Here is a 230,686-nt window from a genome sequence, read left to right on the forward strand (position 1 = left end):
CCGCAGGCCGCAGGCCGCAGGCCGCAGGCCGCAGGCCGCAGGCCGCAGGCCGCAGGCCGCAGGCCGCAGGCCGCAGGCCGCAGGCCGCAGGCCGCAGAGAGAAACAGCTCGGCGGAGAGGAACGGCTCGGACTCCGGTTCCGTGCCGGGAACCTTCTCGTCCGTCAGTCTTTCCCTGCGCGACGCCGGCGAAAATTCGGATGCGGGTACTGTCCTCGGACCCGCATCATCGGCAGGTTGTCCGTCACCCGTCGGCAGCCCCGCCCGCGGCCGCACCCACAGGGAGCCCACATGGTCCAGCGTGTCACCGTTCCCAGCCTCTTCGCGCCGCCCGTCTACGCGCACGCGTCCGTCGTCGAGGCAGGGACGAGGCTGGCCTTCCTCGCCGGGTCCGTGCCGCTCGACGCCGACGGGAAGCTGGTCGGCGCGGGCGATCCCGTACGGCAGGCGGCGCAGGTGCTGGCCAACCTCGACGAGCAACTGCGGGCCGTGGGAAGCGACATGGCCCATGTCGTGTCGACCGATGTGTACGTCGTCAGCGGTGAGCCCGCGGTGCTGTCCGCGGTCTGGGCTGTCGTCGAGGCCTCCGGGCTGAGCATCGGCCCGCACTCCTCGACCCTGCTCGGGGTGGCCTGCCTCGGGTACACCGGCCAGCTCGTGGAAATCACGGCGACCGCCGTCGTCCCCGAGACCGAACCGACAGCCGAGCCGGCGACCGAGAGCGAACCCGACTGCGCCTGAGGTCCGCGTGCGGGACCCGGCGCCCGGGACCGAATCTCCCCAACTGGCCGCGTACTCGTCCGTGCTCGGTTGATCTCCGGATTCAGGCTCATCGCGCCCGACTAATCCGGCGGAGGCAGCGGGGTCAGTCCCGCTGCCTCCGCCGCCGCGCTGAGGACTTGGCGCAGCATCGTGGGTGTGAGCCGCCCGGTGAAGGTGTTCCGCTGGCTGACGTGGAAACAGCCGAAGAGCTCGACCGAAGGGGAAGGGGAGGTCGAAGGGGGCTCGGACGCGGACCCGGACGGGGGATGGGAAACGGTGCTGGTGTTGGTCTTCTGCGGCTCCGGCCGTCGTACGAGCGTCACTCGTGCCCCGTGGGCGAACGCCGGGCGCGGCCGAGGTACCGTCCACCCCGCCTCGGCGAAGGCCGGCAGGGCAGCTTGCCAGCCGAAGGCCCCGAGGACGACGACCGCCCTCAGCGTGGGCCGCAACAGGTCCAGCTCCTCGACGAGCCAGGGCCGGCAGGTGTCCCGCTCTTCGGGCGTCGGTTTGTTGGCGGGCGGCGCGCAGTGCACGGGAGAGGTGACGCGTACGCCGTACAGTTCCAGGCCGTCGTCCGCGCTCACCGAGGTCCCCTGCGAGGCGAGACCGACGTCGTGCAGCGCCGCGTACAGCACGTCGCCCGACCGGTCCCCCGTGAACATCCGCCCGGTCCGGTTGCCGCCATGCGCGGCTGGTGCCAGCCCGACGATGAGAAGGGACGCGTCGGCCGGGCCGAACCCGGGCACCGGACGCCCCCAGTACGACTGATCGGCGAAGGCTGCGCGCTTGGTGGCGGCCACCTCTTCGCGCCACGCGACAAGACGCGGACAGGCCCGGCAGTCGGCGATCCGCGCGTCCAGCCCGGCGAGATCGGCGGGGCCGGCCGGACCTCCCACCTGGCGGGCCGGGCTGGAAAAACCTCCCACCCGGCGGGCGGGGGCTGCCGGACCTGCAGGGGCTTCCCGACCGGCAGAGACTTCCGGACTCGCGGGGGCCGCCGGTCCGGCTTCGTTCGGGCCGCTGCTGCGCACGCCACCACCGTACGACCAGTCCGTCCGCGTAGACCTCCCACTCCCGCCGGGGGGCTAGGTCATCTCCGCCCCGGCCGCCAGGAACCCGCAGATCAGCAGGAAAAGAATGGCTAGGAGCGGCCAGATGAAACGCAGGTACTTGTCGTAGCCGACCTTGGCGAGGGCGACTCCGCCGATGGTGACGGCCGTGGTGGGGACCCAGAGGTTCATCCAGCCGCTGGCGGACTGCCAGGCGGTGACGACCACGGCACGGGAGACGCCCGCGAAGTCGGCGAGCGGGGCGAGGATCGGCATCGCGAGGGTCGCGTGGCCCGAGGTGGAGGGGATGAGGAAGGCCAGTGGCAGGTTCACGACGAAGACGATGATCGCGAAGAGGCTGGAGGAGGTGCCCTCCACGATGCCCTCGATGGAGTGCAGAACCGTGTCGGTGATCTTCGAGTTGTTCATGATCACGGTGACTCCGCGAGCCAGCACGATCACCAGCGCGGGTGAGATGAAATCCGCGGCGCCCTGGATGATCGTCGCGCTCAGCTCCTGCTCGCCCATCCGCGCCACCACCCCGACCAGCACCGCCGCGCACAGGAACAGTGCCGCCAGCTCCGGGAAGGACCAGCCGAGCTCGAACCCGTACGGCCGCGCGTCCGCCTTGCCGGTGAGCGCGCTGGACCACGGCACGACCGAGAAGATCATGAAGGCGAAGACCAGGGTCGTGGTGACGAGGACCGCCTTGTGCAGACCGGTCAGTGCGGGAACTTCACCGGCGGCTTCCTGGGCGTGCTCGCGGTCCCCCGGCAGGAAGCCGGTGATCGAGCGCTCCGGGTTCTTCCGCACGCGGCGCGCGTACCGGATGACGTACGCGATCGTGACCGCCGTCAGCACGACCCACATCACGAACCGCAGCACGATCCCGTCACCGAGCGAGATGCCGGCGGCGGACGAGGCCACGCCCGTCGCGAACGGGTTCACCGTCGAGCACAGCACCCCGATGCCGGCGCCGAGAATGATCGTGCCGACGGCCACCATCCGGTCGTAGCCGAGCGCCAGCATCAACGGCACGATCAGCCCGTAGAACCCGAGCGTCTCCTCAGCGAAGCCCTCCACGGTTCCGAGCACCGAGAAGACCAGCATGATGCCCGCGATGAGCAGCCCCCCGCGCGCTCGCAGCCGGTGGGCGAGGAGGCCGATACCCCGGTCGAGCGCGCCCGTCGCGAACACCACCGTGATGAACGCTCCGATGGCGAGCACGAAGAGGAACACGCCCGCGCTGCCGTACAGCTCACCGGCGAATTCCGGGCCGACCTGCGCGGTCTTCTCGTCCAGGATTCCGTAGAGGCCGTTGACGGGCGAGAGGAACAGGTCGTTGAGGCGATCGACGAAGCTCTGACCGGAGTCGACACGGTGGTAGGTGCCCTGGATCGGCCTGCCCTCGGGCGTGCGGTCGTACTGCCCAGCCGGGATCAGGAACGCCAGCGCCCACACGGCGATCGTGACGATCGCGAGGACGGTCAGCGCACTCGGAAACGTGAACTTGCGCCCGTGCGGCGGCTCTTCGGTGTCAGGCGCCTCGGTATCGGTCGGGGTGGTCACCGGGCCACCACCTCCCCGGTGCAGACGCCGGCTGAGACTGCGGCTGTCGCAACGACCACGGCTGCGGCTGCGGCAACAGCAGCCATGCGGTCGTCCGTGAGGTCATCGGAGGCGCCGACGATCATGAGACTGCCCCGGACGCGGCCGGTTCCGTGTCGTCCCGCAGCATTCCTACGAGGAGATCACGGGCCTCCGGTACCTGCTCGGCCGGGAAACCGGGGAACGCGAAGGAAGGGAACGCGAAGGAGGGGATCGCCGCAAGCCGCCGCTCCAGATCTGCACGGAGGCCGTCCATCAACACGTCGGCCTTCGCTGCTGTCTCCACCTCGGCCCCCTCTGCTGTTCCCGGACGGCTTCGCCGCTGTTCCGTGGGCGGCTTCGGTGCCGTACCCCGGACGGTTTCGGTGCCCTTCCCCGGGCGGTTTCGGTGCTGTCCCCGGGCCCCTTCACTCGACAGCCTCGGCGCAGTCGGGGAACGACGCATCCGGTGTGGTCCGTGCGACGGAAAAGGCATGCCGTGTCCCGGACCGGGGGCATTAGAGTCGAACCATGGCTTCTCAGGGTGCTGACGGGGAGATGAAGGGCGCGAGTTCGGGCCGTGCGCACGGCTCGGGCGACGCGGACGCCGCCACGGCCGACTCCGGGGCCCACTCCGGCACTGCTTCCACGGCGAATTCCACGGCCGCCGCCAAGGCCGCCGTCGCCGCCGGGCCCGCCAGTGGCGAAAGCGTGCGGGTCGACGCCTGGATCTGGTCCGTCCGTCTCGTCAAGACACGCTCGATGGGTGCCACGGCCTGCAAGGGCGGCCATGTCCGGGTCAACGGCGAGCGCGTCAAACCCGCGTACTCGGTACGCGTGGGCGACGAGGTACGCCTACGCCACGAGGGCCGTGAACGGGTCGTCGTCGTGAAGCGCGTGATCCGCAAGCGGGTGGGCGCGCCCGTCGCCGTCGAGTGCTACGTCGACAACAGCCCGCCGCCCCCGCCGCGCGAGGCCGTGGCTCCGGCGGGCATCCGGGACCGCGGCACAGGGCGCCCGACCAAGCGGGACCGCCGCGAGCTGGAGCGCCTGCGGGGGATGCAGACGGGCTCGTCCGGCCCGGTCAGCTCCTCCGGTCCGTCCACCGGTACGACGGGAGCGACCGGGTCCACGGGCGCTTCCCGCCGCTCGGCCGGTCCCCGCTGGACCGGTCCTCCCTGGGCCGGTCCCCGCTCCACCAGTTCGTCGGGCTCCACCGGTTCGTCGGGCTCCACCGGTTCATCAGGTTCCACTGGTTCGTCAGGTTCCACCGGCACCTCGGGCTCCTGAACCTTCGGAAAGCCGACGTGCCGTCGTACGACGTCGAGGGCTCCCCCTGAACCGGGACCGGGGGTGCCTCTTCGTCCTTCCCGCGTCGTCACACCTGACGTCCCACCCGTCGGCGTACCAGGCGTGCCGGGGACTGCCCCGGTCGTGCCGCTAGCGTCCTGCCCGGCGCAGTCCCGCCCCTCCGGCGCTGATCCGCTCCCCCGCGCTGATCCGCCGGCTCATCCCTTCACGGCCCTCACCCACACCCCGTCCTCCGTCAGGTACCGGTCCACCTTGAGCCCCGCCTCCGCCAGGGCCTCCTCGAAAGCGTCCTTCGTCAAAGGGCGCGCCAGAAACGTCTGGGTCCAGGTGGCGTCCGGAAACGTGTACTCCGCACGCACCGAGTTGACCCCGTCCCCGACGGGCTCGGCGGACAGGATGCGTACGACGAATCCGGACGGATCCGTGCGCTCGCGGGGCACGTCGGTGTGCCAGTCCACGCCTTCGCGCTGGATCAGCACGCAACCGTCGTCCGCGACATGGCGGACACAGGTGTCCAGGAGTGCCCGCCGGACCCGGACATCGCCGGCGTGTATGAGAAACGACGCCAGCAGCACGACGTCGAACGTCTCGCCGAGGTCGAGGTCCTCGATGCTGCTGCGTACCCTGCGTGCCCCACGGACGTGTTCCAGCATTTCGGCGGACTCGTCCACCGCCGTGACGGCGAACCCGAGCTCCAGGAGCGGGTGGGTCATCCGGCCGACCCCGCTGCCCAGTTCCAGGATGTGCGCGGCGGTGGGCACAGCGGCGGTGATGATGTCCGGTTCGGTTCCGACGGGCAGGCGGGTGTAAAGCTCGACCGCGCAGCCGTCCGGCGTGATGGCACCGGGTCCGGTGCCTTCGTATCCCTGACGCTTCTCGATCCTCATATCCGTCCAACGGACGGGTTCCGTGGGCCCGTTCCCTCATTCCATCACTCATTCGGGTGACGTGTTCGAGGGACACCAGTCCGAGCCGGACCCCGGAAACAGGTCTGCCGGGCCCCAGACCGGTTGGTTCTACCTGACCCCGGACGGAGTCCACGGCAGGACGGACTACAGCACGAACCAGCCCCGCCCTCCATACCAGTGGCCACCCCCGCGCAGGTGGTCCACCACCGCGCGCTCGACGCTGTTGCGCCGCGGGAGTTCGTCGAGCGGCAGCTCGGGATCGCCGAAGACGAAGCCGATGGGCACCGTGTCGTCCGGGGTCGGATCCTCGCACGCGAGGTGGAAGCGGTCCTGGAAGCGAATGATGTTGGAGTCCGCCGGGAGATACCGCTTGAGCTGCGGGTCGAGCAGCCACGAGTCGCAGACGGCGATCTCGTGGCGCTCGTCGGGGTAGTGGCGGGCGAAGAACTCACGGGCCAGGGCGAGCGAACGGTCGCAGGCCTCCGGGGAGAGCGGGCCGCGGAAGTCGGTGATGTGCAGGCTCAGGCAGGGGTCGCCGGGGCCCAGGTCCAGGCCCGCCGCCGCGACGGCAGCGGCTGTGCGGCGCCCCAGCAGCACCCGCTGGAACTGGAGCCGGCCCAGCTGGAACAGCTCGCCGTGGAAGTGCAGGGCGATCCACCAGGGGAACAGCAGTCCAGGGCCGCCGGCCCTTCTGTGGTGCACGGACACATGACGGCCGAGGTCCGCGAGTGTGCGCCGGGAGACGTCGTCCGGGACGGCGCGCCCGAGGTGGTGGGCGCGGACGTACGGAAGCGCCGCTATGAAGACGTACAGATGGAAGCAGCGCCCGAGAGGTCCTGTCGTCGCGGGGAACGCGGGCGGCTCCCAGCCCTTGCCTATCTCGCCCATGTCCCGGACGAAGCGGGTGACGCAGCGCGCGAGGAGAGTCATGGCCTCCGGGTCGGCCGCCAACTGGTCCCGCAGCGCGACGAGTTCGTTGATGTGCTCATGGGGCACGGCCAGATCGAGCAGGATGTCGGGCAACTCGTCGGCCTCCGGGAGCGGCGCTTCCCGCAGGGCGGAGCTCTCGCTCTCCAGGTCTCTCAGCCACTCGGCGAGCCTCGCGTCCGCCCGCAGCTCCTTCAGCAGCACCGTTGCCTCCCCCGGCGGCCGTCGTCCGGGCCGCTCTCCCTTGGTGAACGTGCACCACGAAGAGTACGTTTCCTCGTAGGAGTGGTGATCCTGATGCGTACGGGCAGTGAACCGATGACAGCGCGCAGTGCTCTGCGGATGCGCTTCTGGCTGAGCGTCTGGGGCCTGATCTGGGCCATCTTCGGGACGGTCGCGTTCGCCCTGGTGGGGCGACCGGGATGGGCGGCCGCGTGCGGTCTGCTGTGGGTGATCGTCACCGTCGACATGACCATGATCCTTCGGCACATCAGGCAGGGCCCCCACTATCAGCCGGGCCGTGACGTCCCGCCGTACGAGCCCGTGGACGACCGGCCCGCGTACCGGCCGCCGGAGCGCCGCCGCCCGTCGAAGCCGTCGCACCCCTGAAGGGGCCGGGCGGTCCGTCCTTGTCGCGACGGGCGCAGGGGAAGCGGTCGGTGTCCTCGCCCGGGTGCCGGTAGCCAGGTGGCCACGCGCGCCCGGCGCGCGGGCCTTGTACGCCCGCACCACCGTCGCATCGTTTTCCGCGCGAGCGCCCGCGACCGCCGCCTCGCGCCGACCGCTACGAGTCGAACCGTGCCGCTTCCAGGTACTGAGGCTTCGGGTCGAGTGCGGCCGCCAGTCTGAAGTGCCGCTTCGCCTGCTCGGGGCGTCGCTGGCGCTCATAGGTCCGGGCGAGGGCGAAATGGGCGAAGGCGTTGTCCGGCTCGCGCTCCAGGACGATCGTGAACTCCAGCTCGGCGGGGCGTAGTTGCGCGGCGGCGAAGAAGGCTCGCGCGCGCAGGAGCCGGGCCGCGGTGTTCTCCGGGTGAGCGGCGATGACCCGGTCGAGCAGGTTCACCGCGCCGCGCGGGTCGCGCGCGGCGAGCAGTTGCTCGGCGGCGCGGAAGTCGATGACGTGCGTCTCCGGAGTACGTCCGGTCGATCCGCTGGTCTCGGGCACGGCAGAGTCCTTCCCTCGCTGCAAGGGTTCAACGCCCCTCCTGAGGAGCGCTATTCCTGGGGCTGCCGGGCTCTGCGCACGAGATCGGCCCATACGTCCCGTACGCGCCGCTCCAGTTCCTCCAGCGGTACGTCGTTGTCGATGACGATGTCCGCGATCACCAGGCGCTTGTCGCGCGGGGCCTGTGCGGCCATACGGGCGCGGGCGTCCTCCTCGGTCATGCCGCGCAGGCGGACGAGGCGGTCGAGCTGGGTCTCGGGGCGGGCGTCGACGACGATCACGAGGTCGTACAGCGAGGCCAGGCCGTTCTCCGCGAGCAGGGGCACGTCGTGCACGACGACGGCGTCCTCGGGGGCTTCGTCCTCCAGCGCGCGCGAGCGGGTGCCGACCAGGGGGTGCACGATCGCGTTCAGGACGGCGAGCTTGTGCGGGTCGGCGAAGACGATCGAGCCGAGCTTCGGCCGGTCCAGGCCGCCGTCGGGAGCGAGGACGTCCTCGCCGAAGGCGTCGACGACCGCCGTCAGCCCGGGAGTTCCGGGTGCGACGACCTCCCGCGCGATCCTGTCCGCGTCGATCAGCACGGCGCCGTGCTCGACGAGCAGCCGTGACACTTCGCTCTTGCCGGCGCCGATACCACCGGTCAGGCCCACCTTCAGCATGCCTCGCAGCTTAGGGCCTGCCACTGACAGCCCCTCCGCCCGGGAGTCCGGGATTCCGGGCGTAGGGGTCAGCCGTCGCCTTCGCGCTCCGCGAGGAATCGCTCGAATTCCTGGCCGATCTCGTCGGCCGAGGGGATGTCGACCGGTTCCGCGAGCATGTTGCCGCGGGTCTCGGCGCCCGCGGCGGCGTCGTACTGGTGCTCAAGGCCCTGGACGAGCGCGACGAGTTCCTCGTCGCCTTCCTGGATCTGTCGGTCGATCTCGGTCTGGGTGCGGTGAGCCTCGGTCCGCAGGGCGTGCGCTATGCCGGGAAGCACCAGGCCGGTCCCGGCCGTGATGGACTCCAGGACGGTCAGCGCCGCGTCCGGGTACGGGGAACGCGCGATGTAGTGGGGTACGTGGGCGGCGACGCCGAGGACGTCGTGGCCGGCCTCCATGAGGCGGTACTCGACGAGCGACTCGGCGCTTCCGGGGACCTGCGCCTCGTCGAAGGGGCTGCGGTGGCCGGGCACCAGATCCGTACGGTTGCCGTGCGGGGTGAGACCCACGGGGCGGGTGTGCGGGACGCCCATCGGGATGCCGTGGAAGTTCACGCAGAGGCGGACGCCGAGCCGTTCCACGATCTGCTGGACGGCGGCGGCGAAGCGCTCCCACTCGGTGTCCGGTTCCGGTCCCGACAGCAGCAGGAAGGGCGCGCCGGTGGCGTCCTGCACGAGCCGTACCTCGAGGGTCGGCTCCTCGTACTCGGTCCAGCGGTCACGCTTGAACGTCAGCAGCGGCCGGCGCGCGCGGTAGTCCACGAGCCGGTCGTGATCGAAGCGGGCCACGACCTGGTGCGGCAGTGAGTCGAGTACCCGCTCGACGATCTGGTCGCCGGTCTCGCCCGCGTCGATGTATCCGTCGAAGTGGTAGAGCATGACAAGACCGGCCGACTCCTGGGCGAGTGCCATGTCGACCACGGCCAGGCCCTTCGGCTCCCATGCGTACAAACCCTGCGGATCAAGCACTGTGACCGCTCCTCCTCGTGTTCGTACTGCACAACGTGGCACGGAGCACGGACATTCCCGTCCCGTGCTCCGCACCACTGTCCCGTGCCGGTTTCTCAGCCTCCACGAGCGGCCGGCTGGAGTTCCGGGGACGGTGGGCACCGCCTGCGGACCGCCGCCAGCACAGCACACGGGTGTTACGAGGACCGCACGCGCGCGTGGAGGGCGCTCACAGCGTTGCGGGCGGAGGGGAAGGCGCCGTGCTGCCCGGCGTCGGCGCAGCCGAGCCGGTCGCCCGCGAAGTGGACACGCCCGGTGGGCAGCGGGCCCCGTCGACGAGGCGTGCGCGTCGGTATGGCGAGGGCACGCACTACAGGGAGAGCACTCCCGAAGAAAGGCCTCCTGAAGGGCCTCTACGCAGAAAAGTGGGCCCGCACCGAATCGGTGCGGGCCCACTTCTTTCAGCTACTTGCTAGCGGTGAGCTTTCAGCTCTGGCCGCCGGCGAGCTTCTCGCGGAGGGCGGCAAGCGCCTCGTCCGACGCCAGGGCGCCGGAGTTGTCGTCCGACTCCGAGGAGTAGGAACCGCCGCCACCGGAGGCGGCCGGAGCCGCGCTCGTGGAGGTGGCACCCTCGGCCTCGGCCTGCGCGTCGGCCTCGCGGGACTTGATGACCTGAGCCTGGTGCTGCTCGAAGCGCTGCTGCGCCTCGGCGTACTGCGTCTCCCACACCTCACGCTGGGACTCGAAGCCCTCGAGCCAGTCGTTGGTCTCGGGGTCGAAGCCCTCGGGGTAGATGTAGTTGCCCTGGTCGTCGTACGACGCGGCCATGCCGTACAGCGTCGGGTCGAAGTCGACCGACGCCGGGTCGGCACCGAAGGCCTCGTTGGCCTGCTTCAGCGAGAGGCTGATGCGGCGGCGCTCGAGGTCGATGTCGATGACCTTGACGAAGATCTCGTCGTTGACCTGGACAACCTGCTCCGGGATCTCCACGTGGCGCTCGGCCAGCTCGGAGATGTGGACCAGGCCCTCGATGCCCTCGTCCACGCGGACGAACGCACCGAACGGGACGAGCTTCGTGACCTTACCCGGGACGACCTGACCGATCTGGTGCGTCCGGGCGAACTGCTGCCACGGGTCTTCCTGCGTCGCCTTGAGCGACAGGGAGACACGCTCGCGGTCCATGTCGACGTCGAGGACCTCGACGGTGACTTCCTGGCCGACCTCGACAACCTCGGAGGGGTGGTCGATGTGCTTCCAGGAGAGCTCGGAGACGTGCACCAGACCGTCGACGCCACCCAGGTCCACGAAGGCACCGAAGTTGACGATCGAGGAGACGACGCCGGAGCGGACCTGACCCTTCTGCAGGGTCGTGAGGAACGTCTGGCGGACCTCGGACTGGGTCTGCTCCAGCCAGGCACGGCGGGACAGGACCACGTTGTTGCGGTTCTTGTCCAGCTCGATGATCTTGGCCTCGAGCTCCTTGCCCACGTAGGGCTGGAGGTCGCGGACACGGCGCATCTCGACGAGAGAAGCCGGCAGGAAGCCACGGAGGCCGATGTCAAGGATGAGACCACCCTTGACCACCTCGATGACCGTGCCGGTGACGATGCCGTCCTCTTCCTTGATCTTCTCGATGGTGCCCCAGGCGCGCTCGTACTGGGCACGCTTCTTCGAGAGGATCAGGCGGCCTTCCTTGTCCTCCTTCTGGAGAACAAGGGCTTCGATCTCGTCGCCGACCTTGACGACCTCGTTCGGGTCGACGTCGTGCTTGATCGAGAGCTCGCGGCTCGGGATGACACCTTCGGTCTTGTAACCGATGTCGAGCAGGACCTCGTCCCGGTCGACCTTCACGATGACGCCGTCGACGATGTCGCCGTCGTTGAAGTACTTGATCGTCTCGTCGATCGCGGCGAGGAATGCTTCCTCGTTACCGATGTCGTTGACCGCTACCTGCGGCGTGGTAGAGGTGGTCTCGGTGCTGCTCGTCATGTGGGAAAGGGCTCCGGTACGGACAGTGAGTCGTAGGTACTGCTTACGCCGGGAGCCCGTTTCGCCCTGTAGAAGCCGGACAGTGAAGGAAGCGCCCTACCCGGCAGAAGCCGGAGGCGCCTCGAAAACCGAGGGGACATACATACAGATGCGAGCACAGCCTGCTACGTCTGAGGAGCGCAGGCCCGCAGCGCAACTTGTAGCATACGGGGGCAGCCGGGCAGGGTCAATGCGCGAAGGCGCACACCCGGGGCGGATCGCCGCAATCCCGGCACAAGACCTGTCTCACAAGGCCACGCGGGCAGTAGGACGCCTCTTTCGTGACACGCCCGAGACGGGTTGGACGGAAGAGTACGACGAGGGAGCCGATCATCCAAGAGCCCGAACCGTTCGAACCGGAAGCCACCCGACGTGATGCGGATCTCATCGAGAGTTCCCGGGCGAATCGGAGCTGGTGGGACCGGAACGCGGACGAGTACCAGATCGAACACGGCACGTTCCTCGGCGACGACCGGTTCGTGTGGTGTCCCGAGGGCCTCGACGAGGTGGAGGCCGAGCTGCTCGGCCCTCCGGAGGACCTGAAGGGCAAGGACGTCCTGGAGATCGGCGCCGGCGCGGCACAGTGCTCGCGCTGGCTTGCCGGGCAGGGCGCGCGCCCGGTGGCCCTGGACCTCTCCCACCGCCAGCTCCAGCACGCGCTGCGCATCGGGGGCGCCGTGCCCCTGGTGGAGGCGGACGCGAGCGCGCTGCCGTTCGCGGACGGCTCCTTCGACCTCGCGTGCTCGGCCTACGGCGCGCTGCCCTTCGTCGCCGACCCGGTACTGGTGCTGCGGGAGGTCCACCGGGTGCTGCGGCCCGGCGGCCGTTTCGTCTTCTCCGTGACGCACCCGGTCCGCTGGGCGTTCCCGGACGAGCCCGGACCCGAGGGCCTGACGGTGTCCGCGTCCTACTTCGACCGCACTCCGTACGTGGAGCAGGACGACGAGGGCCGCGCGGTCTACGTCGAGCACCACAGGACGGTCGGCGACCGGGTGCGTGACGTGGTGGCGGGCGGTTTCCGCCTGGTCGACGTCGTCGAGCCCGAGTGGCCCGCCTGGAACACCCAGGAGTGGGGCGGCTGGTCCCCGCTGCGCGGGAACCTCGTTCCCGGCACGGCGATCTTCGTCTGCGAACGGGACTGACGTACGGGATCCGCAAGAGCACAAAGACGGGGGAGCCGAATCGGCTCCCCCGTCTTTGTGCCGCCGCCCGGCACGCGCGCGTGGAGACTGTCCCGGACTTCGTACGCAGCCAGCTCGGCGCGCGTACGAGACTGGGGACGTGATCCGTTACGAAGCTCTGGACGTGCTGCCCGTACGTGGCGCCCTGCCCGCTGTGGACGCCGCCCTGGAGGGGCACGGCAGCGCGGTGCTGGTGGCGCCGCCCGGCACCGGCAAGACGACGCTGGTACCGCTGGCCCTGGCGGGTCTCCTGGACGACGGGCGCCCGGCGCGCCGGGTGGTGGTTGCCGAGCCGCGGCGGATCGCGGCGCGGGCCGCCGCCCGGCGGATGGCGTGGCTGCTGGGGGAGCAGGTCGGCGGGAGCGTCGGCTTCACGGTGCGCGGGGAGCGGGTGGTCGGCCCCCGCACGCGCGTGGAGGTCGTCACGACCGGTGTCCTGCTCCAGCGGCTGCAGCGGGACCAGGAGCTGGCGGGTGTCGACGTGGTCGTGCTCGACGAGTGCCACGAGCGGCATCTGGACGCGGACACGGTGGCCGCGTTCCTGCTGGACGTGCGGGCAGCGCTCCGTCCCGAGCTGCGGCTGGTCGCCGCGTCCGCGACGACGGACGCCGGGGGCTGGGCGCGGCTGCTGGGCGACGCGCCGGTCGTCGAGGCGGAGGGGGTCTCGTATCCGGTCGAGACGGTGTGGGCGCCGCCCGCGCGCCCGGTACGGCCCCCGCACGGGATGCGGGTCGACCCGGCGCTGCTGACGCATGTGGCGTCCACGGTGCGGCGGGCGCTGGCCGAGCGCTCGGGCGATGTCCTGTGCTTCCTTCCCGGGGTCGGGGAGATCGCGCGGGTCGCCGGGCAGCTGGGCGGCCTCGGGGACGTCGATGTGCTCCAGGTGCACGGGCGGGCTCCGGCGGCCGTGCAGGACGCGGTGCTCGCGCCCGGGGTGCGGCGCCGGGTGGTCCTCGCGACCTCGGTGGCCGAGTCGTCACTGACGGTTCCGGGGGTGCGCGTGGTCGTGGACTCGGGGCTGGCGCGGGAGCCGCGGGTGGACCACGCGCGCGGGCTGAGCGCCCTGGCGACCGTGCGGGCCTCGCAGGCGGCCGGACGGCAGCGGGCGGGGCGGGCCGGGCGTGAGGCGCCGGGCGCTGTCTACCGGTGCTGGGCGGAGGCGGAGGACGGCCGTCTGACGCGGTTCCCGGCTCCCGAGATCAAGGTGGCCGACCTGACGGCGTTCGCCCTCCAGGCGGCCTGCTGGGGCGACCCGGAGGCGACGGGGCTGGCCCTGCTGGATCCGCCGCCGGGCGGGGCGATGGCGGCGGCGCGGGCCGTCCTGTCGGCCGTGGGCGCGGTCGACGCCACGGGACGGGCCACGGAACGCGGTGTGCGCATGGCGCGGCTGGGCCTGCACCCCCGGCTGGCGCGGGCGCTGCTGGACGCGACCCCGGTGGTGGGCCGGGCGCGGGCCGCCGACGTGGTCGCCCTGCTGAGCGAGGAGCCCCCGCGTGAGTACGGCGACGACCTGGCCGCCGCCTGGCGCACCGCCCGGCGCGGGGGCGACGCGTACGCGGCCCGCTGGCGCGCCGAGGCCCGCCGGCTGCGGTCCGCGGCGGCTGGGGCCGGGTCCGCGCCCGGCTCCTCCTCCGCTCAAGAAGCGCGCGCCGAGGGCCCGGGGAGCGACCGGGACGGCACCCCGGCCGAGGGCGGGACGCGGGCCGAGTCCGGCGACGACCGGGTCGCCGGACTCGTCGCCGCGCTGGCGTTCCCCGAGCGCCTGGCGCGCGTGCAGGGCGGCTCCCATCTGATGGTCAACGGGACCCGGGCCGACGCCGGTGAGGGATCCGTCCTGCGCGGTGCTCCCTGGCTCGCGGTCGCCGTCGCCGATCGTCCCGTCGGCCGGGGGCACGCGCGCGTGCGGCTCGCGGCGGTGATCGACGAGCGGACGGCACGGCGGGCCGCCGCAGGCCTGTACTCCGAGGGCGACGAGGTCCACTGGGCCGACGGCGATGTCGTCGCACGGCGGGTGGAGCGGCTGGGGGCGGTGGAGCTGGCCGTGCGGCCGTTGCGGAACGCGGACCCCGGACTCGTACGGGAGGCGCTGCTCGAAGGGCTCCGGGAGGAGGGGTTCGGTCTGCTGCGGTGGTCGCCGGACGCCGAGGTGCTGCGGCAGCGGCTCGCGTTCGTGCACCGGCGGCTGGGGGACCCGTGGCCCGACGTCTCCGACGACGTGCTGCACGCGCGCGTGGCGGAGTGGCTGGAGCCGGAGCTGAGCCGTGCCCGGCGGCGGGCGGACCTGGCGCGGATCGACGCCGGGCAGGCGCTGAACCGGCTGCTGCCCTGGGCGACGGGGGAGGCGGCCCGGCTCGACGAGCTCGCGCCCGAGCGGATCGAGGTGCCGAGCGGGTCGAGGATCCGCGTCGACTACACCGATCCCGCGCAGCCGGTGCTGGCCGTGAAGCTGCAGGAGATGTTCGGGCTGCACGCGTCGCCCGCCGTCGCCGGTGTGCCGGTGCTCGTGCACCTTCTGTCCCCCGCGGGGCGGCCGGCCGCGGTGACCGCCGATCTGGCGTCGTTCTGGAAGGACGGCTACAGGGGCGTGCGGGCCGAGCTGCGCGGCCGGTATCCCAAGCATCCGTGGCCCGAGGACCCGGCGACCGCCGAGCCGACGCGGTACACGAACGCGCGGCTCAGGCGTTGACGGGCTCGGGGTCGGCCGCCGGGGCGGGTGCCGGCTCGCCGGGCCTGCGGCCGCGGGCCTCCAGGTACAGGGCGAGGGACAGCAGGGCCGTCCCCAGGAGCAGGAAGCCCCAGGGGAGGTAGGACGTCATCATCAGGACGAGGGTGCGGTTCGACTTGACCAGGTCGACGGTGTGCTCGATGTAGTCCTCGCGCATCTTCACGTGCCCGGAGAAGGCGGTCACCTTGTCCCGGCCGCCCAGGAGCGTGCCGCCGCGGAGCTCCTCCTTGTGGATCTCCTCGCCGTAGACGGGTGCTCCGGTGACCGGCTCGACCCAGAACCTGCGGACAGTGGTGTACCAGCGGGTGGTGCCGGTCTTGGCGAGGGACTCCGGGGTGACGCCCTGGACGGGCATGATCTTGGGGAACGTCACCTTCGTCCAGGGGATGGTCTGCTCGAAGTAGTAGACCTCGACCCCTCGGAAGGTCCGGGTGTCCTTGTAGTGGATGGGCGCCGAGGTGCGGGTCTGCGCGTCGAAGTACTCGTAGTCCCGTTTCTCGGTCCGGAAGGGCCACTTGAACTCGATGCCCTGGCGGGTGACGGGGTCGCCGTCGACGGACTCTCCGGTGGCGTGGACGGGTTCCTGGCTGTGCGCGTCGAAGATGTAGCGCTCGGGAAGTTTGGAGACCATCTTCCCGTCGGGGCCCTGGACGTAGGAGAGCGAGTCCCAGACGACGACGTCACGGCCCGCGGTCCGCTCGATCCGGTCGGAGGCCTCCACGTTGCCCTTGAGGGTCTGCACGATGGTGACCTTGGAGACCTTCTTGGCCTTCATGGTGCCGTAGTCGAGGAGGGTCGCGTCCTTCGCCTCCAGAACCATGTCCTGGTACTGGTTGGCGGGGATCTTGGCCAGGCGCGGGAAGGCGTACCAGCGCAGCAGCGGGGACAGCGCCGCGAAGAACACGGCGAGCGCGAGCAGGATCAGGCTTGCCTTGCGGCGCATCTCGACGGCCCTCCCGGTGCGTGCGTCAGGGGTGCTTGGGGACGGTGGTGAGCATCGGCTTCGGTGAGGTGTGTCCGGCCGGCGAGCCCATGGCCGTGATGGCCAGGACCAGCGCGAGAGCCGCGGCGAGACCGGTCGCGGCGGCGATGAGGGCACGCATGCGGGCCTCCCGGGGCCAGGAGCTGATACATCGTCAGGTCCGGCACCGTAGCAACGGCGGCGCGAGATGAGAACACGTCGCGCACACAACGGATCAGGGCGCCCCCGCGGCGTGAGCCGAGGAGGCGCCCTGGAGTCGCACGGCCGCACGGTGGCGGCGGGGTGCTACGAAGCGGCGGCGGCCACCGTCAGTTCGACGGTCAGTGTCGCCCCGCCGGTGGTGGTGATGCGGAGCAGGAAGGTGCCGGTGGTGTCGTCGGCGTACAGCTTCGGCAGGACGAGCAGGCCGTCCGCGTCGGTGGTCAGGGCGGTGAGGGTGCGTACGGTCGTGCCGTCCGCGTCCTTGAAGTAGGGGCCCTTGTCGTTCTCGGTGGCGTCGTCGGCGGCCTTGATCAGGGTCGCGGTGGCGGCGACCTTGCCCGCGGCGGCGCCCTGGTAGGTGGCCTTGACCGCGATCTGGTCGGCGAACTCGCCGCCCGGTACGCAGGTCGGCGCGGTGTCGGTGGTGCGGGCCAGGGTGTCGGCCTGGCGGGCGGTGACGGTCGCCGTGTAGTCGAGGCCGGCCATGACGCGGCCCACGACGGTGACGCGGACGGTGAAGTCGCCGGTCTTCTCACCCGCCACGAGCGCGGGCGCGGTGGCCGTGCCGAGCCCGTTGGTGAGCTGTGTGGCGACGTTCTCGCCGCCGGTGAAGGTGGCGTCGGTGTCACCGACGATGGTGAACCGCACGCGGACCTTCGCGACGGCCTTGCCGGCCTTGTCCTCGGTCCGTACGGCGATCTTCTGCGTGAACGTGCCGCCGGCCGTCGCCGTGGCCTTGCCGTCGCCCATGTTCGTCAGGTGGTCCACCGTCTCGGTGGGCGTCGGCGTCGGCGTCGTGGTGGGCGGGGTCGGCGGGGTCGGCGAGGGGGACGCGGGCGGGGTCGGGGCGGGGCTCGTCGGGCGGCCGCTCGGCTTGGTGCCGCCCGGCTCGGTCGGCCGCGGCGGGGTGGGGCTCGGGCTCGGCGTGGCCGGGTCGTCGCTGTGGTGCGAGGGCAGCGTGCCCGTGCCGTTGGGGATCTCGTGCGTGCCCTTGCGGTAGTACTCCAGCCACGACAGGACGGTGTTCAGGTACGCCGTCGAGTTGTTGTAGCTGAGGATCGCCGCGTTCATCTGCGCCTGGACCGACATGTCGTGGTCGAAGCGGCACAGGTAGTGCCCGGCGGCCAGCGCCGCGTCGTAGACGTTGTTGGGGTCCTTCTTGCCGTCGCCGTTGCCGTCACGGCCCGCCCACGCCCAGGTGGAGGGGATGAACTGCATGGGGCCCACCGCGCGGTCGTACGTGCTGTCGCCGTCGAACGCGCCGTGGTCGGTGTCCTTGATGCTGGCGAAGCCGTTGCCGTCGAGGACCGGGCCGAGGATCGGCGACAGGGTGGTGCCGGCCGCGTCGACGCGGCCGCCGCGGGCCTGACCCGACTCGACCTTGCCGATCGCGGCGAGGAGCTGCCAGGGCAGGTTGCAGGTGGGCTTGGACTCGTGCAGCGACGCCTCGGCCTGCTTGTAGGCGTCGAGAACGGTCGCCGGGATGCCCGCCTCGGCGGCGCCCGCGGCTGCGGGCGTGCCGCTTCCCACGCTCGTGCTCGCGCTCGGTGCGGGATTCGGGCTCTGGAGCGGCGGAAGATCCGTGTAGTAGCGCGAGTTGCCGGTCGCGGTGCCGTCACCGCCCGCGTCGTTCGCGTCCTGGCCGACGTCGGCGCCCGCCGCCTGTCTGCCGTGGTCGTCGGCGAGCACTCCCGGGGCCTGCGAGCCGGACAGTGCCGCGACCGCGGCCGCGGCCACAGCGGTGGTTGCCGCGCTCTTGCGCAGCCTCCTGCCGAATTGCGCCGCCATTGAGTGAACCCCTCCCACGGACGACCGGCGTAGCCTGCCGTCTCTCAGAACCCTGTGCGCTGCCACTGTTTCCGACCGTGCTCCCCGGCACGGCGACCCAGGTGACCCTACGACAACTTCCTTTGCGTAGGGACCTGTTCGCGCCCGATATTCACCAGTTGGCCATGTGCCGTCGTCCCGCATACTGGCAGCCAGTGATCAACTGGCCGGACATAGCCGGTCAACAGCAGCCGCAGGGGGATGATTTGCCCTTCACTCTCAGTCACGCGGCCGCCGTACTGCCCGCTGTGCGGGGGGACGGAAGCGGTCGTGGCCGATTGATTCCGGCCGTTCTCGTGGCGGGTTCGTTCGCTCCCGACCTGACCTACTATGCGGCGAGCGTGGTGCCCGGGGCGATGGAGTTCGGCACGTTCACGCACTCGTTCACCGGGGTGTTCACCGTTGATGTGCTGATCGCATGGATGCTGGTCGGTGCCTGGCTGGTGCTGCGTGAGCCGCTGGTCGCGCTGATGCCCGCGGCACGACAGGGGCGCACGGCACGACTGTTGCGCTGTGGAGCCGTGCGCGAGCCGGTGCGCACGCCGCTGGTCCTGTGGTGGTACGTCTCCGCGGCGTTCGGCGCGCTGACGCATGTGGTGTGGGACGCGTTCACCCATCACGACCGGTGGGGGGTGGGGCTCTTCCCCGTCCTCGGGCGGAACCTCGCGGGCTCGCCGCTCTACTGGTACGTCCAGTACGGCAGTTCGGCGGTGGCGGCCGTCGTGATCGTGGCGTTCGTGGTGCTCGCTCTGCGCCGTTCGCCGCACGGCCCGGCCGTCGGGGTGCCCGTTCTGTCCACCGCCGACCGGTGGCTGGCCGCCGCCGTGATCGGCGGCCTCGCGCTGGCCGCCGCGGTACAGCGGGCGGTGCGCTGGTGGGCGTACTGGGGGTCCATCGCGAAGCCGTGGGAGCTCATTCCGCCACTGTGTTTCGGCGGGGGCGCGGGCCTGGTCCTCGGCCTCGGCCTGTATGTCTCGGCGGTCAGGCTGTGGCGTCCCGCTCCGGCTCGTCCCGGCCCGGCGGCGGCCCGTACGGAGCCGAGCCGTCCGGCTCCTCGCTGACCGCGGTACCGGCGGTGAGGCTCCGGAGCAGGTCACGTCCGTGGCCGAGGCCCCGGTGCACGGCCCGGACGGCACGTTCGACGACGCGGGCGCCGTACGGCACCGTCGGATGGTCGTACGACAGGACGACGACGCGGTAGGTGCGGGCGGGGCCGGTGAAGGCGCCGATCCGGTGGACGCGCCGGCCGTTCGCGGCCCGGGGCAGCCGGCCGGTCGTGATGTGGGCCTTCGGGCCGCGCGGCAGGCCGGACGGTACGGCCCTGCGCCGGTCGGCGCGGGCCCGGGTGAGCAGCCGGAGGCCGTACGCGCGGGTCCTCAGGAACGCGTGGGCACCGGTGAGCACCCCCGGCAGCCGCATCCGGTCGACGGCCCCGGTGCGGGTCGGACCACCTGTCAGGTCGTCGCGCACCGCCGCCAGGACGGTGCCGGGGCGGGCCGACAGCGCCGCCCGGAGGTCGCGGGACATCCCGGCGCCGGGATCCTCGTCCCGGGGAGAGCGGGGAGAACGGGGGGAACGGGGGGAACGGGGCGCCTCGGGCCGCTGGGCGGTGCCCGCTTCGGCGGCGAACGCGGGTAGCGGCGCGAGCAGCACCGGGACGACGGCCGCGGTCACCGTCACGGTCGCGACCACGACGGTCGTGGCCATGGCCGTACGGCAGTGGAGCGTGCGTATACCCATGCCCGCATCCTTACGGCACCCTCCGGCCGGGGGCGCTCCGGGAGAGCCACGCGAGTGATGATCACTCCGGCCCGGCCCCGGAGACGGTGGGCGTACGGAACCGGAGACGGCCGGAGGGCGGGCCCGGTGCCTCGTGGTGCCGGGCCCGTAGCCGTCGTACGAAGGCGCCGCCCGGTGCTAGTGCGCCGCCGACTCCCAGTCCGGGCCCGAGCCCACGGAGACGTCCAGCGGGACCTGGAGCTGGACGGCGGACGCCATCTCGTGGCGCAGCAGTTCCTCCGTCCTGGCCCGCTCCCCCGGAGCGATCTCCAGGACGATTTCGTCATGGACCTGGAGCAGCATGCGGGAGGTGAGGTTCGCCTCGCGCAGCGCCCGGTCCACGTTGAGCATCGCGATCTTCACGATGTCGGCGGCCGTGCCCTGAATGGGCGCGTTCAGGGCCATGCGCTCGGCCGCCTCACGCCGCTGCCGGTTGTCGCTGTTCAGATCCGGCAGATAGCGGCGGCGCCCGAAGAGCGTCGCGGTGTAGCCCGTGGCCCGGGCCTCGTCGACCGCCCGGCGCAGATAGTCCCGTACGCCGCCGAAGCGCTCGAAATACGTGTCCATCAGCGCACGGGCCTCGCCCGCCTCGATGTTGAGCTGCTGGGACAGGCCGAAGGCCGACAGCCCGTAGGCGAGGCCGTACGACATCGCCTTGATCTTGCGGCGCATCTCGGCGTCGACCCCGGACCGCTCCACCGAGAACACCTGGGACGCGACGGTGGTGTGCAGGTCCTCACCGGAGGAGAACGCCTCCAACAGGCCCTCGTCCTCGGACAGATGGGCCATCACCCGCAGCTCGATCTGGCTGTAGTCCGCGGTCATGAGGGACTCGAAGCCCTCACCGACCACGAACCCGCGGCGGATCGCGCGGCCCTCGTCCGTGCGGACCGGGATGTTCTGCAGGTTCGGATCGGTCGACGACAGCCGGCCGGTCGCCGCGACCGTCTGGTTGTAGGTGGTGTGGATGCGGCCGTCCGCGGCGATCGACTTGATCAGGCCCTCGACGGTGACGCGCAGCTTGGCCTGCTCCCGGTGACGGAGCATGATCACGGGCAGTTCGTTCTCGGTCTGCGTCGCCAGCCAGGCCAACGCGTCCGCGTCCGTCGTATAACCCGTCTTGGTCTTCTTCGTCTTCGGCAGGGCCAGTTCGCCGAAGAGGACTTCCTGGAGCTGCTTGGGCGAGCCGAGGTTGAACTCGTGCCCGGCGGCCGCGTGCGCCTCCTTCACGGCCTGCTGCACCGCCCCGGCGAACATCTGCTCCATGGCCTCCAGATGCGCCCGGTCCGCGGCGATGCCGTGCCGCTCCAGGCGGGCCAGCAGACTCGACGTCGGCAGCTCCATGTCACGCAGCAGATCCGCCGCGCCGACCTCCTGGAGCTTCTCCCGGAACGCCTCGCCCAGGTCGAGGATCGTGCGGGCCTGCACCATCAGCGCGTCGGCCTCGGCCTGCTCGTCCGTACCGAAGGCGAGCTGTCCGTCGGCCGCGGCGGCGGGCCCGAGCTCCCGGCCGAGATACTCCAGCGAGAGCGCGTCCAGCGCGAAGGAGCGGCGGCCCGGCTTGACCAGGTAGGCGGCGAGCGCGGTGTCCATGCTCACGCCCTCGATCGTCCAGCCGTGCTCGGCGAAGACCCGCATCGCGCCCTTGGCGTTGTGCATGACCTTGTGCTTCCCCGAGTCCGCGAGCCACGCGGCGAACGCGTTCTCGTCGGACTCGTCGAGCTGGGACGGATCGAACCAGACAGCCGCACCCGCACCGGCCGCGAGCGCCACCTCGGCGACGGACCCCGTGCCCAGCGCCCACGAGTCGACCGTGGACAGGCCCAGGACCGCCGTGCCGTGCTCGGCGAGCCACGGCTTCAGCTCGCCCGCGCCCAGCACCGTACCGTCGATCTCGACACCCTCGGCGACCGGCCGCGCCTCCTCGGCCTCCCCGGCCCCCGGGTCCACGGCGAGCAGCCGCTCGCGCAGCGACGGGTTCCGGATCTCCAGGGTGTCCAGGACCATCGCCAGGGCCGTACGGTCGTACGCGGCCCGCTCCAGGTCCGCCACCGTCCGGGGCAGCTCGACGTCCTTGACCATCTCCGTGAGACGGCGGTTGAGCTTCACCGCCTCCAGGTGGTCGCGCAGATTCTGCCCCGCCTTGCCCTTGACCTCGTCGACCCGCTCGACCAGCTCCGCGAACGAACCGAACTGGTTGATCCACTTCGCGGCCGTCTTCTCGCCGACACCGGGGATGCCCGGCAGGTTGTCCGACGGGTCGCCGCGCAGCGCCGCGAAGTCGGGGTACTGCGCCGGCGTCAGTCCGTACTTCTCGAAGACCTTCTCCGGAGTGAACCGGGTCAGCTCGGAGACGCCCTTCGTCGGGTACAGCACCGTCGTGTGCTCGGACACCAGCTGGAAGGAGTCACGGTCGCCCGTGACGATCAGCACATCGAAGCCCTCGGCCTCGGCCTGCGTGGCGAGCGTCGCGATGATGTCGTCGGCCTCGAAACCGTCCACCGCGAACCGCTGCGCGTGCATCGCGTCCAGCACCTCGCCGATCAGCTCGACCTGCCCCTTGAACTCGTCCGGGGTCTTCGACCTGTTCGCCTTGTACTCGGTGAACTCCTCGGAACGCCACGTCTTGCGCGAGACGTCGAACGCCACCGCGAAATGCGTGGGCGCCTCGTCACGCAGTGTGTTCGCCAGCATCGACGCGAAACCATAGATGGCGTTCGTCGGCTGGCCCGTCGCGGTGGTGAAGTTCTCCGCGGGCAGCGCGAAGAACGCGCGGTAGGCCAGCGAGTGCCCGTCCATGAGCATCAGGCGCGGGCGGCCCGTACCTGCGGTGTTCTCGGTCTTCTTCGATGCTGTGTCTGCCACGCCCCCGATCCTGCCACGGCCCACTGACATCCAGCGCCGTCCCGGCCCCGCACGCACCTTCCCCGCCCGGATTCCCACAACCCACGACCGTCGCTGTCGGCCCCGCGTGCGAGGATCCAAGCGGTACGAAGTCACGCACACCGACGTGCGCACGTGAAGGGGTTCAGCGATGGCCAGCAAGCCGCCGAAAAGCGATCCGGTCCAGGACACGCCACAGGTAGCCGAACCCAGGCGCGCGGCGGCCGGGCTCCCCGCCATCGGACACACCCTGCGCATCGCCCAGCAGCAGATGGGCCTGCGCCGCACCGCGCTCACCCTCCTGCGCGTCAACCAGAAGGACGGCTTCGACTGCCCGGGCTGCGCCTGGCCCGAGCCGGAGCACCGGCACACCGCGGAGTTCTGCGAGAACGGCGCGAAGGCGGTCGCCGAGGAGGCCACCCTGCGCCGGGTGACCCCGGACTTCTTCGCCGCGCACACCGTCTCCGACCTCGCCGGCCGCAGCGGCTACTGGCTCGGCCAGCAGGGACGCCTCACCCACCCCATGTACCTCCCCGAGGGCGCCGACCACTACGAGCCCATCACCTGGGAGCGCGCCTTCGACATCGTCGCCGAGGAACTCGCCGCACTCGGCTCCCCCGACGAGGCCCTCTTCTACACCTCGGGCCGCACCAGCAACGAGGCCGCGTTCCTCTACCAGCTCTTCGCCCGCGAGCTCGGCACGAACAACCTGCCGGACTGCTCGAACATGTGCCACGAGTCGTCGGGGTCCGCCCTCTCCGAGACCATCGGCATCGGCAAGGGCAGCGTCCTGCTCGACGACCTCTACCAGGCGGACCTGATCATCGTCGCCGGGCAGAACCCCGGCACGAACCACCCCCGCATGCTCTCGGCCCTGGAGAAGGCCAAGGCGAACGGCGCGCGGATCATCACCGTCAACCCGCTGCCCGAAGCGGGCATGGAGCGCTTCAAGAACCCGCAGACCCCCCAGGGCATGGTCAAGGGAGCCGCGCTCACCGACCTCTTCCTGCAGATCCGCCTCGGCGGCGACCAGGCCCTCTTCCGGCTGCTGAACAAGCTGATCCTCGCCACCGAAGGCGCCGTCGACGAGACGTTCGTCGCGGAACACACCCACGGGTTCGAGGACTTCGCCCGGACCGCGAGCGCCGCGGACTGGGACGAGACCCTCACCGCGACCGGCCTCACCCGCGAGCGGATCGACGAGGCCCTGAGCATGGTCCTCGCCTCGAAGCGCACCATCGTGTGCTGGGCGATGGGCCTCACCCAGCACAAGCACTCCGTGCCCACGATCCGCGAAGTCGTCAACTTCCTGCTGCTGCGCGGCAACATCGGCCGCCCCGGCGCGGGCGTCTGCCCGGTCCGCGGCCACTCGAACGTGCAGGGCGACCGCACCATGGGCATCTTCGAACGCCCCGCCCCCGCCTTCCTCGACGCCCTGGAGAAGGAGTTCGGCTTCAAGGCGCCCCGCGAACACGGCTACGACGTCGTACGGGCCATCCGCGCACTGCGCGACGGCGACGCCAAGGTCTTCTTCGCCATGGGCGGCAACTTCGTCTCCGCGTCCCCCGACACCGAGGTCACCGAGGCGGCCATGCGGCGCGCGCGGCTGACCGTGCACGTCTCCACCAAGCTGAACCGCTCGCACGTCGTCACCGGCGCGCGCGCCCTCGTCCTGCCCACCCTCGGACGCACCGAGCGCGACCTCCAGGGCGGCGGCGAACAGTTCGTGACCGTCGAGGACTCCATGGGCATGGTGCACGCCTCACGCGGCCGGCTGGACCCCGCGAGCCCCCACCTGCTGTCCGAGCCCGCCATCGTGGCCCGCCTCGCCCGCAAGGTCCTCGGCGAGCGCAGCACCACCCCCTGGGAGGAGTTCGAGAAGGACTACGCGAGCATCCGCGACCGCATCGCGCGCGTGATCCCCGGCTTCCACGACTTCAACGCGCGCGTGGCCGACCCGGCCGGCTTCACCCTCCCGCACGCCCCCCGCGACGAGCGCCGCTTCCCGACGGCCACCGGCAAGGCCAACTTCACCGCCGCGCCCGTCGAGTACCCCGAGCTCCCCGCCGGCCGCCTGCTGCTCCAGACCCTGCGCTCCCACGACCAGTACAACACCACCATCTACGGACTCGACGACCGATACCGGGGCATCAAGAACGGCCGCCGGGTCGTCCTCGTCAACCCCGAGGACGCCCGCGCCCTGAACGTCGCGGACGGCTCGTACGTCGACCTGGTCGGCGAATGGAAGGACGGCGTGGAACGGCGCGCGCCCGGCTTCCGCGTCGTGCACTACCCCACCGCCCGGGGCTGCGCGGCCGCCTACTACCCGGAGACCAACGTCCTGGTCCCCCTCGACGCGACCGCCGACACGAGCAACACCCCTGCCAGCAAGTCCGTGGTCGTCCGTCTGGAACAATCGACAGCCGACTGAGCGTTCGCTCAGCAGGGAGAAACCACGACGAAGTGGTCCACGACGAACGGAGCCGGGCCCGATGGGCGAACAGCACATCCCGAAGTTCCCGCAAGGGGTCATCGACGAGTACGCCGCTCTCGGCGTCGACCTGCCCGCGCTCTTCTCCGCGGGCCACCTCGGCAACCGCATGGGCGTCCAGATCGTCGAGGCCTCCGCGGACCGCGTCGTCGGCACCATGCCGGTGGAGGGCAACACGCAGCCCTACGGCCTGCTGCACGGCGGAGCCTCGGCCGTCCTCGCCGAGACCATCGGCTCCGTCGGCGCCATGCTCCACGGCGGTATCACCAAGATCGCCGTCGGCGTCGACCTGAACTGCACCCACCACCGAGGCGTCCGTTCCGGCCTCGTCACCGGCGTGGCCACACCCGTGCACCGCGGGCGCACCTCGGCGACGTACGAGATCGCCATCACGGACGAGGACGGCAAGCGCGTCTGCAGCGCCCGGCTCACCTGCATCCTCAAGGACGCGCCCCAGAGCTGACCTGCGGCCGGGAGCCGGCCGCAACCCCTCCGGACCCGGCCCGCACCCCTCCGGGGCGCCCCGGGACCCTGAAGGGCTCCCGGGAGGCTCACAAGGGGCCCACAAGGGGCTCACAAGGACCCTCGGGGGCAGGGACCCGTCTCCCCCCCTGCCGCGGGCGGGAACACACGGGGGCGCGCCGGGGAGCGGGCGCCTCCCGGGCGCGCGGCCCCGGACGCTTGGCCCCCGGACGCTTGGCCCCGGCACGGCCGGCCCAGCCTCGGATCGTCCAGCCCGAGAGAAGCCCGCCCTCCGGACCCAGCCCCGGGAGGCCCGGCCTCGACGCGTCCCCCCTCCCGAGGCCGACCTCGGGAGGCCGACCTCGGGAGGCCGACCTCGGGAGGGCCGCACCTCGGGAGGGCCGCCTCGCGGGAGGCCGCCTCGCGGGAGGCCGCCTCGCGACGCCCCCTCGGAACACCCGGCCTCGGAACGCCCATCCCGGAACACCCGACCCCGGAACGCCGGCCTCGCGGCGCGCCCCGCTTCGGGGCGCCCCCACCTCGGGACGCTCGACCAGCGGCCGCCCAACTCCCGCTCCCGCACCGCCCCTTGGCGGAGCCGTGCTCTCCGGCCCAGTATGAGACATGACCGGCATCGGACCCGTCGAGCCCTACCACCCCGGTGAAGCCGACGCGCCCCACCAGGACACGCCCGCCGAACTCCTGATGTCCGCCCCTCCGCGGTTCGGCACCCGCTGGGCCGCGCTCCCGCGCCCGCGCCGACGACTCGTCCAGGCCCTGGTCGTCATCGCGACCGCAACCGGCGTCCTCTTCGCCCTGCGCCCCGCACCGCACACCCGGGCCACCCCGACCCCCCACCCGCGGCCCGCCGGTGTCACCACCCTCCACTACCGGGGCCGTGGCACCACACCCACTTCGTTCCGCTTCGAGGTCGTCGTCGCCCGCGGCACCCCCGTCACCATCCACCAAGTAGGCCCCGGACTGCCCGAGTTGAGTGTCACCACCGCACCCCGGCTGCCACTGACAGTGAAGGCCGGAAATCCCCGCCTCATCACCGTGCGCATCTCCGTATACGACTGCGCCTCCGTGCCGCCCGCCCTCGTTCCGCCCCACCTCGACCTGCTCATCAGCAACGAGACAGCGCAGCAACAGCAACGCTTTCTCTTCGGCGGCACCTATCCGCACGACCTGTGGACCGGCCTGCGCGCCGTCTGCTTCCCAACAGGCCCCACCCCACACCCACTTCACCCGGCCAGGTCACCCGTGACCACCTCACACGGCAGTAACAGTCGGTTACCTCTGCTGTAACGAAGCAATCGCCGCGGCGCGAGGCACACCGTGCCGCGCCCCCCGCGGCACCCCGACCCGTCACCGCACGTCCGGCTTCCGCTCCCCGCCACGAACCCGGATCAGCGCGTTCTCACCATGCGAACACACAACCGTCTCCCACCAGCACACCGAAATGCTCCGAACGTCCGCCCCACGCCCGCGAGGCACCCCCCGCATAACAAGAGCGTCACAGCCTTCCCCACGCTCCTCCACACTCCCCCTACCTGCGCTTATAGTCACGGCCAGTCACCGCGCCGCCGGGCGCGTCACTGCACGGCCCTGCTTCACCCAGTACGGCCCGGCGATAGACACGGCCCCCACCCTGGGGTGCCGCGCCAGGGAGAGGATTCAACGTGCGACAGCGTTCTATGGTCATACTCACCGCCGTGCTCACTACAGGAGCACTCACGCTGACCGCCTGCGGCTCGCGCGACAACAGCGGCGACAGCAAGAGCGGCAAGAAGACCGAGATCATCATCGGCGTGGACGCGCCGCTGACCGGTCAGAACTCCGCCACCGGCCTCGGCATCCAGGGCGGCGTCCAGATCGCCGTCGACGACGCCAACAAGAACAACACCGTGCCCGGCGTGACGTTCAAGGTCCAGGCGCTCGACGACAAGGCCATCCCGGCCTCCGGTCAGCAGAACGCCACCCAGCTCGTCCAGGACGACAAGGTCCTCGGCGTAGTCGGCCCGCTGAACTCCGGCGTCGCCACCCAGATGCAGCAGGTCTTCGACACCGCCAACCTGGTCGAGATCTCCCCGTCCAACACCGCCCCGGAGCTCACCCAGGGCAAGAACTGGCAGACCGCCAAGTCCCGCCCGTTCAAGACATACTTCCGCACCGCCACCACCGACGCCCTCCAGGGCGGCTTCGCGGCCGACTACGCGTACAACACCCTGAAGAAGCGCAAGGTGTTCGTGGTCGACGACAAGCAGACCTACGGCGCCGGCCTGGCCAAGCTCTTCAAGGCCGGCTTCACCAAGTCCGGCGGCAAGGTCGCGGGCGAGGACCACGTCAACACCGGCGACACGGACTTCTCGGCCCTCGTCACCAAGATCAAGAACGCCAAGGCCGACCTGGTCTACTACGGTGGCCAGTACGACGAGTCGGAGAAGCTGACCAAGCAGCTCAAGGACGGCGGAGTCAAGATCCCGCTGTTCGGTGGCGACGGCATGTTCAGCGACACCTACATCCAGACCGCCGGCGCGACCTCCGAGGGCGACCTCGCCACCTCGGTCGGCCAGCCCGTCGACTCCCTGCCCTCCGCCGCGGACTTCATCAAGAAGTACAAGGCCTCCGGCCTCAAGGGCGACTACGGCACGTACGGTGGCTACTCCTACGACGCCGCCACGGCCATCATCAAGGCCATCGCCGCTGTCGTGAAGGACGGCAAGATCCCGGACGGCGCCCGCGCCAAGATCGTCGCCGAGGTCCAGAAGACCAAGTTCGACGGCATCGCCGGCCCCGTCTCCTTCGACGAGTTCGGTGACACCACCAACAAGCAGCTCACCGTCTACCAGGTCGTCTCCGGCAAGTGGAAGGCCGTCAAGAGCGGTACGTTCAGCGGCTGATCCGCACCACCCGGGCCACTCCGGCGGATCGGTCCGACACCAGGCCACGGCGCCCGAACCGGCACCATGCGCCCGGTCCGATCCACCGGACAGGCCCTCGCACAACCCCAGGGCCGCGCGGCCACGACCACACGTCACCGCGCGGCCCGCTCCATACGCCCTGCTCAATTCTCCCCACCACATGGAGGCCATGCGGTGAACACCCTGCCGCAGCAGCTGGCCAACGGGCTGTTCCTCGGCTCGATGTACGGGCTGATCGCCATCGGCTACACGATGGTGTACGGCATCGTCCAGCTCATCAACTTCGCCCACGGCGAGATCTTCATGACCGGCGGCTTCGGCGCACTCTCGGTCTACCTCTACGTTCTGCCAAACGGCACATCCATGTGGATAGCCCTCCCAGCGATGCTGATAGGCGGCGGCATCGTCTCCGTCCTCATCGCCGTCGGGGCCGAACGCTTCGCCTACCGACCACTGCGCGGAGCACCACGCCTCGCCCCCCTCATCACCGCCATCGGTCTGTCCCTGGCCCTCCAGCAGATCGTCTTCAACACGTACCCGAACGCCAAGACCGACCTGAAGTTCCCCCAACTTCCCTTCGGCCCCTGGCACATCGGCTCCGTCAGCATCCAGAGCGGCTCCGTCTTCGTCATCGTCGCCGCCCCGCTCTGCATGGCCGCCCTCGCGCTGTTCGTCAGCCTCTCCCGCACCGGCCGCGCCATGCAGGCCACCGCGCAGGACCCTGACACCGCACAGCTCATGGGCATCGACACCAACCGCATCATCGTCATCGCCTTCGCCATCGGCGGCTTCTTCGCCGCCGTCGCAGCCGTCTCCTACGGCCTGCGCTACGGCACGGTGAAGTACGACATGGGCTTCCAGATGGGCCTCAAGGCCTTCACCGCCGCCGTCCTCGGCGGCATCGGCAACATCTACGGCGCCATGGTCGGCGGCCTCGTCCTCGGCCTCGCCGAGACCATGGCCACCAGCTACATCGACGGCATCCCGGGCATGCAGCAGCTCGGCGGCGGCGGCTGGTCCTCCGTCTGGGCCTTCGTACTCCTCATCCTCGTACTGCTGTTCAGGCCACAAGGCCTCGTCGGCGAACGCGTCGCGGACAGGGCGTGAGCACCATGGCAACCACCGAGACCACCACCCCCGAGCGCGGCCTGATCCCGCTCCCCGAGAGCGCCGCCCGCGTCCTCATCGCCATCGGCGCCGTCGCCACCATCGCCAGCACCTTCATGTCCTGGACCTACACGTCCGACTTCCCCGGGGACCTCACGTACTACGGCTCCCCGGCCGGACTCCAGGTCCTCGACATCGTCGCCGGCGTCCTCACCCTGCTCTTCGCGCTGACCCTCTGGAACGTCCGCGGCCTCGGCTGGCTCAACCCGGCGGGCGCCACCCAGCCCGTCGTCCTCGCCGCCGCCTCCGCGTTCGCCGTGAGCTGGTTCAGCGCCATCGCCATCGCCGTCGACCTCAAGGGCCTCGTCGCACTCGACCCCGGCGCCTACGTCGCCGCCGTCGGCTCGCTGATCGCCCTCCTCGGCACCCTGGCACTCCCCAAGCCCGGTGACACCTTCAAGGACTACGTCACCAAGCCCGACCTCATCCCGCCGGCCGCCCAACTGCCCGGCTGGGTCGAGCGCCTCGTCATCACCGCCGCCACCGCCGTCGCACTGATCGTCTTCACCTACGGCATCGGCGTCGACCCCGACGCAAGCGAAACGTTCCTGGGCTACCTGCTCCTCGTCGTCTTCGGCACCTGGGCCCTGCACAGCGCCGGACTCTTCGACCGCTTCGCCCACCTGAACGCCCGCCACAAGGGATTCGCCACCACCATGGCCTTCCTGGCCGCGGCGATCTTCCCCTTCGTCGCGAACAACGAGCACAACTCCAACCTCGGCGTGAACATCCTCGTCGTCGGCACCGTCGCGCTCGGCCTCAACATCGTCGTCGGCCTCACCGGACTCCTCGACCTCGGATACGTCGCCTTCCTCGGCGTCGGCGCCTACGCCGCCGCCCTCGTCTCCGGCTCCGAGTTCTCCCGCTTCTCCGGCGTCCAGTTCCCCTTCTGGGCCGCCATGCTCACCGGCATGGCCGCGTCGCTCGTCTTCGGCGTCCTCATCGGCGCCCCCACCCTGCGACTGCGCGGCGACTACCTCGCCATCGTGACCCTGGGCTTCGGAGAGATCTTCCGCATCGCCGTCAACAACATGGACGGCACCTCCGGCCCCAACCTCACCAACGGCCCCAACGGCATCTCCATGATCCCGGACCTCAACATCTTCGGGTTCAACTTCGGCGCCGAGCACAACATCCTCGGCTTCGCCCTCGGCCGCTTCGCGAACTACTTCCTGCTGATGCTGCTCATCACCGGACTCGTCGTCGTCGTGTTCAACCGCGCCGCCGACTCCCGGATCGGCCGCTCCTGGATCGCCATCCGCGAGGACGAGACCGCCGCCACCGCCATGGGCATCAACGGCTTCCGCGTCAAGCTCATCGCCTTCGCCCTCGGCGCCTCCCTCGCCGGCCTCGCCGGCACGGTCAGCGCCCACGTCGGCTACAGCGTCAACCCGGCCCCGTACCAGTTCGCCGGCTCCGTGCCCCCGAACTCCGCCTTCCTCCTCGCGGCGGTCGTTCTCGGCGGCATGGGCACCGTCAACGGACCCATCCTCGGCGCCACCCTGCTCTACCTCCTCCCCGAGAAGCTCAGCTTCCTGAAGGAGTACCAGCTCCTCGCCTTCGGCGTCGCGCTCGTCGTGCTCATGCGCTTCCGCCCCGAAGGCATCATCGCCAACCGTCGCCGCCAGCTCGAATTCCACGAGAGCGACGACGCCATCCACATCCCCGAACAAGGCCTGCCCGACTCCACCGTCGGCGTCACCAAGGCAGGGGCGTAACCAACATGACCACCACCACAGCCCCCAGCCCCGTCCTCGAAGCCACCGGCGTCACCATGCGCTTCGGCGGCCTCACCGCCGTACGCAACGTCGACCTCACCGTCAACGCCGGAGAGATCGTCGGCCTCATCGGCCCCAACGGCGCGGGCAAGACCACCTTCTTCAACTGCCTCACCGGTCTGTACGTCCCCACCGAGGGCAAGGTCGCCTACAAGGGAACGGTGCTGCCCCCGAAGCCGCACCTCGTCACCAGCGCAGGCATCGCCCGCACCTTCCAGAACATCCGGCTCTTCGCCAACATGACCGTCCTGGAAAACGTGCTCGTCGGACGCCACACCCGCACCAAGGAAGGCCTCTGGTCCGCCCTCCTCCGCGGCCCCGGCTTCCGCAAGGCCGAAGCGACCTCACGCGAACGCGCCATGGAACTGCTGGAGTTCATCGGCCTCGACCACAAGGCCGACCACCTCTCCCGCAACCTCCCCTACGGCGAGCAGCGCAAGCTCGAGATCGCCCGCGCCATGGCCAGCGAGCCCGGCCTGCTCCTCCTGGACGAGCCCACCGCCGGCATGAACCCCCAGGAGACCCGCGCGACCGAAGACCTCGTCTTCGCCATCCGCGACCGCGGCATCGCCGTCCTCGTCATCGAGCACGACATGCGCTTCATCTTCAACCTGTCCGACCGCGTGGCCTGCCTCGTCCAGGGCGAGAAGCTCGTCGAGGGAACCTCCGAGGTCGTCCAGGGCGACGAGCGCGTCATCGCCGCCTACCTCGGCACGCCCTTCGAGGGCGCCCCCGGCGAGGAGGAACTCGCCGAGGTCGAGGCCGCCGAAGCGGCAGGAGCCACCGGAGCGGCGATCGCCGCCGAGCCCGAGGACGCGGCACCCACCGAGGCCGACGAAGCCGTCGAGGCCCCGGCAGCGACCGACACCGAGGACGCGGCGGAAGCCACCGCGACCGAGGAAGCCGGAACGACCACGGAGGCCGAAGAGGCCCCCGAGGCCGCGGCAACCGAGGAAGCCGCCGAGGCCGAAGGAACGTCCGACGCCCCCGAAACCTCCGAGGCGCCCGAGGCCCCCGCCGCGACCGACGACCCCGACGCGGCGAGCAGCACCAGCAAGGAAGGAAACGCCCAGTGACCGCACTGCTCGAGGTCGAAGACCTCAAGGTCGCCTACGGCAAGATCGAAGCCGTCAAGGGCATCTCCTTCACCGTCGAAGCCGGCCAGATCGTCACCCTCATCGGCACCAACGGCGCCGGCAAGACGACGACCCTGCGCACCCTCTCCGGGCTCCTCAAGCCCAGCGGAGGCCGCATCCTCTTCGACGGCCAGCCCCTGGCCAACGTCCCCGCCCACAAGATCGTCGCCCTCGGACTCGCGCACTCCCCCGAGGGACGCCACATCTTCCCCCGCCTCACCATCGCGGAGAACCTCCAGCTCGGAGCGTTCCTCCGCAGCGACAAGGCGGGCATCGAGAAGGACATCCAGCGCGCCTACGACCTCTTCCCCATCCTGGGAGAGCGCCGCAAGCAGGCCGCCGGCACCCTCTCGGGCGGCGAACAGCAGATGCTCGCCATGGGACGCGCCCTGATGTCCCAGCCCAAGCTGCTCATGCTCGACGAACCCTCCATGGGCCTCTCGCCGATCATGATGCAGAAGATCCTCGCGACCATCGCCGAACTCAAGGCGGCCGGCACGACGATCCTCCTCGTCGAGCAGAACGCCCAGGCGGCGCTCTCCCTCGCCGACCAGGCCCACGTCATGGAGGTCGGCAACATCGTCCTCTCCGGCACCGGCCAGGACCTGCTCCACGACGAGTCCGTCCGCAAGGCGTACCTCGGCGAGGACTGATCCTCCGCGACCGCCGCGGTCGCACGAAGAGGCCCGCACCTCCGTCAGGGGTGCGGGCCTCTTCCGTCCGCTCTCATCCGCGCCTACGACGCGGACCCGAGCTCTTCGACACTCTCTTCGACAGGGCGCGGAACTAGCCCTTCGACGCCTTCTTCTCCTCGGCGTCCTCGATGACCGCCTCGGCGACCTGCTGCATCGACATACGACGGTCCATCGACGTCTTCTGGATCCACCGGAACGCCGCCGGCTCCGTCAGGCCGTACTCCGTCTGCAGGACCGACTTCGCCCGGTCGACCAGCTTCCGCGTCTCCAGACGCTGCGTGAGGTCGACGATCTCCTGCTCCAGCGCCTTCAGCTCCGCAAACCGGGACACGGCCATCTCGATGGCCGGCACCACGTCACTCTTGCTGAACGGCTTCACCAGGTACGCCATCGCGCCCGCGTCACGGGCCCGCTCGACCAGGTCGCGCTGCGAGAACGCGGTGAGCATCAGGACCGGGGCGATGGACTCCTCGGCGATCTTCTCCGCCGCCGAGATGCCGTCCAGCTTCGGCATCTTCACGTCGAGGATCACGAGGTCCGGCTTGTGCTCCCGGGCCAGCTCGATGGCCTGCTCACCGTCACCCGCCTCACCTACGACGGTGTAGCCCTCCTCCTCCAGCATCTCTTTGAGGTCGAGACGGATCAGCGCCTCGTCCTCGGCGATGACGACACGGGTCGTCAGCGGAGGCACGTGCGACTTGTCGTCGTCGGGCGCGTCTACGGGCTGGGGCGACTCGGGGGCGGTCACGGGGGCTCCTCGTTGCGGGCCGGGCAGGTTGTGCTGCTTAAGAAGACTACCTAGCGGCGGCGGGCCACGATGACCCGGTATGCTTCCGCAGAGCCAGTCCCGCCGGGTTGGTGGAAGGGTATACACGGAGGTCTCAAACACCTCTGCCTGAGAGGGCTTGCGGGTTCGAATCCCGCACCCGGCACAGTTCACCGCAAAGCGGAGCTTCACGTTCGCGTGGACCTCCGCTTTTTGCTGCACACGGTGGCGATCAGTGACACACGGTGTTCACGTGAACACTCAGGGAACTGAAGTGCGACAGAAGGTACTGTCCCTGCTCCGCGAGGGCGCCAGGAACGCAGACGTGGCCCGGACGTTCGGCGTTCCACTGGGGACGATCGGCTACTGGAAGCATTTGGATCGAGCGAAGCGCGGCGAGTGCCCCGGAAAGCACGACCCGAAGTGCCCGCGATGCCACGGTCGGAGCCTGAACACACCCGCGTACAGCTATCTACTTGGGCTGTACCTGGGCGACGGGCACATCAGTCACTACTCCGAGCACCGCGTGCCCAACCTTATGATCACCTGTTGCGATTCATGGCCCGGCCTGCTGGACGACTGCGAGCAAGCCATGCGCGCGGTCTTTCCCGACAACTCCGTCTGCCGCGTCCGCAAGACCGGCTGCCTCAACGTGAAGGTCTACTCGAAGCACCTGCCCTGCCTGTTCCCCCAGCACGGCCCCGGCAAGAAGCACGAGCGCCCGATCGTCCTCGAACCCTGGCAGCAGGACATCGTCGATGATCACCCCTGGGAGTTCGTCCGGGGGCTCATCCACTCCGACGGGTGTCGCATCACCAACTGGACGACCCGGCTCGTCGGCGGTGAGCGCAAGCGCTACGAGTACCCCCGGTACTTCTTCACGAATGTCTCCGACGACATCAGGCAGCTCTTCACCGGCACCCTGGACAAGCTCGGCATCGACTGGACGCACTGCACCCGCCACGGGAACCCGTACAACATCTCGGTCGCCAAGAAGGCCTCAGTAGCCCTCATGGACACCCACGTCGGCCCCAAGTACTGACCGGCGACGGAGAAGGGGCCCCTCTGCCGGCTACTTGGGGCTGTCGTCCTCGCCCACGTGGTGGACGCGGACCAGGTTCGTGGAGCCGGTGACGCCGGGCGGGGAGCCCGCGGTGATCACGACGATGTCGCCCTTGGCGCAGCGGCCGTACTTGAGGAGGAGTTCGTCGACCTGGTCGACCATGGCGTCGGTGGAGTCGACGTGGGGGCCGAGGAAGGTCTCGACGCCCCAGGTGAGGTTGAGCTGGGAGCGGGTGGCGGGGGTGGGGGTGAAGGCGAGGAGGGGGATCGGGGAGCGGTAGCGGGAGAGCCGGCGGACGGTGTCGCCGGACTGGGTGAAGGCGACGAGGAATTTGGCGCCGAGGAAGTCGCCCATTTCGGCTGCGGCGCGGGCGACGGCGCCTCCCTGGGTGCGGGGTTTGTTGCGTTCGGTGAGGGGCGGGAGGCCCTTGGCGAGGATGTCCTCTTCGGCGGCTTCGACGATGCGGGACATCGTCCGGACGGTTTCCACGGGGTATTTGCCGACGCTGGTCTCGCCGGAGAGCATGACGGCGTCGGTGCCGTCGATGACGGCGTTGGCGACGTCGGAGGCTTCGGCGCGGGTGGGGCGGGAGTTCTCGATCATCGAGTCGAGCATCTGGGTGGCGACGATGACCGGCTTGGCGTTGCGCTTGGCGAGTTTGATGGCGCGCTTCTGGACGATCGGGACCTGTTCCAGGGGCATTTCGACGCCGAGGTCGCCGCGGGCGACCATGATGCCGTCGAAGGCGGCGACGATGCCGTCGATGTTGTCGACGGCCTGGGGTTTTTCGACCTTGGCGATGACGGGGAGGCGGCGGCCTTCTTCGTCCATGATGCGGTGGACGTCGTCGATGTCCTTGCCGCTTCGGACGAAGGAGAGGGCGATGACGTCGAAGCCGGTGCGCAGGGCCCAGCGGAGGTCGTCCTCGTCCTTGTCGGAGAGGGCGGGGACGGAGACGGCGACGCCGGGGAGGTTGAGGCCTTTGTGGTCGGAGACCATGCCGCCTTCGATGACGGCGGTGTGGACGCGGGGGCCGTCGACGGAGGTGACTTCGAGGCAGACTTTTCCGTCGTCGACGAGGATGCGTTCACCGGGAGTGACGTCGGCTGCCAGTCCGTCGTAGGTGGTTCCGCAGTGTTCGCGGTCGCCTTCGGCGCCTTCTTCGACGGTGATGGTGAAGGTGTCTCCGCGTTCAAGGAGTACGGGGCCTTCGGTGAAGCGGCCGAGTCGGATCTTCGGGCCTTGAAGGTCGCCGAGGATTCCGACGCTGCGGCCGGTCTCGTCGGAGGCCTTTCGCACGTGTCGGTAGCGCTCCTCGTGGTCGGCGTGGGTGCCGTGGCTGAGGTTGAAGCGGGCTACGTCCATTCCGGCTTCGACCAGGGCTTTGATCTGGTCGTACGAGTCGGTGGCGGGGCCCAGGGTACAGACGATCTTTGCTCGGCGCATGATTCCAGCCTAGGCATTACCGGTCGGTAGAGAATTGGTCGCGCATGACTACTCAACAACCTTTGCGTGAAGGGTTATTGACGACTGTTGAATTGTGCGCCGGGGTGCTCCGATGAGCAGAATGGCGCCCGGTGCGACTGGTGCATTTATCTGCCCGCGTCCGTCCAGTATCCGTCCGGCTGTGCGGTGGGTGGCGTGAGTGCCCGGGAGAGTCGGCGGGTGACTTTCCGTGACGGTTTCATGAGCGGCTAGAGCCGTGGTGGCGCCATGGTGAAGCGGGCGTTCACCTGGGCGTGGACGTGCTGGCGCTGGGGTTCGAGGTCGAGGGGGGCGGGTTCGTCCTCGAAGGATCCCGCTCCGGGGGCGGCTGCGCGCCGGGAGCGGGTGGCTTGGGCGGTGGGGGTGTGGCGCTGGGTGTCTTCGGCGCCGATGTCGGCGAGTTCGACGAGGGCGGTGAGGGTGGTGTCGAGAGCTTCGGCGTATTCGCGGGCGCGCTGGACGGCTTCGCGGACGGCTTGTTGGCGTGCGGTGCGGTGGGCGGGTGAGGTGGGGCGGAGAGCCCACCAGGGGCCGTCGACGCGGGTGAGGTCGAGGTCGGCGAGGGCGGTGGTGAGTTCGCCGAGTGCGGTGAAGTCGTTGAGTTCGGCGGTGATGTGGACGTGGCCGTGGTGGGTACGGACGCGTTCTCCGCGGCCGTGGCGGCCGAGTTCGGGGCTGATGGTGAAGGCGCCGGTTTCGAGGTGTTCGACGGCGTCGCCGTAGGTTTTGACGAGGTCGAGGGCGAGGGCGTTGCGGCGGGTGAGGTCGGCGAGGGCTTCGCGGCGGTCTTTACCGCGGGCGGTGACCGAGATGCCGATGCGGGCGATTTCGGGGTCGACTTCGAGGTGGGCTTCGCCTCGGACGGCGATGCGGGGTGTGTCGGGGGTGCCGTAGGGGACGGCGGGTTGGGTTTGTCGGGCGGTGGGGTCGGTGTTGAGGGTCATACGTCCCACTCTGTCACTGGGCGGGGGGTGCGTGGTGCTGTCAGGTCATCGGATGGAAACCTCCAGGGGCTGTTGCGGGGGCGGGTGTTGGGTCAGAATCTACGCGCGTCGTTGACCTTTTCCCGAGGAGATCGAGACATGCCGTTGAACCGCCGGAAGTTTCTGAGGAAGTCCGCCGTGACAGGTGCGGGGGTGGCGCTCGCGAGTGCGGGCGCGGCTCCGGCGGCGCAGGCCGCGGAGGCGAGGAAGGGGGGTCCGAGGCCGGTGAAGCGGTACGAGCTGACGGTGATGGGGACGACCGATCTGCACGGTCATGTCTTCAACTGGGACTACTTCAAGGACGCGGAGTACGCGGACAAGGCGGGTAACGCGCAGGGTCTGGCGCGGATCTCGACGCTGGTGAACAACATCCGTACGGAGAGGGGCCGTTGCAACACGCTGCTCATCGACGCGGGTGACACGATCCAGGGCACTCCGCTGACGTACTACTACGCGAAGGTGGATCCGATCACCGCCAAGGGTGGTCCGGTGCATCCGATGGCGCAGGCGATGAACGCGATCGGCTATGACGCGGTGGCGCTGGGGAACCACGAGTTCAACTACGGGATCGAGACGCTGCGGAAGTTCGAGTCGCAGTGTCACTTCCCGCTTCTCGGTGCCAACGCGCTGGACGCGAGGACGCTGAAGCCGGCGTTCCCTCCGTATTTCATGAAGGAGTTCCACGTCCACGGCGCTCCGCCGGTGAAGGTGGCGGTGCTGGGTCTGACGAACCCGGGTATCACGATCTGGGACAAGGCGTATGTGCAGGGGAAGTTGACGTTCCCGGGTCTGGAGGAGCAGGCGGCGAAGTGGGTGCCGAAGCTGCGGTCGATGGGCGCGGACGTGGTGGTCGTGTCGGCGCATTCGGGTGCGTCGGGGACTTCTTCGTACGGTGACCAGGTGCCGTATGTGGAGAACTCGGCGGCGCTGGTGGCTCAGCAGGTGCCGGGGATCGACGCGATCCTGGTGGGTCACGCGCACCTGGAGATCCCGGAGTTGAAGGTCACGAACACGGCGTCGGGGAAGACGGTGGTGTTGTCGGAGCCGCTGGCGTACGCCGAGCGGATGTCGGTGTTCGACTTCGAGCTGGTCTTCGAGAAGGGCCGCTGGACGGTCGAGTCGGTGGCGGCGTCGGTGCGCAACACGAACTCGGTGGCGGACGACCCGAGGATCACGCGGCTGCTGAAGGACGAGCACGACGTGGTGGTGGCGTACGTCAATCAGGTGGTCGGTACGGCGACGGACACGCTGACGACGGTGGAGGCGCGGTACAAGGACGCTCCGATCATCGATCTGATCACCAGGGTTCAGGAGGATGTGGTCCGGGCGGCGCTGGTGGGGACGCCGTACGCGTCGCTGCCGGTGATCGCGCAGGCGTCGCCGTTCTCGCGGACCTCGGAGATCCCGGCGGGCGATGTGACGATCCGGGATCTGTCGAGCCTCTATGTGTACGACAACACGCTGGTGGCGAAGGTCTTGTCGGGTGCGCAGGTGCGGGCGTACCTGGAGTACTCGGCGAACTACTTCGTGCAGACGGCCGCGGGTGCGGTGGTCGACACGGAGAAGCTGACGAACGCGAACAACCGTCCGGACTACAACTACGACTACGTGTCGGGGCTTCAGTACGACATCGACATCGCGCAGGCGGAGGGTTCGCGGATCAAGAACCTGACGTACAAGGGTGCGGCGCTGGATGACGCGCAGCAGTTCGTGTTCGCGGTGAACAACTACCGTGCGAATGGCGGCGGTGCGTTCCCGCATGTCGCTTCGGCGACCGAGGTGTGGTCGGAGTCGACGGAGATCCGGACGCGGATCGCGGAGTGGGTGACGGCGAAGGGTGTGCTGGACCCGAAGGAGTTCGCTTCGGTGGACTGGAGGTTGACGCGGGAAGGTTCGCCGGTGTTCTAGGGCTGGATCGCTCAAGCGGTGTATACGTATCGGCGCCGCCGTAGGTGAGTTGGCCGTGTGGGTCGACCCCGGGCCCGGGGGTCGGCCCCAGGTCCGGGAGGTGGGCTGGTGGTCGCCGGGGCGGTTTCGCGGCCCCAGCCTTGTGTTCCATCTGCACTGCCAGCCTCTGTGCGGCAACCTGGCCGCAACTCCTTTTCGCTGCCCGGCGACCGCCTATGTTGCGATTGAATAACGGTCTTCGGTGGTCGCAGCCGCTGCCGATCACCGGCAGCGGCTGCGCCATGACCGCAAGAGTTGTCATGTGTGGATAAAGATGTCGATCGCTGCGGACGCGGGGTCACGCTCCGCTCCCTCCGCAAGCCGCCCGCCCGGCGGAGTGTTCTTGGTCACAGGAGGCGCTCTAGCTCCGGATCGTCAGCCTGAGGAAGATCACTTCTCGAACTCTGGGGACATGTCGTCTTCGAGTTTCCGGGAAGGGAGTTGTTCATGCCCGACGGGCGTGGAAGAAACGATCGAAGAGAATTAGTCCGGCTGCGACGGCGCTGGAGCTTACGGTTAGCCTGCACGCTGGTGCTCGTACTGGTGGGGGAGGCGGCTGTCACGGTCAGCGGCTCCGGCCTGGTCATGGCGGACAGCGTCAAGCCGCAGACACGGCAGCACAAGTCAGCGTCGTCCGCGAAGAAATCCACCGGTCCGCTGACCGCGCCCGACGCGGCGTCGGCCATCGCGACGGCGCGGTTACGCAAGCGCAAGGTGGAGATCCTCGATCAGCGGACCGACCGCACCACCACGTGGGCCAATCCGAAGGGGACGCTGACCACCAGGTCCTATGCCGCGCCGATCCGGTTCAAGCGCGACGGCAAGTGGTTGGACATCGACACGACACTGCAGCGCGGATCCGACGGCGCGATCGCTCCCAAGGCGCAGCCGAACGGCCCGCAGCTGACTGGTGGCGGCAAGAACCCCGCCCTGGCAGCCCAGGGAACCGGCAAGCACAAGGTAACCGTCGGGTGGAAGGGGAGCCTGCCCAAGCCCTCGCTTCACGGTGACACCGCCAAGTACACGAACGTCAGTCCGGGCACGGACGTGACCGTGCAGGTGACCCGGAGCGGCTTCGAGGAAAACGTTGTCCTCAAGTCCCGGCCCGCGAAAGGCTACAGGGTCACCATCCCGGTCTCGGCCAAGGGGCTGAAGGCCAAGCAGAACAAGAAGGGCTCGATCACCTTCACCGACGCCAAGGGCAAGGTGGCCGGAACCATCCCGGCGCCGGCGATGTGGGATGCCACGATCGACAAGAGGTCACTGGAACACACCCGCCGCTCGCCGGTGGCGATGTCGATGACGCAGTCCGGTGACACGGTCGAACTCACCCTCGCCCCGGACGCGAAGTTCCTGGCCGACCCCAAGACGCAGTACCCGGTCACGGTGGACCCCTCCACGAGCCTCTCTCCCCTGCTGGACACGTTCGTGGAGAACACCGAAACGACCCCCGAGTACACGTCCACCGACCTGAAGCTGGGCACCTACGACGGCGGCACGGACGTCGCCCGCTCGTTCCTGGAGTTCCCGGTCCTCCAGCTCGACAACACGCAGATCCTGTCCTCGTCGCTGAACCTCTACGAGTACTGGGCCGGTGGTTGCGTCCAGTCGCCGTGGGAACTGTGGGAGTCCGGAGAGTCCTCCACGGACACGGTCTGGTCGAACCAGCCCGTCTGGAAGTCGAAGTACGCCACGACCACCCAGACCAAGGGCTACTCCAGCGACTGCACCACCTCCAGCGCGGAGGGTTGGGTCTCCATCGACCCCTCGACCTTCCTCCAGTACGCCGGTGACAACGGCTACGACGTCGCCTACATGGGCTTGAGGGCGTCCGACGAGACGGACAGCAACAGCTGGAAGCGTTTCTACTCCGCCAACGCCTCCGCCAACGTGCCCTACCTGTCGGTGACCTACAACTCGTACCCGATGCCGTCCGCCCCCACCGTGGCGCCCGGTGTCTCCTCGGTCTCCGGCTCCACCACGACTCTCTACACCAACACGACCACCCCGCAGCTCCAGTCGACGGTCACCGACGCCGACGGCGGCAACGTCATGGCCCAGTGGAACGTCTACGACACCACCGGTGGCGCGAACACCAAGGTCATCTCCAACCTCAACGGCAGCTGGACCGCCTCCGGAGGCATCTCCAGCGCCTCCGTCCCGTCCGGAACACTGGTGAACGGTCACACCTACACCGCGTGGCCCTACGGGTACGACGGCTCCCTGTGGTCGCGTCAGACCGTCCCGAACGGACTGGTCTTCACGATCGACACCACCAAGCCCGGCGCACCGACGGTCGCCTCCACGGACTACCCCTCCGGCGGCTGGGGGAAGGGCGCCGGACAGAGCGGCGCGTTCACCATCACCCCGCCCTCCGGCGGCACGGACACCTCCGGTGTCGTCTGGCAGCTCGACTCCGGGGCCCAGAACTCGGTGGCGACCGCCGGTACCGCTGTGAGCGTCAGCGTCACCCCGTCCGCGGACGGCCCGCACACCCTGACCGTCTCCACCCGCGACAATGCCGGCAACCTGTCCGCGTCGACGGTCTACAGCTTCAACGCGGGTAACGGCGCCGTCACTTCGCCCACCGACGGCACCAGGACCGCGCGGCGTGTCACGCTGACCGCCGCCGCAGCGTCATCGACGTGGCAGTCGGTGAAGTTCCAGTACCGGCGATCCGCAACGGACAGCTGGACGACCATTCCGGTCGGCGACGTGACGTCCGGCGGCAACGCGGTGAGCAGTTGGCCGGTGGCCGTCACGAGCGGTGCCAACTCCCCGCTCGTCTGGGACGTTTCCAGCACCTTGGGCGACGACGGCTCGGTCCAGGTCCGCGCCGAGTTCACGGACACTTCTTCGGCGAGCCACGACACCTCCGCCGTGACTGTCACCCTGGACCGCGCGGCAACACAGACCGCCACCGCCGCGGTCGGCCCGGGCACGCTCAACCTGTCGACCGGCAACTACACCCTGTCCGGCCCGGCAACCGCCGCCTTCGGCATGTCGATCGGCCAGACACTCGATTCCCGCACCCCCCAGGGGACCCCGCCGGCCGGTCAGACGGCGCCCTTCGGGCCCGGCTGGCAATTGGCGGGCGCTTCCGCGACGGCGCTGACGGACTTCACCGAGATCCGTCCGGTGACCTCCACCGCTGTGCAACTCGTCGGGGCAGCCGGCACACAGGTCTCGTTCACCAAGACCAGCAGCGGGTCCTGGACCCCGGAGCCCGGCGCTGAGGCGTACACGCTCAGCTACAGCAGCTCCGCGGACACCTACACGCTGACCGACACCTCGGGAACGACGACGGTCTTCGCCAAGTCCTCCACCACGGCGGGTGTGTGGGCTGTCGCTTCGTCGAGCCCGGCCGGCAGCGGCACCTCGGTGCGCTACCGCTTCGACTCCGTGACCAGCGGCAGTACCACCACGATGCGTCTGGCGCGGATGGCCGCGCCCACGTCCGCGATCTCCGACACCAACACGTCCTGCCTCACCCCGACGACGCCGGCAGTGGGCTGCCGGGTCCTGCAACTGAGCTATGCCACCGCAACCACCGCGACGGGCACGACCAGCGGTACGTTCGGCGACTACGCCGGCCAGGTCAGCATGATCGTCATGTGGGCCACCGACCCGTCCACGGGTACGGAGACTTCCAAGGTCGTCGCCCAGTACGCGTACGACTCCACCGGCGCCCTCCGCCAGGAGTGGAACCCGCAGATCACACCCAACCTCGTGACCGCGTACACCTACACCTCGGCCGGCCGGGTGGCCACACTCACGCCTCCGGGCCAGCTCCCCTGGACGTTCGCCTACGGCACCGCGGGCACCAACGGCGACACCAACGCGGGACGCCTGCTGAGCGTCTCCCGCCCGACCCTCACCCCGGGTTCCGCGTCGTCGACCAACGGCACGGCAACCACCACCGTCGTCTACGACGTGCCCCTCACCACCTCGGCGGGCGGCCCCTACGGGATGAGCGCTTCGGACGTGGCCTCCTTGGCCCAGGCCGATGTGCCGACCGACGCCACGGCGATCTTCCCCGCCGATCAGGTGCCCACCTCCAACACCGGATCCGGGAACCTCACCTCCAGCTCCTACACCCGCGCCGAGATCCACTACCTGGAGGTCAACGGGCGCGAATCCAACACCGCCACTCCCGGTGGGCACATCACCACAACCGACTACGACGCTCTCGGGAACGCCGCTCGCCAGCTCAGCGCCGCCAACCGCGAACTCGCCCTGGCCGCGAGCACCAACACCGAGCTCAACGTGCTCGGACTGGCAGCGATGACCACCGCGCAGCGTGCCAACCTGCTGTCCACGGTGAACGTCCGCGACAGCAGCGGCCAGCTCCTGACCGACATGTACGGCCCGCTGCACCAGGTCACTCTGGAGCACGCGTTGGCCGCCTCAGGTACCAGCGCCGCCCGTGCGGCCGGCTCCGTCGTCGCCGCCCGGACACACGTCCACAACACCTACGACGAAGGCCGTCCCACCGACGGCTCCGCGAATGCGTCCGGTCTGGTGACCACGGCCGTCACCGGCAGCGCCATCGCGGGTTACGCCACGGACGCGGACACGCGCACCACCAAGACCACCTACGACTGGACGCTGGGACAGGCGACCAAGACCACGGTCGACCCGGCAGGCCTGGCGATCACCACCGCGACGGGGTACAACTCCGCCGGCAAGGTGATCTCCAACTCCCAGCCGTCCTCCACCGGCTCCGACGCCGGCACCACCACGACCACCTACTACACCGCTACCGGAAGCAGTCCCTGCGGAGGCCACCCCGAGTGGGCCGACCTGGTCTGCCGGACCGCTCCCGCCGGCGCCATCACCGGTGGTGGCTCCAACCCGAGCCAGCGGGCCACCACGACGACCACGTACAACCTGTACGGCTCGCCGAGCACGGTGACCCAGACCGCCAACAGCGTCACCCGTATCAGCACCACCACCTACGACGCGGCGGGCCGCAAGAGCACGGTCGCGGTCTCCGGCGGTGTCGGCCAGGCTGTGCAGACGACGACCACGGCATACAACGCGAGCAACGGTCAGCAGTCCAAGGTCTCGACGCCGGACGGCGCCTCGAACACCTGGAGTTACGACCAACTCGGCCGTGGGATGTCGTCGACCGACGCGGACGGGAACACCGTCGCGGTCCAGTACGACGCACTGGACCGCCCCACGCAGACCACCGACACGGCACCGTCGACCACCACCTACGCCTACGACACCAGCAAGGACCCGCGCGGTGTGCCGACGACGCAGACCGACTCCAACGCCGGGGCCTTCGGCGCCACCTATGACGCCGACGGCAACCTGAGTACGGAGTCCCTGCCGGGCTCGATCACCCTCAAGATCACCACGGACGAGACCGGACAGGCCACCTCCCGTGTCTACACCGACGCGAACGGGAACGTGCTGCTCTCCGACCAGGCGGGGTACTCCGGAACCGGGCTGGAGGTCAGCCGGGCCCAGTCCACCACCGGAGGCCTCGGCCTCAACAACACGTACGCCTACGACGCCGCGGCGCGCCTATCGGACGTCAGCCAGACCGTCCTCACCACCAGCACCACCACTGGCGCGACCAGTACCTGCACCACGCGGCACTACGCCTTCGACAAGGACTCCAACCGCACGGGCCTGACCACGGCCGTCGGTGCTGCCAAGGCGGCCTGCCCCACCAGTGGCGGAACCACGGTCAGCCACAGTTACGACAGTGCCGACCGTCTGGTCGACAGCGGCTACACCTACGACGCCCTCGGCCGCACGACCGCTGAACCGAGTGGGACGACGACCGCGTACTACGCCAACGACCTGGGCTATCAGCAGACCTCCGGCACCAGCCGCGTCACCTGGCAGCTGGACCCCGCAGGCCGCATCCGGTCCTATACGTCGGAAACCAACACATCCGGCACTTGGACCCAGAGCGCGGCCCGCACCAACCACTACGACGGAACCTCGGACTCGCCCTCCTGGATTCGCGAGAGCACGAGCGCCTACACGCGCAACATCAACGACATGGCTGGAGACCTCAGCGCCATCTACTCCTCGGCGACGGGGCACTTCCTGCTGCAACTCACCAATCTGCACGGTGACATCAACATGGTGCTGCCCATCGACGACAGCGCCACCCCGGTCCTGGTGATGGCGGCCGACGAGTACGGCAATCCGCTCACCGGTACCAGCACCTCGCGCTATGGCTGGCTGGGCGGCAAGCAGCGCTCCAGCGAGACGCCCACCGGAGACCTTCTCATGGGCGCCCGCCTCTACGTACCGACCGCAGGACGGTTCCTTAGCACCGACCCGGTCTTCGGAGGCAGTGCCAACGCCTACGATTATGTGAGCCAAGATCCGGTCAACGCCCTTGACCTGAATGGCTTGTTCAAGATCTACAGGAACAAGCCGTACATCGCATTCGTCCTGAACTCGGCCGACCAGCGTGCGATCGTGCAGGGCGCGGTCTGGGGCATCGCCGGAGCGGCGGGCGGATTCTTCGCGGGCGCCGTCGCGGGCCTCCTCAGCTCGTACATCGGCGACCACTGGTCGCCCCGGCAGAAGGTGTTCATCTTCAAGTACGGCACTCATCGAAAGTGGGGCATTCCCTGGCCCTACATCTACCTCGTCTACTACGGATACTGGTGAGGTGACGATGGCATCCAGCGCTGGACGCATTCTGCTTTTCGTACTCGCCGGTGTCTGTGGCGCTTTGATCGAGGGCTTCATCACCCACAGAGGACTGCCGTCGACGCGGTCGCTCCTCGTGTGCCTGTGTGGCGGCGCGGCGGCGGGCGGCTTGGCGGAGCTGATCCGTCACCTGCGCAGTTGACCGGGCGGCGCTCCATCGGCACTGTCCTGCCATGACCGGACGGCCCGGGAAGATTTCGTCTTCCCGGGCCGTCCCCCCTGTACGGCCCGGCGTTCTTTCGGTTTGCCGTGGTTCGCTGCTCCCCCGGGACGCGGCGGCGAGGTCGTGCCAACGGGGGTACAGCGGAGTTTCGGTAGTGGAGAGTGTGGGGCCGATGACCGGCAGCCCATGGATCTACGCGGCGGTGGCCGTCTCGGTCCTGCTGGACGTCTTCCTGCCGGTACTGCCGAGCGGCGTCCTCGTCATCACGGCGGCAACGGCCGCGGCGGCGGGCTCCGCGGGGCCGGCCGTCGGGCAGGCAGGGGCGGCTGCAACACGGACTGCCAGGCGGCAGTCTCTACCGCACCTGAGCCTCTGATCCGGCCCGCTGCTCCGCCTCGGGGTGGCGGGCCCGCCAGTACGGGTTGTCGTGCGGGAGGTTCGTGCTGACCCTGCTGTACATCCCGAACACCATCAGCACGAGGCCCACCACGAAACTGAACAGCACGTTCTGGATCCCGAAGGCCAGGAAGTTCGAGTCCGTGCCGAGCAGGCCCAGGTACAGGAAGCCGTTCAGGATGAACAGCACGCCGAGCACCATGTTCAGCGTGGACGCGAAGCTCCCGCCGACCACCATGCCGACGAAGAGCAGCAGCCCGACACAGATCGACAGCACGCTTCGCGCACCGTTCGTGTTCAGGCCGGCGAGCCTGCGGGCGTTCGCGCCGGCGGGTCCGTTCTGTCCCGCTGTTCCCTCATCTCCCCTCCATCAGAGGGATCAACGGTACGAGCGGGGTGAGTGTCCGGGTTTCCCGGCCCTGGCGGGCGTTCGGGACGCGGGGGGTCTGTTCGAGGCCGAAGGTGGTGAAGGCGGTTCGGCCGGGGAGGGGGTAGGGGTCTTTGCCGGTGAGGGAGTTGAGGATGGTGGCGCTGCGCCAGGCGGCGAGGCCGAGGTCGGGGGCGCCGACGCCGTGGGTGTGGAGTTCGGCGTTCTGGACGTAGACGCGGCCGGTGACGGCGGGGTCGAGGATCAGGCGGAACTGGTTGTCGATGTCGGGGCGTTCGGAGTTGTCGCGGCGCAGGTAGGGGTCGAGTCCGGCGAGGAGTGGGGCGATGGGGCGTTCGCGGTAGCCGGTGGCGAGGACGACGGCGTTCGTGGTGAGGCGGGAGCGGGTGCCTTGCTGGCCGTGTTCGAGGTGGAGTTCGATCTTGGTGGTGGCGATGCGTCCCGCGGTGCGGACGGTGACGGCGGGGGTGAGGACGGCGTCGGGCCAGCCTCCGTGGAGGGTGCGGCGGTAGAGCTCGTCGTGGATGGCCGCGATGGTGTCGGCGTCGATGCCTTTGTGGAGTTGCCACTGGGCGGCGACGAGCCGGTCGCGGACGGGTTCGGTGAGGGCGTGGAAGTAGCGGGTGTAGTCGGGGGTGAAGTGTTCGAGGCCGAGTTTGGAGTACTCCATGGGGGCGAACGCTTCGGTGCGGGCGAGCCAGTGGATCTTTTCTTTTCCGGTGGGGCGGTTGCGGAGGAGGTCGAGGAAGACTTCGGCTCCTGACTGGCCGGCGCCGATGACGGTGATGTGTTCGGCGGTGAGGAACTGGTCGCGGTGTCTGAGGTAGTCCGCGGCGTGGATGACGGGGACGCCGGGGGCTTCGACGAGTGGTTTGAGCGGTTCGGGGATGTGGGGGGCGGTGCCGACGCCGAGGACGATGTTGCGGGTGTGCGTGCGGCCCAGCGCTTGGGCTTCGTCGTTGGTGTCGAGCCTGGTGAAGTCGACTTCGAAGAGGTCGTGTTCGGGGTTCCAGCGGACGGCGTCGACCTGGTGGGCGAAGTGGAGTCCGGGGAGGTTGTCGGCGACCCAGCGGCAGTAGGCGTCGTATTCGGCGCGCTGGATGTGGAAGCGCTCGGCGAAGTAGAAGGGGAAGAGGCGGTCGCGGTCCTTGAGGTGGTTCAGGAAGGTCCAGGGGCTCGTGGGGTCGGCGAGGGTCACCAGGTCGGCGAGGAAGGGGACTTGGAGGGTGGCGCCGTCGATGAGCAGGCCGGGGTGCCAGTCGAAGCCGGGGCGTTGTTCGTAGAAGACGGTGTCGAGTTCGGTGAGGGGGTGGGCGAGGGCGGCGAGGGAGAGGTTGAAGGGGCCGATGCCGATGCCCACCAGGTCGCGGGGGGTTTCGGCGGCGGGGCGCTGGGGGTGGGGTGACGGTCTCATTGGGGGGTGTGTCCTTCCACCAGTTTCAGGAGCGTGGCCAGGTCGCCCGGCCGGGTGTGGGGGTTGAGGAGGGTGGCTTTGAGCCAGCGGCGGCCGTCGAGGGTGGCGCGGCCGAGGACGGCGCGTCCTTCGTCGAGGAGGGCGCGGCGTACGGCGGCGACGGTGTCGTCGGTGGCGCCGGTGGGCCGGAACAGGACGGTGCTGATGACCGGTCGGTCGTAGAGCTCGAAGCCGGGGTGGGCGGCGATGAGGTCGGCGAGGTGGTGGGCGTGGGCGCAGACCTGGTCGACGAGTTCGCCGATGCCGTGCCGTCCGAGGGTTTTGAGGGTGACGGCGATTTTGAGGATGTCGGGGCGGCGGGTGGTGCGCAGGGAGCGGCCGAGCAGGTCGGGGAGGCCTGCTTCGGTGTCGTCGTCGGCGTTGAGGTAGTCGGCGCGGTGTGCGAGTGGGGTGAGGTCGGCGGGGTCGCGTACGGCGAGGAGTCCGGCGGCGACGGGCTGCCAGCCGAGTTTGTGCAGGTCGAGGGTGACGGTGTCGGCGCGGGCGAGTCCGTCGAGTCGGGGGCGGTGCCGGTCGCTGAAGAGGAGGCCTCCGCCGTAGGCGGCGTCGATGTGGAGGCGGGCGCCGTGGGTGGCGCAGAGTTCGGCGATGTCGGGCAGTGGGTCGATGAGGCCCGCGTCGGTGGTGCCGGCGGTGGCGGCGACGAGGAGGGGGCCGCGCAGGTCGGTGAGGGCGCTGTCGAGGGCGGCGGGGTCGAGGGTGCCGGCGGGTGCGGGGACGACGACGGGTTCGGGGAGTCCGAGGAGCCAGGTGGCGCGGTGGAGGGAGTGGTGGGCGCCTGCTCCGCAGACGAGTTGGACGCCGCCGTGTCTCTCGCGGGCGAGGAGGAGGGCGAGTTGGTTGGACTCGGTGCCTCCGGTGGTGACGAGGGCGTCGCCCTGGGTGTCGTAGATCTGGTGGGCGAGGGCCTGGGTGACGAGGGTTTCGAGTTCGGAGGCGGCGGGGGCCTGGTCCCAGGAGTCGAGGGAGGGGTTGAGGGCGGAGGCGGCGAGGTCGGCCGCGGTGGCGACGGCGAGGGGTGGGCAGTGCAGGTGGGCGGCGCACAGGGGGTCGGCGGGGTCGGCGGCGCCTTCGGCGAGTGCGCGGACGAGGGTGTGCAGGGCGTCGGCGCTGCCGTGGTCGGGCAGGGGGTCTCCGAGGGCGGCGCGCAGGCGGCGGGCGACGTGTTCGGGTCCTCCGGCGGGGAGGGGTCCTCCGCGTGCGGCGGTGCCTTCGGCGAGTGCGTGGAGGACGGTGTCGAGCAACGGCCGCAGCGCGTGGGGGCCTTGGGGACCTGAGGCGAGGGGCGGCGTGCTCATGGGTGTCCTCCGGTGGACGCGCGGCGGGGTCTTTCCCGGCGTGTACGCGTTTTGGGCAGGTGCGCCCGCCAAGGACAACGATTCGAGCCGGGCGGGGGTACTGCCGTACGGAGGAAATGTGGGAGAGGGGCCGGTCCGGGCCGGGTTGCCCGAACGCCGGAGGGCTGCGGGGCAGCCGTCCGGCGTTCGGGTTCGCGCCCGGGGTGTCCGGGTGGTGTCTAGGCCTGCCTCACCTTCAACGCCCGTGCGAGGTCGTCGAGTTGGTCGGCGAGTTTGCGGCGCAGGGCCGGGATGGGGTCGGTGTCGCTCAGGCAGCTCTCGCCGAGGGCGAGGGTCTCGGGGGTGACGGCGTAGGCGGGGAAGGCCCAGCGGCCTGCTGCTTCGGCCATGGCGGGGCCGCGTCGCTCGGCGACGGCCACGGCGTCGGACCAGTAGCGCTCGACGTACGCGCGGACGAGGTCGGTCTGTTCGGGCTGCCAGAAGCCCTGGGCGGTGGCGGTGAACAGGTAGTTGGAGAGGTCGTCGGTGGCGAACATCGCGTCCCAGGCGGCTTGTTTGGCCTGGGGGTCGGGCAGTGCGGCGCGGCAGCGGGCAGCGCCTTCCTGGCCGGTGGCGCTGGGGTCCTGCACGAGTTCGGCGTCGATCACGGCGTCGTCGACGGCGCCGAGGACGGAGAGCCGGCCGAGGATGCGCCAGCGCAGTTCGGGGTCGAGTTCGGGGCCGCCGGGGACGGTGCCCTCGGAGAACCAGGCGCTGATGGTGTCGGGGTGGGCGGCGACGTCGATGAGGTGGCGTACGGCGGTGAGGCGCAGGCCGGGGTGGGAGCCGTCCTCGGTGCGGCGGATGAGGTCGCGGCACAGGTCGGTGAGGGTGGCGAGGGCGGCGGGCCGCTGCTCGGGGCTCAGGTAGCGGTCGGCTACGTGGGCGGTGGCGAAGGACAGGACGCCCTGGACGAGGGCGAGGTCCCGCTCGCGCGGCAGGTGGGTGCGGGCGGCCTCGATGTAGGCCGTGGCGGGCAGTTCGCCGTCGCGTACGGCGTCGCGCAGGGCGTTCCAGACGACGGCCCGGGTGAGGGGGTCGGGGAGGCCGGAGAGGGCGGCTCGTACGGTCTGGAAGGACTTGGTGTCGAAGCGGACCTTGGCGTAGGTGAGGTCGCCGTCGTTGAGGAGGACCAGGTCGGGGCGGCGGCCCGGGCGGCGCGTGGCGGAGTCGCCCTGGGGGACGTCGAGTTCGAACCGTTCGCGCAGGACCAGTCGGGTGTCCTCGCCGGGGACGGTGTCGTAGGCGCCGACGGTGACGCGGTGGGGGCGGCTGCCTTCGTGGCCGACGGTGAGGTGCCATTGGCCGTCGGCTTCGGTGATCTCGGGCCTGAGGGTGTCGACTCCGGTGGTGCGCAGCCAGGCGTCGGCCCAGGCGTGTACGTCGCGTTCGGTGGCGGAGGCGAGGTTGTCGATGAAGTCGGCGAGGGTGGCGTTGGCGAACTTGTGGCGGGCGAAGTGGGTGTTGATGCCGGCGAGGAAGTCCTTCTCGCCGAGCCAGGCCACGAGTTGGCGCAGGGCCGAGGCGCCCTTGGCGTAGGAGATGCCGTCGAAGTTGAGCATGGCGGACGCGGTGTCGGGGACGGCGTCCGGGTCGGGGGCGACGGGGTGGGTGGAGGGGCGCTGGTCGGCGTCGTAGCCCCAGGACTTGCGGGCGACGCCGAAGTCGACCCAGGTGTCGGTGAAGCGGGTGGCTTCGGTGAGGGTCTGGTAGCCCATGTACTCGGCGAAGGACTCGTTGAGCCAGATGTCGTCCCACCAGCGCAGGGTGACGAGGTCGCCGAACCACATGTGGGCCATTTCGTGGGCGATGACCATGGCGCGGGTCTGCCGCTCGGTGTCGGTGACGGCGGAGCGGTAGATGAATTCGTCGCGGAAGGTGACGAGGCCGGGGTTCTCCATGGCGCCGGCGTTGAATTCGGGGACGAACGCCTGGTCGTAGGAGTCGAAGGGGTAGGGCTCGTCGAACTTCTCGTGGTAGCGGTCGTAGCAGGCGCGGGTGATGTCGAGGATCTCCTCGGCGTCGGCGTCCAGGTACGGGGCGAGGGAGCGGCGGCAGTGGAGGCCGAAGGGGAGGCCGCTGTGCTCGGTGCGTACGGAGTGCCAGGGGCCGGCGGCGACGGCGACGAGGTAGGTGGAGATCAGCGGGGTGGGGGCGGCTTTCCAGTGGCCGTCGCCGAGGTGTTCGGTGATGCCGTTGGCGAGGACGGTCCAGCCTTCGGGGGCGGTGACGGAGAGCTCGAAGACGGACTTGAGGTCGGGCTGGTCGAACGCGGCGAAGACGCGCTGGACGTCTTCCATGAAGAGCTGGGTGTAGAGGTAGGTCTCGCCGTCGGTGGGGTCGGTGAAGCGGTGCATGCCCTCGCCGGTGCGGGAGTAGCGCATGGCGGCGTCGACGCGCAGTTCGTGTTCGCCTGCGCTGAGGCCCTTGAGGGGCAGCCGGTTCTCGTCGAGGGTCCCGGGGTCGAGGGGCCGGCCGTCGAGGGTGACGGAGCGCAGTTCGGCGGGCTTCATCTCGACGAAGGTGTCCGCGTCGGCGCGGGCGGTGAACCGGATGACGGTCAGGGAGCCGAAGGTCTCGTCCCCTCCGGTCAGGTCGAGTTCGATCCCGTAGTGGTGGACGTCGAGGAGCTTGGCACGGGTCTGCGCTTCGTCGCGCGTCAGTACGGACATGAGGACATGCTGCCCGATGGTGCGGACAGGACACAGGGGTGGTCCGGTATATGCGCATTGCGGCCACCCGGTCACGGGGTGCGGTTACGGCGTGCGGCCCTGTTCCAGCCGGTTCTCCTGCGGCTGGTGCGGGGTCTGCTCGGGGCGGCGCCGGGCGGGGACGCGTGCGTCGGGGTGGGCGAGGGCGGGGTCGGGGGTGTGTTCTTTGACGAGGGCGCGCAGTTCGCGCAGTTCCGCTTCGAGGGCCTGGTGGCGGCACTGGGCTTCGTAGAGGTAGCGGACTTTGGTGCGCAGGGCCCAGGGGCCGACCGGTTTCATGAGGAGGTCGGCGACGCCGAGGGCGAAGGCGGTGGCGGTGAGTCCGGCGTCCGGGCCGAAGCCGGTGAGCAGGATGACGGGGATGTGCTGGGTCTGTTCCAGGCGTCGCATGTAGCGGACGACGTCGAGGCCGCTGACGCCGGGCATGCGTACGTCGAGGAGGAGCAGGGCGACCTGGCCGCGCAGGAGTTCCTTGAGCGCCTCGTCGCCGCCGGTGGCCCGTACGACCTTGTGGCCGAGCGGGGCCAGGGCGCTCTCGAGGGCGTACAGGGTGGCCTCGTGGTCGTCGACGATGAGGATCTTGGCATCCGACGGCATGGCCCGACGTCCCCTCGTTTGGGCATACCAGCTTATGCCCGTACGGACGCACGACGCGGGCCCGTGGTGGTGGCGGAGGTGCTCGTCGTCGAGGACGGGCGTGGCGTGCTCGACGGGGCCCACGGGCGCTGTGTGTTGGGCGGGAAGTGTGCGGAGTGGAGTGTGCGGGAGTGCACAGCGCAGGATGCCCTCTGTGGGCCCCTGGTGTCACTCCCCCGGGTCGGCCGTGACGGTGCCCGCGTCGTCCGCGATGCGCTCGTGGTGCCTGATGACCTCGGCGATGATGAAATTCAGCAGTTTTTCGGCGAAGGCCGGATCCAGCTTGGCGTTCTCGGCGAGGCTGCGGAGCCGGGCGATCTGGTGGGCCTCGCGGGAGGGGTCCGCGGGCGGGAGCTGGTGGGCGGCTTTGAGGTGGCCGACCTGCTGAGTGCATTTGAAGCGCTCGGCGAGCATGTGGACGACGGCGGCGTCGATGTTGTCGATGCTGTCGCGCAGGCGGGCGAGTTCCGTGCGGACGGCGGGATCGACTTCCTGGGGCTTGCTGGTGGTCATGGCATCCAACCCTACGCGGCCCGCGGCGGTCCGATCATGGGCGGCACCGTCCGGCGGGACACGCCGAAGGGGGAAGTCCTCACGGTCGTGGTCCGGCGAGCACCTTGTGCAAGCGCACGTCCTGGCGGGCGCCCGCGACCGGGGTCACGGGCGCCCACTGGTGCATGTGGTGCTGGTGCTGGTACGGGTTGCGGGGTCAGAGGCCGGCGGCCGCCTTGGCTATGTCTGCGGCGAAGGTCGAGACCTCGCTGTAGACGCCGGGGTATCCGGGTTCCGCGCAGCCCTGGCCCCAGCTGACGATCCCGACCTGGAGGTAGGCGCCGGTGTCGTCCTTGCGGAACATGGGTCCGCCGGAGTCGCCCTGGCAGGTGTCGACGCCGCCCTGGGCGACGAATCCGGCGCAGATCTCGTCGCTGGGGACGAGGTCGCTGCCGTACGCCTGCTGACAGGTGGCGTCGTCGACGAAGGGGACGGTGGCCTTGAGCAGGTAGCGCTGCTGTCCGCCGCCTTCACGGGCGGCGCCCCAGCCTGCGATGGTGAAGTCGCCGTTGTTGTAGGCGGTGTTGGTGGCGATCTTCAGGGTGGGCTGCTCGATGGGCTTGGCGAGTTTGATGAGGGCCCAGTCCTTGCCCTTGCCGGTGTAGCCGGGGGCCTGGAGCACCTTGGTGGACTTGACCTTGACGGCGCTGCCGCTCTGCAGGTCGACGACGCCGGCGGTGGCGGTGATGGAGGTGTTGGTGCCCGAGCCGTTCACGCAGTGCGCGGCGGTCAGGACGATGCTCTTGGTGTAGAGGGCTCCGCCGCAGCCCATGGAGAGGCGGACCATGAACGGGAACTCGCCCTGGGCGGCGCGTGTGCCGCCGACGACGGGTTCGGGTGCGGCGTGTGCGGACAGCGGCTGGAGGGAGACGGCGGCGAGTGCGACGGCTCCGACGGCGAGCAGTCTTCTGATGACGCCGAGCTTCTTGGGAGACTTCAACGCGCTTCCTTTCGTGGGGGGTTGTCCGCAGGGCAGGCGCACAGGAAACGGTTTATGGCATGCTCCTGCCAAGCTGGTGGGGAGTATGGGGACCGGCCGCCGTACCGGGCAAGAGCGGCATTCCGGCCAGTCGCCGTCCGACCCGTGCCGCTGCCCGCCTCCGCTCCCCCGCCACCGGGAGGAACCCCGCTTACAGTGGAGAGGAGTTCCGGCGTCTTCTGGGGGTGCGGGCGTGGCGAACGGCGGACCCGTCGAGCACGGCTACCCGCATCTGGACACGGTGCGGGCGTCGATCACGGCGCTCTACAAGCGGCTCTCGTACGACACCATCCACACCTTCGCGACCAGCGTGGCCCCGGCCGACGTGGCCTTCGCCGATGTCGACGACCTGCATCTGGGCGCCCAGCGCGTGGCCCGCGAGATGGTGCTGCACTACCGGCTGCCGGACGCCCGGATGATCGTCGGCTTCCGCGAGATGACCCACGCGGCGCACGTCGAACTCGCCGCGGGGCCCGAGTACTTCATCGAGCTCAACGACCGCTTCCGCACCCACCGCAGGGACATCGGCGCCGCTCTCGCCCACGAGGTGATGCACGTCTATCTGCACCGTCTGGACCTGGAGTTCCCCGGAACCCGCGACAACGAGATCCTCACGGACACGGCCGCCGCCTACCTCGGCGCGGGCTGGCTCCTCCTGGACGCCTACCGCGAGGACGGCACGTCCTCGCAGAAGCTCGGCTATCTGACGCCCGAGGAGTTCGGATACGTCCTCGCCAAGCGAGCCCTGGTCTTCGGTGAGGACCCCTCGGTGTGGTTCACCAGCCCGCAGGCGTACACCGCGTACACCAAGGGCATGGCGCGGGCCCGCCTCGACGAGCAGCAGCCCCCGCTGACCGCGGCGGGCTGGGCGGGCCGCCGCCGCTACGCCAGGGACCGCCGCCACGCCCAGGACCACCGCGCCCCCGACCACTCCGGCGTCCCCTACGTCTTCGCGCCCGACGCCCGCGGCCCGCTGCGCGTGTCCTTCCCGTGCCCGACCTGCCACCAGCGCATCCGGGTGCCGGTACGCGGCCGGGTGCGGGCACGGTGCGCGCTGTGCCGGACGGTGCTGGAGTGCGACACGTAATGGCCGCGCCGCGGGCGGCCCGAGGGGAGGGCGGGCGCCCGCGGGGTGAGGGTGGTGAGGCAGAACACCCCAAAAGTCTTTGCCTCGCGTGTCCGTGGCGAGCGAGGGTCGAAGGATGAGCACGAACGACCCCACCGCGGAACTCTTCCCCGCCGTGTACGAGGGGGACGAGGACGCGGTCGTACGGCTGCTGCGCGCCGGGGTGAGCGCCGAGGCGGTCGACGAGGACGGCCAGAGCGCGCTGTATCTCGCGGCGGTGAGCGACCGGCCGGGCGTCGTCCGGCTGCTGCTGGCCACCGGCGCCCAGCCCGACCGCCTCAGCCTGGGCACGGACGCTCCCCTGTGCGGCGCGGCCTGCGGTGGTCACACGGAGGTGGTACGCGCGCTGCTCGCGGCCGGGGCGAACCCGGACACCGTCGAGGCGTTCGGTTTCACCGCGCTGACCTGGGCCCTGCGGCGGGGTCACACCGCCGTGGCGGAGGCGCTCCTTCTGGCGGGCGCGAATCCCGACCGGCCCGGGCCGACGGGCGAGCCCCCGCTGGTGTCGGCCGCGCACCGGGGCTCGGTGGGCTGCGTACGGGCCCTGCTCGCTCACGGGGCGGGCGCCCGGGGCGAGGCGCTGGCGGAGGCCCGCCGGCTGCTCGGCGTGGGCGTCGAGGCGGAACTCCTGGCGAGCCTGGCCCGTACGCACGGCCCCGGCCACCCCTGCGTGACCCAGCGCCACCCGTCCCCCGAGGGCATCACCGTCGAGGTCCAGCTCCTCGACGCCCAGGGCCGGCCCTTCGCCGGCGACGACCTCCAGACCGGCCACACGGAGATCATCACCCTGCTGAAGGCAAGCACGACACGCCCCGGCCGCTGAACGCCGGCCCGGCGGGCGGTCCAGCCGCAGACCCGAGTGCCCACCCGTCCCTGACCGCTGTCCCCGCTCCGACGCAGCCCCGCCCCGGGGGCCCGGTGCCGGACGGGCGGGGCACGTCGAGCGTCCTACGGTGTGCCGTACACCGCCCCCGGGGTCTCCGCCTCCGCCAGGAGTTTCCGGGTCGTCTCGCCTGCCTCCGCCGGGGTCCACCGGGAGCCCTTGTCGGCGCTCGGGCCCGGGCGCCAGCCCTCCATCACGGTGATCCGGCCGCCCTCGGTCTCGAAGACGCGGCCGGTGACCCCGGCGCTCGCGGCCGATCCGAGCCAGACGACCAGCGGCGAGACGTTGCCCGCGGCCATGGCGTCGAATCCGCTGCCGGGGGCGGCCATCGTGTCGGCGAAGGTCCGCTCGGTCATGCGGGTACGGGCGGCCGGGGCGATGGCGTTCACCTGGACGCCGTACCGTCCCATCTCGGCCGCCGCGACCAGCGTCAGAGCGACGATGCCGGCCTTGGCGGCGCTGTAGTTGCCCTGCCCGACCGACCCCAGCAGGCCCGCTCCGCTGCTGGTGTTGACGACCCGGGCATCGGGCGCGCGGCCCGCCTTCGCCTCGGACCGCCAGTGCGCCGCCGCGTGCCGGAGCGGCAGGAAGTGCCCCTTCAGGTGGACCCGCAGCACGGCGTCCCAGTCGTCCTCGTCGAGGTTGACCAGCATCCGGTCGCGCAGGAACCCGGCGTTGTTGACCAGTGTGTCGAGACGTCCGTACGTCTCCAGGGCGGCGCGGACGACGGAGGCCGCGCCGTCGGCCGTCGCGATGTCACCGCCGTGGGCCACCGCCTCGCCGCCCGCCGCGCGGATCTCCTCGGCGACCTGACGGGCCGGGCTGTCCGCCGCGGGGGTGCCGTCCAGGCCGACGCCGAGGTCGTTCACGACGAGCCGGGCGCCCTCCGCGGCGTAGGCCAGCGCGTGCGCCCTGCCGAGCCCGCGGCCCGCACCCGTGACGATCACGACCCGCCCGTCACACAGCAATCGTGCGCTCATCCCACTTCTCCCTGCTGGTCCTTGTTCGCGGTGGCGGCGTCGAGGAAGGCGGGCCGCTCGCCGCCTCCGTGGACGAGGATCGAGGCGCCGCTGATGTACGCGGCGGCGTCGGAGGCGAGGAAGACGGCGGCGGCGCCGACGTCGGACGGCTGGGCGAGGCGGCCCAGCGGGACGGTGCGGGCGACGGCGGCGAGGCCGTCCTCGCCGCCGTAGTGCAGATGGGCCAGTTCGGTGCGGACCATGCCGACGACCAGGGTGTTGACCCGGATCCGGGGCGCCCACTCGACGGCCATCGAACGGGCCAGGTTCTCCAGTCCCGCCTTGGCCGCTCCGTAGGCCGCCGAACCGGGCGAGGGGCGCGATCCGCTCACGCTGCCGATCATCACGATGGAGCCCCGGGCCCGCCTGAGGTGTTCGTACGCGGCGATCGACGCGGTGAGCGGGGCGGTGAGGTTGAGTTCGATCACCCGGGCGTGCCGCTCGGCGTCCGCCTCGGCGAGCGGGCGGTAGGGGGCGCCGCCCGCGTTGTTGACCAGGACGTCGAGCCGGGGAAGGGCGTCGAAGAAGGCCCGCACGGCGGCCGGGTCACGCAGGTCGACGGGGACGAAGTCGGCGCCCTCGAGGGGGACTTCGGGTGGCCGGCGGGCGCAGACCACGACGTGCGCGCCGGCCCGCGCGAAGGCCCGCGCGATCCCCGCCCCGACCCCTCGGGTGCCGCCGGTGACGACGACGGTCCGGCCGCCGAGGTCCACGGGGGCACCCTCGCGCTCCTCGGCGTCCTCGGTGTCCACGTTGTCCACAGGGCCTCCCGCGCGGCCGCGATCGCTGCTAGCTTCGCATCACACCTAACAAACGTTTGGTGGAAAGGTAGCTGATGTGCCCATGGGTGTCTCCACCTCGTCCCCGGAAAAGGGGATTTCCGTCGTCACGGTCGACTTCCCGCCGGTGAACGCGCTGCCGGTGCGGGGCTGGTTCGACCTCGCCGACGCCGTGCGCGCGGCGGGCCGCGACCCCGGGATCCGCTGTGTCGTCCTCGGAGCCGAGGGGCGCGGGTTCAACGCGGGTGTCGACATCAAGGAGATGCAGCGCGACACCACCGGCCATGGCGCGCTGATCGGCGCCAACCGCGGCTGCGCGGAGGCCTTCGCGGCGGTGTACGAGTGCGAGGTGCCGGTCGTCGCGGCGGTGCACGGTTTCTGTCTGGGCGGCGGCATAGGACTCGTGGGGAACGCGGACGCGATCGTGGCGAGCGAGGACGCCACCTTCGGCCTGCCCGAGCTGGACCGCGGCGCGCTCGGCGCGGCCACGCATCTGTCCCGTCTCGTCCCCCAGCATCTGATGCGCGCCCTGTACTACACCTCGCGCACGGCGACCGCGGCCGAGCTGCATACGCACGGATCGGTGTGGCGGGTCGTGGCGCGCGAGGAACTGCGGGCGGCGGCGCTGGAGCTGGCGCGCGAGATAGCGGCGAAGGACGGGCAGCTCATCCGGCTCGCCAAGGCCGCGATCAACGGCATCGATCCCGTCGACGTGCGCCGCAGCTACCGCTTCGAGCAGGGCTTCACCTTCGAGGCCGATCTCGCCGGAGTGGCCGACCGCGTCCGTGACACCTTCGGCAAGGAGGCCCCCCGGTGAGCGACAAGACCATGTCGGCGCAGGACGTCGTCGGCCGGCTGGAGAGCGGGATGACCCTCGGCATCGGCGGCTGGGGCTCGCGCCGCAAGCCGATGGCCCTGGTGAGAGCGCTGCTCCGCACCGGGATCACCGATCTCACCGTCGTCGCGTACGGCGGCCCGGACGTCGGCCTGCTCGCCGCCGCCGGACGGATCCGCACCCTCGTCACCGCGTTCGCGACGCTCGACTCCATCCCGCTCGAACCGCACTATCGGGCGGCCCGCGAGCGCGGCGCGTTCGAGCTGACGGAGGTGGACGAGGCGATGTTCATGTGGGGGCTGCACGCGGCGGCGAACCGGCTGCCGTTCCTGCCGGTGCGCGCGGGGCTCGGCTCGGACGTGATGCGGGTCAACCCGGGCCTGCGGACGGTCACTTCACCGTATCCCGACCCGGAATCGGGGATACGGGAGGAGCTCGTCGCGATGCCCGCGCTGCGCCTGGACGCGGCGCTGGTCCACATGAACCGGGCGGACCGGCTGGGCAACGGCCAGTACCTGGGCCCGGACCCGTACTTCGACGACCTGTTCTGCGAGGCGGCGGACACGGCGTACGTCTCCTGCGAGCGGATCGTCGACACGGCGGAGCTGACCAAGGAGGCCGCGCCGCAGACCCTGCTGCTCCAGCGGTCGTCCGTGACGGGCGTCGTGGAGACACCGAACGGCGCGCACTTCACCTCGTGCGTCCCGGACTACGGGCGGGACGAGGCCTTCCAGAAGCTGTACGCGAGCACGCCGTACGCCGAGTTCGCCGAGCGGTTCCTGGGCGGCGGCGAACACGCCTATCAGAGCGCCGTCCAGGCCTGGCGGAAGGAGCGGGACCTGTGAGCGCCGACCGAGCGGAGTACTGCGTGATCGCCTGTGCCGAGGCCTGGCGGGACAACGGGGAGGTGCTCGCCAGTCCCATGGGCCTGATCCCGTCCATCGGCGCCCGGCTGGCCCGGCGCACCTTCTCGCCCGATCTGCTGCTGACCGACGGCGAGGCGCTGCTCGTCGGCCTCGACGGCACCCCGGAGGGCTGGCTGCCGTACCGCAGACATCTGACGACGGTGACCGGCGGGCGGCGGCACGTGATGATGGGCGCGAGTCAGATCGACCGCTTCGGCAACCAGAACATCTCGTGCGTCGGCGACTGGTCCCGGCCCCGGCGCCAGCTCCTCGGCGTGCGCGGCGCCCCGGTCAACACCCTGAACAATCCGACCAGTTACTGGATCCCCAGACATTCCCCGCGCGTGTTCGTGGAGCGGGTCGACATGGTGTGCGGTGTGGGGTACGACCGGGCCGCCGCCGCGGGCCCGAGCGCCACCCGTTTCCATCGCCTCCCCCGCGTGGTGACCGACCTCGCGGTCCTCGACTTCGCGACGCCCGACCACTCCATGCGGCTGGTGTCCGTGCACCCGGGTGTCACCGCCGAGCAGGTCCAGGAGGCGACGGGGTTCGGGCTGACGGTCCCGGACGAGGTGCCGTTCACGCGCGAACCGACCCTGGAGGAGCTGGAGTTGATCCGCACGGTGATCGACCCGAGGGGACTGCGGAACCGGGAGGTGCCCGACCCGGAGAGCGGCGCGCGGGACCGGGGTGCCCCCGGCCCGTCGCGCGGGGGTGGGCGCTGATGGAGACCGCACTGACCGGACTCGTCGGTGTCCGGTATCCCATCGTGCAGACCGGCATGGGCTGGGTGGCGGGGCCCCGCCTGGTCTCGGCGACGGCGAACGCGGGCGCGCTGGGCATCCTGGCCTCGGCGACGATGACACTCGACCAGCTCCGCGACGCGGTACGGGAGGTCAAGTCCCGTACGGACCGGCCGTTCGGCGTGAATCTGCGCGCCGACGCGGGGGACGCGGGCGACCGGGTGCGGATCATCGTCGACGAGGGCGTGCGCGTCGCGTCGTTCGCGCTCGCCCCTTCGCGCGAGCTGATCGCCGGGCTGAAGGAGGCGGGTGTGATCGTCGTGCCGTCCGTCGGCGCCCGGCGGCACGCCGAGAAGGTGGCCGCCTGGGGGGCCGACGCGGTGATCGTGCAGGGCGGCGAGGGCGGCGGTCACACGGGGGAGGTGGCGACGAGCGTGCTGCTGCCCCAGGTGGTGGACGCCGTGGACATCCCGGTGGTGGCGGCGGGCGGCTTCCACGACGGGCGGGGGCTGGTGGCGGCGCTGGCCTACGGGGCGGCGGGCATCGCGATGGGCACGCGTTTCCTGCTGACCTCCGACTCGACCGTCCCCGACGCGGTGAAGGCGAGGTATCTGGCGGCGACCGTGAAGGACGTCACCGTGACGACGGCCGTCGACGGGCTGCCGCACCGCATGCTGCGCAGTGAACTCGTCGACGCCCTGGAGAGTGCGGGCCGTACGAGGGCATTCGTCCAGGCCGTGCGCCGCGCGGCCGGGTTCCGGCGGATCTCCGGCCTGTCCTGGTCCCGGATGATCCGCGACGGCCTCGCCATGAAGCACGGCAGGGACCTGTCCTGGAGCCAGGTGCTGCTCGCCGCGAACACCCCGATGCTCCTCAAGGCGTCGATGGTGGACGGGCGTACGGATCTCGGCGCGATGGCGTCGGGGCAGGTGGCGGGAGTGATCGAGGATCTGCCGTCGTGCGGAGAGCTGGTCGAGCGGGTGATGGCGGAGGCCCGGGAGACTCTCAACACCCTTGCGATCAGGGGTGATTGAATGCCTGAATGAATCAGTCGATCAGAGATCCGTGGGGCCTCAGTGTCTTCGGCGCCGGAAGCGTACGGGCCGAACCGCAGCTGGTGCGGGTGAAGTTGGCCGTAGACGTCCAGGAGCCCTCACCCGACGAGGCGTTCCACAAGGCGGGGACGGCGGTGTCCCGGCTGCGCGAGACGGTGCGCCGGCACGGGATACCGGACGCGTCGGTCTCCGGCTCCAGGCTCAAGCTCAACTCCGAGTACGACGGGTACGGAACGGGCCGCAAGTTCCTCGGCTACCGCTGCCAGGCGTCGTACATCATCGAGATCGAAGCGGTCGACGATCTTCAGCAGCTCATCGTGGACGCGGTCGACGCGGGCGCCAACCGTGTCGACGAGGTCACCTTCGACGTGCTCGACAAGCCCGCGATGCGGGACGAGGCGCGGCGCAGGGCTGTCGCCGCGGCCCGCCGCAAGGCCACGGTGTACGCGGAGGCGGCGGGCGTCTCGCTGGGGGCAGTCCTCCATGTGCAGGATGTGGACGCGGAGTCCTGGGAGTTCCGCGGCCATCGGGGTCACGGCGGCGGCGGTGGCAGCTCGGAGGGCGATCTGGCCCCGGGCATGGTCGAGGTCCACGCCGGTGTCCTGCTGGGCTTCGCGCTCGGCGGCTGAAGTCCGTCCGGGAAGCGCGGCTCCCGGGGACTCGGCTTCGCGAGGCGGCGGTGCCCGGTGCGGGCGGGGGACCACTCCGTACACCGGCCTCGTCAGAGCCGCTCGATGATCGTCACGTTCGCTTGGCCGCCGCCCTCGCACATCGTCTGGAGGCCGAACCGGCCGCCGGTGCGATCCAGTTCGTGCAGGAGCGTCGTCATCAGGCGCACGCCCGTGGCGCCGAGGGGGTGGCCCAGGGCGATCGCGCCGCCGTTGACGTTGACCTTCTCCGGGTCGGCGCCGGTCTCCTTGAGCCAGGCGAGGACGACCGGGGCGAACGCCTCGTTGATCTCGACGAGGTCGATGTCGCCGATGGACATGCCGGTCTTCTTCAGGGCGTAGGCGGTGGCCGGGATGGGGGCCGAGAGCATCCGGATGGGGTCCTCGCCGCGCACCGAGAGGTGGTGGACGCGGGCGCGGGGGGTCAGGCCGTGTTCACGGACCGCCCGCTCGGAGGCGAGCAGCATCGCGGCGGCGCCGTCGGAGACCTGGGAGGAGCAGGCGGCGGTGATGGTGCCGCCCTCGGCGACCGGCTTCAGGGCCGCCATCTTCTCCAGGGTGGTGTCCCGGCGCGGCCCCTCGTCGACCGTGACCTCGCCGTGGGCGGCGGTCTCGCGGGTGAAGCGGCCCTCGTCGACGGCGCGGACCGCCCGCTGGTGGGAGCGGAGGGCGAACTCCTCCTGGTCGCGGCGGCTGATGCCCCATTTGGCGGCGATCAGTTCGGCGCCGTGGAACTGGTTGACGGGGCGGTCGCCGTAGCGGGCGCGCCAGCCCTCGCTGCCCGCGAAGGGACCCTCGGTGAGGCCGAGGGGTTCGGCGGCCCGGCGGGAGGCGAAGGCGATGGGGATCTGGCTCATGTTCTGCACGCCGCCGGCGACGACCAGGTCCTGGGTGCCGGACAGGACGCCCTGGGCGGCGAAGTGCACGGCCTGCTGGGAGGACCCGCACTGCCGGTCGACGGTGACACCGGGCACCTCCTCGGGCAGTCCGGCCGCCAGCCAGCTCGTGCGGGCGATGTCCCCGGCCTGTGGCCCGACCGTGTCCAGGCAGCCGAAGACGACGTCCTCGACGGCCGCCGGGTCCACGCCGGACCGTTCGACCAGGGCGGTGAGCACGTGCGCGCCGAGGTCGGCCGGGTGGACCCCGCTCAGCCCTCCCCCGCGCCGCCCGACGGGCGTGCGGACCGCTTCGACGATGTAGGCCTCGGCCATGACGACTCCCTCGCTGACATGGATGGTTCGCGGGTGATTCCCTTACGGCTCCTCGCGGACGGAGATGCCGTCGAGCACCATCGACAGGTACTGCCGGGCGATCTCCTCCGGGCTGTGCTGACCGCCGGGCCGGTACCAGGAGGCGGCGACCCACACGGTGTCGCGCACGAACCGGTAGGTGAGGCGGATGTCGAGGTCGGCCCGGAAGACCTCGGCGTCGACTCCGCGTTCCAGGGTGCTCAGCCACGCCTTCTCGAAGTTGCGCTGGGACTCGGCGAGGAACGCGAAGCGCTGCTGTGCGGCGAGGTGCCGGGCCTCCTTCTGGTAGATCGCGACGGCCGCGCGGTGCCGGTCGATCTCCCGGAAGGATTCGGTGACCAGGGCCTCCAGGGTTTCCCGGGGGCCGAGTCCGGAGTCCAGGACGGTGTCGTAGCCGTCCCAGAGCTCGTCGAGGAAGGTCCGCAGGATCTCCTCCAGCATCGATTCCTTGGAGTCGAAGTGGTAGTAGAGGCTGCCCGCGAGCATCCCGGCCTCGTCCGCGATCCTGCGTACGGTGGTGGCGTTGTAGCCCTGTTCGGCGAACACCTCGGCGGCGGTGCCGAGCAGTTCGCGGCGGCGCTCCGGGGTGGCGGTCACCTGGGGCTTCTTCTTGGTAGGCACACGGTCATTGTCGCCTCAGGCGTGCTGGCTGCTCACGGACACGACCTCGCCGGTCAGGTACGAGGAGTAGCCGGAGGCGAGGAACACGATCACGTTGGCCACCTCCCAGGGTTCGGCGTACCGGCCGAAGGCCTCGCGGGCGGTCAGTTCCTCCAGCAGCTCGGGAGTGGTGACCTTCACCAGGTGGGGGTGCATGGCGAGGCTGGGCGAGACGGCGTTGACCCGCACCCCGTACGCGGCGGCCTCGATCGCGGCGCAGCGGGTGAGCGCCATGACGCCCGCCTTCGCGGCGGCGTAGTGGGCCTGTCCGGCCTGGGCGCGCCAGCCGACGACGGAGGCGTTGTTGACGACGACTCCGCCCTCGCCGCGCTCCTTGAGCCGGCGCAGTGCCGCGCGGGTGCAGCGGAACGTGCCGGTCAGGGTCACGTCGAGGACCTTGGACCACTGTTCGTCGGTCATGTCGACGAGGGGTGAGGTGCCGCCGAGGCCCGCGTTGTTGACGACGATGTCCAGTCGGCCGTGGAGGTCGGTGGCGGTGTCGAAGAGGGCCTGGACCTGGTCCTCTTCGGTGACGTCGCAGGGCAGTGCGGTCACCGTGCCGGTGCCGAACTCCGTCGCGAGGGTCTCGGCGGTCTCCTTGAGCCGGCGGGGGTGCGCGTCGCTGATCAGGACGCGCGCGCCCTCCTCCAGGAATCTGCGTGCCGTGGCGCCGCCGATGCCTGCGCCAGCGGCGGCGGTGATGACGGCGGTGCGGCCCTTCAGCAGCCCGTGCCCGGGTACGTACGCCGGACTCTCGACGTCGCTCATGACTCCAAGCTAACCTACCAAACACTTGTTAGGGAAGCTTGTCGCCCACTCCCGGAACCCACCACCGTCCGAAGCCCACCGCCCTGCGAAGCCCACCACCGTTCGAAGCCCACCGCCCTGCGAAGCCCACCGCCGTCCGGAGCCCGCCGCCGAAAGGTGCCGCCGATGGATCTCACCCGCTCCCCCGCCGACGAGGCGTTCCGCGCCGAGGCCCGTGCCTGGCTGGACGCCCATGTCCCGGCGGTCCCGCTGCCCTCCCTGGAGACCGCTCAGGGGTTCGCCGCGCACCGCGAGTGGGAGGCCGAACTGGCCGCGGACCGCTGGTCGGTGGTGTCGTGGCCGGCGGCGTACCGCGGCCGGGACGCGGACCTGATGGGATGGCTGGCGTTCGAGGAGGAGTACCACGCGGCGGGCGCGCCCGGCCGGGTCGGGCAGAACGGCGTCAGCCTGCTCGCGCCGACCCTCTTCGACCACGGCACCGCGGAGCAGCGCGCCCGGGTGCTGCCGCCGATGGCGACGGGCGAGGTGGTCTGGGCGCAGGCGTGGTCCGAGCCGGAGGCGGGTTCGGATCTGGCCTCGCTGACCTCGCGGGTCGTGCGCGCGGACGGCGGCTGGCGGCTGAGCGGACACAAGACGTGGTCGTCGCGGGCCGCGTTCGCCGACCGCGCGTTCGGCCTGTTCCGCAGTGAGCCGGGCCTCGCGAAGCCGCACCAGGGCCTGACGTATGTGATGTTCGACCTGCGCGCGCCGGGCGTGACGGTCCGCCCCATCGGGCGCCTGGACGGCAGGCCGGCCTTCGCGGAGCTGTTCCTGGACGAGGTGTTCGTCCCGGACGAGGACGTGATCGGCGAGCCGGGGCAGGGCTGGCGGGTGGCGATGTCGACGGCGGGCAACGAACGCGGCCTGACGCTGCGGTCGCCGGGCCGTTTCCTGGCCTCCGCCGACCGGCTGGCCGCGTTGTGGCGCGCCCACGGCGACCCGTCCGACTCGGCCCTGCGCGACCGGGTGGCCGACGCGGTGATCGGCGCCCGTGCCTATCAGCTCTTCACGTACGCCAACGCCTCGCGGTTCCTCGACGGGGAGAGGATCGGGCCGGAGTCCAGCCTGAACAAGGTGTTCTGGTCGGAGCTCGACATCGCGCTGCACGAGACGGCGCTCGATCTGCTGGGCGCCGAGGGCGAGTTGGCGGACACCGAGTGGTCCGAGGGGCATGTCTTCTCGCTCGCGGGCCCCATCTACGCGGGCACCAACGAGATCCAGCGCGACATCATCGCCGAGCGGCTGCTCGGCCTCCCGAAGGGCCGCCGCTGATGCGCTTCCTCCTCGACCCCGAACAGCGCGCCTTCGCCGCCTCCCTGGACGCGATGCTGACGTCGGCGGACACGCCGTCGGCGGTGCGGGCGTGGGCCGGCGGCGACCACGGGCCCGGCCGGGCCCTGTGGTCGCGGCTCACCGACGCGGGGCTCTTCGCCCTTGCGGTCCCGGAGGCGTACGAAGGGGTGGGCCCGCTGCCCGTGGAACTGGCCCTCGGATTCGTGGAGTTGGGGCGGCACGCGGTTCCCGGTCCGGTGGTGGAGACGGTCGCCTCGGCCGTCCTGCTGAGCGAACTGGCCGGGTCGGGCGAGCCGGGTCCGGCCGAGCGGCTGCTGCCGGGGCTGGCCTCGGGCAAGAGCGTCGCCACGCTGGCCCCGGCCGGCGGGTACGCGCTGGACGCGGACGCGGCGACGGTGCTGCTCGCGGTGGACGGCGACGCTCTGTGGCTCGCGCCCGGCCACGGCCCGGTGCGCGCGTCCACGGACCCGGCCCGTCGGCTCGCCCTGCCGGAGACGGGCGGCGAACTCCTGGCGACCGGCCCGCAGGTCACCCGCGCCGCGAGCCGGGCCCTGACCTGGGCCCGGCTCGCCACCGCCGCCCAGGCCCTCGGGGTCGGTCTCGCACTCCTCGACCGGACGGTCGGCTACGTCGGGCAGCGCACGCAGTTCGGGGTTCCCGTCGGTTCGTTCCAGGCGGTCAAGCACCGGCTCGCGGACGCGCTGATCGCCCTGGAGTTCGCGCGTCCGCTGCTGTTCGGGGCCGCGCTGTCGATGGCACCGGCGGACGTGGCCGCCGCGAAGGTCACGGCGGGCGAGGCCGCGTACGCCGTGGCCCGGACGGCGTTGCAGCTGCACGGCGCGATCGGCTACACGGCCGAGTACGACCTGTCCCTCTGGTTCGCCAAGGCTCGCGCCCTGCGGACGGCCTGGGGCACCCCGGCCGCGTGCAGGACCGAGGCGCTGGCCGGTCTCAGTGGTGGTCGTCCCCGCTCGTGAGCTCCCGGTACTCCTCGGCTGTCGGCTTCGGGATCCGGGTGTCGGGCCCGTAGAGGGCGCGGGCCAGCCGGGCGCGCAGTCTGTGGGCGGGGCCGACCCGTCGGGCCACGCCGTTCGCGTCGACGAGCGGGCCGATCTCGTAGGGCGGCGCCTGTTCGTGCTGGGTGAGGGTGAACCGCTGTGCCGGGGTGAGCGGTTCGTGGACCTCGACGTACTCGCCGTGCGGCAGCATCTTGATCGTGCCGGACTCGCGTCCGTGCAGCACCTTGTCGCGGTCGGCGCGTTGCAGCCCCATGCAGATCCGCTTCGTGGCGACGTAGGCGAGCGCGGGCCCGGCGAACACGGCGACGCGGACGAACCAGGTGATCGCGTTGATCGACAGATGGAAGTGGGTGGCCCACAGGTCGTTGCCGCCGCCGACCAGCAGGACGGCGTACAGCGTGAGCCAGGCGACGCCGAGGGCGGTGCGGGTGGGCACGTTGCGCGGCCGGTCCAGGATGTGGTGCTCGCGCCGGTCCCCGGTGACCCATGCCTCGATGAACGGGTGGACGGCGATGGCGGTCATGATGAGCGGGAAGAGCGTGAAGGGGATGAGGACGCCCAACTGGAGCGTGTGGCCGAAGGCGTTGATCTCCCATCCCGGCATCACCCGGATGAGCCCTTCGGAGAAGCCTAGGTACCAGTCGGGCTGTGCGCCGGTGGTCACCAGGTCGGGGCGGTAGGGACCGAAGGCCCATACGGGGTTGACGGTGGCGATCGCGCCCATGATCGCCAGGACTCCGAAGACCAGGAAGAAGAAGCCGCCGGCCTTGGCCATGTAGACGGGCATGAAGGGCATGCCGACGACCGACTTCTGGTCGCGTCCGGGCCCCGGGTACTGCGTGTGCTTGTGGTGGAAGACCAGGATCAGATGGGCGACGACCAGTCCCAGCATGATGCCCGGCAGCAGCAGGACGTGGACGGGGAAGAACCTCGGGATGATGTCGTGCCCCGGGAACTCGCCACCGAAGAGGAAGAAGGAGATGTACGTCCCCACGACGGGGATCGACAGGATGGCGCCCTGCGCGAAGCGGACGCCGGTCCCGGAGAGCAGGTCGTCGGGGAGCGAGTAGCCGGTCAGGCCGGTGATGAGGCCGAGCATCAACAGGGTCCAGCCGAACAGCCAGTTGACCTCGCGCGGCTTGCGGAACGCGCCGGTGAAGAACACCCGCATCATGTGGACGAGCATCCCGGCGAGGAAGACGAGCGCCGCCCAGTGGTGGATCTGCCGGATCAGCAGTCCGCCGCGCACGTCGAAGCTGATGTGCAGCGTGGACTCGTAGGCCCGCGTCATGGTGATGCCGTTCAGCGGGACGTACGAGCCGTGGTAGACGACCTCGACGCCGCTCGGCTCGAAGAACAGGGTGAGGTAGACGCCCGTGATGATCAGGACGAGGAAGCTGTAGAGGCAGACCTCTCCCAGCATGAACGACCAGTGGTCCGGGAAGACCTTGCGCATATTGGCCCTGGCCAGTGAGTAGAGGCCGAGTCGTCCGTCGGCCCAGTCGGCGAGCCGCTCACCCTTGCCGGTCTCGGCTCGTCGCCGGGTACCTGAAGTCTCGTCGTTCCGGGTTGAGTTGATCTCTCGCGCACCCATAAGCCGCCCCCTCGGCCCACCAGGGTGGCACGCCCCTTCCCGGAAGCCAACGGTGCGACGTACGCCAAGGCGAGGAAACGCTCATGGGGCCGAGCGGATCACGGCGACGGGACCCGGCGCCCGGAGTGCGGCGTCGTCGTGGGTCAGCAGCACGGCGTCGTACCGCCCGAGCACCCGGCCCCTCACCTCGGCGGACTCTCCGAGCGCGACGACCAGCACGGCCGGTCCCGCCGGGACGAGGACGGGCAGCCGGGGATGCAGCACCTCGACCTCCGGCGCCGGCGGACCGTCCCGGCGCCACATGACGTTGAGGTTCATGACCGGGCCCGCGAGCAGCCGGCAGTCGGTGGGCAGGTCCCCGGGAAAGCGCTGGGGCACATACCGGGTGTCCACGCGCCGGTGCTCGCCGCCGACGGTCAGGTCCATGCCGACGCCCTCGACCATGGTGAGAATCCGGTCCACCCCGGTGAACGCCGAGAACGGCCCGTCGGCATCGACGTCGGCCAGGCTCACCCGCCACGCGAAGCCGGACATGTCCGCGCCCTCGGGCCGGACGACGATCTCCCGGGTGACCCCGCCGCCGTTCTTCCAGGGCACAGCGGTCCGCCCCGCCGCGGGCAGCAGGTCCGCGGTCACGCGACGATCCCGTGGGCCCGCGCCGCCGCCAGCCACTGCGGGAACTCCGCCACCAGGCGGTCGTACAGCTCCCCGTCGGTCACCTTCCGCGGATCCGAACCGGCGTGGAAGAAACCGGCGTTGTCGACGACCCGCTTCTGCGGTACGGCCAACTCGTCGAGCTTGCGCAGGAAGTCGAACTGGCGGCTGCCCGGGTCACCGAACCCTATGAACTGCCAGAACAGCGGCAGCCGGGCCGCCTTGCACAAGTACCGTTCGGCGGCGAGCTTGTTGATCGGCCCCCCGTCGGTCTGGAAGACGACGAGGGCCGGGGCCCTGGAGCCGCTGTCGAGGTAGTGGTCGATGACGGCGTCCATCGCGAGGTGGTAGCTGGTCCTGCCCATGTGGCCGAGCCCGGCCGCGATCCGTTCGATCCGCCCCTGGTGGTTGTCGAGCGCGATGTCGGTGACCGCGTCGACGTCCGTGGAGAAGAAGACGACCGGGACGGTGCCGTCGTCGTCCAGGTGGGCGGACAGACCGAGCACCTGGTCGGCGAGGGCCTGCACGCTGCCGTCGTCGTAGTACGGCTTCATCGAGCCCGAGTAGTCGACCACCAGGTACACGGCGGCCCGTTGTCCGCTCAGCCCGTGCTTGGTGAGGCAGACCCCGGCGCTCTTGTACGCGCCGACCAGCGCGGGCGCGGTCTCCTCGACCTTGGTGAGGCTGATTCCGGCCATACGGGGCTCCCGTCGCGCGAGGGTCACGGAACGCCGAGATTACGTCACGGTGTCGGCCCGTCCGCCTCCCGGACCCTGCCGTTCCCCTGCGCCCGGAGTGTCGCTATTTTGATCTTCGCCGTCCCCACCGGCTCACCGTCATCCCTTGCCCGTGCGTTCCGAGGAGCCGGCCGTGGAGTCCGAGTCCGCCGTCACCACCTGTTACCGCCACCCCAAGGTGGAGTCGCATGTGCGCTGCACCCGCTGCGACCGCTACATATGCCCGAGCTGCATGCGCGAGGCCGCCGTCGGCCATCAGTGCGTGGAGTGCGTGAAGGAGGGCGCGAAGTCCGTCCGGCAGGCCCGCACGGCCTTCGGCGGCCGGATCTCGACGGTGCCGGCGGTGACGTACGCCCTCATCGGTCTCAATCTGCTGGCCTACCTGGCCGAACTGCTGCGCTCCTCGGTCGTGGACCGGTTCGCGATGCTCGGCGCCGGTCTGGTGGGCACGGACGGGGGTCACTACCTCTGGGACGCCGCGTACTCCCCTGACTACCACGCAGAGGGCTTGGTCAACGGGGAGTGGTACCGGTTGCTGACCGGCGCGTTCCTGCATCTGCCACCCACCGAGGGCACCTTCGGGATCGCTCACATCGCGATGAACATGTTCGCGCTGTGGAACATCGGCCGGACCGTCGAGGCCCAGCTCGGCCGGGTCCGCTATCTGGCGCTGTATCTGCTGTCGGCGCTCGGCGGCTCGGTCCTCGTGCTGCTGCTCGCACCGCAGGAGCAGACGCTCGGCGCCTCGGGCGCGATCTTCGGCATCGGCGCCGCGTACTACGTGATGGCCCGGCGGCTCGGCGCGGACATGGGGAACGTCAACCGGTTCATGGGGGGCCTGCTGATCTGGCTGCTGATCTCTGCGGGGCTCACGTCCTGGCAGGGCCACCTGGGCGGGCTGCTGGCGGGCGGAGTCGTGACGGCGGCCTACGCGTACGCTCCCCGCGGCCGTCTGCGGGCGCCGATCCAGGCGGCCGTGTGCGTGGGGCTCCTCGCAGTACTGGTGGTCCTCACGGTGCTGAAGGTGTCGGCGCTGAGAACCGGCGCGGTGTAACTCGGCGTCGGGCGGTGGCCGGGCCTGCCGCGGCGCGGGCCGTGACCCCGGGCCGGCAGGCAAGCAACAGCCCCCTACCCCCGTGTCAGGGCCCAGCAACGCGCAGGCCCCGCCCGAACGCCGGACCGGCCTCGGCCCGGGTGGCTCACGGGTGGCGTATTCGCGCGGCGCACGCGTGCCGTGCCCGAGGGGCACAGGCGTGCTGCATCCGTGCGGCACCAGGGCTCCCTCAGCCGTACGCCATCCACGCGTACCCTGTGCCTCTTGACTTCCTCCCCCGTCCAAGAACGGGGGGTTCCAGCGGTCGCCCGCTGGCGTTCCTGCTTCGTCGACGAATGCCCCGTCCGGGAGGACTCCCGTTGAGGTCTTACACCGTCTCCACAGGCAGACACGGCCAGCCCGGCCGCGAGAACGTTCTTCGCCGCATTCCCGTCGCGGTCATGCACCATGCCACAGTCACAGGTCAACTCACGGACGTTCAACGGCAGCTTCGCCCGGATCGTGCCGCAGGCCCCGCACAGTTTGCTGGAGGGGAACCATCGGTCGACCACGACGAGGTCGCGCCCGTACCAGGCGCACCTGTACTCCAGCATCTCCCGCAGCTCACGCCAGGCCGCGTCCGAAATGGCCCGGGCGAGCCCGCGGTTCTTGACCATATTGCGGACGGTCAGGTCCTCGATCACGACCGTTTGGTTCTCACGGACGAGTCGAGACGCGAGCTTGTGCAGGTGGTCGCGGCGCCGGTCGGCGATCCGGGCGTGGACCTCGGCCACCTTGCGGCGCGCCTCGGCCCGGTTCGCGGAGCCCTTCTCCTTGCGGGACAGCTCCCGTTGCGCCTTGGCGAGGCGGGTGCGGTCACGGCGTTCGTGCCGGGGGTTGGTGATCTTCTCCCCGGTGGACAGGGTCACCAGGGAGGTGACCCCCGCGTCGATCCCGACCGCGTGCGTGGTGGCCGGTGCCGGGGAGAGTGTGTCGTCGCACAGCAGCGACACGAACCAGCGCCCGGCCGCGTCCTGGGACACGGTCACCGTGGACGGCTGCGCACCGTCGGGAAGCGGCCGGGACCACATGATGTCCAGCGGCTCGCTCATCTTGGCGAGCGTCAGCCTGCCGTCGCGGTAGCGGAACGCCGAGCTGGTGTACTCCGCCGACCGGCGGGACTTCTTCCGCGACTTGAAGCGGGGGTACTGCGCCTGTCCCTCGAAGAAGCCGGTGAATGCTCCTTGCAGGTGCCGCAGACACTGCTGCAGGGGCACCGAGGACACCTCGGAGAGGTAGGCGAGCTCCTCGGTCTTCTTCCACGCGGTGAGCATCGTCGAGGTCGCGTTGTCGTTGACCCTCTCCCGCCGCTGATACCACGCGACGGTACGGGCTTCGAGAGCCAGGTTGTAGACCTTGCGTACACATCCGAAAGTACGCGACAGCTCTGCCGCCTGCGCATCCGTCGGATAGAAGCGGAACTTGAACGCCCGCTTCACGTGCACGGCCATAGCTCACAAACTACGACAACAGATTGTGACTGCCCGCGGACTTTCGGTGGTGAGCGGCGATCCGCCCCGGCGGGAAATCGCCTTCCCCGCCCTGCTCCACAGGAGCTTCATTTCTCCCCCGCAAGCGGGAGGTACCCCCACCCCGGCCTGAAGGCCGGGGTATCCACGAAGGACACCTGATGAAACGTGCGGGTTGCCTGCTGTTCGCCGTCGTCCCCGTACTGGTCACGTCGGCGGTCTACTTCGCCACGCCCGACCGCACGGCCACGGCCGATGCCAAGGGCCCGGCCTCCGTTTCGCAGCAGTCCCGTGAGAAGGCCAAGGCCGAGCGGGCGGCCGACAACGAGGTCGTGCACGACGTGCCGGCGGGCCTCGCCGCTCCGGACAAGAAGGAGCTGGCCCAGGAGATCGTGGCGAGCGCCGAGAACTCCACGCTCAAGTGGCACGAGGCGTACGGCTACATCGAGGACATCGGTGACGGCCAGGGCTACACGGCGGGCATCATCGGCTTCTGCACCGGCACCCACGACCTGCTCACCCTCGTCGAGCGCTACACCAAGGAGCACCCGGACAACGGGCTCGCCCGCTATCTCCCGGCGCTGCGCAAGGTCGACGGCACCGACTCCCACGAGGGCCTGGACCCGGGCTTTCCCGCGGCCTGGCGCCACGAGGCCGGCCTCGCCGCGTTCCGCGCGGCCCAGGACCACGAACGCGACAGCGTCTACTTCGACCCCGCCGTCCGGCTCGCCAAGCTCGACGGGCTCGGCACGCTCGGCCAGTTCATCTACTACGACGCCATGGTGATGCACGGTCCCGGCACCAGCGCCGACGGCTTCTACGGGCTGCGCGAGCGCGCCCTGCGCGAGGCGAACCTGCCGTCCGACGGCGGTGACGAGAAGGCGTACCTCGACATCTTCCTGGACATCCGCCGTGAGGCCATGAAGTCCAAGAACCCGAAGCGCGACACCACCCGCATCGACACGGCCCAGCGCCAGTTCCTCTACGACGGGAACCTCGACCTGCACACACCGCTGCGGTGGAAGGTGTACGGCGAGACGTACCGCGTGCCGTGAGCGGGAGAAACACCGGGGCATGCGGCGGCGCCTGCCAGGTCGTCCGGTCGGGGACAGTGAGGCAGGCGCCGTCTCGTGTTCCGCACGCCTTTGTGCGGGACGCTTGTGAGTGACCGTCAGGTCACGCGTTCAGGGGTCAGACCATCAGCGAGCGGTCCGTCGGACGGATCGGGGCCGGCAGGTCGCTCGCTCCGGTGAGGAAGCGGTCGACACCACGGGCGGCCGAGCGGCCCTCCGCGATGGCCCAGACGATGAGGGACTGGCCGCGGCCCGCGTCACCGGCGACGTACACACCGGGAACGTTGGTCGCGAAGCCGGCGTCGCGGGCGATGTTGCCGCGCTCGTCGAGCTCCAGGCCGAACTGGGAGACCACGCCGTTCTCGACGTCCGTGCCGGTGAAGCCCATCGCCAGCGTCACCAGCTGGGCGGGGATCTTGCGCTCCGTGCCCGGCTTCTGGTTCAGCTTGCCGCCGGTGAACTCTACCTCGACCAGGTGCAGCCACTGGACGTTGCCGTCCTCGTCGCCCTCGAAGTGGGTGGTGTTGACGGAGTAGACCCGCTCACCGCCCTCCTCGTGCGCGGAGGTGACCTTGTAGAGCATCGGGAACGTCGGCCAGGGCTGGCCCGGGTTCCGCTCCTCGCCCGGCCGCGGCATGATCTCCAGCTGGGTGACCGAGGCCGCGCCCTGGCGGTGGGCGGTGCCCACGCAGTCCGCGCCCGTGTCGCCGCCGCCGATGACCACGACGTGCTTGCCCTCGGCGGTGATCGGGGGCGCCACGAAGTCGCCCTCCTGCACCTTGTTGGCCAGCGGCAGGTACTCCATGGCCTGGTGGATGCCGGTCAGCTCCCGCCCGGGGACGGGCAGGTCACGGGCGGTCGTCGCGCCGGCGGCGATGACCACGGCGTCGTACCGCTTGCGCAGGTCCGTCGCCTTGAGGTCGCGGCCGATCTCGATGCCCGTGCGGAAGCGGGTGCCCTCCGCGCGCATCTGCTCGATGCGGCGGTTGATGTGCCGCTTCTCCATCTTGAACTCGGGGATGCCGTAGCGCAGCAGGCCGCCGACGCGGTCGGCGCGCTCGTACACCGCGACCGTGTGACCGGCACGGGTGAGCTGCTGTGCGGCGGCGAGACCGGCGGGACCGGAACCGATGACCGCGACGGTCTTGCCCGACAGGCGCTCGGGGATCTGCGGGGCGACGTCGCCCGTGTCCCACGCCTTGTCGATGATCGAGACCTCGACGTTCTTGATGGTCACGGCGGGCTGGTTGATGCCGAGCACACACGCCGACTCGCACGGGGCGGGGCACAGCCGGCCCGTGAACTCCGGGAAGTTGTTCGTGGCGTGCAGGCGCTCGGAGGCGGCCTGCCAGTCCTCGCGGTACGCGTAGTCGTTCCACTCGGGGATCAGGTTGCCCAGCGGACAGCCGTTGTGGCAGAACGGGATGCCGCAGTCCATGCAGCGCGAGGCCTGCTGGGAGATGATCGGGAGCAGCGAGCCCGGAACGTAGACCTCGTTCCAGTCCTTGAGCCGCTCCTCGACCGGCCGGGACCTGGCGACCTCACGGCCGTGGTTCAGAAAGCCCTTGGGATCAGCCATTGGTCGCCGCCTCCATCATCTTCTCGGTGATCTCGGACTCGTCGAGTCCGGCTCGCTCGGCGGCGTCCTTGGCGGCGAGCACTGCCTTGTAGGTGCTGGGAATGATCTTGCTGAAGCGGGCCACGGCCGCGGGCCACTCGGCGAGCAGCTTCTCGGCGACCGTCGAGGCGGTCTCCTCGGCGTGCCGGCGCACGACGTCGTGCAGCCACTGCTTGTCGGTGTCGTCGAGTTCCTCGACGGCGTCCGCGTTACCGACGTTCACGTTGTCGCGGTCGAGGTCGATCACGTAGGCGACACCGCCGGACATGCCGGCCGCGAAGTTGCGGCCCGTCTCGCCGAGGACGACCGCGCGACCGCCGGTCATGTACTCGCAGCCGTGGTCGCCCACGCCCTCGGAGACCACCGTCGCGCCGGAGTTGCGGACGCAGAAGCGCTCGCCGGTGCGGCCGCGCAGGAAGAGCTCGCCGCCCGTGGCGCCGTACGCGATGGTGTTGCCCGCGATGGTCGAGTACTCGGCGAGGTGGTCGGCGCCCCGGTCGGGACGGACGATCACCCGGCCGCCGGAGAGGCCCTTGCCGACGTAGTCGTTGGCGTCGCCCTCCAGGCGCAGCGTGATGCCGCGGGGCAGGAAGGCGCCGAAGGACTGGCCGGCGGAGCCCGTGAAGGTGATGTCGATGGTGTCGTCGGGCAGGCCCGCGCCGCCGAACTTCTTCGTCACCTCGTGGCCGAGCATGGTGCCGACCGTGCGGTTGATGTTGCGGATCGCCACCTGGGCGCGGACCGGCTGGGCGTCGGTCGCGGAGTCCGCGGCCAGCGCGTCGGCGGCGAGCTTGATCAGCTCGTTGTCGAGCGCCTTCTCCAGGCCGTGGTCCTGCTCGATGACCTGGTGCAGCGACGCGCCCTCGGGCAGTTCGGGCACGTAGAAGAGCGGGGACAGGTCAAGGCCCTGCGCCTTCCAGTGCGTGATGGCGCGCTCCACGTCGAGGTTCTCGGCGTGACCGACGGCCTCTTCGATGGTGCGGAAGCCCAGTTCGGCGAGGATCTCGCGGACCTCTTCGGCGATGAACTTGAAGAAGTTCACGATGTACTCGGCCTTGCCGGCGAACCGCTCGCGCAGCACCGGGTTCTGGGTGGCGATGCCGACCGGGCAGGTGTCGAGGTGGCAGACGCGCATCATGACGCAGCCGGAGACGACGAGCGGAGCGGTCGCGAAACCGAACTCCTCGGCGCCGAGCAGCGCGGCGATGACGACGTCGCGGCCGGTCTTGAGCTGACCGTCGGTCTGGACGACGATGCGGTCGCGCAGGCCGTTGAGCAGCAGGGTCTGCTGGGTCTCGGCGAGACCGAGCTCCCAGGGGCCGCCCGCGTGCTTGAGGGAGGTGAGCGGGGAGGCGCCCGTGCCGCCGTCGTGGCCGGAGATCAGGACGACGTCCGCGTGGGCCTTGGAGACACCGGCGGCGACCGTGCCGACGCCGACCTCGGAGACCAGCTTCACGTGGATGCGGGCCTTCGGGTTGGCGTTCTTGAGGTCGTGGATCAGCTGAGCCAGGTCCTCGATGGAGTAGATGTCGTGGTGCGGCGGCGGGGAGATGAGACCGACACCCGGGGTGGAGTGACGGGTCTTGGCCACCCACGGGTAGACCTTGTGGCCGGGCAGCTGGCCGCCCTCGCCGGGCTTGGCGCCCTGCGCCATCTTGATCTGGATGTCGTCGGCGTTGACGAGGTACTCGGACGTGACGCCGAAACGGCCGGAGGCGACCTGCTTGATCGACGAGCGGCGGGCCGGGTCGTACAGCCGGTCCGCGTCCTCGCCGCCCTCACCGGTGTTGGACTTGCCGCCCAACTGGTTCATGGCGATGGCGAGGGTCTCGTGCGCCTCCTTGGAGATGGAGCCGTACGACATGGCGCCGGTCGAGAAGCGCTTGACGATCTCGGAGACCGGCTCGACCTCGTCGAGGGAGATCGGGGTGCGGTCCGAGGTGAAGCCGAACAGGCCGCGCAGCGTCATCAGGCGCTCGGACTGCTCGTTCACGCGGCCGGTGTACTTCTTGAAGATCTCGTAGCTGCCGGAGCGCGTCGAGTGCTGGAGGCGGAAGACCGTCTCCGGGTCGAACAGGTGGGGCTCGCCCTCGCGGCGCCACTGGTACTCGCCGCCTATGTCCAGGGCGCGGTGCGCGGGCGCGATGCCGGAGGCCGGGTAGGCCTTGGCGTGCCGGGCGGCGACCTCCTTGGCGACGACGTCGAGGCCGGCGCCGCCGATCTTGCTGGCCGTGCCGTTGAAGTACTTCTCGACGAAGGCCTTCTCCAGGCCGACGGCCTCGAAGACCTGGGCGCCGCGGTAGGAGGCGACGGTCGAGATACCCATCTTGGACATGACCTTCAGGACGCCCTTGCCGAGCGCGTAGATCAGGTTGCGGATGGCCTGCTCGGGCTCGATGCCCTGGAGGAAGGTGCCGGCGCGGACCAGGTCCTCGACGGACTCCATCGCGAGGTACGGGTTGACGGCCGCGGCGCCGAAGCCGATGAGCAGGGCGACGTGGTGGACCTCGCGGACGTCTCCGGCCTCGACCAGCAGACCCACCTGGGTGCGCTGCTTGGTGCGGATGAGGTGGTGGTGGACGGCCGCGGTGAGCAGCAGCGAGGGGATCGGCGCGTGCTCGGCGTCGGAGTGGCGGTCCGACAGGACGATCAGCCGGGCGCCGTTCTCGATGGCGGCGTCGGCCTCGGTGCAGATCTCCTCGATGCGGGCGGCGAGGGAGTCGCCGCCGCCGGAGACCCGGTACAGGCCGGACAGCGTCGCGGCCTTCATGCCGGGCATGTCGCCGTCGGCGTTGATGTGGATGAGCTTGGCCAGCTCGTCGTTGTCGATCACCGGGAAGGGCAGGGTGACGCTGCGACAGGAGACGGCCGTCGGCTCCAGCAGGTTGCTCGCCGGGCCGAGGGAGGAGCGCAGGGAGGTGACCAGTTCCTCGCGGATCGCGTCCAGCGGCGGGTTGGTGACCTGGGCGAAGAGCTGGGTGAAGTAGTCGAACAGCAGACGCGGGCGCTGCGAGAGCGCGGCGATCGGCGAGTCGGTGCCCATCGAACCGATCGGCTCGGCGGCGGCCTTGGCCATCGGCGCGACGATGATCCGCAGCTCTTCCTCGGTGTAACCGAAGGTCTGCTGGCGGCGGGTGACCGAGGCGTGGGTGTGCACGATGTGCTCGCGCTCGGGCAGGTCGGAGAGCTCGATCTCGCCGGCTTCCAGCCACTCCGCGTAGGGCTTCTCGGCGGCGAGGCCGGCCTTGATCTCGTCGTCCTCGATGATGCGGTGCTCGACGGTGTCGACGAGGAACATCTTGCCGGGCTGGAGGCGGCCCTTGCGGACGACCTTTGCGGGGTCGATGTCGAGGACGCCGACCTCGGAGCCGAGGACGACGAGGCCCTCGTCGGTGACCCAGTAGCGGCCGGGGCGCAGACCGTTGCGGTCGAGGACCGCGCCGACCTGGGTGCCGTCGGTGAAGGTGACGCAGGCCGGGCCGTCCCAGGGCTCCATCATCGTGGCGTGGAACTGGTAGAAGGCGCGCCGGGCCGGGTCCATGGAGGCGTGGTTCTCCCACGCCTCCGGGATCATCATCAGCACGGAGTGCGGGAGCGAGCGGCCGCCGAGGTGCAGGAGTTCGAGCACCTCGTCGAAGGAGGCCGAGTCGGAGGCGTCCGGGGTGCAGACGGGGAAGATCCGCTGCAGCTTGTCGTTGTCGCCGAACAGGTCGGAGGCGAGCTGGGACTCGCGGGCGACCATCCAGTTGCGGTTGCCCTTGACCGTGTTGATCTCGCCGTTGTGCGCGACGAAGCGGTACGGGTGGGCGAGCGGCCAGCTCGGGAAGGTGTTGGTGGAGAACCGGGAGTGCACGAGCGCGATCGCGGAGGCGAAGCGGCGGTCGGACAGGTCCGGGAAGAAGGGTTCGAGCTGGCCGGTGGTCAGCATGCCCTTGTAGACGATGGTCCGCGCGGACAGCGAGGGGAAGTAGACGCCGGCCTCGCGCTCGGCGCGCTTGCGCAGCACGAACGCGGTGCGGTCGAGGTCGATGCCCTGGCTGGCGCCGTCGCTCACGAAGATCTGGCGGAAGGCCGGCATCGTCGAGCGGGCGGTGGCGCCGAGGAGCTCGGGGGCGACCGGGACCTCGCGCCAGCCGAGGACGGTGAGGCCCTCTTCGGCGGCGATCGTCTCGATGCGTGAGACGGCGTCGGCCGTGCCGTCCTCGGGGAGGAAGGCGATGCCCACCGCGTACGCGCCGGCTGCGGGAAGTTCGAATCCGGCCACCTCGCGGAAGAAGGCGTCCGGGACCTGGGACAGGATGCCCGCGCCGTCGCCCGAGTCGGGCTCGGAGCCGGTGGCACCGCGGTGTTCCAGGTTGCGCAGAACGGTGAGCGCCTGCTCGACCAGCGCGTGGCTCGCCTCGCCGGTGAGGGTGGCCACGAAGCCGACGCCACAGGCGTCGTGCTCGTTGCGGGGGTCGTACATACCCTGCGCAGCAGGGCGAGCATCCATGAAGGACCACTTCTGGTCGTTCGTGGAGTGCTGGGACGGCTGGCGCGGCGTACGCATCGGCTCTCCCGTCGTCGTCGGGGCGGGGGGTCCCTCCCAGGCCCTTGCGGCTCAGGGGGGAGACAGCTGCCGAGGGACGACGTTGGCCCTCTGTTGGTGCAAAATTTCGTGCAGGTTACATGATGGAGCGATTCTCGGGAACCGGATACCGCGTTCCAACATGCGGACACCACGGGGTCGCGGCGGGGTACCGCGCTCGGCGGTGGAAGGTACGGGAACCCAAGTGGGACCTAAGCGGGGCCTAAGCGGACAGATCAATGACCGTCGGCCCGGTTCGCGGCGGAGATCGTGATCCGCCGCGAGAAAAGCGGAGCAGGCGTCATTGCCTGCGGCGCTTACGGCTCATGCCCAGTGGTTAAGGAATCGAAACCGCCGGGTAACGACTACTTATGCAGTCCCTTGCATAGGTGATCGAGGGTTCATCCTACGGCCGCACCGAACAGACTGCCCAGGGCGTACGTCACACCCGCCGCGGCACCACCGAGAGCGAGCTGCCGCAGCCCGCTGAACCACCAGGACCGCGCGGTCACCCTGGCCACGACGGCACCGCACGCGAAGAGCCCGAGCGTCGCGAGCAGCAGCGCCGGCCACAGTACGGTCGCGCCCAGCAGATACGGCAGTACGGGGAGCAGCGCGCCGAGCGCGAACGAGCCGAAGCTGGACACGGCGGCGACGGCCGGGGAGGGCAGGTCGCCGGGGTCTATGCCGAGTTCCTCGCGCGCGTGGATCTCCAGGGCCTGCTCGGGATCGCGGGAGAGCTGCCGGGCGACCTCCCGGGCCAGCTCGGGCTCGACGCCGCGGGACTCGTAGAGGGCGGCCAGTTCGCGCTCCTCGTCCTTGGGGTGCTTGCGCAGCTCGCGGCGCTCGACAGCGAGTTCCGCCTCGACGAGCTCGCGCTGCGAGGCGACGGAGGTGTACTCGCCGGCGGCCATCGAGAAGGCACCGGCCGCGAGGCCCGCGAGTCCGGTGATGACGATCGTCTGCTGGGAGACGGATCCTCCGGCGACGCCGGTCATCAGGGCGAGGTTGGAGACCAGGCCGTCCATCGCGCCGAACACGGCCGGGCGCAGCCATCCGCCGTTGACATCACGGTGGGTGTGGTTGTCGCGGTGCGCCGCGTGCAGCGTCGCCTCGGTCTCGATGATGGCCATGCGGGTCCCCCGGAGTGCGTGATTGGACTGTTTCCACTTTTCGACAACTACGAAAGTACGCCTCCACATTCCCCGCCGCCAGCAAGGAAAGGCTGGGCTAACCTGCGGTTTTGTCGTTCGACGCTCATCCGTGGCATGTCATGCACATATGTCGACCGGGTGACAGTGGGGCCCGTAAGGCTCTTGTCAACCGCCAAGGTGGGACAGATCCGCAAAGGGTTCCGCGCGCCGCATTCCGCGCACCCGCGGTGGCCCTGAGAGGAGAGGCACGTATGGCTTCCATCGCCTGCATTCCCTCGGCACCGGCGCCCGGGAACGCCGCCGGTCTCCGCGACCGGGCCCGCGGCGCACTGCTCGGGCTCGCCGTCGGGGACGCGCTGGGCGCACCCGCCGAGAACATGAAGCCGTCGGAGATCCGCGCCAGGTGGGGCCGGATCACCGGGTACGTCGCCGAGCATCCGGCCGGGACCGACGACACCGAGTACGCGATCTTCTCGGGGCTGCTGCTGGCCCGGCACGGCTCGGCGCTGACCGTCGCCCATGTCGAATCGGCCTGGCACCAGTGGATCGCGGACCGTGACGAGGGGCCGTTCCGCGGGGCCGGATTCAGTGAGCGAGGAACACTGGAGAACCTCCGCAGGGGGCTCGCGGCTCCCATCTCCGCCCAGCACCGGCACGCCTGGAGCGACGGTCTCGCCATGCGCGCGGCGCCCTTCGGCGTCTTCGCCGCCGGCCGGCCCGCCGAGGCGGCCCGGCTGGTGGCGATCGACGGCTCGGTGAGCCACGAGGGCGAGGGCATCTACGGCGGCCAGGCGGTCGCGGCGGGGGTCGCCGCCGCGATGGCGGGCGCCCCCACCATCGCGGTCGTGGCCTCCGCCCTGGCCGTCGTCCCGGACGACTCGTGGACGGCCCGCTCGCTGCGCCGCGCGGTCGCGGTGGCCCACCGCGGCGAACGGGCGGTGCGGTCCGCGGTGGTGATCGGCGGCTACCCGTGGACCGACCTGGCGCCCGAGGCCGTGGCCCTCGCCTTCGGGGCGTACGCGGCGGCGGACGGGGAGTTCGCCGAGTCGGTGCTCACCGCGGTGAACATGGGGCGCGACGCCGATACGACGGCCGCGGTGGCCGGAGCGCTGGCGGGCGCGACGCGGGGCATGTCCTCGATCCCCGCCGAGTGGGCGGCGGCCATCGGACCGGCCCGCGGCAGCTGCCTCCCCTCGATGGAGGGCCACCACATCCTTGACGTCGCGGAACTCCTGACCCCGGAGAACGGGGAGAAGTGGGGCGCCGGGGAGCGCGTACCGCCCGCCCCCGAGCCGCACGCGGCTCCGCCCCCGGACGCGTACGCGTTCGAGGCGCCGTCCGATGACGCCGGGGCACGCCGGTGAGCCCCGGCCTGGCCGGCGACGAGCCCGGCGAACGAACCGGCGAGGGCGCCGCCTCGGCGACACCCCCCGAACCGCCGCCGCCCACCCCGGCGGAGACGGACGAACCGCCCCGGGGCGCCCACGCACCCCGCACCCCGCCACCCGTACATGCCGCAGTCACGGGGCATCCGGGGACGGCGGCACCCGCGGCAGCGGCGGAACCGGCGGCGCCCGCCGAGAAGCCCGACCCGGTGGCACTCCCGGCAGGGGCCGAGCCGGGAGCGTTCACCGCGGAGGCCGGGTCGGTGCACCACGCCGCGCGAGCGGAGCGGGTAGAGCTCGCCGCGGGCACGCGGCGGACGACGCTCTCCGGACGCGGAGGCCCGGTGGCGGCCGCCGAACGGGCCGAGCCGGCGGGACTCACCGCGGAGGCGGAACGGCCGTCGCCCGCCGCGGGCGCCCGACAGGCCGCGCCCGCCGGAGGGACACAGCCCACGGCACGCGCCGCCGCGACGGCCCCTGCACCGCTCGCCGAGGGAGCCGGGCCTGTGGCACTCACCGAGGGCCCGCGGCCGGTGGCCCTCGCCGGACGCGTGGACCCGGTGACGGTCGGCCGGGCCGCCGAGCCGGTTCGGCTCGCCGCGGGGGCCGGACCCACGGCGGGCGGGCGGGCGGCCCGGGAGCGGGGGGTCTCCCGGGCTGAGGCGCCCGTGGCGGCGGGCCCCCGTCGCATCGAGGGGCTGCTGCTCGGACTGGCCGCGGGGGATGCCGCGGGGTGGCCCGCCGCCCGGCACCGGGCCGCGCGGATGCCCGAGTGGACCCGGCGGCTGACCCGCGAGCTCGACACCTTCGCGGAGCAGAACGCCACGACGACGCTGCCCGTGCCGATCGCGCTGAACCAGCCGCCGGAGCCACTGCGGCTCGGCCCCTCGGACGACGCCGAGTGGGCGGCGTTCGCCGCGGAGGCCGTACTGCGGGCCGGGGAGACCAAGGCGCTCGGCGATCTGAGCCTGGACCGCAGGATGCGCGCGTCCATCGACCTGTCCTGGAACGCCGTGGCCAGCGAGGTCGCCGCCGCGGCGGACCGCGCCCCCGAGGTCGAGTCCGCCCTGCTCCCGCTGCGCGCCCGGATCTCCGTACGCGCCGGACTCGGCAACCTCGCCACCGGCCTGCGCCCGCCCGCCACCGGCCACGACAACCCGCACTACTTCGACGACGCGGCCTGCGTACGGGCCTGCGTCCTCGCCGCGGCACACCCGGGAGACCCCCGACTCGCCGCGGAACTGGCCGAGTTCGACGCCCGCTACACCCAGGACGGCGACGGGGTGCACGGCGCCCGCGCGATGGCCGCGGCGGTGGCGCTGGCCCTCGCCGGGCACGGCGTCGACACCTGCGTGGCGGCGGCCCTCGCCGAACTGCCCGCCACGACGGAGATCGGCCGCAACGCCCGGCACGCCCTCGCGCTGGCCCGGGGCAGCGAGAGCGCCTTCGCCCTGGTGCCGCTGCTGGAACACCAGATCGTCGACCACGTGTACAGCTACGGCATCGCGGCCGCCGAGACCGTCCCCGTCGCCCTCGCCCTGGCGCTGGCCGCGCGCGGCCGGATCGCCGAGGCCGTACCGTCCGCCGCCTGCCTGTCCCGCGTCGCCGACTCGGCCCCCGCCCTGGCCGGGGCGCTCACCGGGGCGCTCGGCGGCGCCGCCGCGATCCCCGCCTCGTGGCGCGACGCCTGCCGCACCCTGTCCGGCTGCGCGCTGCCCCGGCTGACCGGGACGGATCTCATCGGGCTCGCCGAACTCCTGGAGGCCACAGGACTCGCCGACCCGCTCGATTCCCCGGAACTGGCCGCCCCGGAGGGATGATTCGGGCATGACGCCCAAAGGAGAAGGAACGGGAACCCTCGACGAACGGATCAGCGGAGCCCTCGTCGGAGCCGCCGTCGGTGACGCCCTCGGCGGTCCCGTCGAGGGGTACTCCCCCGAGCAGATCGCCGAACGCCACGGCGGCCGCGTGCACGGCGTCGTCGGCCCCTGGAACGGCGCCGACTGGCCCACCGCCCGCCCCGTCGCCCCGTACCACAAGGGCGACGGACACGTCACCGACGACACCCTGATGACCCACGCCCTGGTCCGGGTGTACGCCACCGTCCGCGACCACCTCGACGCCTACGCCGTCGCCGAGCACCTGGTCCCCGACCTGATGACCACCCCCCGCTGGATCCCGGAACTGGAGGCCGAGGCCCTCCCCCTCCAGCGCATCTTCCTCGCCGAGAAGTGGCTGGTCGCCCGCCTCCACTACGGCCATGTGGACCCCCGGGAGGCCGGGACCGGCAACATCGTCAACTGCGGTGCCGCGATGTACATGGCCCCGGTCGGCCTGGTCAACGCGGCGAACCCGGCGGGCGCGTACGCCGAGGCGCTGGACATCGCGGGCGCCCACCAGTCCTCGTACGGGCGCGAGGCCGCGGGCGTCTTCGCGGCGGCGGTGGCGGCGGCCTGCTCACCCGGAGCGACCCCCGACTCGGTGGTCGCCGCGTGTCTGTCGCTGGCCGAGGACGGCACCCGCGCCGCCGTCGAGGCGGTCTGCGAAGTCGCCGCGCGGCACACGGACTTCGAGTCGGCGCTCGTCCCGCTGCGCCGGGCGGTGGCCCCGTACGACACGGTCGGAGCCGACTACCGCTCCCCCTCGCTCGGCGCCCGCCGTCCCTCCCGGCTCCACTCCATCGAGGAACTCCCCGTGGCGCTCGGTATGTTGCTGGTGGCGGGCGGCGACTTCCGGCACGCGGTCCTCGGCTCGGTCAACTACGGCCGCGACTGCGACTCCATCGCCACCATGGCGGGCGCCATCGCCGGCGCGCTGGGCGGCGAGGTCCCCCACGACTGGGCCAAGACGGTGGCCGAGTCCAGCCGCCTCGACCTGGACGCCCCGGCGCGTACGCTCGCCGAGGTGACCCGGGAGATCTTCGGCCGTGACGTCCACCGCCGCCGGGCCCACGAGGCGGCGTACGCCGCGCTGGCGGGAACACCGTGCTCCGACTGACCTGGGTCCAGCCCGAGGACCTCCTCGGCCACGAACTCCACCAGGCCGTCCAGGACGGCCGCGAGCCGGCCCGCGTCGCCGCCCGCTGGCACGCGGCGGGCGGCCGGCCCGCCCCGCTGCGCGCGGGCGCCTCGGCGACCCCGGCCTCACCGTCCCTGCGCCGCCTCGCGACCGAACTCCTCGACGAACTCGCCGCCCTGCCGGGCAGGCTGGCGGACGACGAACCCACGGATCTGGCACTGATCAAGGCCCAGTGCCCCGCCTGGCCGCCCCCGCGGTACGCGCCCGTGCCCGCTCCCGACCGGACCCGTCTGGAAGCGGCCTGGCTCGGCCGGGCCGTGGGCTGTCTGCTGGGCAAACCCGTGGAGAAGCTCCCCCTCGACGCGATCCGGGCACTGGCCAGAGCCTCCGGCAACTGGCCCCTGCGCGGCTGGTTCACCGAGCGGGGCGTACCCCGCGAACTCCTGGACGCCCACCCCTGGAACCGGCGCTCCGCCACCACCTCCCTGGCCGAGAACATCGACGGCATGCCGGAGGACGACGACCTCAACTACCCGCTCCTGAACCTGCTGTTGCTCCAGCGCCACGGCCGGGACTTCACCACCGCGGACGTGGCCCGCCTCTGGCTGGACGAACTCCCCGCCGGCCGCACCTTCACCGCGGAGCGCGTCGCCTACCGCAACCTCCTCAGCGGCATCGAACCGCCGGACACCGCACGCCGGCACAACCCGTTCCGCGAGTGGATCGGCGCCCTGATCCGCGCGGACGTGCACGGCTGGACCAACCCGGGCGACCCGGCGCGGGCGGCGGAACAGGCGTACCGCGACGCCGTCCTCACCCACACGGCCAACGGCGTCTACGCGGCCATGTTCACGGCCGCCGCCATCGCCGAGGCGGCCACCGCGACACGTGACGTCCACGACTGCCTGCGCGCCGGACTGCGCGTCGTACCGCCCGGCTCCCGGCTGGCCCGAGCGGTCCGCCACGCCGTCCGGCTCGCCCGTACGACACCGGACTTCGACACGGTCGTCGACGAACTGCACGCCACCCACCGCGGCTGTCACTGGGTCCACGCCGTGCCCAACACCGCGCTGATCGCCGCCGCCCTCACCCACGCCGACGGCGACTTCGGCGGCTCCGTCTGCCGGGCGGTGTCCGGCGGTCTGGACACCGACTCGAACGGGGCGACGGCCGGAAGCATCGCCGGTCTGCTCACGGGCGACCCCGGCAAACTGTCCGACCGCTGGACGGCCCCTCTCAAGAACCGGCTCGCCACCTCCGTCGCCGACTTCAACGGCATCGGGTTCGACGCCCTCGCCCACCTCACACAACGGGAGACCGTTCGCCCATGACGCATATCGTCGTGCTCGGCAGCACGAACATGGACCTCGTCGCGTATGTCGCCAAAGCCCCGCAGCGCGGAGAGACCGTGACCGGACGGGAGTTCCGCACGGTCCCCGGCGGCAAGGGCGCGAACCAGGCGGTGGCCGCCGCGCACGCGGGCGCCGACGTCTCCCTCGTCGGCGCGGTCGGCGCCGACTCCTTCGGCAGCCAACTCCGTTCCACGCTGGAGCACTTCGGCGTGAACACCGACCATCTGCGCACCACCGAGGGCCCGTCGGGCACCGCGCACATCGTGGTGGACGACGAGGGCGGCAACGCGATCGTCGTCATCCCCGCCGCCAACGGCACCGTCATCGCCCTCGCCCCCGGCGACGAGGGCCTCATCGCCAGCGCCGACGCGCTTCTCCTCCAGCTCGAAATCCCGCTGGAGGCCGTGCTCGCCGGAGCGGAGGCCGCCCGCCGGCACGGCGTCCGGACGATCCTGACCCCGGCCCCCGCGCAGTTCCTGTCGCCCCAACTGCTCTCCACCATCGACCTGTTGGTGCCCAACCAGCACGAGGCCGCCGCACTCACCGGTTTCACCGACCCGCGCGGAGCCGCCGCCGCGCTCCTCGAACAGGTCCCCGAGGTCGTCGTGACGCTGGGCGCCGAGGGCAGCCTGTACGCGGCCCGGGGCGCCGAACCCATCACGGTGCCCGCTCCCAAAGTGACCGCCGTCGACTCCACCGGCGCGGGCGACACGTTCGTCGGCACCCTCGCGGTGGCCCTCGCCGAGGGCCGGGAGATGTCGGAGGCCATGGTGTGGGCGTCGGCGGCGGCCTCGATGTCGGTGCAGCGGCCCGGGGCGTCGTCCTCGATGCCGTACCGCTCCGAGATCGACACCCAGGCCGGCGCATGACCGGCCACACCGAGGACGGCCCCCTGCACGGCCTGCGCGTCCTCGACCTCGCGACCCTGTTCGCGGGGCCGCTCGCCGCCACCATGCTCGGCGACTTCGGCGCGGAGGTCGTCAAGGTCGAGCACCCCGCCCAGCCGGACCCGTCCCGGGGACACGGCCCCTCGAAGGACGGTATCGGCCTGTGGTGGAAGCTCCTCGGCCGCAACAAGCGCACGATCACGCTCGACCTGTCGAAGCGCGGCGGCCGCGCGACCCTGCTCCGGCTCGCCGCCGGCGCCGACGTGATCATCGAGAACTTCCGTCCGGGCACCCTGGAGAAGTGGGACCTGGGCTGGGAGGAACTGTCCGCGGCCAACCCCCGTCTGGTGCTCGCCCGGGTCACCGCCTTCGGCCAGTTCGGCCCGTACGCGCACCGCCCCGGCTTCGGCACCCTCGCGGAGGCGATGAGCGGTTTCGCGGCGATCACCGGCGAACCGGACGCACCGCCGGTCCTCCCGCCGTTCGGCCTGGCCGACTCGATCGCCGGACTGGCGACGGCGTACGCCGTGCTGACCGCGCTGACCGCGCGCGACCGCACCGGCGAGGGCCAGGTGATCGACATGGCGATCATCGAGCCGATCCTGACCGTCCTCGGCCCGCAGCCGATCTGGTACGACCAGTTGGGCCATGTCCAGCCCCGCACCGGCAACCGCTCGGCGAACAACGCCCCCCGCAACACCTACCGCACGGCGGACGGTTCCTGGGTCGCGGTCTCGACCTCCGCGCAGTCGATCGCCGAGCGGGTGATGCGGCTGGTGGACCGCCCGGACGTGATCGACGAGCCGTGGTTCGCGACCGGCGCGGACCGGGCACTGCACGCCGACGTCCTGGACGGTGCGGTGGGCGCGTGGATCGCCGACCGCACCCGGGACGAGGTCCTCGCCGCCTTCGAGAAGGCGGAGGCGGCGATCGCCCCCGTCCAGGACGTCCGGGACGTCATGACCGACCCGCAGTACCAGGCCCTGGACACCGTCACCACCGTCGACGACCCCGAACTGGGCCCGCTGCGCATGCAGAACGTCCTCTTCCGGCTCTCCGCCACGCCCGGCGCGATCCACTGGGCGGGTCGGCCGCACGGCGCGGACACCGACGCGGTGCTCACCGAGCTCGGCCTGACGGGACCCGAGATCGAGGCGCTGAGAGCGGAGGGCGCGCTGTGACCGCGGACCTCCTGCCCCTCACCTGGCTGTACGCGCCGGGTGACCGTCCCGAGGTGGTGGCCAAGGCCCTGCGCTCCGGTGCGGACGTCGTCCTCGTCGACCTGGAGGACGCGGTCGCACCGCACCGCAAGGAGTACGCGCGCTCCGCCACCGCCGACCTGCTCGCCGAAGCGCCGCCCGTCCCGGTCCACGTCCGGGTCAACGCTCTCGACGGCCCCTTCGCCGACACCGATCTGAAGACGCTCTCGCCGCTGCGCGGCCTGTCCGGTCTGCGGCTGCCCAAGGTGACCTCGCGCTCAGACGTCGTACGGGTGGCGGAGAGCGCGACCCCCGCGGAGGGCGACGCGATCCCGCTCTACGCCCTGCTGGAGACGGCTCTGGGCGTGGAGCAGGCCTTCTCCATCGCCTCGTCCCATCGTGCTCTGCGCGGTATCGCGCTCGGCGAGAGTGATCTACGGGCCGATCTCGGCGTCCGCGACGAAGCGGGCCTCGACTGGTCCCGGGCCCGCCTGATCGTGGCCGCCCGAGCGGCCGGACTGCCCCCGCCGGTCCAGTCGGTCTTTCCCGACATCCGCGATGTGGAGGGCCTGGCCTCGTCCTGCGCGCACGGCCGCGCCCTCGGCTTCCTCGGGCGCGCGGCCATCCACCCCCGCCAGCTCCCGATCATCGAGCGGGCCTACCTCCCCACCCCGGCCGAGGTCGACTCCGCCGAGGCCGTCATCCGGGCGGCCGCCTCCGACCCGGGCGCCCAGGCCCTGCCGGACGGCCGCTTCGTCGACGCGGCGGTGGTCACGGGCGCCCGCCGCACCCTCGCCCTCGCCCAGCGCCTGGCCTGAGACGGGGCGACCTGAGGGACGGTCTCCTCCGGAAACGGCCCGGGACGGCACACGGCCGGGACAAAACGAAGGGGGCGCCGCGTCCTGGACGCGGCGCCCCCCTCTGCGTACGAGAAGTACTCAGCCCTTCTTGGCCGACCCGGCCTCGTCCCGCGACACGGACTCCGCGTCGGGCTCGGCGTCGTCCTCCGACTCCGATCCCGTACCGGACGCGGATCCGGCGGACTCCGGGGACTCGGCGGACTGGGCGGACTCGGCGACGGCCGGCTTGTCGAGGTCGACGGAGTCGTCCTCGGTCCCGGCGTCGGCAGCCTCCCCGCCCTCGCTCCTGTCCCCGCCGTTGTCCTGGTCGCCGGCCTTGTCCTCGGCCGCGTCCTCGTCCTCGGTGGCTGCGGTCGCCTCGTCCTCGGCCGGCGAGTCCTCGTCGGCGTGCGGCTCCACGATCTCCTCACGCCCCGGACGCAGCCGGGCCGAGAGCACGAAATAGAGCACCGCGAGGAGGAAGACCACCAGCGCGGTCCAGTCGTTGAGACGCAGGCCCAGGATGTGGTGGGCGTCGTCGACACGCATGTACTCGATCCAGCCCCGGCCGACGCAGTAGGCGGCGACGTACAGGGCGAAGGCACGCCCGTGACCGAGCTTGAAGCGGCGGTCGGCCCAGATGACCAGGAATCCGACGCCGACGCACCACAGGGATTCGTACAGGAACGTCGGGTGGTAGTAACCGGGAACGCGCCCGTCCGTGGAGGACGTGATGTGCAGCGCCCACGGAAGGTCCGTGGCCCTGCCGTACAGCTCCTGGTTGAACCAGTTGCCCCAGCGCCCGATCGCCTGCGCGAAGGCGATGCCCGGCGCGAGGGCGTCGGCCCAGGCGGGCAGCGGGATACCCCGGCGGCGGCACCCGATCCAGGCGCCCAGCCCACCGAGGGCGATGGCGCCCCAGATGCCGAGCCCGCCCTGCCAGACCTTGAAGGCGTCCACCCAGTCACGGCCCTCGCTGAAATACAGCTCGTAGTCCGTGATCACGTGGTAGAGCCGGCCGCCGACGAGGCCGAAGGGCACGGCCCAGACCGCGATGTCGGCCACCGTGCCGGTCCGCCCTCCTCGGGCGATCCAGCGCTTGTTGCCGAGCCAGACGGCTACGAAGACGCCGATGATGATGCAGAACGCGTAGCCGCGCAGCGGAATGGGGCCGAGGTGCAGCACACCGTGCGACGGGCTGGGAATGTAGGCAAGTTCCATGGCAAGGTCGACGCTACCGTGCCGGACGCCACCGACGGCGGGCAGCCCCGCAACGGGTCCATAACGTGCGGCGCCCCCGGCCTGCGAACAGGCGGGGGGCGCCGGGGTGTGCGGACGGCTCAGCCCTTGTTGGCCGCCTCCACCATCTGCTTGAGCTTGGCCGGGGTCATCGTCTGGTCCGCGTAGATGTTCTTGCCGCCCAGGAGCACGGTCGGGGTGCCCGTGAAGCCGTTGTTCTGGAACGCGGTGTTCGACTTGTGCACCCATGAGTCGTGGGTGCCGCCGTTGACACAGCCGCGGAAGGCCGGGGTGTCCAGACCGTCGACCTTGCCGGCGAGCTCGATGAGCTTGGCGTTGTCGGCGAAGGCGTCGTCGGTCTCCTTGGGCTGGTTCTCGTACAGCACGTCGTGGTAGTCGCGGAACTTCCCGGCGTCCTGCGCGCACGCGGCGGCGTTGGCGGCCTTGAGGGAGCCGCTGCCGCCCAGGTTCCCGTCGATCAGCGTGACGAGGTGGTACTCGACCCTCATCTGCCCGGAGTCGGTCAGCTCGTGGATCGTCGGGCGGTAGGCCGTCTCGAAGGCCTGGCAGGCCGGGCAGCGGAAGTCCTCCCACACCGTGAGGGTCGACTTGGCGCTGTCCTTGCCGACGGGGATCGCGAGACTGTCCTTGCCGGTGGCGCCCGAGGGCGACACGACCGGGCCCGAGGCGCCGCTCTTCTTGTCCTTGCCTGCGTTGGCGGCCACCACGCCGATCACGGCGGCCAGACCGAGGACGCAGACCACCGACGCCCCCACGATCAGCGCGCGCCGGCGCTTCTCCCCGGCCTTCTGCTTCTCTCGCTCGACCGCCAGCCGCTCGCGGGCGTTGCGCTTTCCGTCACGGTTCTTCTCGCTCACATCCGGCAGAACGAACCGGGGAGGCGCAGCGCGCCTCCCCGGTCCAAGGTCCACTCGTTCGAGTGAGCGGATTGTCCGTTACGCGCGGATCCGCGTGGTGACGTACGCGCTGATCCACGTGGTGGCGTTACGCCGTTCCGCGCACGCCCTTCGCGAGGTCGGCCGCGAGCGCCCGTACGGCTTCGAGGCCGGCCGCCTCGTCAGGGGCGTCCAGCATCCGCTTCACGAACGCCGAGCCGACGATCACGCCGTCGGCGAAGCCGGCCACCTCGGCGGCCTGCGCGGCGCTGGAGACGCCGAGGCCGACGCACACGGGCAGGTCGGTGGTGGCCTTGGTGCGCGCGACCAGGTCCTGGGCCTGGTTCCCGACCGACTCCCGGGTTCCGGTGACCCCCATCAGCGAGGCCGCGTACACGAAGCCGCTGCCCGCCGCGGTGATCTCGGCGAGCCGGGCGTCCTTGCTGCTGGGCGCGACGACGAAGACGGTCGCGAGACCGTGCTTCTCCGCGTGCTCCCTCCACAGCGCCGACTCCTGCACGGGCAGGTCGGGCAGGATGCAGCCCGCGCCGCCCGCCTCGGCGAGCTCGGCGGTGAAGCGCTCGACGCCGTAGCGGTCGACCGGGTTCCAGTACGTCATCACGAGGACGGGCTTTCCGGTGGCCGCGAAGGCCTCCCGGACGGTCCGCATCACGTCCGCGATCTTGACGCCGCCGCGCAGGGCGATGTCGTCGGCGGTCTGGATGACGGGGCCGTCGAGGACCGGGTCGCTGTGCGGCAGCCCGACCTCGACGACATCGGCACCGCCCTCGAAGACGGCCTTGATCGCCGCGATACCGCCGTCGACGGTCGGGAACCCGGCCGGCAGGTACGCGATGAGGGCGGACCGCCCCTCCGTCCTCGCCGCGGCGAGGGTGTCGCTCAACAGCCGGATGTTGCCGCTCACTTGACGTCCCCCTCGATCTCGGCGTTCTCGCTGTCGGCGTCCGCGGCGACGACGGCGTCGACGCCGTTGTCGTAGAGGCCGAAGTAGCGGGCGGCCGTGTCCATGTCCTTGTCGCCGCGCCCGGACAGGTTGACGACGATCAGCCCGTCCTCGCCCAGTTCCCTGCCGACCTCCAGGGCCCCGGCGAGCGCGTGGGCGCTCTCGATCGCCGGGATGATGCCCTCGGTGCGGGAGAGCAGCCGCAGGGCCTGCATCGCCGCGTCGTCGGTGACCGCGCGGTACTCGGCGCGGCCGCTGTCCTTGAGGTAGGAGTGCTCGGGGCCGATGCCCGGGTAGTCGAGTCCGGCCGAGATCGAGTAGGGCTCGGTGATCTGGCCCTCCTCGTCCTGGAGGACGTACGAGCGTGATCCGTGCAGGATGCCGGGCTCGCCGGCGGTCAGGGTCGCCGCGTGCTCGCCGGTCTCCAGCCCGTGCCCGCCGGGCTCGCAGCCGATCAGGCGCACGCCGCTGTCGGGGATGAAGGCGTGGAAGAGGCCGATCGCGTTCGAACCGCCGCCGACGCAGGCGACGGCGGCGTCGGGCAGCCGTCCGGCGCGCTCCAGGATCTGCCGGCGGGCCTCCACTCCGATGACGCGGTGGAAGTCGCGGACCATGGCGGGGAAGGGGTGCGGGCCCGCGACGGTCCCGAAGAGGTAGTGGGTGTGGTCGACGTTGGCGACCCAGTCGCGGAAGGCCTCGTTGATGGCGTCCTTGAGGGTGCGGGAGCCGGACTTCACGGCGATGACCTCGGCGCCGAGCATGCGCATCCGGGCCACGTTCAGTGCCTGGCGCTGGGTGTCGATCTCGCCCATGTAGATGGTGCATTCGAGGCCGAAGAGCGCGCAGGCGGTGGCCGTGGCGACGCCGTGCTGGCCGGCGCCGGTCTCCGCGATGACACGGGTCTTGCCCATGCGCCGGGTGAGCAGGGCCTGGCCGAGCACGTTGTTGATCTTGTGCGAGCCGGTGTGGTTGAGGTCCTCGCGCTTGAGGAAGATCCTTGCGCCACCGGCGTGTTCGGCGAAGCGCGGCACCTCGGTGAGGGAGCTCGGGCGTCCGGTGTAGTGGACGAGCAGGTCGTCGAGCTCGCGGGCGAACTCGGGGTCCGCCTTCGCCTTGTCGTACTCGACGGCGACCTCGTCCACGGCGGCGACCAGCGCCTCGGGGATGAACTTGCCGCCGAACGCGCCGAAGTAGCCTTCGGTGCTGGGGACTTGACCGTCGGGGTCGGGAATGAAGAACTCGCTGGGCATGCGGATACCTCGCAGGGGCGACAGCCCCGGTTACGGGATCGGACAGGGGTCACGGAAGCCGGACGCACCCGCGCTCCGCGGTCACCGACGAGCCCGTCGGTGACACCGCCCGCCCTCACCGCGGGTCCACCCCTGCCGACGCGACGGACGCGCCGTCGCGAGGACCGGGGTGTGCCGGAATCGGCTCGGTCCCTGTACAGGGTGGAGCCGGCTCGTTCCCGCATGGGCGGAACCGGATCGGTCCCCGCACGGGTGGAGCCGGCTCGGTCCACGCGTGCGGTGGACCCGGACCGATCCACGCTTGCGGGGGACTCGGCTCCACGCGGGCGGTGGATCGGCCCGGTCCGCCCGCGAGGGGGGACTAGGCCGGGGAGGGCGTGAGCGCGCGTACGCGCTCGGGCCATCGCATGCCGTTGACCTGACCCGGCTCGTCGCCGATGACGTAACGGACCCGGCGCCCGTGCACACGGCGTGCGGGCGCCCGGCAGCCGCGCGGCCTGCAGCCGCGGGCGAGGCGGGCGTAGGGGTCACGTGCCGCCGAGGGCGCCGGGAGCACTGCGCCGGGCGGCACACAGGGGTGCCCGGCGTGCGGGCCCCCGGGAGGGGACAGGTGCGTACCGGACGCGACGGGCGGGCACGCGTGCCGGCCGTCCACCCTCACCACGGGCGATCCGGCACGCGGCGACGGGACCGGACTTCCCGGAACCGGTACGGCCGGAGCCGTGGGGCCCGAAGCCGGTACGGCAGGACCTGGCACAGCCGGAGCCTGTTCGGCCGGACGGGGTACGGCCGACCCCGCGCGCGCCGCTACGCCGTCGGGGCGGTGGCCCGGACGGGGTACGGCGGCGGCGGAGGTCGGGGCGGACACCGGCAGGTCAGTCCCGTCCGTGCCGCAGGGCCGGGTGGGCGCCCGCCGCGACCAGGTCGGAGACCGCGGTCTTCGGGTCGCGGCCGGTGACGAGGGACTCGCCGACCAGGACCGCGTCGGCGCCCGCGTTGGCGTACGCGATGAGGTCGTGCGGGCCGCGGACACCGGACTCGGCGATCTTGACGATGCTGTCGGGGATCTCGGGGGCGACCCGCTCGAAGGTCGTACGGTCGACCTTCAGCGTCTTGAGGTCGCGCGCGTTGACACCGATGATCTTCGCGCCGGCGTCCACCGCGCGCTCGACCTCGTCCTCGTCGTGCACCTCGACGATCGGCGTGAGCCCGATGGACTCGGCACGCTCGATGAGGGACTCCAGGGCGGGCTGTTCGAGCGCCGCGACGATCAGCAGCGCCAGGTCGGCGCCGTACGCGCGGGCCTCCCAGAGCTGGTACGACGTGACGATGAAGTCCTTGCGCAGCACCGGGATGTCCACCCGGGCGCGGACGGCCTCCAGGTCGGCGAGCGAACCGCCGAAGCGGCGCTGTTCGGTGAGGACGGAGATGACGGCCGCGCCGCCCGCCTCGTAGTCGGCGGCCAGGGCCGCCGGGTCGGCGATCGCGGCGAGCGCGCCCTTGGAGGGGCTGGACCGCTTGACCTCGCAGATGACCTTGACGCCGTCGCCGCGCAGGGCGGCCACGCCGTCCTTGGCCGCCGGAGCCTTCGCCGCGCGCTCCTTGAGCTCGTCGAGGCTGACGCGCGCCTGCCGCTCCGCGAGGTCGGCACGGACTCCGTCGATGATCTCGTCGAGCACACTCACGCGAGCGGCCCCCTTCCCTGCGGTGGACGGTTGAAGCGGTCGAGCAGCCGACCCGGGTTCACCGTCCCTGACGGAAAAGTCGGGTCACTGCGATGGTATCCGGAGGAAGGCGTAGCCCTCGCATCCGGTTGACGCCGGTCCCATTACCTGGACATTTGTCATTTGATCAAGGATGCAGCCAGCCACCGGACGGCAGGTTCCGGACAACGGTGAAGACCAGCACCAACGCGCCCAGGCTCCACAGGTGCACCGGTCCGAGATCGAGCCGCACGGGCCGTCCGCGCACCGCGCGGATCACCCATACGGCCCACAGCACGGCGAAGGCCAGGTAGCCGCCGACGGCGAGCGCGTTGTCCGTGAGCGCCGCGGCGAGGTCTCCGTGCACGAAGGCGTGCGCGCTGCGCAGCCCGCCGCAGCCGGGGCAGTACACGCCCGTGAGGCGCAGCAGCGGACAGACGGGGTAGTGGCCGGGCTGGTTGGGGTCGACAGCCCCGACGTACGCGAAGGCCCCGGCGACGGCCGCGAGCGTCGCGCCGGGAACGGCGAGCCGCCGCACCAGGTCACCGGCGCCCGGCCCGCTCCGCGTCACCCTCTGGATTTCGGCGTTCACCCGACGCATTCTGCCTCGCGCGCGGGGCGGGCGCTCGCCCGCGTACGCGGAAGGCGGCCCCGGCGGGTGTGCCGGGGCCGCCTTCCGTGAAGCCTCAGTGGGTCAGGCGTCGGCGCTCACGGTCGAGCGCGCGGTGTTCGCGGGGTGCGCCTCGGAGGTCTTCGGCTGGCCGAGACCCATGCTCCGCATGACCATGCCCACGACACCGCCGAGGACGACGACGACCATGCCGGCCCAGAAGCCCAGCGGTTCGGCCATCACCATGTAGGCACCCGCGATGCAGAAACCGATGAAGGCGATGATGACACCGGTCCAGGCGGCCGGGGTGTGACCGTGGCTGCTGCCCGCCATGACTTGCTCCTCGTTGCTGTATGCGTGTGTGAGTCGGACGCTCACGTCCATTGTCCCGTACGCGCGGACCCGCCGTGTGCGGGGGGTGGCCGCTCGCGCGTCGTTCCGGCCGAGTCGGGACGAAGGACCCGGGCCCAAGGACCGGGTCCTTGCCGGGGCCTAGGTCCCGACGGGGTCGGGACCGGTGGGGTCGGGGTCGGGACCGGTGGGGTCCTCGCCGCGGTCGAGTGCCTTCCAGAGGTCCTCGGGGCGGTCCGGGTCGACCGGCTTGACCTTGCGGGGCCGGGGCCTGCCGTCCCGCTCGTAGCGGCCGGACATGCCGGGCCACAGCCGTCCGTAGCGCAGGGCGAGCAGCCCGGCGAGCAGGATGAGCACGCCGCCCGCCGCGGCCACGTACGGCCAGAGGGTGTGGTCGATCCCGGCGGCGGTGGCGGCGGTGTCGCCGGAGGCGGCGGCGGCCCGCTCGTCGAGGGCGGAGCTGTCGCCTGCGCCGAGGACGGCGGCGACGATCGTGCCCGCGCCGGAGAGCGCGAGCAGAGCGGAGACCAGGAGGCGGCCGGAGCGGCGGACGGCGAAGACGGCGACGAGCGCGGCGAGGCCGACTATCGCGAGCGCCGCGGGCACACCCGTGACGTCGCTGCCCTTGGCGGTGAGGGGGAAGGCGCCACCGGCCACGGTCGCGGTCCCCTCTGCCCAGCTCTGCCGGGTGGACAGCAGGGCCACGGCCGCGCCGAGCGCGCCGCTCAGCAGGGTCACGGCGAGGCTGCGGCGGCCGGACCGGGCGGGTCCCGCGGCTTCGGATCGGGGGTGAGGTACAGCAGTCACAGACCCCACTATCGCCTGAACCCCGGGCGAACCCGCATCCGGGGTTACGTGAGCCTCGTCCTATTGACCGGCCATTAGCTGCGTTTCGCCCGCGGTCGTACGGCCCCGGGCACGGTCGGGCGGTACGCCAACTGCCCCTCGCCCGGCCGCCCGAGCCGGTCCGCCACCCGGCCGCACCTGCCGTTTCGCCACCGGGCCGCGCCGGCCGGTCCGCCACCCGGCCGCACCTGCCGTTTCGCCACCGGGCCGCGCCGGCCGGTCCACCGCCCGGCCGCCCGAGCCGGTTCGTCACCCGACTGCGCCGGCCGGTTCGCCGCCCAGCTGCCCGGCTCCGGTCCGGCACGGGCGCGCCCGGGCCGGAGTCCGCTCCTCGCGCTACTGCCCGAGCCGGTTCGCCGTGTGGACGGCGCGCAGGACCGCCGCCGCCTTGTTGCGGCACTCGTCGTCCTCCAAGGCCGGGACCGAGTCGGCGACGATGCCGGCGCCGGCCTGGACGTACGCCGTGCCGTCCCGCAGCAGGGCCGTACGGATGGCGATGGCGGTGTCGGAGTCGCCGGCGAAGTCGAGGTAGCCGACGCAGCCGCCGTACAACCCGCGCCGGGACGGCTCCAGTTCGTCGATGATCTGCATCGCGCGCGGCTTGGGCGCGCCGGAGAGGGTGCCGGCGGGGAAGCAGGCGGTGAGCACGTCGAAGGCCGTACGGCCCGCGGCGACCCTGCCGGTCACCGTGGAGACGATGTGCATCACGTGCGAGTACCGCTCGATGGACATGAAGTCGACGACCTCGACGGAGCCGGGCTCGCAGACCCGTCCCAGGTCGTTGCGCCCGAGGTCGACGAGCATGAGGTGCTCGGCGCGCTCCTTGGGGTCGGCGATCAGCTCGTCGGCGAGGGCCTGGTCGTCCTGGACGGTCGCGCCGCGCGGCCGGGTGCCCGCGATGGGATGCACCATCGCCTGCCCTCCCTCGACCTTGACCAGGGCCTCCGGGGAGGAGCCGACGACGTCGAAGCCGTCGAAGCGGAACAGGTACATGTACGGCGACGGGTTGGTCGCCCGCAGGACCCGGTAGACGTCCAACGCGCTGGCGGTGCACGGCGTTTCGAAGCGCTGGGAAGGGACGACCTGGAAGGCCTCGCCGGCCCGGATGCGCTCCTTGATGTCCTCGACGGCGACCTGGAAGTCGGGGCCGCCCCAGAGCGCGGTGTACTCGGGGAGTTCGGAGGGCGGGAGCGCGGCGGGCGGCTGGGACACCGCGCGCGAGAGGTCGGCCTCCATGGCGTCCAGACGGGCGACGGCGTCCGCGTAGGCCTCGTCGACTCCGGTGTCCAGGTCGTTGTGGTTGATCGCGTTGGCGATGAGCTGGACCGAGCCGTCCCAGTGGTCCAGGACGGCCAGGTCGCTGGTGAGCAGCATGGTCAGCTCGGGCAGCTTCAGGTCGTCGCGCTCGCCGGGGCCGATCTTCTCCAGGCGGCGCACGATGTCGTAGCCGAGATAGCCGACCATGCCGCCGGTGAACGGGGGCAGTCCCTCGCCCTGCGGGGTGTGCAGCGCCTCGATGGTGGCGCGCAGGGCCGCGAGGGGATCGCCCTCCACGGGGACACCGACGGGCGGGGTGCCGAGCCAGTGCGCCTGTCCGTCCCGCTCGGTGAGGGTCGCGGCGGAGCGGACGCCCACGAAGGAGTAGCGCGACCAGGACAGGGAGGTGCGGCCGTTCTCGGCGGATTCGAGCAGGAACGTGCCGGGGCGCTCGGCGGCCAGCTTGCGGTAGAGCGCGACCGGCGTGTCGCCGTCCGCGAGCAGTTTGCGGCTGACGGGAATGACGCGGCGGTCGGTGGCCAGCTTGCGGAACGTCTCGAGGTCCATGGCGGCTGACCTTACTGATTCCCGGCCGGTGCACCGGAATCGGCGCCCTCGGGCCCGTCGCCCGCGTCCTTCAGGAGCACGTCTTCGTCGAAGCAGGTGCGGGCGCCGGTGTGACAGGCGGCGCCCACCTGGTCGACCCGCACCAGGACGGTGTCGGCGTCGCAGTCCAGGGCCACGGACTTGACGTGCTGGAAGTGGCCGGAGGTGTCGCCCTTGACCCAGTACTCCTGGCGGCTGCGTGACCAGTAGGTGCAGCGGCCCGTGGTGAGGGTGCGGTGCAGTGCCTCGTCGTCCATCCAGCCGAGCATCAGCACCTCACCGGTGTCGTACTGCTGGGCGATGGCGGGGACGAGCCCGTCGGCGGCGCGCTTGAGGCGGGCGGCGATCCCGGGGTCCAGGCTGCTGGGGGGAGGCGTGCTGGTCATGGGTGCCATTGTGCCGCGCCGGACCGTCCTACCCGGCCGTTGTCCACAAGCCGGACCGCTTAGTTGTCCACAGGCCGGACGCGACGGGATCCGGCGCGCCCTCCACTGGGCGGACCGGCCGGCCGGTCGTAGGCTGGCTGGCATGTCGACCCATGCGAAGCGCGAACGGCTCCTCCTCGCCGATCTGTTGGAAGCCGTGGGCCCGGACGCCCCTACCCTGTGCGAGGGCTGGAACAGCCGGGACCTCGCCGCGCACGTGGTGGTGCGGGAGCGCCGCCCCGACGCAGCGGGCGGTCTCGTCGTCAAGCAGCTCGCGCCGCGCCTGGAGCGGGTGATGGCGGAGTTCGCCGAGAAGCCGTACGAGGAGCTGATCGAGCTCGTCCGTACGGGGCCGCCGCGCTTCTCGCCGTTCAACCTGAAGCAGCTCGACGAGGCCTCGAACGTGGTCGAGTTCTACGTCCACACCGAGGACGTACGGCGCGCGCAGCCGGACTGGTCGCCGCGCGAACTGGACGCGGTGTTCCAGGAGGCCCTGTGGTCGCGGCTGGAGCGCACGGCCCGGCTGATGGGGCGCGGCGCCCCGACGGGCGTGGTCCTGCGCCGGCCGAACGGCCAGACGGCGGTGCTGAACAAGGGCACGCCGGTGGTGACGGTGACCGGCGAGCCCTCGGAGCTGCTGCTGTTCGCGTTCGGCCGGCAGAGCGTGGCGGACGTCGAGCTGGACGGCGACAAGGACGCGATCACCAAGCTCCACGAGGCGAAGCAGCTGGGAATCTAGCCGCCGCGTCGCCGGCCCTGCACGGTCGGCGTCCGGCCCGTTCCGTCGTGCCGGTCGGCCGGGCGGTCGGCGGCCGGGGTCAGCCGGGAAGTTCGGCGCGGCGCAGGTCCCGTACGCACAGGGCGAGGACTCCGCCGAGGCCGCACACGGCGGCGCTGGTGACGAAGACCGGCCCGGTGCCCCACCAGCCGATCGCGGCGGCGGTCAGCGGCATGCTGAGCGGGGCGAGGCCGAGGCTGACGATGCCGGCGACGGCGGTGACCCGGCCCAGGTAGGCGGGGTCGGACCGGGTCTGGAGCAACGCGCCGCACAGGGCGCCGCTGAGCCCGGCGAGCAGCCCGACGACGAGGGCGACGCCGACGGCCCCGGCGACGCTCGGCACGAAGGCGAGCGAGCCGATGGCCACGGAGCCGCCGAGGATGGCCAGTGCGGCGACGATTCCCGCGCGCGGGAGCCGTCCGCGCAGGGTCAGCAGCAGTGCGGCGGCTCCCGCGCCGACGCCGAACGCGGCGATCACCCAGCCCATCCCGGACGCGCCCCAGCCGCGCCGGTCGGCGAGCAGGGCCAGTCCCACGTTCAGCGGGCCCACGAAGCCGAGGTCGCCGAGGGCGATGGCGACGATGAGCGGGGCGAGGACGCGGTGGCCGCGGATGTAGCGCAGACCGTCAAGGAGGTCGCGCCAGGCGGTGCGTTCCGCCGGGTCCGTCGTGTCGTCCGGGGGCAGCTCCCGCATGCGTACGGAGATCAGCAGCGGTACCGACAGGGCGATGAGCCCGCCCGCCAGCGCGAACGCGGACGCCGAGCCGCCGAGGGCCACGGCGAGGCCGCCGAGCGGGGCGCCCAGCACATTGGCGAAGCGGATCGCGAGACCCCGCATGCCCTGCACCCGGGCGAGCTGGTCCCGGCCGGTGACCCGGGCGGGGAGGGCGCCCACGGCGGGCATGAACACGGCGTCGACGATGCCGAAGACGACGGCGAGCAGGGCCAGCAGCCACAGCCCGGGGCTGGTCGCGAAGAGCAGCGCGGCGACCGTCAGTACGGCCGCGCAGCGCACCGCGTCGCTGCCGATGACGACCTTCCTCGGCCCGAAGCGGTCGGCGACCACTCCCCCGCCCAGCATCAGCAGCGCCCGCGGCACGGCGCTGACGGCCATCACGATTCCCGCCTGCGAGGGCGTCCCGGCCCGGACGGCGGCCCAGGACAGCGCGATGTAGAAGACGTTGTCGCCGATCATCGACGAGGTGTAGGCACCGAGCCAGCGCAGGACGTTGCCGTCGCGGTGGGCGGGCCTGCCGGGGGCCTGCGGGGGAGCCTCGGCGGGGGCCTGTCCGGGGGTCGGTATGACGGTCGTCGCGGTCACGGGATCGAGTCCTCTCGGGTCGGGCGCGCTCTGGGGATCAGACACGGAACGGGAATCCGTGGACGTGCAGGGCGACGTTCTCGCGCCCTTCGGTGTCACCGGCCGCTTCGTCCGCGCGGCCCTTCTCGTCGTACTTCCTGATGACGGTGAGCAACTCGTCCTGCAATTCGCCCAGCTGGACCGCGGTCAGCCGCAAGGTCGCCTCCGCGTCGACGGACGCGTCGTTCCACTCCGTCGACCAGGTGGCCCGTTCGTCGAGGTAGCGCCGGTAGAGCTCGCTGCGCTGGTCGTGGTAGAGCCGGGTGAAGGCGAGATGGGCGGCCTCCTTCTCCGGCGCGTCCCGGAAATCGACACCCCGGACGCTCACGCCGTCCGAGGCCGGCTGCCACCACCGCTCGCGGCCGTCTCCGCTGCGCGCCTCGGCCTCCTCGATCAGCCCGTGCTCGGCGAGCTTGCGCAGGTGGTAGCTGACGAGCGAGGGCGCCTCGTCGACCTGCTCGCCCAGCTGGGACGCGGTGGCCGTACCGGCGACGTTCAGAGCGCGGTACAGCCGCATCCGCAGTGGGTGCCCAAGGGCTTTGAGCGTGCCCACATCCGTGATCCGGCGGTTCTCCTTGCTTGCCATGATCCGACCCTAGATGCGAAAGAAAAGTTGCGCAACTAAAATTGCGCAACTTTTCTTTCACGTCTGCGCGTCCGTCGGATCAGGGATCGAGCAGCGTGTGGGCGGCCAGGGCCAGGGACAGTTCCACGACGTCCGCGGGCCTGGTCAGGGAGCGGCCCGTGAGCTGTTCGCAGCGGCGCAGCCGGTTCAGGACCGTGTTGCGGTGGCAGTAGAGGCGGCCCGCGGCCCGCTGGGCGGAACCGTCGCAGGCGAGCCACGCCGTCAGCGTGTCCAGCATGACGTCCCGGTCGGACAGGTCCAGCCGCAGCAGCGGACCGAGAACCCGCTCGGAGAGCGCGGCGCCCAGGACCGGCGCGGAGACGACGAGCGCGGCGGGCAGATGCTCCTCCAGTACGACGGTTCCACCGGAGCGCGGGCAGGCCCGCAGCGCCGTGTCGGCCAGGCGGCGGGCGTCACCGATCGCCGCGAGACCTTCCACCACCGGGCTCACTCCGACCCGGGCCACCGGCGGGGCGGTCAGCCGGCGGGCGATCTCCCCGGCGTCCACGTCGAGCCCGTGCGTCCGGGGGCGCCTCCCGCCACGGCCGCCCGAGCCGTCCGAACCGTCCTCGCCCGCCGGGACGGGCGAGGACGGCTCGACGCCCGCGCCGAGGAGGCCTCTCCCGCGGCCGAGGCCGGACCGGCCCCCTTCACAGGACCCGCCCCCGTCGCAGGGCTGGTCAGCGTCGTAGGGCCGGTCCCCGCCACAGGGGCGGTCAGCATCGTAGGGCCGGTCCCCGTCACAGGGCCGGTCGGCGTCGTGGGGCTGGTCCCCGTCACAGCGGTGGTCGGCGCCGTAGGGGTGGTCAGCGTGGTACCGGTGGTCGCCGAGCAGGACGATGCCGTAGCTGCCCTCGCTGTCCCGGTTGCGGTCGCGGTACCAGAGCACCCGCAGGCCTGAAAGGCGTACCCGGCCCCGTACGTCCGCGGACGCCCGGCCGACGGGCAGGCGGGCCAGCACCACCGCGTAGCGGCCCTGTTCGGGGAGCCCCAAGGCCGCGGCGGTGGCCGGCAGATCGGCGATCCGCGCGGTGCCGTCGAGCAGCGCGGCCGTCATCAGCCGCAGCCGGTTCTCCCGGCGCCACATCAGCTCGCGCTCGGTCTGGCGGTAGGCGTCGGCGGCGACGGCGCAGTGGTCGTCGACGAAGTTCCAGACGTCGGCGGCCACATGCACGAGCAGCCGGGCGTCGGCCGGGTGGCGGCGGGTCGTCTCGTCGACGAGCTCCTGCCAGATCATGCCGCCACCCAGCCGGAAGGCGCGCAGCAGGGCGTCCAGCGGAAGGCCGCGTTCGGCGCGGGCCCGCCCGATGGCCCAGGAGCAGCGATGGGCGGCCTCGCGCAGTTCACCGGGCCGGATCAGGGATCCGACGTTCAGCCGCAGCGAGCGCCGCACCTCGTCGCGCACGCTCTCCGCGTCGGCCTCCATGGCCGTGCGGTACGCGGGTTCGCGCTCCTTCAGGAGGTCCATCAGGCGTTCGGTGAGTTCGGGCAGCCCCGCCATCAGCGCGTGGGCGGCACGGTGCAGGACCGAGAGGGCCTCCGCGTCGACGGCCGGTCGGGCGGCCGGAACCGGGGGCCGCGGTCCGGGCTGGGACCGGACGTGGGCGGGTACGAGGTGCTGCATCGCTGTCCTCCACCGGGGTCGGCTCGGTCCGGGCTGCCCGGTGGGCCGACGCGCGGCACCCGGGTGCTCGGACCTCCTGATCCCGCAGGATGACATACCGCCTGGTCGGTACCTAGGGGTGTGCGGCGGTCTTCTCGGCCCGGCCCACCAAGCGGGAGAGCTCGACGCGGGAGCGGACCCCCAGGGTGGCGAAGACATTGCGCAGGTGGTGATCCACGGTGCGGGGGCTGACGGACAGGCGCAGCGCCACTTCGCGGTTGGTGGCCCCTTCCGCGACGCAGCGGGCGATCCGTAGCTGTTGGGGCGTCAGAAGCGTGAGCGGACCGGCCGGTTCACCCGGTCCGGCGTCCCCGGTGGCCCGCAGTTCGGCCCTCGCCTGTGCGGCCCAGCCGAGCGCCCCGCCGCGCTCGAAGGACACCAGCGCGTCCCGCAGGCGGCCACGGGCCTCGCCCGGTCTGCGCCGGCGTCGCAGCCAGGCCCCGTAGAGGAGTTGGGTGCGTCCGCGTTCGAAGTCCCCGGCCGCCTCCTCGTGTCGGGCCAGCGCGGTGGTGAACAACGCCTCGCATTCCTCGAGTCCGCTCAACAGCGCTCGGCAGCGAGCCAGTTGGGCGGGGGCCTGGGGATCGGCGCCCTGGTCGGCCCAGTGGGCGAACTCGGCCACCGCGGACCGGGCGGCCTCCGTCTGTCCGGTGCGGGCCGCCGCTTCCACGAAGCAGGGGACGGCGAGCATCCGGACCGCGAAGTGACCGCGGCGGGGGCCGGAGCCGACCAGGGGGCCGAGCCGCGCGGCGGCCTCGGGGAGCCGGCCGCGGGCCAGGTCGGCACGGGCCCGCGCCCACTGGGACAGTGTGGCCGCCTGGGCGAGACCGTGGGACGCGGCGACACGTTCGGCGGCGTCGGCGTGCGCCACGACGGCCTCCGAAGAGCCCTCGACCGACGCCACCAGCGCGAGGATCGCGTGGTGATGTGCCGCGAGGTTGTCCTGACCGGCACCGCGGGCCGTACGCAGGCCGTCCTCGGCGTGGGCACGGGCGCGGGCATGGCGGCCCGCGCGCAGTTCTCCGTACGCCAGGCGTTCCAGCGCCTTGGCGACCAGGATGTACGGGCCTCGGGCCCTGGCGGCGGCGAGCGCACGGGAGTTGGCGCGGCAGGCGGCGGTGAGGTCACCGACGACGAGGGCGGCGCCCCCGGCCCGCAGCAGCGCTTCCGGGCCGTCGAGGATTCCGGCCTCCCCCGATCCGGCCACCACCTCCCGCAACGGCTCCCGTCCGGTGTCCAGGCGGCCGTGCATCACCTCGGACATCCCCGCCCGGTACGCCGCGAGACGTCGATCGGCTTCCGGCCACGCCGCGGTGTTCTCCGGCTGCGCCGGGATGTGGTCCGGCCGGGCCTGGATGCGGCCCTGCCGCGCCGCGGTGATTTCCGGCTGCGCCGCGGTGTTCTCCGGCTGCGCCGGGATGTTGTCCGGCTGCACCGGAGTGTGGTCCGGCCGGGCCTGGATGCGACCCCGCCGCGCCGGGATGTGGTCCGGCCGGGCCTGGATGCGGCCCTGCCGCGCCGTGGTGATTTCCGGCTGCGCCGTGGTGTTCTCCGGCTGCGCCGGGATGTTGTCCGGCCGCACCGGGATGTGGTCCGCCCGGGCCGGAATGTGGTCCGGCCGGACCGGGGTGTGATCCAGGGCTTCCACGCACGCCGCCGCGTCGCCCATCGCCCAGGACGCCTCGACGGCGGCGAGCCTGGCGGCCAGGGCGAGGTCCGCGTCGGCGGGGGCCAGCAACTCGGCGGCCAGCAACAGCGCTTCGCGGGCGTCGGCGACCGGGCCGTCCTGGAGGGCGAGCTGACCGCTCACCAGTTGGGCCGCGCCGCGCACGGCGCCGTGCGGACCCTCGCACCCCGCCTGCGCGAGCAACTCCCGCGCGCGGTGCGGCAGTCCCGCCAGCCGGGCCTGATCGGCGGCGTTGATCAGGCGGACGGCGCGCGATTCCCCGTCGGTGGCGAGTTCGGCCGACCGTGCCCAGGCCACCGAGCGCTCCGCGTGGGTCGGTCCGCCGTCCGGCAGCGCCGCCGCGGCGGCGAGCGCGTCTCCGAGGCCGGGTGAAGGGGCGCGGGCTGCCGAGGCCCGGTGGAAGAGAACGGGCAGCGCGCGCGGGCCTCCGGCGTGGGCATCGGCCAGCAGACGGTGGGCCGCACGTCGGCGGGCGGGCGGGACGGTCACGTAGACGGTGCGGGCCAGGCACGGATCGACGAGGCGGATACGGCCCCGGGTGAGCTGGAGAAGTCCCGCGGTCTCGGCGGTGTCGAGGGCACCGGCGTCGAGTCCCCCCGCCCCGGCCGCCCGGAGAATCACCGCCGCGTCCGCCCCGGCGGCCCTCGCGTCCCGCTCCCGCTCGGCCGCCACCAGCAGCAACAGACCCGCCGGAGCACCGCCCAAGGCACCCGAACCCGAGCCCGCGACGCCGTCCACGCCGGGAGACACACCAGGTTCAGCCGCTTCCCCGGCCACGGACACCGGGACGCCGACCACGCTGGCCGGGCTGGCCGGGCCGATCGCGCCGATCGAGCGGGTCGAGCCGGTCACACCGACCGCGCCGACCGCGCCGACCGCGCCGGGGTCGTATACCGCGGAGGTGTCGGCGCGTACGGCGGTCGTACGGGCGCGACCGGCCCGGGGCTCCGGACGCTCCGGCCACCGGCGCCGGTTTCCGCCGCCGCGGACCGCGGCGCGGAGGACCGTCGCCGGGCCCGGGCCAGGGGGCGGCGGCGCCGTGGAACCCGGCGCCGAGAGGGGGTCCGGCTCGTGCCCGGGGGCGGGCGGCCGACCGGGGCCGCGGCTCTGGCCCGGGTCGTTCGACGCACCCCGGGCGGGCGGCGGTAACGAGCTCCGGCCGACCGTCCGGAGGGGACTTCGCGCAGTCGCGTTTCCAGTCACGACCGTCACGTTACTTCTGCGTAAACGAAGGCGGAAGTCCCGCGTTCGCCGGCCCGCGCGAGCCCTGAAACCCCCTCCGACCTGGGCGGACAAGGCCCTCGCGGGGATGGCGGCTGGGCGTGCTCCCAGGCCCGGCGGGCAAGGCTTGTGCGCCCGCACAAGTACCGCGCCCCAACACCGCGCCGCGGCCCCCGGACCCGCACGCAGGTGACGGCCGCCGGAGACGGCGGCCGTCACCCCCGCACGGGTCGGACCGTGCGGGGCGGTCAGGAGGTGTGCGGGCAGTTGCCCCGGTACTCGGCGATCGTCGACGAGGCCTGCGGCAGCGGGCAGAGGAACTGCTCGTAGCGGGTGTCATTGTCGATGAACCGCTTCAGCCACGAAATGCTGTACTTCGCGATCGTCGTGTTCGAGCTGTTGGGCGTGAAGTGGGTGGCGCCCCTGAGCTCCAGGTACGCCTTGTCGAGCGTGCTCGGCAGACTCGCGTAGAAGGGCTCGGAGTGCGTGGCCACCGGCGCGATCGTGTCACCGTCGGCACCCACGATCAGGGTCGGCGTCTTGATCTCCGGCCAGGTGGTGTCCGTGTTCCAGCCGGTGAGCGGGATCGCCGCCTGGAGCGAGGGGCGGCTCTTCGCGGCCTCCAGCGTGCCGCCGCCGCCCATCGAGTGGCCCATGACACCGAGCCGGCTGCTGTCGATCCTGGTCCGCACGGAACTGCTCTGGGTCAGGTAGTCGAGCGCGGCCAGCAACTGCTGTCCCCGGCTGGCGGGTTGGTCGAGAGTGGTGAGGGTGTCGATGGTGAACACCACGAAGCCCTGGGAGGCGAGTCGGGGCCCGAGCCAGGCGATGGACGACTGGTAGGCGGTGAACCCGGGTGCGATGGCGACCGCGCCGAAGGTGCCGTCGGCGGTCGAGGTCGGGTAGTAGACGGTGCCGCCCCCGAAGCCGCTCACGGACAGCGCGGAGACGGTGGTCTGGGAGACGGCGTAGGAACCGGTGGCCGCCTCGATGCTCGCGTTCGTGGGCGCGGGGCCGCGCTCGTACGGGTTCGTGGCGGCCTGCGTCGAGACGGCCGCTGCGCCGATGGCCTGCGCCCCGGTGGCCTGCGCGGCGACGAGGCCGCCCGCGGCCAGGAGCACCGCGAGACCGGCGCGTACCAGACGGCTCGTGAGCCGGTGCGGGCGGCGGCGGGACGGTTCGGGGCCGACGGGTGCGGCGGGGAGTGCGCGGTTCGGGTGCTGCACGGTGGGTGCGTCCTCTCGGTGAGGGAGGACGGACCCGCGCCGCGGTCGAAGCGCCGCCCCGGCATGGGGTGGTGAAGGCGCACGCCGCGAAACGGCGGGGGTCCGTCTCGATGGTTGCGGTGGCAACTGTCCGCTCCGGACCCGGCCCGTACATCGGCAGAATCACCGGTCTTGGCCCGCCGTACCCGTCGCCCTGTCGCTCCCCCACCGAACCCGCGCGCCAAAACCGACGTCGGACACCCGGCCCCGCGGACACCCGGCCCCGCGGACACCCGGCGCCACGGACACCCGGCGCCACGGACACCCGGCCCCGCGGACACCCGGCGCCACGAACGTCGTGCTCCGCACTGACGCGCCTTCCCCGCCGATACAGCTCCCCACGGAACACGGCCCGCACCCGGCGGCGCAAACCGCCGGGTGCGGGCCGTGAACGGTCACGCGGGACGTGAACGGTGGCGCGAGGTGTCAGCGGACGGGATGTCAGCGGACGGGATGCCCCGCTCCTCGCAGGGTCTCCTTGACCTCGCCGATCCGCAGGTCACCGAAGTGGAAGACGGACGCGGCCAGCACCGCGTCGGCGCCCGCCGCGATGGCCGGCGGGAAGTGGTCGAGCCGGCCGGCACCACCGCTGGCGATCAGCGGAACGCTGACGTGCTTGCGTACGGCCTCGATCATCTCGATGTCGTAGCCGTCCTTGGTGCCGTCCGCGTCCATCGAGTTGAGCAGGATCTCGCCCGCGCCCAGCTCGGCGGCCCGGTGGGCCCACTCGACGGCGTCGATGCCGGTGCCCTTGCGGCCGCCGTGGGTGGTCACCTCGAAGGAACCGCCCTCGGTCCTGCGCGCGTCCACCGACAGCACGAGCACCTGCCGCCCGAACCGCTCCGCGATCTCCCGGATGAGGTCCGGCCGGGCGATGGCGGCCGTGTTGACGCCGACCTTGTCGGCGCCCGCCCGCAGCAGCTTGTCGACGTCCTCGGCGGTGCGGACACCGCCGCCCACCGTCAGCGGGATGAACACCTGCTCGGCCGTGCGGCGCACCACGTCGTACGTGGTCTCACGGTTGCCCGAGGAAGCCGTGATGTCGAGGAACGTGAGCTCGTCGGCGCCCTCGGCGTCGTACACCTTGGCCATCTCGACGGGGTCGCCCGCGTCCCGCAGGTTCTGGAAGTTGACGCCCTTGACGACCCGGCCGTTGTCCACGTCCAGGCAGGGAATCACTCGGACCGCCAGGGTCATGACTGCGCTTCTCCCCGCTCTGTGTGCTCTTCACCGGACTGCTCCGCGGCGTTCTCGCCCGAACGGAACGCCTCCACCTCGACCTCGACGACCAGACGCGAGTCCACCAGACCCGCGACGATGATCATCGTCGACGCGGGGCGGACGCCGTCGAACAGCTCCTTGTGCGCGCGGCCGACGGCCTCCACGTCCCGGGCATGGGTGATGTACATCCGCGTACGGACGACGTCGTCGCGGCCGAGGCCGAGTTGCCCCAGCGCCGCGAACGCGGAGTTGAAGGAGTTGAGCGCCTGCTCGTACGGGTCGCCCTCGGCGATCTGGCCGTCGATCACGGAGGTGCAGCCGGAGACCAGCACCAGTCCGTTCGGCAGCTCCACCGCGCGGGAGTACCCGAAGGTGTCCTCCCAGGGCGCGCCGGTCGCGACGCGGCGAACGGCGCTCACCGGGCTACCGCCGCCAGGGCCTCTTCGAGGGTGAACGCCTTGGCGTACAGGGCCTTGCCGACGATGGAGCCCTCGACGCCGAGCGGCACGAGTTCGGCGATGGCGCGCAGGTCGTCCAGCGACGACACCCCGCCGGAGGCGACCACCGGGCGGTCGGTCGCCGCGCACACGGTGCGCAGCAGTTCCAGGTTCGGGCCCTGGAGCGTGCCGTCCTTGGCGATGTCCGTCACCACATAGCGGGCGCAGCCTTCGGAGTTGAGGCGTTCCAGCGTCTCGTAGAGGTCGCCGCCGTCGCGGGTCCAGCCGCGGCCGCGCAGGGTGGTGCCGCGGACGTCGAGGCCGACCGCGATCTTGTCGCCGTGCTCGGCGATGACCTTGGCGACCCACTCGGGGGTCTCCAGGGCGGCGGTGCCGAGGTTGACGCGGGTGCAGCCGGTCGCGAGGGCGGTCGCCAGGGAGGCGTCGTCGCGGATGCCGCCGGACAGCTCGACCTTGATGTCCATCGCCCCGGTGACCTCGGCGATCAGGTCCCGGTTGTCGCCGGTGCCGAACGCGGCGTCCAGGTCGACCAGGTGCAGCCACTCGGCGCCCGCGCTCTGCCAGGCCAGCGCGGCCTCCAGGGGGGAGCCGTAGGAGGTCTCGGTCCCGGACTCGCCGTGCACGAGACGGACGGCCTGGCCGTCGCGGACGTCGACGGCGGGGAGGAGTTCGAGCTTGCTCACAGTGTTCCGATCCAGTTGGTGAGGAGCTGGGCTCCGGCGTCGCCGGACTTCTCGGGGTGGAACTGGGTGGCCCACAGGGCGCCGTTCTCGACGGCCGCCACGAAGGGTTCGCCGTGTGTGGACCAGGTCACCAGGGGGGCGCGCAGCAGCGGGTTGCCGACTTCCAGGGACCAGTCGTGGACGGCGTAGGAGTGGACGAAGTAGAAGCGGGCGTCTGCGTCGAGGCCCGCGAAGGCCTGCGAGCCGGCCGGGGTCTCGACCGTGTTCCAGCCCATGTGCGGCACGATGTCGGCCTGCAGCGGCCCGACCGTGCCCGGCCACTCGTCGAGGCCCTCGGTCTCCACGCCGTGCTCGATGCCGCGCGAGAAGAGGATCTGCATGCCGACGCAGATGCCCATGACGGGGCGGCCGCCGGACAGCCGGCGGCCGATGATCCAGTCGCCGCGCGCCTCCTTGAGGCCCTTCATACAGGCCGCGAAGGCGCCGACGCCCGGCACCAGCAGGCCGTCCGCGTTCATCGCGGTGTCGAAGTCACGCGTTATCTCGACCTCGGCGCCCGTGCGGGCGAGTGCGCGCTCGGCCGACCGTACGTTCCCGAAGCCGTAGTCGAAGACGACGACCTTTTTGGGTGCGCTCAACTCCACACCTCCAGCCTCATGACGCCCGCGACGAGACACATCGCGGCGCCGATGGAGAGCAGCACGACCAGGCTCTTCGGCATGTCCTGCTTGACGAAGGAGTAGATCCCTCCGGCGAGGAAGAGACCGACGACGATGAGAATGCTGGAAAGGCCTGTCACAGTGCGCCCTTAGTGGAGGGGAGGATTCCGGCGGCGCGCGGGTCGCGCTCGGAGGCGTAACGCAGGGCACGGGCCAGCGCCTTGAACTGGCACTCCACGATGTGGTGCGCGTTGCGTCCGTAGGGTACGTGCACGTGCAGGGCGATCTGGGCCTGGGCGACGAAGGACTCCAGGATGTGCCGGGTCATCGTCGTGTCGTACTCGCCGATCATCGGCGCCATCTTCTCGGGCTCGGTGTGCACGAGGTAGGGGCGGCCGGACAGGTCGACGGTCACCTGGGCGAGCGACTCGTCCAGCGGGACCGTGCAGTTGCCGAAGCGGTAGATCCCCACCTTGTCGCCGAGTGCCTGCTTGAAGGCGGCTCCCAGCGCGAGGGCGGTGTCCTCGATGGTGTGGTGCGAGTCGATGTGCAGGTCGCCCTCGGTCTTGACGGTCAGGTCGAACAGACCGTGCCGGCCGAGCTGGTCGAGCATGTGGTCGTAGAAACCGACGCCGGTGGCCACGTCGACCTTGCCGGAGCCGTCGAGATCGATCTCGACGAGGACCGACGTCTCCTTCGTCACCCGCTCCACGCGTCCTACGCGGTTCATGCGCTCTGCTCCTTCGGGGGTGCGGGGGTGTCTCCCGCAGAGCCCAGTAGTTCACGTACCGCGTCGAGGAACGCGTCGTTTTCCTTCGGGGTTCCGGCGGAGACCCGCAGGAAACCCGGTACGCCGTTGTCCCGGACCAGGACGCCCTGGTCGAGGATCTTCCGCCAGGCGGCGTGGGCGTCGGCGAACCGGCCGAACTGCACGAAGTTGGCGTCGGACTCGGTCACCTCGCAGCCCATCGCGCGCAGTTCGGTGACGAGCCGGTCCCGCTCGGCCTTGAGCTGCTCCACGTATCCGAGCAGGGTGTCGGTGTGCTCCAGGGCGGCCAGCGCGGTCGCCTGGGTGATGGCCGACAGGTGGTACGGAAGCCGTACGAGCTGGACGGCGTCGACCACCGCCGGGTGGGCGGCGAGATAGCCGAGGCGCAGTCCCGCCGCGCCGAAGGCCTTCGACATCGTCCGGGAGACGACGAGATTCGGCCGTCCTTCGAGCAGCGGCAGCAGCGAGTCGCCGTGGCTGAACTCGATGTACGCCTCGTCGATCACGACCATCGACGGCTTCGCGGCCTGCGCGGCCTCGTAGAGCGCGAGGACCGTCTCGGGCGGGACCGCGTTGCCCGTGGGGTTGTTGGGGGTGGTGATGAAGACGACGTCCGGCCGGTTCTCGGCGATCGCCCGTTCGGCGGCGGCGAGGTCGATGGTGAAGTCCTCGCTCCGGGGGCCCGAGATCCAGGCGGTGCCCGTGCCGCGCGCGATGAGCGCGTGCATCGAGTACGACGGCTCGAAGCCGATCGCGGTGCGGCCGGGTCCGCCGAAGGTCTGGAGCAGTTGCTGGATGACCTCGTTGGAGCCGTTGGCGGCCCAGACGTTCTCGGTGGTGACCGGGTGCCTGCCGGTCTTCGTCAGATAGGCGGCCAGCTCGGTGCGCAGCTCGACCGCGTCCCGGTCGGGGTAGCGGTTGAGTCCGCGGGCGGCCTCGCGGACCCGCTCGGCGATCCGCTCGACGAGCGGTTCGGGCAGCGGGTAGGGGTTCTCGTTGGTGTTCAGGCGTACGGGGACGTCGAGTTGGGGCGCCCCGTAAGGGGTCTTGCCGCGCAGTTCGTCCCGTACGGGGAGATCGTCGATGCCGGTCACTTGCCCTCGGGTACCTTCCAGCCGAACCTTGCCTTGACCGCCGCGCCGTGCGCGGGCAGATCCTCCGCCTCCGCGAGCGTCACCACGTGATGGGCGACGTCGGCGAGCGCGTCCTTCGTGTAGTCGACGATGTGGATGCCGCGCAGGAAGGACTGGACGGACAGGCCCGAGGAGTGGCAGGCGCAGCCGCCGGTGGGCAGGACGTGGTTGGAGCCCGCCGCGTAGTCGCCGAGCGAGACCGGGGCCCAGGGGCCGACGAAGATCGCTCCGGCGTTCCTGACCCGGTCGGCGACCGCGGCCGCGTCCGCCGTCTGGATCTCCAGGTGCTCGGCGCCGTACGCGTCGACGACCCGCAGGCCCTCGTCGATGCCGTCGACGAGGACGATCGCGGACTGCCTGCCGCTCAGGGCCGGGACGATCCGGTCGTCGATGTGCTTGGTGGCCGCGACCTGCGGCTCCAGCTCCTTCTCCACGGCGTCCGCGAGGGCCGGCGAGTCGGTGACCAGGACGGCGGCGGCGAGGGGGTCGTGCTCGGCCTGGCTGATCAGGTCGGCGGCGACGTGCACCGGGTCGGCGGTGTCGTCGGCGAGGACCGCGATCTCGGTCGGGCCGGCCTCGGCGTCGATGCCGATCCGCCCGGTGAAGTAGCGCTTGGCGGCGGCGACCCAGATGTTGCCCGGACCCGTGACCATGGGCGCCGCGGGGCAGGACTCGGTGCCGTACGCGAACATCGCGACGGCCTGGGCGCCTCCGGCCGCGTACACCTCGTCGATGCCGAGCAGCGCGCAGGCGGCGAGGATCGTGGGGTGCGGGAGGCCGCCGAACTCCTTCTGCGGCGGGGACGCCAGCGCCATGGAGGGGACGCCGGCCTCCTGCGCCGGGACGGCGTTCATGATCACGGACGACGGGTACACGGACCGGCCGCCGGGCGCGTAGAGCCCCACCCGCTGGACCGGCACCCACTTCTCGGTGACCGAGCCGCCGGGCACGACCTGCGTGGTGTGCGTCGTGCGGCGCTGTTCGCGGTGGACGAGACGGGCGCGGCGGATGGACTCCTCCAGGGCCGCGCGCACGGCGGGGTCGAGCTGCTCCAGGGCGTCGGCGATGGCCTGCGCCGGAACCCGTACGGACTCCAGGCGTACTCCGTCGAACTTCTCCGCGTAGTCGATCAGCGCCGCGTCGCCCCGATGATGCACGGCCTCGCAGATCGGTCGCACCTTCTCCAGGGCGACCGAGACGTCGAAGTCGGCTCGGGGCAGCAGGTCGCGCAGGGCGGGGCCCTCGGGGAGGGCGTCGCCGCGCAGATCGATTCGAGTGATCGCGAAATGTTGCAGCACGGGGACAATTCTCTCAGACGGCGCCGAGGCGCCGGACGCGCGTATCAATGGCTGATACAAGCCACCTTCGGTTCCACGGAAGATCCTCGTCACCAGTAGCGTTCGGGCCGTCACTGAGCGGGCATTGCACGAACGTACGAAACCCGTGAGTAGTTGGGGAGGAAGGGACGTGACGTGACCGAGGGTGCCGGTCTCCGCACCGGGGACCTGCCGGACGAACTGACCGCCGCCGAGGCCGGGATGTGGCAGGCCTTCCGCAACGGCAGCGTGTACGACCTGCGCAGCGGGGACACGACCGTCGACGATCCGCACGGCGGCCATCCCTGGGGACCCGAGCGCAGTGTCCGGGCCCGGATAGTGGCCTGGCTGCTGCTCGACGGGCCGCCCGCCCTCCAGGGCCGGGTCGCCTCCCTGAAGCTGACCGGCGTACGGATCACCGATGTGCTCGATCTCGCGGGCGGCACGGTGGTGCCGTACGTGGAGCTGAAGGGCTGCCGGTTCGAGAAGGAGGTCCTGCTGCCGGAGACCCGGTTCACGACCGTACGGCTGGTGAACTGCGCGGTGCCGCGGCTGGAGGCGGCCCGGCTGCACACCGAGGGCGATCTGCATCTGCCGCGCTGCCACTTCCACAACGGGGTACGGCTGACCGACGCGCACATCGGCACGGACCTGCTGCTCAACCAGGCCGTGGTCTACCGGGACCGGCGCGGGCGTTCGATCACCGGCGACGGCATGACCGTCGGACAGGACCTCCAGGCCGAGATGCTGGAGTCGCACGGCGAGCTGAGCCTGCGCGGCGCCACCGTCGGCGTGTCGCTGAGCCTGCGCGGCAGCAGGCTGAACAACCCGTACACCCGGCTCGCCCTCAACGCCCCCCAGCTGACCGTCAACCGCACGCTCTACATGACCCCCGCGGGCCTCGGCAATCCGCTGATGACCAACGGCACCACACCGGCGCGCGGCACGCTGGTGCAGCGGTTCGAGTGCCAGGGCGGCATCCGCCTGGACGACGGGCGGTTCGGCGACGCGATCGACTTCGACCGGGCCCGCTTCACCTTCGACGACGACCAGGGGCTGTCGCTGCTCCGGGTCCAGACGCCCGAGCTGCGCTTCCTCGGCGAGCGGCCCGAGCGCGGCACGGTCGTGCTGTCCGGCGCGCGGATCGTCAACCTGGTCGACCGGGCGTCGAGCTGGCCGGGGCCCGGCAGCCTGCACATGGGCGGCTTCACGTACGAGAACCTGGTCCCGCAGGGGGCCTTCCCGCTGACCCGGCGGCTGGAGTGGGTGGCGGCGGCGACCGCCGAGTACGCCCCGGAACCGTACGAGCGCCTCGCCGCCGTGCTGCGCGACTCCGGTGAGGACGAGGACGCCCGCGAGGTGCTGCTCGCCAAGCAGCGCCGCCGCCGCGAGACGCTGCCGCTGGCCGCCAAGCTCTGGGGCTACGCGCAGGACTGGACGGTCGCCTACGGGTACCGGCCCGGCCGGGCCGCCCTGTGGATGGCGGTGCTGTGGGCGACGACATCGGTCGCCTTCGCGCACGCCGGCCATCAGCCCGTCAACCGCGACGGGCACCCGCCGTGGAACGCCTCGCTCTACGCCCTTGATCTGCTGCTGCCGGTCATCGACCTGGGCCAGGCCGGCTCCTGGGAGCTGCACGGCGGCTGGCAGTGGCTGGCCGCGGTGGTGATCCTCCTCGGCTGGATCCTGGCGACGACGGTGGCCGCGGGGGCCACCCGGCTGCTGCGCCGGGGCTGAGAAACACCCCGTGCGGGCGTCGCACACGGGATCCTCACGACCCTTTTACTCGCCCTTGACCGCATACCGTACAACCAAACGGCATTTACGAAAGCGTCACCGCACACCTCTGGCACAGCTCCGACCTGCGGTTTTCAATGGTCGACACCATGGCACTGCTGCGCGCGCTCCTCCGTACGGCCCGGATGGCACGGAACACCTCACGCCTCGCCGCCGGACTGCCGGCCGACGAGGAGGTGCTGCTCGACGCCCCCGACCACCGGCTGGGCCCCGCGCTCGTGGCGGCGGCCAGGGGCGATTACGTGCCCGCCGCCGAGCTGCTGGCCGCCACCCGCGAGTCCGCCGAGTGGGAGAACCGCGACCGGTACGCCATGCGCCTCGCCGCCTTCGCGCGCTCCCGCGACGAATGGCTCAGGGAATGGCAGGCGGCCGACCCGCACGACCCGGACGCCCTGCTCGTCAGGGCCGAACTGGCGGTCCGCCGCGGCTGGGAGTCGCCCGCACGGGTGGAACTGCTGCGCGAGGTCGGCCCGCTGATCATGTCCGCCGCCGAGGGCGATCCGCGCGACCCGGTGCCGTGGCGGATCGCGCTCGACCACGCCCGCGGCACCAACGTCGGGCACACCGAGTTCGAGCAGCTGTGGACGGAGGCCGTCCGGCGCTCCCCGCACCACTACGGCTGCCATGTGGCCGCTCTCCAGTACCTCTCGGCCGCCTGGTACGGCTCGCACAGCGAGTGCTTCGACTTCGCCGAGCCGGCCGCTCAGGACGCGCTGCCGGGCTCCCTGGTCCAGGCGCTGCCGGTGCGCGCGGCCTTCGCCTATCTGACCGAGGGCGGCGGTCCCCAGGTGCCGCGCGGGCGCCTGGACGCCGCCGCCGATCTCGCGATCTCGGTCTCCGCGACCTACGCGGCCGCCGATCCGTGGCCCGCCGAGGTGCGCAACCTGCTGACGTACGTCCTGGTCCGGCTGGAGCGCTGGCAGGACGCCCTGGAGCAGCTGCGTCTCATCGGCCCGTACGTGACCTCGTTCCCCTGGGACCGGGTCTCCGAGGACCCGCTCGCCCGGTTCCTGGAGCTGCGCGACGGTGTCCGTCTGGAGGTCGCCTCGGGGCTTCCGCTGCGTGATCCCGTCCCCGTTCGGCATCCATGGAGTGGGCACGGCGGACGCATCCCCTCCGTCGACCATTAGGCTTTCGCGTCGTGACCACCGTCCGGCTCCCGCTCTTCCCCCTGAACTCGGTGTTGTTCCCCGGGCTCGTGCTTCCTCTGAACGTGTTCGAGGAGCGTTATCGCGCCATGATGCGCGATCTGCTCAAGACGCCAGAGGACGAACCCCGCCGATTCGCCGTCGTCGCCATCCGCGACGGCCATGAGGTCTCGCTCAGCGCGCCCGGTATGCCCGACGGGACCGCCGTGCCCGAGCGCGGGCCCGCCGCCGGCTTCGGCGACGATCCGCTCAAGGCCTTCCACGAGGTGGGCTGCGTCGCGGACGCGGCGACCGTCCGTGAGCGCGCCGACGGCAGCTTCGAGGTGCTGGCGACCGGCACGACCCGGGTCCGGCTGCTGTCGGTGGACGCCTCCGGCGCGTTCCTGACGGCCGAGCTGGAGGAACTCCCGGAGGACCCCGGGGACGAGGCCGGCGCGCTCGCCGAGGGCGTCCTGCGCGCCTTCCGGCAGTACCAGAAGCGGCTGGCCGGAGCGCGCGAGCGCTCGCTGTCGACCGGCGCGGACCTGCCGGACGAACCGGCGGTCGTCTCCTACCTCGTCGCGGCCGCCGTGATGCTGGACGTCCCGGCCAGACAGCGGCTGCTGCAGGCCTCCGACACGGCGTCCCGGCTGCGCGAGGAGCTGAAGGTGCTGCGCGCGGAGACGGCCATCATCCGTAATCTGCCCTCGTTGCCCGCGTCGGAACTGACGCGCGGCCCGACGAGCCTGAACTGACGCTTGCGAGAAGGTCGATGGCCAAGAAGGCGAAGAAGCAGCAGCCCGGAGGCACCCCGGCGACGGTGGCGCTGACGGAGGCGGGCGTGCCGTACACCGTGCACGCCTACGAGCACGACCCGTCCCACCCCTCGTACGGCGACGAGGCCGCCGAGGCGATGGGCGTGTCGCCGGAGAGGGTCTTCAAGACCCTGGTGGCGGACGTGGACGGCGCGCTCGTGGTCGCGGTGGTCCCGGTGGCGGGTTCCCTGGACCTGAAGGCCCTCGCCACGGCGGTGGGCGGCAAGCGGGCGGCGATGGCCGACCCGGCGGCCGCCGAGCGCACGACGGGGTACGTCCGCGGGGGCATCTCGCCGCTCGGCCAGCGCCGGAAGCTGCGCACCGTGCTGGACTCCTCGGCCTCCGGCCATGCCACGATCTGCGTCTCGGCGGGCCGCCGCGGCCTGGAGGTCGAACTCTCCCCCACCGACCTCGCGAAGCTCACAGAAGCGGTGTCCGCGCCCGTGGGGCGCGCGTAGTCCTTCGACACCGGCGCCCGTGCCGGACGCGCGAGCCCCGACACCGTACGCCCGCCGACCGCGCAGAACCCTCGCCGCCGACGCCCGCGTAACCCTTACCGTCCGGGCGGGCACGACCCCTCGAAACACGTGCCTGCCGGGCGACCACAACCGGTCGACGCCCCTACCGTCCCGGCGAGCGGGCGTCCCCCCTCGACACCCGCGCCCGTCCGGGCGAACGGGACCTCTCGACGCCCCTGCCCGTCCCGGCGTACACGACCCCCGGCCCTCCGCTCCCGGCGAGCGGGCTCGCGCCGTCTCCGCACGGGTCGCTCGGGCGGGTGGGGGTCCCGGCGGGCGCGCCCGTCGTGGCGCGTATGGGCCCTCGACGGATGTCCCGGCCTCGGTTAAGCACGAGTGGCATGTCGAAGAAAACGCGGAAACGCAAATGGCGCGTCAGGAAGGGCCGCTCGAACCACGGCCGCCGTCCGGCATGATCCTCGTTCCACACCGAAGGGCCGGCCGGGAAGCCTCGTGCGAGGCTCCCGGCCGGCCCTGTTCCGCCTGGCCGCCCGCCTACGCGGAGGGAGGTCCCGGCGGCGTGGCCGGGTAGGGGTTCTGCTCGTACGGGTCGGGGTCCCGGGGGCCGAACAGGGCCATCAGGCCGAGGTGGACCACCAGGGCGCTCAGGGGCCACGCCAGCAGCGCGCCCTTGGCCCCGAGCTTCAGCGGCGCGGAGAACGTGACGCCCTTGCCCACGGCCTTGGCGTGCGCGACCACGTTCTGCATCGGCCCGAGCCAGATCCCGACCCGCCAGGCGAGGAACGATCCGAGCAGGCCTCCGACGGCGAGCGCGATCACCAGGGGCACACCGCCGCGCCGTCGTACGAGGAACACGACGAGCGCGCTCAGGGCTCCGAAGCCCAGCGCGAGGAGAGTGAAGGTTCCGTCGACGCCGATGGCCTGCTCCCCCTCGGTGTCCTTGAGGTACACCGCGGTGGCGTCCGCGATCAGCGGCACATGAGGTGTCAGCCACGACCAGAGCACCCCGAGCAGAGCTCCCGCGAGCGCGACCGCGATCGTGATCACGGCGGCCTCCCGCAGTTCGGTCTTCATCCCGGGCCCGTCCTGTCCGTAGGAGGCCTCGTACGCGGCCGGGTACACGGGATAACCCGCGGGGCCGGGAGCGTGCGGAGCCTGCCAGGCAGGGTGCGGTTGCTGCCGGTCCTGCGGGGACTGTTCGTGCGGCGGCGGAGGCGGAGTCAGCGGAGCGGTCACTCTGCCATCGTGCCAGGCCCCGCTGTCGGCCGCGTCACCGGACGGCCGCCCGGCGGTAGGCCCAGGCCGCGAGGGCCAGCGAGGCCACCCCGACTCCGGCGCAGACGGCCAGATCGCCGAGGACGACGGCCCAGTCGGGATGCGCCCCGAACGTGCGCGCGAACGCCTCGACACCGTAGGTCGAGGGCAGCAGATCCCGGGCGTACCGCACCGCGGTCGGCATCCGGTCCGCCGGGAGAACGCCCAGCAGCAGCGCCGCGGACATGCCCATCTGGCCGAGCAGGGTGGCGAGCTCGGGCCGCGGCGCGAGCAGCCCGAACGCGGCCCCAAGGCCGGCGAGCGCGGCACCCGCGAGCGGGACGACCGCGGCGAGCACCCACAGATGGGCCAGCGGCAGCCCGAAGAGCAGGCACCCGAAGACGGCGGTGATCACGGTTCCGGGCACCGTGAAGGACGCGTACGCGCCCGCGGCGCCGAGCACCACGGCCGCCGGCGGCACCGGCAGCGTCGCGTAGTGGTCGAGCCCGCCGCTCGCCCGGAGCTGCCCGAAGTACTGCGCGAGCAGGTTGAGGGCGACGAAGGCGACGACCAGGACGGTCGACCCGGCCACCACGGCACGCGCCTCGGCGCCGCCGTCCACCACCCCTCGCATCATGATCATGATGCCGACGGACTGGAAGGTGGCCACGAACAGCAGCGGGATCCGCGCGACGCGGGCGCGGGAGAGCTGCGCGCGGTACACGGCGGCCAGCGACGGCCACAGCCGCGCGCGCGGCCCCAGTTCCGCGGCGGCACCGGCGTCCCCGGCCAGCGGCAGCGCGCTGCCCGGCAGAACTCCAGCGGGTACGACACTCACGTCGAACTGCTCCCCTTCACTCCGGCAGCCGTCCTGTTCCGCACACGTACGACGCCCCTCTCCCGTACGGATTCCACACCCCGGACGCTCACGCCTTCACCAGCCCCTGCGTCGCGTGGCCGCCGAGCGCGAGGTACACGTCCTCCAGGCTAGGCGTGGCCAGCGTGAAGTCGTCGAGGGCGGCGAAGGCGGCCCCGCCGGTGACCGTGGCCACGGCCGCGCGGGCCTCCTCGGGCGCGAGCCGCAGCGTCCAGCGACGGCCCGACTCGACGGCGCGGGCGCGCAGCGCGGCGACCTCGGGGACGTGCAGCGGGGCGCTCTCGCGCCAGACGAGTTCGACCCGCACCTCGCCCGCGACCCGTTCCTTGAGCCCGGCCGGGGTGTCGCAGGCGATGACCCGGCCCTCGTCGAGGACGGCGACCCGGTCGAGGACGGTCTCGGCCTCGATGACGTTGTGGGTGACGAGCAGGACCGTGGCGCCGTGCTCCGCGCGGCGCCTGTCGACGGCGGCCCAGACGGCGCGCCGGGCGACGGGGTCCATGCCGGTGGTGGGCTCGTCGAGGACCAGCAGCGGGCGCCGGCCGACGAGCGCGGCGGCGAGGCAGGCGAGCCTGCGCTGTCCGCCGGAGAGCTTCTTCAGGGGGCGGGAGGCGAGCGGGGCCAGGCCCAGTTCGTCGAGGACGGCGTCCCGCTCGGCCCGCGCCGCGCGCAGGTCGAGCCCGCGCAGCCGTCCGGTCGTCTCGGCGGCGAGGGACACCGTCAGCTCGTCCAGGGCGGTCGACTCCTGCCCGAGGTAGGCGAGGATCCGGGCCGCCCGCTCGGGATGGCGCACGATGTCGTGCCCGAGGATCTCGACGCTGCCGCTGTCGGGACGCATCAGCCCGGTGAGCTGGCGTACGAGGGTGGACTTGCCGGCGCCGTTCGGTCCGAGCAGTCCGAAGATCTCGCCCCGGCCGATGTCCAGACGTACCCCGTCGGTGGCCCTGACCTCGGGTGTCGCCGGCGTGCCACGACGGCCGCGGACCGCCGGATAGGTCTTGGTGAGACCTCGCACGGCGCACACGACATCGCCCCTGTGCCCCATTCGGACTGCCTGTGCCGTGCGCGTACTCACGAAGGACGAGAGTACGTGGTCCGATGGCCTGTCACGCGATCGGGGCGGTGGCGGACCCCGGGCAGAGGCCTCCGCGGACCTTCGCCGACGGCTTCGGATCACTCTCCGACGGGCGCGTGCTCCGTCGCGGTGCGCACGTCGATCTCCCGCCAGAATCCGGCCCGGATCGCATAGCGGTCGTGCTCGTCGATCTGGTCGTCCTTGTGCGCGAGCAGGCCGAAGCGGGCCGCGTAGCGCAGCAGCTCGCCGTCCACCCGGTGCGGGACCCGCGGGTACATCGCCGACAGCTTCTGCAGATGGCTCGGGTCGGTGAGGCGCCCCATCCAGCGGCGCGCGAAGACCTGGCCGACCTCGTAGGGGTCACCGCCGACGGTGGTGATGTCCTCCTCGCGGTCCGCCCAGCGTTGCTCCGCGGAGGTGAGCTGGGCGAGCGTGGGCAGCGCGGCGGCCTCCGGTGACTCCATGGCGCCGCCGGGCCGGTCCACCCAGCCCTTGTCCGAGGACCAGCGCAGCGTCGCGTTCGCGGGGTGCTGGGCGGCCTGCGTGCCCGGTCCGCGGAGCGCGGCCAGGTCCTTCGGTGTGGGGACCCCCTTGGGGGTGGGCACCCGCTCCTGGGTGCCGTTCTGCGATTCGGCCGCCTGGTGGTGCTCGGCCTCCCGGACGGAGCGCTCGGCCGCCGCCGCGAGCGCCGACTCGGGGAGCGGCGCGGAGAGGATGGCGGCGATCTCCGGACGCGGCACGGGCGAAGGGGCGCAGATCCCGCCGAAGTCCTTGGCACGGACCGCCTTGGTGATCCAGGCACGGTCGAGCACCCGCCGCTCGTCGGCCTCGGCCACCAGGTCCTCGGACTGGTTGTAGTCACCGTCCGCGGCCTGCACGGCCCACAGGTGTACGGCGACGCCGTGCTCCTTGGCGGCCATCATGCCCGGCAGCAGATCCCCGTCGCCGGTCACGAGGACCACGTCGGAGCAGGCGCGGTTGCGCGCCAGCTCGGTCAGCTCGGCGTGCATGGCGGCGTCCACGCCCTTCTGCGCCCACCGCCCGTCGCTGCGGGTCAGGGCGCCCAGGCGCACCGTCACGCGGGGCATCACGCGCAGCCTGCGGTGCTCGGGCTGCGGTACACGGTCCGGGGCGCCGTCGAACCAGTAGATGCGCAGCAGGGGCCGCTCCGTGTCGGATTCGGCGCGCTCGCGAAGGCCCTGGATGAGGGCGGTGTGGTCCACGGTGATCCGGGATCGCGAAGGCTCCCCGGCGAGGAGACTGGCAGCGGCCCCGAGCAGATACCCGGCGTCCACCAGGACGATGCAGCGGTCCACGCGATCCACCCTCTTTCCGGGAGGTTTGCTTCGGGCTTCCTTGGAGTCTGCCCGACCGTGCGGAGGTTAACGGCCGGAACTCGATCTTCGGCGTGGCGGATCGAAGGAACACCTACCGACAGGTCTTATTACGCACGGTAATTCTACGAAATGCGCCACTTGCCAGCCTATGTGAATCTGGTCGCGGCCCTGGCCCCTAGATCCCCTTCAGGAGGCAGATCACCATGGCCAAGAACAAGAATCGCAAGCAGGGCGGCCAGCAGGACCGCTCCTCGCAGGCCGAGCGTGCGCAGGAGCAGGCACAGCGGTCGTCGGCGCAGGCACAGCAGTCGCCGATGTCGCAGGCCCAGGGCAGCCCCGCTGATGTTGCCCGTAAGCATCAGAAGCGCTTCGGCCACAACTGAGGCCGCCGCGCGGGCTGTTGAGGCCCAGGCAGGCACCGAGGGGCGCACCCGGTATCGGATGCGCCCCTCGGTGCGTGGTGTTTCCCCTTGTACGGCCCTGCCCGGCCGTGCGGTCGTCAGCCGGCCAGGCAGGCCGGGCCGAGCAGCACCTTCAGGTCGCCGAAGAGCGCCGGGTCCGGCTTCACCCGGTGCCGGTCGAGCCGCAGCACCGTGGTCTTGCTCGGGCCCTGGAGCCTGATGCGGACCTCGCTCTCGCCCTTGTGGTGGCTGAGGATCTCGCCGAGGCGGCTGACCATGGGCGGAGTCACCTTCAGCGCCGGGATGGTGAGGATCACGGGCGCGTTGGTGCCCGCGTTCGACAGGTCGGGGACCTGGAGCTCCATGGCGACCAGCCGCGGCACGTCCTCGCGCTTGTCGAGGCGCCCCTTGACGAAGACGACCGCGTCCTCGACGAGCTGGGTCGACACCAGTTGGTACGTCGCCGGGAAGAACATGCACTCGATGGAGCCCGCGAGGTCCTCCACGGTGGCGATCGCCCAGGCGTTGCCCTGCTTGGTCATCTTGCGCTGCAGGCCCGAGATGATGCCGCCGATGGTCACGACCGCGCCGTCCGCGTGCTCGCCTCCGGTGAGCTGGGAGATGCCCGCGTCCGCCTTGTCGGACAGGACGTGCTCCAGGCCGAAGAGCGGGTGGTCGGAGACGTACAGGCCGAGCATCTCCCGTTCCTGGGCGAGCAGGTAGACCTTGTCCCACTCGTCGGTGGTGAACTCCACGTCGAGTCCGAAGCCGGGCTCGCTGGTGTCCTCGTCCCCCATGCCGCCGAAGAGGTCGAACTGGCCCTCGGCCTCCTTGCGCTTGACCGCCACCACGTTGTCGATCATCGGCTCGAACTGCGCGGTGAGTCCCTTGCGGGTGTGCCCCATCGTGTCGAACGCGCCGGCCTTGATCAGGGATTCCGTGGTGCGCTTGTTGCAGGCGACCGCCTCGACCTTGTCGAGGTAGTCGGGGAAGGAGGCGTACTTGCCCTTGGCCTTGCGGCTGCGGATGATCGACTCCACCACGTTCGTACCGACGTTGCGGACGGCGGAGAGGCCGAAGAGGATCACGTCGTCGCCCTGGGCGGCGAAGTTCTGCTCGGACTCGTTCACGTTGGGCGGCAGCACCTTGATGCCCATGCGCCGGCACTCGTTCAGGTAGACGGCCGACTTGTCCTTGTCGTCCTTGACCGAGGTGAGCAGCGCGGCCATGTACTCGGCCGGGTAGTTCGCCTTCAGGTAGCCGGTCCAGTACGAGACCAGTCCGTACGCGGCGGAGTGCGCCTTGTTGAAGGCGTAGCCGGCGAACGGGACCAGCACGTCCCACAGGCCCTGGATCGCCTCGTCGCTGTAGTTGTTCTTGCGGGCGCCCTCCTGGAAGAGGACGAAGTTCTTCGCCAGCTCGTCGGGCTTCTTCTTGCCCATCACGCGGCGCAGGATGTCGGCCTCGCCGAGCGAGTACCCGGCGATGATCTGGGCGGCCTTCTGGACCTGCTCCTGGTACACGATCAGGCCGTAGGTGACCGCCAGCACCTCTTCGAGCGGCTTCTCCAGCTCCGGGTGGATCGGGGTGATCTCCTGGCGCTTGTTCTTGCGCTCCGCGTAGTTGATGTGCGAGTTCATGCCCATCGGACCCGGCCGGTACAGGGCCGAGACGGCGGAGATGTCCTCGAAGTTGTCGGGCTGCATCTGGCGGAGCAGCGAGCGCATCGGGCCGCCGTCGAACTGGAAGACGCCGAGGGTGTCACCGCGGCAGAGCAGTTCGAAGGTCTTGGGGTCGTCCAGCGGGAGGGCGAGCATCTCCAGGTCGACGCCCTTGTTGGCCTTCACCATCTTGATGGCGTCGTCCATGATCGTGAGGTTGCGCAGGCCCAGGAAGTCCATCTTCAGCAGGCCCAGCGACTCGCACTGGGGATAGTCCCACTGGGTGATGGTCACGCCGTCGGTGTGCCGCACCCAGATGGGGGCGTGGTCGACGATGGGCTCGCTGGACATGATCACGCCGGCGGCGTGCACACCCATCTGCCGGACCAGTCCCTCGACGCCCTTGGCGGTGTCGATGACCTTCTTCACGTCCGGCTCGTTCTCGTACATCCCGCGGATCTCGCCGGCCTCGCTGTAGCGGGGGTGCGAGGGGTCGGTGATGCCGTTCAGGTCGATGCCCTTGCCGAGGACGTCGGCGGGCATCGCCTTGGTGAGCCGGTCGCCCATCGCGTACGGGTAGCCCAGCACGCGCGCGGAGTCCTTGATGGCGTTCTTCGCCTTGATCTTGCCGTACGTGCCGATCATGGCGACCTTGTCGGCGCCGTACTTCTCGGTCACGTACCTGATCACCTCGACGCGCCGACGCTCGTCGAAGTCGATGTCGACGTCGGGCATGGAGACGCGCTCGGGGTTCAGGAAGCGCTCGAAGATCAGACCGTGCGGGATCGGGTCGAGGTCGGTGATGCCCATGGCGTACGCGACGATCGAGCCGGCCGCGGAACCACGGCCGGGGCCCACCGCGATGCCCTGCTTCTTGGCCCACATGATGAAGTCGGCGACGACGAGGAAGTACCCCGGGAACCCCATCTGGATGATGACGTCCATCTCGTACTCGGCCTGCTTCTGACGGTCGTCGGGGACGCCGCCGGGGAAGCGGCGCTCCATGCCGAGGCGCACCTCCTCCTGGAACCAGGTGACCTCGGTGAAGCCGTCCGGGATGTCGAACTTCGGCATGAGGTTCTTCGCCTCGAACATGCCGGTGGTGTCGATCTGCTCGGCCACCAGGAGGGTGTTGGCGCAGCCCTGCTGCCAGGCGTCCGAGGAGTCGACGGCGTACATCTCGTCCGTCGTCTTCAGGTAGTAGCCGGTGCCGTCGAAGCGGAAGCGGTCCGGGTCGGAGAGGTTCTTGCCGGTCTGGATGCACAGCAGGGCGTCGTGGGCGGTCGCCTCGTGCGCGTACGTGTAGTGCGAGTCGTTCGTCACCAGGGGCGGGATGCCGAGCTTCTTGCCGATCTCCAGGAGTCCGTCGCGGACCCGGCGCTCGATCTCGATGCCGTGGTCCATCAGCTCCAGGAAGTAGCGGTCCTTGCCGAAGATGTCCTGGTATTCGGCGGCCGACTTCAGGGCCTCGTCGAACTGGCCGAGGCGCAGCCGGGTCTGGAGCTCGCCGGAGGGGCAGCCGGTGGAGGCGATGAGCCCCTCCGACCACTTGGAGATCGTCTCCTTGTCCATCCGGGGCCACTTCTGGAGCCAGCCCTCGGCGTACGCGTCCGAGGAGAGCTTGAAGAGGTTGTGCAGGCCCGTCCGGTTCGACGCCCAGATCGTCTTGTGCGTGTAACCACCCGAACCGGACACGTCGTCGCGCTTCTGGTGCGGCTGGCCCCACTGGATCTTGCGCTTGTTGCGCCGGGACTCCGGGGCGACGTACGCCTCGATGCCGATGATCGGGGTGACGCCCGCCTTCTTCGCCGTGTGGAAGAAGTCATAGGCCCCGTGGAGGTTGCCGTGGTCGCTCATCGCGATATGGGTCATGCCCATCTCGTTGCACGCGTCGAACATGTCCTTGAGCCGCGCGGCACCGTCCAGCAGCGAGTACTGGGTGTGGACGTGCAGGTGCGTGAACGGCGGCTTCGACACGGTTTCGGCCTCCAGGAAGAACCATTGGTGACAGGCTGCGGACAGTCTGGGGGGTCAGCGTCGAAGTCTATGACGCCGGACTGACACTCGGCGGAGGATCATCCGTACCTTCATGCGGGGGCGCGGAAACCGGGTGGGTGTTCGCCGCCGGAACCCGGGCACTCCCGCGTATCTTCGTCCGTTGGAAGTGGACGGACCCTTGTCCCCGGGGCGGCGCGCCCGCCCTGCCAGCCATGCACCACCTGCACCAGGAGGCACCCAGCGATGTCGGTCCCGCAGCTCAGCGCCGAGCAACGCGGCGAGCAGATCCTCGCCGTCTTCGACACCGCCTTCGGCGAGCTCCTGGCCGCCGACCCGGCCGCGTTCCGTGTGAAGTTCCGCAAGATGGCGGCCTCCGCGTTCGCGTTCTACCGCGGGACCGCGGCGCTCTTCTACCACGACCTCGACCAGGACCGGCGGGGCGGTCCGTACCTGGACGAGCGCACCTCGCGCGTGTGGATCCACGGCGACCTGCACGCCGAGAACTTCGGCACGTACATGGACGCCCAGGGCCGTCTGATCTTCAACGTGAACGACTTCGACGAGGCCTACGTCGGCCCCTTCACGTGGGACCTCAAGCGCTTCGCCGCCTCCGTGGCCCTCATCGGCTACGCGAAGGCGCTCAGTGACGAGCAGATCACCGAGCTGGTGCGGGTGTACGCGGCCGCCTACCGCGAGCGCATCCACGCGCTGGCCACCGGCGCCAAGAGCGACGAGGTGCCGCCCTTCACCCTGGACACCGCCGAGGGTCCGCTGCTGGACGCGCTGCGCGACGCCCGCTCGCTGACCCGCTTCGGGCTGCTCGACTCGATGACCGAGATCCGCGACTTCGAGCGCCGCTTCGCGCCGGGCGGCGGTTCCATCGAGCTGGACGCCGCCACCCGCTACAAGGTCCTCGCGGCCTTCGACGGCTATCTGGAGACGCTCCCGGAGTCCTCGCTGACCCGCCCGGACTCGTACCGGGTGAAGGACGTCGTGGGCCGCCGGGGCATCGGCATCGGCTCGGCCGGGCTGCCGTCGTACAACATCCTCCTGGAGGGCAACAGCGACGCCCTGGAGAACGATGTGGTGATCTACATCAAGCAGGCGCAGACCCCGGCCGTCTCCCGGCACGTCACGGACTCCGCGATCCGCGGGTACTTCCAGCACGAGGGCCACCGCACGGTGATCTCGCAGCGCGCCCTGCAGGCGCACGCCGACCCGTGGCTGGGCTGGACCGAGCTGGACGGCGCGGGCCAGCTCGTCGCCGAGGTCTCCCCGTACGCGGTGGACCTGGACTGGGGCGACATCGACGACCCCGAGGAGATCGCCTCGGTCGTCGCGGACCTCGGCCGGTCCACCGCCACGATGCACGCGGCGGCGGACGACGAGAGCGGCCACTCGGAGCTGGTGCCGTTCTCCACGGAGCGGGCCATCGACGCGGCCATCGCGGCCGACGAGGACGGCTTCGCCGACCTCCTGGTGGACTTCGCGCACAGCTACGGCACCCGCGCGCGCGGCGACCACCAGATCTTCGTGGACCTGTTCCGCAACGGACGGATCCCAGGGCTGTAGGACGCACGGCCGGTCGCGGGGCCGACGCCGCGCGACCGGCCGTCTCACAACGCTCCCGTAACGCACAGGAACCCTTTAGGGGACGCTTACGGGAGCGCGTGGGAGACTCACCTCTGCTATGGACATATCCGGGACCCAGCTCAGAGCCGTACGCGCGGCCGTGTTCACGGCCGTCGTCGTGACGCTCTCCGCCGCGTCGCACGTGCTGCTGTCCCGGATGCCCCTGCCGCTGACCACCGTGGCCGCGATCACCGCCGCGGTCTTCGCGCTGTCCTTCGCGCTGGCGGGCCGCGAGCGGGGCTTCGGCCGGATCGCCGCCCTGCTCGTCCCGCTGGAACTGGCCGCCGACACCGTGTTCACCACGGGCCAGCACGTCTGTTACGGCCGGGCGGGCGGCCCGGTCACGGGCCCGCTGCGCTCGGTCGGCCTCGACATGCTGTGCGGCGGCGGCAGTGTGGGCACCCCGCTGTCCCGGGTGACCGGCGGCGCCCCGGACCGTGCCGCCGCCCTGCTGGCGCACGCCGACCCGGCCGCCGCCTGGCTGCTGCTCGGCGCCCATGTCGCCGTCGGCCTGCTCGCGGCCGCCTGGCTGCGCCGCGGCGAGCGCGCCCTGGACCAGCTCCTGCGCGCGGTGGCCGCCTCGACCTTCCGGCCGCTGCTGATCGCGGTCGCCGCGGTGACCGTACGGCTCGCCCCGGCCCGTCCGCTGCCGCGCACCGCGCGCCGGTCGACCGCGGCCCGTACCCGCCTGTTCGTGCACTCGCTGGGACGACGCGGACCGCCCCGCCCGGCCGTTCCCGCCTGAGCGGCGGTTCCCGAGCCGCTCCCTCCGAGCGACCGCCCCGGGCCACGGCTCACCCGCCACGCTTCCGTGCGCCGGCGGCCGAGCGCACGTTCCCGAGTGCGGCACTGAGCACCAGCAGTCCCCCTTACGTATTCCGCGTACCACGTGTGCGCGTCCCCGATGGAGATCACCACCATGAGCAAGCGGAACAGCCAGGAGTCGAAGACGGCGGCGCGCGAGAGGCTGCGCCTCGAACGCGAGCGCCAGGCCAAGCGCGACAAGATCAAGCGCCAGGCGATCGTGGCCGGTTGCCTGGTCGCGGTCCTCGCGATAGCGGGCGGCATCGGCTACGCGGTCGTGCAGAACAACAAGCCGTCCCAGTGGGAGGCCGTCGCGAGCGACAAGGTGGTCGCCCCGGCCAACACCACGGGCAAGGACGGCACGACGGTCGTCATCGGCAAGAGCACCGCGAAGAAGACCCTGAAGCTGTACGAGGACCCGCGCTGCCCGATCTGCGCCTCCTTCGAGCAGACCGTCGGCCCGACCGTCAAGAAGGACCTCGACGACGGCAAGTTCAAGATCCAGTACATCGGTGGCACGTTCCTCGACGGCGACTCCGACAAGAGCGGGAAGATCCAGATCGGCTCCCGCGGCGAGGGCTCGAAGAACGCGATGAGCGCCATGGGTGCCGCGCTGAACGTGAGCCAGGAAGCCTTCCTGGAGTACAAGACCGCGCTCTACTCGGCGAAGTACCACCCCGACGAGACGACCGACAAGTTCAAGAGCGACGACTACCTGATCAAGGTGGCGAACACGGTCGACGCGCTCAAGAACAACACCACGTTCCAGAACGCCGTCAAGAACGGCACGTACGACGCCTGGGCGCTGGCCATGTCCGAGACGTGGAACACCAACAAGGACGGCGTCACCGGCACGCCGAGCCTGGTGATGGACGGCAAGAAGGTCACCGGCGCGGACGGCAACGCGCCGATGACGGTCGCCGACTTCACCACGGCGATCGGCGCGGCCCTCAAGGCCTGACCGGCGCGGCCGTCGAGGTCCGGCCGGGCGTCGCGGCAGGTCCCGAACCGTCCGGCGCGACGGGCCGGTCGACCTGAGACCTGTGTGGGCCGAGTGACCTGAGCGGCGAAAAGCCGAAGAGCGGGCGAACTTTTCCAGTTCGCCCGCTCTTGGCCTGTACTGCTCGGTAACCTCATCGCCCGTGACCAGTCGACAGAGATCATCCGACGTCGCGGGAGACCTCAACTCCCGCGCCCCGCGCCGCCGTACGGTCGTCAAGGCCGCGGCCGCCACCGCCGTCCTCGCCGCCCCGCTCGCGGCCGCTCTGCCCGCCCGCGCCGCCGAGGCGCCCGCCTTCCTGCACGGCGTCGCCTCCGGCGACCCGCTGCCCGACGGCATCCTGCTCTGGACCCGGGTGACGCCCGGCTCCCAGGCAATACCGGGTTCCGGACTCGGCCCGGACACCGAGGTGAGCTGGACCGTCGCCAGGGACAAGGCGTTCACCACGATCGTCACCAAGGGTTCCACCGTCGCGACGGCCGCCTCCGACCACACCGTGAAGGCCGACATCCGCGGCCTCGCTCCCGCCACCGACTACTGGTTCCGCTTCTCGGCGGGCGGCACCGACTCCCCGGCGGCGCGCACCCGCACCGCGCCGGCGGCGGACGCGGCCGTGCCGGGGCTGCGCTTCGGCGTGGTCTCCTGCGCCAACTGGGAGGCCGGCTACTTCTCGGCGTACCGTCACCTCGCGGCGCGCAATGACCTGGACGCCTGGCTGCACCTCGGCGACTACATCTACGAGTACAAGTCCGGCGAGTTCGGGACCCGTGGCACGGTCGTACGGCCGCACTCCCCCGCGAACGAGATCCTCACCCTCGCCGACTACCGCACCCGGCACGGCCGTTACAAGACCGACCCGGACCTCCAGGCCCTGCATCACAAGGCGCCGGTCGTCGCGATCTGGGACGACCACGAGTTCGCGGACAACTCCTGGTCGGGCGGCGCGGTCAACCACACCGAGGGCGCCGAGGGTGCCTGGACGGACCGTCAGGCCGCCGCTAAGCAGGCCTACTTCGAGTGGATGCCGGTCCGCCCGGCCATCGCGGGCACCACCTACCGCAGGCTCCGTTTCGGCAAGCTCGCCGACCTCGCGCTGCTCGACCTGCGCTCCTTCCGGTCGCAGCAGGCGTCCACGGCCAGCGGCTCGGTCGACGACCCGGACCGTACGATCACCGGCCGCGCCCAGCTCGACTGGCTGAAGTCCGGGCTCAAGTCCTCGGACACCACCTGGCGTCTGGTCGGCAACTCGGTGATGATCTCGCCGTTCGCGGTGGGCTCCCTCTCCGCCGACCTGCTCAAGCCGCTCGCCAAGCTGCTCGGTCTCCCGCAGGAGGGCGTCGCTCTCAACACCGACCAGTGGGACGGCTACACCGACGACCGCCGCGAACTGCTCGCGCACCTGCGCTCCAACGCCATCCGCAACACGGTCTTCCTGACCGGTGACATCCACATGGCCTGGGCCAACGACGTGCCGGTGGACGCCGGTACGTACCCGCTGTCCCCCTCCGCCGCCACGGAGTTCGTGGTCACCTCGGTGACCTCCGACAACCTCGACGACTTCGTCAAGGTCCCCGAGGGCGTCGTCTCCGCCATCGCCTCCCCGGTCATCCGCGCGGCCAACCGCCATGTCCACTGGGTCGACACCGACCGCCACGGCTACGGCGTCCTGGACATCACGGCCGACCGCGCGCAGATGGACTACTACGTGCTCTCCGACCGCACGGACCCCGGCGCGACCTCGTCCTGGGCCCGTTCGTACCGAACGCGCAGCGGCACCCAGACGGTGGAGCGGACGTACGACCCGGCGTAGGTCTCCCGGGAGTCCGGAGCGCGGGCCCGTCCGTCGGCCGGACGGGCCCGGCGCCCGCCGGTGACTTGGCTACAGACTTTCGAGGAAGCCGAGCGCCACCTTCCAGGTGGCCTCGGCCGCCTCGGCGTCGTAGTCGGGCAGGCCGGGGTCGGTGTAGAGGTGCCCGGCGCCCGCGTAGCGGTAGATCTCCACGTCGGCTCCGGTTCTCTGCATCCGGAGATACCAGGCGCTCAGCCAGTCGTCCGTCTCGAACTGGTCGGGCTCGGCGACATGGAGCTGGACCGGCAGGTCGTCCACCGACGCGCTCTCGGCGATGTCCGACGTGCCGTGCAGCAGGAGCAGCCCGTGGGCCTTCTCGTCCCCGAGGGCCAGGGTCTGGCCGACCGAGGCGCCGAGGGAGAAGCCCGCGTAGACCAGGCCGCGCTCGGAGTAGGGCGCGGCGGCCAGCACCGCCCGCTTGAGCAGCTCGTCCTTGCCGATCTCGTCGCTGAAGGCCATGCCCTCCTCGACGGTCTCGAAGGTGCGCCCCTCGAAGAGGTCGGGCGTCCACACCTCGTGTCCCGCGGCCCGCAGCCGCTCCGCCGCCGCGCGCACCGCCGGCCGCAGACCGTAGGTCGAGTGAAAGAGCATGATGTTCATGGACCCCATGGTGCCAGCCGGCACCGACAGCGCCGGGCCCCGTACCCCCGTGCCGGGTCCGCCCGGATACCCCGTTCCGCCCCGAGAACACAGGTTCATGACGTCCGTGGCCGGATACGTTCTCAGGCATGGAGAACGTACTGCGCCCGGTGATCGTCGTCGGCGGCTCGGTCGTGCTCACGCTGCTCATCGGGTGGTCCGTGGACCGCCTGTTGCGTCGGGCGGACGACCGGCACAGCGAGACCTCCCTGTGGGGTCTGCTCCGCCGCGGCCGTGTCCCCTTCCAACTGGTCCTGTTCGCGGCCCTGCTCAGAGGCTCGTACGACCAGGCGAAACTGTTGGTGGAACACCGGATCGGCATCGGCCGGACGCTGACCCTGATCCTCATCGGCGCCGCCGCCTGGCTGGTGGTGAGCATCGCCACGGCGGTCGTCGAGACCTCGTACACCCGCTACGCGAACGCGCACCGCGATCCGGCGCGGGTCCGCCGGGTCCGCACCCAGGTCGCGCTGATCCAGCGGGTCGTCACGGCCGTCGTCGGCGTGGTCGCGATCGCCGCGATGCTGCTCACCTTCCCGGCGATGCGCGCGGCCGGGGCCTCGCTGCTGGCCTCGGCCGGGATCCTCGGCATCGTCGCCGGTGTCGCCGCGCAGTCGACTCTCGCGAACCTCTTCGCCGGACTGCAGATCGCGTTCGGCGACATGGTGCGGCTCGGCGACACCGTGGTGGTCGACGGCGAGTGGGGCACGGTCGAGGAGATCACCCTGACGTTCCTGACCGTACGGACGTGGGACGAACGCCGGATCACCATGCCGGTGTCGTACTTCACGTCCAAGCCGTTCGAGAACTGGTCGCGCGGCACCCCGCAGATGACCGGCATCGTCTTCCTGCACGTCGACCACTCCGCTCCGGTGGAGGCGATGCGCGGGAAGCTGCGCGACATCCTGCGCGAGTGCCCCGCCTGGGACGGCCGCGACTACGGCCTCGTCGTCACCGACTCGACGCCCAACACCATGCAGGTGCGCGCCCTGGTCACCGCGAAGGACGCGGACGACATCTGGAAGGTACGGGTCACCGTCCGCGAGGAGCTGATCCGCTGGCTGACCGAACAGCACCCCTACGCGCTGCCCCGCGTCAACACGGCCGACGCGGTGCTGCCCCCGGGGCGGATCGGCCGCCAGGGGCGCGCGGAGCCGGACGGCGCGGCGGCCCGCGCGAACCACGGCCGCCACACCCACGAACCTCCCCGGACAGGCCCGGGCCGCGGCTGACCCCCTGGTCCCGGGACCTGCCGCCCCGCAGCCCCCGGCCGACCCGCACGCCGGCCTGATCCGCCTTGCCCGTCGGGCCTGCCCGACCTAGCGGACAACCCGGACCTGCCCGACCGGACCGATCGGTGGGCGGAGGCGGGCGGGGCCGACGGGCGAAAGCCGGCGGCGGGCGGGTGGTGACCAGCGGTCGGCGGGCGAGAGCGCGCGGTCGGCGAGCGAGAGCCGGCGGTCGGCGAGCGGCGGGCGAGAGCTGGCGGCCGGTGGGCGGCGGGCGAGAGCTGGCGGCCGGTGGGCGGTCAGCGGAGGCTGCGGACGTCGAGGTGTCTCAGGACGCGGTCCACGATCTCCGGGTCGGCTCCGGGCTCGCTGCGCGCGGACAGCACCTCGTGACGGGCGGCGCTCATCATCTCCCCCTGGATCCGACGCATCCGCTTCATCCGCCGGACCCGCTGCTCATGCGCCTCGCGCCGCTCCTCGTCCCCCATGTCGGGACTGATCCGCACGCCGATCTCGAAGGCCCGGCGCAGCAGTTGCTCGGAGACCTCCTCCGGCAGCTCCTCCACCTCCTCGATCTCCCGCAGCCGCCGCTTCGCGGCCTTGGCGGCCCGTACCGCCAGCTCCTTCTCGAAGGCTTTCTCCACGTCCTCGTCGGCCCGCACCCCGAGCTTTCTGACCAGCCACGGCAGGGTGAGCCCCTGGATCACCAGGGTCGCCATGATCACTCCGAACGCGATGAACACGATCTCGTCCCGGTCGGGGAACGGTGACCCGTCGTCCATCTTCAGCGGAATGGCGAGCGCCAGGGCCACGGAGGCGACCCCGCGCATCCCGGCCCACCACATGACCACGGTCTCCCGCCACGACGTCGGGATCTCCTCGTCGTAGTCCCGCTTGGCGTGCAGCCGCTTGGTGAGCCAGGTCGCGGGCAGCAGCCAGGCCAGGCGTACGAGCACGACCACGACCACGATGGTGGCGGCCCAGCCGAGCATCTCGCCCCAGCGTCCCGCCGCCGTACGGATCGCGTTGTGGAGTTCGAGCCCGATGAGCCCGAACGCGACGCCGGTGACGAGCGTGTCCACCACGTCCCAGACGGTCGACCCGGCGAGCCGGGTCATGACGTCGTCGGCGTCGGTGGCGTACTCCGCGAGGAACAGGGCGGTGGTGAGCACGGCGAGCACCCCCGACCCGTGCAGTTCCTCGGCCAGCACGTAGGCGGCGTACGGCACCAGCAGGGTCAGCCCGATCTGGAGGGTGGCGTCGCCGACGATGGTCATCAGTCTGTTCGCCGCCCACCCGAGGGCGACTCCCATGACGAGCGCGACGACGGCGGAGAGGACGAGGTCGAGTCCGGCCCGCCACGGCGAGAAGCTCCCGCTGACCGCGGCGGCGATCGCGACGTGGTACAGCACGATGGCCGTCACGTCGTTGAAGAGCCCCTCGCCCTCCAGGATCGACACCAGCCGGCGCGGCAGCCCGAGCTGGCCCGCGACGGCGGTCGCCGCGACCGGGTCGGGGGGCGCCACCAGCGCGCCGAGCGCGAAGGCGGCGGCGAGCGGCAGGCCCGGCACGATCGAGCTCGCGACGGCCGCCACGGCCAGCGTGGTGACGAACACCAGCGCCACGGCGAGCAGGAAGATCGGGCGCTTGTTCGCGGCGAACTGTCTCCACGAGGTGCGCCGCACCGCGGCGTACAGCAGCGGCGGCAGCAGCGCGGGCAGGATGAACTCCGGCGGGATGTCCACGTTCGGGACGAAATCCAGCACGGCCAGCACTATGCCGAGCAAGGTCATCAGGACCGGCGCGGGAAGCCCGAACCGCTCTCCCACCGGGACACTGATCACGGCCCCGAGCAGCAGCACGAACAGCAGGGCCAACTGATCCACGGTCAGCGCTCCGGCGGGGTCTAGACGATCACAGACGAACCAGACCCCAAGCGTGCCACGCCCCTACGGCAATCCCCGCTCACAGGGCCTTGCGCATCGCGCGGTGCGGCAGTCCGGCGTCCGCGAACTCCGGGCCGTACGCCACGTACCCGAGCCGCTCGTAGAACCCCAGCGCGTGGGTCTGCGCGTGCAGGTCCACGGCGGCCAGGCCACGCGCGCGGGCCGCGATCTCGATGGCACGGACGAGCGCGGCGCCGACGCCGAGCCCGCGCGCCTCGCGCGTCACGGCGAGCCGCCCGAGCGAGCCGACGGTCAGATCCCCGCCGGCCTTGGCCGCGGCCGCCTCGCCCTCCAGGAGTCGCCCGGTGCCGAGCGGTACGCCGTCCTCGCGGACCGCCAGCACATGCAGGGCGCCGGGGTCGTACGCGTCGTACTCGATGTCCTCCGGGACGCCCTGCTCGCCGACGAAGACGTCCTTGCGCACCGCGAAGCAGGCCTCACGGTCGGCGGGGTCCTCGGCGACCCGCACCTCGTACGCGATGCCTCGCACCGCCGGGCCGGCGCCCGCCGCCCCGTCCGGACCGCCGCTCACGCGTTGCTCTCCTCACGGACCCTGTCGAGCGCCTTCTGCAGGTCCTCGGGGTAGTCGCTCTCGAACTCCACCCAGCTCCCGTCCCCCGGGTGCTCGAAGCCGAGCCGCACCGCGTGCAGCCACTGGCGGGTGAGGCCGAGGCGCTTGGCGAGCGTGGGGTCCGCGCCGTAGGTGAGGTCGCCGACGCAGGGGTGGCGGTGGGCGGCCATGTGGACGCGGATCTGGTGGGTGCGCCCGGTCTCCAGCTTGATGTCGAGCAGGGAGGCGGCACGGAACGCCTCGACCATGTCGTAGTGGGTGACCGAGGGCTTGCCCTCGGCCGTGACCGCCCACTTGTAGTCGTGGTTCGGGTGGCGCCCGATCGGAGCGTCGATGGTGCCGCTGGTCGGGTCCGGGTGGCCCTGCACGAGCGCGTGGTAGCGCTTGTCGACCGTGCGCTCCTTGAACTGGCGCTTGAGCGAGGTGTACGCGTACTCCGACTTGGCGACCGTCATCAGGCCCGAGGTGCCGACGTCGAGGCGGTGCACGATGCCCTGGCGCTCCGCGGCTCCGGAGGTCGAGATCCGGTAGCCGGCGGCCGCGAGACCGCCGATGACGGTCGGTCCCGACCAGCCGGGGCTGGGGTGCGCGGCCACGCCGACGGGCTTGACGATCACGAGCACGTCGTCGTCGTCGTGGATGATCTCCATGCCCTCGACGGGCTCGGCGACGATCTGGACGGGCGCGGGGGCCCCGGGCATCTCGACCTCGAGCCAGGCGCCGCCGTGCACCCGCTCGGACTTGCCGACCACCGAGCCGTCGACCGTGACCTTCCCCGCCGCGGCGAGCTCTGCGGCCTTCGTACGGGAGAAGCCCAGCATGCGGGAGATGGCGGCGTCTACACGCTCGCCCTCCAGGCCGTCGGGCACGGGCAGGGTGCGGATCTCGGGAACGGTGCTCACCCGTCGAGTATGCCGGACGGCTCGGACACCGCCGGACCACAGCCCGAACGCCAGTGCCCGGGGAGACCCGCCCGGCGGCCCCGTACACGGGCCGCGAGCGGCCCGCGGGACGGCGTACGTCAGCCCTTGTGGACCGTGTCTCAGTCCTTGTGGACCGTGCCGTCCGGGTCGAGGCCCCGGAAGGACAGCAGCACGATCAGGATGCCGCCGCAGACGATCGCCGAGTCGGCGAGGTTGAAGACGGCGAAGTGCTTGGGTGCGATGAAGTCCACGACCGCGCCCTCGAAGACGCCGGGCGAGCGGAAGACCCGGTCGGTCAGATTGCCGAGCGCGCCGCCCAGCAGCAGGCCCAGGGCGATGGCCCACGGCACGCTGTAGAGCTTGCGGGCGAGCCGGGCGATGACGACGATCACCGCCGCCGCGATCACCGTGAAGATGATCGTGAACGCCTGGCCGAATCCGAAGGCGGCGCCCGCGTTGCGGATCGCCTCGAACTTCAGCCAGTCCCCGATGATCTCGATCGAGTCGTGGTGCTCCAGCTTCGCCACCACGATCATCTTGCTGACGAGATCGAGGGCGTACGCCAGGACGGCCACCGTGAAGAGCACGGCGATCCTGCGCTTGCCCCTGGGCCGCTCCGCCGGGTCCGGCGCGCCGGCGCCGGACCGGTCGCCGGACGCCGCGTTCCCGTCGGACTGCTCCGGCCCGGCCCCCGCCGCCCCTGGAATGTCCGGCGTACCGATGATGCGCTCCGCCTCTGCCACGTGAGTGAGTCCCTCGACCTAGGTTCCTGACTGAGGACGAGGGTACGGCACACGCTCCTGGGCCCACATGCTCAGGAGCGCTCACGGACGGCGAGGCGGCGGCGCTCCCGCGCGGTGCCCCGGGTTCAGTGCCGGCGTTCCTGCTTCTGCTTGCACTCGACGCACAGGGTGGCGCGCGGGAAGGCCTGCATGCGGGCCTTCCCGATGGCGTTGCCGCAGTTCTCGCAGAGCCCGTAGGTGCCCGCGTCGAGGCGGTCCAGGGCGCGCTCGGTCTGCTCCAGCATCTCGCGCGCGTTCGAGTTGAGCGCCATCTCGTGCTCGCGTGTGATGTTTTTCGTGCCGGTGTCCGCCTGGTCGTCGCCCGCGCCGTCACCGGAGTCCCGCATCAGTCCCGCGAGCGCCTCCTCGGACGACGAGATCTCGGTGCGCAGCCGCAGCGCCTCCGACTGGAGCTCCGCGCGGGCCGCCCCGACCTCCTCCGGTGTCCAGGGGTCCTCCCCAGGCCGCACCGCGAGCTCGCCGGGCTCCAGCGCGGCGATCCTCGCCTTGGGAACCGCAGTGGCCTTCTTCGCGGCCGTGGCCGTGCCACGGGTCTTCTTCGCAACCACTGTCGTGGCTCCCGTCGTCTTCGCGGCCTCGGCCGCGCCCTGGGCCGCGGAAGCGGCCGCCTTCTTGGCCGTACCGGTGCTCTTCCTCGCCGTGCCGCTGGTCTTCCCGGCCGCGGATTTCCTGGACGCGGGTTTCCCCGCCGCTGTGGCCGCCTTCTTCGCGGTGGTCTTCTTGGCGGCCGGTTTCTTGGCCGCCGCCTTCGAGGACGGGGTCTTCGGGGACGCCGATTTCGTGGCAGCCGTCTTCAAGGACATCGCCTCGCCCGTCGCGGGGGCCGTCCGCGCGTCTTTCCCACCCTCGTTCCTGGCCGCCGCACTCGTGGATCTGCCGGACGCCGACTGCTGTACGGCGGTCTTCTTCGCCACCATGGCCGCGGCCCCTTCACATATTGTGATCTTGCTCGCGAATCGTGCTGGGACGATAAATCGACTTCTGGCCCGCGGCAACGGGGCCCGCCCACGATTCGCCCGCCATGCGAGCCCCGCACGGCGAGTCTGCATGCGTTGTGCCCAGCTCCCCGCCGGGTAATCCGCCGGACCCGTTGTCCCGGGATCCGGACGCGCGCGCCTCGCCATTCGGGTCACCGCGCAGGCCACGGCGATGCCCGGGAAAACCGGTCGGCCGCTGTCCCCGGCGCGCCGTACACTGGGCGGAGCGAGAAGCGTGGATGGGGACGAGTAGCGGCGTACGCGGCCAGGAGCGACCCGGGGACGGTGGAAGCCCGGGGGCGAGCGCGACGTGAAGATCACCCCGGAGCCGCCGGAAGAACACCCCTCTGGGGCCAGTAGACCCGGCATCGCGACCCCAATGAGGGGGCTCACCGACGCGAACGGCGCATCGGGGAGCCAAGGAGGGTGGTACCGCGGGAGCGCGCCGCACACGGCGTCCGTAGCAAGACGGCTCTCGTCCCTCCGACGGAAGGCAGAAAGTCCGTTGGAGGAAGCTCGCCGATGACAGCGCCGACGTACCGCCAGGTGCCCGCCCAGGTCGACCTGCCCGCCCTCGAGCACGCCGTGCTCGATTTCTGGCGCGAGCAGAAGATCTTCGCCAAGAGCCTTGAGCAGTCCGAGGGCCGGCCGGAGTGGGTGTTCTACGAAGGTCCGCCCACCGCCAATGGCATGCCGGGCGCCCACCACATCGAAGCGCGCGTCTTCAAGGACGTCTTCCCGCGCTTCCGCACCATGCGCGGCTACCACGTGGGCCGCAAGGCCGGGTGGGACTGCCACGGCCTCCCGGTGGAGCTCGCGGTCGAGAAGGAACTCGGCTTCACCGGCAAGCAGGACATCGAGGCGTACGGCATCGCCGAGTTCAACGACCGGTGCCGCCAGTCCGTGACCCGCCACACCGACGCGTTCACCGAGCTGACGAACCGCATGGGCTACTGGGTCGACCTCGACGACGCCTACCGGACCATGGACCCCGAGTACATCGAGTCCGTGTGGTGGTCGCTCAAGGAGATCTTCAACAAGGGCCTGCTGGTCCAGGACTACCGCGTGGCGCCCTGGTGTCCGCGCGACGAGACGGGCCTCTCGGACCACGAGCTGGCCCAGGGCTACGAGACCATCGTCGACCCCTCCGTGTACGTCCGTTTCCCGCTCACCTCCGGTCCGCTGGCCGGCCGGGCCGCGCTCCTGGTGTGGACGACCACGCCGTGGACGCTGGTCTCCAACACCGCGGTCGCCGCCCACCCCGGCGTCACCTATGTCGTCGTGACGAACGGCGAGGAGCAGCTCGTCGTCGCGCAGCCGCTCGTCGAGAAGGCGCTCGGCGAGGGCTGGGAGACCACGGGCGAGTCCTTCACGGGTGCCGAGATGGAGCGCTGGACGTATCAACGTCCGTTCGAGCTCGTCGAGTTCCCCGAGGACGCCCACTTCGTGGTCAACGCCGAGTACGTGACGACCGAGGACGGTACGGGTCTGGTCCACCAGTCCCCCGCCTTCGGCGAGGACGACCTCAAGGTCTGCCGCGCGTACGGCCTCCCGGTCGTGAACCCGGTCCGCACCGACGGCACCTTCCAGGAGGACGTCCCGCTCGTGGGCGGCGTCTTCTTCAAGAAGGCGGACGAAAAGCTCACCGAGGACCTCCAGAGCCGCGGCCTGCTCTTCAAGCACGTGCCGTACGAGCACAGTTACCCGCACTGCTGGCGCTGCCACACCGCGCTCCTGTACTACGCGCAGCCGTCCTGGTACATCCGCACCACGGCCGTCAAGGACCGCCTCCTGGAGGAGAACGAGGGGACCAACTGGTTCCCCGAGTCGGTCAAGCACGGCCGCTTCGGCGACTGGCTGAACAACAACATCGACTGGGCGCTCTCGCGCAGCCGTTACTGGGGCACCCCGCTCCCGCTCTGGACCTGCGAGGAGGGCCACCTCACCTGTATCGGCTCGCGCGCCGAACTGTCCGAGCTGACCGGCACCGACCAGTCGGAGCTGGACCCGCACCGCCCGTACATCGACGCGGTGACCTTCCCGTGCCCCGAGGGCGGCTGCGGCCTGACGGCGACCCGCGTCCCGGAGGTCATCGACGCCTGGTACGACTCGGGTTCGATGCCGTTCGCGCAGTGGGGCTACCCGTACAAGAACAAGGAGATCTTCGAGAGCCGCTACCCGGCGCAGTTCATCTCGGAGGCCATCGACCAGACCCGCGGCTGGTTCTACACGCTGATGGCCGTCGGCACCCTGGTGTTCGACAAGTCCTCGTACGAGAACGTCGTGTGCCTCGGCCACATCCTCGCCGAGGACGGCCGCAAGATGTCCAAGCACCTGGGCAACATCCTCCAGCCGATCCCGCTGATGGACCAGCACGGAGCCGACGCGGTGCGCTGGTTCATGGCGGCCGGCGGCTCCCCGTGGGCGGCCCGGCGCGTGGGCCACGGCACCATCCAGGAGGTCGTCCGCAAGACGCTCCTCACCTACTGGAACACCGTCGCCTTCCAGGCGCTGTACGCCCGCACCTCCAACTGGGCGCCCAGCGCGGCCGATCCGGCCCCGGCCGACCGTCCGGTGCTCGACCGCTGGCTGCTCTCCGAACTCCACGCGCTCACCGACCAGGTGACGCAGGCCCTGGAGGCGTACGACACCCAGCGGGCCGGAAAGCTCCTGTCGGCGTTCGTCGACGACCTCTCGAACTGGTACGTCCGCCGCTCCCGCCGGCGCTTCTGGCAGGGCGACAAGGCCGCGCTGCGCACGCTGCACGAGGTCGTGGAGACGGTCACGCGGCTGATGGCCCCGCTGACCCCGTTCATCACCGAGCGGGTCTGGCAGGACCTGGTCGTCCCGGTCACCCCGGACGCCCCCGAGTCCGTGCACCTGTCGACCTGGCCGGAGGCGGACCTGTCCGTCATCGACCCGGAGCTGTCGCGCCAGATGGTGCTGGTACGCCGTCTCGTCGAGCTCGGCCGGGCCACGCGCGCGGAGTCGGGCGTCAAGACCCGTCAGCCGCTGTCCCGCGCGCTGATCGCCGCGACCGGCTTCGCGACGCTGGACTCCGAGCTGCACGCGCAGATCACCGAGGAACTGAACGTGAGTTCCCTCGCGTCGCTCTCCGAGGTCGGCGGCTCACTGGTCGACACGACGGCGAAGGCGAACTTCCGCGCGCTGGGCAAGCGCTTCGGCAAGGGCGTCCAGGATGTGGCGAAGGCCATCGCCGGGGCCGACGCCGCCGCCCTGTCGCTCGCCCTGCGCGAGGGCACCGCGTCGGTCGAGGTCGGCGGCGAGAGCGTGACCCTGGCCCCGGACGAGGTCATCATCACAGAGACCCCGCGCGAGGGCTGGTCGGTGGCGTCCGACTCCGGCGCGACCGTCGCCCTCGACCTGGAGATCACCGAGGAGTTGCGGCAGGCGGGCCTGGCCCGTGACGCGATCCGGCTGATCCAGGAGGCCCGCAAGAACAGCGGCCTGGACGTCGCCGACCGCATCGCGCTCCGCTGGACCTCCACGGACCCGGCGGTCATCGCGGCACTCGGCGAGCACACCGGTCTCATCGCCGACGAGGTGCTCGCCACGGACTTCGCCCAGGGCGAGGCCGACGGCGCCTACGGGGAGCCGTTCACCGACGAGGGTCTGTCCCTGGTGTTCCGCCTCCGCAAGGCGTAGCGAGGACCGGCTCACTCGCCCCGGAAGGCCCGGGGCCACCAGGATGTCCTGGTGGCCCCGGGCCTTCGCCGTCCGTCCGGGCCGAGCCGGGGCCTTCGGCGTCGCTTCTCCGGGCTGAACCCGGACCTTCGGGGGTGTGACCGGGACGACCCTGTGACCCGGACGACTCTGTGACCGGGACGACCCTGTGACCCGGACGATCCCCGGGTTCGGCGCTCCGCGCTCCTGTGACACGCGCCGCGGGCACCTCGTACGAGAGCCGTACGGCAGGCCCCTGGCGCCCTGCCGCCCCGCACAGCCCGTACGGGCGCCCGCTGGCCCCGTACACGCGCCGGTGGACCGCACAAAAGGGCGGGGCCCCCGGAATCCGGGGGCCCCGCCCTGAACGCTGCCGACGCCTAAGGCGTGCTCACGGCCGTCAGTTGTCGTCCTCGTCGATGAGGAACCCGCGCATCGGCGAGGGTGCCTGCTGCATCGGCGACGGGCCCTGGGGCCGCACCGGAGCCATCGGCTGGGTCATCGCGGGAGACATCTGCTGCTGCCCGCCGTACGACGGTCCGCCCTGCGACGGTCCGCCCATGCCCGGGTTGCCGCCGTAGGACGGCAGACCGGCGCCCGCGGGAGCCATGGAGGGCGCGGAGGACGACGGCAGGGAAGCCGTGGCCGGGGTGCGCGGCGGGGCGAGCGAGTCGTCCGCCTGCGTCTCCAGCTGGCGCAGCTGCGACTCCAGGTAGGACTTCAGACGCGTGCGGTACTCGCGCTCGAAGCCGCGCAGGTCCTCGACCTTGCGCTCCAGCGTGGCGCGGGCGGACTCCAGGGAGCCCATCGCGACGCGGTGCTTCTCCTGCGCGTCCCGCTCCAGGGCGTCGGCCTTGGCACGGGCGTCGCGCTCCAGACCCTCGGCGCGGCTGCGGGCCTCACCGACGATCTTGTTGGCCTCGGAGCGCGCCTCGGCGATCGCCTGGTCGGCGGTCTGCTGAGCCAGCGAGAGGACACGAGCGGCGCTGTCGCCACCGGGACCCTGCTGCGGCATCTGCTGGCCGTGGCCGCCCATGGGGCCACCCATGGGTCCGCCCATCGGGCCGCCCATCTGCTGCATCTGCTGCATCTGACCGGGACCCTGGCCCATGGGGCCTTGACCCATCGGACCCTGACCCATGGGGCCCTGGCCCATCGGACCCTGACCCATCGGACCCTGACCCATGGGGCCCTGACCCATCTGGCCCTGGCCCATCGGACCCTGACCCATCGGACCCTGGCCCATCGGACCCTGACCCATGGGGCCCTGACCCATCTGGCCCATCGGACCCTGACCCATCGGACCCTGACCCATGGGGCCCTGGCCCTGCTGGCCGCCCTGGCCGCTGGGGCCCGGGGGAAGCTGCGGCGCACCGCTCGGGAGCTGGGGCGGGCCACCCATGGGGCCCCCCATTCCCTGCGGCGGGCCCGATATGCCGGCGGGCACAGGAGCGCCGGGCCCTCGCATACCCTGCGGCGGGCCCTGCTGGTCCTGCTGCTCGGGCGGTTTGCGCATACCCTGCTGCTGCTGGTTCTGCGCGGCCGCGCGCGTGGCGGCGGCCAGCTTGGCGCGCAGGTCCTCGTTCTCGCGGAGCAGGCGAGTCAGTTCGGCTTCGACCTCGTCGAGGAAGGCATCGACCTCGTCCTCGTCATAGCCTTCTCGGAGGCGGACGGTCGTGAACTGCTTGTTCCGCACGTCCTCGGGGGTCAACGGCATCTCTTCACCTCAACGTAGTCGTCGGCATTCGGCAAGACCGTATCGTTCACAGCCGGCTCACGACGGAGATCAGGATGTAGACGATGATCATCAGTACGAAGAAGGACAGGTCAAGCGCCACGCCCCCGAGACGCAGCGGCGGAATGAACCGCCGCAGAAGCTTGAGCGGTGGATCGGTGACAGTGTAGGTGGCCTCCAGAACGACCACCATCGCCTTGCCGGGTTGCCATGAGCGGGCGAACTGGAAGACGTAGTCCATGACCAACCGGAAAATCAGCACGATGAGGAAGCACATCAGCGCGAAGTAGAAAACCTGCCCGACCACGCTCATGATCCGTGCTTCCCTCTCCCCTGTTTCCCATGCGGTGTTTCCGGTCCTGCGTCTCAGCTCTGGTTGAAGAACCCGCCCTCTGCGATGCGGGCCTTGTCCTCCGCCGTGACATCGACGTTAGCAGGCGACAACAGGAACACCTTCTGCGTCACCCGCTCGATGCTGCCGTGGAGCCCGAACACCAAACCGGCCGCGAAGTCGACAAGTCGCTTCGCGTCGGTGTCGTCCATCTCCGTCAGGTTCATGATCACCGGAGTGCCCTCACGGAAGTGTTCCCCGATGGTACGGGCCTCGTTGTAGGTCCGGGGGTGCAGCGTGGTGATCCGGTACGGCTCTCGTTCCGACACGACCTTGGGCATGATCACCGGGGCGTTCTTCTCCAGGCTCTGACGTTCTTGTGTGATGGACGCCACGGGGGCGATGCGCGCCGGACGCCCGGACTCCGCGGCGAGCGAGGCGGAATGCGGCACCGGGTCGCGCGGCGCCGGGGGCTGTACCACTCGTACCGATTCGTCCCGTTGGGACGAGTGCGCCTGATGTGACTGGTGCGGCGGCTCATGCCGTCGCCGGTCCCGCTCGGGCTCCGGGTCCAGCTCGGGCTCGAAGTCGTCGTCGGGGTCGAATCCCCTGCCGTCGTACCCATCGTCCTCCACGAGGCCGAGGTAGACCGCCATCTTGCGCATCGCGCCGGCCATGCTCTGAGTCCTCCGCTCTGTGGTGGATCGGCTGACGAGTTGCCAAGTGCCCGCGATCCACGAGGTCGTTATGCCCGCATTTGGCGGTAATGACCATATTTTCTGCTGTGGTCCGACTTCTTGGCGACGTTACCCGAGGCCGGGTCGGACTCCGAGTACCGCAGTACCGACGCGTACATGTGTCGCTCCGGCTGCCACAGCCTGTTCGAGGTCCGAGCTCATCCCTGCCGAGACCATGTTCGCAGCCGGATGAGCCCGGCGCACGGCAGTCGACAAATCCATCAGCCGCTCGAACGCCTGTTGTTGGCGCCCCGCGTACTCCCCGGTGAGCGGAGCGACGGTCATCAGTCCGTCGAGCCGGAGCCCCGGGGCCCCCGCGACGAGGTCGGCCAACTCCTCGATCCCGCCGACCCCCACTCCTCCCCGCTCGCCCCGGCCGCTCTCCTGCGCGTCCAGCGCGACCTGGATGAGGCACCCCACTTCGCGCTCCGCCCGCACCGCTTCCTTCGACAGGGCCGCGACGAGTCGGGAACGGTCGACGGACTGCACGAAATCCGCGTAACCGACCACAGAACGCACCTTGTTGGTCTGCAATTGACCGACAAAATGCCACAACAGGGGCAGGTCCGAGCACTCCGCGGCCTTGGGTGCCGCGTCCTGATCCCGGTTCTCGGCCACATGACGCACACCGAGTCCCGACAGGATCCGCACATCGCTCGCGGGATAGGTCTTGGTGACCACGATCAGGGTCACCTCTTCGCGCTTGCGCCCGGCGGCCCCGCATGCCGCCGCGATACGTTCTTCCACTTTCGCCAGGTTCGCGGCGAGTTGAGCCTTACGGTCCGTCATGTCCCATCAGTCCAGCCAGACATAGCCCGCGAGCCGCCCGGTGGTGCGGTCCCGTCGGTACGAGAAGTGGTCCCCCGATTCGATCGTGCACACCGGCGACTGCTCCCGGTCGCGCACTCCGAGCCGTTCCAACTGCGCGTGCACTCCGGCGGTCACATCGACCGCGGGTGTCCCCCAGCGGGTCTCCGCGTATGCCGCGGGCTCGACGGCGGCGACCTCGGCGCGCATCGCCTCCGGCACCTCGTAGCACCCTCCGCAGACGGCGGGGCCGGTGCGGGCGACGATCCTGGCCGGATCGGCGCCGAGTTCCACCATGGCCCGTACGGCCGCGGGGACCACACCGGCGACCATGCCGGGCCGTCCCGCGTGCGCGGCGGCCGCCACACCGGCGACGGGGTCGGCCAGCAGGACGGGCGTGCAGTCGGCGGTGAGGACCGCGAGCGCGAGCCCCCGCCGTGCCGTGACGACCGCGTCGACGGAGGGGATCTCCGAGGCGCCCCAGGGCGCCTCGACGACGGCCACGTCCGGCCCGTGCACCTGGTTCATCCAGACGACCAGGGCCGGGTCGAGCCCGAGCGCCTTCGCGGCCAGTTCCCGGTTGGCACGTACGGCGTCGGGGTCGTCGCCGACCGCTCCGCCGAGGTTGAGCTCCTCGTACGGAACGGCGCTCACCCCGCCCCACCTGTCGGTGAAGGCGAAGTGGGCGCCGCCCACGGTGCTCGTTTCGGAGCGCTGTCCTATCACTTCAGGAAGTCCGGCACGTCCAGTTCCTCGGCCGCGCTGTCCGAGTAGGAGCGGGACGGCGGGACCGGCGGGGACACCGGCAGCTCGCTGACCGGCTCCGGAGCGGGCTCCGGGGCGACCTCCTTGGGCGTCACGCTGCCGAGCGACCCGAAGGACGGGCGGCTCTCGGCGGGGCGCGACGGAGCGGGCTCCTCGCGTCGGGTGGAGGTCGAGCCGAGGACGTTGTCCCGCTTGGCCGGCGGCTGGCCGCCGTCGAAGCCGGCGGCGATGACGGTGACCCGCACCTCGTCGCCGAGGGCGTCGTCGATGACCGCGCCGAAGATGATGTTGGCCTCGGGGTGCGCGGCCTCGCTGACCAGCTGGGCGGCTTCGTTGATCTCGAACAGGCCGAGGTCGGAGCCACCGGAGATGGAGAGCAGGACGCCGCGGGCGCCGTCGATGGAGGCCTCGAGGAGGGGCGAGGAGATCGCCATCTCGGCCGCCGCCACCGCGCGGTCGTCGCCGCGGGCCGAGCCGATGCCCATGAGCGCCGAACCGGCCTCGGACATCACGGACTTGACGTCGGCGAAGTCGAGGTTGATCAGACCGGGCGTGGTGATGAGGTCGGTGATGCCCTGAACACCGGAGAGCAGGACCTGGTCCGCCGACTTGAAGGCGTCGAGGACCGAGACCTGGCGGTCCGAGATGGACAGCAGCCGGTCGTTCGGGATGACGATGAGGGTGTCGACCTCTTCGCGGAGTTCCGCGATGCCGTCCTCTGCCTGGTTGGCGCGGCGCCGGCCCTCGAAGGTGAACGGGCGGGTGACCACGCCGATGGTGAGGGCGCCCAGCGAGCGGGCGATGTTGGCCACGACGGGCGCGCCGCCGGTTCCTGTGCCGCCGCCCTCTCCGGCCGTCACGAAGACCATGTCGGCCCCCTTGAGGACCTCCTCGATCTCCTCACGGTGGTCCTCGGCGGCCTTGCGGCCGACTGCCGGGTTGGCTCCGGCCCCGAGGCCGCGCGTGAGTTCCCGGCCGACGTCGAGCTTGACGTCGGCGTCGCTCATCAACAGCGCCTGAGCGTCGGTGTTGATGGCGATGAACTCGACGCCCTTGAGACCGACCTCGATCATCCGGTTGATGGCATTGACACCACCGCCGCCGACACCGATGACTTTGATGACTGCGAGGTAGTTCTGCGGTGCTGCCACGTCGAAGGCCTCTCGCCTCGAGTTACGTGTCGTCGCCTCGCACGCTCGCGATCCGACGACTGATGCCGAATGGGACGGTCCGAACGCCGACCCGAACCCTAACGCTGAAGTTTAGGGTTACCAGTGTGTCTGTTCCTTGGACTCTCCGAACAGGACACTAAGTCGACAAGTGGCGCACGTTCAACGAACACGCCGAACCTCCCGTTTTTCTTTTCACCCTATGTGATCAGGCGCAGCAGTGCCCAACCAGGGTGCTGGCCTGCATCGATGCGGGTCAACTGCCCGACGATGCGGGGGCGGTGGGGGCACTTACGTCGAAGTGCCGGGCCCCGGGATCGGCTTTCATGAGAGCAAGGAGCGTCCTGGCCTTCGCGCGGCCCTTCTCGGCGCTGCCCCAGTCGACGGTCCGGCCGCCCGCCAGTTCCAGCGAGACGGCGTCGTAGGAACGGACCTTGACGGTACGGGTGTCACGGGCGACGACATCCGGAATGTCCTGGGCGATCCGCACGGCTTCCCGCACCAGCCGGTCGACGGGGAAGCGGCCCGGCGCGGCGCGCTTCGACACCGCCAATTCCAGTACGGGCACGCCCTTCGGGGCATCGGGAACCGTCGCGAACCGCACCCCCTTGGCATCCACTTCGATGAAGTTTGCGCCCTTTTTGACGATCAGGACCGGAGTACGTTCGGTCACTTTCAGATCGATTCCATGCGGCCACGATCGAACAACGTCAACCGCGTCAATTCGGGGCAATTTCCTGAGCAATCGCGCCTCGATCGCGTCCGTGTCGACGGAGATCAGCGGGGATCCGACCGGAACCTCGGCCGCTTCCCGCACCTGGCCGGCCGTCAGCACCCGCGTCCCGGAAACCGCCACACGCTCCGTGCGCAGCCAGGCGGAGCCGTAGACGATCCACACCGCGGCGGACCCGGCCAACACCACGGCGATCAAAAGGATGATGAGCCTATGAAGGCGACGGAGCCGCCCGATGAGGGGCGGCCGGGGCGGGCCGGACTCCAGCTTCTGCCGTTCACCGCGCTCGGCGGTCGTCGGTCCGGCCACGCTCCCTGCCTTCCCTCATGCGGTCCTAGCGGTGGCGCGAGGCGATCGCCTCGTACACCATGCCGACGAGCAGGTCGTCGGCGTCCCGGCGGCCGAACTCGCTGGCGGCACGCGACATCTCGTACAGCCGGTGCGGGTCGGCGAGCACGGGCAGCACGTTCTGCTGCACCCACTGCGGGGTCAGCTCCGCGTCGTCGACCAGCAGTCCACCGCCGGCCTTGACCACCGGCTGGGCGTTCAGCCGCTGTTCGCCGTTGCCGATGGGCAGCGGGACGTAGGCGGCGGGCAGTCCGACGGCGGAGAGCTCGGCGACGGTCATCGCGCCCGAGCGGCAGAGCATCATGTCGGCCGCGGCGTACGCGAGATCCATCCGGTCCACGTACGATACCGGGACGTACGGGGGCATTCCCGGCATCTGGTGCACCTGCGGCAGTTCGTTCTTCGGACCCACCACGTGCAGGATCTGGATCCCGGCCTGCTGGAGGTACGGAGCCGCCTGCTGGACCACCTCGTTGAGGCGGCGGGCGCCCTGCGAGCCGCCCGACACGAGGAGCGTCGGCAGGTTCGGGTCGAGCCCGAACGCGGCGCGCGCCTCGGGCCGTACCGCCGCGCGGTCCAGGGTGGCGATGGAGCGGCGCAGCGGGATGCCGATGTAACGGGCCCCCCGGAGCTTGCTGTCGGGCGTGGAGACGGCGACCTGGGCCGCGTACCGCGATCCGATCTTGTTGGCGAGGCCGGGGCGGGCGTTGGCCTCGTGGATGACGATCGGCACACCGAGGCGCTTGGCCGCCAGGTAGCCGGGCAGGGCGACATAGCCGCCGAAGCCGACGACCGCGTCCGCCTTGGTCCGCTCCATGATCTGCTCGACAGCCTTGATCGTGCCGCGCAGCCGTCCAGGGACGGTGATCAGCTCGGGGGTGGGCTTGCGCGGCAGCGGCACGGCGGGGATCAGCGCGAGTTCGTAGCCGCGCTCGGGTACGAGCCGGGTCTCGAGTCCGCGTTCCGTGCCCAGGGCCGTGATTCCCACGGTCGGGTCCTGCCTGCGCAGGGCATCCGCGAGGGCGAGCGCGGGCTCGATGTGGCCGGCGGTCCCCCCGCCGGCGAGTACGACATGCACCGAAATTCACCGCTCTCCGGACGAACGCGCCGCAGAGGCACGCCGTCGCATCGTGTTCCATCTCCGGGGCCCCGCGGCCCTTGCGGACTCTCTCACCGCACCCCGCTTTCTGCCAAAGCGGGGTTGCCGCATCGCGAGAGCCGCCCGCGCAGCGGGGTCGTCACGCGCGAAGGCGATCAGCAACCCGATGGCGAACATGGCCGGCAGCAGGGCGGAACCCCCGTAGGAGAACAGCGGGAGCGGGACACCGGCGATCGGCAGCAGACCGAGCACCGCACCGATGTTGATCACGGCCTGGGCCGTGATCCAGGTGGTCACGCCTCCCGCGGCATACCTCACGAAGGGGTCCTCCGTGCGTCCGGCCACGCGGATACCCGCATAGCCTAGAGCCGCGAAGAGGGCGAGCACCGACAGCGTCCCCGCGAGGCCCAGTTCCTCCCCAGTGATGGCGAAGATGAAGTCGGTGTGCGCTTCGGGCAGTTGGCCCCATTTCTCCACACTGGCACCGAGGCCGGAACCGAAGAGCCCGCCGGAGGCGAGGGCGTAGATGCCGTGCACGGCCTGCCAGCAGGTGTCGTGCGGGCCCGGCTCGGTCGCACCGATGCAGGCCAGCCTCGACATGCGGTTGGGACTCGTCTTGATGAGGACGAAGCCGATCGCCAGGGCGATGGACAGCACGCCCACGAAGAGCCGGGTGGGGGCTCCGGCCAGCCACAGCAGCCCGAACAGGATGGCCGTGAGGATGATCGCCGTGCCCATGTCGCCGCCGAGCATGATCAGGCCGAGCAGCATGAAGGCGACGGGAACGAGCGGCACCAGCATGTGTTTCCACTGGGTCAGCAGCCGCTTGTCCTGTTTGCGGGCGAGCAGATCGGCGCCCCAGAGCACGAGCGCGAGCTTGCCGAACTCGCTGGGCTGGATCTGGAACGAGCCGCCCAGCGAGATCCAGTTCTGGTTGCCGTTGACCGAGATCCCTATCCCGGGCACCTGCACCAGGACCATCATGAAGACGGCGCCCGCCAGGATCGGATAGGCCAGCGCCCGGTGCAGTTTCACCGGCATCCGGGAGGCGGCGAACAGCAGGACACCGCCGATCAGGGCAGCCAGGAACTGCTTGCGGAAGAAGAACGACCCGGGCAACGAGAGCTGGAGCGCCGTGATCTGCGAGGCCGAATAGACCATCACGAGCCCCAGCACGGTGATCAGCAGGCTGCCGCCGAGGATCAGGTAGTACGCGGTCAGCGGCCGGTCCCAGGCCTTGCGGGCGCGCGTGAGGAGACGGCGTACGGGGTTGTCGCGCGGCACCCCGGCGACGGCGGGCCGTCGGCCGGCCCGCCGCACGGGAGGCCGGCCGGTCCGGCTAGTGGGCATCGGCGTCTCCGGGCCACAGCGATGTCACGCGTCCGTCCCTCCCAGGTTCGCCCGGCCAGGCAACCGGGTCAGGCGCCGAGTCCGCGGACCGCCTCCGCGAACGCGTCACCGCGCTTGTTGTAGTTGGCGAACATGTCCATGGACGCACAGGCCGGGGCCAGCAGCACCGTGTCTCCTGGCTCGGCGAGCCTCCTGGCCTCCTGAACAGCCGCGAGCATCGCCCCAGTGTCGGTCCGGTCGAGGTCGACGACGGGTACCTCCGGTGCGTGTCGCGCCAGGGCTTCGCGGATCAGCGCGCGGTCCGCGCCGATCAGGACGACGCCCCTCAGCCGCTTCGCCGACCGGGCGACCAGTTCGTCGAAGGTCGCGCCCTTGGCGAGTCCGCCGGCGATCCACACGATCGACTCGTAGGCCGCCAAGGAGGCTTCCGCGGCATGCGTGTTGGTGGCCTTGGAGTCGTCGACGTAGGCGACCTGGTCCACGTCGGCGACGTGCGCGATCCGGTGCGCGTCCGGGGTGAAGTCCCGCAGCCCGTCCCGTACGGCCCGGGGAGGCACCCCGAAGGCGCGCGCGAGGGCCGCCGCGGCAAGGGCGTTGGCGATGTTGTGCGGGGCGGCCGGACGGACGTCGGAGACCTCCGCCAGCTCCTGGGCGTTCTTCTGCCGGTTCTCGACGAAGGCGCGGTCGACCAGGATGCCGTCCACGACGCCGAGTTGGGACGGCCCGGGAGCGCCGAGGGTGAAGCCGACAGCCCGGCAGCCCTCCTCGACGTCCGCCGCGCGCACCAGGTCCTCGGTGGCCTTGTCGGCCACGTTGTAGACGCAGGCGACCCGATTGCCTTCGTAGACGCGGCCCTTGTCGGCGGCGTACGCCTCCATGGAGCCGTGCCAGTCGAGATGGTCGGGCGCGAGGTTCAGCACGGCAGCGGAGTGGGCGCGCAGCGAGGGCGCCCAGTGGAGCTGGTAGCTGGAGAGTTCGACCGCGAGGACGTCGTACTCCTCGTCGCCGAGGACGGCGTCGAGGAGGGAGACGCCGATGTTGCCGACGGCCGCCGTGCGCAGGCCCGCCGCCTTCAGGATCGAGGCGAGCATCTGGACCGTCGTGGTCTTGCCGTTGGTGCCGGTGACCGCGAGCCAGGGCGCGGCCTTCCTGCCGTCCAGTTCCCGCAGCCGCCAGGCGAGTTCGACGTCGCCCCAGACCGGGACGCCCGCCGCGGCGGCCGCGGCGAACAGCGGTTTGTCCGGCTGCCAGCCGGGCGCGGTCACGATGAGTTCGGTGCCCTCGGGCAGGGTGGCGCCGTCACCGAGGCGCACGGTGACACCGAGCGCCTCCAGGTCCGCGGCCTGCGCCCGGGCCCTTTCGTCGTCGCCGTCGTTGACCACGGTGACGACTGCGCCGAGGCCGTGCAGGACCTTGGCGGCCGGGATGCCCGAGACGCCGAGGCCGGCGACGGTGACGTTCTTGCCCTGCCAGTTGGTCACTTCTTGGCTGCCCATCCTGCGTAGAAGAGGCCGAGTCCGACGATCACGCACATGCCCTGGATGATCCAGAAGCGGACCACCACAAGGACTTCGGACCACCCCTTGAGTTCGAAGTGGTGCTGGAGTGGCGCCATGCGGAAGACGCGTTTCCCGGTCAGCTTGAAGGAGCCGACCTGGATGACCACCGACATGGTGATGAGGACGAAGAGGCCGCCGAGCAGGGCGACCAGGATCTCCGTGCGGGAGCAGATCGCGAGTCCGGCGAGCGCGCCGCCGAGGGCCAGCGAACCGGTGTCGCCCATGAAGATCTTGGCCGGCGAGGTGTTCCACCACAGGAAGCCGAAGCAGGCGCCCATGAGGGCGGAGGCGACGACCGCGAGGTCGAGTGGATCGCGTACCTCGTAGCAGGCGGCCGGGTTGGTCAGGGTCGTCGCGTTGGCGCAGGACTCCTGGAACTGCCAGACGCCGATGAAGGTGTAGGCACCGAAGACCATCGTGGCGGCGCCGGTGGCGAGGCCGTCCAGACCGTCCGTCAGGTTCACGCCGTTCGACATGGCGAGAATCATGAACAGCGCCCAGACCACGAAGAGCACCGGGCCGATGGACCAGCCGAAGTCCTGGACGAAGGAGAGCTTCGTGGAGGCCGGGGTGTTGCCGCGGTTGTCGGCGAACTGCAGGGCCAGCACCGCGAAGCTGATGCCGACGATCAGCTGTCCGGCCATCTTCGCCTTGGCCCGCAGGCCCAGCGAACGCCGCTTGATGATCTTGATGTAGTCGTCCAGGAAGCCGACCAGGCCCATGCCCGCCATCAGGCCGAGCACCAGCAGGCCGGAGAACGTGGGCGCGTAGCCCGTGATCACCTTCGACATGAAGTACGCGATGATCGTCGCGAGGATGAAGGCGATACCACCCATGGTCGGCGTACCGCGCTTGCTTGCGTGCTCACGCGGGCCGTCGTCGCGGATGTACTGGCCGTAGCCCTTGCGGGCCAGCAGCTTGATCAGCAGCGGAGTGCCGACCAGAGTCAGGAACAGGCCAATGACTCCCGCGAACAGGATCTGCTTCATCATCGGGCGGAAACCTCACCCTCGGTACCGTCGGCGAGCAGCGCGAGCGCCACCCGTTCCAGCCCGACGGACCTGGACGCCTTCACGAGCACGACGTCCCCTGGGCGCAGCTCACTGCGCAACAGGTCGACAGCCGCCTGTGCGTCGGACACGTGCACCGACTCCTCACCCCACGAACCCTCGTTATATGCGCCCAGTTGCAGCCAGGACGCTTCCCTGCCCCCGACCGCGACGAGCTTGCCGACATTGAGCCGGACGGCAAGCCGTCCGACCGCGTCGTGCTCGGCGAGCGCCTCGTCCCCGAGCTCGGCCATCTGACCGAGCACCGCCCACGTACGACCCCCTTGTGCCTGATGGGCTTTGCCCATCGCCGCGAGCGCGCGCAGGGCGGCTCGCATGGACTCGGGGTTCGCGTTGTAGGCGTCGTTGACGACCGTCACGCCGTCCGGACGCTCGGTGACCTCCATCCGCCAGCGGGAGAGGGAGCCCGCCTCGGAGAGCGCGCGGGCGATCTCGTCTGCGGACATGCCCAGCTCATGGGCGACGGCGGCCGCGGCGAGCGCGTTCGACACGTGGTGCTCACCGTACAGGCGCATGGTCACATCACTGCACCCGGAGGGTGTGCGAAGACTGAAGGAAGGCTGTCCACTCTCCGTGAGCCGGACGTTCTCGGCCCGTACGTCCGCTTCGCCGGACTCTCCGAAGAGGATCACGCGCGCTTTCGTGCGCGAGGCCATGGCGCGTACGAGGGGATCGTCGGCGTTGAGGATCGCGGCGCCGTCCTCGGGGAGGCTCTCGACGAGCTCGCCCTTTGCTTGCGCGATCTGCTCGCGGCCGCCGAACTCGCCGATGTGGGCGGTGCCGACGTTGAGGACGAGACCGATCCTCGGCGGGGTGAGGCCGGTGAGATAGCGGATGTGGCCGATACCGCGGGCGCCCATCTCCAGCACGAGGAACTTCGTCTCCTCGGTGGCGCTGAGCGCGGTGAGCGGCAGTCCGATCTCGTTGTTGAGGGAACCGGGCGTGAAGACGGTCGGCGCCTTGCTCCGCAGCACCTGGGCGATCAGGTCCTTGGTGCTGGTCTTGCCCGCGGAGCCGGTGAGGGCCACGAGGGTCGCGCCGAGCCGTTCGACGACATGGCGGGCGAGGGCGCCGAGGGCCGTCTGCACGTCGTCGACGACGATGGCGGGCACGCCGACGGGGCGGGACGCCAGGACGGCGGCCGCGCCGGCTGCGATCACCGCCTCGGCGTAGTCGTGGCCGTCGACCCGTTCGCCGACGAAGGCGACGAAGAGACTGCCGGACTCCACTTCACGGGAGTCTCTGACGACCGGTCCGGTGACCTGTACCGCCGGATCCGGTATGTCGTACGTCTGCCCGCCGACGACTGCTGCGATCTCGGCGAGAGAGAGGGCGATCACAAGTTCATCCCTGGGTCTGCTGGATAGCTTCGCGAAGCACTTGGCGGTCGTCGAAGGGACGCACCACCCCGGCGATGTCCTGGCCCTGCTCGTGGCCCTTGCCCGCGACCAGTACCGTGTCGCCCGGCTTTGCGCGCGCGACGGCCGCGGCGATCGCGGCGGCCCGGTCCTCGAAGACCTGGACCTCGCCGCGCTCGTGCGCCGGTACCTCGGCGGCGCCCGCGAGCATGGTGGCGAGGATCGCCAACGGGTCCTCGGAGCGGGGGTTGTCGGAGGTCAGGACGGCGGTGTCGGCGAGCCGGGCCACGGCCGCGCCCATCGGCTTGCGCTTGGTCTTGTCACGGTCGCCGCCGCAGCCGAGCACCACGTGCAGGCTGCCCTCGGTCACCTTGCGCAGGGCGCGCAGGACGGATTCGACGGCGTCGGTCTTGTGGGCGTAGTCGACGACAGCGAGGTACGGCTGGCCCGCGTCCACGCGCTCCAGCCGTCCCGGGACCCCGGGGACGGCGGCGACACCGTCCGCGGCGGTCTGCGGGTCGAGTCCGGCGGCCGCGAGGGCGACGATCGCGGCGAGGGCGTTGGCCACGTTGAAGGGGCCCGCGAGCGGCGAGCGGGCGGTGATCCGCTCGCCCTTGGGGCCGACCGCGGTGAACGTCGAGTCCATCGGGCCGACTTCGACGTTCTCGGCGCGCCAGTCGGCGTCCGGGTAGCCCTCGGCGGAGAAAGTGATGACCGGGACGGTGGCTTCCCCGGAGAGTCGGCGGCCGTACTCGTCGTCGAGGTTCACTACGCCGAGCCGGCTGCGTCTGGCCGTGAACAGCTGCGCCTTGGCCTGGAAGTAGTCCTCCATGCCGGTGTGGAACTCCATGTGTTCCGGGCTGAGGTTGTTGAAGACGGCGACGTCGAAGACGCAGCCGTCGACGCGGCCGAGGACCAGCGCGTGGCTGGAGACCTCCATCGCGACCGAGTCGACCCCGCGCTCGCGCATGACGGCGAACAGGGCCTGGAGATCGGTGGCCTCGGGCGTGGTGCGCTCCGACTTGATGCGCTCGTCGCCGATGCGCATCTCGACCGTGCCGATCAGGCCGGTGGAGTGGACCGTCCTCAGACCGCCTTCGATGAGATAGGCCGTCGTGGTCTTGCCGGAGGTGCCGGTGATGCCGATCTGGAGGAGATCGCGCCCCGGGTGGCCGTAGATGGTGGCCGCCAGTTCGCCCATCGAGCCGCGCGGGTCGTCGACGACGAGGACCGGCAGACCGGTGGCCGCGGCGCGCCCGGCGCCGGTCGGGTCGGTGAGGACGGCGGCGGCGCCGAGGCCGGCCGCCTGGGTCACGAAGTCGGCGCCGTGCAGTCGTGCGCCGGGCAGTGCGGCGTACACGTCACCGGGGCGCACCGCGCGGGAGTCATGGGTGATGCCCGTGACCCCGACGTCGCTCCCCGGCCTCTCGGCGCCCAGCTGATCGGCCAGCTCCGCGAGGGGGGTGGCGGAGACGTGAACCGGACGCGGCGGCCCCGGATATGTCACAGGAACGCCCTTCTGGGTGGTTTGGGACTGATCAGCTTGTGGCACGGCGGTGAGCGTACCGGGCTCACCCCCGCCGGGGCGAAGCGAGGGCGCGGACGGGGTGTGCGGGGCGGAGTGCTCCCCGGGGTCCGGAGTGATCGTTGTCACGAGTGGTTCCTGGTCCGTTGTGCGTGGGTGCTGAGCCTGGCGTGCGGTCGGGGGCGGTCACGGCGTGAACGAGACGGGCAGCCGGGCGGCGTGGACGCCGGTGGGCGGGACCTGAAGGGTCTTCAGGGCGAACTCCATCACCTGCTTGAAGACGGGTCCGCAGATCTGGCCGCCGTAGTGGCTGCCCTTCGTGGCGTTCTGGATCGCGCAGTAGACGGTGATCCGCGGCTTGTCCGCGGGGGCGAATCCGGCGAAGGACGAGGTGTAGCCGTTGTACTTGCCGGTGGCCGGATCCACGCGGTTGGCCGTACCCGTCTTGCCCGCGACCCGGTACCCGGGGATGCGCGCCTTGATGCCCGTGCCCTGTTCGTCGTCCACCACGGACTCCAGCATCTGGGCGAGGGTCTTCGCCGTCTTCTCGCTCACGACCCGGGTCTTCCTGGGCGCGGCGGCGGGCGTGAAGCGGCCGTCGGGTCCCTTCGTGCCGCGCACCAGGGTCGGCTCGATCCGGACGCCGCCGTTGGCGATCGTCGAGTAGACGGACGCCGCCTGCATCGCGTTGATCGACACGCCCTGGCCGAAAGGGATCGTGTACTGCTGCGAGGTCGACCACTTGCCGGCGGGCGCGAGGATGCCCGCCGTCTCGCCGGGGAATCCGAGCCCGGTGTCGCTGCCGATGCCGAACTTGCGCAGATACGAGTAGAGGACCTGGTTGGCCTGTTCCTGGGTCCTGCCGAGCTGGCCGGTCGCCAGAATGGTGCCGATGTTGCTGGACTTGGCGAGCACCCCGTTGAGCGTGAGGTTCCAGGTGGCGTGGTCGACGTCGTCCTGGAAGAGCCGGTCGCCGCGGTGCAGCCGGTTGGGCACGACGACATGGGTCTCGGGGGTGGCCACGTTCTCCTGCAGGACGGCGGCCATCGACATCAGCTTGGCGGTGGAGCCGGGCTCGTAGGCGTCCTGGAGGGCCGCGTTGCCCATGGCCGCCGCGTTGGCCTGGGTGAGGTCGTTGGGGTCGAAGCCCGGCGAGTTGGCCATGGCGAGGACCTGGCCGGTCCGGGTGTCCTGCACTATCACGTAGCCGCGGTCCGCCCCGGACGTCTTCACCTGCTGGGTGATGGCGTCCTGCGCGGCCCACTGGATGTCCCGGTCGATGGTCAGCTCGACGTCGGAGCCGGCCACGGCCGGTGTCTCGGTGGAGCCCACGGTCGGCACCTGACGGCCCCCGGACTGGGCGTAGCGGATCTTGCCGTCCTTGCCGGTGAGCTCCTTGTTCAGCTGCTGCTCGATGCCGCCGCCGCCCTTGCCGTCGGCGTTGACCCAGCCCAGTATCCCGGCGGCGAGATCGCCGTTCGGGTACACGCGCTTGCTGGCCGGCACCGCGAGGACGCCCGCGAGGACGTTGACCGTGTTCTTGTCGGTCTCCGCCTTGGTCCCGAGCGTGCTCTTCAGGTCCTTGATCTGCTGCCAGACCTGGGGGGTGCGGCGGTGCGCGAGGAGGGTGTAGCGGGTGTTCGCCGTCCGCAGTCTCCTGGCGACGGTGTCCACGTCCTGGCCGATGATCGGGCCGAGGAGCGCGGCGGCCTGTTCGGGAGCGTCGCCGATCCCGGTGGCCGCGCGCGTGAACATCGTCGGGTCCGCGGTGATGTCGTACGCGTCCACGCTCGTCGCCAGTTCGACGCCGTCGCGGTCGGTGATCCCACCGCGCTCGGCGGCCAGCGTGCGCCCGACGTACCGGTTCTGCTCCGCCTTCGCGGCGTAGGTGCCCGCGTCCACGGCCTGCACCTGGAGCAGCCGTACGACGAACGCGATCATCACCAGCGTCAGCGCGAGGCTGACCATGCGCAGCCGGGGGCGGGGGCTGCCGAGCCGGATGACGCGCGGGCCGTAGGAGCGGTTCGCGGCCGGGCGGCGTACGGGGCGGGCGCCCGGCCCCGGACGGCTCCGGCCGCCGGGCCGTACGGGCCTGGCGGGGCCGGGTACTCGGCGGCGCGGCGGTTCCCTGTCGGACACTTCCGTCACCTGCCGGGGATTGTGGAGGGCTGTGTGGACGGGGCGGGGGCCCGGGTGGTGAGCGCGCCCGGGGACGGCTGCCGCGGCGCGGACGCCGGGGAGGAGGACGGTGCCACGCTCCGCGCCGGGCCCGCGGTCGCGGCCGGGGTGCGGGTCGCCACGGGGGCGAGGACCTCGGGCGGGGTGATCATCGGGGCCCGCGCGGCGGACCCCTGGCCGGCGGCTCCGGGAACGCCCTTGACCGTGCCGTTCGGGTTGAGGAAGGCCGGGTCGCCGCCGGGGACCATGCCGAGTTCGCGGGCGCGGCGCTGGAGGGCGTCAGGGGCGGAGTAGGCGTCCACGTCCCGCTGGAGGGCCTGTTCCTCGTCGGTCAGGCTCTTGGTCTGCTTCTGCAGGTCGTCGAGACGGAACGCCCCTTCGCTGAGCGCCGAGTTCAGCACGAGGAGCCCGATGAGACCGCCGCCGAGGAGAAGGACGACCAGGAGGACGAACGGGGTGCGGGCGGCCTGCCCGGCCCCGGCCGGAAGGAGCCGCGCGAGCCGGGCGGCCCGCCCCCTGAGTTCGGGTTTGCCGCTCACGCGCCCTCCCTGTGGGTCCGGTGTGCCGGCTTCACGGCCGCTCCATGGGTTCGGTGCCCGTACTCACGAAGCAGCCGCGGGTTCGGTTCCCGGACCCACGAAGGCGTCGGGCGTCCGGATTCCCGGCCTCCGCCGTCCGGCGGGTCCGCGAAGCGGGCGCGCGACCTGGTGCGAGTTCGGGTTTCCGGCTCACGGCCCCTCCTTCTCCCCGCGCCTCACTCGGCGGCTTCCTCGCGGATGCGCTGTGCCCCCCGCAGCCGGGCGGGAGCCGCTCGCCGGTTCTCGGCGACCTCTTCCTCGGTGGGAAGTTCGGCACCGCGGGTGAGGAGCTTGAGCCGGGGCTGGTAGCGCTCGGGGACGACCGGCAGCCCGGGCGGCGCGGTGTTGGCGGCGCCCGCCGCGAACACCTGCTTGACGAGACGGTCCTCCAGCGAGTGGTACGACAGCACGGCGATGCGGCCGCCGACGGCGAGCGCCTTCACGGCCGCGGGAACCGCCCTCTCCAGGACACTCAGTTCACCGTTGACCTCGATGCGCAGCGCCTGGAAGGTGCGCTTGGCGGGATTGCCCCCGGTGCGCTTGGCCGCCTGGGGCAGCGCGTCACGGATCAGCTCGACGAGCCGCGCGCTGTTGGTGAAGGGCTCCTTCTCGCGCTCGCGCACGACCGCGGAGACGATCCGCTTGGCCTGCTTCTCCTCGCCGTACGCCCGCAGGATCCGCACCAGTTCGCCCGGCGGGTAGGTGTTGAGCACCTCGGCGGCGCTCATGCCGGTCGTCTGGTCCATGCGCATGTCGAGCGGGGCGTCCTGCGCGTACGCGAACCCCCGGTCCGCCTCGTCGAGTTGCATGGAGGAGACGCCGAGGTCGAACAGGACGCCCTGCACGCGCGGGATGTCCAGGCGGTCGAGCACGTCGGGGAGTTCGTCGTAGACGGCGTGCACCAGGGAGGCCCGGTCGCCGTAGGGGGCGAGCCGCTCCCCGGACAGGCGCAGCGCCTCCTTGTCACGGTCCAGGGCCACGAGCCGCGCTTCGGGGAAGCGGGTGAGGAGTGCCTCGCTGTGACCGCCGAGCCCGAGCGTGCAGTCGACGACCACGGCTCCCGGCTCCGCGAGGGCCGGGGCCAGCATGTCCAGGCACCGCTTGAGCATGACCGGGACGTGCCGACTCCGCCCGTCCGGCTGCCCGCCGTCCTCCGGTCGCCCGCTGTCGCCCTCGTCGGGAAGCGCTTCGCGCCCTTGCATTCCGGGCCCTCTCAGGTCCGGCGCGGCCCTACGCACCGCCGGGTCCCCACCCGCTCGGGAAGGGGAGGTCTGCTGGCGCCGGATGAGTGGCGTCAGCCGACCGGGAGCGGGAGGAGGCCGAGCCGTACGTACGCGCCGCGCACGCGGGGAGACTCCGGAAAGTCGCCGGGTCTCCAGGGGAAAACTGTCCAGCGGGGAGAGCCTCGCCTCCCGCTTCGCGTCACTTTAGTCCACGGTGTCTCGCGGTCAATCAACCGGCATGCGCGTCGCGGACGACGCTCGGACCGAAGCCGCGGATCCGGAAGAATCACCCGAACGGGCACGTCGTCACCGCCCGTGTGGATTACCTCACAACAAGCCGCGATGACATTCTTTGTCCCCTCCCACAGCAGGACCGCGTCATACGTGACCAGTACCGTCATGGGTATGACGACTTCCGCATCTGTTCCCACCGAACCCGAAGGCGCCATAGCGGCGGAGGGCACGGTTACCGACCGTCTCGTCGGCGCGAACGAGAGATACGCCGCCGCTTTCACCGACCCGGGGATGGACGCCCGCCCCGTGCTGCGGGTCGCGGTGGTCGCGTGCATGGACGCCCGGCTCGACCTGCACTCCGCGCTCGGCCTGGAACTGGGTGACTGCCACACCATCCGCAACGCCGGCGGTGTGGTCACCGACGACGTGATCCGCTCCCTCACCATCAGCCAGCGGGCGCTCGGCACCCGCAGCGTGGTCCTCATCCACCACACCGGCTGCGGCCTGGAGTCCCTCACCGAGGACTTCCGGCACGACCTGGAGATGGAGGTCGGCCAGCGCCCCGCGTGGGCGGTCGAGGCCTTCCGGGACGTCGAACAGGACGTACGGCAGTCGATGCAGCGCGTGCGCACCTCCCCGTTCCTGGTGCACACCGACGACGTGCGCGGCTTCGTCTTCGACGTCACGACCGGACTGCTGCGGGAGATAGACCCCTCCTGACCGGCCCCGTCGGACCCCCCGGTCGCAGGCCCTCCGCAGCTCGTGGGACCCTCTCTTCACAAAAAACCCCGGCAGCCCGGTGCCCAAAGAGCCGTAAGAACTGACATATCGCGGCCACTTGTCCACAGGCGGATGACACGAACCGGTAACGGCAACAAGAATGCGGGTGTGGCGTCACGCGGAACCTTTCGCGCGTGGTGTCCGTGTTTCGGGGTGGGCCGGTCCGCACAGGGCGTCGGCCCGAACGGGCCGAGGAGGGCCGGGTGACGACCTATGACGATCGAGCGAGCCTTACAGATCTGACCGCCACTGCGGAGCGTGTCCGCAGTTCGGTGGAAGGAGTGATCGAAGGCAAGCCTGAGGTCGTACGGCTTTCGCTGACCGTGCTGCTCGCCGAGGGTCATCTTCTGATCGAGGATGTCCCGGGCGTCGGCAAGACCATGCTCGCCAAGGCGCTGGCACGGTCCATCGACTGTTCGGTGCGGCGCATTCAGTTCACGCCGGACCTGCTGCCCTCGGACATCACGGGGGTGTCCATCTGGGACCAGCAGCGCCGGGACTTCGAGTTCAAGCCGGGCGCGATCTTCGCGCAGATCGTGATCGGCGACGAGATCAACCGCGCCTCGCCCAAGACGCAGTCCGCGCTCCTGGAGTCGATGGAGGAGCGGCAGGTCACCATCGACGGGCAGACCTACGAACTGCCCAGCCCGTTCATGGTGGTGGCCACCCAGAACCCGGTCGAGATGGAGGGCACCTACCCGCTGCCCGAGGCCCAGCGCGACCGCTTCATGGCCCGTGTCTCCATCGGCTACCCCAGCGCGGAAGCCGAACTGCAGATGCTGGACATCCACGGCGGGGTGAACCCGCTCGACGACCTCCAGCCGGTCGCCCACGCCCACGACATCGTGAAACTGATCGACGCGGTCCGCACGGTCCACGTCGCCGACCCGGTGCGCCGCTACGCGGTGGAACTGGTGGCCGCCACGCGCACCCACCCCGACCTCAGACTCGGCGCCTCGCCGCGTGCCACGCTCCATCTGCTGCGCGCGGCGAAGGCGTCCGCCGCTCTCAGCGGCCGGGAATTCGCGCTGCCGGACGATGTGCAGGCGCTCGCCGTCGCGGTCCTGGCCCACCGCCTGCTGCCCACGGCCCAGGCGCAGTTGAACCGCCGCACGGCCGAGCAGGTCGTCCAGGAGATCATCCAGCGCACCCCGGTGCCCGCCGCGCCCCAGCAGTCCGGCCTCTCGATGGGCCGGGGCGCGCCCACGTTCGGTCAGCAGCCGCCCCGGAGGCTGTGATGACGCAGGCGAGCACGGGGCACACCGCCGAGGGGGACAAGGGCGGGCTGCGCACCGCGCTCGCCGGGCTCACCACACGCGGTCGCTCGTTCCTGGCCGCCGGTGTGGCCGCCATGATCTGCGCGTACGTCCTGGGACAGAGCGACCTGCTCCGGGTCGGCCTGCTCCTCGCGATCGTGCCGCTGCTCTGCGCGACCGTGCTGTACCGCACCCGCTACCGGGTCGCGGGCAGCCGCAGGCTCTCCCCCGGGCGGGTACCCGCCGGCTCCGAGGCCCGCGTGCATCTGCGCATGGACAACATCTCGCGGCTGCCCACCGGCCTGCTGATGCTCCAGGACAAGGTTCCGTACGTCCTCGGTCCGCGCCCCCGCTTCGTGCTGGACCGGGTGGAGGCGGGCGGCCGCCGCGAGGTGTCCTACCGGGTCCGCTCGGACCTGCGCGGCCGCTATCCGCTGGGCCCGCTGCAGCTGCGGCTGACCGACCCGTTCGGCATGTGCGAGCTGACCCGCGCCTTCTCGACGTACGACACCCTGACGGTCATCCCGCGCGTGGAGGCGCTGCCGCCGGTGCGGCTGACCGGCGAGGCGAAGGGATACGGCGACGGACGGCAGCGCTCGCTGGCCCTGGCCGGCGAGGACGACATCATTCCGCGCGGGTACCGCTACGGCGACGACCTGCGCCGCGTGCACTGGCGGCTGACCGCCCGTTACGGCGAGCTGATGGTCCGCCGCGAGGAACAGCCCCAGCGCTCCCGCTGCACCGTGCTGCTCGACACCCGGGGCATCGCCTTCCAGGGCGCGGGCCCCGATTCGGCCTTCGAGTGGGCCGTCTCGGGCACGGCGTCGACGCTTGTGCACATGTTCGAACGCGGCTTCTCGGTCCGCCTTCTGACGGACACCGGCACCTCGGTGCCCGGCGAGGGCGCCGACGGGTTCGCGGGCGCCAGTCAGGAGTCGGCGGACGCCGCCGGGATGATGATGGACACGCTCGCCGTCATCGACCACTCGGACGGCACGGGCCTGTCCCGGGCCTACGACGTGCTGCGCGGCGGCAACGAGGGACTGCTGATCGCCTTCCTCGGCGATCTCGACGAGGAGCAGGCGACGGTGCTCGGCAGGATGCGTCAGCGCAGCGGGGGCGCCGTCGCGTTTCTGCTGGACAGTGAGTCCTGGGTGCGGGAACCGACCGAGGTGCCGGGCCCGTTGGACAGGAGCGTGGACCGGCTGCGCATGCTGCGCGAGGCGGGCTGGACCGCCGTGACGGTGCCGCGGGGGGCGTCGCTCGCCGACCTGTGGCGCGAGGCGGACCGCCAGCGCACGCACGTGGCGTCGACGGGGACTACCGCGGGGGGTGGTGGCGTATGAGCGGGCGAGCCCGACTGGCGTTGTGCGCGGCGGCGGCCACGATGATGACGTCCTGCGCGCTGTTGCCGCTGGTGAGCCCGGCGACATGGATCTTCCAGGCGTGGTTCCTGCTGGCCGTACAGACCGGTGTGGGCGCGCTGACCCGGCGGGTTCCGCTGGCCCGGCCGCTGACCGTGGCGGCGCAGGCGCTGGTGACGCTGATGCTGCTGACGCTGGTCTTCGCCCACGACCAGGCCGTCGCCGGGATCGTCCCCGGGCCCGAGGCCTTCCAGCACTTCTCGGACCTGCTCCAGGCGGGCACCGACGACGTGGGCAGATACTCGATTCCGGCCCCGCTGTCGGACGGGATCCGGCTGATGGTGGTCGGCGGTGTCCTGGTGATCGGGCTCGCGGTGGACACCCTCGCGGTGACCTACCGCAGCGCAGCGCCCGCCGGCCTTCCGCTGCTCGCCCTGTACTCGGTCGCCGCGGGCCTCTCCAACGACGGCGTGGGCTGGCTGTGGTTCCTGCTCGCGGCCACCGGTTATCTGATGCTGCTGCTGGCCGAGGGCCGGGACCGGCTCGCGCAGTGGGGCCGCGTTTTCGGCGGCTCCGGCGGAGCGGCCCGCGCGTCCGGACCGGAGTCCGCGGGCGGCGCCGTCGCGCCCGTCAGCACCGGGTGGCGGATCGGCGCGGTCGCGCTGGTCGTCGCCCTGTTCGTGCCGTTCGTCATGCCCTCGCTCGGTGCCGGCCTGCTGGGCGGCGGGCGCGGTCTCGGCAACGGCACGGGGGGCGGCGGCACGATCTCCGCGGTGAACCCGCTGGTCTCGCTCCGCGACAGTCTGAACGTGGACGAGGACCGCACGGTCATGACGTACCGCACCAACACGGCGCAGACGCAGGACCTGTATCTGCGGATCGTCTCGCTTGACGACTTCGACGGGACGGCGTGGAAGCCCGCCCAGCGCCACATCGTGGACGTGCCGAAGACGTTCCCGGCGCCGATCGGTCTCTCCGGCCAGGTCAGGCGGGCGACGATCCAGACCAGTATCGCGGCGGCCGACTGGTACGCGCAGGACTGGCTGCCGATGCCGTATCCGGCCAGCAAGGTGAACATCAACGGGAGCTGGCGCTACGAGCCCGTGGGGCGCACCCTCGTCGGGGACCACGGACAGAACACGCGCGGTGTGCGGTACCAGGTCACGAGCCTGATGGTGGAGCCGACCGCGCAGCAGCTGGCGAACGCCCCGGAGCCCTCGCCGGCCATGAAGCGCGAGTACACCAAGGTTCCGGAGTCGTTGCCCGCGGTGGTGGCGGCCACGGCCCGCAAGGTCACGGCGGGCTCGGCCAACCGCTACGAACAGGCGGTCAAGCTCCAGGACTACTTCGCCGTCAGCGGCAACTTCCGGTACAACACCCAGGTGCAGGCCGGCAGCGGCTCGACGGCGATCGCGAACTTCCTGAAGGACAAGGAAGGCTTCTGCGTCCACTTCTCCTTCGCGATGGCCTCGATGGCGCGGACGCTCGGCATTCCGGCCCGCGTGGCGGTCGGCTTCACGCCCGGGACTCCGCAGGCCGACGGTTCGATGTCGGTGGGTCTGCGGGACGCGCACGCCTGGCCCGAGCTGTACTTCGAGGGCGTGGGCTGGACGCGCTTCGAGCCGACCCCGAGCCGGGGCACGGTGCCGTCGTACACGCAGACGAAAACGCCGGGCAACGACGTGCCGGCCGCGCCGAAGCCGTCGTTCTCGACGTCCGCGGCGCCCTCCACGGCGCCGTCGGCCGGCGAGACCTGCTCGGCTCAGCTGCGGAGGATGGCGGCCTGTCCCAGCCAGTCCTCGGCGGTGGCGGTAGGCCCCCAGGACGACGGCGGGTTCTGGTCCTCGGCCGTCTGGCTGACGCTGGCCGTGCTCCTGGTCGTGGGAGTGGTGCTGCTGCCGCTGCTGCTGCCCATGCTGTGGCGGCTGCGGGTACGGGCCGTCCGGCTCGGCGGCCACGGCCGCACCGAGGCGGACGTGGCGGCGTACACGCTGGGGGCCTGGCTGGAGGTGACCGATTCGGCGTGGGACTACGGGATCGTGCCGGAGGAGTCGCAGACGCCGAGGAAGGCCGCCGAGCGGATCGTCGCGCTGGGGCACCTGGATCCACTGGCCGCGGTCTCCGTGCACCGGCTGGCAGCGGCCGTGGAGCAGGTTCTCTACGCTCCGCACCCCAGGCCGGAGGCGGGCCTCGCGAACGACGCGCGCCGTGTCGGGCAGGCCTTCTGGATCTCCGCGAGCCATCCCGCCCGGCTGCGTGCTCTTCTCGCCCCTCGTTCGGCCGTCCGGGTGATCTGGGCGGCGTCGGCCTTCATGACAACCCTGAGAACACGCCTGTCGGCTCGTCGGCAGTCCCTGTTCCACCGCCCGTCGAGCCAGAACGGCTGACGGCCGGGCACCGGGCGCCGGCCCATGCCTGAGCGCCAACGGCCCAGGTGACCCGGCGAGAGCTGGGCCGCCCGGGGCCGGCCGGACGCAGGCCCCGGGCGGCCCGGGGCCATCCTGACGCGGGCCGGCCCGACGCCGGCCCGTGGCCGGGTACGCGGCGGCTGTCCGACCGCGCGTACGCGTGAGGGGGCGTCCACCCTGATCCGGGTGGACGCCCCCTCATGCGTATGTCTGCGGCTGCGACGCCGGAGGCTCAGTTACCGCCCTGTTCGTCGCGACGACGCTGCCAGCGCTGTTCGATTCGATCCATTACGGAACGGCGTTGCCGGACCTGACGGCGAGCGGCGGGCGAGCCCGACGCGGCCGGCTGTTCACCCGGCTTGGGAGCTTTGCGCCAACCGGTGACGGCAAGCACCGCACAGCCCAGCATGACGAGGAAGCCCACAACGCTCAGCCAGATCTGAACTGCGACCATTCCAGCCATGAGGAGCGCGATACCCACCAGGAAGCCCGCGACCGCCTGGTAAACCCGTCGCCGGGTGTACGTACGCAGCCCGCTTCCCTCAAGCGCTGTCGCGAACTTGGGATCTTCGGCGTACAGCGCTCGCTCCATCTGCTCGAGCATTCGCTGCTCGTGCTCCGAGAGCGGCACGGAGTCCTCCTCATCGTGCAGTCGCCGGGGCGACCGGGGGTCCCCTTCAGGATAGGCAGGGAATCGCCCCCGTGAAACCCGCCCCTCTACGCCAATTCGCCAACCGGAACCCGTCATGGCACCCCGATGCGCTGAGGCGTGCATTCCCCAGCGAACGGTCCGTCATGCCGGACGGTCTCCCCCGATCATACGGCGCCGAGCACTCGATCGGGTGGTCTGTGGCGTACTCCATCTGCTGCCGAGCCCCTGATCAGCGGCGCACCACGGGAGCAGCTCAGTCCTCGGCAGCCCCTCGGGCCTCACCGAGCACATGGAGCTGTGTGGCCACGGAGTGGAACGCGGAGAGCTCGGCCGCCGCCGCCTCCAGCTTCAGGAGGGCCTCCAGGGCACCCGGCTCGGTGTCCACCAGGACCCCCGGCACGAGGTCCGCGAAGACCCGTACGCCGTGCACGGCGGCGACGTGCAGGCCCGCGCCCGCGACCAGGGAGGTGAGCTGTTCGGCGGTGAACCGGTGCGGAACAGGATCACCCTCGCCCCAGCGTCCGTCCGGGTCGTCGAGCGCGTGCCGGGCCTCCTTGAAGTGCCCGGCGAGGGCGCGGGCCAGCACGGCTCCGCCCTGGCCGGCGGCCAGGAGGCTGAGCACGCCCTCGGGCCGCAGCGCGTCCACCACGTTGCGGACGCCTTCCGCGGGTTCGTCGAGGTACTCCAGGACGCCGTGGCAGAGCACGGCGTCGTAGTGGCCGCGCTCGACCACGTCGAACAGGCCGTGCGCGTCGCCCTGGACGCCTTGCACGCGGTCGGCGACGCCTGCCTCGGCGGCGCGGCGCTCCAGCGCGAACAGCGCGTTCGGGCTGGGGTCGACGACGGTGACACGGTGCCCGAGGCGGGCCACGGGCACGGCGAAGTTGCCGCTGCCGCCGCCTGTGTCCAGTACGTCGAGCGACTCCCGCCCGGCGGTCTTGACCCGGCGGTCCAGGGCGTCCTTGAGGACCTCCCAGACCACGGCGGTACGGAGAGAAGCGCGGGGGCGCATCGGGTCCGACACGGCAGTTGACTCCTCGGTGCGGCACCGCCTGGTGAACGGCGGAGCGGTCTTCGGGCCTCCCGGAGGGGAGGCAGCAGGCGCGTCCACCCTATTGCCTCCGCCGCCGTCACCGAGCCTCCGTCTCACGTGCGCCGGATCATGGGACGAGCGGGTACCGGATCGCCCGACAACCGTGCGCCGGATCAGGTGAGGAGCGGATGCCCGACGGACGCCGGGCCGCTGTCGGCCCGGGTTCCGCCCCGGGCTCCCCCGTCGGTCAACCCGCGTCCGGAACCCCCCTGTCCGCCATGTCCCGGCCCCCGTCCTGCCGGGGCTGGGGCAGCACGGGCTGCAGCACCAGCATCCGCTCGACAAGGCGCAGGAACATGGCGACGTCGCGTATCAGGTCGTCGGCGTCGCGGGTGGTGGCGGCTCCCTGGATGCCCGCCTCCGCGCGGGCACGGCGGGTGGCCCCGGAGGCGAACAGCGCGCTCCACTCGGTGAGTTCGGGGGCGATCTCGGGGAGGACTTCCCAGGCGCTGCGGATACGGGCCCTGCGCCGGGAGGCGGGCTCCGGGCGGGCGCGCGCCGCGAGGACGGCGGCGGCGGTGCGCAGGGCGGCCAAATGGGCTGTCGCGTACCGCTCGTTGGCGGTTTCCAGAGCCGTCGCCTCGTCGAGTCCGGCGCGGGCCTGGGAGAGCAGGTCGAGGGCGGCGGGCGGGGCCGTGGCCCGGCGGAGCACGGGGTGCACGTCGCCCGCCGGTCCGGTCGGTGAGGGGGCAGGGCCGGTGGCGCGGCGCCGACGGGCGGCGGCTGCGGACGAGCTGGCCATGACGAACCTCCTGTCGTCGTGTGACGGCACTGTGGCCGTATGTGCCCATCGTGCGGTATGCCACTGACAATCCGTTCTGACCTGCGCTTTTGCTTCGATCGAAGGTTCGGGATAGTTTTTGCACTGACCAGTCAGTTCAAAAGCAGTCCGATGGTGTTTCAGGGGATGGGGGAGCTGTGGACGGTCCGCACGGACTGGGCGTCACGGCCGAGGACTTCGGACTCGAGGGGCCCCGCGGGTGGGCGTTCCGCGGGGTCCGTCTCGACGCGGAGCCCGGATCGCTCATCGCGATCGAGGGGCCGTCCGGTTCCGGCCGCACGTGCCTGCTGCTCGCCCTCACGGGCCGGATGAAGGCCACCGAGGGGACGGCGGCCGTGGGTTCGTCGGGGCTGCCCAGGCAGATGGCCGCCGTGCGCCGGGCGAGCGCGCTCGCCCACGTGCCCGGGGTCACGGACCTCGACCCCGCCCTGACCGTCGGGGAGCACCTGCGGGAACGGGCCCTGCTGCAGCGGCGGTTCGGGGGTTCACTGCGCGCTCTGCTGCGGCCTCGCGGCGAGCGCGTGAGCGAGACCGGGCTCCGGATCGACGCCGCGTTGGCAGCCGCCGGACTCGACCCGCGGACGCTGCCCAAGGGGCCGAGAACCGCCGTACGCGATCTGGAACGGCTCGAAGCGCTGCGGCTTTCCCTCGCGCTGGCCCTGATCGGGCGCCCACGGCTGCTCGGGGTCGACGACACCGACCTCAAGCTCTCGGACGCCGAACGGGCCGAGGTCTGGGCCCTGTTGGCGTCTCTCGCCGCGTCCGGCACCACGGTCGTGGCGGTGTGCAGCGAGGCTCCGGAGGGCGCCGTCGTCGTGTCCACCGCACCGTGCGACACGTCGAAGACCGCCGAGGGCCAGGACCCCGACCCCAGCCCCGACCCCGACAGCGACAGCGACAGCGACAGCGACAGCGACAGCGACAGCGGGAAGCACGGCAAGGAGACGGCCGATGCGCTCGTCTGAACTGGCCTTTCTCGAACTCCGTCGCTTCGGCCGGGGCAAACTCCCGCGTGCCGCGCTGGTGGCGCTCCTGCTGCTGCCCCTGCTGTACGGCGCCCTGTATCTGTGGTCGTTCTGGGACCCGTACGGCCGTCTCGACCGCATCCCCGTGGCGCTGGTGAACGACGACAAGGGGGCGACAACCGACGGCCGGAAGGTCACCCTCGGGGACACCATCACCGAGGGGCTGCGCGACAGCGGCACCTTCGAGTGGCACGAGGTGAGCTCCGCCGAGGCCCACCGCGGTGTGGAGGACGGCACGTACTACCTGTCGCTGACCATGCCGGGCGACTTCAGCGAGAGGATCGCGTCCAGCTCCGGGGCGTCCCCCGAGACGAGCGCGCTCCAGGTGCGGACCAACGACGCGAACAACTACATCGTCGGGCAGATCTCCCGCACGGTGTTCAGCGAGGTGCGGACGGCCGCGTCCACGAAGGCCTCGCGTTCGTTCCTCGACAAGATCTTCGTCTCGTTCTCGGACATCCACGGGAAGACCGTGCGGGCGGCCGAGGGCGCCGACCGGCTCAGCAGCGGTCTCGGCACGGCGAAGAAGGGCTCCAAGGACCTCGTGGACGGTCTGAAGGAGGCCAAGAAGGGCAGCGGAAAGCTCTCCGGGGGGCTGCGGAAGCTCACCACCGGCGCGGCTGACCTGGAGGACGGTTCACGCCAGGTCGCGGACGGCACCAGGGCGCTGGCCGCCGAGGTCGACGGGGTCGCAAAGAAGGCGGGCCCCTTCCTCAAGGACAACGAGAAGTCGATCGGTGACACGGCCCGGCTGGTCGCGGACTCGGCCGCGGGGATCCGCCACAACCTCGACACCCTGGTGAAGACGGCTCCGGCCGCCGCCAAGGGCGCGCACGCCGCGTCCGACGCGCTGAACACCGTCCACCGCGACCGGTGCGAGAACCTGCCGGTCCCCGACCCGGCGTGTCCCGAACTGAGGAAGGCCAAGGAGGCGGCTTCCGACGTCGTCGCGGTCGCCGACGACGTGAACGCGCTGATCGGCGACCAGGACGGCGATCTCGGCAGGCTGGACAAGAGCCTGGCGACGCTGGAGAAGCAGGCGCGCGCCCTCGCCGACCGCTCGCCGCGGCTCTCCGAGGACCTCGACGACGCCGTCTCCAGGATCGACAAGTTGAACGAGGGGGCCACCGCGGTCGCCCGGGGCGCGAAGCGGCTGCACTCCGGTCTCGGCACCACCAGCACCGGCGCGGCCGGCCTTGACAAGGGCGTGGGCCGGCTGAAGACCGGCGCGACCGACCTCGACGGCGGACTGTACAAGCTCGTCGGCGGCTCCGGGAAGCTGGCGGGCGGCCTGCACGACGGCGCCGGGCGGATCCCCGACTACGACAAGCCCGACCGCGACCTGCGCACCCAGGTCATGGCCGACCCGGTGCAGATGGCCTCCAGGGACCTGCACAAGGCGCCCAACTACGGCACCGGATTCGCCCCGTACTTCATCCCGTTGTCCCTGTGGGTCGGCGCGATGGTGGCGTACATGCTGATCCAGCCGCTGAACCGGCGCGCGCTCGCCGCTGGCGCCTCGGCGTGGCGCATCGCGCTGGCGGGCTGGCTGCCGGTCGCCGTCGTCGGTGTGTTCCAGACGGCCGCCCTGATGGCGGTGCTGCACTGGGCGATCGGCCTCCAGATGACCCGGGCGGCCGGAACGGTGGGCTTCCTGTTCCTGGTGGCGGCCTGCTTCGCGGCGATCGTGCAGTGGCTGAACGCGCGCTTCGGAGCGGCGGGCCGGATCCTCGTCCTGGCCTTCCTGATGCTCCAGCTCACGTCGGCGGGCGGCACCTACCCCGTCCAGACCAGTCCGGGCTTCTTCAACGCGATCCACCCCTTCCTGCCGATGAGTTACGTCGTCGAGGCTCTCCGGAGACTCATCACCGGCGGCGGCCTGGAGCCGGTGCGGACGGCGTGCGCCGTCCTGACGGCCTTCACGGTGGGCGCCCTCGCGCTCACCGCCCTGACGGCGCGCCGCAGGCAGGTGTGGACCCTCGACCGGCTGCACCCGGACCTGAGCCTGTGACCGCGCGCGCGGGTGCTCCTGTGACAATCGGAGCCATGGAAAGCAGCAGCACCACGGCGGGCGGCGGCGGCCGCCGCGAGGCGACCCGGCAGAAACTCTACGAAGCGGCCGTCACCCTGATCGCCGAACAGGGCTTCTCCGCCACCACGGTGGACGAGATCGCCGAGCGGGCCGGGGTCGCGAAGGGCACGGTCTACTACAACTTCGCGAGCAAATCGGTCCTCTTCGAAGAGCTGCTGCGGCACGGCGTGGGGCTCCTCACCGCCTCGCTGCGGGAGGCGGCGGAGCAGACCGCCAGGGACGGCGGCAGCAACGTCGACGCGCTGGACGCGATGATCCGGGCCGGGCTCGTCTTCATCAACCGCTATCCGGCGTTCACCCAGCTGTACGTGGCGGAGCTCTGGCGCACCAACCGGGCCTGGCAGTCCACGCTGATGGTGGTGCGGCAGCAGGCGGTGGCGGTCGTCGAGGGCGTTCTGCGCGACGCGGTGGCGGGCGGGGAACTCAGCGACGAGATCGACATCCCGCTGACGGCGGCGGCGCTGGTCGGGATGGTCCTGGTGGCGGCCCTGGACTGGCAGGCCTTCCAGCCGGAACGCTCCCTGGACGACGTCCACGCGGCGCTGTCCCGGCTCCTCCAGGGGCGTGTGAGCGGCCACGGCTGAGCCGGGGCGGCGACCGCGGCGCCCGGCTCCCCGGACCTCCCATCGCACCGGGCGCGGGCGTTGCGAACACGAAAGCGCCGGTCCGGACAGCCGCGTCCCCCGCGGGCCGTCCGTGCCGGCGCTTCGTCGTGCTCCCCCGTACCCCGCGTTGGGCCCCCGTTCGGTCGTCCCCCGGGTTCCCCCGTGCCTCACTCCCGCCGAGCGCGTCGGCGGAAGGAGCGGCCAAGGGCGCGAGTTCCGTTCCGCCGCCCCGTGTCGGCGGTGCCGGAGCCGCGCCCCTCTCCGTGTCTCCACTCTGTCGTTCGCGCAGGTCGGACCCATCCGTGCGGCTACTCATCTCACCCTGTAGGTACGGATACTCAGGCATACGCGCTCAGACCCAGGACGCCCCGTCGCGAACTGGCTACGATCGCCCCCGTGTCCGTACTCCCCCTGGTCTTCACCAGCGGCTGGGCCAGCGGCATCAACGCGTACGCGGTGGTGCTGCTTCTCGGTCTCTTCGGCGCGACCGGGCTGAGCGACGAGGTCCCCGAGGCCCTGCAACGCCCTGAGATCCTGGTCACAGTCGGCGTTCTGTTCCTCTGCGAGGCGGTCGCCGACAAGATCCCGTACGTCGACTCGGTGTGGGACTCCGTGCACACCGTGATCCGGCCGGCGGCGGGCGCGTGGGTCGGGGCGCTGCTCGCCGGACAGAGCGGCTCGGTCTCGGATCTGACAGCCGGCCTGATCGGCGGCTCGACGGCGCTGGCGAGCCACACGGTCAAGGCCGGCACACGGATGGCGATCAACACCTCGCCTGAGCCGTTCAGCAATCTCGTGATGAGCACCGCCGAGGATCTCGGCGTCGCGGGCGTCCTCACGCTGGCGATGTTCCATCCCGTGGCCGCGGCGGTCGTCGCCGGTGTCCTGCTGTTCACCGGGCTCGGATTGCTCTACTTCCTCGTCTCGCGGATCAGACGGTTTCTGCGCCGCCGGGCGCGGCGCCGGCAGGAGCGGCGGATGTCCACGACGGCGGTGCCACCGCCCGGCCACGCGCCACCGCCCGGCCACGCGCCACCGCCCGGCCACACGCCGCCGCCGGGCCACGCGCCGCGGGCCGACCGCGGCTGACCGACCCTCGGGGACCTGACCGCCCTCACCTCCAGGGAGGGCTTCCCGACCTTCCCGACCTCAGGGACGGGACTGTCGGTGGGGGCCGATAAAGTCGCGGCATGGGACGGATTGCGGTGATCGGCGCCGGGATGAGCGCGATGGCGGCCGCCGCCCGGCTGGCCGTCGCGGGCCACCGGGTGGTGGTGTACGAGCGGACGGAGACGTACGGCGGCGCGGTGCGCCGCTTCGAGCGGGACGGCTTCGCCTTCGACACGGGCCCGGGGCTGCTGCCCGTGCCCGCGGTCTACCGCGACCTGTTCGTCAAGACGGGAAAGCGGCCGCTGGAGGAGTGCGTCGAGCTGATACAGGTCGATCCGTCGACCGCCCATGTCTTCGCCGACGGCACGCGGGTGTCCCTTCCGAACGCCTCGCGCGCGGGTGTGCTCACCGCGCTGGACGAGGCGCTCGGCGGAGACGCGGGAGCACGGTGGGGCGACTTCCTGGTGCGGGCCCGCGAGGCGTGGGACCGCTCGCGCAGACCGCTCCTGGAGGAGCCGCTGTGGCCCAACTGGGCGGTGCTGGCCGAGCGTGAGCCGTATCCCTCGGTGCCGCACAAGAAGCTGCTGCGCACCCGCCTGGCAGGCACCCTCGCCGAGGTCGCCGCCTGGGAGCTGCGCGACGCGCGTCTGACGGCTCTCCTGGAGAGCCACGCCCTGGCGTACGGGCTGGACCCGCGCGTCACCCCGGCGAGCGCCGCCGTGCTGCCGTACATGGAGCACGCCTTCGGCACCTGGTACGTGCGCGGCGGCATCCGGGAGCTGGCCCGCGCGGTGTACGAGCGGTGCGTGGAGCGCAAGGTCGAGTTCCGCTTCTCCACCGCCGTCGAGCGGATCGTCGAGGAGGACGGCCGGGTCGTCGGTGTGGAGCTGTCCGGGGGCGGCTCCGGGCCCTCCGGCCCCGAGGACGGACCCGGGCCGGCCGGATCCGGGGGAGGCGCGTTCGCGGAGGCGGACTTCGTGGTCGCGGGCGTGGCACCCGGCGTCCTGGGCGGCCTCCTCCCCGGGGCGGTGCTCCGGGGCGGTGACGAGGTCCCGCCGCAGCCCGGGGCGTCCAGCAGGCTGACCGTGCTGCTCGCGCTGCGCGGCGGGCGCCCTTCCGGGGTGGCGCACAGGACGGTGGTCCACACGCTCGACCGCGACGGCGAGCTGGACCGGCTCTTCGGCGAGCGCCCCGGGGTGCCCGCGGCGCCCACCGTCGTGGTGTCACGCCCCGACGACCCCGCGCTCGTACCGGACGCGGAGCACGAGGCGGTCACGCTGACCGTCACGGTGCCGTCGGGCGCTCGGGTGGCCGAGGCGGACGTCGACCGGGTCCTGGACACCGCCGAACGTGCCCTGCCCGGGCTTCGCGACCGGCTCCTGTGGCACGAGGTTCGCACTCCGGCCGACATCGCGGGGGCGACCGGTGCGGCGGGCGGCGCGGTCCCCGCCCCCGCGCTGGCCGCGGCGGACGGACGGCTGCTGCACCCGTCGAACAGCACGCGGATACCCGGGCTCTTCGTGGCCGGGGGATGGGCGCACCCGGGCGGCGGTCTGGCGCACGCGGGCATGTCGGGCGCGCTGGTGGCCGGGCTGATCGTGGAAGGACCGGAGTTCCAGGGCTCGCAGTGAGCGGCCCGGCGGGCAGCGGCGGCGGCCGGGGCACGAACCGGCGGCAGGGCACGACGCGCCGGTGGGCCGGTTGCCGTGGGCGCCTGGGAATCGGGTACGGGGGACAGCGGTGCGCGGAGGCCGTCGGCCGCCGACCGGCAGGTCAGTAGCGGTACTGCTCGTCGTACCCGGCGTTGCCGTTGCCCTGACCGTTGCCCTGGCTGTTGCCCTGGTACGGGTACTGCTGCTGCTCGGGCGGGATCTCGGCGCCGTACTCGTCGGTGCGCTGCTGCGGCACCCAGACGCCGCCGGCCGGGGTCTCGCCGCCGTACGTGCCGGTGGCGTACTGGTCCTGGCCGTAGTTCTGCTGTTGCTGCGCGTACTGCTGGTCGCCGCCGCTGTAGCCGGTGTTGTCGTACGAGGTGCCCGTGTACGTCTGCTGGCCGATGTACGGGTCCGAGTAGGCGGCGTACTGCTGCTGGCTGTTGTCGTAGCCGTACTGCTGTTGCTGTTGCTGTTGCTGTTGCTGTTGCTGTTGCTGGTCGTAACCGGTGTAGCCGTCGTACGCGTAGGCCTGCTGGCCCTGGCCGTCGGCCGCGTAGGCCTGCTGGTCCTGGCCCGTCGCGTAGGCCTGCTGGTCCTGGGAGGGGGACGCGCCGGCGTAGGACTGGTCGTTGGCGCCGGCGTAGGCGGCGCCGTTGTAGACGCCGTAGGAGCCGGTGTCCTCGGGCAGGGGCTGCGGTTCGTACACCGAGGTGGACTCGGCGGCCGCGGGCTCGGCCGGCTCCGGGGGCATGAACCGGTCGGACGCGGCGGGCGTGAAGACGTCGTCCTCGGCGTTGGCGTACGAGTCGTCGCGGCGGTAGGCCGCCTCCTCGACCGCGTCGAGGTCGGAGCCCTCGGCCGACAGGTCGTCGCTCTCCGGGTCCTCCGGCTCGCCACGGCGGCGCTTGCTGGGCTTGGCGGGCGCGGAGCGGCCGTTGATGGCCCAGCCCTGGGCGAAGCCCTGGCGGAACGACAGCGTCACATACGTCTGGCCGACCGTGAAGGCGGCCGCGCCCAGGCCGATGACCACGACCGAGTGCATCAGGACGCCGAGAACCACACCGAGGAAGCCGACGAACGCGAGCAGCCGGAACCGCAGCCGCGCCTTGTACTGCAACAGCACCTCGCCGAGCAGCCACAGTGCGACGATGCCGAATGCCAGATAGAGGACCGTCAAGCCCATGTACGCCCCTCTCCCAGTGGCCGCTACGCAGTGTGTCGTACGTGGGTGCGACCGGTCTAGGCCTGCTGCGGGTGGTGCAGGCCCAGATTCTCGTAGATTTCCAGCGTCGCCGTGGAGTTGTTCAACGTGATGAAGTGCAGTCCGGGGACTCCCTCGGCCAGCAGCCTCGCACAGAACTCCGTCGCGAACTCGATCCCAATGGAGCGTACAGCCGCCGGATCGTCTTTGACTGTGAGGATCCGCTCTTTCAGGACGTCCGGGAACGAAGCATTCGAGAGTTTGGGCAGCCGTTCCAACATCTTCACACTCGTCACCGGCATGACCTCCGGGATGACCGGTGTCGCGCAGCCCGCCGCGTCGACGCGGTCCCGCAGGCGGAGGTAGGACTCCGGCTGGAAGAACATCTGCGTGATGGCGTAGTCGGCGCCGGCCCGGCACTTGTCGACGAAGTGGGAGACGTCCAGGTCCCATGTGGTGGACCTGGGGTGCATCTCCGGGAAGGCCGCGACCCCGACGCAGAAATCGCCGGACTCCTTGATGAGGTGCACGAGTTCGGCCGCGTAGGTCAGCCCCTTGGGGTGGGGGACCCACTCGCCCATGGGGTCGCCGGGCGGGTCGCCGCGCACGGCGAGCATGTTGCGGATGCCCGCGTCCGCGTACTGCCCGATGATGTTGCGCAGTTCGGCGATGGAGTGGTTGACCGCGGTGAGGTGCGCGACCGGGGTGAGGGTCGTGTCGAGGACGATCTGCTCGGTCTCCTTGACCGTGCCGGCCCGGGTGGAGCCGCCGGCTCCGTAGGTCACCGAGACGAAGTCGGGCGCCACGGCCTCGACCCGCCGCAGGGCGTTCCACAGGTTCCGCTCGCCCTTGGGGGTCTTCGGCGCCGAGAACTCGAAGGAAAAGGTCTGTTTGCCGGTCGCGAGCATGTCGCGCACGGTGCGTGCGCGATCAGTCCTGGTGGAAGCAGATCCGAGGGCCATACTCGCAGGTTAGTCAGAGGGCGTCGGTCCCCCAACCGAACCGCTGCCATTTGTCCGATCTGTCGACTTCTTGTCCACCCCTCGGACACCGGCGGACACCCGCGGGCGCCCGACGGTACGTGCGGACAGCCGCGCACGGCGGCGGACACCCGCGGAGGGCGGCCGTGCCGGAACGCTCCTCGCGGGCGGACCGCACGGAGCTACGCCGTCCGCAGTCGCTTCGCGAACTCCGCCGCCGCCGCGCCCGGGTCGTCCGCCTCGGTGATCGCCCGTACGACGACGACCCGGCGGGCGCCCGCTTCGAGCACCTCGTCGAGCCGGCCGAGGTCGATGCCGCCGATCGCGAACCAGGGACGGTCGGTGCCGAGGGCAGCCGTGCTGCGGACCAGGCCGAGGCCGGGTGCGTGGCGGCCGGGCTTGGTGGGGGTGGGCCAGCAGGGGCCGGTGCAGAAGTAGTCCACGCCCTCCTGGACCGCGGCGGCCGCGGCCTCGTGTTCGGCGTGTGTGGAACGGCCGATGAGCACCTCGTCGCCGAGGATCGCGCGGGCCGCGGGAACCGGGAGGTCCCCCTGCCCCAGGTGCAGTACGTCGGCGCGGACCGCGTGGGCCACGTCCGCCCGGTCGTTGACGGCGAGGAGCTTGCCGTGCCGGGCGCAGGCGTCCGCGAGGACCTGGAGGTGTTCCAGCTCCTCCCCCGCCTCCATGCCCTTGTCGCGCAGCTGCACGATGTCGACGCCGCCCGCGAGGACCGCGTCGAGGAACTCGGCGAGGTCGCCCTGACGCCTGCGGGCGTCGGTGCACAGGTAGACGCGGGCGTCGGCGAGCCGGCCCCGCGCGGTCGTGGCGGCGTTCTCGGGCATGCGTGGATCCCCCGTGGGTCGGTGCGCGGCGAGCGCGGCGGCCGGGATGGTCCCGGCCGCCGCGCTCCCCGTGCCGGACGGTCGCGTTCAGGTCAGACGGCGAGCGCCTGGGCGCGGCGCTTCACCTCCGTGCCGCGATTCTCGCTCAGAGCCTGCGCGGGGGTGCCGGGCAGGCTCGGGTCGGGGGTGAAGAGCCATTCGAGGGCCTCTTCGTCGGAGAAGCCGTCGTCCCTCAGGAGCGTCAGGGTCCCGGCCAGGCCCTTGACGACCTTCTGCTCGTCCGCGTCGATGAACTCGGCGGGGATGTGCAGCGCGCGGTTCTCACCACGGCGTACGGCGATCAGCTGGCCGTCCTTGACCAGCTGCCGGACGCGCGTCACCTCGACGCCGAACTGTTCGGCGATGTCGGGGAGGGTGAGCCAGGCGGGGACGAGAGCATCGATCTTTGCGTCAATCTCGGTCACGGGACAAGCCTGCCATCCCGGACCGACAGTCGGAAGCCAAGGGCGTCCGACCTGGGGTGACGGATCAGGCCGTGGCGCCCTTCAGGGGCCTCGACGGGTCCGCGAGCAGCTCCGGATCCATGCGTGCGCCCGCTTCGATGAGCCGGCGGCCCTGGGCGAGGTCCCTCGGCCGGCCCACCGCCAGAAGGGCGACGAGACGGGTCTCGCGGAGCCAGCACACCGACCAGGAGGCGCCCGAGGAGTCACCGCGCCAGACCAGGGTGTCGGCGGGCGTGTGGTGGCCGACGTACTGCACGAAGCGGCCGAACTGCTCGGACCAGAAGTACGGCACCGGGTCGTAGGCGGCGGGGGCCGCTCCGACGATGTTCAGGGCGACGGTGCGCGGGCCCTGGAGGGCGTTGTCCCAGTGATGGACGAGGAGGCGGTCCTCGTAGCGCCCCGACGGGAAGGAGGCGCAGTCGCCGACCGCGTAGACGTCGGGCAGGGAGGTGCGCAGGTGGTCGTCGGCGACGATCTCGCGGTGGGCGCCGAGTTCGATGCCGGAGCCGGCGATCCAGGCGGTGGCGGGCCGCGCCCCGATCCCGACCACGACGGCGCCCGCGGGCACCCGGGAGCCGTCGTCCAGGATCACCGCGCCCGGCTCGATGCGCTCCACGCGCGCGTGGGTGCGCAGCGTGGCCCCGCTGTCCGCGTACCAGGCGGCCATCGGGGCGGCCACCTCGGCGGGCAGCGCGCCGGCGAGCGGCCGGTCGGCGGCCTCGACGACGGTGACCGCGCAGCCCGCCTCGCGGGCGGCCGTGGCGAACTCGGCGCCGATCCAGCCCGCGCCGACGACCACGATGTCGTGCTGCTGCGTGAGGACGGGACGCAGCCGGTCGGCGTCGTCGAGGGTGCGCAGCAGATGCACCCCGGGCACGCCTTCGGCGCCGGGGAGCTGGATCGGCTCGGCGCCGGTGGCGACGACCAGGACGTCGTACGGGACGGGTCCCGCGGCCGTGTCCAGTTCGTGGTCGTCGGGGCGCACCCCGAGCGCCTCGCGACCGAGCCTCAGGTCGATGTCCAGGGCCTCGAAGTCGATGTCGAAGGCGGAACCCTCGGCCTTGCCCAGCAGGACGGCCTTGGACAGCGGCGGCCGGTCGTACGGCTGATGCGGCTCCGCGCCGATCAGCGTGACGGTGCCCGGGAAGCCCTGCTCGCGCAGGGCGACCGCGGTCTGCACTCCGGCGATGCCCGCGCCCACCACGACGACCCTCCGTACCGTGGGCCCCTGCGACTGTGCCTGCGTCTGCTCGCTCACCTGATCACCATAGACACGTGACAGGCATCGCTTACCTGCAAATGGGGTACTCGGCGCCCCGGTAACCGGGGATGAAGCGCTCGTCGTCTGTCGTTGCCTGTCGTGGTCGGCCACCCTCGGACGGCCCACAGACGGCCCGGTCTCGGCCCCCGAGGGGCCGCTAACGTCAGCGGCCCCGCCAGCGACCGAAGCCGCTCGGGACCCCGGTAGAGATCAGGGCCCGGTAAGGAGGTTGTTTCCGCAGGGGTGCAACGGCCGTCGGAGTCCAGGGCGTTGCCGCGCGAGCGTAGCGAGCTGCCAAGGGTCGTGCGGCTGTACGCCGCTCCTTTTGGGCATTCATGCTTCGTGATCGGGGTCGAGCACCACCATGAACCTGTTGCCTTCCGGATCCGTCATCAGGGCTTGCATGGAATCGTGAGGTTTCACGAGAGAGGCGCCCTTGGCGATCAGCGTCTCAACCTGTTCGGCGATCGTTCCGACAAGGACGGTGACGACCGGTAGCACAGCCGGAGATTCCGCTTCGCCGACGCTGCACCCACCCCAACCCGGGATGCCGCCCCAGAACCTGATCATTTTCTCTGGGTCTAATGCTTCAAAATGAACGTGCATGCTGCTGTCTCACCTTCATCTGTGCGACCGAAGCCGAAAACGGCCTACCGAATCGATCCGGCAGACCGTTACGGGTGAACGGACTTCAGCAGTCGATCACGGTGTTGCCCGAGTCTGCGATTCCGGCCTCGCTGAAGCGTCCGTGGTACTCGACCTGAAGGGTCACCTGAGTGTTGTACGTCTCGTTGTGGCCATCATGAGAAGCGGGACGACAATCGGTCGCGCGCGGCTCTTCCACCACGCTCGTCCCCGTGCCCTCCCGTGACTCCCAGGTCCAGGTCTCCTCCAGTCGCACGCGGCCGTCGGGCAGTTCCACGACGAGGGACACGCAGTGGCCCGAGGCGGTGGTCCCGTCGTGCATGAGCTGCACGTAGCGGAAGTCGAGGCGGTCGCCCTCACGGGTGCCCACGAGGTGTCCGCGGACGATGTCGCCGCCCGTGTAGTCGGCCCAGACCGTGCCGTCGCGCTCGTGGTAGGCGAACCGGGTGCGGGTGCCCACCTGGCCCGGCGCCTGGTCGGCGACGGGGACGAGGACAAGGCCGTCGAGGGGTCGCGCCATGGTCGGATGCTCCCTTACTGAGACGGTCGGGGGCGGGCTAGGGTGGCCAACGTAAAGCACTCGCGGGAGCCCGGACGCACCGGGCTGAGAGGGAGGCTGGGGCGGCCTCCGACCGTACGAACCTGATCCGGGTCATGCCGGCGAAGGGAGGGGCTGGACGCCCATGCCGTCTGCACGTTCGTCGGACGTCCTCGTCATCGGGGGCGGAATCATCGGTCTGGTGACGGCCTGGCGGGCCGCGCAACGCGGGTTCACCACCGCGCTCGTGGACCCGGAGCCGGGCGGCGGGGCCGCCCAGGTCGCGGCCGGGATGCTCGCCGCGGTCACCGAACTCCACTTCGGCGAGGAGACCCTGCTGGGTCTCAACCTCGCCTCCGCGCGCCGCTATCCGGACTTCGCCACCGAGTTGACCGAGGCGACCGGCCAGGACCTCGGCTATCGCCGGTGCGGCACGCTGGCCGTCGCGCTGGACGCCGACGACCGCGCCCATCTGCGGGAACTGCACGCCCTTCAGGTCCGCTCGGGGCTGGAGTCGGAGTGGCTGAGCGGCCGTGAGTGCCGCCGTCTGGAGCCGATGCTCGCGCCGGGCGTGCGCGGGGGTCTGCGGGTCGACGGCGACCACCAGATCGACCCGCGGCGCCTGGCGGGAGCCCTGGTCACGGCGTGCGAGCGGGCCGGAGTGGTGCTGCACCGGACGTGGGCGGAGTGTCTGACGGTCGTACGGGACCGGGCCGCCGGAGTGGTCACCACGGACGGCACCGAACTCCTCGCGGGCCAGGTGGTGCTCGCCGGGGGCAGCCTCAGCGGGCGGTTGAGGGGCGTCCCCGATGACGTCGTGCCGCCGGTGCGCCCGGTGAAGGGGCAGGTACTGCGGCTGACCGTGCCGCGGCGGTACGCGCCCTTCCTCAACCGCACCGTGCGGGCCGTGGTGCGTGGCAGCCACGTCTATCTGGTGCCGCGCGAGAACGGCGAGCTCGTGGTGGGCGCGACCAGCGAGGAACTGGGCTGGGACACCACCGTGACGGCGGGCGGTGTGTACGAACTGCTGCGCGACGCACACGAGTTGGTCCCCGGGATCACCGAGCTGCCGCTCACCGAGACCCGCGCGGGGCTGCGCCCCGGCTCGCCCGACAACGCGCCGCTGCTCGGCCCGACCGCACTGGACGGGCTGCTGCTGGCCACCGGTCACTTCCGCAACGGGGTGCTCCTGACGCCCGTGACCGGCGACGCGATGGCCCACGCCCTGACCACCGGCGCACTCCCCGCCGAGGCCCTCCCCTTCACCCCCCTGCGCTTCGGCGCCACCGCCCTCACGGAGCTGCCCGTATGAACATCGTCGTCAACGGGGAGCGGCGGCTGATCGCCGCGGGGACCGCGCTCGACGCGCTCGTCGCGACCCTCACCCCGGCACCGGCCGGGGTGGCCGCCGCCCTGAACGAAACCGTCGTCCCGCGCGCGCAGTGGTCGTCCACCTCCCTCACCGAGGGCGACCGCGTGGAAGTCCTCACCGCCGTCCAAGGAGGCTGACCCATGGCCGACGATCCCTTCGTCCTCGGTGGTACGACCTACGGGTCCCGGCTGATCATGGGGACGGGCGGCGCGCCCAGCCTCGACGTGCTGGAGCGCTCCCTGGTGGCGTCCGGTACGGAGCTGACGACGGTCGCGATGCGGCGCGTGGACGCGTCCGTGCACGGTTCGGTCCTGTCGGTGCTCGACCGGCTCGGCATCCGCGTCCTGCCGAACACGGCCGGCTGCTACACCGCCGGTGAGGCCGTGCTGACCGCCCGGCTGGCGCGTGAGGCGCTGGGCACGGACCTGGTCAAGCTGGAGGTCATCGCCGACGAGCGCACTCTGCTGCCCGATCCGATCGAACTGCTCGACGCGGCGGAGACGCTGGTCGACGACGGTTTCACCGTGCTGCCGTACACGAACGACGACCCGGTGCTGGCGCGCAAGCTGGAGGACGTCGGCTGCGCGGCGATCATGCCGCTCGGCTCGCCCATCGGGTCCGGGCTCGGGATCCGCAACCCGCACAACTTCCAGCTGATCGTCGAGCACGCGCGCGTGCCGGTGATCCTGGACGCGGGGGCGGGTACGGCGTCGGACGCCGCGCTCGCGATGGAGCTGGGGTGTGCGGGGGTCATGCTCGCCTCGGCGGTGACGCGGGCGCAGGAGCCGGTGCTGATGGCGGAGGCCATGCGGCACGCGGTGGAGGCGGGGCGCCTGGCGCGGCGGGCGGGGCGCATCCCGCGGCGGCACTTCGCCCACGCGTCCTCTCCCGCGGAGGGCATGGCGGCGCTCGACCCGGAGCGCCCGGCGTTCTGATCGCCCGCCCGCGTAGCGTCGTGCCGTCGGTTTCCGGCCGGACGGGCACGGCGGGCCTCCCGCGGGAGGCCCGCCGTCGGCGGGTGCGATGGGCGTGAGGTGTCCGCGCGCCCGCGTGCGACCGATGTGACGTGCACCTGACGTCATGGGGCGGACCGGGCGGTCCCGCGTGCTGCCTGCCGCGGGCCGCTCTGCGCGTCGGCGCAGGTTGTCGCGTTGTGGCCTTGCGGCTTCGAACAGGGTCTGATCGGACATCCGTACGCCGAACGGACCTTCGTGCGTGCGGTGTGCGTCACAGCTCGGCTGCAGTCGGGCCCCTGTATCCGCCGAACGGGGCGTCGTGACAGTGGCGGATCGTAGACTCACCTGCGTGGATACGACCCTTCAGGACCCCCTTGTCGGACACGTGCTCGACGGGCGCTACCGCGTCGACGCACGGATCGCGGTCGGCGGGATGGCCACGGTCTACAGGGCCCTGGACACCCGCCTCGACCGCGTGCTCGCGCTCAAGGTGATGCACCCGACGCTGGCCGCCGACGGTTCGTTCGTCGAGCGGTTCATCCGCGAGGCCAAGTCGGTGGCCCGGCTGGCGCACCCCAATGTCGTGCAGGTCTTCGACCAGGGGGCGGACGGGTCGTACGTCTATCTGGCCATGGAGTACATCGCCGGATGCACCCTGCGGGACGTGCTGCGCGAGCGCGGCGCCCTGCAGCCCCGGGCCGCGCTCGACATCCTGGAGCCGGTGCTCGCCGCCCTCGGCGCCGCGCACCGCGCCGGGTTCGTGCACCGCGACATGAAGCCGGAGAACGTGCTGATCGGCGACGACGGCCGGGTCAAGGTGGCGGACTTCGGCCTCGTCCGCGCCGTGGACACGGTGACCAGCACGACGGGTGCCGTTCTCGGCACCGTGTCGTACCTCGCCCCCGAGCAGATCGAGCACGGCACCTCCGACACCCGGGTCGACGTCTACGCCTGCGGAGTCGTCCTCTACGAAATGCTCACCGGCGCCAAGCCGTACACCGCGGACTCCCCCGCGCAGGTGCTGTACCAGCACCTCCACGCGGACGTGCCGCCTCCGTCGGCCGTCGTGCCGGGCCTGGCGTACCCGCTGGACGAGCTGGTCACCGCGGCCACCGCCCGCAATCCCGATGTCCGCCCGGCCGACGCGGTGGCACTGCTCGGCCGGGTCCTCGAAGCACGGGCCGGCCTCAGCGCCGAGCAGCTCGACGCGGTACCGCCGGGTGCGCTGTCCGTGGGCCACGACAACGCCGGCGACCGTACGAGCGTGATCCCGCGCTCGCTGTCCGTCCCCCGTCCGCTGCCCGTGAACGACGAGGACGGCAGCGCTCTGGACCGGACCAGCCGGTTCGAGCAGAGCAGTCCCTTCGGTGCCACCCCGGCCATGCCGGCGCGGCCCCCGGGTACGCGCCCGCGGCGCGGGATGCTGATGGTCGTCGCCGCGATCGTGCTCGTGCTCGGCCTCGGCGCCGGTGTCTGGTACATCAACTCGGGCCAGTTCACCAAGGTCCCGCCGGTCCTGGCGAAGACGCAGCAGCAGGCCACGGCCCAGCTCCACAACGCCGGGCTCGACGTCAAGCGGGTCAAACACGCCTACAGCGACACCGTGAAGCGCGGCACGGTCATCAGCACCGATCCCGGTGTCGGCGAGCGGATCCGCGACAACGACTCCGTGACGCTGACCGTCTCCGACGGCCCCCAGACGGTGAAGGTGCCCGATCTGAAGGGCTTCGCGCTGTTCAAGGCGAAGGAGGTCCTCAAGGGCGACGGGCTCGCCGCGGGCATGGTCACCCGGGAGTTCAGCGAGGACGTGACCAGGGGCTTCGTGATCGGTACGGATCCGGGCGCGGGCACCCCGCGGCACTCGGGCTCGGCGATCGCGATCGTCGTCAGCAAGGGCGCCCCGGTGGAACTGCCCGACGTGACCGGCTCGTCGGTCGAGGACGCCACCGCGCAGCTGGAGGGCGCGGGCCTGAAGGTGCGGATCGCCGCGCAGCAGGTCAACTCGGACTTCGACAAGGGGCAGGTCGCCGAACAGACGCCGGGCGCGGGCCACGAGGCCGCCACGGGCGACACCGTGACGCTGACGGTCTCCAAGGGCCCCGAGATGGTCGAGGTCCCGGACGTCGTGGGCGACAGCGTGGACGACGCGAAGACGGCCCTGGAGGATGCCGGGTTCCAGGTCAACGAGGACCGCGGACTGCTCGGACTCTTCGGCGACACGGTCAAGAAGCAGTCGGTGCACGGCGGGGACACGGCGCCCAAGGGCTCGACGATCACGATCCAGATCCGCTGAACCCGGCGGACGTACGGCCTCCGACGGCCAACCGCCCGGAGGCCGCTTCCCCGCGAGGTCCACGCGCGCGTCCGCCCGCGGGGGTCCGCCCACAGGTCCGCCCGCGGGGCGCTCGGCGGCGCGTGACACCCTGGCGGGTGTGACCAGCAAGCAGCTCCGCAACCCTGTCGGCGGCCATGTGCCCGTGGCCGGCGGTCTCCACTCCGTCGGCCTGGCCTATGCCCGTGACCTCGCGGCCGAGACCGTCCAGGTCTTCGTGGCCAACCCGCGCGGCTGGGCGACGCCCGCCGGGAACCCGAAGCAGGACGAGGACTTCCGCGCGGCGTGCGCGGCCGGGTCGATCCCCGCGTACGTCCATGCCCCGTATCTGATCAACTTCGGTTCGCACACCGAGGCGACGGTCGACAAGTCGGTGGAGTCGCTGCGGCACTCACTGCGGCGCGGGCGGGAGATCGGCGCCCTGGGTGTGGTCGTGCACACCGGGAGCGCCACCGGCGGCCGGGAGCGGTCCGTCGCCCTCAAGCAGGTGCGCGACCGACTGCTGCCGCTGCTGGACGAACTGACCCATGACGACGACCCGTTCCTCCTGCTGGAGTCGACGGCCGGCCAGGGCGCCTCCCTCTGTTCCCGCACCTGGGACTTCGGACCGTACTTCGAGGCCCTGGACGCCCACCCCAGGCTGGGCGTCTGCCTCGACACCTGCCACATCTTCGCGGCGGGCCACGATCTGACCGGGCCGAGCGGAATGCACCAGACCCTCGACCTGCTGGTCGACACGGTCGGTGAGGGGCGGCTCAAACTGATCCACGCCAACGACTCCAAGGACGTCGTCGGCGCGCACAAGGACCGTCACGAGAACATCGGCTCCGGCCACATAGGCGAGGACCCGTTCCGCGCCCTGATGACGCATCCCGCCACGGAGGGCGTCCCCCTGATCATCGAGACGCCCGGTGGGAAAGAGGGGCACGCGGCCGATGTGGAACGACTGAAGAAGCTCCGCGACGGCTGAGGAAAGGGCCGCCCGGCACGGAGCGGACGCATGAGGGAATACCCCAGGGGGGTATATGGTTCCTGTAGGAGACAGGAACCACCACCTGGCATGGGGGCCCCTCATGGAAAACGAGACGCAGGCGCAGCAAGCGGGGCGGACGCCTCACGCGGGACACGCCGCCGAGGCGCACACGCACCACGCGGCGCACGGACACCCGCACGCGCCCGTGCACGCGCCAACGGCGGCCGGGGCGACCTGGTCGACGGCCGCGCGGGCGACCCTGCACTGCCTCACCGGCTGTGCCATCGGCGAGGTGCTCGGCATGGTGATCGGCACGGCGTTCGGCTGGGGAAACACGCCCACGACGGTCCTCGCCATCGCGCTGGCCTTCTTCTTCGGCTACTCGCTCACCCTGCGCGGCGTGCTGGCGGCGGGAGTCGGCTTCCGGACGGCGTTCCGGGTGGCCCTGGCCGCGGACACCCTGTCGATCGCCGTGATGGAACTGATCGACAACGGGGTGATCGTGCTGTGGCCGGCGGCGATGGACGCGAAACTGGCGGACGCGGTCTTCTGGTTCTCGCTGGCCGTCTCCCTGGTGACCGCCTTCGCGGTCACGACGCCCGTCAACAAGTGGCTGATCGGCCGGGGCAAGGGGCACGCGGTGGTCCACCGGTACCACCACTGACCGGTCGGGAGCGGGACGCCGGGGCAGGGACACCCGGGCGGCGGCGACGGGCTCAGAGCTCGGGGCCGTCCCCGGGCTCTTCCTGGTAGGAGTAGCGTTGCTCGCGCCAGGGGTCGCCGACGTTGTGGTATCCGCGCTCCTCCCAGAAGCCGCGGCGGTCGGCGGTCATGTACTCGACGCCGCGGACCCACTTGGGCCCCTTCCACGCGTACAGATGCGGGACCACCAGGCGCAGCGGGAAGCCGTGTTCCGCCGTCAGCAGTTCGCCGTCCTTGTGGGTGGCGAAGATGGTGCGCTCGGAGGCGAAGTCAGCGAGGCGCAGGTTCGAGCTGAAGCCGTATTCGGCCCAGACCATCACATGGGTGACGGTGGGTGCGGGCGGGGCTATCTCCAGGATCGTACGGGCGGGGACGCCACCCCATTCGGCCCCGAGCATGCTGAACTTCGTGACGCAGTGCAGATCGGCGACGACGGAGGCGTACGGGAGGGCGGTGAACTCGTCGTGGGTCCAGCACTGCTTCCCGCCGTCGGCGGTGGCGCCGAAGACCCTGAATTCCCAGCGTTCGGGGCGGAACTTGGGGACGGGCCCGTAGTGGGTGACCGGCCAGCCGCGCTGGAGTCGCTGTCCCGGCGGAAGCTCCGACTGTGCTGTTTCTCCAGATTCGCGCTCCACCGGCTGACCCATGACTCCATCCTGACAGACCCGGAACGGTGCCCATGACCAGCGCGGGTCGAATTCGGGCAACTCCTAGTAAGCATGTACTTACTGGACGCTCTTCGGTGCCGGTGCGAAGATGCGGCGCAATCTGCCCAGTCCCCCGCTTGGAAGGAGCCTCTGCGATGCAGGGCGACCCCGAGGTCATCGAATTCCTCAACGAGCAGCTGACCGGTGAGCTGACCGCGATCAACCAGTACTTCCTGCACGCGAAGATGCAGGAGAACTTCGGCTGGACGAAGCTCGCGAAGTACACCCGGCACGAGTCGTTCGACGAGATGAAGCACGCGGAGGTGCTGACCGACCGGATTCTCTTCCTTGACGGGCTACCGAACTACCAGCGGCTCTTCCATGTCCGGGTCGGGCAGACCGTCACCGAGATGTTCCAGGCGGACCGGCAGGTGGAGGTCGAGGCGATCGACCGCCTCAAGCGCGGGATCGAGGTGATGCGGTCGAAGGGCGACATCACGTCCGCGAACATCTTCGAGTCGATCCTCGAGGACGAGGAACACCACATCGACTATCTGGACACCCAGCTCGAACTGGTCGAGAAGCTCGGTGAGGCGCTCTACATCGCACAGCTCGTCGAACAGCCGGAGAGCTAGGCGGCCTCGCGCCCGGCGGTCCCGTACTCGACGGCTTCGAGGCGGGCGGTCTCGGTCTGTCCGAGGACGTCGGAGAGCACCGGCATGCCCTGGTCGGCCAGCTCACGGCGCGGACACGAGCCCCTGCCCAGCAGTGCCTGGATCCGGCGGACGCACGAACCGCAGTCCGTGCCCGCCTTGGAGGCCGAGGCTATCTGCCGAGGAGTACAGGCACCGTTCTCCGCGTGCTTCTTCACCTGCTGTTCGGTGATCCCGAAGCAACTGCAGACGTACACGCGGTTCACCTCCCGCCGGAATCGCTGGGTAGTGCCGTCCCGATGATCGGTGAGGCTAACCTAACCTTACCCGTCACCCAGGAACCACAAAAGTGGCGTGGGGCGCGGATCGTATGTGATCCGCGCCCCACTTCAGGTGCCGGTAACAGGCGCGGCGCCTGTTGATCTGCTACTGGTCGCGGTACATCTCGGCGACGAGGAACGCCAGGTCAAGGGACTGGCTGCGGTTCAGACGGGGGTCGCAGGCCGTCTCGTAGCGCTGGTGCAGGTCGTCGACGAAGATCTCGTCGCCGCCGCCCACGCACTCGGTGACATCGTCACCGGTGAGCTCGACATGAATGCCACCCGGGTGCGTGCCGAGGCCCTTGTGGACCTCGAAGAAGCCCTTGACCTCGTCGAGCACGTCGTCGAAGCGGCGGGTCTTGTGGCCCGAGGCCGCCTCGAAGGTGTTGCCGTGCATCGGGTCGGTCACCCAGGCCACGGTCGCGCCGGAGGCGGTGACCTTCTCGACCAGCTCGGGCAGCTTGTCGCGGACCTTGTCGGCGCCCATGCGGACGATGAAGGTCAGCCGGCCCGGCTCGCGGTCCGGGTCGAGGCGCTCGATGTACTGCAGCGCCTCCTCGGCCGTCGTCGTCGGGCCCAGTTTGATCCCGACGGGGTTGCGGATCTTCGAGGCGAACTCGATGTGCGCGCCGTCGAGCTGACGGGTGCGCTCGCCGATCCACACCATGTGGCCCGAGACGTCGTACAGGTGGCCCGTGCGCGAGTCGACGCGGGTCAGCGCCGACTCGTAGTCGAGGAGCAGCGCCTCGTGGGAGGCGTAGAACTCGACGGTCTTGAACTCCTCCGGGTCGGTCCCGCAGGCCCGCATGAAGTTCATCGCGTTGTCGATCTCGCGCGCGAGCTGCTCGTAGCGCTGGCCGGACGGGGACGACTTCACGAAGTCCTGGTTCCAGGCGTGCACCTGGCGCAGGTCGGCGTAACCGCCGGTGGTGAAGGCGCGCACCAGGTTGAGCGTGGAGGCGGACGCGTTGTACATCCGCTTCAGGCGCTCGGGGTCCGGGATCCGGGACTTCTCGTCGAAGTCGAAGCCGTTGACCGAGTCGCCCCGGTACGTCGGCAGGGTCACGCCGTCGCGGGTCTCGGTGCCCTTGGAGCGCGGCTTGGAGTACTGGCCGGCGATCCGGCCGACCTTCACCACCGGCACCGAGGCGGCGTACGTGAGGACGGCGCCCATCTGGAGCAGGGTCTTGAGCTTGTTGCGGATGTGGTCGGCCGACACGGCGTCGAAGGCCTCGGCGCAGTCGCCGCCCTGGAGAAGGAACGCCTCTCCCTTGGCGACGGACGCCATCCGGGCGCGCAGCTGGTCGCACTCGCCCGCGAAGACGAGCGGCGGATACGACCCGAGGTCCGCGATCACATCGCGCAGAGCCTCGGCATCGGGGTACTCGGGCTGCTGCGCCGCGGGCAGGTCTCGCCAGGTGTTGCCAGCGCTCGCGCTGGACTTAGCGTTCACGGTCACCCCGACAACATTACGGGGTCGTGTCCGAGGTCCCTTCACATGCTCATCAATTGAGACGAACCCCGCTCGATCGGCACCACTCCGGGCGGCCGTACGACGTGGCGTCGCGGCCGCCCGGAGAGGGAATCCGCTAGCTAGTCCGCGTCGAGGCGGTCGCGGTCGATGGAGATCCTCACACCGCCGTGGGTCTCGGTCGTGTCGCCCACGTACTGGTGGATGCGCTGGTGCTTGCTCCACAGGGTCGAGGGGATCGAGGAGTCGGACGTGCTCGACACCCCGTTCCAGCGGGCGAAGTGGATCACGTCGGGCAGGGTGACGTCCCCCCGGTTGGCGATCAGGTCGGACACCAGGGACGAGGTGTTGCCGTACGCGCCGGAGCGGTAGCCGAGCGCGTGCAGCCGCACGGTGTAGGCCTCGAGGTAGGAGAGCACCTGGTCGGTGATCTTGCCGCCGGGCTCGTAGTGCTCCAGGTCGTTGTAGATCACCGTGCCCTTGCCGAAGCCCAGCGCGGCGGCCTGCTTGACCGCGTCGTCGGCGGCAGCGGTGCCCTGCGGTTCCGGGCTGGTGATCGCCGAGCAGCCGCCCCCGCAGCTCCCGCCGTCGGCGGAGGGCTGCCGGCCGACGTAGAGCGGGAAGAACCGCCAGCCGTGCGTGTACTGCGTCCGCACCCAGTCGGCGGTGAGGTGCTGCTGGGCGCAGGCGCGGTTGAGGCCGCCGATGTAGACGCCGATGGCGCCGTACGGGGAGTCGTCGCGCCAGGCGTCCATCGCCGACTGGCTCGGAGCGGTGCAGGCGTCGAAGCCCTCGCCCTGGTAGGAGGTCGCGTCGGTCGGCAGCGGGGCCGTCTTGGGCTGTTCCGCGGACCCTTCGGGCCGTGCCGCGGCCACCGGCAGTCCGGCGCTGCGCAGGACGTCCTGGATACGGGTGCGGTCGTAGCCGTAGGCGGCGGTGACGGTGATGCGGTCGCCGGTGGCCCGGTAGGTGCGGGCCGTGGCGTTCTCGGTGACGGCCCGGTCGGCGGCGGCAGCGGGCTGGACCAGCAGGGCTTCGGTACGTCCGCTGGCCCTGGCCGGGCAGTTCTGGTTGCTGCCGGGCGTGCCGAGGTAGACGGCGTGCCGGTCGAAGCGGACGCAGGTGTCGGGATGTTTCTTCAGGTCCACGATCTGCCAGGAGGCGGGGACGGTGAAGATGTGGCCGCGGTAGGCGACCTGGGTCAGGTCCTCGGAGTCGCCCGGGCGCGGGGCCGAGCTCGCGGGGCCGAGCGGCCCGGCGGCGAGGGCGGCCGCCGCGAGGAGCACGGTCAGGGCGCGGGCGCCGGTCCGGCGGGTCTGGGGGGAACGGACTGCGTGCATGACTCTCGTTTCTCGGTGCGTTCGGACTGTCGGGCCGTCCGGCGGTCGGGCCGTCCGGCTGTCGAGCTGTCTGGCCATCCATGGCCGGTGACCGGGCGGTCGGAACGCCCCGCGGGAACGGTTCACGCTGTTGCCCGCCCCGCCGCGTCGGGTAATGTGCGGCGCATGTCAGCGCATGCGAACCAGAACTGGTGGTGGACCGCTCATCCGGCGGCCCACTGACTGCGCGTAGACACGACGTCGCGAAGGCCGCCCGAGGGGCGGCCTTCGGTGTTTGCGGACCCGGGTCGTTCCTCTCCGAGATGCACGATTCGAGAGAAGGACCGCACCCGTGAATCTGCTCGACCTGCTGGACGATCCCCGTCCCTTCGCCCTGCTGCGCCGCCGCACCCCGGGCCGCGACCACGATGTGGTGGAACTGCTGCTGGGGCCGGTGCGCGAGGTGGAACGCCTCGCCGACATCCCCGACGAGGGACTCGCGCTGATCCCGTTCCGGCAGATCCGGGAACGCGGCTTCGACGTCCGCGACGACGGGACCCCGCTCTCGGTGCTCACCCCCGAGGAGCGCCACGAACTGCCGCTCGCACAGGCGCTGGAGGAACTGCCGGCGCACGACGTCCGGGTCGAGGGCGGCGGCTTCGACGTCGGCGACGAGGAGTACTCCGGGATCGTCGAGCGGGTGCTGCGCGAGGAGATCGGGCGCGGCGAGGGCGCCAACTTCGTGATCCGGCGGACGTACGAGGGACGCATCCCGGGGTTCGGACGGGCCGACGCCCTGGCGCTGTTCCGCCGGCTGCTGGTCGGTGAGCGGGGCGCGTACTGGACGTTCGTCGTGCACACCGGGGAGCGGACGCTGGTCGGGGCGAGCCCGGAGGTGCATGTCCGGATGTCCGCCGGGACGGTCGTGATGAACCCGATCAGCGGGACGTACCGCTATCCGGCCGGGGGCCCGACGCCCGAGGACCTGCTCGCGTTCCTCTCCGACGGCAAGGAGATCGAGGAGCTCTCGATGGTCGTCGACGAGGAGCTCAAGATGATGTGCACGGTCGGTGACATGGGCGGCGTGGTGATCGGGCCGCGGCTCAAGGAGATGGCCCATCTCGCGCACACCGAGTACGAGTTGCGGGGCCGCTCCTCGCTGGACGTGCGGGACGTGCTGCGGGAGACCATGTTCGCGGCGACCGTCACCGGCTCGCCGGTGCAGAACGCCTGCCGGGTCATCGAGCGGCACGAGGTCGGCGGGCGCGGCTACTACGCGGGCGCGCTGGCGCTGGTCGGGCGGCAGCCGGGGGACGGCCCGGACGGCGGGGCCGGGGCGCAGACCCTCGACTCCCCGATCCTCATCCGGACCGCCGACATCGACGCGGACGGGCGGCTGCGGGTGCCGGTCGGTGCCACCCTCGTACGGGGATCGGACCCCGCGGGCGAGGTCGCCGAGACGCATGCCAAGGCGGCGGGTGTGCTGGCGGCGCTGGGGGTGCGGCCGGGCAGGCCGCGCCAGGACGGCGTACGGCCGAAGCTGGGCGACGATCCGCGGGTGCGGGCGTCGCTGGACGGGCGGCGGGCCTCGCTGGCGCCGTTCTGGCTGCGGATGCAGGAGCGGTCCGAGGAACTCGCCGGGCACGCGCTGGTCGTGGACGCGGAGGACACCTTCACCGCGATGCTGGCGCACCTGCTGCGGTCGTCCGGGCTCGATGTGACCGTGCGCCGCTACGACGAGCCGGGGCTGCGCGAGGCGGTCCTCGCGCACGAGGGGCCGGTGGTCCTCGGTCCCGGTCCCGGCGACCCCTCCGACCCGGCGGACCCCAAGATGCGCTTCCTGCGGACGCTGACCGCCGAGGTGCTCCGGGGGCACCGGCACGGCGTGCTCGGTGTCTGCCTCGGGCACGAACTGATCGCGGCCGAACTGGGGCTGGACATCGTCCGCAAGGACGTTCCGTACCAGGGCGCGCAGACCCGCATCGACCTCTTCGGGCGGGCGGAGACCGTCGGCTTCTACAACAGCTTCGCGGCGCGCTGCGACGACGACGCTCTGGTGGAGCTGCGGGCGCACGGTGTCGAGGTCAGCCGGGCCGCGAACGGCGAGGTGCACGCGCTGCGCGGTCCCGGGTTCGCGGGCGTGCAGTTCCACCCGGAGTCGGTGCTGACGCTCAACGGCGCCGCCGTCGTACGGGAGTTGACGGGTCAGCTCCGGGGTACCAGCACGTTCTCCGAGCGGCGGCCCTCGGTGTAGGCGAGGACGTTCCCGACGGTGGTGTCGACGATCTGGCCGACGGCGTCACCGGTGTAGTAGGCCTGGTGCGAGGTGACCAGGACGTTCGGGAAGGTGACGAGGCGGGCCAGGGTGTCGTCCTCGACGGTCTCGAGGGACTTGTCGAGGAAGAACAGCCCGGCCTCCGCCTCGTACACGTCGAGGCCGACGCCCGTGAAGCGGCCCTCGCGCAGCTGGACGACGAGGGCCCGGCTGTCGATCAGGCCGCCGCGGCTGGAGTTCACCAGGATCGCGTCGTCCTTCATCAGGCGCAGGGCGTCGGCGTCGATGAGGTGCTGGGTCTCCGGTATCAGCGGGACGTGCAGGGTGACCAGGTCGGACTCGGCGAGGAGGCGCTCCTTGGAGACGTACTCCATGCCGAGTCCGGCACAGGCCGGGTTCTCGGCGATGTCCCAGCCGAGCAGGTTCATGCCGAAACCGTGGGCGATCCGGGTGAAGGCCTCGCCGATCTTCCCGGTGCCGATGACGCCCGCGGTGCGGCCGTGCATGTCACGGCCCATCAGTCCGTCGAGGCGGAAATCGAAGTCGCGGGTGCGGTTGGCGGCGCGCACGATACGGCGGTTGACGGCCATGCCGAGGGTCCAGGCGAACTCGGCGACCGAATAGGGCGAGTAGGACGAGACCCGGGCGACCGTCATGCCGAGGCGCTCGGCGACCTCGAGGTCGATGTTGTTGAAACCGGTGGAGCGCTGGGCGACGAGCTGGGTGCCGCCGGCCGCCAGGATCTGCAGAACGCGGTGTCCCAGGCCGCAGTTGACGCTGGTGGAGACGGCCTCGTAGCCGGAGGCGATGGGCGCGGTGTCCTCGGTGAGGAAGACGCCGAGGCAGCGGACCTCGTGGCGTCCCGCGAAGGCCCGCTCGATCAGGGGCTTCTCGTCGGACTGGACGCCGAACGCCAGGATCTCCACCGGTTTCTCCCGTTCTGGGGGTATGGGCCGAATATACGACCCATACCCCGAGGACGCAGAGACACGGAGGCGCGGAGACACAGAGCCGCGCAGGCGCGCGGGCGCCGCCGTCAGCCGAAGAAGACCCCGACCTCCTCGTACAGCTTGGGGTCGACCGTCTTCAGCTTGGCGGTGGCCTCCGCGATCGGAACGCGGACGATGTCGGTGCCGCGCAGGGCCACCATCTTGCCGAAGTCACCGTCGCGGACGGCCTCGATGGCGTGCAGCCCGAAGCGGGTGGCGAGCCAGCGGTCGAAGGCGCTGGGTGTCCCGCCGCGCTGGACGTGCCCGAGGACCGTGGTGCGGGCCTCCTTGCCGGTGCGGCGCTCGATCTCCTTGGCCAGCCACTCGCCGACTCCGGAGAGCCGGACATGGCCGAAGGAGTCCAGGGTGCCGTCCTTGAGGACCATGTCGCCGTCCTTGGGCATGGCACCCTCGGCGACGACCACGATCGGCGCGTACGACGCCTTGAAGCGCGAGGTCACCCAGGCGCAGACCTGCTCCACGTCGAAGCGCTGCTCGGGGATGAGGATGACGTTCGCGCCGCCGGCCAGGCCCGAGTGGATGGCGATCCAGCCCGCGTGGCGGCCCATCACCTCGCAGACGAGGACGCGCATATGTGATTCGGCGGTGGTGTGGAGGCGGTCGATGGCCTCGGTCGCGATGTTGACCGCCGTGTCGAAGCCGAAGGTGTAGTCGGTGGCCGAGAGGTCGTTGTCGATGGTCTTCGGGACGCCGATGACGCGGATGCCGTACTCGTCGCCCAGCCGCGCGGCGACGCCCAGAGTGTCCTCGCCGCCGATCGCGATGAGCGCGTCGACCTCCTGCTTGGCGAGGTTCTCCTTGATCCGGCGGATGCCGTTCTCCTGCTTGAGGGGGTTGGTGCGCGAGGATCCGAGGATGGTGCCGCCGCGCGGCAGGATCCCGCGCACGGCGGGGATGTCGAGCCGTACGGTGTCGCCTTCGAGCGGCCCCCGCCAGCCGTCACGGTAGCCGACGAAGTCATAGCCGTACTCCTGCACGCCCTTGCGGACGATGCCTCGGATGACGGCGTTGAGCCCGGGGCAGTCGCCGCCTCCGGTCAGTACTCCGACCCGCATGGAAAGTCCCTTCGCCACGGTTGGCTGTCGGACTCACGCTAATAGTGATCCAGGTCACTTCGGCATGGTGCGGAAGGGCTGTTCCGGTGAAATGTCGGCCAGTTGACCGGTACGGATCACCCGAAGGGTCGTATCCGCGCGGGTCACGCCTCGTCCAGTCCGCGCTCTATGGCGTAGCGGACCAGCTCGACGCGGTTGTGCAACTGGAGCTTGCCCAGGGTGTTCTGCACATGGTTCTGGACGGTGCGGTGGGAGATGACCAGGCGCTCGGCGATCTGCTTGTAGCTCAGGCCCTTGGCGACCAGGCGGAGCACCTCGGTCTCCCGGTCGGTCAGCTCCGGGGCCCTCGGCCCGTCCGTACCCGTGGCGGTGACGGGCTCCGAGGCCAGCCGGCGGTACTCGCCGAGGACCAGGCCCGCGAGGCCCGGTGTGAACACGGGGTCGCCCACGGCCGTCCTGCGCACCGCGTCCGTCAGCTCCTCCGCGGACGCCGACTTCAGGAGGTAGCCGGTCGCGCCGGACTTCACCGCCTCCAGCACGTCGGCGTGCTCGCCGCTGGCCGACAGGACCAGGACGCGCAGGGTCTGATCGGCGCCGACCAGTTCCTTGCAGACCTGGACACCGGGCTTGGCGGGCAGGTTCAGATCGAGGACGAGGACGTCGGGAGCCGCCGCCAGCGCGCGGCGCACGGCCTGTTCGCCGTCCCCCGCGGTGGCGACCACGTCGAACCCGGCGGCGGCCAGGTCCCTGGCCACCGCGTCACGCCACATGGGGTGGTCGTCCACCACCATGACCTTGATGGGGTCCTCGCCCGCCCGCGGCTCCGCCGCCGTCCCGCCCGTCATCGCCGTACCGTCGCCTTCGTCATCGCGTCCTGGCCTTCCCCCGCACGCCCTTCGGCACCTTCAGCTCGACCTCCGTGCCCTGCCCCGGGACCGAGATCAGCTCCGCCGCGCCACCCAGCTCGCGCAGCCTGCCGCGGATCGACAGTGCCACTCCGAGCCGCCCCTCGCCCTCGGCCTGGGCGAGCCGCCCCTCCGGGATGCCGGGGCCGTCGTCGCGCACCGTCACGATCACCGCGTCCGGTTCGTCCTCGACCAGGATCCAGGCGGCGGCGTCCGCGCCCACGTGCTTACGGACATTGTCCAGGGCGGCACCGACGGCCGCGGCCAGTTCCCGCGCGACGGGCGGGTCGAGCGGCACCGGAGCGCCGGGCTCGGAGAAGGTCACGCGCGCGGTGGCGTACGGGGCGAGCAGGGCGCGCAGGTCGACGGGGCCCGCGGGGTCCTCGTCGTCGGGTTCGTCGACGGCGCGAACGACCGCGCCGAGCGCGGCGTCCTCCGACACCCGGGAGACGGGCACCAGACCGCCCGACACCAGCGTGCGCAGCGCCACCTCCTGCTCACCGGCCATCCGGCCGAGCTCCGCGGCCTCGCCGCCGAGCGCGCTGCCGCGCCGCTGCACCATGGCGAGGACCTGGAGCACCCCGTCGTGGATGTCCCGGGCGAGCCGCTCGCGTTCGCGGGTGGTCGCCTCGATCTCCAGGGCACGGGCGAGGGTGCGCTCGGAGGCGCGGGCGACCTCGACGACGTAGCCGATGGCGATGGAGGCGACCCAGACGAGGACCACGTTGTGCACGGTGTCCCGGGTCGGGGAGCCGCGCTCGATGAGGTTGACCGCGGCGACGAGCGTGGAGGCGAAGGCCGCCCACCGCCAGCCGCCCTTGATCGCGAAGGCCAGGACGGCACCCGCCGTCCATATCGACGGCAGCGTCGGGCCGCCCGAGTCGATGCGCGCGGCGGAGTCGGCGACCCGGGTGAGCATGATGCCGGCCAGCGCGACCGTGAGGTCGGCGGCGAGGAACCGCTTGGTGCAGTTGGCCGCGCCGGAGACTCTCGGGAGTGTGGCCAGCGTCCAGACGAGCAGGAACGCGAAGTACGCGACGGCCACCCAGGGGCGGGCGAACGTGTCGTACGCGGTGGCGAAGAGCCCGATCGCGTACAGCACGGTCAGCACCCGGTACCCGGTCAGCGCACGCCACAGCGGCTGCTCGACCGACATCCTCATGACTCTCTCGCGCTTGGCCATGCCCCCCCCCACCCCACCCTGCCGACGTCCCTACGGACGCTTCTAGGAGCCGGATCGTTGCCCGTCGGCCGGTCCGGTTTCCCCGGCGGCCGGCTGCCCCGTCGACGGACCGGCCTGTTCCCCGGCCCGATCCTCGACAGCCTGCCCCCCGGTCCGCTCCTCGGTCCGCTGGTCGGTGCGTTCCTCGGCCGACCGCTCGCCGGCCCTGTCGTCGGCCCGCTCCTCGGCCGGCGTCTCCGCGGCCTGCTCGTCGGCAACCTGGTGCTCGGCGGCCTGCTGCTCCGCCGCCTGTTTGTCGGCCTGTTCCTTGGCCGCCTGCTTCTCGGCCTGGGCGAGCGCCGCCCTGGCCGCCTTCTCCGCGTCCCTCTCGGCCTTCGCCGCATCCGCGATCTGCCGCTTGGCGGCCGTCGCGTAGATGTCCACGTACTCCTGGCCGGAGAGCTTCATGATCTCGTACATGACCTCGTCGGTCACCGCGCGGAGCACGAACCGGTCGTGCTCCATGCCGCTGTAGCGGCTGAAGTCCAGCGGCTTGCCGATGCGGATGCCCGGACGCATCAGCTTGGGCATCACCTTGCCCGGCGGCTGGATCTTCTCGGTGTCGATCATCGCGACGGGGATGACGGGCGCGCCGGTGGCGAGGGCCACGCGCGCGAGTCCACCGGGCTTGCCCCGGTAGAGACGCCCGTCGGGCGAGCGCGTGCCCTCCGGGTAGATGCCGAACAGCTCACCGCGCTCGATCACGTCTATACCGCTCTTCACGGCCGCCTCGCCCGCGCCGCGCGCGCCGGAACGGTCCACCGGGAGCTGGCCGACGCCCTTGAAGAAGGCCGCGGTCAGCCGGCCCTTGATGCCCGGGGTCGTGAAGTACTCGGCCTTCGCGATGAAGGTCACCTTGCGGTCGAGGACCGCCGGCAGGAAGAACGAGTCCGAGAACGACAGGTGATTGCTCGCCAGAATGGCCGGGCCCTCGGCGGGGATGTTCTCGAGGCCTTCCACCCAGGGCCTGAAGGCGAGCTTCAACGGCCCTCCGATGGAAAACTTCATTGCGCCGTAGATCACCCGAGTGCCTCCTGTGTCGTAGATCAGACCTTAACCCGGAGCACCGTCAAAGGACCCGACGACCCTGGTCGGTGTCAGTACGGTCGCGTACGGTGAAGCACACCTGGAGTCGTTTTCCGCCCAACTCATGAACAGGAGACCGAGGTGCCGGTCCTTCCTGGAGCCGAGCCGTTCCGCCACGAGGGCGGAGACGTCGGCGTCCTTCTCTGCCACGGTTTCACCGGCTCCCCGCAGTCGCTGCGTCCCTGGGCGGAGTATCTCGCCGAGCGCGGTCTCACCGTCGCGCTGCCCCTGCTGCCGGGGCACGGCACCCGCTGGGAGGACATGCAGCTCACCGGCTGGCAGGACTGGTACGCCGAGGTCGACCGCGAGCTGCGCGCCCTGCGCGAGAACTGCTCGCGGGTCTTCGTCTTCGGGCTCTCGATGGGCGGCGCGCTGGCGCTGCGGCTCGCGGCCAGGCACGGCGACGAGATCACCGGCGTCGTGGTCGTCAACCCGCTGAACAAGGTGCAGGGCCTGGCCGCGCACGCCCTGCCCGTGCTCCGTCACCTCGTTCCGTCCGTCAAGGGCATCGCGAGCGACATCGCGAAGGAAGGCTCCGAGGAGGTCGGCTACGACCGGGTACCGCTGCACGCCGCGCACTCGATGCGGAAGCTGTGCGGGGTCGTGGACGCGGAGCTGCCGCAGGTCACCCAGCCGCTCCTGCTGCTGCACAGCCTCCAGGACCATGTGGTCTCCCCCGCCGACTCGGCGCGCATCCTCGGCCGGGTGTCGTCCACGGACGTGACGGAGATCGTGCTGGAACAGAGCTACCACGTCGCGACGTTGGACCACGACGCGGACCGGATCTTCGAGGAGAGCCACTCCTTCGTCACCCGGCTCGCGCCCGGTGCCGGCAAGGAGGCCGACGCGGGTCAGGTGGGTCGGCAGGAAGGGACGGCAGCCGGTGGCTGAGCACGACGCGGACCGCGGCGATTCCGAGGAGAAGGGCGTACCCGTCGGCGAGCCCCTGGACGGGGCTCTCGGCGAGGGGCTCGGCGACGCGCTCGGCGAGTCCGCGGGGGACCCGCTCGGAGAGTCGCCCGGTGACGCCCGCGGGGAGTCCCTCGGCGACGAGCAGAGCGTGCCCTTCGACGAGGACGCCGCCTGGCAGTCGATCGTCGAGGGATACGGCGAGGAGCCGCCGGACCCGCCCGGCTCGCGGCCCTTCAGATCGGTGGAGGACCTCGCGCTCCCGGAGCCCGGTACGGACGAGAGGCCCGAGACCGGCGGCAAGAGCGCCAAGGGCGCCGGGGACGGCACGGACGGGGGCGACGACACCCCCGCACCGGGAGCCCCGCCGGAGCCGGAGGGCACCGTCGGCGACGGGCCCTCCGCCATCAAGCCCCTCGGCAGTTCGATCGCCTTCGCGCCCGGTGTCGGCGGCCCGCGGGACTACCGTGCGCCCGAGCCGGCCGAGGACGACTTCGACGAGGACGACGAGGGCCACTTCGTACCGCCCGAGCCGCCTCCCCTGCCGACCGCGGACACGACCTCCAAGTTCGCCTGGCTCGGCGTGCTCGGCGGCCCCGCCCTGCTCCTGCTGGCTGTCCTGCTGAGCTGGGACATGACCTGGTGGCTCACCACGCTCGGCATCGGCGGCTTCCTCGGCGGCTTCGCCACCCTGGTGACGCGGATGAAGGGCGACGACGAGGACCTCGACGACCCGGGGCGCGGCGCGGTCGTCTGACCCCCGGTTTCCGGGAGGCGGGCAGTCAGGGCGCGGTACTCAGGACGGGGTTCTCACGACAGGGTTCTCGGTACGGGGTTCTCAGGACGCGGGCACTTTGAGGGCGGCCAGCACGGGCAGATGGTCCGTGGCCGCCCTCAGGTCTGCCCCGGTGACACCGGGAAGGCCGAGCGGCACCCCGCAGCCGAGGACCTCGATGCCGGGCGTGGCGAAGATCGCGTCGATGCGCCGGTCGGGCCCCGCGAACGTCCAGGTGTGCTCCCCGCCCCAGGGGCGGGTCGCCCAGCCGTCCTGGAGCGCGCCCGCCAGACGGCGGAACGTCGGCCCTGTCGGACGTTCGTTGAGGTCGCCGCCCGCGACGGCGTACGGGGTGCCCAGACCGGCGAGGCGGTCGAGGAGCATGCCGCTCTGCTGGTGGCGCTCGTCCTTCTGGAGCGACAGATGACAGCTCAGCACGCCGAGCCGGGCTCCCCCGAAGCGGACGACCGCCGTGGCGAAGCCGCGCCGGTGCAGGCCCGGCGTGAGCGGGAGCAGCACGTCCTCGGTGCGCTCCACGGTGGCCCGCAGGGTGCACAGCAGGGCGGGGCCGGAGGCGGTGGCACCGCCGGACAGGACGACCAGGCCGGAGGCGGCGGCGAGACGCGCGAGCTTCTTGCGCCAGCGGAAGAAGCGCGGCGCCTCCTGGACCAGGACGAGATCCGGTGCGCAGGCGCTGATCACCCGGGCGAGCGCGGCGGTGTCGTCGCGCATCGAGCGGATGTTGTAGCTGAGCACGCGGATGACGGCCGAACCGTCTGATTCGGTACGGGACGCGGGCAGCGGACTGGCTGAAGGGCTGGTCGGCATGGCGATCAACATACGCGCTCGAAGCCCGCCGGAAAGGGCGAAGGACCACACGACTCCGCCGCGCTCCACCGCACTCCGCCGCCTTCAGGCGGTCCGCCACCTTCCTGCGGTCTGCACCGGCACACGGGCACGGCGTTCCCGGGGTCGGGCGGGGGATGTCCCGTGCCGGGGCGACCGGCCTGCCCGGGTCCGGTGCGGTGCGGATCCGGATCCGGATCCGGCAGGGGCGGTCGCTTCTCTCCGGGCCCTCATCTCACGCCCGCGCCTGTCTCCCCCGTACGCCGCGGCCCCGCGCAACCGGGCGCCGGGTGCCGGCTCACGCGGGGGCCGGGGAGCCGGAGCCGCGCTCTCGTGGCGCTGGGGTCCCTCGATCGGGTGGGGGCGGGAACGGCGGCGCCCGCCGTCCCGTGGGGGTGCGGCGGGCGCTGCCGTGCGACAGGATGTGCGGGCGCTACATGATGGGGTCGGGCTCCCGGGCCAGGTCCGCCGCTCCGACGAGACCCGCCTTGTTGCCCAGCTGGGCGGCGATCACGTCGGCGACCGGGCGCCAGTTGCCGCCGACCAGCCAGCGCTTGTACGACTTGCGGATCGGGTCGAGGACCAGCTCGCCCTCGTCCGAGAGACCGCCGCCGACGATGAAGGCGGACGGGTCGAAGAGCGAGGCCAAGTCGGCCAGACCCGCGCCGGCCCAGCGGGCCAGCTCGCGGTAGGAGTCCACCGCCACATGGTCGCCCTGGCGGGCCGCCATGGAGATGTGCTTGCCCTCGATGCCGTCGGGGGTGCCGTCGCCGAGGCCCAGCAGGACCTCCGCGGCCTCCGGGGTCGCGTTGGCCCGCTGCTTGGCGTAGCGGACGAGGGCGCGCCCGGAGGCGTACTGCTCCCAGCAGCCCTGCGAGCCGCAGCCGCACAGCAGACCGTCCGGCACCATCCGGATGTGGCCGAACTCGGCGGCCACGCCGAAGTGGCCGCGGCGCAGCTTGTTGCCGATGATGATGCCGCCGCCGAGGCCGGTGCCGAGGGTGATGCAGATGACGTTGCGGTGGCCCTTGCCGGCGCCGAACTTGTATTCACCCCAGGCGGCCGCGTTCGCGTCGTTCTCGACGACGACCGGCAGCCCCACGCGCTGCTCGACCTCGGCCTTGAGCGGTTCGTTGCGCCAGTCGATGTTCGGCGCGAAGTAGACCGTCGAGCGCTGGCGGTTCACGTATCCGGCGGCACCGATGCCGACACCGACGATGTCGTGACCGGCGCGCGCGCCCTCCACGGCCGAGGCGATGGCGTCCACGATGGCCTGCGGCGTGCTGGGGGTCGGCACCTTGTGCGTCGAGAGGATATTGCCTTCCTCGTCGACCACACCGGCCGCGATCTTAGTGCCGCCGATATCGACGCCGATGGTGAGTCCCATGAATCCCTCAGTTTCGGTCGAGCCCCGCTACGGCCAACCGTACCCGAGGGGCGATTAGTCCAAGTCGATGTGTTCGCCCGGACCGGACTCGTCGTCGCGGGATCCGGTGCCCCGCGTGGTCCAGCGGCGCTCCTGGTTCTCGACGGCCGAACGGTAGGCGGCGAGCAGTTCGGTACCCGCGGCCGCGAGATGGTCGAACACCTCGGGGTTGCGCTCCAGCACCGGTTCCACGGCGGCCTTGGCCTGCTGCACGACCTGGTTGACCATCTGCTGGGCGGTGCCGGAGGCGACCGCGCCGAACAGCGGCGACTGGAGCCCGGAGAGCTTGTCGGCGACGGCGTCGACGAGTTTGCGCAGTTCCTCGGCGGCCGAGCCGGGCGGCGGGCCGTGCTGGGCGCGGCGACGGGCCTTCTCCGCGGCGAGGTCCTCCGCGCAGGCCGTCGCCCAGGCGTCGGCGTCGGTGGCGTGCGTCTCCTCGACGCGCACCTCGTCGGCCGTCTCCTCCTGAGCGGCGTCGGATGGGGGGCGCTCTTCGCTCATGGCGGGACTCCTGCCTACTTTTTTCGTGCCTTCGACGTTACCCGAACGGGGGTACCCCGTTCACCGTGTCCGGTGCCCCGGATCACGGCACGGTCACTTCTCGCGCGGCCACAGACCGGGGTCGGGCGTGAAGCGGACGCGCAGCTCGCCCTCGCGCAGGGCCGCGCCCGCCACCGTGCAGCGGCGCAGTGCCGAGGGGAGCGGGACGATCCTGCGGAACTGGCCGACGGTGACGACGAGTTCGTCGCCGCGCCGGATGAGGTCGAGTTCATCGCGTATCGCGCCGGGCAGCGGGATGTGCCAGACGAGCACGCCGTCGTCGGCCAGATGGTCGGTGACGGGCCACTCGACGGGGGTGGGCGCGGTGTTGACGCCGGGCACGGTGAGCGCGGCGAGGTCGTCCGTGCCGCGGGGGTCGTGGCCGCGGTGCGGGACCTCGTGGACGTCGTACGTCTCCTGCCACTCGTCCAGGACCTTGCGCTGCTCGGCCGCGAGGGCTCCCAGCCAGGCGTCGTTGGTGACGCCGGGCAGCACCCGGTTCGCGACCAGGCTGTCGACGGGCAGGCCGCGCAGGGCGAGTGCGGTGGCGGCGGTGCGGACGGCGTCACTGCCGGCCGGTCCGGGCTCGGCGACCAGTCGAACGGTCGTGGCGCGGTCCTCGACGACGGCCTGCACGGCGGCGAGCTCGACGTCCCAGCGCCCCGCCGTCTCGTACAGCCACTCGGCGGGCATGGGCACACCCGCGAGCCGCCCGAGGACGGGACGCAGGGCGCGGGCCGCCTGGCGCTCCGGTGGGAGCAGGCGGCGCAGATAGCGGCGGAGTTCCTCGGGCAGGGCGAGGAGGGCGAGTGCCTGGGGCGCCGGGGGAAGGTCCACGACGAGCAGTCCGTACGCCTCCGACAGCGCGGCGTCGCGCAGGGCGCGCAGCAGGGCGAGTTCCTCGGCGCCGGGGAGCGGGGTGACTTCCTCGGCGTCCAGACGGGAGGCGCCGAGCAGGTCGAGGGCGGTGGTGGCGCGCCGTTGGAAGGCGGTGAGGTCGTCGCGGAAGCGGGCGGCGGCGTCGGGGCGCCAGGCCGTGAGGCCGGGGGCGGCTTCCACGGGGTCCGGACCGGTGGGGACGCCGAGGACGGCACCGAGAGTGTCGGTGCGGTCGGCGGTGAGCACCAGGGTGCGGGTGCCTTCCCTCGCCGCCCGCAGCGCGGTGGCCGCGGCGACGGTGGTACGGCCGGTGCCGCCTTGGCCGGTGATCAGGATGGTGCGCATGGGGGTGAACGCTACCGGTGCGGGGGCCTCGGCGGTTTTCGGGTTCCCGTCCGGTGGGTGGGTGGGCCGTGCCGGTACATTCGCGGTCCCGTCCGGTGGGTGGGCCGCGCCGGTACATCCGCGGTCCCGTCCGGTGGGTGGGCCGGGGCCGTGCCGGTACATCCGCCCGCATCCGGACGGATCCCGGCGGCTTTGCGAAGTGGGCGTGGGTGATGATCCGTCCGGCCTGCGGGCATGTGATGTACCGGCACGTCTCCTCCCGCGCGTACCCGGCTGCGGGTGCGTCGTGGTGGCCCACCACTTCAGCCCCGGCCGGGGCAGGATTCAGCCCCTCCGGCGTTTGAGGAGCGGGGGCGGAAGAAGTGTTGTGGCTCCGGTGGGCGCCTTGTGGGTCTTGCCGGGGTCGTCGTCGCCCGGGGTGCGGGGCGCGTTCCGGGGGCTCGCCGGGCTGACGCCCGGGGGTGTGGGGCGGGCGCCCGTGGGTGGCTAGACCGTTTCCTCTACGCGCTTCTTCAGGCCCGCCAGGGCTCGGTCGATGATGACCTTCTCGGCCTTGCGCTTGATCATGCCGAGCATGGGGATCTTGACGTCGACGGTCAGCCGGTAGGTGACCTCGGTGGCGCCCTTGCCCGCGGGCTTGAGGAGGTACGAGCCGTCCAGGGAGCGGAGCATCTGGGACTTGACCAGGGTCCAGGAGACCTCGTGGTCGCCGGTCCAGGTGTAGCCGAGGGTCTGGTCGTCCTTGATGGCGCCGGCGTCCATGACCAGGCGGACCTGTTCGGCGCGGCCCTTCTCGTCCGTCCCGAGCACCTGTGCCTCCTTCACCTCACCCGTCCAGTCCGGGTAGCGGGCGAAGTCGGCGATCACCGCCATGACGTCAGCCGGTGCCGCCTCGATCGTGATGCTCGAACTGGTGTGTTCCGCCATCGCGGTGGCTCCTCCAGATGCGGTCCGGTGAGGGAGGGTGGTGCGCACGTGTGTGCAGCGTGAAGGCTACCGCGCACGGCCGCGGGCGCCGTCACCCCGCCCGGCGTTCAGCACGGCCCGCGGCTCACCACTCCAACGCCCAGGGCCGGCCCGACCCGGCAAAGTGCCCCACATTCACGCATTCCGTCGCCCCGACCCGCATCCGGCGGACGAGGGGCTGGTGGACGTGGCCGAAGAGCGCGTAACGGGGGCGCGTACGCCGGATCGCGTCCAGCAAGGCACGGGATCCGCGCTCGAAGCGGCGCGCCACGGTGTCGTACACCAACTCCGGCACCTCCGGCGGAATGTGCGTGCACAGGACGTCGACCTCGCCGACCGCCTCGATCTTGGCCGCGTACTCCTCGTCGCTGATCTCGTACGGCGTCCGCATCGGTGTCCGCAGTCCCCCGCCGACGAAACCGAAGACCCGGCCGCCGATCTCGACCCGCTCGCCGTCGAGGACGGTGGTGCCGGGTCCGGCGTACTCCGGCCACAGGGTCGGCATGTCGACATTGCCGTAGGTCGCGTACGTCGGCGTCGGGAACGCGGCGAACATCTCGGCGTACTGCTTGCGTACCGCCTTCTCGATCGCGGCGGCCCGGTCGGTGCCGATGCCCGACCACAGCCGGGCGCCGAACACGCGCGCCTCCTCGAACCGGCGGGCGGTGCGCAGCTCGACGAGACGGTCGGCGTTCTCCTCGCCGAACAGGTCCGGGAAGATGCCGCGCGCGTGGTCGGCGTAGTCGAGGAAGAGGACCAGGTCACCGAGGCAGATCAGGGCGTCGGCGCCGTCGCCCGCGCGGGCCAGGTCGCGGGCGTTGCCGTGTACGTCACTGACCACGTGAATGCGCGTCCTCGGACGCCCGACCGGTGTGGATGCCATGACGATCAAGCGTAGGCCTGTGCGGCAAACGTGAACAGAGGCGGCCGGACCTGCGATTACTGGCTAGTCAGGAAGGGCGTGGACTACTGTGCGCGAAGGAACGCCAACACGTGTGACGCATAGAACATCTCGCCGGGACCCCCTGTCGAAGAAGCCATACCGGCGGGTAACGTCCGGGCAGTCCAGTCGTACTCAGGATTTCAACAAGCGATCTTGAGTACCTGCCCGAGCCTTGGACCGCACCGGCGCGTCACACAGAGTCGTGGCGTCGGCGCCCTATGAGGAGCAGCAGTCTTGCGCGAGTTCAGCCTTCCGGCTTTGTACGAGGTCCCTGCGGACGGAAATCTCACCGACATCGTCCGTCGAAACGCCGCGCAGCATCCCGACGTAGCCGTGATCGCCCGCAAGGTGGGCGGCGCTTGGACGGACGTCAGCGCCACCACATTCCTCGCCGAGGTGCTGGCCGCGGCCAAGGGCCTGATCGCCTCGGGCGTGCGGCCCGGCGACCGGGTCGCCCTGATGTCCCGTACCCGTTACGAGTGGACGCTGCTCGACTTCGCGATCTGGAGCGCCGGCGCCGTCACCGTGCCGGTGTACGAGACCAGCTCCGCCGAGCAGGTGGCGTGGATCCTCGGCGACTCGGGCGCGACCGCCTGCATCGTGGAGCTGCCGACGCACGCGGCCTCCGTGGAGTCGGTGCGCGACGGGCTGCCCGCGTTGAAGGACGTCTGGCAGATCGAGGCCGGCGGCGTCGAGGAGCTGGGGCGCCTCGGCAAGGACGTCAGCGACGCCGCCGTCGAGGAGCGCAGCTCGCTCGCCAAGGCGGACGACCCGGCGACCATCGTCTACACCTCTGGTACCACCGGCCGGCCCAAGGGCTGTGTCCTCACCCACCGCGCCTTCTTCGCGGAGTGCGGCAACATCGTGGAGCGGCTGCGCCCGCTGTTCCGCACGGGCGAGTGCTCCGTCCTGCTCTTCCTCCCGCTCGCGCACGTCTTCGGGCGGCTCGTGCAGGTCGCGCCCATGATGGCGCCGATCAAGCTGGGCTGCGTCCCGGACATCAAGAACCTCACCGACGAGCTGGCCGCGTTCCGGCCGACGCTGATCCTCGGTGTGCCGCGCGTCTTCGAGAAGGTCTACAACTCGGCGCGCGCCAAGGCGCAGGCCGACGGCAAGGGCAAGATCTTCGACAAGGCGGCGGACACGGCGATCGCGTACAGCCGCGCGCTGGACACCCCCGCGGGCCCGTCGTTCGGTCTGAAGATCAAGTACAAGACGTTCGACAAGCTCGTCTACAGCAAGCTGCGCGCGGTGCTCGGCGGGCGCGGCGAGTACGCGATCTCGGGCGGCGCCCCGCTGGGTGAGCGGCTCGGCCACTTCTTCCGCGGCATCGGCTTCACGGTCCTGGAGGGCTACGGCCTCACCGAGTCCTGCGCGGCCACGGCCTTCAACCCGTGGGACCGTACGAAGATCGGCACGGTCGGCCAGCCGCTGCCCGGCTCCGTGATCCGCATCGCCGACGACGGCGAGGTGCTGCTGCACGGCGAGCACCTGTTCAAGGAGTACTGGAACAACGAGGCCGCGACCGCCGAGGCGCTCGCCGACGGCTGGTTCCACACCGGTGACATCGGCACCCTCGACGAGGACGGCTACCTCCGCATCACCGGCCGCAAGAAGGAGATCATCGTCACCGCGGGCGGCAAGAACGTCGCCCCGGCCGTGATCGAGGACCGTATCCGCGCCCACGCGCTGGTCGCGGAGTGCATGGTGGTCGGCGACGGACGCCCGTTCGTGGGCGCGCTCGTCACGATCGACGAGGAGTTCCTGGCCCGCTGGGCCGAGGAGCACGGGAAGCCGGCCGGGTCGACGGCGGCGTCGCTGCGCGAGGACGCGGACCTGATCGCCGCGATCCAGGACGCGATCGACGACGGCAACGCGGCGGTGTCCAAGGCGGAGTCGGTGCGCAAGTTCCGCATCCTCGCCCACCAGTTCACCGAGGAGTCGGGGCACCTCACGCCGTCCCTGAAGCTGAAGCGCAACGTCGTCGCGAAGGATTACGCGAACGAGATCGAGGCACTTTATCGGGGCTGATGCCCGAGCGACCGGGTTCCACCCCGGCCGGGAACAACGGCTCGGCCCCCTTCACTGGAGGGGGCCGAGCCGTTTTTCCGTACCGGCCGAGGTGTTTTCGGGGATCGCCGGGAACCGCCGTAGGCGGTGCGGGTCCGTCCCCGGCGGAGGGTGCACCGTGGTTGCTCGCGCGGTTCCCCGCGCCCCTGACGGGGCGCCCGTCAGGGGGCGGGGAACCGCGTGGCCAGGTGAAGGCGACCGCAGGCGCCTACGGGGCCGCGAGTGGCGGCCCCGTAGGCGCAGCCGGTGACGCTAGAGCAGCTCGCGCAGGCGCTCGGCCAAGAGGTCCCAGCGCCATTTCTCCTCGACCCAGGCGCGTCCCCGCTCGCCCATCCGGCGGCGGAGTTCCGGGTCGCCGAGCAGGGTGACGATCCGGTCGGCGGCCTCCTCGGCCGAGCCGCCGCGTACGACCCAGCCCGTCTCGCCGTCGAGCACGGCGTCGGGCGCGCCGCCCGAGTCGCCGGCGACCACCGGAAGACCCGTCGCCGACGCCTCCAGGTACACGATGCCGAGCCCCTCGACGTCCAGTCCGCCCCGGCGGGTCCGGCACGGCATCGCGAAGACGTCCCCGGCTCCGTAGTGCGCGGGCAGCTCCGCCCAGGGCACCGCCCCGGTGAACCGGACCGAGCCGGCGACACCGGTGTCGTGCGCGAGTTTGCGCAGGTCCTTCTCGTACGGCCCGCCGCCCACGATCAGCAGCACGGCGTCCGGCTCCTTGGCCAGGATCCGCGGCATCGCGAGCACGAGGGTGTCCTGGCCCTTGCGCGGCACCAGGCGGGAGACGCAGACGACGACCGGCCGGTCCGAGAGGCCGAGCCGGGCCCGGACCTCCTGGCCGCCCGAGCCGGGGTGGAAGGTCCGCTCGTCGACACCGGGCGGGAGCTGGACCATGCGCGCGGCTGCCTCCGGGGTGAGAGCGGAGGCGATCCGCGAGCGCGTGTACTCCCCGAGGTAGGTGATCGTGTCGGTGGACTCACCGATCCGGCGCAGCAGCGTGCGGGCGGCGGGGAGCTGGGCCCAGCCGGCCTCGTGGCCGTGCGTGGTCGCCACGATGCGCCGCGCGCCCGCCCTGCGCAGGGCCGGAGCCATCAGGCCGAGCGGGGCCGCCGCCCCGAACCACACGGACGTACAGCCGTGGTCGCGCAGCAGCCCGGCCGCCCGCCGGGTGGCGCCCGGCGTCGGCAGTAGCATGGTCGTGCGGTCCCGTACGACGGTGAAGGGCTGCTCCGCGTCGAACGCGGCGGTCGCCTCGGCGCCCTCGCTGCCGCGCTTCCACGTCGAGGCGTAGACGACGATCCGCCCGGGGTCCAGACGCAGTGCCATGTTGTGCAGAAAGGCCTGGATGCCGCCGGGGCGGGGCGGGAAATCGTTCGTCACGATCAGGGTCTTGTGCATCGTGTTCGACACTATCGAATCTATACTCACAGCTCCGCACGGCCGCGCTTGACGGCTCGTACACAGACCGGCGCGTGACTCTGGGTCCGCGAAAAGCACGGCGGCGACGCACACGGTTTCCGGACGAAGAGGACCAGGTGGCATGACGGGGGCACGGAGCGCGAGGTTCCCGGGGGGCGTGGCCGTACTGCTGGGGACCTGGGGTCTGACCAGGCTGATACTGCTGCTCTTCGTGGCCAAGGTGTACGTGTTCCCCGGCCCGGACGTCACGAGCGACGTGGCCGTGATCTACCACGGCTGGTACGACGTGCTGCGGCACGGCACCTTCCCGCTGAACGACGTCACCTGGCAGTACCCGCCGGCCGCCTCGCTGGCGATCCTCTCCCCCGGCCTGCTGCCGTTCCTCGACTACCCGCACGCCTTCTTCGTGCTGGCCTTCGTCGCCGACCTGGCGGTGTTCGGGCTGCTCCTGTTCGCGGGCTCGCGCTCCGGCAGGACACTGCGCGGCGCCTGGGTGTGGATGATCGGGGTTCCGCTGCTCGGGCCGACGGTGTACGCACGCTACGACGTGATGGTGACGGCCGTCGTGGTCGCGGCGCTGCTCGCCGGAGCCCGCCATCCCCGGGTGATGGGGGTGCTCACGGGCTTCGGCGCGATGGTGAAGGTGTGGCCGGTGCTGCTGCTCCTCGGTGCCGTGCGCCGCCGGGCCTGGGTCTCGGCCGCGGCGACGGTGGCCGGGATCGCGGCGCTGTTCTGGATGACGATGCCGGGCGCGTTCACCTTCCTGACCTCCCAGCGCGACCGCGGCACCGAGGTGGAGTCGCTCGGCTCCCTCGTCTTCCACGTGGCCCGGCACCACGGCTGGAACGGGCGGGTGCTGCTCAACTACGGCTCGGTGGAGTTCGTCGGCCCCTATGTCGACCTGGTGAGCACGGCGGCCCTGTTCCTGAGCGCGCTCGCCTTCGGCTGGCTGCTGCTGTGGCGGCTGTGCGCCAAGCGGTTCCTGCCGCACACGCTCGCCGACGCCGCGTTCGTCGCCGTCCTGATGTTCACGGCGACCAGCCGGGTGATCAGCCCGCAGTACCTGGTGTGGCTGGTCGGGCTCGCCGCGGTCTGTCTGTGCTTCCGGGCGAGCCGCATGACGTGGCCCGCCTGCCTGGTGCTGATCGCGTGCTTCGTGACCGTGCTGGAGTTCCCGATCTGGTTCGCGGACGTCGTGGGCAGCACGTCGCTCGGCATCACCCTCCTCGTCGTCCGCAACGGCCTGCTGGTGATCGCCGCGGCGCTGGCGGCCCGGGAGCTGTGGCGCAGCACGGTCTCCGAGCCGACGCCGGCGCTCCCCGCTCAGGCGGCCCGCTCCAAGGAGACCCTGGCGTCCTCCTGACGCCCGATCCGTCCGGCCCACAACCACAGGGCGGCGCACTGCACCGTCATGGACAGCGCGAGGGCCAGGCAGATGCCCGGCAGCCCCGGTCCGGACAGGGTGTGGGCGAGCGGGAGCTGGACCGCCGTGCCGACCAGCGTCACACGAAGCAGCACCGGCGCTCCGCCGCTGCCCTCGAACACTCCGCCGAGCGCGATGAAACACGCCATCAGCAGCAGGTAGGGGCCGACGCAGCGCAGGAACAGCGTGCCGTCGTGGGCGACCGCGGGTCCGGCGCCGAAGGCCCGCATGATCCAGGGGGCCAGGGCGCTCAGGAGCCCCGCGGCGAGCAGTCCGACGGTCCCCGAGACGAGGACGGCCTGGCGTCCGATGGCACCCCGCTCGTCGCGGCCCGCGCCCCGGGTGTGCGCGGTGTGGATCGAGGCGGCCTGCCGGACGGCGTAGAACGCCATGGTGGCGATGTACATGACCTTGTACGCGATCGCGTAGGCCGCCACCGCCGTCGTCCCGAGCCGGGCCACGATCGCGACCAGCACCAGGGCGCCGCCCTGCCGCACCGTGAAGTCGGCGGACATGGGCAGACCGGTGGCGAGGGTGCGGCGCAGCGCGGCGCCGGTGGTCTCGGCGGGCAGCGCGGCGGCCGCCTGGGACAGCAGGGCGTTCCGGCGCAGAGCGCGCAGTCCGGCGACGAGGGCCACCGAGCGGCACAGCACGGTCGAGACGGCGGCGCCCCGGACGCCGTACGCGTGGATGAGAAGCGGGTCGAGGCCGAGGATCAGTCCGTTGGCCAGCAGGGCGAGGCGCATCGGCGTGCGGGTGTCGCCGGCGCCCTTGAGGACGCCGTCGACGAGGTTCTGCGCGAAGAAGACGGCGATGCCGGGCAGGGAGACGCCGAAGTACTGGACGGCGAGGGTCAGCGCGCGTCCGTCGCCGCCGAGCACCAGCCGGGCCAGCGGCTCACGCAGCAGGTAGCCGCCGAGGGCGATCACCGGCGTGACGGCGGCGCACAACGCCCAGCCTCCGCGTACGGCCGCCCGGACCGCGCCTGGGTCACGGGCGCCCCGGGCGTGCGCGACCAGGACGGTGGTGCCGGAGGCGAAGACCAGGGCGACGCCGAGCAGCACGTTCTCGGTGTTCGTCGCGACGGCGACGGCGGCCACGGCGTCACCGCCGAGCCGTGAGACCCAGACGGTGTTGATGATTCCGGCGGCGACGGAGGCGAGCAGCGAGAGGTAGACGGGGTGGGCGAGCGCTATGAGCTGCCGGCGATGGGCGTTCACGAAGCCTCCCTCGACACGAGCTACCTCTTTTCGAGATAGCTCGATAAGAGGTAGCATGAGGACCCGAAACCCCGCAAGGATCAGGACTCGTGCGAAGCTGCGGGGCGTCCGTCAGCGGGGCGGCAAGCGGGAGGGCGATCGGCGGTACGGCCTGCGCGTCGTACGGTCACGACCCACGAACGAGGAGCCGACCGGATGCTGGAGCTGTCGATCCTGGGCTTTCTGTACGAGGAGCCCCTGCACGGCTATGAGCTGAAGGAGCGCATCAAGGCCCTCAGCGGCCATGTCCGCCCGGTCAGCGACGGCGCCCTCTATCCGGCGATCACCCGCCTGGTCGCCGCGGGCCTGCTCGACCAGCACACCGAGCCCGGCAGCGGCGCGGCCCCGCGGCGCGTCCTCGCGCTCACCGACAAGGGCCGTGAGGGCCTCCTGGAGCGGCTGCGCCGCCCCCGGCAGGCCGAGATCACCGACCAGGTCCGCTTCAACACCCTGCTGGCGTTCCTGCGCCACCTGGACGACCCCCGCGAGCAGGCCGCGGTGCTGCGCCGCCGTCAGGAGTTCCTGGAGACCCCGGCGAGCTTCTTCTACCGGGACGGCCGGCCCGTGCGCGCCGAGGACGCCGACGACCTGTTCCGGCAGGGCATGCTGCGGGTGGCGCGGGCGACCGGCGAGGCGGAGCGGACCTGGCTCGCGGAGGCCATCCACCGGCTTGAGGGGTGAACAACCTTGCCCGTCAGCCGAGCTGGTCCTTGAGGTACTCCCGCCACAGCTCGGTGAACCGCTCCGGCGTCGTGTGCAGCACGTCCCGCAGTGCGCCGTCGACCGCACCCGTCCGCCGCCCGTGGTCGCCCACCGCCCGGTAGAAGTCGTTCAGCCGGACCTCGCCCCAGTGGTCGGCGATCAGCCGGCAGGCCATCCAGCCGCCCTCGTAGGCCCGCGCCAGCCGGCCCGCGTCGGAGGTGAACCCGAAGTCCCCGTCGTCGGGCAGCGCGGCCGGAACCTGCCCCTCGGCCACCGCTCGCTCCAGTTCCGGCGCGATCTGCCCGGGCGCCCGCCCGCCGGACCGGTAGCCGGCCCAGTCCGCGTACCCCTCGGAGAGCCACAGCGGGGTGGCGGCCGTGGTGTGGGCACGGGTGGCGACGTGCGTGGTCTCGTGGGTGAGCACGACCTGCTTGCCGAAGTCGCCGAGGACGCCGTACGCGTCCGGGTTGACGATGATCCGGTCCGCGGGCGCCTTCGCCGAACCTCCCCCCGCCTCCGGCCGGGGACTCCCCCCTTTCGCTTGGCTCGCCTCGCCGATGGTGACCGCCGCGATCCCCCGGTACCCGGACGCCGGAGACCCGAGCAGCCCGGCCATCCCCTCCAGCGATTTCGGTACGAGGACGAGGACGTGCCGCGACCAGTCCGTGCCCCAGGCCTCCGACACGGCGGGCACGGCGTGGTCCGCGAGCTCCGCGAAGGAACGCAGCCGCTCGCCGGACTGCCCGACCCCTAGAACGAGGCTCTGCTCACCCCGTACGGCCGTCACGGCCCCCTGGTCCCAGAGCTGGGCACCGTCCTTGCCCGCGGGCTCGTCGGAGGCGACGCGCCAGGTTCCGCCGGCGCGGGTCAGCCGCAGGGTGCGGTCCGCCTTGACCGGCGCGGCGTCGTAGCCCTCGACGCGGTAGCGCAGTTCGGCGTCGGCGGTGGCCCGGTCGCCGGAACGGCGCAGATCCGTCAGCCGGTAGGACCAGCCCGCCAGCGGCACCTGGCGCAGGTTCGCGAAGCCGGTCGCGGCGCCGGCCGACGCCCCGGTGGCCCGGAAGGCCGCCGCGTCCCGGTCCAGGACCGCGGCCGCCCGCCGGTCGAGGACCCGCTGCACGTCCGCCGCCGCGGTGTCCGACGGCGCCCGGCCGCCGCATCCGACCAGCGCGGCGAGCAGCAGCACCAGTGAGAGTCCCGCTCGCGACGCACACCTTCGACCAGCCATCCTCCCGATCGTACGGTGCCCGCGTCCGCCCACCGGACCCGCCCGGAGCCGGTCGCGCGCCCCGTCAGACCCGGGTGACGGACGAGATCGGCATCATCCCGACCGGGTCGTAGCGCACCGGGGCGCCGGGGTAGGGCGCGTGGATCACCTGGCCGTTGCCCACGTACATCGCGACATGGCTGGCGTCGGACCGGTAGGTGACCAGGTCACCGGGCTGCGCCTGGGAGAGCGGGATCTGCCGTCCGGCGAACCGCTGGGCCTGCGAGGTGCGCGGCAGACCGACCCCGGCGTGCGCGTACGACCACTGCATGAGGCCCGAACAGTCGAAGCCGCCGGGCCCGTTGGCGCCCCACACGTACGGGCGGCCGAGCGCCGAGCGGGCCGCGGCGAGGGCGACGGCCGCGCGCGACGAGGACGCGACGGTGTCACCGAGGCCGGGCAGGTCGGCCCGCGTCGAGCGGGACGCCCGGTCGTAGGCGGCGCGTTCGGCGTACGGCAGCGAGTCGAGCAGGTGCCGCGCCCTGGCCAGTTTGCCCTCGATGACCCGCTTGTTCCGGGCGACGGCCGTACGGCTGCGCTCCAGTTCGGCGAGTTTCCCGTCGGCCTCCTCGCGCTCCTGGGCGAGATCGCGCAGGGCGAACCGGAGGTCCTTGAGCTCGCCGGCCTGACGGGTGCCGATCCGGTCGAGCGCGGTGGCCTTGTCGAGGTAGTCGTCCGGGCTGTCGGAGAAGAGCAGCGCGAGGGAGGGGTCGAGGCCGCCGGAGCGGTACTGCGCCCCGGCCAGCGAACCCAGCGCGTCCCGCATGGCGTTGACGCGCTCCTGCTGCCGGGCGATCTGGTCCTGGGCCGCGCCGATCTGCTCGCGCAGCGCGTGGCCGCGCTCGTCGGCCTTGTCGTACGCCTCGGTGGCCCGCTCCGCCTGCGTGTAGAGGCGGTCCACGTCGGCCCGGGTGTCGTCCTGCGGTGCCGCCGAGGCGGGCAGGGCGCCGAGTGCGGCGGCCGCCGCGGACATCACGCAGGCGGCGACGCCGAAGGCGCCGGCGCCCCGGTCGAAGCCGGTCGGTGCAAGGCGGCGATGGAACCCCACGGGTGGCCGCTCTCCCTTCCGCTGACGGTCCCCCGCCGTCGGGGGATCGCGCCAGACAGTAGCCGCGCGACCACACACCGGCCAAAGGCCCCCACGGGCACACAAAGTGACGCCCCGCCGGAGACGCAGGTCACCGACGGGGCGTGGGGTCAGCGGGAGTTGTCACAATTCGCCCGTTTGGGCGGAGTGGCAGAAGGTCCCTGCGGGCGGCGGACGTCCGGTCCGGACCGCCCGTCCGGATCAGATCCGGACGCCGAACTGGAAGGGCATGTTGGCGATGGACTCGTAGCGGACGGACGCGCCGGTGTGCGGGGCGTGCAGCACCTGGCCGTTGCCCGCGTAGAGGCCGACGTGGTGCTGGTCGCCGTAGAAGATGACCAGGTCACCGACCTGCAGATCGCTCTGCGAGTAGATGCGGGTGCCCGCGTTGGCCTGGGCCTCCGAGGTGCGCGGTATGGAGACACCGGCCTGGGCGTAGGCCCAGGAGGTGAGACCCGAGCAGTCGAAGGCGCTGGGGCCGGAGGCGCCGTAGACGTACGGCGATCCGATCACGCTCTGCGCGGCGGCGAACGCGGCGCCGGCGCGGCCCGAGGCGGCCGGGGTGTTGCCGAGGTCGACGCGTGCGCTGGCGCGGGTGGCCCGGGCCTGCTCCTGGGAGGCCAGCGCCGCCTTCTCCTGCGCCGTCAGCGAGTTCAGGAGCTTCTGCGCGGAGCCCAGCTTGCTCTGGACTTCCTTCTTCTTCTTGGCGAGCTCGGCCCGGGTGTCGGCGAGGTCCTTGAGCTTGGCGGACGCCTCGGCACGCTGCTGGGCGAGCGAACGCTGCTTCTCCTGGACCTTCTTGAGTGACCCGACCTGCTGGGCGCTCAGCTGGTCCATGGCCGAGGCCTTGTCCAGGAAGTCGTCCGGGTTCGAGGAGAGGAAGAGCGCCACGGAGGGGTCGATGCCGCCGGTGCGGTACTGGGCGCTGGCCATCGAACCGAGGCCGTCGCGCAGGTCGTTGAGCTCCTGCTGGCCGCGGGCGACGTTGTCCTGGAGAGCGCTGATCTGCTTCTGCAGCTCCTGCTGCTTCTCCTTGGCGCCGTCGAGCTTCTCCGTGGCCTGCTCGGCCTCCTGGTAGAGCTTGTCGACCTTGGTCTTGACCTCGTCCTTGTTGGGCTTCTCGGACGGCGCCGCGTTGGCGGCATTGGCGCTGAGGACAACAGCGGCAGCGGCGGCGGTAGTGAGCACGGTCACACGGGCGCGGCTCGGCTGCTTGGGTCGACGGTGGGACGCCACGAAGGCGAGCTCCTTCTTCCTCCAGCCGCCTGCCGAGAACGCCGACGGGCGGTGCCCCTCCACCGTCACTCCCCATGAGTGATCACCCTAGTTGGAGGTTCGAGGCCTGACCCTAGTGACCTTCTTGTGATCAGTTCAAATCCAAACCTGAAAATTCTTTGTCACCGAGCGCATTCTTTGCCATCAACTCACCTGCAGTGATGTCCGCTTGACACTACGTCGCGTGAAGGTCCGGCGAATTCGGGCATCGGGCCCACAGGTCACGCATGGTACGTACGGGGCTCATGCGACTTAGGACCCGGATCACCTCTCCTCGTGAACCCCCGGACCGGGAACGGAAAATGACACCCCCAAAGACGAACGAAAGGGGCGCGATGGGGCGTCAGCCGATACAAAGGAGAAAAGGAACGAAAGGGATTGCTCAGCCGCGCGAGAAGCGCTTGAGGAGCACCACGGACGCCACCGGCCGGGCGCCCGCCTTGGCGATGCCGTCGGCCACCTCGCGGTCGGTCGAGACGACGATGACCGGCCGGCCGGGCGGTTCGGCCCGCACGAGCTGACGGATCAGCTCGTCCGCCGTGACGCCGGGCTTGGAGAACAGCACCCGCACCCCGCGCGGCGGCGCGAGCAGCACCGGCGCGGCCAGCTCGGCCCCGTCGAAGACACAGGTGACCTCGGCGCCCGTCTGCGCGGCGAGCTGCGAGAGCTGCCCGAGCAGCCTCAGCCGCTGCTTCTCCAGCGGCATCTGGGGATAGCCGGTCTTGGTGACGTTGTAGCCGTCGACGACCAGATGCGCCTGGGGCAGCGCGAGCAGCTGGTCCAGGATCGCGGGGTCGTTCTCGGACAGCGCGCGGGCGGCGATGTCCTTGGGCGTCATCTGTCCCGGCTCGACCGCCTCCACGGTCTCCGCGGGGCGGACGGAGACGGGGGGCAGCGCCAGTTCCCGGCGCAGGCCCTGGGTCGCCTCCAGGACGGTGTCGAGCAGCAGGCGCACGCGCATGTCCTCGACGCTGCGCCCCTCGCGGGCCGCCCTGCGGGTGGCCTCCAGGGCGGCCTCGGCCTCCGAGAGGCGCGCCTTGAGACGGCGGCTCTCGCTCTCCGCGGCGGACACCTGGGCCTGGCCCTCCGCCTTCGCCGTGTCCGTCTCGGCCTGGAGCTTGCGCAGGGCCGCCTCGCCGCGCTTGATGTCACTGAGAGCACTGCGCAGCTTGCGGTGAAGCGATTCCGCTTCCTTCCTGGCCGATTCCAGTTCCGTGCGCAGCCGTTCGGTCTCGGTCCGCGTCTGCCCGCGGGCCTCCGCGAGTTCCGTCCGCAGCCGCTCCAGCTCGGCGCGGCTCTCCTCGCCGGCGCGCTCGGCGTCCGCCCGCAGGGCCTCCTCGCCCGCGGCGGTCACCAGCTTCACCCAGCCCGTGGGACGCAGCACATAGGCCGCGGCCGCCACGTCGAGCGGATCCGCGGCCGGGGGCGGCGCGCCGGAGTCGAGGGCTCCGACGAGCTCCGGCTGGGACTCTCTGAGCTTCTCGGCGATGCGCTGTCTGAACAGCGGGTCCGTCTCCAGCGCCGCGGCCATCGCGTTGCCGGCGAACTTGGCCCGCCGGCTCGGCGTGAACCGGGCGTACTGCCTGAGCTGGACGGGCAGTTCGGCCATCGTCAGCCCGCCGAAGCCGTCCGAGACGATCTGCACGACGCGTCGGCGCACGCCGTCGGGCAGCGGACGGTCGAGCACCTCGGCGGTGCCGTCGTCCGGCTCCCCGCCTGTGGTCTCCACCATCCGTTCACCCCAATATCCGTGCGGGGCCCGCTCCCTCAGGAGCCGGCGCCCGGCCTGTCCACGAGTTCGACCTGATCCACCGCGTTGCACCAGCGGCACCGCACCGACTCGATGGTCTCACTGACCACCTCGCGCTCCTCGACCTTCGGCTCACCGGCCAGGTCGAGGTGTACGTACTCGACGACCTTCGAGGAGCGGGTGACGTCGAAACGCGTGAGGTTGCCGCAGAGGGCGCAGCGCCAGCGGGTCTTGGCGTCGGGCAGGGGAACTGTCATAGGGCAGTCGCTTTCCTTCTAGTGTCCGTCCGGCGCCGGTCTCCCGGTGCATGTGGCTCGTAACCCTACGGCCTGGCGGGTACTCGACGCTCGGCCGTCCCCGGCGGCGAGGCGGTCTGTGCGCATCGGCGTGGTTACGTCATGCTCTGCACCATGATCGGCAATTGGAGTACGGCGGTCGGCAGGGCGCTGCGGGATCGGTCGGCGCCGGTGACGTACGGGCTGATCGTCCTGTGCTGTCTGATCTTCGTGATCGGCCCCGCCTCGGGCCTCGATCCCGCGTACGGCACCGGGGACGAACTGCTGGTCGCCCAGCGGGCGTACTTCCGCCGCTGGGGCGTGGTGCCGGCCGAGCTGTTCGGCGGGGCCCCGCGCGAGGCGCTCACCCCCGCCACCGCCCTGTTCATCCACGGCAGCTGGCTCCACCTCCTGGGCAACATGCTCTTCTTCTACGTCTTCGGGCTGATGACCGAGGAACGCATGGGTCATCTGGAGTTCGCCCTCTTCTATCTGGGCTGCGGATATCTGGCCCTGCTCGGCTACGCCGCCGCCAACGCCGGCTCGCAGCAGTCCCTGGTCGGCGCCTCCGGGGCGATCTCGGCGGTGCTCGGCGCGTTCCTGTACCTGTTCCCCAAGGCCCGGGTGACCAGTCTCTTCCCGTTCCTGTTCTTCCTGCCGCTGCGGTTTCCGGCCTGGGTGGTGCTGCCGTTCTGGTTCACCCTTCAATGGCTGGCGGCGGGCCGCAGCCCCTCGGGCCCCGGGGTCGCCTATCTGGCCCACCTCGTGGGCTTCTCCCTGGGCTTCGTCTACGCCTGGGCGCGGTTCCGTCACCGTACGGCCGTCGCGCCCTCTCCGGGGCCGCTCCCGGGGCCCCCGGTCGAACAGCCGGGTCAGGTGGACCGCGAGTAGGGTGAGATCCCCAGCAGCGGCCCCTAGGGAGAGAACCAGCCGTGATCACCGCGATCGTCCTCATCAAGACCAGCGTGGACCGGATCCCCGAGATCGCCGAGTCGATCGCGTCGCTGGAGAGCGTCAGCGAGGTCTTCTCCGTCACCGGCACCTACGACCTGATCGCGATGGTCCGGGTCAAGGCCCACGACGACCTCGCGGACGTCATTCCCGGCAAGATCAGCAAGATCCCGGGCGTCGAAGGGACGGACACGCACGTGGCGTTCCGTACGTACTCCCAGCACGACCTGGAGGCGGCGTTCGCGATCGGTCTCGACTCCTGACCGACGGAACACCGCCTCCGGGCGGAACCCCTTCCCGCGTCAGACCGCGGGGACGCAGCGGCCGCCCTCGGTGCGGTACTGCCAGCGCGCGCCGTCCCTGACGAGCTCGCGCACCGCGCGGACGAACCGCTCGACGTGCTCGTCGGGGGTACCGGCCCCGAAGCTGACGCGGATGGCGTTGAGGGACTTCTCGCCGGGGGCCGCCTCGGGGGCGCCGCACTCCCCCTGGGTCTCCGGGTCGCTGCCGAGCAGCGTGCGGACCAGCGGGTGGGCGCAGAAGAGGCCGTCGCGGACGCCGATGCCGTACTCGGCGGAGAGCGCGGCCGCGAAGTGCGAGCTGTTCCAGCCCTCGACGACGAAGGAGATGACGCCGACCCGCGGGGCGCCGTCACCGAAGAGCGACAGGACCCGGACTTCGGGGACCTCGGCGAGACCCGCGCGGACGGTCCGGATGAGGTGCTGCTCACGGGCGACGAGGTTGTCGAAGCCCGCGTCGGTGAGCGCCTTGCAGGCCGAGGCGATGGAGTAGGCGCCGATGACGTTCGGCGAGCCGGCCTCGTGCCGGGCCGCGCTGTCGTGCCACTCCACGTCCACGCCGCCGTCCGTGCGCCGGGTGACCTTGCGGCTGGCGCCGCCGCCCGCGAGGTACGGCTCGGCCGCGAGCAGCCAGTCGGAGCGGCCCGCGAGGACGCCGGAGCCGAAGGGCGCGTACAGCTTGTGCCCCGAGAAGGCGACCCAGTCGACGTCGAGGTCCTGGACCGACACCGGGTGGTGCGGGGCGAGCTGCGCGGCGTCGAGGACGATACGGGCGCCGTGGGCGTGCGCGGCGGCGGCCAGCTCGCGCACCGGCCACAGTTCCCCGGTGACGTTCGAGGCGCCGGTGACGCAGACCAGGGCCGGTCCGTACGGGTCACGGGCGGCGAGGGCGTGCTCCAGGGTGTCGACGGCCTCGCCGGGGGTGCGCGGGGCGTTCAGGTAGGTCACCCGGGCGTCGCGCCAGGGCAGCAGCGAGGCGTGGTGCTCGGTCTCGAAGACGAAGACCTGGCAGTCGGCCGGGAGCGCGGCGGCGAGCAGGTTGAGCGAGTCGGTGGTGGAGCGGGTGAAGACCACCTGGTCGCCGGCACGGCAGTCGAGGAACTCCTCGACGGTCCTGCGGGCGTTCTCGAAGAGGTCGGTGGAGAGCTGCGAGAGATAGCCGGCGCCCCGGTGGACGCTGCCGTAGTACGGCGCGTACGCGGCCACGTCGTCCCACACCCGCTGCAGGGCGGGCGCGCTGGCGGCGTAGTCGAGGGCCGCGTAGGTGACCTCGCCGCCGGTCACGAGCGGAACAGTGACATCCCGGCCCAGAACGGCCAGAGCCCCCGAAGTGTCAGGGCAAACGGACTGGTCGGCGGCAACGGTGGAGACAGACATGGCGAGCTCCTGTGAGAGGCAGGCGGGATCACCGCGCGAGCCGGCCGCCCGGAGGCAGGGCTCAGCGCAGGAAAGGGTGAAAAGGGTGTGCGGGGGCGGGGCTCTACGCCCTATCGCATTCGCTTGCTCACAGAAGGCTCCCTCGAACGACCAGGACCCCTGGTTGCGTCCGCCCGGAGGGCGGGAGGGGTCCGCGCTTGCCGTAGGCCTCGCTGCCTACGACCTGGTCTTCACCCGGGGCACCCCGCCACGGACGGAGGGTTGCCGGACAGCCGGCCGGGGCCTGATGGCTGTCACTCATGACCTGGTACAGCATCTTGCCAGAGGATCTTCCCCGCGCAAGGCGCAGTCCGGATTCTGGACTGCGCCCTGCCCGGTGGCGCGGGTCGGTCAGGCGTTGCTGGCGGCCACCCAGCGGTCCAGGGTGCGCCTGGCGGCGCCGGAGTCGATCGCCTCGGCCGCCTTCTCCATCCCGGCGCGGAGCTGGTCCGCGAGCGGCGCGCCGGTCGGCGACAGAGCCACCAGGGCCGCCGCCGAGTTCAGCAGGACCGCGTCCCGTACGGGCCCGCGCTCGCCGTCGAGCACGCGCCGGGCGACCTCAGCGTTGTACGAGGCGTCGGCGCCGCGCAGGGCCTCCACCGGGACGATGTCGAGCCCGACGTCCCGCGGGTCGAAGCGCTCCTCGGTGACCGAGCCGTCGCGGACCACCCAGACGTGGGAGCCCGCGGTGGTGGTCAGTTCGTCGAGGCCGTCGTCGCCGCGGAAGACCAGCGAGGAGTTGCCGCGCTCGGCGAACACGCCCGCCACGATCGGCGCCATACGGGGGTCGGCGACGCCGACCGCCTGGGCCTTCACCCGGGCCGGGTTCGTCAGCGGGCCGAGCACGTTGAAGGTCGTGCGGATGCCCAACTGGCCGCGTGCCGCCGCCACATGACGCAGCGCCGGGTGGAACTTCACCGCGAAACAGAAGGTGATGCCGGCTTCCTCGGCCACCTCGGCGACCCGCTTCACCGTCAGCTGGAGATTGACGCCGAGCTTCTCCAGGACGTCCGACGAGCCGGACGCCGAGGACGCGGCCCGGTTGCCGTGCTTGACGACCTTGGCGCCGGTGCCCGCCACGACGATCGAGGACATGGTGGAGATGTTGACGGTCTTCGCGCCGTCGCCGCCCGTTCCGACGATGTCGACGGTGTGTCCGGGCACCTCGATCACATTGGCGTGCTCGTACATCGCCCGGACGAGTCCGGTGATCTCCTGGACGGTCTCGCCCTTGGCCCGCAGGGCCACCACGAACCCGGCGATCTGCGCGTCGGTCGCCTCGCCGCGCATGATGCGGTCCATCGCCCAGGCCGTGTCGTCCGCGCTCTGGTCGCGGCCGTCGAGCAGGCCGTTCAGTACCGCCGGCCAGGAACGGCCCGCCGCGGTGTCGCCTCCAGCGGGGTTCACAGCGCTCATGGTCGCTCCTGGGTTCGTCGGTCACGCGGTCGTCGGTGACGCGGTCGTAGTGACGCGGGGTGGATCACCCCGCACCACGGGGTGAGTCCACCCTATCCAGCCCGGGAGACGGCAAAGAGCCCCGTCCATTGCATGGACGGGGCTCCTGCCGTGGCGAACAGCAGGGGATCAGTGGTGGCCGTGGCCGCTCGTGATCTCCTTGTACTCCTCGACGGTGGGCTTGGGGATCTGGTTGTCCTCCCCGTAGAAGCCCTGGCTCATCTTGGCGCGCAGCTTCTTCGCGCCCGAGACCTTGCGCTCGACACCGTTCTCGTCGACCGTCGGGCCGATCTCGGCCGGCTTGTACTGGTCGTGCGCGGTGAGCGTGTGCAGCGCGTCCTGGCTGAGCGGCTCGTGGACCTCGATGAACTCACCGTGCGGCAGGCGCTTGATGATGCCCGACTCACGGCCGTGCAGCACCTTGTCCCGGTCCCGGCGCTGGAGGCCGAGGCAGATCCGCTTGGTGGCGATGAAGGTGAGCACCGGCACGACGAAGAAGGCGATCCGCACGAACCAGGTGATCGAGTTGATCGCCAGGTGGAAGTGCGTGGCCCAGATGTCGTTGCCGCCGCCGACGAGCAGCACGAAGTACCAGCTGATCCAGGCGGCGCCGAACGCGGTCCGGGTCGGGACGTTGCGCGGGCGGTCCAGGATGTGGTGCTCGCGCTTGTCGCCGGTGACCCAGGACTCGATGAACGGGTAGACCGCGATCGCGACCAGGACCAGCGGGAAGATCACCAGCGGGATGAACACGCCCAGGACGAGCGTGTGGCCCCAGAGGTTGATCTCCCAGCCCGGCATGACACGGATCAGGCCTTCGGAGAAGCCCATGTACCAGTCGGGCTGGGCGCCCGTGGACACCATGTCCGGACGGTACGGACCCATCGACCAGATCGGGTTGATCGAGGCGATCGCCGCGATGGCCGCGATGACACCGAAGACCAGGAAGAAGAAGCCTCCGGCCTTGGCCATGTAGACCGGCAGCAGCGGCATGCCGACGACGTTGTTGTTCGTCTTGCCGGGACCCGCGAACTGGGTGTGCTTGTGGTAGAAGACCAGGATCAGGTGGCCCACCACGAGGCCGAGCATGATGCCCGGCAGCAGCAGCACGTGCACCGAGTAGAAGCGGGCCACGAAGTCGCCGCCCGGGAACTGACCGCCGAACAGGAAGAACGACAGGTACGTGCCCACGATCGGCACGGACAGGACCGCGCCTTCCATGAAGCGGACACCGGTGCCGGAGAGCAGGTCGTCCGGGAGCGAGTAACCGGTGAAGCCGGTGAACATGCCGAGGACGAACAGCAGGAATCCGAAGACCCAGTTGACCTCGCGGGGCTTGCGGAACGCACCCGTGAAGAACACGCGCATCATGTGCACGAACATGCCGGCGAGGAAGATCAGCGCCGCCCAGTGGTGGATCTGCCGGATCAGCAGACCACCGCGCACATCGAAGGAGATGTGCATGGTCGAGTTGAACGCCTCGGACATCAGCTGGCCCTGCAGCGGGATGTAGCTGCCGTGGTACTCCACCTCGTTCATCGACGGGTGGAAGAACAGCGTCAGGTACACACCCGTGAGGATGATGATGATGAAGCTGTAGAGGCAGATCTCACCCAGCATGAACGACCAGTGGTCGGGGAAGATCTTGCGCATGTTGGACTTGGCCAGGGAGTAGATCCCCAGACGGCCGTCGGCCCAGTCGGCGACCCGCTCACCGGCGGGCGCCTTCTCGCGCGAGGAGCGCGAGTCGGGGGTGGTGGTAGTGCTCATCCGCGCTCCCAGAATGCAGGACCGACGGGCTGCGTGAAGTCGCTGAGCGCCTCGAGGTAGCCCTCAGCGTTCACGCCGATCTGCAGCTGCGGCAGGGCGTGACCCGCCGGGCCGAAGATGACCCGGGCGCCGTCGGAGAGGTCGAAGGTGGACTGGTGGCAAGGGCACAGCGCGTGGTGCGTCTGCTGCTCGTACAGGGAGATCGGGCAGCCGACGTGGGTGCAGATCTTCGAGAAAGCCACGATGCCGTCGTAGGACCACTCGACTTCCTGCTTGTCCTTGATGTTGTCCGGCTGGAGCCGGATGACCATCAGGGCAGCCTTGGCGATCTCCGTCTGGAAGTCCTCGTCACTCGTCTCCAGGCCCTCGGGCTTGGCGAAGGTGAGCGAACCGACGGCCACGTCCGAGGGACGCAGCGGCTCGTTCGTGTTCATGTTGACGAGGAGCTTGCCCTTGGACCACAGCGTGTGGCGCAGCTTCGTGCCGGGCAGCGGGCCGAGGTCGCGCAGCAGCATGACGCCGGAGAGCGGGAACAGGGCCAGCGCGCCGAACATCGTGTTGCGGATCAGCTTGCGGCGGCCGAGCGCGGACTCCTTGGCACCCTGCTTGAAGTCGGCCAGGACCTTGGCCTTGACCTCGGGCTCCGCCTCGATCGCGTGACGCTCGTCGGCGATCTCCACGTCGGACATCAGGGTGCGGGCCCAGTGGACCGCGCCCGCGCCGATCGCGAAGAGCGCCACACCGAGCGACATGCCCAGCGCGAAGTTCAGCGCGCTGATGTGCCCGAGCGGGAAGACGAAGATCGACTTGTCGTTCGGGATCGCCACGTACGAGGCGATGAAGCCGACGGTGGCCACCATCGACAGCACGAAGAGCATGGCGACAAGTCGCTCGGACCGCCTGGCGGCCCGCTCGTCGATGTCCTGGATGCGGTGCTCGTGGGGCGGCAGCCCCGGGTCCGCGAACGGGTTCTGCTCGTCCGCGACGGCTACCGCGCCATGACCACCGTGCTCGGTGTGGTCGTCGGAGGCCCGCTCTGCGGGCACGTTCTCTTCTGGAATGTCTTGGCTACTCATGACTTCTTGGCCTTTGCGGTCCGAGCGGCGACCCAGACGGCGACGGCGACCAGGGTTCCGAGACCGAAGACCCAGCCGAACAGGCCCTCGCTGACCGGCCCGAGGCCGCCCAGCTCAAGTCCGCCCGGGCTCACGGTGTCGTCACCGTTGACCGCGTCGAGGTACGCGATGATGTCCTGCTTGTTCTTCTCCGTCAGCGTGGTGTCGGGGAAGGACGGCATGTTCTGCGGGCCCGTCTGCATGGCCTCGTAGATGTGCTTGGGGTCGACACCCTCCAGGCTCGGCGCGAACTTGCCGTACGTCAGCGCGCCGCCCTTGCCGGTGAAGTTGTGGCACTGGGCGCAGTTGGTGCGGAACAGTTCACCGCCGTTGGCGATGTCCGCGCCCTCGGGACTGACCTGGTTCTTGGTCGGAATCGAGGGGCCGGCGCCGAGCGTGGCGATGTAGGCCGCGAGCTGGTCGATCTCGGCCTGCGTGTAGATGACCTTCTTGCGCGGGATCTGAGCGCCCGGCTGCTGGGCCGGCATACGGCCGGTGCCGACCTGGAAGTCGACCGCCGCGGCGCCCACACCCACCAGACTCGGCCCGTCGGAGCTGCCCTGACCGCCGGATCCGTGGCAGCTTGCGCAGCCCACGGAGTACAGCTTCTTGCCCTCGGTGATACCGAGGGACTGGGCGGTTTCATCGGCCTGCGCCTTGCTCGCGGGTGCGAACGCGGCGTACAGCCCCCCGGTGGCCGCCAGCGCGAGGAGTAGGACGACGACCGCCGCCAGCGGATGGCGTCGTCGTGCGGAGAGCTTTTTCACGGATTACCCCGGTGTCAGGATCTTCTGCGTCGGTGCTTCTGGATGTTTCGGGCGGTGCGCCCGATTACTTGATCAGGTAGATCGTGGCGAAAAGGCCGATCCAGACGACATCGACGAAGTGCCAGTAGTAGGACACGACGATGGCGGCG

At 71.3% G+C, this 230,686-nt stretch carries 195 protein-coding genes, 1 tRNA gene, 4 pseudogenes and 2 riboswitches (1 of these 202 only partly in view); of the genes and pseudogenes, 75 read left to right on the forward strand and 125 right to left on the reverse strand.

Annotation, left to right across the window (positions count from 1 at the left end):
* Positions 1–290 precede the first annotated feature (290 nt).
* The gene (locus ACIQRL_RS01165; protein ID WP_401325368.1) at positions 291–740 is read left to right on the forward strand and encodes a RidA family protein; all 450 of its coding nucleotides are present in this window, start codon (positions 291–293) and stop codon (positions 738–740) included.
* 101 nt (positions 741–841) lie between these two features.
* On the opposite strand, the gene ACIQRL_RS01170 is transcribed toward ACIQRL_RS01165, so the two are convergent.
* The 3 genes from ACIQRL_RS01170 to ACIQRL_RS01180 form a co-directional block, all read right to left on the reverse strand.
* On the reverse strand, positions 842–1,657 hold the full coding sequence (locus ACIQRL_RS01170; RefSeq protein ID WP_401325371.1) for a uracil-DNA glycosylase: 816 nt from the start codon (positions 1,655–1,657) through the stop codon (positions 842–844).
* 189 nt (positions 1,658–1,846) lie between these two features.
* The gene (locus ACIQRL_RS01175; RefSeq protein WP_401325374.1) at positions 1,847–3,379 is read right to left on the reverse strand and encodes a YfcC family protein; all 1,533 of its coding nucleotides are present in this window, start codon (positions 3,377–3,379) and stop codon (positions 1,847–1,849) included.
* Positions 3,380–3,500: 121 nt separating this feature from the next.
* Positions 3,501–3,704 carry a hypothetical protein gene (locus ACIQRL_RS01180; protein ID WP_401325375.1) on the reverse strand — a complete coding sequence of 68 codons (204 nt, stop codon included), beginning with the start codon at positions 3,702–3,704 and terminating at the stop codon, positions 3,501–3,503.
* A 224-nt stretch (positions 3,705–3,928) separates the two neighbouring features.
* Here ACIQRL_RS01180 and ACIQRL_RS01185 point away from each other — a divergent pair, with 224 nt between their 5' ends.
* Positions 3,929–4,687: an RNA-binding S4 domain-containing protein gene (locus tag ACIQRL_RS01185; RefSeq protein WP_401325378.1), complete on the forward strand. Its 759-nt coding sequence runs from the start codon at positions 3,929–3,931 to the stop codon at positions 4,685–4,687.
* A 218-nt stretch (positions 4,688–4,905) separates the two neighbouring features.
* Here ACIQRL_RS01185 and ACIQRL_RS01190 read toward each other — a convergent pair whose 3' ends face one another.
* Both ACIQRL_RS01190 and ACIQRL_RS01195 read right to left on the reverse strand, forming a co-directional pair.
* Entirely contained in the window at positions 4,906–5,595 is a 690-nt protein-coding gene (locus tag ACIQRL_RS01190) for a class I SAM-dependent methyltransferase (protein WP_401325380.1), read from the reverse strand.
* Between the two features lie 165 nt (positions 5,596–5,760).
* Entirely contained in the window at positions 5,761–6,747 is a 987-nt protein-coding gene (locus ACIQRL_RS01195) for an acyltransferase domain-containing protein (RefSeq protein WP_401325383.1), read from the reverse strand.
* Between the two features lie 93 nt (positions 6,748–6,840).
* Between ACIQRL_RS01195 and ACIQRL_RS01200 the strand changes: the two genes are divergently transcribed.
* Positions 6,841–7,152: a DUF6343 family protein gene (locus tag ACIQRL_RS01200; RefSeq protein ID WP_401325385.1), complete on the forward strand. Its 312-nt coding sequence runs from the start codon at positions 6,841–6,843 to the stop codon at positions 7,150–7,152.
* A 175-nt stretch (positions 7,153–7,327) separates the two neighbouring features.
* Here ACIQRL_RS01200 and ACIQRL_RS01205 read toward each other — a convergent pair whose 3' ends face one another.
* The 4 genes from ACIQRL_RS01205 to rpsA form a co-directional block, all read right to left on the reverse strand.
* Positions 7,328–7,708 carry a tetratricopeptide repeat protein gene (locus ACIQRL_RS01205; RefSeq protein ID WP_401325388.1) on the reverse strand — a complete coding sequence of 127 codons (381 nt, stop codon included), beginning with the start codon at positions 7,706–7,708 and terminating at the stop codon, positions 7,328–7,330.
* 50 nt (positions 7,709–7,758) lie between these two features.
* Positions 7,759–8,367 carry a dephospho-CoA kinase gene (gene coaE / locus ACIQRL_RS01210; protein ID WP_401325391.1) on the reverse strand — a complete coding sequence of 203 codons (609 nt, stop codon included), beginning with the start codon at positions 8,365–8,367 and terminating at the stop codon, positions 7,759–7,761.
* Positions 8,368–8,435: 68 nt separating this feature from the next.
* A complete protein-coding gene (locus ACIQRL_RS01215) occupies positions 8,436–9,374 on the reverse strand; it encodes a PAC2 family protein (protein WP_401325394.1) in 939 nt (312 codons plus the stop codon).
* A 465-nt stretch (positions 9,375–9,839) separates the two neighbouring features.
* Entirely contained in the window at positions 9,840–11,342 is a 1,503-nt protein-coding gene (rpsA, locus tag ACIQRL_RS01220; RefSeq protein WP_351134281.1) for a 30S ribosomal protein S1, read from the reverse strand.
* A 320-nt stretch (positions 11,343–11,662) separates the two neighbouring features.
* Here rpsA and ACIQRL_RS01225 point away from each other — a divergent pair, with 320 nt between their 5' ends.
* Together ACIQRL_RS01225 and hrpB are read left to right on the forward strand one after the other, a co-directional pair.
* Positions 11,663–12,523: a class I SAM-dependent methyltransferase gene (locus tag ACIQRL_RS01225; protein ID WP_401325397.1), complete on the forward strand. Its 861-nt coding sequence runs from the start codon at positions 11,663–11,665 to the stop codon at positions 12,521–12,523.
* 139 nt (positions 12,524–12,662) lie between these two features.
* On the forward strand, positions 12,663–15,248 hold the full coding sequence (gene hrpB / locus ACIQRL_RS01230; RefSeq protein WP_401325399.1) for an ATP-dependent helicase HrpB: 2,586 nt from the start codon (positions 12,663–12,665) through the stop codon (positions 15,246–15,248).
* On the opposite strand, the gene ACIQRL_RS01235 is transcribed toward hrpB, so the two are convergent.
* The 3 genes from ACIQRL_RS01235 to ACIQRL_RS01245 all read right to left on the reverse strand — a co-directional run bounded on the left by ACIQRL_RS01235 (position 15,238) and on the right by ACIQRL_RS01245 (position 18,258).
* Positions 15,238–16,230: a DUF3068 domain-containing protein gene (locus ACIQRL_RS01235; RefSeq protein WP_401325401.1), complete on the reverse strand. Its 993-nt coding sequence runs from the start codon at positions 16,228–16,230 to the stop codon at positions 15,238–15,240. The two genes, hrpB and ACIQRL_RS01235, sit on opposite strands and share 11 nt — an antisense overlap.
* A 25-nt stretch (positions 16,231–16,255) precedes the next feature.
* Positions 16,256–16,390, reverse strand: coding sequence for an SPW_0924 family protein (locus ACIQRL_RS01240; RefSeq protein ID WP_401325403.1), 135 nt, complete (start codon positions 16,388–16,390; stop codon positions 16,256–16,258).
* Between the two features lie 164 nt (positions 16,391–16,554).
* Positions 16,555–18,258 carry a lytic transglycosylase domain-containing protein gene (locus tag ACIQRL_RS01245; protein WP_401325405.1) on the reverse strand — a complete coding sequence of 568 codons (1,704 nt, stop codon included), beginning with the start codon at positions 18,256–18,258 and terminating at the stop codon, positions 16,555–16,557.
* A 245-nt stretch (positions 18,259–18,503) separates the two neighbouring features.
* Between ACIQRL_RS01245 and ACIQRL_RS01250 the strand changes: the two genes are divergently transcribed.
* Positions 18,504–19,358 carry a DUF4184 family protein gene (locus tag ACIQRL_RS01250; protein WP_401325407.1) on the forward strand — a complete coding sequence of 285 codons (855 nt, stop codon included), beginning with the start codon at positions 18,504–18,506 and terminating at the stop codon, positions 19,356–19,358.
* On the opposite strand, the gene ACIQRL_RS01255 is transcribed toward ACIQRL_RS01250, so the two are convergent.
* Both ACIQRL_RS01255 and polA read right to left on the reverse strand, forming a co-directional pair.
* Positions 19,279–20,037 (reverse strand): hypothetical protein, encoded by a 759-nt coding sequence (locus ACIQRL_RS01255; RefSeq protein WP_401325410.1) that lies wholly within the window; start codon positions 20,035–20,037, stop codon positions 19,279–19,281. The two genes, ACIQRL_RS01250 and ACIQRL_RS01255, sit on opposite strands and share 80 nt — an antisense overlap.
* Positions 20,038–20,214: 177 nt before the next feature.
* Complete coding sequence (gene polA, locus ACIQRL_RS01260; protein ID WP_401325412.1) at positions 20,215–22,941, reverse strand: DNA polymerase I; 2,727 nt, start codon at positions 22,939–22,941, stop codon at positions 20,215–20,217.
* Between the two features lie 169 nt (positions 22,942–23,110).
* Between polA and ACIQRL_RS01265 the strand changes: the two genes are divergently transcribed.
* From ACIQRL_RS01265 to ACIQRL_RS01300, 8 genes are all read left to right on the forward strand, one after another.
* Complete coding sequence (locus ACIQRL_RS01265) at positions 23,111–25,390, forward strand: FdhF/YdeP family oxidoreductase (protein WP_401325413.1); 2,280 nt, start codon at positions 23,111–23,113, stop codon at positions 25,388–25,390.
* A 61-nt stretch (positions 25,391–25,451) separates the two neighbouring features.
* Positions 25,452–25,913 (forward strand): PaaI family thioesterase, encoded by a 462-nt coding sequence (locus ACIQRL_RS01270; protein WP_401325416.1) that lies wholly within the window; start codon positions 25,452–25,454, stop codon positions 25,911–25,913.
* Positions 25,914–26,536: 623 nt separating this feature from the next.
* On the forward strand, positions 26,537–27,220 hold the full coding sequence (locus ACIQRL_RS01275; protein ID WP_401325418.1) for a hypothetical protein: 684 nt from the start codon (positions 26,537–26,539) through the stop codon (positions 27,218–27,220).
* Positions 27,221–27,609: 389 nt separating this feature from the next.
* Positions 27,610–28,815: a branched-chain amino acid ABC transporter substrate-binding protein gene (locus ACIQRL_RS01280; protein ID WP_401327985.1), complete on the forward strand. Its 1,206-nt coding sequence runs from the start codon at positions 27,610–27,612 to the stop codon at positions 28,813–28,815.
* A 195-nt stretch (positions 28,816–29,010) separates the two neighbouring features.
* Positions 29,011–29,943 (forward strand): branched-chain amino acid ABC transporter permease, encoded by a 933-nt coding sequence (locus ACIQRL_RS01285; RefSeq protein ID WP_401325420.1) that lies wholly within the window; start codon positions 29,011–29,013, stop codon positions 29,941–29,943.
* A gap of 5 nt (positions 29,944–29,948) precedes the next feature.
* Positions 29,949–31,721, forward strand: coding sequence for a branched-chain amino acid ABC transporter permease (locus tag ACIQRL_RS01290; protein ID WP_401327989.1), 1,773 nt, complete (start codon positions 29,949–29,951; stop codon positions 31,719–31,721).
* Positions 31,722–31,726: 5 nt separating this feature from the next.
* Positions 31,727–32,857: an ABC transporter ATP-binding protein gene (locus ACIQRL_RS01295; RefSeq protein WP_401325423.1), complete on the forward strand. Its 1,131-nt coding sequence runs from the start codon at positions 31,727–31,729 to the stop codon at positions 32,855–32,857.
* Positions 32,854–33,570 carry an ABC transporter ATP-binding protein gene (locus ACIQRL_RS01300; RefSeq protein ID WP_261708098.1) on the forward strand — a complete coding sequence of 239 codons (717 nt, stop codon included), beginning with the start codon at positions 32,854–32,856 and terminating at the stop codon, positions 33,568–33,570. Before ACIQRL_RS01295 ends, ACIQRL_RS01300 begins: the two co-directional genes overlap by 4 nt.
* Positions 33,571–33,703: 133 nt before the next feature.
* On the opposite strand, the gene ACIQRL_RS01305 is transcribed toward ACIQRL_RS01300, so the two are convergent.
* Positions 33,704–34,360 carry an ANTAR domain-containing response regulator gene (locus tag ACIQRL_RS01305; protein ID WP_401325425.1) on the reverse strand — a complete coding sequence of 219 codons (657 nt, stop codon included), beginning with the start codon at positions 34,358–34,360 and terminating at the stop codon, positions 33,704–33,706.
* Positions 34,361–34,461: 101 nt separating this feature from the next.
* Between ACIQRL_RS01305 and ACIQRL_RS01310 the strand changes: the two genes are divergently transcribed.
* Together ACIQRL_RS01310 and ACIQRL_RS01315 are read left to right on the forward strand one after the other, a co-directional pair.
* Positions 34,462–34,544 (forward strand) — tRNA-Leu (locus ACIQRL_RS01310).
* An 87-nt stretch (positions 34,545–34,631) separates the two neighbouring features.
* Positions 34,632–35,420, forward strand: coding sequence for a helix-turn-helix domain-containing protein (locus tag ACIQRL_RS01315; RefSeq protein WP_401325428.1), 789 nt, complete (start codon positions 34,632–34,634; stop codon positions 35,418–35,420).
* Between the two features lie 30 nt (positions 35,421–35,450).
* On the opposite strand, the gene pyk is transcribed toward ACIQRL_RS01315, so the two are convergent.
* Complete coding sequence (gene pyk / locus ACIQRL_RS01320) at positions 35,451–36,887, reverse strand: pyruvate kinase (RefSeq protein WP_401325431.1); 1,437 nt, start codon at positions 36,885–36,887, stop codon at positions 35,451–35,453.
* A 248-nt stretch (positions 36,888–37,135) separates the two neighbouring features.
* On the reverse strand, positions 37,136–37,870 hold the full coding sequence (locus tag ACIQRL_RS01325) for an SIMPL domain-containing protein (RefSeq protein ID WP_401325432.1): 735 nt from the start codon (positions 37,868–37,870) through the stop codon (positions 37,136–37,138).
* Between the two features lie 138 nt (positions 37,871–38,008).
* Here ACIQRL_RS01325 and ACIQRL_RS01330 point away from each other — a divergent pair, with 138 nt between their 5' ends.
* From ACIQRL_RS01330 to ACIQRL_RS01345, 4 genes are all read left to right on the forward strand, one after another.
* Positions 38,009–39,817, forward strand: a complete 1,809-nt coding sequence (locus ACIQRL_RS01330) for a bifunctional metallophosphatase/5'-nucleotidase (RefSeq protein ID WP_401325435.1) — start codon at positions 38,009–38,011, stop codon at positions 39,815–39,817.
* A gap of 570 nt (positions 39,818–40,387) precedes the next feature.
* Positions 40,388–46,501, forward strand: coding sequence for an RHS repeat-associated core domain-containing protein (locus tag ACIQRL_RS01335; protein ID WP_401325438.1), 6,114 nt, complete (start codon positions 40,388–40,390; stop codon positions 46,499–46,501).
* 1 nt (position 46,502) lies between these two features.
* Entirely contained in the window at positions 46,503–46,685 is a 183-nt protein-coding gene (locus ACIQRL_RS01340) for a hypothetical protein (RefSeq protein WP_401325441.1), read from the forward strand.
* Between the two features lie 193 nt (positions 46,686–46,878).
* Positions 46,879–47,082, forward strand: coding sequence for a hypothetical protein (locus tag ACIQRL_RS01345; protein ID WP_401328166.1), 204 nt, complete (start codon positions 46,879–46,881; stop codon positions 47,080–47,082).
* Here the strand turns inward: ACIQRL_RS01345 and ACIQRL_RS01350 are convergent.
* The 7 genes and pseudogenes from ACIQRL_RS01350 to ACIQRL_RS01380 form a co-directional block, all read right to left on the reverse strand.
* Positions 47,062–47,412: pseudogene (locus ACIQRL_RS01350) on the reverse strand (DUF4383 domain-containing protein); the annotation flags it as partial. The gene ACIQRL_RS01345 and the pseudogene ACIQRL_RS01350 sit on opposite strands and share 21 nt — an antisense overlap.
* 46 nt (positions 47,413–47,458) lie before the next feature.
* Positions 47,459–48,904, reverse strand: coding sequence for a lysine N(6)-hydroxylase/L-ornithine N(5)-oxygenase family protein (locus ACIQRL_RS01355; RefSeq protein ID WP_401325444.1), 1,446 nt, complete (start codon positions 48,902–48,904; stop codon positions 47,459–47,461).
* Positions 48,901–50,262, reverse strand: a complete 1,362-nt coding sequence (locus ACIQRL_RS01360; protein WP_401325447.1) for a pyridoxal phosphate-dependent decarboxylase family protein — start codon at positions 50,260–50,262, stop codon at positions 48,901–48,903. The genes ACIQRL_RS01355 and ACIQRL_RS01360 overlap by 4 nt, the downstream gene beginning before the upstream one ends.
* 218 nt (positions 50,263–50,480) lie before the next feature.
* Entirely contained in the window at positions 50,481–52,973 is a 2,493-nt protein-coding gene (gene pepN / locus ACIQRL_RS01365; RefSeq protein WP_401325450.1) for an aminopeptidase N, read from the reverse strand.
* 84 nt (positions 52,974–53,057) lie between these two features.
* The gene (locus ACIQRL_RS01370) at positions 53,058–53,609 is read right to left on the reverse strand and encodes a two-component system response regulator (RefSeq protein ID WP_401325453.1); all 552 of its coding nucleotides are present in this window, start codon (positions 53,607–53,609) and stop codon (positions 53,058–53,060) included.
* 207 nt (positions 53,610–53,816) lie between these two features.
* Positions 53,817–54,161, reverse strand: coding sequence for a chorismate mutase (locus ACIQRL_RS01375; protein WP_401325456.1), 345 nt, complete (start codon positions 54,159–54,161; stop codon positions 53,817–53,819).
* A 196-nt stretch (positions 54,162–54,357) separates the two neighbouring features.
* Positions 54,358–55,140 carry a S1 family peptidase gene (locus tag ACIQRL_RS01380; protein WP_401325459.1) on the reverse strand — a complete coding sequence of 261 codons (783 nt, stop codon included), beginning with the start codon at positions 55,138–55,140 and terminating at the stop codon, positions 54,358–54,360.
* 232 nt (positions 55,141–55,372) lie between these two features.
* Here ACIQRL_RS01380 and ACIQRL_RS01385 point away from each other — a divergent pair, with 232 nt between their 5' ends.
* On the forward strand, positions 55,373–56,266 hold the full coding sequence (locus tag ACIQRL_RS01385) for a hypothetical protein (RefSeq protein ID WP_401325462.1): 894 nt from the start codon (positions 55,373–55,375) through the stop codon (positions 56,264–56,266).
* Between the two features lie 115 nt (positions 56,267–56,381).
* Positions 56,382–57,128: an ankyrin repeat domain-containing protein gene (locus ACIQRL_RS01390; RefSeq protein WP_401325465.1), complete on the forward strand. Its 747-nt coding sequence runs from the start codon at positions 56,382–56,384 to the stop codon at positions 57,126–57,128.
* A 125-nt stretch (positions 57,129–57,253) separates the two neighbouring features.
* Here ACIQRL_RS01390 and ACIQRL_RS01395 read toward each other — a convergent pair whose 3' ends face one another.
* Both ACIQRL_RS01395 and ACIQRL_RS01400 read right to left on the reverse strand, forming a co-directional pair.
* A complete protein-coding gene (locus ACIQRL_RS01395) occupies positions 57,254–58,168 on the reverse strand; it encodes an SDR family oxidoreductase (RefSeq protein ID WP_401325468.1) in 915 nt (304 codons plus the stop codon).
* A complete protein-coding gene (locus ACIQRL_RS01400) occupies positions 58,165–58,920 on the reverse strand; it encodes an SDR family oxidoreductase (protein WP_401327992.1) in 756 nt (251 codons plus the stop codon). Before ACIQRL_RS01400 ends, ACIQRL_RS01395 begins: the two co-directional genes overlap by 4 nt.
* Positions 58,921–59,050: 130 nt before the next feature.
* Between ACIQRL_RS01400 and ACIQRL_RS01405 the strand changes: the two genes are divergently transcribed.
* The 5 genes from ACIQRL_RS01405 to ACIQRL_RS01425 are packed head-to-tail and all read left to right on the forward strand — an operon-like array spanning position 59,051 to position 63,153.
* On the forward strand, positions 59,051–59,803 hold the full coding sequence (locus ACIQRL_RS01405) for an enoyl-CoA hydratase family protein (protein ID WP_401325471.1): 753 nt from the start codon (positions 59,051–59,053) through the stop codon (positions 59,801–59,803).
* A complete protein-coding gene (locus ACIQRL_RS01410; RefSeq protein ID WP_401325474.1) occupies positions 59,800–60,666 on the forward strand; it encodes a CoA transferase subunit A in 867 nt (288 codons plus the stop codon). Before ACIQRL_RS01405 ends, ACIQRL_RS01410 begins: the two co-directional genes overlap by 4 nt.
* A complete protein-coding gene (locus tag ACIQRL_RS01415; RefSeq protein WP_401325477.1) occupies positions 60,663–61,451 on the forward strand; it encodes a CoA-transferase subunit beta in 789 nt (262 codons plus the stop codon). The genes ACIQRL_RS01410 and ACIQRL_RS01415 overlap by 4 nt, the downstream gene beginning before the upstream one ends.
* A complete protein-coding gene (locus ACIQRL_RS01420) occupies positions 61,451–62,503 on the forward strand; it encodes an NAD(P)H-dependent flavin oxidoreductase (RefSeq protein ID WP_401325480.1) in 1,053 nt (350 codons plus the stop codon). Before ACIQRL_RS01415 ends, ACIQRL_RS01420 begins: the two co-directional genes overlap by 1 nt.
* An 8-nt stretch (positions 62,504–62,511) precedes the next feature.
* The gene (locus tag ACIQRL_RS01425) at positions 62,512–63,153 is read left to right on the forward strand and encodes an SIMPL domain-containing protein (RefSeq protein ID WP_401325483.1); all 642 of its coding nucleotides are present in this window, start codon (positions 62,512–62,514) and stop codon (positions 63,151–63,153) included.
* A 92-nt stretch (positions 63,154–63,245) separates the two neighbouring features.
* Here ACIQRL_RS01425 and ACIQRL_RS01430 read toward each other — a convergent pair whose 3' ends face one another.
* The 3 genes from ACIQRL_RS01430 to ACIQRL_RS01440 are packed head-to-tail and all read right to left on the reverse strand — an operon-like array spanning position 63,246 to position 65,870.
* A complete protein-coding gene (locus ACIQRL_RS01430) occupies positions 63,246–64,403 on the reverse strand; it encodes an acetyl-CoA C-acetyltransferase (protein WP_401325486.1) in 1,158 nt (385 codons plus the stop codon).
* A gap of 42 nt (positions 64,404–64,445) precedes the next feature.
* Positions 64,446–65,063 (reverse strand): TetR/AcrR family transcriptional regulator, encoded by a 618-nt coding sequence (locus ACIQRL_RS01435; RefSeq protein ID WP_401325488.1) that lies wholly within the window; start codon positions 65,061–65,063, stop codon positions 64,446–64,448.
* A 15-nt stretch (positions 65,064–65,078) separates the two neighbouring features.
* Entirely contained in the window at positions 65,079–65,870 is a 792-nt protein-coding gene (locus ACIQRL_RS01440; protein WP_401325491.1) for an SDR family oxidoreductase, read from the reverse strand.
* 165 nt (positions 65,871–66,035) lie between these two features.
* Here ACIQRL_RS01440 and ACIQRL_RS01445 point away from each other — a divergent pair, with 165 nt between their 5' ends.
* Together ACIQRL_RS01445 and ACIQRL_RS01450 are read left to right on the forward strand one after the other, a co-directional pair.
* Positions 66,036–67,181 (forward strand): acyl-CoA dehydrogenase family protein, encoded by a 1,146-nt coding sequence (locus ACIQRL_RS01445; RefSeq protein ID WP_401325494.1) that lies wholly within the window; start codon positions 66,036–66,038, stop codon positions 67,179–67,181.
* The gene (locus ACIQRL_RS01450) at positions 67,181–68,179 is read left to right on the forward strand and encodes an acyl-CoA dehydrogenase family protein (protein ID WP_401325496.1); all 999 of its coding nucleotides are present in this window, start codon (positions 67,181–67,183) and stop codon (positions 68,177–68,179) included. The genes ACIQRL_RS01445 and ACIQRL_RS01450 overlap by 1 nt, the downstream gene beginning before the upstream one ends.
* Here the strand turns inward: ACIQRL_RS01450 and ACIQRL_RS01455 are convergent.
* From ACIQRL_RS01455 to ACIQRL_RS01465, 3 genes are all read right to left on the reverse strand, one after another.
* Positions 68,154–69,815: a cytochrome bc complex cytochrome b subunit gene (locus tag ACIQRL_RS01455; protein WP_401325499.1), complete on the reverse strand. Its 1,662-nt coding sequence runs from the start codon at positions 69,813–69,815 to the stop codon at positions 68,154–68,156. The genes ACIQRL_RS01450 and ACIQRL_RS01455 overlap by 26 nt on opposite strands.
* Before the next feature lie 81 nt (positions 69,816–69,896).
* Entirely contained in the window at positions 69,897–70,451 is a 555-nt protein-coding gene (locus ACIQRL_RS01460; RefSeq protein WP_401325502.1) for a HutD family protein, read from the reverse strand.
* Positions 70,448–71,167: a vWA domain-containing protein gene (locus ACIQRL_RS01465; RefSeq protein WP_401325505.1), complete on the reverse strand. Its 720-nt coding sequence runs from the start codon at positions 71,165–71,167 to the stop codon at positions 70,448–70,450. The genes ACIQRL_RS01460 and ACIQRL_RS01465 overlap by 4 nt, the downstream gene beginning before the upstream one ends.
* A gap of 172 nt (positions 71,168–71,339) precedes the next feature.
* Between ACIQRL_RS01465 and ACIQRL_RS01470 the strand changes: the two genes are divergently transcribed.
* The gene (locus ACIQRL_RS01470) at positions 71,340–72,260 is read left to right on the forward strand and encodes a rhomboid family intramembrane serine protease (protein WP_401325507.1); all 921 of its coding nucleotides are present in this window, start codon (positions 71,340–71,342) and stop codon (positions 72,258–72,260) included.
* A gap of 287 nt (positions 72,261–72,547) precedes the next feature.
* Here ACIQRL_RS01470 and ACIQRL_RS01475 read toward each other — a convergent pair.
* Positions 72,548–73,750 (reverse strand): annotated as a pseudogene (locus ACIQRL_RS01475) (RNA-guided endonuclease InsQ/TnpB family protein); the annotation flags it as partial.
* 179 nt (positions 73,751–73,929) lie between these two features.
* On the opposite strand from ACIQRL_RS01475, the gene ACIQRL_RS01480 reads away from it, so the two are divergent.
* Positions 73,930–74,823, forward strand: coding sequence for a chitosanase (locus ACIQRL_RS01480; protein ID WP_401325509.1), 894 nt, complete (start codon positions 73,930–73,932; stop codon positions 74,821–74,823).
* 136 nt (positions 74,824–74,959) lie between these two features.
* On the opposite strand, the gene ACIQRL_RS01485 is transcribed toward ACIQRL_RS01480, so the two are convergent.
* The 3 genes from ACIQRL_RS01485 to ACIQRL_RS01495 form a co-directional block, all read right to left on the reverse strand.
* Positions 74,960–76,420: a glutamate synthase subunit beta gene (locus ACIQRL_RS01485; protein ID WP_401325511.1), complete on the reverse strand. Its 1,461-nt coding sequence runs from the start codon at positions 76,418–76,420 to the stop codon at positions 74,960–74,962.
* Positions 76,413–81,008 carry a glutamate synthase large subunit gene (gltB, locus tag ACIQRL_RS01490; protein WP_401325513.1) on the reverse strand — a complete coding sequence of 1,532 codons (4,596 nt, stop codon included), beginning with the start codon at positions 81,006–81,008 and terminating at the stop codon, positions 76,413–76,415. Before gltB ends, ACIQRL_RS01485 begins: the two co-directional genes overlap by 8 nt.
* 419 nt (positions 81,009–81,427) lie before the next feature.
* Entirely contained in the window at positions 81,428–82,159 is a 732-nt protein-coding gene (locus ACIQRL_RS01495; protein WP_401325516.1) for a VIT1/CCC1 transporter family protein, read from the reverse strand.
* 272 nt (positions 82,160–82,431) lie between these two features.
* On the opposite strand from ACIQRL_RS01495, the gene ACIQRL_RS01500 reads away from it, so the two are divergent.
* The 7 genes from ACIQRL_RS01500 (at position 82,432) to ACIQRL_RS01530 (ending at position 90,839) form a co-directional block, all read left to right on the forward strand.
* Positions 82,432–83,544, forward strand: coding sequence for an ADP-ribosylglycohydrolase family protein (locus ACIQRL_RS01500; RefSeq protein ID WP_401325519.1), 1,113 nt, complete (start codon positions 82,432–82,434; stop codon positions 83,542–83,544).
* A gap of 581 nt (positions 83,545–84,125) precedes the next feature.
* Positions 84,126–85,385 carry an ADP-ribosylglycohydrolase family protein gene (locus ACIQRL_RS01505; protein WP_401327995.1) on the forward strand — a complete coding sequence of 420 codons (1,260 nt, stop codon included), beginning with the start codon at positions 84,126–84,128 and terminating at the stop codon, positions 85,383–85,385.
* 7 nt (positions 85,386–85,392) lie between these two features.
* The gene (locus ACIQRL_RS01510) at positions 85,393–86,562 is read left to right on the forward strand and encodes an ADP-ribosylglycohydrolase family protein (protein WP_401325521.1); all 1,170 of its coding nucleotides are present in this window, start codon (positions 85,393–85,395) and stop codon (positions 86,560–86,562) included.
* On the forward strand, positions 86,550–87,914 hold the full coding sequence (locus ACIQRL_RS01515) for an ADP-ribosylglycohydrolase family protein (RefSeq protein ID WP_401325522.1): 1,365 nt from the start codon (positions 86,550–86,552) through the stop codon (positions 87,912–87,914). The genes ACIQRL_RS01510 and ACIQRL_RS01515 overlap by 13 nt, the downstream gene beginning before the upstream one ends.
* Complete coding sequence (rbsK, locus tag ACIQRL_RS01520; protein WP_401325528.1) at positions 87,911–88,804, forward strand: ribokinase; 894 nt, start codon at positions 87,911–87,913, stop codon at positions 88,802–88,804. Before ACIQRL_RS01515 ends, rbsK begins: the two co-directional genes overlap by 4 nt.
* The gene (locus tag ACIQRL_RS01525) at positions 88,801–90,003 is read left to right on the forward strand and encodes a CaiB/BaiF CoA transferase family protein (RefSeq protein ID WP_401325531.1); all 1,203 of its coding nucleotides are present in this window, start codon (positions 88,801–88,803) and stop codon (positions 90,001–90,003) included. The genes rbsK and ACIQRL_RS01525 overlap by 4 nt, the downstream gene beginning before the upstream one ends.
* Positions 90,000–90,839 (forward strand): HpcH/HpaI aldolase/citrate lyase family protein, encoded by an 840-nt coding sequence (locus ACIQRL_RS01530; protein WP_401325533.1) that lies wholly within the window; start codon positions 90,000–90,002, stop codon positions 90,837–90,839. Before ACIQRL_RS01525 ends, ACIQRL_RS01530 begins: the two co-directional genes overlap by 4 nt.
* Before the next feature lie 120 nt (positions 90,840–90,959).
* Here ACIQRL_RS01530 and lgt read toward each other — a convergent pair whose 3' ends face one another.
* The 11 genes from lgt to hisI form a co-directional block, all read right to left on the reverse strand.
* Entirely contained in the window at positions 90,960–92,081 is a 1,122-nt protein-coding gene (gene lgt, locus ACIQRL_RS01535) for a prolipoprotein diacylglyceryl transferase (protein WP_401325536.1), read from the reverse strand.
* A 119-nt stretch (positions 92,082–92,200) separates the two neighbouring features.
* Positions 92,201–92,977, reverse strand: coding sequence for a DsbA family protein (locus ACIQRL_RS01540; RefSeq protein WP_401325538.1), 777 nt, complete (start codon positions 92,975–92,977; stop codon positions 92,201–92,203).
* Positions 92,978–93,104: 127 nt separating this feature from the next.
* On the reverse strand, positions 93,105–93,920 hold the full coding sequence (trpA, locus tag ACIQRL_RS01545) for a tryptophan synthase subunit alpha (RefSeq protein WP_401325540.1): 816 nt from the start codon (positions 93,918–93,920) through the stop codon (positions 93,105–93,107).
* Positions 93,917–95,209, reverse strand: coding sequence for a tryptophan synthase subunit beta (trpB, locus tag ACIQRL_RS01550; RefSeq protein ID WP_401325543.1), 1,293 nt, complete (start codon positions 95,207–95,209; stop codon positions 93,917–93,919). Before trpB ends, trpA begins: the two co-directional genes overlap by 4 nt.
* 361 nt (positions 95,210–95,570) lie before the next feature.
* The gene (trpM, locus tag ACIQRL_RS01555; RefSeq protein WP_401325545.1) at positions 95,571–95,780 is read right to left on the reverse strand and encodes a tryptophan biosynthesis modulator TrpM; all 210 of its coding nucleotides are present in this window, start codon (positions 95,778–95,780) and stop codon (positions 95,571–95,573) included.
* Positions 95,781–96,084: 304 nt separating this feature from the next.
* The gene (gene trpC / locus ACIQRL_RS01560) at positions 96,085–96,894 is read right to left on the reverse strand and encodes an indole-3-glycerol phosphate synthase TrpC (RefSeq protein ID WP_401325548.1); all 810 of its coding nucleotides are present in this window, start codon (positions 96,892–96,894) and stop codon (positions 96,085–96,087) included.
* Positions 96,895–97,060: 166 nt separating this feature from the next.
* Complete coding sequence (locus tag ACIQRL_RS01565) at positions 97,061–97,513, reverse strand: DUF2752 domain-containing protein (protein ID WP_401325549.1); 453 nt, start codon at positions 97,511–97,513, stop codon at positions 97,061–97,063.
* A gap of 93 nt (positions 97,514–97,606) precedes the next feature.
* A complete protein-coding gene (locus ACIQRL_RS01570) occupies positions 97,607–97,855 on the reverse strand; it encodes an HGxxPAAW family protein (RefSeq protein WP_355855977.1) in 249 nt (82 codons plus the stop codon).
* A gap of 159 nt (positions 97,856–98,014) precedes the next feature.
* Positions 98,015–98,689 (reverse strand): TIGR02234 family membrane protein, encoded by a 675-nt coding sequence (locus ACIQRL_RS01575; protein WP_401325552.1) that lies wholly within the window; start codon positions 98,687–98,689, stop codon positions 98,015–98,017.
* A gap of 366 nt (positions 98,690–99,055) precedes the next feature.
* Positions 99,056–100,543 carry an anthranilate synthase component I gene (locus ACIQRL_RS01580; RefSeq protein WP_401325555.1) on the reverse strand — a complete coding sequence of 496 codons (1,488 nt, stop codon included), beginning with the start codon at positions 100,541–100,543 and terminating at the stop codon, positions 99,056–99,058.
* An 11-nt stretch (positions 100,544–100,554) separates the two neighbouring features.
* Positions 100,555–100,968, reverse strand: coding sequence for a phosphoribosyl-AMP cyclohydrolase (gene hisI / locus ACIQRL_RS01585; RefSeq protein ID WP_401325557.1), 414 nt, complete (start codon positions 100,966–100,968; stop codon positions 100,555–100,557).
* A gap of 142 nt (positions 100,969–101,110) precedes the next feature.
* Between hisI and ACIQRL_RS01590 the strand changes: the two genes are divergently transcribed.
* A complete protein-coding gene (locus ACIQRL_RS01590; RefSeq protein WP_401325559.1) occupies positions 101,111–101,746 on the forward strand; it encodes a TIGR03085 family metal-binding protein in 636 nt (211 codons plus the stop codon).
* A 79-nt stretch (positions 101,747–101,825) separates the two neighbouring features.
* On the opposite strand, the gene ACIQRL_RS01595 is transcribed toward ACIQRL_RS01590, so the two are convergent.
* The 13 genes from ACIQRL_RS01595 to hisD form a co-directional block, all read right to left on the reverse strand.
* Positions 101,826–103,088: an MFS transporter gene (locus ACIQRL_RS01595; protein ID WP_401327998.1), complete on the reverse strand. Its 1,263-nt coding sequence runs from the start codon at positions 103,086–103,088 to the stop codon at positions 101,826–101,828.
* Positions 103,089–103,143: 55 nt separating this feature from the next.
* Positions 103,144–103,731: a helix-turn-helix domain-containing protein gene (locus ACIQRL_RS01600; protein WP_401325561.1), complete on the reverse strand. Its 588-nt coding sequence runs from the start codon at positions 103,729–103,731 to the stop codon at positions 103,144–103,146.
* 79 nt (positions 103,732–103,810) lie between these two features.
* Positions 103,811–105,394: a PucR family transcriptional regulator gene (locus tag ACIQRL_RS01605; protein WP_401325563.1), complete on the reverse strand. Its 1,584-nt coding sequence runs from the start codon at positions 105,392–105,394 to the stop codon at positions 103,811–103,813.
* A 112-nt stretch (positions 105,395–105,506) separates the two neighbouring features.
* Positions 105,507–107,972 carry a LuxR C-terminal-related transcriptional regulator gene (locus ACIQRL_RS01610; protein ID WP_401325566.1) on the reverse strand — a complete coding sequence of 822 codons (2,466 nt, stop codon included), beginning with the start codon at positions 107,970–107,972 and terminating at the stop codon, positions 105,507–105,509.
* A gap of 617 nt (positions 107,973–108,589) precedes the next feature.
* The gene (locus ACIQRL_RS01615; protein WP_401325569.1) at positions 108,590–109,567 is read right to left on the reverse strand and encodes an alpha/beta hydrolase family protein; all 978 of its coding nucleotides are present in this window, start codon (positions 109,565–109,567) and stop codon (positions 108,590–108,592) included.
* Between the two features lie 480 nt (positions 109,568–110,047).
* On the reverse strand, positions 110,048–110,803 hold the full coding sequence (hisF, locus tag ACIQRL_RS01620) for an imidazole glycerol phosphate synthase subunit HisF (protein WP_401325572.1): 756 nt from the start codon (positions 110,801–110,803) through the stop codon (positions 110,048–110,050).
* On the reverse strand, positions 110,800–111,246 hold the full coding sequence (locus ACIQRL_RS01625) for a RidA family protein (protein ID WP_401325575.1): 447 nt from the start codon (positions 111,244–111,246) through the stop codon (positions 110,800–110,802). Before ACIQRL_RS01625 ends, hisF begins: the two co-directional genes overlap by 4 nt.
* Positions 111,243–111,968: a bifunctional 1-(5-phosphoribosyl)-5-((5-phosphoribosylamino)methylideneamino)imidazole-4-carboxamide isomerase/phosphoribosylanthranilate isomerase PriA gene (gene priA, locus ACIQRL_RS01630; RefSeq protein ID WP_401325576.1), complete on the reverse strand. Its 726-nt coding sequence runs from the start codon at positions 111,966–111,968 to the stop codon at positions 111,243–111,245. The genes ACIQRL_RS01625 and priA overlap by 4 nt, the downstream gene beginning before the upstream one ends.
* The gene (gene hisH / locus ACIQRL_RS01635; protein WP_401325579.1) at positions 111,965–112,612 is read right to left on the reverse strand and encodes an imidazole glycerol phosphate synthase subunit HisH; all 648 of its coding nucleotides are present in this window, start codon (positions 112,610–112,612) and stop codon (positions 111,965–111,967) included. Before hisH ends, priA begins: the two co-directional genes overlap by 4 nt.
* Positions 112,603–112,767 (reverse strand): hypothetical protein, encoded by a 165-nt coding sequence (locus ACIQRL_RS01640; RefSeq protein WP_037623340.1) that lies wholly within the window; start codon positions 112,765–112,767, stop codon positions 112,603–112,605. Before ACIQRL_RS01640 ends, hisH begins: the two co-directional genes overlap by 10 nt.
* Positions 112,764–113,357, reverse strand: coding sequence for an imidazoleglycerol-phosphate dehydratase HisB (gene hisB / locus ACIQRL_RS01645; RefSeq protein ID WP_266757720.1), 594 nt, complete (start codon positions 113,355–113,357; stop codon positions 112,764–112,766). The genes ACIQRL_RS01640 and hisB overlap by 4 nt, the downstream gene beginning before the upstream one ends.
* Positions 113,354–114,490, reverse strand: coding sequence for a histidinol-phosphate transaminase (locus tag ACIQRL_RS01650; protein WP_401325583.1), 1,137 nt, complete (start codon positions 114,488–114,490; stop codon positions 113,354–113,356). The genes hisB and ACIQRL_RS01650 overlap by 4 nt, the downstream gene beginning before the upstream one ends.
* Positions 114,487–115,827 (reverse strand): histidinol dehydrogenase, encoded by a 1,341-nt coding sequence (gene hisD / locus ACIQRL_RS01655; RefSeq protein WP_401325586.1) that lies wholly within the window; start codon positions 115,825–115,827, stop codon positions 114,487–114,489. Before hisD ends, ACIQRL_RS01650 begins: the two co-directional genes overlap by 4 nt.
* Before the next feature lie 174 nt (positions 115,828–116,001).
* On the opposite strand from hisD, the gene ACIQRL_RS01660 reads away from it, so the two are divergent.
* From ACIQRL_RS01660 to ybaK, 4 genes are all read left to right on the forward strand, one after another.
* The gene (locus ACIQRL_RS01660; RefSeq protein WP_401325589.1) at positions 116,002–117,582 is read left to right on the forward strand and encodes an oxidoreductase; all 1,581 of its coding nucleotides are present in this window, start codon (positions 116,002–116,004) and stop codon (positions 117,580–117,582) included.
* Between the two features lie 149 nt (positions 117,583–117,731).
* Positions 117,732–118,772 (forward strand): hypothetical protein, encoded by a 1,041-nt coding sequence (locus tag ACIQRL_RS01665; RefSeq protein ID WP_401325591.1) that lies wholly within the window; start codon positions 117,732–117,734, stop codon positions 118,770–118,772.
* 11 nt (positions 118,773–118,783) lie between these two features.
* Positions 118,784–119,524 carry an LON peptidase substrate-binding domain-containing protein gene (locus ACIQRL_RS01670; RefSeq protein ID WP_401325594.1) on the forward strand — a complete coding sequence of 247 codons (741 nt, stop codon included), beginning with the start codon at positions 118,784–118,786 and terminating at the stop codon, positions 119,522–119,524.
* Positions 119,525–119,541: 17 nt separating this feature from the next.
* Positions 119,542–120,042, forward strand: a complete 501-nt coding sequence (gene ybaK / locus ACIQRL_RS01675; RefSeq protein ID WP_401325597.1) for a Cys-tRNA(Pro) deacylase — start codon at positions 119,542–119,544, stop codon at positions 120,040–120,042.
* Positions 120,043–120,597: 555 nt separating this feature from the next.
* Here the strand turns inward: ybaK and ACIQRL_RS01680 are convergent.
* The 4 genes from ACIQRL_RS01680 to ACIQRL_RS01695 all read right to left on the reverse strand — a co-directional run bounded on the left by ACIQRL_RS01680 (position 120,598) and on the right by ACIQRL_RS01695 (position 124,585).
* Positions 120,598–121,299 (reverse strand): AAA family ATPase, encoded by a 702-nt coding sequence (locus ACIQRL_RS01680; protein WP_401325599.1) that lies wholly within the window; start codon positions 121,297–121,299, stop codon positions 120,598–120,600.
* A gap of 34 nt (positions 121,300–121,333) precedes the next feature.
* The gene (locus tag ACIQRL_RS01685) at positions 121,334–122,155 is read right to left on the reverse strand and encodes an ABC transporter permease (protein WP_401325601.1); all 822 of its coding nucleotides are present in this window, start codon (positions 122,153–122,155) and stop codon (positions 121,334–121,336) included.
* Positions 122,156–122,243: 88 nt separating this feature from the next.
* Positions 122,244–123,218 (reverse strand): ABC transporter ATP-binding protein, encoded by a 975-nt coding sequence (locus tag ACIQRL_RS01690; protein ID WP_401325604.1) that lies wholly within the window; start codon positions 123,216–123,218, stop codon positions 122,244–122,246.
* Positions 123,219–123,367: 149 nt separating this feature from the next.
* Positions 123,368–124,585: an NYN domain-containing protein gene (locus ACIQRL_RS01695; RefSeq protein ID WP_401325607.1), complete on the reverse strand. Its 1,218-nt coding sequence runs from the start codon at positions 124,583–124,585 to the stop codon at positions 123,368–123,370.
* 224 nt (positions 124,586–124,809) lie between these two features.
* Here ACIQRL_RS01695 and ACIQRL_RS01700 point away from each other — a divergent pair, with 224 nt between their 5' ends.
* Positions 124,810–124,989 (forward strand): hypothetical protein, encoded by a 180-nt coding sequence (locus tag ACIQRL_RS01700; RefSeq protein ID WP_261709820.1) that lies wholly within the window; start codon positions 124,810–124,812, stop codon positions 124,987–124,989.
* Between the two features lie 116 nt (positions 124,990–125,105).
* Here the strand turns inward: ACIQRL_RS01700 and dnaE are convergent, their stop codons facing one another.
* Positions 125,106–128,645, reverse strand: a complete 3,540-nt coding sequence (gene dnaE, locus ACIQRL_RS01705) for a DNA polymerase III subunit alpha (protein ID WP_401325610.1) — start codon at positions 128,643–128,645, stop codon at positions 125,106–125,108.
* 264 nt (positions 128,646–128,909) lie between these two features.
* Between dnaE and ACIQRL_RS01710 the strand changes: the two genes are divergently transcribed.
* From ACIQRL_RS01710 to ACIQRL_RS01725, 4 genes are all read left to right on the forward strand, one after another.
* The gene (locus ACIQRL_RS01710; RefSeq protein WP_401325613.1) at positions 128,910–130,238 is read left to right on the forward strand and encodes a DUF2252 domain-containing protein; all 1,329 of its coding nucleotides are present in this window, start codon (positions 128,910–128,912) and stop codon (positions 130,236–130,238) included.
* A gap of 118 nt (positions 130,239–130,356) precedes the next feature.
* A complete protein-coding gene (locus tag ACIQRL_RS01715) occupies positions 130,357–131,043 on the forward strand; it encodes a hypothetical protein (RefSeq protein ID WP_401325615.1) in 687 nt (228 codons plus the stop codon).
* A gap of 174 nt (positions 131,044–131,217) precedes the next feature.
* Positions 131,218–132,063 carry a thioredoxin domain-containing protein gene (locus ACIQRL_RS01720; protein ID WP_401325618.1) on the forward strand — a complete coding sequence of 282 codons (846 nt, stop codon included), beginning with the start codon at positions 131,218–131,220 and terminating at the stop codon, positions 132,061–132,063.
* Positions 132,064–132,244: 181 nt separating this feature from the next.
* A complete protein-coding gene (locus ACIQRL_RS01725; RefSeq protein ID WP_401325619.1) occupies positions 132,245–133,912 on the forward strand; it encodes an alkaline phosphatase D family protein in 1,668 nt (555 codons plus the stop codon).
* Positions 133,913–133,981: 69 nt separating this feature from the next.
* Here the strand turns inward: ACIQRL_RS01725 and ACIQRL_RS01730 are convergent, their stop codons facing one another.
* On the reverse strand, positions 133,982–134,551 hold the full coding sequence (locus ACIQRL_RS01730; RefSeq protein WP_401325622.1) for a dienelactone hydrolase family protein: 570 nt from the start codon (positions 134,549–134,551) through the stop codon (positions 133,982–133,984).
* Between the two features lie 128 nt (positions 134,552–134,679).
* Here ACIQRL_RS01730 and ACIQRL_RS01735 point away from each other — a divergent pair, with 128 nt between their 5' ends.
* Positions 134,680–135,822: a mechanosensitive ion channel family protein gene (locus tag ACIQRL_RS01735; RefSeq protein ID WP_401325623.1), complete on the forward strand. Its 1,143-nt coding sequence runs from the start codon at positions 134,680–134,682 to the stop codon at positions 135,820–135,822.
* 296 nt (positions 135,823–136,118) lie between these two features.
* Here ACIQRL_RS01735 and ACIQRL_RS01740 read toward each other — a convergent pair whose 3' ends face one another.
* The 5 genes from ACIQRL_RS01740 to ACIQRL_RS01760 all read right to left on the reverse strand — a co-directional run bounded on the left by ACIQRL_RS01740 (position 136,119) and on the right by ACIQRL_RS01760 (position 140,979).
* Positions 136,119–137,705, reverse strand: a complete 1,587-nt coding sequence (locus ACIQRL_RS01740; protein WP_401325626.1) for a Na+/H+ antiporter — start codon at positions 137,703–137,705, stop codon at positions 136,119–136,121.
* 79 nt (positions 137,706–137,784) lie between these two features.
* The gene (locus ACIQRL_RS01745; RefSeq protein WP_401328001.1) at positions 137,785–138,255 is read right to left on the reverse strand and encodes a GNAT family N-acetyltransferase; all 471 of its coding nucleotides are present in this window, start codon (positions 138,253–138,255) and stop codon (positions 137,785–137,787) included.
* Positions 138,256–138,293: 38 nt separating this feature from the next.
* Positions 138,294–139,238 (reverse strand): RluA family pseudouridine synthase, encoded by a 945-nt coding sequence (locus ACIQRL_RS01750; protein WP_401325628.1) that lies wholly within the window; start codon positions 139,236–139,238, stop codon positions 138,294–138,296.
* A gap of 140 nt (positions 139,239–139,378) precedes the next feature.
* Positions 139,379–140,002 carry a signal peptidase II gene (gene lspA, locus ACIQRL_RS01755; protein WP_401325630.1) on the reverse strand — a complete coding sequence of 208 codons (624 nt, stop codon included), beginning with the start codon at positions 140,000–140,002 and terminating at the stop codon, positions 139,379–139,381.
* A 125-nt stretch (positions 140,003–140,127) separates the two neighbouring features.
* Positions 140,128–140,979, reverse strand: coding sequence for a TraR/DksA family transcriptional regulator (locus ACIQRL_RS01760; protein WP_401325632.1), 852 nt, complete (start codon positions 140,977–140,979; stop codon positions 140,128–140,130).
* 582 nt (positions 140,980–141,561) lie between these two features.
* On the opposite strand from ACIQRL_RS01760, the gene ileS reads away from it, so the two are divergent.
* Positions 141,562–144,705 carry an isoleucine--tRNA ligase gene (gene ileS, locus ACIQRL_RS01765; protein ID WP_401325635.1) on the forward strand — a complete coding sequence of 1,048 codons (3,144 nt, stop codon included), beginning with the start codon at positions 141,562–141,564 and terminating at the stop codon, positions 144,703–144,705.
* 418 nt (positions 144,706–145,123) lie between these two features.
* Here ileS and ACIQRL_RS01770 read toward each other — a convergent pair whose 3' ends face one another.
* From ACIQRL_RS01770 to rsmH, 16 genes are all read right to left on the reverse strand, one after another.
* Positions 145,124–146,440 carry a DivIVA domain-containing protein gene (locus ACIQRL_RS01770; RefSeq protein WP_401325638.1) on the reverse strand — a complete coding sequence of 439 codons (1,317 nt, stop codon included), beginning with the start codon at positions 146,438–146,440 and terminating at the stop codon, positions 145,124–145,126.
* Positions 146,441–146,486: 46 nt separating this feature from the next.
* Positions 146,487–146,771: a YggT family protein gene (locus tag ACIQRL_RS01775; RefSeq protein ID WP_401325641.1), complete on the reverse strand. Its 285-nt coding sequence runs from the start codon at positions 146,769–146,771 to the stop codon at positions 146,487–146,489.
* A 53-nt stretch (positions 146,772–146,824) separates the two neighbouring features.
* Positions 146,825–147,466 carry a cell division protein SepF gene (locus ACIQRL_RS01780; protein WP_401325643.1) on the reverse strand — a complete coding sequence of 214 codons (642 nt, stop codon included), beginning with the start codon at positions 147,464–147,466 and terminating at the stop codon, positions 146,825–146,827.
* Between the two features lie 129 nt (positions 147,467–147,595).
* On the reverse strand, positions 147,596–148,315 hold the full coding sequence (locus tag ACIQRL_RS01785; RefSeq protein ID WP_401325646.1) for a YggS family pyridoxal phosphate-dependent enzyme: 720 nt from the start codon (positions 148,313–148,315) through the stop codon (positions 147,596–147,598).
* Positions 148,316–148,321: 6 nt separating this feature from the next.
* On the reverse strand, positions 148,322–149,059 hold the full coding sequence (pgeF, locus tag ACIQRL_RS01790; protein WP_401325648.1) for a peptidoglycan editing factor PgeF: 738 nt from the start codon (positions 149,057–149,059) through the stop codon (positions 148,322–148,324).
* Positions 149,056–150,249 carry a cell division protein FtsZ gene (gene ftsZ, locus ACIQRL_RS01795; protein ID WP_401325650.1) on the reverse strand — a complete coding sequence of 398 codons (1,194 nt, stop codon included), beginning with the start codon at positions 150,247–150,249 and terminating at the stop codon, positions 149,056–149,058. Before ftsZ ends, pgeF begins: the two co-directional genes overlap by 4 nt.
* Before the next feature lie 274 nt (positions 150,250–150,523).
* Positions 150,524–151,309: a cell division protein FtsQ/DivIB gene (locus tag ACIQRL_RS01800; RefSeq protein WP_401325653.1), complete on the reverse strand. Its 786-nt coding sequence runs from the start codon at positions 151,307–151,309 to the stop codon at positions 150,524–150,526.
* A gap of 25 nt (positions 151,310–151,334) precedes the next feature.
* Complete coding sequence (gene murG, locus ACIQRL_RS01805; RefSeq protein WP_401325655.1) at positions 151,335–152,426, reverse strand: undecaprenyldiphospho-muramoylpentapeptide beta-N-acetylglucosaminyltransferase; 1,092 nt, start codon at positions 152,424–152,426, stop codon at positions 151,335–151,337.
* A gap of 6 nt (positions 152,427–152,432) precedes the next feature.
* A complete protein-coding gene (ftsW, locus tag ACIQRL_RS01810) occupies positions 152,433–153,797 on the reverse strand; it encodes a putative lipid II flippase FtsW (RefSeq protein ID WP_401325658.1) in 1,365 nt (454 codons plus the stop codon).
* Positions 153,798–153,865: 68 nt separating this feature from the next.
* Positions 153,866–155,293: a UDP-N-acetylmuramoyl-L-alanine--D-glutamate ligase gene (gene murD, locus ACIQRL_RS01815; RefSeq protein WP_401325660.1), complete on the reverse strand. Its 1,428-nt coding sequence runs from the start codon at positions 155,291–155,293 to the stop codon at positions 153,866–153,868.
* Entirely contained in the window at positions 155,275–156,348 is a 1,074-nt protein-coding gene (gene mraY / locus ACIQRL_RS01820) for a phospho-N-acetylmuramoyl-pentapeptide-transferase (protein ID WP_401325663.1), read from the reverse strand. Before mraY ends, murD begins: the two co-directional genes overlap by 19 nt.
* Positions 156,345–157,766, reverse strand: a complete 1,422-nt coding sequence (gene murF / locus ACIQRL_RS01825; protein ID WP_401325667.1) for a UDP-N-acetylmuramoyl-tripeptide--D-alanyl-D-alanine ligase — start codon at positions 157,764–157,766, stop codon at positions 156,345–156,347. The genes mraY and murF overlap by 4 nt, the downstream gene beginning before the upstream one ends.
* Positions 157,767–157,770: 4 nt before the next feature.
* Positions 157,771–159,291 (reverse strand): UDP-N-acetylmuramoyl-L-alanyl-D-glutamate--2,6-diaminopimelate ligase, encoded by a 1,521-nt coding sequence (locus ACIQRL_RS01830; RefSeq protein WP_401325669.1) that lies wholly within the window; start codon positions 159,289–159,291, stop codon positions 157,771–157,773.
* Positions 159,292–159,495: 204 nt separating this feature from the next.
* Positions 159,496–161,448 (reverse strand): peptidoglycan D,D-transpeptidase FtsI family protein, encoded by a 1,953-nt coding sequence (locus ACIQRL_RS01835; protein ID WP_401328004.1) that lies wholly within the window; start codon positions 161,446–161,448, stop codon positions 159,496–159,498.
* 5 nt (positions 161,449–161,453) lie between these two features.
* Complete coding sequence (locus ACIQRL_RS01840) at positions 161,454–162,026, reverse strand: septum formation initiator family protein (RefSeq protein ID WP_401325672.1); 573 nt, start codon at positions 162,024–162,026, stop codon at positions 161,454–161,456.
* A gap of 215 nt (positions 162,027–162,241) precedes the next feature.
* Complete coding sequence (gene rsmH / locus ACIQRL_RS01845) at positions 162,242–163,267, reverse strand: 16S rRNA (cytosine(1402)-N(4))-methyltransferase RsmH (RefSeq protein WP_401325675.1); 1,026 nt, start codon at positions 163,265–163,267, stop codon at positions 162,242–162,244.
* Positions 163,268–163,693: 426 nt separating this feature from the next.
* On the opposite strand from rsmH, the gene ACIQRL_RS01850 reads away from it, so the two are divergent.
* From ACIQRL_RS01850 to ACIQRL_RS01865, 4 genes are all read left to right on the forward strand, one after another.
* Positions 163,694–164,242, forward strand: a complete 549-nt coding sequence (locus tag ACIQRL_RS01850) for a beta-class carbonic anhydrase (protein WP_401325677.1) — start codon at positions 163,694–163,696, stop codon at positions 164,240–164,242.
* 263 nt (positions 164,243–164,505) lie between these two features.
* Positions 164,506–165,540 carry an AAA family ATPase gene (locus ACIQRL_RS01855; RefSeq protein ID WP_401325678.1) on the forward strand — a complete coding sequence of 345 codons (1,035 nt, stop codon included), beginning with the start codon at positions 164,506–164,508 and terminating at the stop codon, positions 165,538–165,540.
* Complete coding sequence (locus ACIQRL_RS01860; protein WP_401325681.1) at positions 165,540–166,904, forward strand: DUF58 domain-containing protein; 1,365 nt, start codon at positions 165,540–165,542, stop codon at positions 166,902–166,904. The genes ACIQRL_RS01855 and ACIQRL_RS01860 overlap by 1 nt, the downstream gene beginning before the upstream one ends.
* Entirely contained in the window at positions 166,901–169,309 is a 2,409-nt protein-coding gene (locus ACIQRL_RS01865; protein ID WP_401325684.1) for a DUF3488 and DUF4129 domain-containing transglutaminase family protein, read from the forward strand. The genes ACIQRL_RS01860 and ACIQRL_RS01865 overlap by 4 nt, the downstream gene beginning before the upstream one ends.
* 253 nt (positions 169,310–169,562) lie before the next feature.
* On the opposite strand, the gene ACIQRL_RS01870 is transcribed toward ACIQRL_RS01865, so the two are convergent.
* The 3 genes from ACIQRL_RS01870 to ACIQRL_RS01880 form a co-directional block, all read right to left on the reverse strand.
* Positions 169,563–169,961 carry a DUF3040 domain-containing protein gene (locus ACIQRL_RS01870; RefSeq protein WP_401325686.1) on the reverse strand — a complete coding sequence of 133 codons (399 nt, stop codon included), beginning with the start codon at positions 169,959–169,961 and terminating at the stop codon, positions 169,563–169,565.
* Between the two features lie 274 nt (positions 169,962–170,235).
* Positions 170,236–171,006 (reverse strand): methyltransferase, encoded by a 771-nt coding sequence (locus ACIQRL_RS01875; protein WP_401325689.1) that lies wholly within the window; start codon positions 171,004–171,006, stop codon positions 170,236–170,238.
* A 256-nt stretch (positions 171,007–171,262) separates the two neighbouring features.
* The gene (locus ACIQRL_RS01880; protein ID WP_401325692.1) at positions 171,263–171,817 is read right to left on the reverse strand and encodes an SAV_6107 family HEPN domain-containing protein; all 555 of its coding nucleotides are present in this window, start codon (positions 171,815–171,817) and stop codon (positions 171,263–171,265) included.
* Between the two features lie 176 nt (positions 171,818–171,993).
* Here ACIQRL_RS01880 and ACIQRL_RS01885 point away from each other — a divergent pair, with 176 nt between their 5' ends.
* From ACIQRL_RS01885 to ACIQRL_RS01905, 5 genes are all read left to right on the forward strand, one after another.
* Positions 171,994–172,821 (forward strand): ATP-binding cassette domain-containing protein, encoded by an 828-nt coding sequence (locus ACIQRL_RS01885; protein ID WP_401325695.1) that lies wholly within the window; start codon positions 171,994–171,996, stop codon positions 172,819–172,821.
* Positions 172,808–174,892 (forward strand): YhgE/Pip family protein, encoded by a 2,085-nt coding sequence (locus ACIQRL_RS01890; RefSeq protein ID WP_401325698.1) that lies wholly within the window; start codon positions 172,808–172,810, stop codon positions 174,890–174,892. The genes ACIQRL_RS01885 and ACIQRL_RS01890 overlap by 14 nt, the downstream gene beginning before the upstream one ends.
* 35 nt (positions 174,893–174,927) lie before the next feature.
* Positions 174,928–175,557 (forward strand): TetR/AcrR family transcriptional regulator, encoded by a 630-nt coding sequence (locus tag ACIQRL_RS01895; protein ID WP_401325701.1) that lies wholly within the window; start codon positions 174,928–174,930, stop codon positions 175,555–175,557.
* A gap of 417 nt (positions 175,558–175,974) precedes the next feature.
* A complete protein-coding gene (locus ACIQRL_RS01900; RefSeq protein WP_401325704.1) occupies positions 175,975–176,667 on the forward strand; it encodes a DUF4126 domain-containing protein in 693 nt (230 codons plus the stop codon).
* Positions 176,668–176,768: 101 nt separating this feature from the next.
* On the forward strand, positions 176,769–178,319 hold the full coding sequence (locus ACIQRL_RS01905) for a phytoene desaturase family protein (RefSeq protein WP_401325707.1): 1,551 nt from the start codon (positions 176,769–176,771) through the stop codon (positions 178,317–178,319).
* A gap of 142 nt (positions 178,320–178,461) precedes the next feature.
* Here ACIQRL_RS01905 and ACIQRL_RS01910 read toward each other — a convergent pair whose 3' ends face one another.
* The 7 genes and pseudogenes from ACIQRL_RS01910 to ACIQRL_RS01940 form a co-directional block, all read right to left on the reverse strand.
* Entirely contained in the window at positions 178,462–179,526 is a 1,065-nt protein-coding gene (locus tag ACIQRL_RS01910) for a hypothetical protein (protein WP_401325709.1), read from the reverse strand.
* A 56-nt stretch (positions 179,527–179,582) separates the two neighbouring features.
* On the reverse strand, positions 179,583–180,506 hold the full coding sequence (metF, locus tag ACIQRL_RS01915) for a methylenetetrahydrofolate reductase [NAD(P)H] (RefSeq protein WP_401325712.1): 924 nt from the start codon (positions 180,504–180,506) through the stop codon (positions 179,583–179,585).
* A 200-nt stretch (positions 180,507–180,706) separates the two neighbouring features.
* A complete protein-coding gene (thiE, locus tag ACIQRL_RS01920; protein ID WP_401325714.1) occupies positions 180,707–181,366 on the reverse strand; it encodes a thiamine phosphate synthase in 660 nt (219 codons plus the stop codon).
* 92 nt (positions 181,367–181,458) lie between these two features.
* On the reverse strand, positions 181,459–181,830 hold the full coding sequence (locus ACIQRL_RS01925; protein ID WP_401325716.1) for an Rv2175c family DNA-binding protein: 372 nt from the start codon (positions 181,828–181,830) through the stop codon (positions 181,459–181,461).
* Between the two features lie 64 nt (positions 181,831–181,894).
* On the reverse strand, positions 181,895–183,127 hold the full coding sequence (locus ACIQRL_RS01930) for an NAD(P)/FAD-dependent oxidoreductase (RefSeq protein WP_401325718.1): 1,233 nt from the start codon (positions 183,125–183,127) through the stop codon (positions 181,895–181,897).
* Between the two features lie 336 nt (positions 183,128–183,463).
* Positions 183,464–183,736: a VOC family protein gene (locus ACIQRL_RS01935; protein WP_401325721.1), complete on the reverse strand. Its 273-nt coding sequence runs from the start codon at positions 183,734–183,736 to the stop codon at positions 183,464–183,466.
* Positions 183,737–183,953: 217 nt separating this feature from the next.
* Positions 183,954–184,295, reverse strand: a pseudogene (locus ACIQRL_RS01940) (hypothetical protein); the annotation flags it as partial.
* Positions 184,296–184,347: 52 nt separating this feature from the next.
* A riboswitch (TPP riboswitch) is annotated at positions 184,348–184,461 on the forward strand.
* Between ACIQRL_RS01940 and thiO the strand changes: the two are divergent.
* The 6 genes from thiO to ACIQRL_RS01970 all read left to right on the forward strand — a co-directional run bounded on the left by thiO (position 184,459) and on the right by ACIQRL_RS01970 (position 190,610).
* The gene (gene thiO / locus ACIQRL_RS01945) at positions 184,459–185,625 is read left to right on the forward strand and encodes a glycine oxidase ThiO (protein ID WP_401325724.1); all 1,167 of its coding nucleotides are present in this window, start codon (positions 184,459–184,461) and stop codon (positions 185,623–185,625) included. Its footprint overlaps the riboswitch before it by 3 nt.
* Positions 185,622–185,822 (forward strand): sulfur carrier protein ThiS, encoded by a 201-nt coding sequence (thiS, locus tag ACIQRL_RS01950; protein WP_401325727.1) that lies wholly within the window; start codon positions 185,622–185,624, stop codon positions 185,820–185,822. Before thiO ends, thiS begins: the two co-directional genes overlap by 4 nt.
* Positions 185,823–185,825: 3 nt before the next feature.
* The gene (locus ACIQRL_RS01955; protein WP_401325728.1) at positions 185,826–186,620 is read left to right on the forward strand and encodes a thiazole synthase; all 795 of its coding nucleotides are present in this window, start codon (positions 185,826–185,828) and stop codon (positions 186,618–186,620) included.
* Between the two features lie 370 nt (positions 186,621–186,990).
* Positions 186,991–188,934 carry a Stk1 family PASTA domain-containing Ser/Thr kinase gene (gene pknB / locus ACIQRL_RS01960; protein WP_401325731.1) on the forward strand — a complete coding sequence of 648 codons (1,944 nt, stop codon included), beginning with the start codon at positions 186,991–186,993 and terminating at the stop codon, positions 188,932–188,934.
* Between the two features lie 139 nt (positions 188,935–189,073).
* On the forward strand, positions 189,074–189,943 hold the full coding sequence (locus tag ACIQRL_RS01965; protein ID WP_401325733.1) for a deoxyribonuclease IV: 870 nt from the start codon (positions 189,074–189,076) through the stop codon (positions 189,941–189,943).
* Between the two features lie 103 nt (positions 189,944–190,046).
* Positions 190,047–190,610: a DUF4396 domain-containing protein gene (locus ACIQRL_RS01970; RefSeq protein ID WP_401325736.1), complete on the forward strand. Its 564-nt coding sequence runs from the start codon at positions 190,047–190,049 to the stop codon at positions 190,608–190,610.
* A gap of 52 nt (positions 190,611–190,662) precedes the next feature.
* Here the strand turns inward: ACIQRL_RS01970 and ACIQRL_RS01975 are convergent, their stop codons facing one another.
* Complete coding sequence (locus ACIQRL_RS01975; RefSeq protein WP_326788273.1) at positions 190,663–191,295, reverse strand: sulfite oxidase-like oxidoreductase; 633 nt, start codon at positions 191,293–191,295, stop codon at positions 190,663–190,665.
* A gap of 155 nt (positions 191,296–191,450) precedes the next feature.
* Between ACIQRL_RS01975 and bfr the strand changes: the two genes are divergently transcribed.
* Positions 191,451–191,930: a bacterioferritin gene (gene bfr, locus ACIQRL_RS01980; RefSeq protein WP_401325739.1), complete on the forward strand. Its 480-nt coding sequence runs from the start codon at positions 191,451–191,453 to the stop codon at positions 191,928–191,930.
* Here bfr and ACIQRL_RS01985 read toward each other — a convergent pair.
* The 3 genes from ACIQRL_RS01985 to ACIQRL_RS01995 form a co-directional block, all read right to left on the reverse strand.
* A complete protein-coding gene (locus tag ACIQRL_RS01985) occupies positions 191,927–192,214 on the reverse strand; it encodes a bacterioferritin-associated ferredoxin (protein ID WP_401325741.1) in 288 nt (95 codons plus the stop codon). The genes bfr and ACIQRL_RS01985 overlap by 4 nt on opposite strands.
* A 160-nt stretch (positions 192,215–192,374) precedes the next feature.
* Positions 192,375–193,727: a class II 3-deoxy-7-phosphoheptulonate synthase gene (locus ACIQRL_RS01990; RefSeq protein ID WP_401325744.1), complete on the reverse strand. Its 1,353-nt coding sequence runs from the start codon at positions 193,725–193,727 to the stop codon at positions 192,375–192,377.
* A 134-nt stretch (positions 193,728–193,861) separates the two neighbouring features.
* On the reverse strand, positions 193,862–195,079 hold the full coding sequence (locus ACIQRL_RS01995; protein ID WP_401325747.1) for a glycoside hydrolase domain-containing protein: 1,218 nt from the start codon (positions 195,077–195,079) through the stop codon (positions 193,862–193,864).
* 165 nt (positions 195,080–195,244) lie between these two features.
* On the opposite strand from ACIQRL_RS01995, the gene ACIQRL_RS02000 reads away from it, so the two are divergent.
* Both ACIQRL_RS02000 and ACIQRL_RS02005 read left to right on the forward strand, forming a co-directional pair.
* A complete protein-coding gene (locus ACIQRL_RS02000) occupies positions 195,245–195,301 on the forward strand; it encodes a trp operon leader peptide (protein ID WP_401328007.1) in 57 nt (18 codons plus the stop codon).
* 109 nt (positions 195,302–195,410) lie between these two features.
* The gene (locus tag ACIQRL_RS02005; protein ID WP_401325749.1) at positions 195,411–197,312 is read left to right on the forward strand and encodes an anthranilate synthase family protein; all 1,902 of its coding nucleotides are present in this window, start codon (positions 195,411–195,413) and stop codon (positions 197,310–197,312) included.
* Here ACIQRL_RS02005 and ACIQRL_RS02010 read toward each other — a convergent pair.
* The 5 genes and pseudogenes from ACIQRL_RS02010 to ACIQRL_RS02030 form a co-directional block, all read right to left on the reverse strand.
* Positions 197,264–198,259 carry a 2-hydroxyacid dehydrogenase gene (locus ACIQRL_RS02010; protein ID WP_401325751.1) on the reverse strand — a complete coding sequence of 332 codons (996 nt, stop codon included), beginning with the start codon at positions 198,257–198,259 and terminating at the stop codon, positions 197,264–197,266. The genes ACIQRL_RS02005 and ACIQRL_RS02010 overlap by 49 nt on opposite strands.
* Before the next feature lie 110 nt (positions 198,260–198,369).
* The gene (locus ACIQRL_RS02015; RefSeq protein ID WP_401325753.1) at positions 198,370–199,398 is read right to left on the reverse strand and encodes a 6-phosphofructokinase; all 1,029 of its coding nucleotides are present in this window, start codon (positions 199,396–199,398) and stop codon (positions 198,370–198,372) included.
* Positions 199,399–199,541: 143 nt separating this feature from the next.
* A complete protein-coding gene (locus tag ACIQRL_RS02020) occupies positions 199,542–200,243 on the reverse strand; it encodes a response regulator (protein ID WP_401325756.1) in 702 nt (233 codons plus the stop codon).
* A gap of 19 nt (positions 200,244–200,262) precedes the next feature.
* Entirely contained in the window at positions 200,263–201,486 is a 1,224-nt protein-coding gene (gene macS / locus ACIQRL_RS02025) for a MacS family sensor histidine kinase (RefSeq protein WP_401325759.1), read from the reverse strand.
* A gap of 261 nt (positions 201,487–201,747) precedes the next feature.
* Positions 201,748–202,533 (reverse strand): annotated as a pseudogene (locus ACIQRL_RS02030) (lysophospholipid acyltransferase family protein); the annotation flags it as partial.
* Between the two features lie 159 nt (positions 202,534–202,692).
* Here ACIQRL_RS02030 and ACIQRL_RS02035 point away from each other — a divergent pair.
* Both ACIQRL_RS02035 and ACIQRL_RS02040 read left to right on the forward strand, forming a co-directional pair.
* Positions 202,693–203,502 (forward strand): alpha/beta hydrolase, encoded by an 810-nt coding sequence (locus tag ACIQRL_RS02035; RefSeq protein WP_401325762.1) that lies wholly within the window; start codon positions 202,693–202,695, stop codon positions 203,500–203,502.
* On the forward strand, positions 203,495–204,277 hold the full coding sequence (locus tag ACIQRL_RS02040; protein ID WP_401325764.1) for a hypothetical protein: 783 nt from the start codon (positions 203,495–203,497) through the stop codon (positions 204,275–204,277). Before ACIQRL_RS02035 ends, ACIQRL_RS02040 begins: the two co-directional genes overlap by 8 nt.
* A gap of 81 nt (positions 204,278–204,358) precedes the next feature.
* Here ACIQRL_RS02040 and ACIQRL_RS02045 read toward each other — a convergent pair whose 3' ends face one another.
* The 6 genes from ACIQRL_RS02045 to ACIQRL_RS02070 all read right to left on the reverse strand — a co-directional run bounded on the left by ACIQRL_RS02045 (position 204,359) and on the right by ACIQRL_RS02070 (position 210,138).
* A complete protein-coding gene (locus ACIQRL_RS02045) occupies positions 204,359–205,123 on the reverse strand; it encodes an endonuclease/exonuclease/phosphatase family protein (RefSeq protein ID WP_401325765.1) in 765 nt (254 codons plus the stop codon).
* A 451-nt stretch (positions 205,124–205,574) separates the two neighbouring features.
* Entirely contained in the window at positions 205,575–206,528 is a 954-nt protein-coding gene (locus ACIQRL_RS02050; RefSeq protein WP_401325766.1) for an ROK family glucokinase, read from the reverse strand.
* A gap of 54 nt (positions 206,529–206,582) precedes the next feature.
* Positions 206,583–207,068, reverse strand: coding sequence for a DUF5304 domain-containing protein (locus ACIQRL_RS02055; protein WP_401325768.1), 486 nt, complete (start codon positions 207,066–207,068; stop codon positions 206,583–206,585).
* 93 nt (positions 207,069–207,161) lie between these two features.
* The gene (locus ACIQRL_RS02060) at positions 207,162–208,331 is read right to left on the reverse strand and encodes an ArsA family ATPase (RefSeq protein WP_401325771.1); all 1,170 of its coding nucleotides are present in this window, start codon (positions 208,329–208,331) and stop codon (positions 207,162–207,164) included.
* A gap of 486 nt (positions 208,332–208,817) precedes the next feature.
* The gene (locus ACIQRL_RS02065; RefSeq protein WP_401325774.1) at positions 208,818–209,258 is read right to left on the reverse strand and encodes an SRPBCC family protein; all 441 of its coding nucleotides are present in this window, start codon (positions 209,256–209,258) and stop codon (positions 208,818–208,820) included.
* Positions 209,259–209,382: 124 nt separating this feature from the next.
* The gene (locus tag ACIQRL_RS02070; protein WP_401328011.1) at positions 209,383–210,138 is read right to left on the reverse strand and encodes a metallophosphoesterase; all 756 of its coding nucleotides are present in this window, start codon (positions 210,136–210,138) and stop codon (positions 209,383–209,385) included.
* A gap of 336 nt (positions 210,139–210,474) precedes the next feature.
* Between ACIQRL_RS02070 and ACIQRL_RS02075 the strand changes: the two genes are divergently transcribed.
* A complete protein-coding gene (locus tag ACIQRL_RS02075; protein WP_401325777.1) occupies positions 210,475–212,271 on the forward strand; it encodes an AMP-dependent synthetase/ligase in 1,797 nt (598 codons plus the stop codon).
* A 291-nt stretch (positions 212,272–212,562) separates the two neighbouring features.
* On the opposite strand, the gene ACIQRL_RS02080 is transcribed toward ACIQRL_RS02075, so the two are convergent.
* On the reverse strand, positions 212,563–213,705 hold the full coding sequence (locus tag ACIQRL_RS02080; protein WP_401328013.1) for a glycosyltransferase family 4 protein: 1,143 nt from the start codon (positions 213,703–213,705) through the stop codon (positions 212,563–212,565).
* 142 nt (positions 213,706–213,847) lie between these two features.
* On the opposite strand from ACIQRL_RS02080, the gene ACIQRL_RS02085 reads away from it, so the two are divergent.
* Positions 213,848–215,089: a glycosyltransferase 87 family protein gene (locus tag ACIQRL_RS02085; protein WP_401325780.1), complete on the forward strand. Its 1,242-nt coding sequence runs from the start codon at positions 213,848–213,850 to the stop codon at positions 215,087–215,089.
* Here ACIQRL_RS02085 and ACIQRL_RS02090 read toward each other — a convergent pair.
* Entirely contained in the window at positions 215,050–216,369 is a 1,320-nt protein-coding gene (locus ACIQRL_RS02090) for an MATE family efflux transporter (RefSeq protein ID WP_401325782.1), read from the reverse strand. The two genes, ACIQRL_RS02085 and ACIQRL_RS02090, sit on opposite strands and share 40 nt — an antisense overlap.
* A gap of 195 nt (positions 216,370–216,564) precedes the next feature.
* On the opposite strand from ACIQRL_RS02090, the gene ACIQRL_RS02095 reads away from it, so the two are divergent.
* Positions 216,565–217,089 (forward strand): PadR family transcriptional regulator, encoded by a 525-nt coding sequence (locus ACIQRL_RS02095; RefSeq protein WP_401325784.1) that lies wholly within the window; start codon positions 216,565–216,567, stop codon positions 217,087–217,089.
* A 13-nt stretch (positions 217,090–217,102) separates the two neighbouring features.
* On the opposite strand, the gene ACIQRL_RS02100 is transcribed toward ACIQRL_RS02095, so the two are convergent.
* From ACIQRL_RS02100 to ACIQRL_RS02120, 5 genes are all read right to left on the reverse strand, one after another.
* Positions 217,103–218,338 carry a hypothetical protein gene (locus ACIQRL_RS02100; protein ID WP_401325786.1) on the reverse strand — a complete coding sequence of 412 codons (1,236 nt, stop codon included), beginning with the start codon at positions 218,336–218,338 and terminating at the stop codon, positions 217,103–217,105.
* 64 nt (positions 218,339–218,402) lie between these two features.
* Positions 218,403–219,425, reverse strand: coding sequence for an NlpC/P60 family protein (locus ACIQRL_RS02105; RefSeq protein ID WP_401325789.1), 1,023 nt, complete (start codon positions 219,423–219,425; stop codon positions 218,403–218,405).
* A 240-nt stretch (positions 219,426–219,665) separates the two neighbouring features.
* The gene (locus ACIQRL_RS02110) at positions 219,666–220,700 is read right to left on the reverse strand and encodes an NlpC/P60 family protein (RefSeq protein ID WP_401325792.1); all 1,035 of its coding nucleotides are present in this window, start codon (positions 220,698–220,700) and stop codon (positions 219,666–219,668) included.
* A gap of 421 nt (positions 220,701–221,121) precedes the next feature.
* Complete coding sequence (locus ACIQRL_RS02115; protein ID WP_401325795.1) at positions 221,122–222,471, reverse strand: NYN domain-containing protein; 1,350 nt, start codon at positions 222,469–222,471, stop codon at positions 221,122–221,124.
* Between the two features lie 35 nt (positions 222,472–222,506).
* Positions 222,507–222,746 (reverse strand): hypothetical protein, encoded by a 240-nt coding sequence (locus tag ACIQRL_RS02120; protein WP_261706939.1) that lies wholly within the window; start codon positions 222,744–222,746, stop codon positions 222,507–222,509.
* Positions 222,747–222,899: 153 nt separating this feature from the next.
* Between ACIQRL_RS02120 and ACIQRL_RS02125 the strand changes: the two genes are divergently transcribed.
* Positions 222,900–223,655 carry a rhomboid family intramembrane serine protease gene (locus ACIQRL_RS02125; protein WP_401325798.1) on the forward strand — a complete coding sequence of 252 codons (756 nt, stop codon included), beginning with the start codon at positions 222,900–222,902 and terminating at the stop codon, positions 223,653–223,655.
* Between the two features lie 41 nt (positions 223,656–223,696).
* On the forward strand, positions 223,697–223,978 hold the full coding sequence (locus ACIQRL_RS02130) for an Lrp/AsnC family transcriptional regulator (protein ID WP_401325801.1): 282 nt from the start codon (positions 223,697–223,699) through the stop codon (positions 223,976–223,978).
* Between the two features lie 39 nt (positions 223,979–224,017).
* Here ACIQRL_RS02130 and ACIQRL_RS02135 read toward each other — a convergent pair whose 3' ends face one another.
* From ACIQRL_RS02135 to ACIQRL_RS02160, 6 genes are all read right to left on the reverse strand, one after another.
* Entirely contained in the window at positions 224,018–225,391 is a 1,374-nt protein-coding gene (locus ACIQRL_RS02135) for an aminotransferase class V-fold PLP-dependent enzyme (RefSeq protein WP_401325802.1), read from the reverse strand.
* 188 nt (positions 225,392–225,579) lie between these two features.
* A riboswitch (SAM riboswitch) is annotated at positions 225,580–225,696 on the reverse strand.
* A gap of 85 nt (positions 225,697–225,781) precedes the next feature.
* A complete protein-coding gene (gene trpD, locus ACIQRL_RS02140) occupies positions 225,782–226,846 on the reverse strand; it encodes an anthranilate phosphoribosyltransferase (RefSeq protein WP_401325805.1) in 1,065 nt (354 codons plus the stop codon).
* A 168-nt stretch (positions 226,847–227,014) separates the two neighbouring features.
* Positions 227,015–228,655 carry a cytochrome bc complex cytochrome b subunit gene (locus ACIQRL_RS02145; protein ID WP_401325807.1) on the reverse strand — a complete coding sequence of 547 codons (1,641 nt, stop codon included), beginning with the start codon at positions 228,653–228,655 and terminating at the stop codon, positions 227,015–227,017.
* Positions 228,652–229,731 carry a Rieske 2Fe-2S domain-containing protein gene (locus ACIQRL_RS02150; protein WP_401325810.1) on the reverse strand — a complete coding sequence of 360 codons (1,080 nt, stop codon included), beginning with the start codon at positions 229,729–229,731 and terminating at the stop codon, positions 228,652–228,654. The genes ACIQRL_RS02145 and ACIQRL_RS02150 overlap by 4 nt, the downstream gene beginning before the upstream one ends.
* Entirely contained in the window at positions 229,728–230,537 is an 810-nt protein-coding gene (locus tag ACIQRL_RS02155; RefSeq protein ID WP_401325812.1) for a c-type cytochrome, read from the reverse strand. The genes ACIQRL_RS02150 and ACIQRL_RS02155 overlap by 4 nt, the downstream gene beginning before the upstream one ends.
* A gap of 64 nt (positions 230,538–230,601) precedes the next feature.
* Positions 230,602–230,686, reverse strand: partial view of a heme-copper oxidase subunit III gene (locus ACIQRL_RS02160; protein ID WP_401325815.1) — the end only. The gene runs 536 nt beyond the window's last position; 85 of the gene's 621 nt are visible here — the last part of the coding sequence; its start codon lies beyond the right edge, outside the window; the stop codon is at positions 230,602–230,604.

It is taken from the genome of Streptomyces sp. NPDC091209, assembly GCF_044757755.1.
Taxonomy (GTDB): domain Bacteria; phylum Actinomycetota; class Actinomycetes; order Streptomycetales; family Streptomycetaceae; genus Streptomyces.

Coding starts and splice junctions, on each gene's coding strand:
- ACIQRL_RS01200 (WP_401325385.1), top strand. CDS start 6,841: ATGCGTACGGGCAGTGAACCGATGACAGCGCGCAGTGCTCTGCGGATG.
- ACIQRL_RS01465 (WP_401325505.1), bottom strand. CDS start 71,167: ATGGCCGGAATCAGCCTCACCAAGGTCGAGGAGACCGCGCCCGCGCTG.
- ACIQRL_RS01880 (WP_401325692.1), bottom strand. CDS start 171,817: ATGGCCAGCTCGTCCGCAGCCGCCGCCCGTCGGCGCCGCGCCACCGGC.
- ACIQRL_RS01405 (WP_401325471.1), top strand. CDS start 59,051: ATGGGTGTCTCCACCTCGTCCCCGGAAAAGGGGATTTCCGTCGTCACG.
- ACIQRL_RS02125 (WP_401325798.1), top strand. CDS start 222,900: ATGATCGGCAATTGGAGTACGGCGGTCGGCAGGGCGCTGCGGGATCGG.
- rbsK (WP_401325528.1), top strand. CDS start 87,911: ATGACGCATATCGTCGTGCTCGGCAGCACGAACATGGACCTCGTCGCG.
- ACIQRL_RS01450 (WP_401325496.1), top strand. CDS start 67,181: ATGCGCTTCCTCCTCGACCCCGAACAGCGCGCCTTCGCCGCCTCCCTG.
- ACIQRL_RS01395 (WP_401325468.1), bottom strand. CDS start 58,168: ATGAGCGCACGATTGCTGTGTGACGGGCGGGTCGTGATCGTCACGGGT.
- ACIQRL_RS02050 (WP_401325766.1), bottom strand. CDS start 206,528: ATGGGACTCACCATCGGCGTCGATATCGGCGGCACTAAGATCGCGGCC.
- ACIQRL_RS01525 (WP_401325531.1), top strand. CDS start 88,801: ATGACCGGCCACACCGAGGACGGCCCCCTGCACGGCCTGCGCGTCCTC.
- ACIQRL_RS01345 (WP_401328166.1), top strand. CDS start 46,879: ATGACCGGCAGCCCATGGATCTACGCGGCGGTGGCCGTCTCGGTCCTG.
- ACIQRL_RS02020 (WP_401325756.1), bottom strand. CDS start 200,243: ATGACGGGCGGGACGGCGGCGGAGCCGCGGGCGGGCGAGGACCCCATC.
- murD (WP_401325660.1), bottom strand. CDS start 155,293: ATGGGCAGCCAAGAAGTGACCAACTGGCAGGGCAAGAACGTCACCGTC.
- ACIQRL_RS02055 (WP_401325768.1), bottom strand. CDS start 207,068: ATGAGCGAAGAGCGCCCCCCATCCGACGCCGCTCAGGAGGAGACGGCC.
- ACIQRL_RS01600 (WP_401325561.1), bottom strand. CDS start 103,731: ATGGCAAGCAAGGAGAACCGCCGGATCACGGATGTGGGCACGCTCAAA.
- ACIQRL_RS01780 (WP_401325643.1), bottom strand. CDS start 147,466: ATGGCCGGCGCGATGCGCAAGATGGCGGTCTACCTCGGCCTCGTGGAG.
- ACIQRL_RS02100 (WP_401325786.1), bottom strand. CDS start 218,338: ATGGCTGGTCGAAGGTGTGCGTCGCGAGCGGGACTCTCACTGGTGCTG.
- hisB (WP_266757720.1), bottom strand. CDS start 113,357: ATGAACCGCGTAGGACGCGTGGAGCGGGTGACGAAGGAGACGTCGGTC.
- ACIQRL_RS01735 (WP_401325623.1), top strand. CDS start 134,680: ATGGAGAACGTACTGCGCCCGGTGATCGTCGTCGGCGGCTCGGTCGTG.
- ACIQRL_RS01270 (WP_401325416.1), top strand. CDS start 25,452: ATGGGCGAACAGCACATCCCGAAGTTCCCGCAAGGGGTCATCGACGAG.
- mraY (WP_401325663.1), bottom strand. CDS start 156,348: ATGATGAAGCAGATCCTGTTCGCGGGAGTCATTGGCCTGTTCCTGACT.
- ACIQRL_RS01760 (WP_401325632.1), bottom strand. CDS start 140,979: ATGGTGGCGAAGAAGACCGCCGTACAGCAGTCGGCGTCCGGCAGATCC.
- ACIQRL_RS01185 (WP_401325378.1), top strand. CDS start 3,929: ATGGCTTCTCAGGGTGCTGACGGGGAGATGAAGGGCGCGAGTTCGGGC.
- ACIQRL_RS02085 (WP_401325780.1), top strand. CDS start 213,848: ATGACGGGGGCACGGAGCGCGAGGTTCCCGGGGGGCGTGGCCGTACTG.
- ACIQRL_RS01325 (WP_401325432.1), bottom strand. CDS start 37,870: ATGACCCTCAACACCGACCCCACCGCCCGACAAACCCAACCCGCCGTC.
- ACIQRL_RS01850 (WP_401325677.1), top strand. CDS start 163,694: ATGACGACTTCCGCATCTGTTCCCACCGAACCCGAAGGCGCCATAGCG.
- ACIQRL_RS02120 (WP_261706939.1), bottom strand. CDS start 222,746: ATGACAGTTCCCCTGCCCGACGCCAAGACCCGCTGGCGCTGCGCCCTC.
- pepN (WP_401325450.1), bottom strand. CDS start 52,973: ATGTCCGTACTGACGCGCGACGAAGCGCAGACCCGTGCCAAGCTCCTC.
- ACIQRL_RS01330 (WP_401325435.1), top strand. CDS start 38,009: ATGCCGTTGAACCGCCGGAAGTTTCTGAGGAAGTCCGCCGTGACAGGT.
- bfr (WP_401325739.1), top strand. CDS start 191,451: ATGCAGGGCGACCCCGAGGTCATCGAATTCCTCAACGAGCAGCTGACC.
- ACIQRL_RS01245 (WP_401325405.1), bottom strand. CDS start 18,258: ATGGCGGCGCAATTCGGCAGGAGGCTGCGCAAGAGCGCGGCAACCACC.
- ACIQRL_RS01485 (WP_401325511.1), bottom strand. CDS start 76,420: ATGGCTGATCCCAAGGGCTTTCTGAACCACGGCCGTGAGGTCGCCAGG.
- ACIQRL_RS01570 (WP_355855977.1), bottom strand. CDS start 97,855: ATGGCGGGCAGCAGCCACGGTCACACCCCGGCCGCCTGGACCGGTGTC.
- trpD (WP_401325805.1), bottom strand. CDS start 226,846: ATGAGCGCTGTGAACCCCGCTGGAGGCGACACCGCGGCGGGCCGTTCC.
- ACIQRL_RS01715 (WP_401325615.1), top strand. CDS start 130,357: ATGGACATATCCGGGACCCAGCTCAGAGCCGTACGCGCGGCCGTGTTC.
- ACIQRL_RS02145 (WP_401325807.1), bottom strand. CDS start 228,655: ATGAGCACTACCACCACCCCCGACTCGCGCTCCTCGCGCGAGAAGGCG.
- ACIQRL_RS01605 (WP_401325563.1), bottom strand. CDS start 105,394: ATGCAGCACCTCGTACCCGCCCACGTCCGGTCCCAGCCCGGACCGCGG.
- ACIQRL_RS01935 (WP_401325721.1), bottom strand. CDS start 183,736: ATGCACGTTCATTTTGAAGCATTAGACCCAGAGAAAATGATCAGGTTC.
- gltB (WP_401325513.1), bottom strand. CDS start 81,008: ATGCGTACGCCGCGCCAGCCGTCCCAGCACTCCACGAACGACCAGAAG.
- ACIQRL_RS01500 (WP_401325519.1), top strand. CDS start 82,432: ATGGCTTCCATCGCCTGCATTCCCTCGGCACCGGCGCCCGGGAACGCC.
- ACIQRL_RS01375 (WP_401325456.1), bottom strand. CDS start 54,161: ATGACCACCAGCAAGCCCCAGGAAGTCGATCCCGCCGTCCGCACGGAA.
- ACIQRL_RS01665 (WP_401325591.1), top strand. CDS start 117,732: ATGGCACTGCTGCGCGCGCTCCTCCGTACGGCCCGGATGGCACGGAAC.
- ACIQRL_RS01770 (WP_401325638.1), bottom strand. CDS start 146,440: ATGCCGTTGACCCCCGAGGACGTGCGGAACAAGCAGTTCACGACCGTC.
- ACIQRL_RS02135 (WP_401325802.1), bottom strand. CDS start 225,391: ATGTCTGTCTCCACCGTTGCCGCCGACCAGTCCGTTTGCCCTGACACT.
- ACIQRL_RS01430 (WP_401325486.1), bottom strand. CDS start 64,403: ATGGCCGAGGCCTACATCGTCGAAGCGGTCCGCACGCCCGTCGGGCGG.
- ACIQRL_RS01510 (WP_401325521.1), top strand. CDS start 85,393: ATGACGCCCAAAGGAGAAGGAACGGGAACCCTCGACGAACGGATCAGC.
- ACIQRL_RS01420 (WP_401325480.1), top strand. CDS start 61,451: ATGGAGACCGCACTGACCGGACTCGTCGGTGTCCGGTATCCCATCGTG.
- lgt (WP_401325536.1), bottom strand. CDS start 92,081: ATGGAACTTGCCTACATTCCCAGCCCGTCGCACGGTGTGCTGCACCTC.
- ACIQRL_RS01360 (WP_401325447.1), bottom strand. CDS start 50,262: ATGAGCACGCCGCCCCTCGCCTCAGGTCCCCAAGGCCCCCACGCGCTG.
- thiE (WP_401325714.1), bottom strand. CDS start 181,366: ATGCCCGAGAACGCCGCCACGACCGCGCGGGGCCGGCTCGCCGACGCC.
- ACIQRL_RS02065 (WP_401325774.1), bottom strand. CDS start 209,258: ATGGCGGAACACACCAGTTCGAGCATCACGATCGAGGCGGCACCGGCT.
- ACIQRL_RS01730 (WP_401325622.1), bottom strand. CDS start 134,551: ATGAACATCATGCTCTTTCACTCGACCTACGGTCTGCGGCCGGCGGTG.
- ACIQRL_RS01865 (WP_401325684.1), top strand. CDS start 166,901: ATGAGCGGGCGAGCCCGACTGGCGTTGTGCGCGGCGGCGGCCACGATG.
- ACIQRL_RS01565 (WP_401325549.1), bottom strand. CDS start 97,513: ATGCGTCGGGTGAACGCCGAAATCCAGAGGGTGACGCGGAGCGGGCCG.
- ACIQRL_RS01295 (WP_401325423.1), top strand. CDS start 31,727: ATGACCACCACCACAGCCCCCAGCCCCGTCCTCGAAGCCACCGGCGTC.
- trpB (WP_401325543.1), bottom strand. CDS start 95,209: ATGCCCAGCGAGTTCTTCATTCCCGACCCCGACGGTCAAGTCCCCAGC.
- ACIQRL_RS01895 (WP_401325701.1), top strand. CDS start 174,928: ATGGAAAGCAGCAGCACCACGGCGGGCGGCGGCGGCCGCCGCGAGGCG.
- ACIQRL_RS01240 (WP_401325403.1), bottom strand. CDS start 16,390: ATGCGTGCCCTCATCGCCGCCGCGACCGGTCTCGCCGCGGCTCTCGCG.
- ACIQRL_RS01970 (WP_401325736.1), top strand. CDS start 190,047: ATGGAAAACGAGACGCAGGCGCAGCAAGCGGGGCGGACGCCTCACGCG.
- ACIQRL_RS01445 (WP_401325494.1), top strand. CDS start 66,036: ATGGATCTCACCCGCTCCCCCGCCGACGAGGCGTTCCGCGCCGAGGCC.
- ACIQRL_RS01710 (WP_401325613.1), top strand. CDS start 128,910: ATGTCGGTCCCGCAGCTCAGCGCCGAGCAACGCGGCGAGCAGATCCTC.
- ACIQRL_RS01235 (WP_401325401.1), bottom strand. CDS start 16,230: ATGCGCCGCAAGGCAAGCCTGATCCTGCTCGCGCTCGCCGTGTTCTTC.
- pyk (WP_401325431.1), bottom strand. CDS start 36,887: ATGCGCCGAGCAAAGATCGTCTGTACCCTGGGCCCCGCCACCGACTCG.
- ACIQRL_RS01700 (WP_261709820.1), top strand. CDS start 124,810: ATGGCCAAGAACAAGAATCGCAAGCAGGGCGGCCAGCAGGACCGCTCC.
- ACIQRL_RS02060 (WP_401325771.1), bottom strand. CDS start 208,331: ATGCGCACCATCCTGATCACCGGCCAAGGCGGCACCGGCCGTACCACC.
- metF (WP_401325712.1), bottom strand. CDS start 180,506: ATGGCCCTCGGATCTGCTTCCACCAGGACTGATCGCGCACGCACCGTG.
- thiS (WP_401325727.1), top strand. CDS start 185,622: ATGAACATCGTCGTCAACGGGGAGCGGCGGCTGATCGCCGCGGGGACC.
- ACIQRL_RS01860 (WP_401325681.1), top strand. CDS start 165,540: ATGACGCAGGCGAGCACGGGGCACACCGCCGAGGGGGACAAGGGCGGG.
- coaE (WP_401325391.1), bottom strand. CDS start 8,367: ATGCTGAAGGTGGGCCTGACCGGTGGTATCGGCGCCGGCAAGAGCGAA.
- ACIQRL_RS01910 (WP_401325709.1), bottom strand. CDS start 179,526: ATGGGCTTGACGGTCCTCTATCTGGCATTCGGCATCGTCGCACTGTGG.
- ACIQRL_RS01995 (WP_401325747.1), bottom strand. CDS start 195,079: ATGCACGCAGTCCGTTCCCCCCAGACCCGCCGGACCGGCGCCCGCGCC.
- ACIQRL_RS01975 (WP_326788273.1), bottom strand. CDS start 191,295: ATGGGTCAGCCGGTGGAGCGCGAATCTGGAGAAACAGCACAGTCGGAG.
- ACIQRL_RS01265 (WP_401325413.1), top strand. CDS start 23,111: ATGGCCAGCAAGCCGCCGAAAAGCGATCCGGTCCAGGACACGCCACAG.
- ileS (WP_401325635.1), top strand. CDS start 141,562: ATGACAGCGCCGACGTACCGCCAGGTGCCCGCCCAGGTCGACCTGCCC.
- rsmH (WP_401325675.1), bottom strand. CDS start 163,267: ATGCAAGGGCGCGAAGCGCTTCCCGACGAGGGCGACAGCGGGCGACCG.
- hisF (WP_401325572.1), bottom strand. CDS start 110,803: ATGACCCTGGCGGTCCGAGTGATTCCCTGCCTGGACGTGGACAACGGC.
- ACIQRL_RS01955 (WP_401325728.1), top strand. CDS start 185,826: ATGGCCGACGATCCCTTCGTCCTCGGTGGTACGACCTACGGGTCCCGG.
- ACIQRL_RS01480 (WP_401325509.1), top strand. CDS start 73,930: ATGAAACGTGCGGGTTGCCTGCTGTTCGCCGTCGTCCCCGTACTGGTC.
- ACIQRL_RS01390 (WP_401325465.1), top strand. CDS start 56,382: ATGAGCACGAACGACCCCACCGCGGAACTCTTCCCCGCCGTGTACGAG.
- ACIQRL_RS01355 (WP_401325444.1), bottom strand. CDS start 48,904: ATGAGACCGTCACCCCACCCCCAGCGCCCCGCCGCCGAAACCCCCCGC.
- ybaK (WP_401325597.1), top strand. CDS start 119,542: ATGGCCAAGAAGGCGAAGAAGCAGCAGCCCGGAGGCACCCCGGCGACG.
- macS (WP_401325759.1), bottom strand. CDS start 201,486: ATGGCCAAGCGCGAGAGAGTCATGAGGATGTCGGTCGAGCAGCCGCTG.
- ACIQRL_RS01785 (WP_401325646.1), bottom strand. CDS start 148,315: ATGACGGACCGTAAGGCTCAACTCGCCGCGAACCTGGCGAAAGTGGAA.
- rpsA (WP_351134281.1), bottom strand. CDS start 11,342: ATGACGAGCAGCACCGAGACCACCTCTACCACGCCGCAGGTAGCGGTC.
- ACIQRL_RS01495 (WP_401325516.1), bottom strand. CDS start 82,159: ATGGCCATCATCGAGACCGAGGCGACGCTGCACGCGGCGCACCGCGAC.
- ACIQRL_RS01905 (WP_401325707.1), top strand. CDS start 176,769: ATGGGACGGATTGCGGTGATCGGCGCCGGGATGAGCGCGATGGCGGCC.
- ftsW (WP_401325658.1), bottom strand. CDS start 153,797: ATGCCCACTAGCCGGACCGGCCGGCCTCCCGTGCGGCGGGCCGGCCGA.
- ACIQRL_RS01455 (WP_401325499.1), bottom strand. CDS start 69,815: ATGGGTGCGCGAGAGATCAACTCAACCCGGAACGACGAGACTTCAGGT.
- thiO (WP_401325724.1), top strand. CDS start 184,459: ATGCCGTCTGCACGTTCGTCGGACGTCCTCGTCATCGGGGGCGGAATC.
- ACIQRL_RS02045 (WP_401325765.1), bottom strand. CDS start 205,123: ATGCCGACCAGCCCTTCAGCCAGTCCGCTGCCCGCGTCCCGTACCGAA.
- ACIQRL_RS02080 (WP_401328013.1), bottom strand. CDS start 213,705: ATGCACAAGACCCTGATCGTGACGAACGATTTCCCGCCCCGCCCCGGC.
- ACIQRL_RS01890 (WP_401325698.1), top strand. CDS start 172,808: ATGCGCTCGTCTGAACTGGCCTTTCTCGAACTCCGTCGCTTCGGCCGG.
- ACIQRL_RS01290 (WP_401327989.1), top strand. CDS start 29,949: ATGGCAACCACCGAGACCACCACCCCCGAGCGCGGCCTGATCCCGCTC.
- ACIQRL_RS02150 (WP_401325810.1), bottom strand. CDS start 229,731: ATGAGTAGCCAAGACATTCCAGAAGAGAACGTGCCCGCAGAGCGGGCC.
- ACIQRL_RS01775 (WP_401325641.1), bottom strand. CDS start 146,771: ATGAGCGTGGTCGGGCAGGTTTTCTACTTCGCGCTGATGTGCTTCCTC.
- ACIQRL_RS01440 (WP_401325491.1), bottom strand. CDS start 65,870: ATGAGCGACGTCGAGAGTCCGGCGTACGTACCCGGGCACGGGCTGCTG.
- ACIQRL_RS01580 (WP_401325555.1), bottom strand. CDS start 100,543: ATGGACCTCGAGACGTTCCGCAAGCTGGCCACCGACCGCCGCGTCATT.
- hisI (WP_401325557.1), bottom strand. CDS start 100,968: ATGACCAGCACGCCTCCCCCCAGCAGCCTGGACCCCGGGATCGCCGCC.
- ACIQRL_RS02095 (WP_401325784.1), top strand. CDS start 216,565: ATGCTGGAGCTGTCGATCCTGGGCTTTCTGTACGAGGAGCCCCTGCAC.
- ACIQRL_RS01425 (WP_401325483.1), top strand. CDS start 62,512: ATGAATCAGTCGATCAGAGATCCGTGGGGCCTCAGTGTCTTCGGCGCC.
- ACIQRL_RS02015 (WP_401325753.1), bottom strand. CDS start 199,398: ATGCGGGTCGGAGTACTGACCGGAGGCGGCGACTGCCCCGGGCTCAAC.
- ACIQRL_RS01280 (WP_401327985.1), top strand. CDS start 27,610: ATGGTCATACTCACCGCCGTGCTCACTACAGGAGCACTCACGCTGACC.
- ACIQRL_RS01165 (WP_401325368.1), top strand. CDS start 291: ATGGTCCAGCGTGTCACCGTTCCCAGCCTCTTCGCGCCGCCCGTCTAC.
- ACIQRL_RS01255 (WP_401325410.1), bottom strand. CDS start 20,037: ATGGGTATACGCACGCTCCACTGCCGTACGGCCATGGCCACGACCGTC.
- ACIQRL_RS01370 (WP_401325453.1), bottom strand. CDS start 53,609: ATGCCGTCGGATGCCAAGATCCTCATCGTCGACGACCACGAGGCCACC.
- ACIQRL_RS01590 (WP_401325559.1), top strand. CDS start 101,111: ATGTCGACCCATGCGAAGCGCGAACGGCTCCTCCTCGCCGATCTGTTG.
- ACIQRL_RS01190 (WP_401325380.1), bottom strand. CDS start 5,595: ATGAGGATCGAGAAGCGTCAGGGATACGAAGGCACCGGACCCGGTGCC.
- ACIQRL_RS01720 (WP_401325618.1), top strand. CDS start 131,218: ATGAGCAAGCGGAACAGCCAGGAGTCGAAGACGGCGGCGCGCGAGAGG.
- ACIQRL_RS02115 (WP_401325795.1), bottom strand. CDS start 222,471: ATGGTGGAGACCACAGGCGGGGAGCCGGACGACGGCACCGCCGAGGTG.
- ACIQRL_RS01275 (WP_401325418.1), top strand. CDS start 26,537: ATGACCGGCATCGGACCCGTCGAGCCCTACCACCCCGGTGAAGCCGAC.